The 230686-nt window shown below is 74.1% G+C and carries 208 protein-coding genes, 3 tRNA genes, 1 other RNA gene, 3 pseudogenes and 1 riboswitch (1 of these 216 cut by a window edge); of the genes and pseudogenes, 101 read left to right on the top strand and 114 right to left on the bottom strand.

Annotation, left to right across the window (positions count from 1 at the left end; genetic code table 11):
- From Q0840_RS04750 to Q0840_RS04740, 3 genes are all read left to right on the top strand, one after another.
- Positions 1-486: the 3' portion of a cytochrome bc complex cytochrome b subunit gene (locus tag Q0840_RS04750; protein WP_298456948.1), read on the top strand. Its footprint begins 1245 nt before the window's first position; only the last 486 of its 1731 coding nucleotides appear in the window; its start codon lies beyond the left edge, outside the window; it ends in the stop codon at positions 484-486.
- Between the two features lie 111 nt (positions 487-597).
- Positions 598-1224 (top strand): superoxide dismutase, encoded by a 627-nt coding sequence (locus Q0840_RS04745; protein WP_298456947.1) that lies wholly within the window; start codon positions 598-600, stop codon positions 1222-1224.
- 472 nt (positions 1225-1696) lie between these two features.
- Positions 1697-2377, top strand: coding sequence for a DDE-type integrase/transposase/recombinase (locus Q0840_RS04740; RefSeq protein WP_298456945.1), 681 nt, complete (start codon positions 1697-1699; stop codon positions 2375-2377).
- A 29-nt stretch (positions 2378-2406) separates the two neighbouring features.
- On the opposite strand, the gene Q0840_RS04735 is transcribed toward Q0840_RS04740, so the two are convergent.
- The 5 genes from Q0840_RS04735 to Q0840_RS04715 form a co-directional block, all read right to left on the bottom strand.
- On the bottom strand, positions 2407-2805 hold the full coding sequence (locus Q0840_RS04735; protein ID WP_298456943.1) for a cytochrome c oxidase subunit 4: 399 nt from the start codon (positions 2803-2805) through the stop codon (positions 2407-2409).
- Positions 2802-4640 carry a cytochrome c oxidase subunit I gene (gene ctaD, locus Q0840_RS04730; RefSeq protein WP_298456941.1) on the bottom strand — a complete coding sequence of 613 codons (1839 nt, stop codon included), beginning with the start codon at positions 4638-4640 and terminating at the stop codon, positions 2802-2804. Before ctaD ends, Q0840_RS04735 begins: the two co-directional genes overlap by 4 nt.
- 1 nt (position 4641) lies before the next feature.
- The gene (gene coxB / locus Q0840_RS04725) at positions 4642-5529 is read right to left on the bottom strand and encodes a cytochrome c oxidase subunit II (RefSeq protein ID WP_298456939.1); all 888 of its coding nucleotides are present in this window, start codon (positions 5527-5529) and stop codon (positions 4642-4644) included.
- A 386-nt stretch (positions 5530-5915) separates the two neighbouring features.
- Complete coding sequence (gene erpA / locus Q0840_RS04720) at positions 5916-6266, bottom strand: iron-sulfur cluster insertion protein ErpA (RefSeq protein WP_298456937.1); 351 nt, start codon at positions 6264-6266, stop codon at positions 5916-5918.
- A gap of 179 nt (positions 6267-6445) precedes the next feature.
- Positions 6446-7678 (bottom strand): glycerate kinase, encoded by a 1233-nt coding sequence (locus Q0840_RS04715; RefSeq protein WP_298456935.1) that lies wholly within the window; start codon positions 7676-7678, stop codon positions 6446-6448.
- A 174-nt stretch (positions 7679-7852) separates the two neighbouring features.
- On the opposite strand from Q0840_RS04715, the gene Q0840_RS04710 reads away from it, so the two are divergent.
- On the top strand, positions 7853-8452 hold the full coding sequence (locus Q0840_RS04710) for a DJ-1/PfpI family protein (protein ID WP_298456933.1): 600 nt from the start codon (positions 7853-7855) through the stop codon (positions 8450-8452).
- A gap of 23 nt (positions 8453-8475) precedes the next feature.
- Here Q0840_RS04710 and Q0840_RS04705 read toward each other — a convergent pair whose 3' ends face one another.
- Positions 8476-9900 carry a dipeptidase gene (locus tag Q0840_RS04705; RefSeq protein ID WP_298456932.1) on the bottom strand — a complete coding sequence of 475 codons (1425 nt, stop codon included), beginning with the start codon at positions 9898-9900 and terminating at the stop codon, positions 8476-8478.
- A gap of 40 nt (positions 9901-9940) precedes the next feature.
- On the opposite strand from Q0840_RS04705, the gene Q0840_RS04700 reads away from it, so the two are divergent.
- Together Q0840_RS04700 and Q0840_RS04695 are read left to right on the top strand one after the other, a co-directional pair.
- Positions 9941-10543, top strand: a complete 603-nt coding sequence (locus Q0840_RS04700; RefSeq protein WP_298456931.1) for a DUF3043 domain-containing protein — start codon at positions 9941-9943, stop codon at positions 10541-10543.
- A gap of 61 nt (positions 10544-10604) precedes the next feature.
- Positions 10605-11618, top strand: coding sequence for an aldo/keto reductase family protein (locus tag Q0840_RS04695; protein WP_298456929.1), 1014 nt, complete (start codon positions 10605-10607; stop codon positions 11616-11618).
- A 99-nt stretch (positions 11619-11717) separates the two neighbouring features.
- Here the strand turns inward: Q0840_RS04695 and Q0840_RS04690 are convergent, their stop codons facing one another.
- Genes Q0840_RS04690 through Q0840_RS04670 form a run of 5 tightly spaced genes read right to left on the bottom strand, consistent with a single transcriptional unit; the run spans position 11718 to position 14537 of the window.
- Positions 11718-12446, bottom strand: coding sequence for a YitT family protein (locus tag Q0840_RS04690; RefSeq protein WP_298456927.1), 729 nt, complete (start codon positions 12444-12446; stop codon positions 11718-11720).
- Entirely contained in the window at positions 12443-12652 is a 210-nt protein-coding gene (locus tag Q0840_RS04685; RefSeq protein WP_298456925.1) for a hypothetical protein, read from the bottom strand. Before Q0840_RS04685 ends, Q0840_RS04690 begins: the two co-directional genes overlap by 4 nt.
- Complete coding sequence (locus tag Q0840_RS04680; protein WP_298456923.1) at positions 12649-13701, bottom strand: quinone-dependent dihydroorotate dehydrogenase; 1053 nt, start codon at positions 13699-13701, stop codon at positions 12649-12651. Before Q0840_RS04680 ends, Q0840_RS04685 begins: the two co-directional genes overlap by 4 nt.
- Positions 13702-13710: 9 nt before the next feature.
- Entirely contained in the window at positions 13711-14181 is a 471-nt protein-coding gene (locus Q0840_RS04675; RefSeq protein WP_298456921.1) for a hypothetical protein, read from the bottom strand.
- On the bottom strand, positions 14178-14537 hold the full coding sequence (locus Q0840_RS04670; RefSeq protein ID WP_298456919.1) for a hypothetical protein: 360 nt from the start codon (positions 14535-14537) through the stop codon (positions 14178-14180). Before Q0840_RS04670 ends, Q0840_RS04675 begins: the two co-directional genes overlap by 4 nt.
- Positions 14538-14577: 40 nt before the next feature.
- Here Q0840_RS04670 and Q0840_RS04665 point away from each other — a divergent pair, with 40 nt between their 5' ends.
- Positions 14578-16080, top strand: a complete 1503-nt coding sequence (locus Q0840_RS04665) for a leucyl aminopeptidase (RefSeq protein ID WP_298456917.1) — start codon at positions 14578-14580, stop codon at positions 16078-16080.
- 31 nt (positions 16081-16111) lie between these two features.
- Positions 16112-16651 carry a DinB family protein gene (locus Q0840_RS04660; RefSeq protein WP_298456915.1) on the top strand — a complete coding sequence of 180 codons (540 nt, stop codon included), beginning with the start codon at positions 16112-16114 and terminating at the stop codon, positions 16649-16651.
- Between the two features lie 25 nt (positions 16652-16676).
- Here the strand turns inward: Q0840_RS04660 and Q0840_RS04655 are convergent, their stop codons facing one another.
- A complete protein-coding gene (locus tag Q0840_RS04655) occupies positions 16677-17009 on the bottom strand; it encodes an oxidoreductase (protein WP_298456913.1) in 333 nt (110 codons plus the stop codon).
- A gap of 175 nt (positions 17010-17184) precedes the next feature.
- On the opposite strand from Q0840_RS04655, the gene lpdA reads away from it, so the two are divergent.
- The 3 genes from lpdA (at position 17185) to Q0840_RS04640 (ending at position 21626) form a co-directional block, all read left to right on the top strand.
- Positions 17185-18570 carry a dihydrolipoyl dehydrogenase gene (gene lpdA / locus Q0840_RS04650; protein WP_298456911.1) on the top strand — a complete coding sequence of 462 codons (1386 nt, stop codon included), beginning with the start codon at positions 17185-17187 and terminating at the stop codon, positions 18568-18570.
- A gap of 29 nt (positions 18571-18599) precedes the next feature.
- Positions 18600-20564 carry a 2-oxoglutarate dehydrogenase, E2 component, dihydrolipoamide succinyltransferase gene (gene sucB, locus Q0840_RS04645; RefSeq protein WP_298456909.1) on the top strand — a complete coding sequence of 655 codons (1965 nt, stop codon included), beginning with the start codon at positions 18600-18602 and terminating at the stop codon, positions 20562-20564.
- A 153-nt stretch (positions 20565-20717) separates the two neighbouring features.
- Complete coding sequence (locus Q0840_RS04640; RefSeq protein ID WP_298456907.1) at positions 20718-21626, top strand: TIGR01777 family oxidoreductase; 909 nt, start codon at positions 20718-20720, stop codon at positions 21624-21626.
- Positions 21627-21659: 33 nt separating this feature from the next.
- Here the strand turns inward: Q0840_RS04640 and Q0840_RS04635 are convergent, their stop codons facing one another.
- From Q0840_RS04635 to Q0840_RS04625, 3 genes are all read right to left on the bottom strand, one after another.
- Positions 21660-23390, bottom strand: a complete 1731-nt coding sequence (locus Q0840_RS04635; protein WP_298456905.1) for a protein kinase domain-containing protein — start codon at positions 23388-23390, stop codon at positions 21660-21662.
- Positions 23391-23535: 145 nt separating this feature from the next.
- Positions 23536-24582 (bottom strand): Gfo/Idh/MocA family protein, encoded by a 1047-nt coding sequence (locus tag Q0840_RS04630; protein ID WP_298456903.1) that lies wholly within the window; start codon positions 24580-24582, stop codon positions 23536-23538.
- A 10-nt stretch (positions 24583-24592) separates the two neighbouring features.
- Positions 24593-26995, bottom strand: a complete 2403-nt coding sequence (locus Q0840_RS04625; protein ID WP_298456901.1) for an MMPL family transporter — start codon at positions 26993-26995, stop codon at positions 24593-24595.
- Positions 26996-27050: 55 nt separating this feature from the next.
- Here Q0840_RS04625 and Q0840_RS04620 point away from each other — a divergent pair, with 55 nt between their 5' ends.
- The 4 genes from Q0840_RS04620 to Q0840_RS04605 all read left to right on the top strand — a co-directional run bounded on the left by Q0840_RS04620 (position 27051) and on the right by Q0840_RS04605 (position 30163).
- Positions 27051-27521, top strand: a complete 471-nt coding sequence (locus tag Q0840_RS04620; RefSeq protein ID WP_298456899.1) for a MarR family winged helix-turn-helix transcriptional regulator — start codon at positions 27051-27053, stop codon at positions 27519-27521.
- 5 nt (positions 27522-27526) lie between these two features.
- The gene (gene lipB / locus Q0840_RS04615) at positions 27527-28186 is read left to right on the top strand and encodes a lipoyl(octanoyl) transferase LipB (RefSeq protein WP_298456897.1); all 660 of its coding nucleotides are present in this window, start codon (positions 27527-27529) and stop codon (positions 28184-28186) included.
- Between the two features lie 146 nt (positions 28187-28332).
- Positions 28333-29334 (top strand): lipoyl synthase, encoded by a 1002-nt coding sequence (gene lipA / locus Q0840_RS04610; RefSeq protein WP_298456896.1) that lies wholly within the window; start codon positions 28333-28335, stop codon positions 29332-29334.
- 100 nt (positions 29335-29434) lie between these two features.
- Entirely contained in the window at positions 29435-30163 is a 729-nt protein-coding gene (locus Q0840_RS04605; protein WP_298456894.1) for a DUF4191 domain-containing protein, read from the top strand.
- A 67-nt stretch (positions 30164-30230) separates the two neighbouring features.
- Here the strand turns inward: Q0840_RS04605 and Q0840_RS04600 are convergent, their stop codons facing one another.
- Positions 30231-30698 (bottom strand): RDD family protein, encoded by a 468-nt coding sequence (locus Q0840_RS04600; RefSeq protein WP_298456893.1) that lies wholly within the window; start codon positions 30696-30698, stop codon positions 30231-30233.
- 141 nt (positions 30699-30839) lie between these two features.
- Between Q0840_RS04600 and glnA (Q0840_RS04595) the strand changes: the two genes are divergently transcribed.
- The 3 genes from glnA (Q0840_RS04595) to Q0840_RS04585 all read left to right on the top strand — a co-directional run bounded on the left by glnA (Q0840_RS04595) (position 30840) and on the right by Q0840_RS04585 (position 34552).
- A complete protein-coding gene (gene glnA, locus Q0840_RS04595) occupies positions 30840-32264 on the top strand; it encodes a type I glutamate--ammonia ligase (RefSeq protein ID WP_298456891.1) in 1425 nt (474 codons plus the stop codon).
- 1240 nt (positions 32265-33504) lie between these two features.
- Positions 33505-34119 (top strand): GerMN domain-containing protein, encoded by a 615-nt coding sequence (locus tag Q0840_RS04590; protein WP_298456890.1) that lies wholly within the window; start codon positions 33505-33507, stop codon positions 34117-34119.
- Between the two features lie 151 nt (positions 34120-34270).
- Positions 34271-34552, top strand: coding sequence for a YrhK family protein (locus Q0840_RS04585; protein WP_298456889.1), 282 nt, complete (start codon positions 34271-34273; stop codon positions 34550-34552).
- A gap of 170 nt (positions 34553-34722) precedes the next feature.
- Here Q0840_RS04585 and Q0840_RS04580 read toward each other — a convergent pair whose 3' ends face one another.
- From Q0840_RS04580 to Q0840_RS04540, 10 genes and pseudogenes are all read right to left on the bottom strand, one after another.
- Positions 34723-35349 carry a cytochrome d ubiquinol oxidase subunit II gene (locus tag Q0840_RS04580; RefSeq protein ID WP_298456888.1) on the bottom strand — a complete coding sequence of 209 codons (627 nt, stop codon included), beginning with the start codon at positions 35347-35349 and terminating at the stop codon, positions 34723-34725.
- 106 nt (positions 35350-35455) lie between these two features.
- Positions 35456-35680, bottom strand: a pseudogene (locus Q0840_RS19050) (cytochrome d ubiquinol oxidase subunit II); the annotation flags it as partial.
- A 41-nt stretch (positions 35681-35721) separates the two neighbouring features.
- Positions 35722-35970, bottom strand: coding sequence for a cytochrome ubiquinol oxidase subunit I (locus Q0840_RS04575; RefSeq protein ID WP_298456887.1), 249 nt, complete (start codon positions 35968-35970; stop codon positions 35722-35724).
- Positions 35885-36616, bottom strand: a complete 732-nt coding sequence (locus tag Q0840_RS04570) for a cytochrome ubiquinol oxidase subunit I (protein ID WP_298456886.1) — start codon at positions 36614-36616, stop codon at positions 35885-35887. Before Q0840_RS04570 ends, Q0840_RS04575 begins: the two co-directional genes overlap by 86 nt.
- Before the next feature lie 421 nt (positions 36617-37037).
- Complete coding sequence (locus Q0840_RS04565; protein ID WP_298456884.1) at positions 37038-37562, bottom strand: DUF6328 family protein; 525 nt, start codon at positions 37560-37562, stop codon at positions 37038-37040.
- 288 nt (positions 37563-37850) lie between these two features.
- Positions 37851-38606: a hypothetical protein gene (locus Q0840_RS04560; protein WP_298456882.1), complete on the bottom strand. Its 756-nt coding sequence runs from the start codon at positions 38604-38606 to the stop codon at positions 37851-37853.
- A 405-nt stretch (positions 38607-39011) separates the two neighbouring features.
- Positions 39012-39155, bottom strand: coding sequence for a hypothetical protein (locus Q0840_RS04555; protein WP_298456880.1), 144 nt, complete (start codon positions 39153-39155; stop codon positions 39012-39014).
- Positions 39156-39253: 98 nt separating this feature from the next.
- Positions 39254-39670: a hypothetical protein gene (locus Q0840_RS04550; protein ID WP_298456878.1), complete on the bottom strand. Its 417-nt coding sequence runs from the start codon at positions 39668-39670 to the stop codon at positions 39254-39256.
- A 13-nt stretch (positions 39671-39683) separates the two neighbouring features.
- On the bottom strand, positions 39684-40490 hold the full coding sequence (locus Q0840_RS04545; RefSeq protein ID WP_298456876.1) for a TIGR02587 family membrane protein: 807 nt from the start codon (positions 40488-40490) through the stop codon (positions 39684-39686).
- Entirely contained in the window at positions 40487-41422 is a 936-nt protein-coding gene (locus tag Q0840_RS04540; protein WP_298457224.1) for an alpha/beta fold hydrolase, read from the bottom strand. Before Q0840_RS04540 ends, Q0840_RS04545 begins: the two co-directional genes overlap by 4 nt.
- Between Q0840_RS04540 and Q0840_RS04535 the strand changes: the two genes are divergently transcribed.
- The 5 genes and pseudogenes from Q0840_RS04535 to Q0840_RS04515 form a co-directional block, all read left to right on the top strand.
- Positions 41327-41548 carry a hypothetical protein gene (locus tag Q0840_RS04535; RefSeq protein ID WP_298457261.1) on the top strand — a complete coding sequence of 74 codons (222 nt, stop codon included), beginning with the start codon at positions 41327-41329 and terminating at the stop codon, positions 41546-41548. The two genes, Q0840_RS04540 and Q0840_RS04535, sit on opposite strands and share 96 nt — an antisense overlap.
- Before the next feature lie 337 nt (positions 41549-41885).
- A complete protein-coding gene (locus tag Q0840_RS04530; RefSeq protein ID WP_298456874.1) occupies positions 41886-42434 on the top strand; it encodes an iron transporter in 549 nt (182 codons plus the stop codon).
- Positions 42435-42516: 82 nt separating this feature from the next.
- Positions 42517-42852 (top strand): hypothetical protein, encoded by a 336-nt coding sequence (locus Q0840_RS04525; protein ID WP_298456872.1) that lies wholly within the window; start codon positions 42517-42519, stop codon positions 42850-42852.
- Positions 42853-43057: 205 nt separating this feature from the next.
- The gene (locus Q0840_RS04520; protein ID WP_298456870.1) at positions 43058-43594 is read left to right on the top strand and encodes a DUF305 domain-containing protein; all 537 of its coding nucleotides are present in this window, start codon (positions 43058-43060) and stop codon (positions 43592-43594) included.
- 51 nt (positions 43595-43645) lie between these two features.
- Positions 43646-43844 (top strand): annotated as a pseudogene (locus tag Q0840_RS04515) (ISL3 family transposase); the annotation flags it as partial.
- A 566-nt stretch (positions 43845-44410) separates the two neighbouring features.
- On the opposite strand, the gene Q0840_RS04510 reads toward Q0840_RS04515, so the two are convergent.
- The gene (locus Q0840_RS04510; protein WP_298456868.1) at positions 44411-45814 is read right to left on the bottom strand and encodes a sensor domain-containing diguanylate cyclase; all 1404 of its coding nucleotides are present in this window, start codon (positions 45812-45814) and stop codon (positions 44411-44413) included.
- Positions 45815-46070: 256 nt separating this feature from the next.
- Here Q0840_RS04510 and Q0840_RS04505 point away from each other — a divergent pair, with 256 nt between their 5' ends.
- The gene (locus Q0840_RS04505; protein WP_298456866.1) at positions 46071-46874 is read left to right on the top strand and encodes an SDR family oxidoreductase; all 804 of its coding nucleotides are present in this window, start codon (positions 46071-46073) and stop codon (positions 46872-46874) included.
- Positions 46875-46974: 100 nt separating this feature from the next.
- Complete coding sequence (locus Q0840_RS04500) at positions 46975-47247, top strand: DUF3072 domain-containing protein (RefSeq protein ID WP_298456864.1); 273 nt, start codon at positions 46975-46977, stop codon at positions 47245-47247.
- A 96-nt stretch (positions 47248-47343) separates the two neighbouring features.
- Here the strand turns inward: Q0840_RS04500 and Q0840_RS04495 are convergent, their stop codons facing one another.
- The 3 genes from Q0840_RS04495 to glnA (Q0840_RS04485) form a co-directional block, all read right to left on the bottom strand.
- Positions 47344-47700 (bottom strand): hypothetical protein, encoded by a 357-nt coding sequence (locus tag Q0840_RS04495; protein ID WP_298456862.1) that lies wholly within the window; start codon positions 47698-47700, stop codon positions 47344-47346.
- A gap of 82 nt (positions 47701-47782) precedes the next feature.
- Complete coding sequence (locus Q0840_RS04490; RefSeq protein WP_298457222.1) at positions 47783-50848, bottom strand: bifunctional [glutamine synthetase] adenylyltransferase/[glutamine synthetase]-adenylyl-L-tyrosine phosphorylase; 3066 nt, start codon at positions 50846-50848, stop codon at positions 47783-47785.
- A 143-nt stretch (positions 50849-50991) separates the two neighbouring features.
- Positions 50992-52329: a type I glutamate--ammonia ligase gene (glnA, locus tag Q0840_RS04485; RefSeq protein WP_298456861.1), complete on the bottom strand. Its 1338-nt coding sequence runs from the start codon at positions 52327-52329 to the stop codon at positions 50992-50994.
- 95 nt (positions 52330-52424) lie between these two features.
- On the opposite strand from glnA (Q0840_RS04485), the gene Q0840_RS04480 reads away from it, so the two are divergent.
- Positions 52425-54140: an NAD+ synthase gene (locus tag Q0840_RS04480; RefSeq protein WP_298456859.1), complete on the top strand. Its 1716-nt coding sequence runs from the start codon at positions 52425-52427 to the stop codon at positions 54138-54140.
- Entirely contained in the window at positions 54137-54988 is an 852-nt protein-coding gene (panB, locus tag Q0840_RS04475) for a 3-methyl-2-oxobutanoate hydroxymethyltransferase (protein WP_298456857.1), read from the top strand. The genes Q0840_RS04480 and panB overlap by 4 nt, the downstream gene beginning before the upstream one ends.
- 58 nt (positions 54989-55046) lie before the next feature.
- Here panB and Q0840_RS04470 read toward each other — a convergent pair whose 3' ends face one another.
- Positions 55047-55223, bottom strand: coding sequence for an SPOR domain-containing protein (locus tag Q0840_RS04470; protein ID WP_298456855.1), 177 nt, complete (start codon positions 55221-55223; stop codon positions 55047-55049).
- 65 nt (positions 55224-55288) lie between these two features.
- On the opposite strand from Q0840_RS04470, the gene map reads away from it, so the two are divergent.
- Both map and ppgK read left to right on the top strand, forming a co-directional pair.
- Entirely contained in the window at positions 55289-56185 is an 897-nt protein-coding gene (gene map / locus Q0840_RS04465) for a type I methionyl aminopeptidase (protein ID WP_298456853.1), read from the top strand.
- Entirely contained in the window at positions 56182-56982 is an 801-nt protein-coding gene (gene ppgK, locus Q0840_RS04460; RefSeq protein WP_298456851.1) for a polyphosphate--glucose phosphotransferase, read from the top strand. Before map ends, ppgK begins: the two co-directional genes overlap by 4 nt.
- A 114-nt stretch (positions 56983-57096) precedes the next feature.
- On the opposite strand, the gene Q0840_RS04455 is transcribed toward ppgK, so the two are convergent.
- A complete protein-coding gene (locus Q0840_RS04455) occupies positions 57097-57342 on the bottom strand; it encodes a hypothetical protein (RefSeq protein WP_298456849.1) in 246 nt (81 codons plus the stop codon).
- 113 nt (positions 57343-57455) lie between these two features.
- On the opposite strand from Q0840_RS04455, the gene Q0840_RS04450 reads away from it, so the two are divergent.
- From Q0840_RS04450 to Q0840_RS04440, 3 genes are all read left to right on the top strand, one after another.
- Positions 57456-57845, top strand: a complete 390-nt coding sequence (locus tag Q0840_RS04450) for a VOC family protein (RefSeq protein ID WP_298456848.1) — start codon at positions 57456-57458, stop codon at positions 57843-57845.
- Positions 57846-57984: 139 nt separating this feature from the next.
- Complete coding sequence (locus Q0840_RS04445; RefSeq protein WP_298456847.1) at positions 57985-59415, top strand: glucose-6-phosphate dehydrogenase; 1431 nt, start codon at positions 57985-57987, stop codon at positions 59413-59415.
- Positions 59416-59536: 121 nt separating this feature from the next.
- Positions 59537-59680: an Rv0909 family putative TA system antitoxin gene (locus Q0840_RS04440; RefSeq protein ID WP_298456846.1), complete on the top strand. Its 144-nt coding sequence runs from the start codon at positions 59537-59539 to the stop codon at positions 59678-59680.
- A gap of 92 nt (positions 59681-59772) precedes the next feature.
- Here the strand turns inward: Q0840_RS04440 and Q0840_RS04435 are convergent, their stop codons facing one another.
- The 4 genes from Q0840_RS04435 to Q0840_RS04420 all read right to left on the bottom strand — a co-directional run bounded on the left by Q0840_RS04435 (position 59773) and on the right by Q0840_RS04420 (position 61564).
- Positions 59773-60270: a DapH/DapD/GlmU-related protein gene (locus tag Q0840_RS04435; protein ID WP_298456845.1), complete on the bottom strand. Its 498-nt coding sequence runs from the start codon at positions 60268-60270 to the stop codon at positions 59773-59775.
- Positions 60267-60437 (bottom strand): hypothetical protein, encoded by a 171-nt coding sequence (locus Q0840_RS04430; protein WP_298456844.1) that lies wholly within the window; start codon positions 60435-60437, stop codon positions 60267-60269. Before Q0840_RS04430 ends, Q0840_RS04435 begins: the two co-directional genes overlap by 4 nt.
- A gap of 258 nt (positions 60438-60695) precedes the next feature.
- Positions 60696-61094: RNase P RNA component class A (gene rnpB, locus Q0840_RS04425), an RNA gene on the bottom strand.
- An 83-nt stretch (positions 61095-61177) separates the two neighbouring features.
- Complete coding sequence (locus tag Q0840_RS04420) at positions 61178-61564, bottom strand: tautomerase family protein (protein ID WP_298456843.1); 387 nt, start codon at positions 61562-61564, stop codon at positions 61178-61180.
- A gap of 62 nt (positions 61565-61626) precedes the next feature.
- On the opposite strand from Q0840_RS04420, the gene Q0840_RS04415 reads away from it, so the two are divergent.
- A complete protein-coding gene (locus Q0840_RS04415; protein ID WP_298456842.1) occupies positions 61627-62436 on the top strand; it encodes a YaaA family protein in 810 nt (269 codons plus the stop codon).
- A gap of 48 nt (positions 62437-62484) precedes the next feature.
- Here the strand turns inward: Q0840_RS04415 and Q0840_RS04410 are convergent, their stop codons facing one another.
- The 3 genes from Q0840_RS04410 to Q0840_RS04400 are packed head-to-tail and all read right to left on the bottom strand — an operon-like array spanning position 62485 to position 65668.
- Positions 62485-63693 carry a bifunctional RNase H/acid phosphatase gene (locus Q0840_RS04410; RefSeq protein ID WP_298456841.1) on the bottom strand — a complete coding sequence of 403 codons (1209 nt, stop codon included), beginning with the start codon at positions 63691-63693 and terminating at the stop codon, positions 62485-62487.
- Between the two features lie 2 nt (positions 63694-63695).
- Entirely contained in the window at positions 63696-64442 is a 747-nt protein-coding gene (locus Q0840_RS04405; protein WP_298456840.1) for a zinc ribbon domain-containing protein, read from the bottom strand.
- Complete coding sequence (locus Q0840_RS04400) at positions 64439-65668, bottom strand: Nif3-like dinuclear metal center hexameric protein (protein WP_298456839.1); 1230 nt, start codon at positions 65666-65668, stop codon at positions 64439-64441. Before Q0840_RS04400 ends, Q0840_RS04405 begins: the two co-directional genes overlap by 4 nt.
- 145 nt (positions 65669-65813) lie before the next feature.
- Between Q0840_RS04400 and Q0840_RS04395 the strand changes: the two genes are divergently transcribed.
- Positions 65814-67424 carry a methyl-accepting chemotaxis protein gene (locus tag Q0840_RS04395; protein ID WP_298456837.1) on the top strand — a complete coding sequence of 537 codons (1611 nt, stop codon included), beginning with the start codon at positions 65814-65816 and terminating at the stop codon, positions 67422-67424.
- 85 nt (positions 67425-67509) lie between these two features.
- Here the strand turns inward: Q0840_RS04395 and Q0840_RS04390 are convergent.
- The 3 genes from Q0840_RS04390 to Q0840_RS04380 form a co-directional block, all read right to left on the bottom strand.
- A tRNA-Val gene (locus Q0840_RS04390) sits at positions 67510-67583 on the bottom strand.
- Positions 67584-67620: 37 nt separating this feature from the next.
- Complete coding sequence (locus Q0840_RS04385; RefSeq protein ID WP_298456835.1) at positions 67621-68118, bottom strand: peroxiredoxin; 498 nt, start codon at positions 68116-68118, stop codon at positions 67621-67623.
- Positions 68115-68546: a DUF3052 domain-containing protein gene (locus Q0840_RS04380; protein WP_298456833.1), complete on the bottom strand. Its 432-nt coding sequence runs from the start codon at positions 68544-68546 to the stop codon at positions 68115-68117. The genes Q0840_RS04385 and Q0840_RS04380 overlap by 4 nt, the downstream gene beginning before the upstream one ends.
- A gap of 283 nt (positions 68547-68829) precedes the next feature.
- Between Q0840_RS04380 and aceE the strand changes: the two genes are divergently transcribed.
- Positions 68830-71571, top strand: coding sequence for a pyruvate dehydrogenase (acetyl-transferring), homodimeric type (gene aceE / locus Q0840_RS04375; RefSeq protein WP_298456831.1), 2742 nt, complete (start codon positions 68830-68832; stop codon positions 71569-71571).
- A gap of 115 nt (positions 71572-71686) precedes the next feature.
- Here aceE and Q0840_RS04370 read toward each other — a convergent pair whose 3' ends face one another.
- Positions 71687-72373 carry a hypothetical protein gene (locus Q0840_RS04370; RefSeq protein ID WP_298456829.1) on the bottom strand — a complete coding sequence of 229 codons (687 nt, stop codon included), beginning with the start codon at positions 72371-72373 and terminating at the stop codon, positions 71687-71689.
- Between the two features lie 125 nt (positions 72374-72498).
- On the opposite strand from Q0840_RS04370, the gene Q0840_RS04365 reads away from it, so the two are divergent.
- The 5 genes from Q0840_RS04365 (at position 72499) to fabF (ending at position 77381) form a co-directional block, all read left to right on the top strand.
- Positions 72499-73662 carry a CdaR family transcriptional regulator gene (locus Q0840_RS04365; RefSeq protein ID WP_298456827.1) on the top strand — a complete coding sequence of 388 codons (1164 nt, stop codon included), beginning with the start codon at positions 72499-72501 and terminating at the stop codon, positions 73660-73662.
- Positions 73663-73740: 78 nt separating this feature from the next.
- Positions 73741-74739, top strand: coding sequence for an ACP S-malonyltransferase (locus Q0840_RS04360; RefSeq protein ID WP_298456825.1), 999 nt, complete (start codon positions 73741-73743; stop codon positions 74737-74739).
- Positions 74736-75740 carry a beta-ketoacyl-ACP synthase III gene (locus Q0840_RS04355; protein WP_298456823.1) on the top strand — a complete coding sequence of 335 codons (1005 nt, stop codon included), beginning with the start codon at positions 74736-74738 and terminating at the stop codon, positions 75738-75740. Before Q0840_RS04360 ends, Q0840_RS04355 begins: the two co-directional genes overlap by 4 nt.
- A gap of 56 nt (positions 75741-75796) precedes the next feature.
- Complete coding sequence (locus Q0840_RS04350) at positions 75797-76048, top strand: acyl carrier protein (RefSeq protein WP_298456821.1); 252 nt, start codon at positions 75797-75799, stop codon at positions 76046-76048.
- 88 nt (positions 76049-76136) lie between these two features.
- Positions 76137-77381 carry a beta-ketoacyl-ACP synthase II gene (gene fabF, locus Q0840_RS04345; RefSeq protein ID WP_298456820.1) on the top strand — a complete coding sequence of 415 codons (1245 nt, stop codon included), beginning with the start codon at positions 76137-76139 and terminating at the stop codon, positions 77379-77381.
- A gap of 157 nt (positions 77382-77538) precedes the next feature.
- On the opposite strand, the gene Q0840_RS04340 is transcribed toward fabF, so the two are convergent.
- The 3 genes from Q0840_RS04340 to Q0840_RS04330 all read right to left on the bottom strand — a co-directional run bounded on the left by Q0840_RS04340 (position 77539) and on the right by Q0840_RS04330 (position 79083).
- On the bottom strand, positions 77539-78039 hold the full coding sequence (locus tag Q0840_RS04340; protein ID WP_298456819.1) for a DUF3145 domain-containing protein: 501 nt from the start codon (positions 78037-78039) through the stop codon (positions 77539-77541).
- Between the two features lie 124 nt (positions 78040-78163).
- A complete protein-coding gene (def, locus tag Q0840_RS04335) occupies positions 78164-78649 on the bottom strand; it encodes a peptide deformylase (RefSeq protein ID WP_298456817.1) in 486 nt (161 codons plus the stop codon).
- A 200-nt stretch (positions 78650-78849) separates the two neighbouring features.
- On the bottom strand, positions 78850-79083 hold the full coding sequence (locus Q0840_RS04330) for a BldC family transcriptional regulator (RefSeq protein WP_298456815.1): 234 nt from the start codon (positions 79081-79083) through the stop codon (positions 78850-78852).
- A 20-nt stretch (positions 79084-79103) separates the two neighbouring features.
- Positions 79104-79178, bottom strand: a riboswitch (cyclic di-GMP riboswitch).
- Between the two features lie 400 nt (positions 79179-79578).
- On the opposite strand from Q0840_RS04330, the gene Q0840_RS04325 reads away from it, so the two are divergent.
- Positions 79579-79652: transfer RNA gene (locus tag Q0840_RS04325), tRNA-Ile, on the top strand.
- A gap of 317 nt (positions 79653-79969) precedes the next feature.
- Here Q0840_RS04325 and Q0840_RS04320 read toward each other — a convergent pair.
- Genes Q0840_RS04320 through Q0840_RS04305 form a run of 4 tightly spaced genes read right to left on the bottom strand, consistent with a single transcriptional unit; the run spans position 79970 to position 87726 of the window.
- Entirely contained in the window at positions 79970-81262 is a 1293-nt protein-coding gene (locus Q0840_RS04320) for a cellulase-like family protein (protein ID WP_298456813.1), read from the bottom strand.
- On the bottom strand, positions 81259-81861 hold the full coding sequence (locus Q0840_RS04315; RefSeq protein ID WP_298456811.1) for a carbohydrate ABC transporter permease: 603 nt from the start codon (positions 81859-81861) through the stop codon (positions 81259-81261). Before Q0840_RS04315 ends, Q0840_RS04320 begins: the two co-directional genes overlap by 4 nt.
- A 25-nt stretch (positions 81862-81886) precedes the next feature.
- On the bottom strand, positions 81887-84304 hold the full coding sequence (locus Q0840_RS04310; RefSeq protein ID WP_298456810.1) for a beta-galactosidase: 2418 nt from the start codon (positions 84302-84304) through the stop codon (positions 81887-81889).
- Positions 84305-84336: 32 nt separating this feature from the next.
- The gene (locus Q0840_RS04305; protein WP_298456808.1) at positions 84337-87726 is read right to left on the bottom strand and encodes a DUF5107 domain-containing protein; all 3390 of its coding nucleotides are present in this window, start codon (positions 87724-87726) and stop codon (positions 84337-84339) included.
- A 56-nt stretch (positions 87727-87782) separates the two neighbouring features.
- On the opposite strand from Q0840_RS04305, the gene Q0840_RS04300 reads away from it, so the two are divergent.
- On the top strand, positions 87783-88688 hold the full coding sequence (locus Q0840_RS04300; RefSeq protein WP_298456807.1) for a helix-turn-helix domain-containing protein: 906 nt from the start codon (positions 87783-87785) through the stop codon (positions 88686-88688).
- Between the two features lie 415 nt (positions 88689-89103).
- On the opposite strand, the gene Q0840_RS04295 is transcribed toward Q0840_RS04300, so the two are convergent.
- Positions 89104-89469, bottom strand: a complete 366-nt coding sequence (locus tag Q0840_RS04295; protein WP_298456805.1) for a nuclear transport factor 2 family protein — start codon at positions 89467-89469, stop codon at positions 89104-89106.
- A gap of 252 nt (positions 89470-89721) precedes the next feature.
- On the opposite strand from Q0840_RS04295, the gene Q0840_RS04290 reads away from it, so the two are divergent.
- Positions 89722-90303, top strand: coding sequence for an iron transporter (locus tag Q0840_RS04290; protein WP_298456803.1), 582 nt, complete (start codon positions 89722-89724; stop codon positions 90301-90303).
- 88 nt (positions 90304-90391) lie between these two features.
- Here Q0840_RS04290 and Q0840_RS04285 read toward each other — a convergent pair whose 3' ends face one another.
- Positions 90392-92275: a hypothetical protein gene (locus tag Q0840_RS04285; RefSeq protein ID WP_298456802.1), complete on the bottom strand. Its 1884-nt coding sequence runs from the start codon at positions 92273-92275 to the stop codon at positions 90392-90394.
- 318 nt (positions 92276-92593) lie between these two features.
- On the opposite strand from Q0840_RS04285, the gene Q0840_RS04280 reads away from it, so the two are divergent.
- The 9 genes from Q0840_RS04280 to Q0840_RS04240 all read left to right on the top strand — a co-directional run bounded on the left by Q0840_RS04280 (position 92594) and on the right by Q0840_RS04240 (position 102380).
- Entirely contained in the window at positions 92594-93712 is a 1119-nt protein-coding gene (locus tag Q0840_RS04280) for a TerC/Alx family metal homeostasis membrane protein (protein WP_298456800.1), read from the top strand.
- Positions 93713-93793: 81 nt separating this feature from the next.
- On the top strand, positions 93794-95020 hold the full coding sequence (locus tag Q0840_RS04275; RefSeq protein ID WP_298456799.1) for a dienelactone hydrolase family protein: 1227 nt from the start codon (positions 93794-93796) through the stop codon (positions 95018-95020).
- A gap of 108 nt (positions 95021-95128) precedes the next feature.
- Complete coding sequence (locus Q0840_RS04270; protein WP_298456797.1) at positions 95129-95368, top strand: LuxR C-terminal-related transcriptional regulator; 240 nt, start codon at positions 95129-95131, stop codon at positions 95366-95368.
- Positions 95369-95464: 96 nt separating this feature from the next.
- Complete coding sequence (locus tag Q0840_RS04265) at positions 95465-96469, top strand: siderophore-interacting protein (RefSeq protein ID WP_298456795.1); 1005 nt, start codon at positions 95465-95467, stop codon at positions 96467-96469.
- Positions 96470-96495: 26 nt separating this feature from the next.
- Positions 96496-97524: an iron ABC transporter permease gene (locus tag Q0840_RS04260; RefSeq protein ID WP_298456794.1), complete on the top strand. Its 1029-nt coding sequence runs from the start codon at positions 96496-96498 to the stop codon at positions 97522-97524.
- Complete coding sequence (locus Q0840_RS04255) at positions 97521-98606, top strand: iron chelate uptake ABC transporter family permease subunit (RefSeq protein WP_298456793.1); 1086 nt, start codon at positions 97521-97523, stop codon at positions 98604-98606. Before Q0840_RS04260 ends, Q0840_RS04255 begins: the two co-directional genes overlap by 4 nt.
- Positions 98603-99487 carry an ABC transporter ATP-binding protein gene (locus tag Q0840_RS04250; protein ID WP_298456792.1) on the top strand — a complete coding sequence of 295 codons (885 nt, stop codon included), beginning with the start codon at positions 98603-98605 and terminating at the stop codon, positions 99485-99487. Before Q0840_RS04255 ends, Q0840_RS04250 begins: the two co-directional genes overlap by 4 nt.
- A gap of 151 nt (positions 99488-99638) precedes the next feature.
- Positions 99639-100679, top strand: a complete 1041-nt coding sequence (locus Q0840_RS04245; RefSeq protein ID WP_298456790.1) for an iron-siderophore ABC transporter substrate-binding protein — start codon at positions 99639-99641, stop codon at positions 100677-100679.
- A gap of 123 nt (positions 100680-100802) precedes the next feature.
- Positions 100803-102380 (top strand): cell wall metabolism sensor histidine kinase WalK, encoded by a 1578-nt coding sequence (locus Q0840_RS04240; RefSeq protein ID WP_298456787.1) that lies wholly within the window; start codon positions 100803-100805, stop codon positions 102378-102380.
- A gap of 46 nt (positions 102381-102426) precedes the next feature.
- On the opposite strand, the gene Q0840_RS04235 is transcribed toward Q0840_RS04240, so the two are convergent.
- Entirely contained in the window at positions 102427-102924 is a 498-nt protein-coding gene (locus tag Q0840_RS04235) for an alpha/beta fold hydrolase (RefSeq protein ID WP_298457217.1), read from the bottom strand.
- A gap of 213 nt (positions 102925-103137) precedes the next feature.
- On the opposite strand from Q0840_RS04235, the gene Q0840_RS04230 reads away from it, so the two are divergent.
- A complete protein-coding gene (locus tag Q0840_RS04230) occupies positions 103138-103413 on the top strand; it encodes a hypothetical protein (protein WP_298456785.1) in 276 nt (91 codons plus the stop codon).
- Between the two features lie 96 nt (positions 103414-103509).
- Here the strand turns inward: Q0840_RS04230 and Q0840_RS04225 are convergent, their stop codons facing one another.
- Positions 103510-103755 (bottom strand): hypothetical protein, encoded by a 246-nt coding sequence (locus Q0840_RS04225; RefSeq protein ID WP_298456783.1) that lies wholly within the window; start codon positions 103753-103755, stop codon positions 103510-103512.
- A 253-nt stretch (positions 103756-104008) separates the two neighbouring features.
- On the opposite strand from Q0840_RS04225, the gene Q0840_RS04220 reads away from it, so the two are divergent.
- On the top strand, positions 104009-105679 hold the full coding sequence (locus tag Q0840_RS04220; RefSeq protein ID WP_298456781.1) for a molybdopterin-dependent oxidoreductase: 1671 nt from the start codon (positions 104009-104011) through the stop codon (positions 105677-105679).
- 73 nt (positions 105680-105752) lie between these two features.
- Entirely contained in the window at positions 105753-106196 is a 444-nt protein-coding gene (locus Q0840_RS04215; protein WP_298456779.1) for a DUF305 domain-containing protein, read from the top strand.
- Positions 106197-106318: 122 nt separating this feature from the next.
- Here the strand turns inward: Q0840_RS04215 and Q0840_RS04210 are convergent, their stop codons facing one another.
- Together Q0840_RS04210 and Q0840_RS04205 are read right to left on the bottom strand one after the other, a co-directional pair.
- Positions 106319-106684, bottom strand: coding sequence for a hypothetical protein (locus Q0840_RS04210; protein WP_298456777.1), 366 nt, complete (start codon positions 106682-106684; stop codon positions 106319-106321).
- 131 nt (positions 106685-106815) lie between these two features.
- Entirely contained in the window at positions 106816-107532 is a 717-nt protein-coding gene (locus Q0840_RS04205; RefSeq protein ID WP_298456775.1) for a DUF1992 domain-containing protein, read from the bottom strand.
- 131 nt (positions 107533-107663) lie between these two features.
- Here Q0840_RS04205 and Q0840_RS04200 point away from each other — a divergent pair, with 131 nt between their 5' ends.
- The 3 genes from Q0840_RS04200 to Q0840_RS04190 all read left to right on the top strand — a co-directional run bounded on the left by Q0840_RS04200 (position 107664) and on the right by Q0840_RS04190 (position 109324).
- Positions 107664-108335: a bifunctional 2-polyprenyl-6-hydroxyphenol methylase/3-demethylubiquinol 3-O-methyltransferase UbiG gene (locus Q0840_RS04200; RefSeq protein ID WP_298456772.1), complete on the top strand. Its 672-nt coding sequence runs from the start codon at positions 107664-107666 to the stop codon at positions 108333-108335.
- Positions 108336-108439: 104 nt separating this feature from the next.
- A complete protein-coding gene (locus tag Q0840_RS04195; RefSeq protein ID WP_298456771.1) occupies positions 108440-108922 on the top strand; it encodes a DUF4396 domain-containing protein in 483 nt (160 codons plus the stop codon).
- 60 nt (positions 108923-108982) lie between these two features.
- Complete coding sequence (locus Q0840_RS04190) at positions 108983-109324, top strand: cation transporter (RefSeq protein ID WP_298456769.1); 342 nt, start codon at positions 108983-108985, stop codon at positions 109322-109324.
- Positions 109325-109397: 73 nt separating this feature from the next.
- Here Q0840_RS04190 and Q0840_RS04185 read toward each other — a convergent pair whose 3' ends face one another.
- The gene (locus tag Q0840_RS04185) at positions 109398-110168 is read right to left on the bottom strand and encodes an SDR family oxidoreductase (protein WP_298456767.1); all 771 of its coding nucleotides are present in this window, start codon (positions 110166-110168) and stop codon (positions 109398-109400) included.
- 205 nt (positions 110169-110373) lie between these two features.
- Between Q0840_RS04185 and Q0840_RS04180 the strand changes: the two genes are divergently transcribed.
- Positions 110374-111435, top strand: coding sequence for a zinc-binding dehydrogenase (locus Q0840_RS04180; RefSeq protein WP_298456765.1), 1062 nt, complete (start codon positions 110374-110376; stop codon positions 111433-111435).
- A 48-nt stretch (positions 111436-111483) separates the two neighbouring features.
- Here Q0840_RS04180 and Q0840_RS04175 read toward each other — a convergent pair whose 3' ends face one another.
- On the bottom strand, positions 111484-111939 hold the full coding sequence (locus Q0840_RS04175) for a YsnF/AvaK domain-containing protein (RefSeq protein ID WP_298456763.1): 456 nt from the start codon (positions 111937-111939) through the stop codon (positions 111484-111486).
- A gap of 309 nt (positions 111940-112248) precedes the next feature.
- Here Q0840_RS04175 and Q0840_RS04170 point away from each other — a divergent pair, with 309 nt between their 5' ends.
- A complete protein-coding gene (locus Q0840_RS04170; RefSeq protein ID WP_298456762.1) occupies positions 112249-114504 on the top strand; it encodes a diguanylate cyclase domain-containing protein in 2256 nt (751 codons plus the stop codon).
- A gap of 94 nt (positions 114505-114598) precedes the next feature.
- Here the strand turns inward: Q0840_RS04170 and Q0840_RS04165 are convergent.
- A tRNA-Asn gene (locus tag Q0840_RS04165) sits at positions 114599-114671 on the bottom strand.
- A 24-nt stretch (positions 114672-114695) separates the two neighbouring features.
- Positions 114696-115205, bottom strand: a complete 510-nt coding sequence (locus Q0840_RS04160) for a hypothetical protein (protein ID WP_298456761.1) — start codon at positions 115203-115205, stop codon at positions 114696-114698.
- Between the two features lie 146 nt (positions 115206-115351).
- On the opposite strand from Q0840_RS04160, the gene Q0840_RS04155 reads away from it, so the two are divergent.
- The gene (locus Q0840_RS04155; protein WP_298456760.1) at positions 115352-116191 is read left to right on the top strand and encodes an HpcH/HpaI aldolase/citrate lyase family protein; all 840 of its coding nucleotides are present in this window, start codon (positions 115352-115354) and stop codon (positions 116189-116191) included.
- 49 nt (positions 116192-116240) lie between these two features.
- Here the strand turns inward: Q0840_RS04155 and dnaG are convergent, their stop codons facing one another.
- Positions 116241-118295: a DNA primase gene (gene dnaG / locus Q0840_RS04150; RefSeq protein WP_298456759.1), complete on the bottom strand. Its 2055-nt coding sequence runs from the start codon at positions 118293-118295 to the stop codon at positions 116241-116243.
- Between the two features lie 449 nt (positions 118296-118744).
- Positions 118745-120043 carry a deoxyguanosinetriphosphate triphosphohydrolase gene (locus tag Q0840_RS04145; protein WP_298456757.1) on the bottom strand — a complete coding sequence of 433 codons (1299 nt, stop codon included), beginning with the start codon at positions 120041-120043 and terminating at the stop codon, positions 118745-118747.
- Between the two features lie 228 nt (positions 120044-120271).
- Here Q0840_RS04145 and Q0840_RS04140 point away from each other — a divergent pair, with 228 nt between their 5' ends.
- Complete coding sequence (locus Q0840_RS04140) at positions 120272-122002, top strand: glycoside hydrolase family 13 protein (protein WP_298457214.1); 1731 nt, start codon at positions 120272-120274, stop codon at positions 122000-122002.
- Positions 122003-122074: 72 nt separating this feature from the next.
- Here the strand turns inward: Q0840_RS04140 and dusB are convergent, their stop codons facing one another.
- Genes dusB through Q0840_RS04115 form a run of 5 tightly spaced genes read right to left on the bottom strand, consistent with a single transcriptional unit; the run spans position 122075 to position 129223 of the window.
- Positions 122075-123277 carry a tRNA dihydrouridine synthase DusB gene (dusB, locus tag Q0840_RS04135; protein WP_298456755.1) on the bottom strand — a complete coding sequence of 401 codons (1203 nt, stop codon included), beginning with the start codon at positions 123275-123277 and terminating at the stop codon, positions 122075-122077.
- A gap of 35 nt (positions 123278-123312) precedes the next feature.
- A complete protein-coding gene (gene cydC / locus Q0840_RS04130; RefSeq protein ID WP_298456752.1) occupies positions 123313-125058 on the bottom strand; it encodes a thiol reductant ABC exporter subunit CydC in 1746 nt (581 codons plus the stop codon).
- Positions 125055-126758: a thiol reductant ABC exporter subunit CydD gene (gene cydD / locus Q0840_RS04125; RefSeq protein ID WP_298456750.1), complete on the bottom strand. Its 1704-nt coding sequence runs from the start codon at positions 126756-126758 to the stop codon at positions 125055-125057. Before cydD ends, cydC begins: the two co-directional genes overlap by 4 nt.
- Positions 126758-127792 carry a cytochrome d ubiquinol oxidase subunit II gene (gene cydB, locus Q0840_RS04120; protein WP_298456748.1) on the bottom strand — a complete coding sequence of 345 codons (1035 nt, stop codon included), beginning with the start codon at positions 127790-127792 and terminating at the stop codon, positions 126758-126760. Before cydB ends, cydD begins: the two co-directional genes overlap by 1 nt.
- 3 nt (positions 127793-127795) lie before the next feature.
- Positions 127796-129223 (bottom strand): cytochrome ubiquinol oxidase subunit I, encoded by a 1428-nt coding sequence (locus Q0840_RS04115; protein ID WP_298456746.1) that lies wholly within the window; start codon positions 129221-129223, stop codon positions 127796-127798.
- 344 nt (positions 129224-129567) lie between these two features.
- Here Q0840_RS04115 and Q0840_RS04110 point away from each other — a divergent pair, with 344 nt between their 5' ends.
- Positions 129568-130146: a GNAT family N-acetyltransferase gene (locus tag Q0840_RS04110; RefSeq protein ID WP_298456745.1), complete on the top strand. Its 579-nt coding sequence runs from the start codon at positions 129568-129570 to the stop codon at positions 130144-130146.
- Positions 130147-130279: 133 nt separating this feature from the next.
- Here the strand turns inward: Q0840_RS04110 and Q0840_RS04105 are convergent, their stop codons facing one another.
- Positions 130280-131665 carry a glycine--tRNA ligase gene (locus Q0840_RS04105; protein ID WP_298456743.1) on the bottom strand — a complete coding sequence of 462 codons (1386 nt, stop codon included), beginning with the start codon at positions 131663-131665 and terminating at the stop codon, positions 130280-130282.
- Between the two features lie 172 nt (positions 131666-131837).
- Here Q0840_RS04105 and Q0840_RS04100 point away from each other — a divergent pair, with 172 nt between their 5' ends.
- The 5 genes from Q0840_RS04100 to Q0840_RS04080 all read left to right on the top strand — a co-directional run bounded on the left by Q0840_RS04100 (position 131838) and on the right by Q0840_RS04080 (position 135981).
- Positions 131838-132803: a cold-shock protein gene (locus tag Q0840_RS04100; RefSeq protein ID WP_298456741.1), complete on the top strand. Its 966-nt coding sequence runs from the start codon at positions 131838-131840 to the stop codon at positions 132801-132803.
- A 61-nt stretch (positions 132804-132864) separates the two neighbouring features.
- Positions 132865-133863, top strand: a complete 999-nt coding sequence (locus Q0840_RS04095; RefSeq protein WP_298456739.1) for a metal ABC transporter substrate-binding protein — start codon at positions 132865-132867, stop codon at positions 133861-133863.
- On the top strand, positions 133860-134669 hold the full coding sequence (locus tag Q0840_RS04090; RefSeq protein ID WP_298456738.1) for a metal ABC transporter ATP-binding protein: 810 nt from the start codon (positions 133860-133862) through the stop codon (positions 134667-134669). Before Q0840_RS04095 ends, Q0840_RS04090 begins: the two co-directional genes overlap by 4 nt.
- Before the next feature lie 20 nt (positions 134670-134689).
- Positions 134690-135565, top strand: coding sequence for a metal ABC transporter permease (locus Q0840_RS04085; RefSeq protein WP_298457211.1), 876 nt, complete (start codon positions 134690-134692; stop codon positions 135563-135565).
- Entirely contained in the window at positions 135565-135981 is a 417-nt protein-coding gene (locus Q0840_RS04080) for a Fur family transcriptional regulator (RefSeq protein WP_298456736.1), read from the top strand. The genes Q0840_RS04085 and Q0840_RS04080 overlap by 1 nt, the downstream gene beginning before the upstream one ends.
- A gap of 4 nt (positions 135982-135985) precedes the next feature.
- On the opposite strand, the gene Q0840_RS04075 is transcribed toward Q0840_RS04080, so the two are convergent.
- From Q0840_RS04075 to leuA, 4 genes are all read right to left on the bottom strand, one after another.
- Positions 135986-136867 (bottom strand): isoprenyl transferase, encoded by an 882-nt coding sequence (locus Q0840_RS04075; protein WP_298456735.1) that lies wholly within the window; start codon positions 136865-136867, stop codon positions 135986-135988.
- Positions 136864-137595, bottom strand: coding sequence for a DNA repair protein RecO (recO, locus tag Q0840_RS04070; RefSeq protein ID WP_298456734.1), 732 nt, complete (start codon positions 137593-137595; stop codon positions 136864-136866). The genes Q0840_RS04075 and recO overlap by 4 nt, the downstream gene beginning before the upstream one ends.
- A gap of 50 nt (positions 137596-137645) precedes the next feature.
- Entirely contained in the window at positions 137646-139286 is a 1641-nt protein-coding gene (locus tag Q0840_RS04065) for a GGDEF domain-containing protein (protein ID WP_298456732.1), read from the bottom strand.
- Positions 139287-139388: 102 nt separating this feature from the next.
- On the bottom strand, positions 139389-141146 hold the full coding sequence (leuA, locus tag Q0840_RS04060) for a 2-isopropylmalate synthase (protein WP_298456730.1): 1758 nt from the start codon (positions 141144-141146) through the stop codon (positions 139389-139391).
- Positions 141147-141520: 374 nt separating this feature from the next.
- On the opposite strand from leuA, the gene Q0840_RS04055 reads away from it, so the two are divergent.
- On the top strand, positions 141521-144628 hold the full coding sequence (locus Q0840_RS04055; RefSeq protein ID WP_298456728.1) for a BTAD domain-containing putative transcriptional regulator: 3108 nt from the start codon (positions 141521-141523) through the stop codon (positions 144626-144628).
- 7 nt (positions 144629-144635) lie between these two features.
- On the opposite strand, the gene lepB is transcribed toward Q0840_RS04055, so the two are convergent.
- From lepB to Q0840_RS04030, 5 genes are all read right to left on the bottom strand, one after another.
- On the bottom strand, positions 144636-145112 hold the full coding sequence (gene lepB, locus Q0840_RS04050; RefSeq protein WP_298456726.1) for a signal peptidase I: 477 nt from the start codon (positions 145110-145112) through the stop codon (positions 144636-144638).
- 9 nt (positions 145113-145121) lie between these two features.
- Positions 145122-146816, bottom strand: coding sequence for a multicopper oxidase family protein (locus tag Q0840_RS04045; protein ID WP_298456724.1), 1695 nt, complete (start codon positions 146814-146816; stop codon positions 145122-145124).
- A 121-nt stretch (positions 146817-146937) separates the two neighbouring features.
- On the bottom strand, positions 146938-148098 hold the full coding sequence (locus Q0840_RS04040; protein WP_298456722.1) for a copper resistance D family protein: 1161 nt from the start codon (positions 148096-148098) through the stop codon (positions 146938-146940).
- Positions 148095-148883: a hypothetical protein gene (locus tag Q0840_RS04035; protein ID WP_298456720.1), complete on the bottom strand. Its 789-nt coding sequence runs from the start codon at positions 148881-148883 to the stop codon at positions 148095-148097. The genes Q0840_RS04040 and Q0840_RS04035 overlap by 4 nt, the downstream gene beginning before the upstream one ends.
- A gap of 158 nt (positions 148884-149041) precedes the next feature.
- Positions 149042-156133: an SdrD B-like domain-containing protein gene (locus Q0840_RS04030; RefSeq protein WP_298456718.1), complete on the bottom strand. Its 7092-nt coding sequence runs from the start codon at positions 156131-156133 to the stop codon at positions 149042-149044.
- A gap of 816 nt (positions 156134-156949) precedes the next feature.
- Between Q0840_RS04030 and Q0840_RS04025 the strand changes: the two genes are divergently transcribed.
- Positions 156950-157501 (top strand): hypothetical protein, encoded by a 552-nt coding sequence (locus Q0840_RS04025; protein ID WP_298456716.1) that lies wholly within the window; start codon positions 156950-156952, stop codon positions 157499-157501.
- A 183-nt stretch (positions 157502-157684) separates the two neighbouring features.
- Here Q0840_RS04025 and Q0840_RS04020 read toward each other — a convergent pair whose 3' ends face one another.
- The 7 genes from Q0840_RS04020 to Q0840_RS03990 all read right to left on the bottom strand — a co-directional run bounded on the left by Q0840_RS04020 (position 157685) and on the right by Q0840_RS03990 (position 164108).
- Positions 157685-159277 carry a S9 family peptidase gene (locus Q0840_RS04020; RefSeq protein ID WP_298456714.1) on the bottom strand — a complete coding sequence of 531 codons (1593 nt, stop codon included), beginning with the start codon at positions 159275-159277 and terminating at the stop codon, positions 157685-157687.
- A gap of 85 nt (positions 159278-159362) precedes the next feature.
- Positions 159363-160268, bottom strand: a complete 906-nt coding sequence (era, locus tag Q0840_RS04015; protein ID WP_298456712.1) for a GTPase Era — start codon at positions 160266-160268, stop codon at positions 159363-159365.
- Positions 160265-161560, bottom strand: a complete 1296-nt coding sequence (locus Q0840_RS04010; protein WP_298456710.1) for a hemolysin family protein — start codon at positions 161558-161560, stop codon at positions 160265-160267. Before Q0840_RS04010 ends, era begins: the two co-directional genes overlap by 4 nt.
- Positions 161561-161655: 95 nt before the next feature.
- Positions 161656-162108, bottom strand: coding sequence for an rRNA maturation RNase YbeY (gene ybeY / locus Q0840_RS04005; RefSeq protein WP_298456708.1), 453 nt, complete (start codon positions 162106-162108; stop codon positions 161656-161658).
- Complete coding sequence (locus tag Q0840_RS04000) at positions 162105-163190, bottom strand: PhoH family protein (RefSeq protein WP_298456705.1); 1086 nt, start codon at positions 163188-163190, stop codon at positions 162105-162107. Before Q0840_RS04000 ends, ybeY begins: the two co-directional genes overlap by 4 nt.
- A gap of 101 nt (positions 163191-163291) precedes the next feature.
- The gene (locus tag Q0840_RS03995) at positions 163292-163633 is read right to left on the bottom strand and encodes an HIT domain-containing protein (protein ID WP_298456704.1); all 342 of its coding nucleotides are present in this window, start codon (positions 163631-163633) and stop codon (positions 163292-163294) included.
- A 40-nt stretch (positions 163634-163673) separates the two neighbouring features.
- The gene (locus Q0840_RS03990; RefSeq protein WP_298456702.1) at positions 163674-164108 is read right to left on the bottom strand and encodes a DUF1810 domain-containing protein; all 435 of its coding nucleotides are present in this window, start codon (positions 164106-164108) and stop codon (positions 163674-163676) included.
- A 410-nt stretch (positions 164109-164518) separates the two neighbouring features.
- Between Q0840_RS03990 and Q0840_RS03985 the strand changes: the two genes are divergently transcribed.
- Positions 164519-165988: an HNH endonuclease signature motif containing protein gene (locus Q0840_RS03985; protein WP_298456700.1), complete on the top strand. Its 1470-nt coding sequence runs from the start codon at positions 164519-164521 to the stop codon at positions 165986-165988.
- A gap of 182 nt (positions 165989-166170) precedes the next feature.
- On the opposite strand, the gene Q0840_RS03980 is transcribed toward Q0840_RS03985, so the two are convergent.
- From Q0840_RS03980 to Q0840_RS03960, 5 genes are all read right to left on the bottom strand, one after another.
- Complete coding sequence (locus Q0840_RS03980; protein WP_298456698.1) at positions 166171-166959, bottom strand: 16S rRNA (uracil(1498)-N(3))-methyltransferase; 789 nt, start codon at positions 166957-166959, stop codon at positions 166171-166173.
- Positions 166956-168077, bottom strand: a complete 1122-nt coding sequence (dnaJ, locus tag Q0840_RS03975; RefSeq protein WP_298456696.1) for a molecular chaperone DnaJ — start codon at positions 168075-168077, stop codon at positions 166956-166958. The genes Q0840_RS03980 and dnaJ overlap by 4 nt, the downstream gene beginning before the upstream one ends.
- A 181-nt stretch (positions 168078-168258) precedes the next feature.
- Entirely contained in the window at positions 168259-169278 is a 1020-nt protein-coding gene (gene hrcA / locus Q0840_RS03970; protein WP_298456694.1) for a heat-inducible transcriptional repressor HrcA, read from the bottom strand.
- 172 nt (positions 169279-169450) lie between these two features.
- Entirely contained in the window at positions 169451-169624 is a 174-nt protein-coding gene (locus tag Q0840_RS03965) for a DUF1059 domain-containing protein (RefSeq protein WP_298456692.1), read from the bottom strand.
- A gap of 107 nt (positions 169625-169731) precedes the next feature.
- Complete coding sequence (locus Q0840_RS03960) at positions 169732-170859, bottom strand: EAL domain-containing protein (protein ID WP_298456690.1); 1128 nt, start codon at positions 170857-170859, stop codon at positions 169732-169734.
- A gap of 231 nt (positions 170860-171090) precedes the next feature.
- On the opposite strand from Q0840_RS03960, the gene Q0840_RS03955 reads away from it, so the two are divergent.
- Together Q0840_RS03955 and Q0840_RS03950 are read left to right on the top strand one after the other, a co-directional pair.
- Positions 171091-171954, top strand: a complete 864-nt coding sequence (locus Q0840_RS03955; protein WP_298456688.1) for a DUF3097 domain-containing protein — start codon at positions 171091-171093, stop codon at positions 171952-171954.
- 148 nt (positions 171955-172102) lie between these two features.
- The gene (locus Q0840_RS03950; protein ID WP_298456686.1) at positions 172103-172639 is read left to right on the top strand and encodes a DUF4870 domain-containing protein; all 537 of its coding nucleotides are present in this window, start codon (positions 172103-172105) and stop codon (positions 172637-172639) included.
- Positions 172640-172691: 52 nt separating this feature from the next.
- On the opposite strand, the gene hemW is transcribed toward Q0840_RS03950, so the two are convergent.
- Entirely contained in the window at positions 172692-173933 is a 1242-nt protein-coding gene (gene hemW, locus Q0840_RS03945) for a radical SAM family heme chaperone HemW (protein ID WP_298456684.1), read from the bottom strand.
- Between the two features lie 3 nt (positions 173934-173936).
- Positions 173937-175808, bottom strand: a complete 1872-nt coding sequence (lepA, locus tag Q0840_RS03940; RefSeq protein WP_298456682.1) for a translation elongation factor 4 — start codon at positions 175806-175808, stop codon at positions 173937-173939.
- A 255-nt stretch (positions 175809-176063) separates the two neighbouring features.
- Between lepA and Q0840_RS03935 the strand changes: the two genes are divergently transcribed.
- Positions 176064-178163 (top strand): bifunctional diguanylate cyclase/phosphodiesterase, encoded by a 2100-nt coding sequence (locus tag Q0840_RS03935; RefSeq protein ID WP_298456681.1) that lies wholly within the window; start codon positions 176064-176066, stop codon positions 178161-178163.
- Between the two features lie 246 nt (positions 178164-178409).
- Positions 178410-178670, top strand: coding sequence for a 30S ribosomal protein S20 (gene rpsT / locus Q0840_RS03930; RefSeq protein WP_298456679.1), 261 nt, complete (start codon positions 178410-178412; stop codon positions 178668-178670).
- A gap of 245 nt (positions 178671-178915) precedes the next feature.
- On the opposite strand, the gene Q0840_RS03925 is transcribed toward rpsT, so the two are convergent.
- On the bottom strand, positions 178916-180247 hold the full coding sequence (locus Q0840_RS03925) for a helix-turn-helix domain-containing protein (protein WP_298456677.1): 1332 nt from the start codon (positions 180245-180247) through the stop codon (positions 178916-178918).
- A gap of 122 nt (positions 180248-180369) precedes the next feature.
- Positions 180370-180513: a hypothetical protein gene (locus tag Q0840_RS03920; RefSeq protein ID WP_298456675.1), complete on the bottom strand. Its 144-nt coding sequence runs from the start codon at positions 180511-180513 to the stop codon at positions 180370-180372.
- A gap of 237 nt (positions 180514-180750) precedes the next feature.
- On the opposite strand from Q0840_RS03920, the gene Q0840_RS03915 reads away from it, so the two are divergent.
- Positions 180751-181512, top strand: a complete 762-nt coding sequence (locus Q0840_RS03915) for an EAL domain-containing protein (protein WP_298456673.1) — start codon at positions 180751-180753, stop codon at positions 181510-181512.
- Between the two features lie 5 nt (positions 181513-181517).
- Here the strand turns inward: Q0840_RS03915 and holA are convergent, their stop codons facing one another.
- The 13 genes from holA to Q0840_RS03850 all read right to left on the bottom strand — a co-directional run bounded on the left by holA (position 181518) and on the right by Q0840_RS03850 (position 198993).
- Positions 181518-182483 (bottom strand): DNA polymerase III subunit delta, encoded by a 966-nt coding sequence (gene holA, locus Q0840_RS03910; RefSeq protein WP_298457210.1) that lies wholly within the window; start codon positions 182481-182483, stop codon positions 181518-181520.
- 214 nt (positions 182484-182697) lie between these two features.
- Positions 182698-184266 carry a ComEC/Rec2 family competence protein gene (locus Q0840_RS03905; RefSeq protein ID WP_298456672.1) on the bottom strand — a complete coding sequence of 523 codons (1569 nt, stop codon included), beginning with the start codon at positions 184264-184266 and terminating at the stop codon, positions 182698-182700.
- Positions 184267-184284: 18 nt separating this feature from the next.
- Positions 184285-185715 carry a helix-hairpin-helix domain-containing protein gene (locus Q0840_RS03900; protein WP_298456670.1) on the bottom strand — a complete coding sequence of 477 codons (1431 nt, stop codon included), beginning with the start codon at positions 185713-185715 and terminating at the stop codon, positions 184285-184287.
- A 90-nt stretch (positions 185716-185805) separates the two neighbouring features.
- On the bottom strand, positions 185806-186750 hold the full coding sequence (locus Q0840_RS03895; protein WP_298456668.1) for a DegV family protein: 945 nt from the start codon (positions 186748-186750) through the stop codon (positions 185806-185808).
- A 108-nt stretch (positions 186751-186858) separates the two neighbouring features.
- The gene (gene leuS, locus Q0840_RS03890; protein ID WP_298456666.1) at positions 186859-189774 is read right to left on the bottom strand and encodes a leucine--tRNA ligase; all 2916 of its coding nucleotides are present in this window, start codon (positions 189772-189774) and stop codon (positions 186859-186861) included.
- A gap of 110 nt (positions 189775-189884) precedes the next feature.
- Positions 189885-190976: an acyl-CoA desaturase gene (locus Q0840_RS03885; RefSeq protein ID WP_298456664.1), complete on the bottom strand. Its 1092-nt coding sequence runs from the start codon at positions 190974-190976 to the stop codon at positions 189885-189887.
- Positions 190977-191140: 164 nt separating this feature from the next.
- On the bottom strand, positions 191141-192343 hold the full coding sequence (locus Q0840_RS03880; RefSeq protein ID WP_298457208.1) for an MFS transporter: 1203 nt from the start codon (positions 192341-192343) through the stop codon (positions 191141-191143).
- A gap of 188 nt (positions 192344-192531) precedes the next feature.
- On the bottom strand, positions 192532-193311 hold the full coding sequence (locus tag Q0840_RS03875; RefSeq protein WP_298456662.1) for a metal-dependent transcriptional regulator: 780 nt from the start codon (positions 193309-193311) through the stop codon (positions 192532-192534).
- Positions 193312-193319: 8 nt separating this feature from the next.
- Positions 193320-194171 carry a metal ABC transporter permease gene (locus tag Q0840_RS03870; RefSeq protein WP_298457206.1) on the bottom strand — a complete coding sequence of 284 codons (852 nt, stop codon included), beginning with the start codon at positions 194169-194171 and terminating at the stop codon, positions 193320-193322.
- An 80-nt stretch (positions 194172-194251) separates the two neighbouring features.
- Positions 194252-195010 carry a metal ABC transporter ATP-binding protein gene (locus Q0840_RS03865; protein ID WP_298456660.1) on the bottom strand — a complete coding sequence of 253 codons (759 nt, stop codon included), beginning with the start codon at positions 195008-195010 and terminating at the stop codon, positions 194252-194254.
- On the bottom strand, positions 195007-195870 hold the full coding sequence (locus Q0840_RS03860; RefSeq protein ID WP_298457204.1) for a metal ABC transporter substrate-binding protein: 864 nt from the start codon (positions 195868-195870) through the stop codon (positions 195007-195009). The genes Q0840_RS03865 and Q0840_RS03860 overlap by 4 nt, the downstream gene beginning before the upstream one ends.
- A 199-nt stretch (positions 195871-196069) precedes the next feature.
- Positions 196070-198241, bottom strand: a complete 2172-nt coding sequence (locus Q0840_RS03855; RefSeq protein WP_298456658.1) for a metallophosphoesterase — start codon at positions 198239-198241, stop codon at positions 196070-196072.
- On the bottom strand, positions 198220-198993 hold the full coding sequence (locus Q0840_RS03850; protein WP_298456656.1) for an LLM class F420-dependent oxidoreductase: 774 nt from the start codon (positions 198991-198993) through the stop codon (positions 198220-198222). The genes Q0840_RS03855 and Q0840_RS03850 overlap by 22 nt, the downstream gene beginning before the upstream one ends.
- A 122-nt stretch (positions 198994-199115) precedes the next feature.
- Between Q0840_RS03850 and Q0840_RS03845 the strand changes: the two genes are divergently transcribed.
- The gene (locus tag Q0840_RS03845) at positions 199116-200180 is read left to right on the top strand and encodes a glutathione S-transferase family protein (RefSeq protein ID WP_298456654.1); all 1065 of its coding nucleotides are present in this window, start codon (positions 199116-199118) and stop codon (positions 200178-200180) included.
- A gap of 55 nt (positions 200181-200235) precedes the next feature.
- On the opposite strand, the gene Q0840_RS03840 is transcribed toward Q0840_RS03845, so the two are convergent.
- A complete protein-coding gene (locus Q0840_RS03840) occupies positions 200236-201045 on the bottom strand; it encodes a cytochrome c oxidase assembly protein (protein ID WP_298456652.1) in 810 nt (269 codons plus the stop codon).
- A gap of 40 nt (positions 201046-201085) precedes the next feature.
- Positions 201086-201565, bottom strand: a complete 480-nt coding sequence (locus Q0840_RS03835; protein ID WP_298456650.1) for a DUF2243 domain-containing protein — start codon at positions 201563-201565, stop codon at positions 201086-201088.
- Positions 201566-201693: 128 nt separating this feature from the next.
- Between Q0840_RS03835 and Q0840_RS03830 the strand changes: the two genes are divergently transcribed.
- Positions 201694-202314: a hypothetical protein gene (locus tag Q0840_RS03830; protein ID WP_298456648.1), complete on the top strand. Its 621-nt coding sequence runs from the start codon at positions 201694-201696 to the stop codon at positions 202312-202314.
- A gap of 40 nt (positions 202315-202354) precedes the next feature.
- Here Q0840_RS03830 and Q0840_RS03825 read toward each other — a convergent pair whose 3' ends face one another.
- The 3 genes from Q0840_RS03825 to Q0840_RS03815 all read right to left on the bottom strand — a co-directional run bounded on the left by Q0840_RS03825 (position 202355) and on the right by Q0840_RS03815 (position 204908).
- On the bottom strand, positions 202355-203140 hold the full coding sequence (locus Q0840_RS03825; RefSeq protein ID WP_298456646.1) for a hypothetical protein: 786 nt from the start codon (positions 203138-203140) through the stop codon (positions 202355-202357).
- Between the two features lie 2 nt (positions 203141-203142).
- A complete protein-coding gene (locus Q0840_RS03820) occupies positions 203143-204369 on the bottom strand; it encodes a toxic anion resistance protein (RefSeq protein ID WP_298456644.1) in 1227 nt (408 codons plus the stop codon).
- A 194-nt stretch (positions 204370-204563) separates the two neighbouring features.
- A complete protein-coding gene (locus tag Q0840_RS03815; protein WP_298456642.1) occupies positions 204564-204908 on the bottom strand; it encodes a YnfA family protein in 345 nt (114 codons plus the stop codon).
- A 168-nt stretch (positions 204909-205076) separates the two neighbouring features.
- Here Q0840_RS03815 and Q0840_RS03810 point away from each other — a divergent pair, with 168 nt between their 5' ends.
- Both Q0840_RS03810 and Q0840_RS03805 read left to right on the top strand, forming a co-directional pair.
- Complete coding sequence (locus tag Q0840_RS03810) at positions 205077-205430, top strand: metalloregulator ArsR/SmtB family transcription factor (protein ID WP_298456640.1); 354 nt, start codon at positions 205077-205079, stop codon at positions 205428-205430.
- Positions 205427-206560: a cation diffusion facilitator family transporter gene (locus Q0840_RS03805; RefSeq protein WP_298456639.1), complete on the top strand. Its 1134-nt coding sequence runs from the start codon at positions 205427-205429 to the stop codon at positions 206558-206560. The genes Q0840_RS03810 and Q0840_RS03805 overlap by 4 nt, the downstream gene beginning before the upstream one ends.
- Here the strand turns inward: Q0840_RS03805 and Q0840_RS03800 are convergent.
- Both Q0840_RS03800 and Q0840_RS03795 read right to left on the bottom strand, forming a co-directional pair.
- Positions 206523-207023: a universal stress protein gene (locus tag Q0840_RS03800; RefSeq protein ID WP_298456637.1), complete on the bottom strand. Its 501-nt coding sequence runs from the start codon at positions 207021-207023 to the stop codon at positions 206523-206525. The two genes, Q0840_RS03805 and Q0840_RS03800, sit on opposite strands and share 38 nt — an antisense overlap.
- Positions 207024-208191: 1168 nt before the next feature.
- On the bottom strand, positions 208192-208659 hold the full coding sequence (locus tag Q0840_RS03795) for a Mu transposase domain-containing protein (RefSeq protein WP_298456635.1): 468 nt from the start codon (positions 208657-208659) through the stop codon (positions 208192-208194).
- 110 nt (positions 208660-208769) lie between these two features.
- Between Q0840_RS03795 and Q0840_RS03790 the strand changes: the two genes are divergently transcribed.
- The 21 genes from Q0840_RS03790 (at position 208770) to Q0840_RS03690 (ending at position 229909) form a co-directional block, all read left to right on the top strand.
- Positions 208770-209654: a hypothetical protein gene (locus Q0840_RS03790; RefSeq protein WP_298456633.1), complete on the top strand. Its 885-nt coding sequence runs from the start codon at positions 208770-208772 to the stop codon at positions 209652-209654.
- A gap of 213 nt (positions 209655-209867) precedes the next feature.
- On the top strand, positions 209868-210488 hold the full coding sequence (locus Q0840_RS03785) for a hypothetical protein (protein ID WP_298456631.1): 621 nt from the start codon (positions 209868-209870) through the stop codon (positions 210486-210488).
- Positions 210482-211405, top strand: a complete 924-nt coding sequence (locus Q0840_RS03780) for a hypothetical protein (protein WP_298456629.1) — start codon at positions 210482-210484, stop codon at positions 211403-211405. Before Q0840_RS03785 ends, Q0840_RS03780 begins: the two co-directional genes overlap by 7 nt.
- 37 nt (positions 211406-211442) lie before the next feature.
- A complete protein-coding gene (locus Q0840_RS03775) occupies positions 211443-212126 on the top strand; it encodes an SAF domain-containing protein (RefSeq protein WP_298456627.1) in 684 nt (227 codons plus the stop codon).
- Positions 212123-212896, top strand: a complete 774-nt coding sequence (locus Q0840_RS03770; RefSeq protein ID WP_298456625.1) for a hypothetical protein — start codon at positions 212123-212125, stop codon at positions 212894-212896. Before Q0840_RS03775 ends, Q0840_RS03770 begins: the two co-directional genes overlap by 4 nt.
- A 233-nt stretch (positions 212897-213129) precedes the next feature.
- A complete protein-coding gene (locus Q0840_RS03765) occupies positions 213130-214467 on the top strand; it encodes a CpaF family protein (protein ID WP_298456623.1) in 1338 nt (445 codons plus the stop codon).
- Entirely contained in the window at positions 214464-215330 is an 867-nt protein-coding gene (locus tag Q0840_RS03760; RefSeq protein ID WP_298456621.1) for a type II secretion system F family protein, read from the top strand. The genes Q0840_RS03765 and Q0840_RS03760 overlap by 4 nt, the downstream gene beginning before the upstream one ends.
- Positions 215327-216223 (top strand): type II secretion system F family protein, encoded by an 897-nt coding sequence (locus Q0840_RS03755; RefSeq protein ID WP_298456619.1) that lies wholly within the window; start codon positions 215327-215329, stop codon positions 216221-216223. The genes Q0840_RS03760 and Q0840_RS03755 overlap by 4 nt, the downstream gene beginning before the upstream one ends.
- Before the next feature lie 29 nt (positions 216224-216252).
- Positions 216253-216456 (top strand): hypothetical protein, encoded by a 204-nt coding sequence (locus Q0840_RS03750; protein WP_298456617.1) that lies wholly within the window; start codon positions 216253-216255, stop codon positions 216454-216456.
- Between the two features lie 130 nt (positions 216457-216586).
- The gene (locus tag Q0840_RS03745; RefSeq protein ID WP_298456616.1) at positions 216587-216946 is read left to right on the top strand and encodes a TadE family protein; all 360 of its coding nucleotides are present in this window, start codon (positions 216587-216589) and stop codon (positions 216944-216946) included.
- Complete coding sequence (locus Q0840_RS03740; protein ID WP_298456614.1) at positions 216943-217398, top strand: TadE/TadG family type IV pilus assembly protein; 456 nt, start codon at positions 216943-216945, stop codon at positions 217396-217398. The genes Q0840_RS03745 and Q0840_RS03740 overlap by 4 nt, the downstream gene beginning before the upstream one ends.
- Positions 217395-217859 carry a pilus assembly protein TadG-related protein gene (locus Q0840_RS03735; RefSeq protein ID WP_367183065.1) on the top strand — a complete coding sequence of 155 codons (465 nt, stop codon included), beginning with the start codon at positions 217395-217397 and terminating at the stop codon, positions 217857-217859. Before Q0840_RS03740 ends, Q0840_RS03735 begins: the two co-directional genes overlap by 4 nt.
- Positions 217856-220942: a LysM peptidoglycan-binding domain-containing protein gene (locus tag Q0840_RS03730; protein WP_298456610.1), complete on the top strand. Its 3087-nt coding sequence runs from the start codon at positions 217856-217858 to the stop codon at positions 220940-220942. Before Q0840_RS03735 ends, Q0840_RS03730 begins: the two co-directional genes overlap by 4 nt.
- A 435-nt stretch (positions 220943-221377) precedes the next feature.
- Entirely contained in the window at positions 221378-221770 is a 393-nt protein-coding gene (locus Q0840_RS03725; protein ID WP_298456608.1) for a hypothetical protein, read from the top strand.
- The gene (locus Q0840_RS03720; protein WP_298456606.1) at positions 221731-222465 is read left to right on the top strand and encodes a hypothetical protein; all 735 of its coding nucleotides are present in this window, start codon (positions 221731-221733) and stop codon (positions 222463-222465) included. The genes Q0840_RS03725 and Q0840_RS03720 overlap by 40 nt, the downstream gene beginning before the upstream one ends.
- Entirely contained in the window at positions 222458-222727 is a 270-nt protein-coding gene (locus Q0840_RS03715; RefSeq protein WP_298456604.1) for a hypothetical protein, read from the top strand. The genes Q0840_RS03720 and Q0840_RS03715 overlap by 8 nt, the downstream gene beginning before the upstream one ends.
- Positions 222724-225453, top strand: coding sequence for a heavy metal translocating P-type ATPase (locus Q0840_RS03710; RefSeq protein WP_298456602.1), 2730 nt, complete (start codon positions 222724-222726; stop codon positions 225451-225453). Before Q0840_RS03715 ends, Q0840_RS03710 begins: the two co-directional genes overlap by 4 nt.
- Positions 225454-225529: 76 nt before the next feature.
- Positions 225530-225826, top strand: a complete 297-nt coding sequence (locus tag Q0840_RS03705) for a metal-sensitive transcriptional regulator (protein ID WP_298456600.1) — start codon at positions 225530-225532, stop codon at positions 225824-225826.
- Between the two features lie 139 nt (positions 225827-225965).
- The gene (locus Q0840_RS03700) at positions 225966-228467 is read left to right on the top strand and encodes a heavy metal translocating P-type ATPase (protein WP_298456598.1); all 2502 of its coding nucleotides are present in this window, start codon (positions 225966-225968) and stop codon (positions 228465-228467) included.
- A gap of 79 nt (positions 228468-228546) precedes the next feature.
- The gene (locus tag Q0840_RS03695; protein WP_298456596.1) at positions 228547-229431 is read left to right on the top strand and encodes a DMT family transporter; all 885 of its coding nucleotides are present in this window, start codon (positions 228547-228549) and stop codon (positions 229429-229431) included.
- Between the two features lie 247 nt (positions 229432-229678).
- Positions 229679-229909, top strand: a complete 231-nt coding sequence (locus tag Q0840_RS03690) for a hypothetical protein (RefSeq protein WP_298456594.1) — start codon at positions 229679-229681, stop codon at positions 229907-229909.
- 418 nt (positions 229910-230327) lie between these two features.
- On the opposite strand, the pseudogene Q0840_RS19045 reads toward Q0840_RS03690, so the two are convergent.
- A pseudogene (locus Q0840_RS19045) lies at positions 230328-230438 on the bottom strand (leucine zipper domain-containing protein); the annotation flags it as partial.
- Between the last annotated feature and the right edge of the window lie 248 nt (positions 230439-230686).

Raw genomic sequence — 230686 nt, 5'->3', positions numbered from 1 at the left:
GTGCTGTTCTTCGTCGCCCCGGTGGTGGCGTTCATCCTCACCAAGCGGATCTGCCTGAGCCTGCAGCGCAAGGACCGCGAGCTCGTGCTGCACGGCCACGAAACGGGGCGCATCGTCCGGTTCGCCCACGGCGAGTACATCGAGGTGCACCGTCCGCTGGACGAGCACGAGCGGTGGCTGCGTGTCGCCTACGAGCCCGAGCACCCGCTCGAGATCGCTCCCCCGGTCGACTCCCGTGGAGTGCGGCGCAAGGGCTACCGCCTGGACAAGGTGCGTCAGCGGATGTCCCAGGCGTTCTTCGAGGACCGCATCGAGCCGGTCACCCCGGCCGAGCTGGCTGCGGCCCACTCGCACGGAGCACACGACGAGCTCGAGGGAGGGTCGCACGTCGCGAGCCCACGCGAGCTCGAGGGCTCCGCTCCCGGCGGCGGCCGGACGATCGCCGAGCCGGCGGACGGCTCGACTCCGGACGCGCGCAACCGCTGAGCCTGGAAGAGTTGTCCGGGTCGTCACCGCCGCCGTTCGCGCGGCGGCGGTGACGACCACATGCTCGACGCCGCGCCTGCCGGGCGTGGCCCGACGAAAGGCACCGCATTCATGGCTGAGTACACCCTTCCGGATCTGCCCTACGACTACGCGGCCCTCGAGCCGCACATCTCCGGGCGGATCATGGAGCTGCACCACGACAAGCACCACGCGACCTACGTCGCCGGCGCCAACACCGCGCTCGAGAAGATGGCGGCGGCCCGCGACAGCGGCAACCTCGACGCGGTGAACATGCTCGAGAAGAACCTCGCGTTCAACCTCGGCGGCCACATCAACCACTCCGTCTTCTGGCAGAACCTCACTCCGGCGGGTGCGGGCGGTCCCGAGGGCGACGTCGCGTCGGCGATCGACGAGGCGTTCGGGTCGTTCGACGGCTTCCAGAAGCACTTCACCGCGGCCGCGCTCGGTCTGCAGGGCTCAGGCTGGTCCGTGCTGGCCTGGGACTCGATCGGCCAGAAGCTCGTGATCGTGCAGATGTACGACCAGCAGAACAACATCGCCCTCGGGCTCGTGCCGGTCGTCATGCTGGACATGTGGGAGCACGCCTTCTACTTGGACTACTTCAACGTCAAGGCTGACTACGTCAAGGCGTGGTGGAACGTCGTCAACTGGGCGGACGCGTCGCAGCGGCTCGGGCGCGCGCGGACGCAGACGTCGGGGCTCATCGTCCCCACCTGACGCGCGGCCGGCGTCCTGCCGGAACCTCGCGACGCACGAGCGCCGGTGCCCGTCGGGCACCGGCGCTCGTGCGTCCGGGCACCGGCCCTCGACATGGCCACCTACGTCACCGAACGGTGACCCATCCGCTGAGGGGCGGTCTCCGCGTCCACGTCGGTGGGGCGGTCGACGCCGCCCACCCACGACCGCCCCCGGGGCCACCCCGTCACGACCCGGCCGGCGTGAACCGGTGGCCACCGCGGCGCGGGCCGCGACCATGACACCGGCGACGCGTGAGACCGCCGCGAGGACCGCACCACCCGTCCTCGGTCGCTGCGGCCTGCCCTGCTCGTCGTCCACACCTCGGCGCACACCAGGGGCCGCCCGTGTGTCGACGTCGGGTGGAAGCTGGACCAGGTGACGACGGTGGTCTCAGGGCGTCAACGCAAGATCGGCGGTCCACGCTGACCTCCCGAGGGTCAGGAGGAGCACGTTGGGGAGGAAGCCGACGTCGGCCGAGGTGCGGATGCGGTTCTTCACCGCCCGGGCCAGTGGGGCGACGTTGAAGCAGGCGGTCGCCGGCGCAGGGATGTCGAGGACGACCGGCCAGGTCCGTGCGGACCGGCTCGCAAGGGTCCGTGAGACGAGGCCGCGGCCGCGGCCGGGCACGCTCGCCGGCCACGACCGGCTGCGCCGGTACGTCGAGGCCCAGCTCGCGCTGCGCTGGTCACCGGAGCAGATCGCGCACCGCCTGGTCGTCGACTTCCCCGGGGGCGGTCCCATCGTCCGGAGGCACGGCCGGTCGCACCTGATCACGCTGGCCGAGCGGCACAGCCGGTACCTGATCGTCCAACCGATCCCCGACGCGATCAGCCGCGCCGTCGTCGCAGCGCTGACCCGCACCTTCGCCGCGCTGCCGGTCGCGGTGCGCCGCTCGGTGACGTGGGACCGGGGCATCGAGATGACACGACACCAGGAGTCCACCGCAGCCACCGGCGTCCCTGTCCACTTCCGCCCCTCTACAGCCCCTGGCAGCGCGGCACTGACGAGAACACCAACGGGCTGCGCCAGTCCTTCCCGAGGAGGACCGACCTCAGAGCCGCGGCCGCTATCCCGCTGCTCGAGGCCGTCGCCCAGGTCAACGCACGACGGCGCCCCTCCCCTGGCGGGGTGAGGCGCCGTCGTCGGGCGTGCGCGGACGGGTCAGTGCGCGTGCTGACCGCGCGAGAACTCGAAGACCCAGCCGACCAGGGCGAGCATGCCCAAGGCGGAGCCGACGTAGACGAGCCACCAGCCGACGGCGAGCCCGAGGAAGACGATCGCGGCCGCAGCGGCGATCATCAGCGGCCACCAGCTCCAGGGGCTGTACACGCCCTGGTCACCGGCGCCCTCCTCGATGGTCCCGTCCGGGTTGTCCTCGGGACGCGCGTCGATGCGGCGCACCAGCATCGCGAAGTACGCGCCGATCATCAGCGACAGCGCCGCGACGAGCAGCAGGCCGAGCGAGCCGACCGGCTCGAACCCGCTCCACACGGCGTACACCACCGCGACGACGAGGAACCACGGCACGAGGTACAGGAACGTCTTCGCCTCGGTCCTCATCGCTGGCGTCCTTCCGTGTCGTCCGGGCGGACGCCGTCGCCGACGACGCCCTGTGCGGCCTGCTCGGGCTCACCCGAGCCCTCGGCGACCCGCTGCCGCGCCTGCTCGCTCTGCCCCTGGTGCTCCGACTCCCAGTCGAAGAAGCCCTGGTTGGGCTTGGCGAAGTCCATCGCCGCCACCTCGGGGTGGTGCAGGTCGAACGCCGGGCGCTCGGAGCGGATCCGGGGCAGGGAGGTGAAGTTGTGCCGCGGCGGGGGGCAGCTCGTGGCCCACTCCAGGGAGTTGGAGAAGCCCCACGGGTCGTCGACCGTGACCTTCGGCGCCTTGCGCCACGTCACGTAGACGTTCCACAGGAACGGCAGGGTCGAGGCGCCCAGGAGGAACGCACCGACGGTCGAGACCTGGTTCATCCAGGTGAACCCGTCCTCCTGGGCGTAGACGGCGTACCGGCGGGGCATGCCGACGACGCCGAGCCAGTGCTGGATGAGGAACGTCATGTGGAAGCCGACGAACAGGGTCCAGAAGTGGATCTTGCCGAGCTTCTCGTCGAGCATCCGACCGGTGAACTTGGGCCACCAGAAGTAGAAGCCGGAGAACATCGCGAACACCACGGTGCCGAACACCACGTAGTGGAAGTGGGCGACCACGAAGTAGGTGTCGGTCACGTGGAAGTCCAGCGGCGGGCTGGACAGGATGATCCCGGTCAGGCCACCGAAGAGGAACGTCACCATGAAGCCGATCGACCACAGCATCGGCGTCTCGAACGTGATCTTCCCGCGCCACATCGTGCCGATCCAGTTGAAGAACTTCACGCCGGTCGGCACCGCGATGATCATCGTCATGACCGCGAAGAAGGGCAGCAGGACCGCACCCGTGGGGTACATGTGGTGCGCCCAGACCGTCACGGACAGGGCCGCGATGGCGATCGTCGCGAACACGATGCCCTTGTAGCCGAACAGCGGCTTGCGGCTGAAGACGGGCAGCACCTCGGAGACGATGCCGAAGAACGGCAGCGCGATGATGTAGACCTCGGGGTGCCCGAAGAACCAGAACAGGTGCTGCCACAGGATGGCGCCGCCGTTCTCGGGGTTGAACACCTGGGCGTCCAGGCGGCGGTCCGCGCCGAGGGCGAACAGCGCGGAGGCCAGCGGCGGGAACGCCATGATCACGAGGATGCTCGTGATGAGCGTGTTCCACGTGAAGATCGGCATCCGGAACATGGTCATGCCGGGGGCCCGCATCGTCACGATCGTGGTGATGAAGTTGACCGAGCCGAGGATGGTCCCGAACCCGGCCAGCGCGAGACCGAACACCCACAGGTCACCGCCCAGGCCGGGGGTGAACGTCTGGTCCGACAGCGGGGCGTAGGCGAACCAGCCGAAGGACGCGGCTCCCTGCGGGGTGAAGAAGCCGGCGCACGCGATCAGGCCACCGAACAGGTACAGCCAGTAGGCGAACATGTTCAGCCGCGGGAACGCGACGTCGGGAGCGCCGATCTGCAGCGGCATGATCACGTTCGCGAATCCCGCGAACAGCGGCGTCGCGAACAGCAGCAGCATGATCGTGCCGTGCATCGTGAAGAGCTGGTTGTACTGCTCCTTGCTCTGCAGCACGTCCAGGGCCGGGGTGAACAGCTCGGCGCGGATGAGCAGCGCCATGATCCCGGCCAGCATGAAGAAGAAGAACGACGAGATCAGGTACAGGTACCCGATCGTCTTGTGGTCGGTCGAGGTGATCCACTTGACGACGGTCCGGCCCAGGGTCTGCCGCTGAGGCGGCAGGCCCGGGATGAGCGGCTCGACGTGCGTGGCCGAAGGAGCGGTATCGGTCGCCATGTCAGTTCTCGTTCCTCTGCGTGCCTTCGGCGGCGCTGGTGGCGTCCTGGGTGCGGTTCAGCTCCATGCCCAGCGCCCCGGTCTGTCCCCGCTCGCGGAGGGCGTCCATCTGGGCGTCGAACTCCTCGCGCGAGACGACCGCGACGTTGAACAGCATCGAGGAGTGCTCCTCGCCGCAGAACTCCGCGCACTTGCCGGCGTAGACGCCCTCGCGGGTCGGGATCACCTGGAAGACGTTGGTGCGCCCCGGGATCATGTCCTTCTTGTAGAGGAAGGCCGGGATCCAGAACGAGTGGATGACGTCGCGGGCGTCGAGGACGAACTCGACCCGCTCGTCGACCGGCAGGTACAGCGTCGGGAGCTGGTCGTAGTCGTCACCCTCGCCGACGTCCTGGGCGTGCACACCGCTCTCGTAGACGCCCTCGTCGAGGTAGTTGAAGTCCCAGCTCCACTGCTTGCCGACGACCTGGATGGTGGTGTCGGGGTCGGCCGTGGAGACGTCCTCGATCGCCGAGATGTCCCGCGCGGTGTAGAAGAACAGCACGCCGATGAGGATGATCGGCAGCACCACGTACGTGATCTCCAGCGGCACGTGGTAGCGGATCTGGATCGGCAGCTTGTCGTCCGACTTCCGCTTCCGATAGACGGTCACGCACCACAGGATCAGGCCCCAGGTGATGAGGCCGACGATGAGCGCGGCGATCCAGGAGCCGACCCACAGGTCCGTGATCCGCTCGGTCTGGTTGGTGACCTGCTCGTCCTGGTAACCGGGGAGGAATCCGCGCTGCGCCTCGGCGGAGCAGCCGCTGGCGATGAGTGCCACGGCCGTGGCCAGCACGACGGCCCGACGGGCCGGGCGCCGGCTCGGGCTGGTGTTCTGGGAGCGCAAGGGGGGCCTTTCACGTCATGTCCGGCAGCGGCAGCGGGCGAGGCCTGAGCACTGGTCCGGGACCTTCGTCCTCGACGCGGGTCAGCGTATCGCGCTGGCGGCGGGCTGTCGGTCCAGCCACGCGCTCCCCCGCCCCCGCCCTGGACGGCGCGGGGACGAATCGGGCGCGGGTCCGCAGGTCCGGCCCGTGCCGAACGGGCGGCCGCCCTCGGCCGGGCGCCCGCACCGCACCGGACTGTGAGCGACACCACCCGGCGTGACGCGCCGGCGGACGGCCACATCGGGGCTCGGACACCGGTACTCGCCGCGCCCGGACGCCCGAGGGGCCCGGTACCGACCGGTACCGGGCCCCTCGGGCGTCGTGCTGCGATCAGGCGGCGTCGGGATCAGGCGAAGGAGCCACCGCACGCGCAGGAGCTGCCCGCGTTGGGGTTGTCGATCGTGAAGCCCTGCTTCTCGATGGTGTCGGCGAAGTCGATGGTCGCGCCGTCGAGGTACGGCACGCTCATCTTGTCCACGACCACCTCCACGCCGTCGTAGTCGCGCAGCGCGTCGCCGTCCAGCACGCGCTCGTCGAAGTAGAGCTGGTAGATCAGGCCCGAGCAGCCGCCCGGCTGCACGGCCACACGCAGGCGCAGGTCGTCGCGCCCCTCCTGCTCCAGCAGGTTCCGGACCTTGCCGGCAGCCACGTCGGTGAGGATGACGCCGTGCGTCGCGGTCTGGGTGGTCTCGCTCATGGTCACTCCGCGGGGTCTGGGGCGGCAGCCGACGTAGCGCGTACGCCGTCACGTGTCATCGATCTCAACAGTGCACGCCGTGCTGGTTGTTCCCCCAGGGTACGACCCGCTCGGACCGTGACCGCACCCGCAGGGCGGCGCGCCCGCGCGCCTGCTCACCCGCCCCCGTCAGGGGCCGCTCAGCGCGACCAGGTGCGCGCGACCCGGGCGGCGCGGCGGGCGAGCGCCGCTGCCCCGTCGGCGGGCGGCCTCGACCCCGCGTCGGCGGGACCACCGGCGGCCGGACCGGGCCGGGCACGCCCCGGCTCGTGCCCCTGCTCCACGGGGTACGCCGCGGTGATGCCCGCCGCGGCCAGCTCGCGCCTGCCCACCAGCACCTCACCGGCGACGACGACCGTCGGCACACCGCTCACCATCGCCCGGTCGGCGACCGTTGCGACCACGGCGTCGTGCAGGGACCGCGGCTCCACCGTGGCACCGCCGGTGACCGCCAGGTCGACGTCGGCGAGCCGGCCGGTCAGGCCCACCTCGTCGGCGACGAGGGCGGCTCCGGGGTACAGCCGGGCACCGAGCAGCGCGAGCCCGAACCCCAGTCCACCGCCGGCGCCCGCGCCCGGCAGAGCGGTGAGCCGGGCCGCCGGGCTCGCGGCCCGGGCCGAGAGCAGCAGGTCGGGGCGGACCGTGCCCGGGCCGAGGGCCGCGACGGCGGCGTGCGCGAAGTGGCCGAGCGAGCGTTCGAGCGCCTGCGCCTGCTCCGGCGACGCGCCGTGCGCCGTCGCGCCGGCACTGGCGCCGTGCATGCCCAGCAGGGGCAGGTCGAGCGCGTACGCCGCGACCAGCTCGATCCCCGACCAGTCGGCCCGGAGGGCGGCGAGGCCGGACAGGTCCTCCTCGGTCACGCCGGCCAGCGCGTGGCCCCCCATGGCGAGCGGACCGGTCACCTCGACCCCGGCGCCGAGCGCGGCGAGCATCCCGGCGCCGGCGTCGTTCGTCGCCGCGTCGCCGACGCCGACGACGACGCGTCGCGCCCCGGTGGCCCGCGCCAGCGCCAGCAGCTGCCCCACCCCCGACGAGGCACCGCGTCCGGCGTCGCGGCGCGCGGCCGGCACGAGCGCCGGCCCGACGGCATGCGCGGCGTCCACGTAGGCCGTGCGGTCGCCGGCCTGGCCGGTCACGACCAGGACGGCCGCGGGCGCCGGGTCGCCCTGGGCCCCCCGGACCGTCGCCGAGAGCAGCTCACCGCCGAGCACGTCGTGCAGCACGTCGACCAGGCCGGAGCCTGCGTCGGTCAGCGGCACCGAGCGGACGTCGTCGCCCGGGGCGGCCCCCAGCCAGCCGGACCGGATCGCGCGCGCGGCCTGCGTCGCGGACAGCGCACCGCCGAAGGACTCCGGAGCCACCAGGACGCGCATCCGCGGATCCTGGCACACCCGTCCGCGCGGTGGACCGCGCCGGGGCGCGGCCCGGGACCCACCCGCCACCCAGGTCGGCGCGACGCCCCTGTGCGACGATCGGCACACGCGCACGGCGTGCGGTCACGCCTCGGTCCCCGGGACCGGCACGGTCGGCGCAGGACGGAGCGCGAGATGACCACCGGCAGCCCGCTACGGGTCGGGATCTTCGTCTTCGACGACGCGGAGGAGCTCGACGTCGTCGGGCCGTGGGAGGTGCTGGCCGCGTGGGCGCGGCTGTCGGAGCTGCGTCCGGAGGTGCTGACCTTCTCCACCGACGGGGCCGGGGTCCGGCTGGCCAAGGGGCTGCGGATCGTCCCGGACGCGTCCGCGGACGACGTCGGTGCCCTGCACGTCCTGGTGTACCCCGGTGGCCAGGGCACCCGCCGGCTCGTGCGGGACCGGGAGCACCTCGCGTGGGTGCGCGCGGTGCGGGCCCGGGTCCCGCTGGTCACCAGCGTGTGCACCGGTGCGCTGGTGCTGGCCGCGGCGGGCCTGCTGGCCGGACGACCGGCGACCACGCACTGGGGCGCGTTCGACGAGCTGGCCGCCCTCGACCCCAGCGTCGCGGCCGACACCGAGGCGCGCTTCGTCGACGACGGCGACGTCGTCACGGCCGCCGGGGTGTCGGCAGGGATCGACATGTCGCTGCACCTGGTGGCCCGGCTGGAGAGCCCGGAGGCCGCCCGCGACGTGCGCCGGGCGATCCAGTACGACCCGGCTCCCCCGGTCTAGGACCGAGCAGACTCTCGGGCGGCTCAGCGCCGACCGAGCTCCGCGAGCAGCAGCGCCTCGGCGAGCACGACCCGCTCGAGCTCGGCGAGGTGCACCGACTCGTTCGCGCCGTGCGCGCGCGAGTCCGGGTCCTCCACACCGGTGACCAGGATCGCCGCGTCGGGGAACTGACCCAGCAGGTCGGCGATGAACGGGATGGAGCCGCCCACCCCGATGTCCACCGGCGGCGTGCCCCACGCCTCCTCGAACGCCCGGCGGGCCGCCCGCATCGCGTCGGAGTCGGCCGGCGCCTGGAACGGCTTGCCGAGCTCCCCGTCCCGCACCGTGACCCGGGCACCGAACGGCGCGTGCTGCGTCAGGTGCGCGCGCAGCGCCGCGAGCGCGTCGGCCGGGTCCTGGCCGGGGGCGATCCGCAGCGACAGCTTGGCGGTGGCCCGCGGCGTCACGGTGTTGGACGCCCGGGCGACGCTCGGTGCGTCGATGCCGATGACGGCGAGGGCCGGCTTGGTCCACAGCCGCGCCGTCAGCGGTCCCGTCCCGGCGAGCCGGACGCCGTCGAGGACGGCCGCGTCGGCGCGCAGGTCGGCCTCGTCGAGGTCGACGGTCGGGTCGGGCGCGGACACCAGCCCGTCCACGGCGACGTCGCCGGCGTCGTCGTGCAGCGTGGCGATCAGCCGGGACAGCAGGGTCAGGGCGTCGAGCACGGGGCCGCCGAACATGCCCGAGTGCACCGCGTGGTCCAGGACCGCCACCTCCACCTCGAGGTCGACCAGCCCCCGCAGCGAGGTGGTGAGCGCCGGCACGCCGACCCGCCAGTTCGAGGAGTCGGCCACGACGATCACGTCGGCCTCGAGCAGGTCGCGGTAGGTCGCCAGGAACGCCGCGAACGTGGGCGAGCCGATCTCCTCCTCGCCCTCGACGAACACGGTGACGCCCAGTCCGGACTGCGCCAGCTGGTCCCCGAGCGCCCGCAGCGCACCGAGGTGGGCGACCACCCCGGCCTTGTCGTCCGCGGCGCCGCGCCCGTACAGCCGTCCGTCCCGCTCGACCGGCACGAACGGCTCGCTGTCCCAGGCGGCGTCGTCCCCGGGGGGCTGGACGTCGTGGTGGGCGTACAGCAGGACGGTCCGGGCACCGGGGGCCGCGGGGCGGCACGCCACGACGGCGGGCGCCCCGTCGCGCCCGTCCGGCGCCGTGACCGTCAGGACCTGCACCTGGGGCATGCCGGCATCGGCGAGCAGCGCAGCGACGGCGTCGGCGCTGGCCCGGACGTGCCGCTGGTCGAACGCGGCGTTGGAGACGCTCGGGATCCGGACGAGGTCCTCCAGGTCGGCCCGCAGGCGGGGGAACTGCGCCGCGACCCGCTCGCGCCAGGCAGCCGCACCGGGCTGGGTGACGGCCCGGGTGGTGGGCTGGTCGGGGCCGTGGGTGGGGGGTGCGTCGGTCACGGGCGTCCACGCTACCCTCCGGCTCGACTACCCTGGCCGGGTGTTCTCCCGCAAGCGCTCCGACGTCACCCTGCCCGCCACCACCCCCGCCGAGGACGAGGTGACGCGGGCTGCGGTCGCGACGGGCAAGGGCCGCCCGACGCCGAAGCGGCGGACCGCCGAGGCCGCGAACAAGCGGCCGCTGGTGCCGACCGACCGCAAGGCCGCCGCCCAGTCCGCCCGAGCGGCGGCGAAGGTCGAGCGGGACCGGCAGTACCAGGCCATGCAGACCGGCGACGAGCGGTACCTGCCGGCCAAGGACCGCGGCCCGGTGCGCCGCTACATCCGCAACCACGTCGACGCGCGGCTGAACCTGGGTGAGTTCTTCCTGCCGATCGCCATGGTGTTCGTGGTGCTGACGTTCGTGTTCGGCAGCAACCCCACCGTGCTGGCGCTGGTGATCGTCACGCTCTACGGCATCGTCTTCCTCACGCTGATCGACGCCTTCCTCATGTGGCGCCAGCTGAAGAAGAAGCTCGTCGCCAAGTTCGGCGACGACGGCCGGCAGCGCGGTCTGGCCATGTACGCCGTCCTGAGGGTGTTCCAGCTGCGCCGGGCCCGTCTGCCGAAGCCGCAGGTCAAGCGGGGCGAGTACCCGGTCTGACCCGGTCGCGGCCGGCCGCTCCCCGCATGCCGGGCCCCGCCCGCTCCCCTAGGGTCGCCGCATGGTCAACTACCGCTACCTCGGCAACTCGGGCCTGAAGATCTCCGAGATCACCTACGGCAACTGGCTCACCCACGGCTCGCAGGTGGAGAACGACGCCGCGACCGCGTGCGTGCACGCCGCCCTCGACGCGGGCATCACCACGTTCGACACCGCGGACGTGTACGCCAACACCAAGGCGGAGAAGGTCCTGGGCAAGGCGCTCAAGGGCCAGCGGCGCGAGTCGCTGGAGATCCTCACGAAGGTGTACTGGCCGGTGGGACCGCAGGGGCCCAACGACGTGGGCCTGTCACGCAAGCACATCATGGAGTCCATCGACGGCTCGCTGCAGCGGCTGCGGACCGACTACGTCGACCTCTACCAGGCGCACCGGTACGACACCGAGACGCCGCTCGAGGAGACGATGCAGGCGTTCGCCGACGTCGTGCGGCAGGGCAAGGCCCTGTACATCGGGGTCAGCGAGTGGACCGCGGACCAGATCCGCGCCGGGCACGCCCTCGCGAAGGACCTCGGCTTCCAGCTCGTCTCCAACCAGCCGCAGTACTCGATGCTGTGGCGGGTCATCGAGGAGGAGGTCGTGCCGGCGTCCGAGCAGCTCGGCGTCTCCCAGATCGTCTTCTCCCCCATCGCCCAGGGCGTGCTGACGGGCAAGTACACCCCCGGCGGCCAGCTGCCGAAGGGGTCGCGCGCGACCGACACGAAGGGCGGCGCGAAGATGATCCAGCGGTTCATGGACGACACGCTGCTCGAGCGCGTCCAGGGGCTGAAGCCGGTCGCCGACGAGCTCGGCTTGAGCATGGCGCAGCTCGCGGTGGCGTGGGTGCTGCAGAACACGAACGTCGCGGCGGCCATCATCGGCGCCTCGCGACCCGAGCAGGTCGTCGACAACGTGCAGGCGTCCGGGGTCGAGATCCCCCGCGCGCTGATGGAGCGGATCGACGACGTGCTCGGCGACTCGGTCGAGCGCGACCCGGGGCGCACGGCGGCCGGCGCGCCGCAGACGCGTCCGGTCTGACCGCGGGCCGAGGGCGAGCGGCCGCACGGGCGTCCAGCCCACCGCACGGCACCGCACGCCGCGACCCGCCACGGGTCGCGGCGTGCGGTGCGTCCGGGCTCAGGTGCCCAGCGGGCGGGGCGAGCCGGTCCCGGGCACCCGGACGTCGTCGGACACGGGCGGGACCGGGGGGTGCGGGGCCCCGTCCTCGACCGGCACGGTGAGCCGCGGGAGCAGCGCGTGGACGACCGGTCCGATTCCCAGCGCGTACGCGAGGGTCGCGAACCCCAGCGTGCCGCCCAGCACCCACCCGACAGCCACGACCGCCACCTCGATGCCGGTCCGGACCACCCCCACGGGGCGGCCCGTGCGACGGACCAGGCCCGTCATCAGGCCGTCCCGCGGCCCCGGTCCCATCCGCGCCCCGATGTAGAGCGCCGTCGCGAGGCCGTTCAGGCCGATCCCGCCCACGGCCAGCGCGGCGGCCGCCCACAGTGGCAGCGGGTCCGGCAGCCGTCCGAGCACGGCCAGGAACGGGTCCACGAGGGCGCCGATGACCAGGACGTTCGCCACGGTGCCGAACCCGGGCCGCTGGCGCAGCGGGATCCAGCAGGCGAGCACGACGAGGCTGATCAGCACGGTCAGCACGCCCAGCGACCATCCCGTGCGGCGCGACGCGCCCTGGCTGAGCACGTCCCACGGCATGTTGCCCAGCTCGGAGTGCACGAGCACGGTGATGGAGAAGGCGTACAGCACGAGACCGACGGCGAGCTGGGCGAGCCGGCGCGGCAGGCGGCCGCCGGCCGGGCGGGGCACGCCGACGTCGGCCGCGGGGCGTCGGTCGGTCACGACACGCGCAGGGGCACCGGGGCCGCGGCCTGGGTCCCCTCGTGCAGCAGCCGGGCGACCGCCACGTCCTGCGCTGCCAGGTCGCGCCAGTGCTCCCCGAGCCACTGCTCGGCGTCGAACTGGTTGCTGAACAGCGGGCTGACCGGCACGGGGAGCACGCGGCCCTCGGCGTCGTCGAGCTCCCACACCCACTGCGGCCGGATCATGCGGCGACCTCGGTCGTGGCGGGTGCCGCGGTCGCGAGTGCCCGGTTGATCCGGGCGGCCCACAGCGGCCCCCCGTAGACGAAGCCGGTGTAGCCCTGCACGAGGGTCGCGCCGGCGTGCAGGTAGGCCCGGGCGTCGTCGGCGGTGGTGATCCCGCCGACGCCGATCACGACGGCGTCCGCGCCGAGCCGACGGCGCAGCCGGCCGACGACCTGGAGCCCGCGGCCGAGCAGCGGCGGTCCGGACAGCCCGCCGGGCCCGAGCGCGTGACCGATGGTGGTGTTCACCGCGACCACCCCGGCGAGGCCGAGCTCGCGGGCGAGGTCCGCCACCGCGTCGACGTCGTCGTCGGACAGGTCCGGGGCGATCTTGACCAGCAGCGGGACCGGCGGGCGACCGCGCCCCGCGGTCGCCTCGTCGGCGGCGGACCGGACGGCGACGAGGATGGGACGCAGTGCGGCGACCGACTGCAGGTCCCGCAGGCCGGGCGTGTTCGGCGACGACACGTTGACCACGAGGTAGTCCGCGTACGGCGCGAGCAGGCGCGCACTGGTGGCGTAGTCACCCGGGGCCGCCTCGGCCGGGGTGCTCCTGGTCTTGCCGATGTTGACGCCCACCACGAGGCGACGTCCTGCGGGGGTCGCCCGCAGCGCGCGCAGACGCTCCGCGGCCGCCGGTGCGCCCGCGTTGTTGAACCCCATGCGGTTGCGGACCGCACGCTGGTCGACCTCGCGCCACAGGCGGGGCCGTTCGTTGCCTGGTTGGGCGCGGGCGGTGATCGTGCCGACCTCGACGAACGCGAACCCGAGGGCGGTCAGGGCGCGGACGCCACGGGCGTCCTTGTCGAAGCCGGCGGCCAGCCCGAACGGTCCGGGCAGCTCGCGCCCGAAGACCTGGACGCGGGCCCCGGCCGGCGGGGCCAGCAGCCGCCGGGCCAGCGCCGGCACGCCCGGCGCGGCGGCTGCCGTCCGCATCGCGGTGAACGCGCGCTCGTGCGCGCGCTCGGGGTCCAGGCGGCGCAGCACGAGATCGAAGAGAAGCCGGTACACGGGCCCAACCTAACCGGCGGGGGGCGGGGCCGAGCTGTCGACGGACGCGGCGGGCGGCGGGTCCGCGGCACGGCGCGACCGCCACAGCCACGCGAGCCCGAGGAGCGGCAGCACCAGCGGGACGTACCCGTACCCGCTGCCGAACGTGGACCAGACCGTGGCGCGCGGGAACGCCGCGGGATCGACGAGCGACCAGGTGCCGACCGCGAGCACGCCGACCAGCTCCACGCCGACGGCGGTCAGCGCGACGGCGCGCGCACCGCGGGCCAGCGCGACCGTCGCCACCCAGTAGACGGCGGCAGCGACGGCCGACAGCCCGTAGGCGAGCGGCGCCTCGTGCCAGTCGCGCAGCAGCTGGACCCCCGCGCGGGCCGACGCCGCGAGCGCGAACACGCCGTAGACGGCGACCAGCACCCGCCCCGGACCCGTCGCCGTCGAGCGCGCGGGGACGGCACCCGGGGCCGGCGTGCGCGTGCTCACTCCCCGGTCCAGACCTGGACGACGCGCCACTGCATGACCGCGATGGTCACCGCGGCGACCAGCAGGACCACCGAGCTCCACCGGGTCCGCTCGGCGAACGCCCAGGCCGCGGCGATCGGCAGCAGCAGCAGCGCGGTGATGACGTAGCCCCAGAACGTGGCCGCGTCGGACGGCCCGGTGCCGCGGATGGTCAGCAGCAGCGCGGCGACCACCTGCAGCACCAGCGCCCCCTCGACCACGGCGGCGCCCCACAGCTGGCGCAGCACCACGGCACGGTCGCGGATCGCGAACACGGCGGCCCAGGCGGCGAGGGCCACGGCCAGCAGGGCGGCGAGCACCGCGACGGGGATGAGCACGGTCCCCGAGGGTACCGGCGGCGCGCACTACGATCCTCATGTGGCCCAGCTGACTCTCACCTCGACCGACCTCTCCCACGTCACCGCCGACGCCCTCGTCGTCGCGACCGCCTCGACCGCCGACGGCGTCGTGCTGGTCGGCGCCGACGCACTGCCCGGCGGGCTGCGCACCCAGCTCACCCGGTCGGCGACCGCGCTCGGGCTCACCGGCGCGGTCGACGAGGTCCGCCGCGTGCCCACCGCGGGGCAGCTGGCCGCACCGGTGCTCGTCCTGACCGGGCTCGGTGAGCAGTCCGCAACCCCCTCGGCGGAGGCCCTGCGCCGGGCGGCCGGCGCGGCGACGCGCGAGCTCGCCGGCACCGCGAGCGTCGCGCTCGCGCTGCCGGCCGACGCGGTCACCGAGCTCGCGGCGGTGGTCGAGGGCGCGTTGCTGGGTGCGTACTCGTTCCTGCGGTACCGCGACGGCGCAGCCGCCCAGAAGGCGGCCGCCGTCGCCACGCTCGAGGTGCTGACCCCGCTGGCCCGTGACGCGGCCGCCAAGACGGCCGTCCACCGGGCCGAGGTGCTCGCAGCCGCGGTGCACGCCACCCGCGACCTGGTCAACGCCGCACCCAACGACCTGTACCCGGCCGCGTTCGCGGACCTCGCGAAGGCGGCCGTGAAGGGCACCGGCGTCAAGGTGAGCGTCCTGGACGAGAAGGCGCTGACGGCGGGGGGCTACGGCGGCCTGCTGGGCGTCGGGCTCGGGTCCGCACGTGGACCCCGGCTGGTCAGGGTCGCCTACACCCCCTCGCGCCCCGCGGCGAAGGTCGCGCTGGTCGGGAAGGGCATCACGTTCGACTCGGGCGGCATCTCCATCAAGCCGGCCGCCGGCATGGAGGCGATGAAGTCGGACATGGCCGGCGCCGCGGCCGTCCTGCAGACCGTCGTCGCTGCTGCCCGCCTCGAGCTGCCGGTCGCCGTGACCGGCTGGCTGTGCCTCGCCGAGAACATGCCGTCCGGCACCGCCCAGCGCCCCTCCGACGTCATCACGATCCGCGGCGGCACGACGGTCGAGGTCCTCAACACCGACGCCGAGGGTCGCCTGGTGATGGCCGACGGCCTGGTCGCGGCGATCGAGGAGGGGCCCGACGTCGTCCTGGACATCGCGACGCTCACCGGTGCGCAGGTCGTCGCGCTCGGCAACCGCGTGTCGGCCGTGATGGGGACCGACGACGTCCGCGCCGAGGTCACGGCCGCCGCCCAGGCGTCCGGCGAGCAGTTCTGGCCGATGCCGTTGCCCGACGAGCTGCTGGCCGGGCTCAAGTCCAAGGTGGCGGACCTCGCCAACATCGGCGAGCGCGCCGGGGGCATGCTCACCGCGGGCGTGTTCCTGCGGGAGTTCGTCGGGACGACGCCGTGGGCGCACCTCGACGTCGCCGGACCGGCGTTCAACGAGAAGTCGGCGCACGGGTACACGCCGGTCGGGGGCACGGGAGTCGGTGTGCGCACCCTGCTCACGCTGCTCGAGCAGCGCGCCACCACCGGGCGCCGCAAGAAGTGACCCGCCGGTCCGGGGGCGGCGGCGGGCGGCCGTGATCGACGTCGACGAGCACGGCCGCCCCGAGCCCCCGCTCACCGGCGACGAGGTGGCGACGCTGCTGGGCTTCCTGGACTTCCTGCGCGCCACGGTGGCGTGGAAGTGCTCGGACCTGGACCCGGCCGGCCTCCGGGCCACGCTCCCCCCGTCGACCATGACGCTGGGCGGCATGCTCAAGCACCTGGCGTACGTCGAGGACCACTGGTGCTCGGTGGTGCTGCACGACCGGACGCCTCACCCCCCGTGGGACCGCATCAACTGGTCGGCCGACCCGGACTGGGACTGGCACTCCGCGCAGGACGACGCGCCGCGGGAGCTGCGAGCCCTGTGGCAGGACGCCGTCGACCGGTCCCGGGCGCTCATCGCCGAGGCGCTGTCCGACGGCGGACCGGACCGCCGGGCGAGCCGAGCGCAGCCGGACGGCAGCGCCCCGAACCTGAGGTGGATCCTGGTGCACCTGGTCGAGGAGTATGCGCGGCACAGCGGCCACGCCGACCTGCTGCGCGAGTCCGTGGACGGCGCGACCGGCGAGTGACCGCCGGGTCAGGCCGCAGACACCGTCAGCGCCGGCGCGGACGCTGCCTGCTGTTCCAGTCGCGCATGCGCTGCGGGTAGCCCGTGCGTTGCACGTCGTACACCGGGATGCCCAGGTCCTTGGCGACGGCGTGCGCGGTCCGCTGGTCCGGCACCCGCCGCCGGGTCCACTCCCCGGTCGTCGCGATCAGCATGAGCGTCACCGGGGTGACGTTGGTGGCCGGCTCGACGTACCCCTCGACACCGACCCGGGTCCGCACGAAGTCGGTCAGGTGCGCGAGGGTCGCCTTCTGCGCCTCCCGGGACGACGACGCACCGTCGACGTGGACGGGCGCGCGGCGGCGTGAGAACAGGCCCATGACCGCAGGCTAACCCGGTCCTGCCGGCGGCCGTCGCCGGGTCCGCACGGGCGCCGGGACGCGGTGACGGTCACACCGCACGGCGCGCGTCCCGGTTAGGGCTCGCGGTCGCGTGGTGACAAGATGACCGCGAGCATTGGACAACACCACACGCCTGCGCCGGAGGAGTTCCCACGTGGCCGACACGAACGGCACCGTTTTCGACATCGTCGTCCTGGGCGGAGGGAGTGGCGGCTACGCGGCCGCCCTGCGTGGCGCCCAGCTCGGCCTGAAGGTCGCCCTGGTCGAGGGAGGCAAGCTCGGCGGCACCTGCCTGCACAACGGCTGCATCCCGACCAAGGCTCTGCTGCACGCGGCCGAGCTGGCCGACAACGCCCGCGAGGGTGCGAGCTTCGGGGTGCACACCACCTTGGACCACATCGACATGGGCGGTGTGAACAAGTACAAGGACACCGTCATCGGTCGGCTCTACAAAGGCCTGCAGGGGCTGATCAAGTCCCGCAAGATCGAGGTGTTCGAGGGCTGGGGCAAGCTCGTGTCGAACGACACGGTGGAGGTCGACGGCCAGCGCGTCACCGGCCGCCACATCGTGCTCGGCACGGGCTCGTACGCGCGGTCGCTGCCCGGTCTAGAGATCGGCGGCAACATCATCACCTCCGACCAGGCGCTGCAGCTGGACCGCGTGCCCAAGTCCGTCATCGTGCTGGGCGGCGGGGTCATCGGCTCGGAGTTCGCGAGCGTGTGGCGCTCGTTCGGTGCCGAGGTGACGATCATCGAGGCGCTGCCCCACCTGGTCGCCAACGAGGACGAGGCGCTGTCCAAGGCCTTCGAGCGCGCGTTCCGCAAGCGCGGCATCAACTTCAACCTCGGCGTCCGCTTCCAGGGCGCGACGCAGAGCGACGACGGCGTCCACGTCACCCTCGAGGACGGCAAGACGTTCGACGCCGAGCTGATGCTCGTGGCCGTCGGCCGCGGCCCCAACACCGCGAACCTCGGCTACGAGGAGCAGGGGATCACCGTCGACCGCGGGTTCGTCCTCACCGACGAGCGCCTGCACACCGGTGTCGGCAACATCTACGCCGTCGGCGACATCGTCCCCGGGCTGCAGCTCGCGCACCGCGGCTTCGCGCAGGGGATCTTCGTCGCCGAGGAGATCGCGGGGCTCAACCCGCAGGTCATCGTCGAGTCCGGCATCCCGCGCGTGACCTACTCCGAGCCCGAGATCGGCTCCGTCGGCCTCACCGAGGCGAAGGCCCGGGAGATCCACGGTGCCGACAACGTCGAGGTGCTCGAGTACAACCTCGGCGGCAACGGCAAGAGCCAGATCCTGGCCACCGCGGGGTTCATCAAGCTCGTCCGTCAGAAGGACGGCCCCGTCGTCGGCGTCCACATGATCGGCGCCCGGGTCGGCGAGCTCATCGGGGAGGGCCAGCTCATCGTGAACTGGGAGGCCTACCCCGAGGACGTCGCGTCCCTCGTCCACGCCCACCCGACGCAGAACGAGGCTCTCGGAGAGGCCCACCTGGCCCTGGCCGGCAAGCCTCTGCACGCCCACAACTGACCCCACGATCGAAGGAGACACGAGCGGTCATGGCTGACTCCGTGCAGATGCCGGCGCTCGGTGAGAGCGTCACCGAGGGAACCGTCACCCGTTGGCTCAAGCAGGTCGGCGACACCGTCGCCGTCGACGAGCCGCTGCTGGAGGTGTCGACCGACAAGGTCGACACCGAGATCCCGTCGCCCTTCGCGGGCGTGCTCGAGCAGATCCTGGTCGAGGAGGACGAGACGGTCGAGGTCGGCGCGCAGCTGGCCGTGATCGGGTCGGGTGAGGGTGGTGGCCAGTCGCCGTCGGCTCCCGCCGAGCAGGGCTCCCCCGCCGAGCAGGAGGCTCCGGCCGAGCAGCCCGCCGCCGGTTCGACGCCGGCGCCGCAGGGCGACCCGTCGGGCGGGACCGGCGCGCAGGCCGGGGTCACCGGGAGCCCGGAGGCCGCCGAGATGGGCGAGAGCTACGGCGGACCGCCGCCCGAGGCGGAGGGCACCTACGGGGGCGCGGCGTCCGAGGGCCCCGGCGCCGGCCAGGGCGGCTCCGCGCCGTCCGGCGGTGGCGACGGTGGCGGCGAGGGCGAGCAGGTGGTCATGCCCGCGCTCGGGGAGAGCGTCACCGAGGGCACCGTGACGCGCTGGCTCAAGTCGGTCGGCGACGACGTCGCCGTCGACGAGCCGCTGCTGGAGGTGTCCACGGACAAGGTCGACACCGAGATCCCGTCGCCGGTCGCCGGCACGCTGCAGCAGATCCTGGTGCAGGAGGACGAGACCGTCGAGGTCGGTGCGCCGCTCGCGGTGATCGGGTCCGGGGCGGCCCCGGCCGACGCGCCGTCGCAGCCGCAGACCGCCGAGGCCCCGGCGCCCGCAGCGACCGAGGCCGGGCCGCAGAACGCCGCGCCCGACGAAGCCCCGGCCCCCGCGGAGCAGCCGGCACAGCCGCAGCAGGCCGAGCCCGCCCAGCCCGAGGCCGCCCCCGAGGAGCCGGCGAAGGCGGAGCCCGCCCAGGCCGAGCCGGCGACGCCTGCCCCCGCGCAGCAGTCCGCACCGGCGCCCGCCGCGTCCGGCACGTACCTCACCCCGCTCGTGCGCAAGCTCGCCGCGGAGAAGGGCGTCGACGTCGCGACCCTCACCGGGACCGGCGTCGGTGGCCGGATCCGCAAGGAGGACGTCCTGGAGGCGGCTGCCAAGGCGGAGGAGGCCGCGAAGGCCGCCGCGGCGCAGCCCGCTGCACCGGCCGCCGCCGAGGCTCCGGCCGCGCCGGCGAAGAAGGCCGCCCCCGCACCGGTCTCCCCGCTGCGTGGCACCACCGAGAAGATGTCGCGGCTGCGCAGGCTCGTGGCCGAGCGCATGGTGGAGTCGCTGCAGACCGGTGCCCAGCTCACCACGGTCGTCGAGGTCGACATGACCCGCGTCGCCCGGCTGCGGGCGCGGGCCAAGGAGGACTTCAAGGCACGCGAGGGTGCCAACCTCACCTTCCTGCCGTTCCTGGCGCTGGCCGCGGTCGAGGCGCTCAAGGCGTACCCGAAGATCAACGCGAGCATCGACGGCGACCAGGTCGTCTACCACGGCTCGGAGAACCTCGGGATCGCCGTGGACACCGAGCGTGGTCTGGTCGTCCCGGTCATCAAGGACGCGGGCGACCTCAACCTCGCCGGGATCGCGCGCCGGATCGGCGACCTCGCGTCGCGCACCCGCGCCAACAAGATCACCCCGGACGACCTGTCCGGCGGGACGTTCACGATCACCAACACCGGGTCGGGCGGCGCGCTGTTCGACACCCCGATCGTCGCGCTCCCGCAGGTCGCGATCATGGGCACCGGCACCATCGTCAAGCGCCCCGTGGTCCTCACCGACGCCGACGGCGCCGAGAGCATCGCGGTCCGCTCGATGATGTACCTGTCGCTGTCCTACGACCACCGGCTGGTCGACGGCGCCGACGCGGCGCGCTACCTCATGGCGGTCAAGAACCGGATCGAGGAGGGCGCGTTCGAGGCCGAGCTGGGCCTCTGACGCTCGACACCGCTGACGTCCGCGGTCCGGCCGGTCCCCGCGACCGGTCGGGCCGCGGACGTCGTCGTCTGAGGCCGCACCCGCACCCGCACCCGGCCGCGGCGGTCCCGACCCGCCCGAGCCCGACCGGTCGACGCCGCCTAGGGTGACGCCATGAAGATCGTCGTGGCCGGCTCGCACGGACTCATCGGGACCGCCCTGGTCGCCCGGCTCGCCCGGGAGGGTCACGAGGTGCACCGGCTCGTCCGCGGTGCGCCGGCGGGGCCGCGTGAGGTGCCGTGGGACCCGGCCCACGGCGTTCTGGACCCGCGCGCGCTCGAGGGCGCGGGGGCGGTGGTCAACCTCGCCGGCGCCGGCGTCGGCGACAAGCGGCTGACCGACGCCTACAAGGACGTCGTGCGCCGGTCCCGCACCGACACCACCGGCCTCATCGCGCACACCCTCGCGCGCCTGGACGGGCCCCGCCCGGTGCTGCTCCAGGCCTCCGGGATCGGCGCGTACGGCGAGCGCGGGGACGAGGTGCTCGACGAGAGCTCGGCGCTCGGCGACACCTTCTTCGCCGGCGTCGTCCGGGACTGGGAGGGCGCAGCCGACCCGGCGGTCGAGGCGGGTGTCCGAGTCGCCTTCCTGCGCAGCGGCATCGTGCTGTCGCCGGCCGGCGGGGCCCTGCAGCGGATGCTCCCGCTCGTCCGAGCCGGCGTCGCCGGGCGTCTGGGCTCCGGGCAGCAGTTCTGGAGCTGGATCACGCTGCCCGACGAGGTCGGCGCCATCGTGCACCTGCTCGACGCCGACGTGCACGGGCCGGTCAACCTCAGCGCGCCGCACCCGGCGACCAACGAGGCCGTGACCCGCGAGCTCGCGCGGGCCTTGCACCGACCGGCGCGGCTGCCGGTCCCGGCAGCCGCGCTCAAGCTGGTCCTGGGGGACTTCTCCAGCGAGGTGCTCGGCTCCATCCGCGCCCTGCCCGCGGTCCTCAGCGCCAGCGGCTTCACCTGGCAGCACCCCTCGGTCGACGACGCCGTCGCGTGGGTCGCCGAAGAGGTCCACGCCGGACGGTCCTGAGCCCGACCGCCCGCCCCATGTCGGCGGGCGTCCTCAGCCGCCGACGACGTCCTCCACTCGCCAGCCCTGCTCGGTCCGCACGAGCCGTAGCACCACCTCGCGTGGCGGCTGCGCCGGGACCTCGACCGTCCCGTCGTCCGTGACCCGCCGGTGCGCCGTCAGCCCGGCTCGCACGGAGACCTGCGCCGACCCTTCCGTGGAGTCCGTCCCCGGGGCCACGTCAGCCCGAGAGGCCTCGTCGTCCCCGGGTGCCGTGTCCGCCACGGACGACGCGGGCGTCGTCAGCGCGGCGCCCTCGACCACGGCGGCGAGCCCCTCCAGGCGCACACCCGCGGTGCGCAGGTCCGCCATCAGCGCCAGGTCGGCCCGGTGCGCCCCGCTGCCGGGGCGGCTGACCCCGGTGAGCGCCGCAGGGTCTCCCCCGGCCAGCACCTCGGCCCGCCGCCGGGTCAGCTCGACGGCGGCGGTGACCGGGTCCCGCCCCGGGTCGGGCGCCGGGGCGCCGGCACGCTGCTCGTCGCCGGGCGGGCCCGGCGACGGTGCGCCGGTCGCAGACGCAGGCGGCTCGACGGCCACCGCGCCCGCCGGGCGCGAGGTCACCAGGTCCCGCGGTCCTGGGCCGGTCACCAGCAGCGCACCGGTGACCACCGCGAGCGCGGCGAGGACCGGCACAGCGGCCACCCGTCCACGCAGGCGGCCACCCGCACGACGACCCCGGGGACGACCGCCGCGCCGCCGGGGGCGCGCACGGTGCCGGGACCTCCCCGGCGCGGACACCGTGCGGTGGTCGGCCGCCAGCTGGGCGAGCGCGGTGCGCGCGAGCACCCCGGCGTCCGGCAGCGCGATCGGTTCGGGCCGCGCGCACGGGTAGCAGGCGGAGGCCACCTCGGCGGCGGTCGGACGCAGCACCGGGTCGGGTGCGCACGCGGCCGCGAGCTCGTGACCCAGGCGCGACCCGACCGCGCCCAGGTCCAGAGCCGCCAGGCCGACGCTGGCGAGGGAGAAGACGTCGGCGGGGGCGCCGTCGGGCAGCTCGGGACGGTCCCGGTCCGCGCTGCTCACCGGGTCGTCCGCCGGGTCGTCCGGCCGGTGGTGCGTGGCGCGGTCGCGGACGGAGCCGACGACCGCCCGCCCGGCCGGGCCGCCGCGGACCACCTCCGGGGCCATGAACCCCGGTGTGCCCCGGACCGGGGCACCGCCGTCGTCGGCCCGCCCCGGATCACCGAGCAGGTCGATGAGCACCGGCCGCCCGTCGGGCCGCACCACCACGTTGGCCGGTGACACGTCGCCGTGCACGAGCCCCGCCCGGTGCAGCGCGTCGAGCGCACCCGCGACCGGTACCAGCAGGGTCACCACCTCACCGGCGGTCAGCCGGCCGCGGGCCGCGAGCAGCGCCGCCACCGTCGCACCCGGGACCTCGGCGACGAGCACCGCCCACCGCGCGGACCCGCCGGTCGGCGGGGCGGGCACGTCCAGGACGTCCACGACCCGGGCCAGGTGCGGGTGGTCGAGCGACCACAGCGCGGCCAGACGGGCGGCCAGCGCCCCGCCGTCGGGCTCCAGCGGCGCAGGGACGACGTGGACGACGTACCGCTGCCCGGCCGCCCCGGCCGGGCCGTCGCCCCGCCCACCCGGGCGCCGGTCGGCGGCGGCGGTCGCGGTCCACACCGGACCACCGCCGCCGACCCCGGCCGGTCCGCCGACCCGGTAGCCGGCGGCCAGCAGCGCCGCGGCGAGCTCGGCGGGGACCACGTCGGCGTCCATGGGCCCATCGAACCGCCGTCCCGGCCCGGTCCGGCGGCTGTCCACAGGACCGCCGCACCTGCGACCGCCGGATGGCTGCCGCGGACCGGTGAGGCGTCGGCAGCCGGGGACCTGCGACATCAGCCACGCGGGTCGGCCGGGGGCGTCAGCCCACCGTGACCACGCGCGCCTCGCGGGCGCTGACGGCGGCCGCGTCGAGCACCTCGGCGGTGCGGACGGCGTCCCAGGGGTCGACCGGGGGCGGGGCGCCCGCCCTGAGCCACGCGGCGGTGTCCCGGTAGAAGTCCGCGTGCCCACCGGGTGGGCACGGCACCGGCGTGCGCTCCGCCCCGTGCACGAGCCAGCCACCGTGGCTGCCCGCGGCCAGCCCGTGCCCGCGCCCGGCAACGACGTCGTCGAGGACGGCGAACGGCGTGGGCTCACCCTCGAACGAGGTGACCAGGAACGCCCCGGCATCGCCCAGGACGCGGGTCCGGGGACCGGGAGCGCCCACCAGGCCGCCGCCGGCGAGGTGGCTGAGCACGCCGCCGGCATGGTGCAGGGCGAGGAACACGTCGTCGGGGGCGGTCGTGGAGATCGCGCGGACCTCCGCGTACACCCGGTGCACCGGCCCGAACAGCTGCACCGCGGAGTCGACGAGGTGCGGTCCCAGGTCCAGAAGCAGACCGCCGGCGACCGGGTCGTTCTCCTTCCACCGGTCCTTCGGCGTGGGTCGCCAGCGCTCCCAGCGCCGCTCGAAGCGGTGCACCGTGCCCAGGTCGCCGGCCGCCAGCACCGCCCGCAGCGTGCGCTGCTCGTCGTCCCAGCGCCGGTTGTGGAACACGGTCAGCCCGACGCCGGCGGACAGCGCGGCCTCGGTCACACCCCGGGCCTGCGACGCCGACGTGCCCAGCGGCTTGTCCACCACCACCGGCACCCCGGCGGCCACCACCGCCCGCGTGTGCTCGCCGTGCAGACCGGTCGGGCTCGCGACCACGACGAGGTCGAGCCCGTCGGCCCGGCGCAGCAGCGTGGCGACGTCGTCGACCACCACGACGCCCGGCCAGTCCGACCGCGCCGCGGCCGCTCGCGACGGGTCACGGGTCACCACCGCGACCACGACGTGGCCGGCCTCGCGCAGGAGCCGGCCGTGGATGCCCCGGCCGGCGTCTCCGTAGCCGACCAGCCCGACCCTGAGGGGATGCGCGTCCATGGCGGTCACCCTAGGCGCGCGGTCCCCGGTCCCGGGCGCGGGCCGACGTCGACGTCGACCCCGTCCCCGTCGTCGCTGCCGCCGCCGTCGTCGACCCCGCCGCCGTCGTCGACCCCGTCGCCCCCGGCGCGGTCGTCGCCGGTGGGCGGTCGCCGTGACCCGACGCGTCCCACCGGCTGGGCCACCACACCCGGCGCCCGACGTCGTGCACGAGGGCCGGCACCAGCAGGCTGCGCACGACGAGGGTGTCCACGAGCACGCCGAACGCCACGATGAACGCGAGCTGGGCCAGGAACAGCAGCGGGATGACCGCGAGGGCGGCGAAGGTGGCCGCGAGCACGACCCCGGCGGACGTGATGACGCCTCCGGTGACCGCGAGCCCGCGCAGGGCCCCGGGCCGGGTCCCCCAGACCCCGGCCTCCTCGCGCACCCGCGTCATGAGGAAGATCGAGTAGTCGACGCCGAGCGCGATGAGGAAGGTGAACGCGTACAGCGGCACGGTCGGGTCGGCGCCCGGGAACCCGAGCACGGACGTGAACACGACCGCCGAGACCCCCAGCGCCGCGGCGAAGGACAGCACGTTGGCGGCCATCAGCAGCACGGCGATCAGGACCGAGCGCAGCAGCAGCATGAGGATGACCAGGATCACGCCGAGGACCAGCGGCACGATCACCCGCAGGTCACGCTCGGCCGCCCGCTGGGTGTCGAGCGTCTCGGCCGCGGCGCCCCCCACCAGCGCGTCCGGCGACACGGCGTGCACCGCGTCGCGCAGGTCCGCGACGGTGGCGACAGCGGTGGTCGTGTCGGCCGCCGCCTCGGTCGCGACGTCGACCCGCACGGTGCCGTCCACCACGACCGGCGGCAGCTGCGCGGCGCCCGCGGTCGGCGGGCCCCCGGCGGGCGCACCGGCCGCGTCACCGGTGTACGGGGTGGCGTCCACGACGCCGTCGACGGCGGTGGCGGCGTCGACCACGGCGTCGACGTCGTCCTCGGGCACGATGACGATCGCGGGCTGGACGGCACCCGCCGGGAAGTGCTCGGCGAGCACGTCCTGGCCCTCGACGGCGTCCACCTCGGTGAGGAAGACGTCGGCCTCGTCGGTGCCGCTCGCCTGGAACGTCGGCACGAACGCGGCGCCCGCGGCGAGGACGACGGCGGTCGTGACCCAGACCGCCCGCGGCCGGCGGCCGATCGCCCGCGCGAGCCGTCCCCACAGGCCGCGCAGGACGACGTCGGTGGGCACCGTGGTCGCGTCCACGTCGCTGGCGGCGGGGTCGAAACGGGGGCGGTTCGGCCAGAACAGCGCCCGCGACCGCCGACCGGCCACCAGCAGCAGCGCCGGCAGGAAGGTGAGCGCGGCGAGGAAGGCGCAGACGATGCCGATGGCGGCGACCGGTCCGAGGCTCTTGTTCGAGCCCAGGTCGGACAGGCTCAGGCACAGCACGCCGACCACGACCGTGCCCGCGCTCGCGCCGATCGGCTCGATCGTCGCCCTCAGCGCCCGGCCCATGGCCGTGAACGTGCTCGGGGTGTGCCGCAGCTCCTCGCGGTAGCGGGCCACGAGGAGCAGCGCGTAGTCCACCGACGCCCCGACCACGAGGATCGACAGGATGCCCTGCGTCTGACCGTTGAGCGTCAGCGTCCCGTTCGCGGCCAGCGTGTACACGACGAGCGCGGCGGCCGACAGCGCGAACAGCGAGGTGCCGATGACGACCAGCGGCAGGAACGGGGACCGGTAGACGATCACGAGGATGAGCAGCACCGCACCGAGGGCGACCAGCAGCAGGACCAGGTCGATCCCGCCGAAGGCGGACACGAGGTCGGCGACGAAGCCCGCCGGCCCGGTCACCCACGCCTGCAGGCCGGCCTCGCCCGCCGACGTCGCCGTCGCGCCGAGATCGGCGTCGAGCGCGGCCCGCAGCGTGGTGACGACCGACTCCACGACCCCGGAGTCGTCGGCGAGGACCACCTCCGCCGCCGCGCCGTCGACGGACAGCACGAGCAGGACGGCCGCACCGTCCTCGGCCGGGATCGCGACCGGCTCGGCGAGCAGGACGTCGCCGACGGTCGCCGGATCCCCGTCCCCCGGGTCCGCTCCCGCGAGCTGGAGCTCGCCGACGCCCGCGGCGAAGTCCTGCACCGCGGCCAGCTGCTGCGGCGTGACGGCGTCCTGGCTCTCGGGGCGCAGGACCACCAGGGCGGGCAAGGCCTCGGTCGAGCTGAAGGCGCGGGCCGCCTCACCCGCACGGGTGGACTCCGCGGTGGCGGGCAGGAAGGCCGCCGCGTCGTTGGTCTGGACCTGGGACAGCCGGCCCTGCGCGGGCCCGCCCAGCGCGGCTACGGTGAGCCAGACCCCGAGGGCCGCGATGACGAGCACGGCCCGGACGAGCGACGACCCACGAATACTCAGCATGCTGAGTATCGTGGGGCCTCACGCCGCTCCCGGGCAAGACGGAAGGACGCCGAGCGTGCCGCAGGACCCCTCCCGGTGGCCGACCGGTCGCCTCCTGTCGAGCGCCGCCCGGCGCGTCGAGCGGGAGTTCAACGCCCACCTGGACGCGTGGGACCTCAACCACGCGAGCATGCCGGTGCTGGTCTACCTGTCCGCGCAGGACCACTCGCAGCGCGAGCTCGCCGCCGCCACCGGCGTCACCGAGCAGACCATGAGCCGGATCCTGGCGCGCATGGAGCGGCTGGAGTACGTCTCGCGCAAGCCCCACCCCCAGGACCGCCGGCGGCACGTGATCTCGATGACCCCGGCCGGCGCCGACGTGCTGCGCGTGGCGGTCGACCGCGAGCGCTCCGAGGCGATGGTCACCCGCGGGCTGGACGCGGAGCAGGTGCGGCTGCTGCGCGAGCTGCTGCTGGCGGTGATCGCCGCCCACCCGGAGCCGGCCGACGACCACCCCGAGACCACCGACCCGCCGGGACTATCGTGATCGGCGTGCGTTTCGTCGAGCTGGACCTCGGTGCCCGTCACGTCCCCTACGCCGAGGCGTGGGACCTGCAGCGGACCGTCCACGGCGAGGTCGCGGACGGCACCCGCGAGGACACGGTGCTGCTGTGCGAGCACGAGCCCGTCTACACCGCCGGGCGCCGCACGGCGTCCTGGGACCGTCCGGCCGACGGCACGCCGGTGGTCGACGTCGACCGCGGCGGCAAGATCACCTGGCACGGCCCGGGTCAGCTGGTCGGCTACCCGATCGTGCGGCTCGGGGAGCCCGTGGACGTCGTCGCGTACGTCCGTGCGCTGGAGCAGGCGCTGATCGACGTGTGCGCCGGCCTGGACCTGGTCGCCACCCGGGTCGAGGGGCGCAGCGGCGTGTGGTTCCCGGGCGACGAGGGTCGGCGGGACCGCAAGGTGGCCGCGATCGGCGTCCGGGTCGCCCGCGGCGTGACCATGCACGGCTTCGCGCTGAACTGCGAGCCCGACCTCACCGAGTTCTCCCGGATCATCCCGTGCGGGCTGCCCGACGCCGACGTCACGTCCCTGTCCGCGGAGACGGGGCGCCGGGTGACCATCGCCGACGTGCTTCCGGCGGTGCGCCGTCACCTCGCCACCGCGCTCGTCCCGCGCCTGGCGGCACCGCGACCGGCGGCCTGAGCGCCCTCCGTCGGCCGCCGCGCCGCTGGGGCGGCCTCGACCGGCGCCCGGACCGGACGGGCGCGCCGCCGCGGGTGTGGCCGAGCACACCCGCGGCGAGGCGCCCCGCACAGGGCGCCGCCGGGGGGCTGACGTAGTGTTGCCACGTGACGATCGCACCCGAGGGACGACGCATGCTCCGGGTCGAGGCCCGCAACGCCGCGACTCCCATCGAGAAGAAGCCCGAGTGGATCAAGACCCGGGCGACCATGGGCCCGGAGTACTCCGAGCTCAAGGGCCTGGTGAAGCGCGAGGGCCTGCACACGGTGTGCGAGGAGGCGGGCTGCCCCAACATCTTCGAGTGCTGGGAGGACCGCGAGGCGACCTTCCTCATCGGCGGCGACCAGTGCACGCGTCGCTGCGACTTCTGCCAGATCGACACCGGCAAGCCCGCCGACTTCGACGCCGACGAGCCGCGCCGCGTCGCCGAGTCGGTGCAGGCCATGGGCCTGAAGTACGCGACGGTCACCGGTGTGGCCCGCGACGACCTGCCCGACGGCGGCGCGTGGCTGTACGCCGAGACCGTCCGCCAGATCCACGCGCTGAACCCGGGTACCGGCGTCGAGCTGCTCATCCCCGACTTCAACGCGACGCCGCACCTGATCGCCGAGGTGTTCGACTCCCGGCCGGAGGTGCTCGCGCACAACCTCGAGACCGTCCCGCGAATCTTCAAGCAGATCCGCCCCGGCTTCCGCTACGAGCGCTCCCTGTCGGTGCTGACCGCCGCGCGCGAGGCCGGTCTGGTGACCAAGTCCAACCTCATCCTCGGCATGGGCGAGACCCTCGACGAGGCCAAGGCCGCGCTGGTCGACCTGCACGACGCCGGCTGCGACCTCATCACGATCACCCAGTACCTGCGCCCGTCGGTCCGGCACCACCCGGTGGACCGGTGGGTCAAGCCCGAGGAGTTCGTCGAGCTCTCGGACGAGGCCGAGCGCATCGGGTTCCTCGGCGTGATGTCCGGCCCGCTGGTGCGGTCCTCCTACCGGGCCGGCCGGCTCTGGGGTCAGGCCATGCGCCGCCGCGGCCAGGAGATCCCCGCCGCGCTCGCGCACCTGGGCGAGGCGCGGTCGGCGCGCCAGGAGGCCGCGAGCCTGCTCGCCCGCTGACCGGCGGCGGGACCACGGCCGACGTCGGTCGCCGGGCCCCGGACGCCTGCCGGGTCCCTCGGGCCCGGGCGCCCCACGGCCCGCACTAGACTCCTGCCCCATGGCCCGTGCGAGCAGCTCAGGGGCGGGCGCGACCGCCGTCAAGCCCCCGAAGCAGAAGAAGACCCGCTGGTACCACCAGGTGTGGCAGGCGTACCAGATGACCCGCAAGCAGGACCCTGCGGTCACCTGGATCATGCTCGGCGCCGCCGTGGCGATCATCGCCGTCGCGGTGCTCATCGGCCTGGCGTGGGGCCACCCGGTGTACACCCTGCTGCTCGGCGTGCCGTTCGCACTGCTGGCGGCCATGTTCGTCCTCGCCCGCCGCGCCGAGTCCGCTGCCTACGGGCAGATCGAAGGCCAGGCCGGCGCCTCACGGGCCGCGCTGGGCACCATCCGGCGCGGCTGGAACTTCCCGGACGAGCCCGTCGCCGTCGACCCCCGCACCCAGGACCTCGTGTTCCGGGGCGTCGGCCGGCCGGGCGTCGTCCTGGTCGGGGAGGGTCCGGCGCCGCGCATCGCGCGCCTGCTCGAGGCGGAGCGCAAGCGCACGGCCCGGGTCCTGCCGAACGTGCCCATCACGCTGATCCAGTGCGGCACCGGCGAGGGCCAGGTGCCGCTGAAGAAGCTCCCCCGCACGGTGCAGAAGCTCAAGCCGACGCTGACCAAGCAGGAGGTCTCCGAGGTCATCAAGCGGCTGACCGCGCTCGGCGGCCCCCGGCTGCCCGTGCCCAAGGGCGTCGACCCGATGCGCGCCCGTCCGGACCGCAAGGGCATGCGGGGCCGCTGACCCTCGCGCCGGGCGCCCGGAGCGCGTGGCTCCCGGCGGCTACGCGGGCTCAGCGGGCTCAGCGGGCTCAGCGGCGCACGATGACCGTGCCGGCGCCGCGGTCGTGCAGCCCGCGACCGTCGGCGTCCCACACGACGGCCGGGACGACCAGGCACAGCAGCACCGTGCGGACGGCAGCCCGCCCGAGGCCCGGTGGCGGCACGGCGGCCCGCGCACGACCGGCCGCGCCCCGCGCCGTGGCCAGGTCCCGGACCGCGATGCCGACCAGCCGGTGACCGACCGTGGTGCCCGTGGTCCCCACGAGCAGGACGTTCTCGGCCGCGAACACGGCCAGGGTCGCCATGGGGGCGGCCTCGAAGAAGGCCGCCGAGATCAGCAGGCACAGCGTCCAGTCCACCGCGAGCGCGACGAGGCGCCGTCCCAGCGCGGCGCGCGCGCCGGGGCCCGCGGCCGGCAGTCCGAGACCGTCGGCGGCTCCGGGGTCGGCGGGACGACCGCCCTCCAACCAGGAGCCCATGTCCTCGCGCGCTGCCACGCTCGGTAGCCTAGCCACCACCGCGCCCGGGCACCGCCGGCGCGTAACACGACGGAAACACCCGGTACACGGCAGGGAAACCCTCCCCTCCTAGCCTCTCGTGAGCGCCTGTACCGGGCACACCCAACCGAGGAGCAGCGGATGTTCAGCAATGCCGAGGAAGTCCTGGCCTACATCAGGGACGAGGACGTCAAGTTCGTCGACGTCCGTTTCTGCGACCTGCCGGGGACGATGCAGCACTTCAACGTGCCGGCCCAGTCCCTCGACGCCGACTTCTTCACGGACGGCCAGATGTTCGACGGGTCGTCGATCCGCGGCTTCCAGGCGATCCACGAGTCGGACATGAAGCTGATCCCGGACCTGGCCACGGCGTACGTCGACCCGTTCCGGACGCAGAAGACGCTCAACATCAACTTCCACATCGTGGACCCGTACACCGACGAGCCGTACAGCCGCGACCCGCGTCAGGTCGCCGCGAAGGCCGAGGCGTACCTGCGCTCGACCGGCATCGCGGACACCGCGTTCTTCGCCCCCGAGGCCGAGTTCTACATCTTCGACGACGTGCGCTTCGAGACGAAGCCCAACGGCGCCTCCTACTTCCTCGACTCGATCGAGGGCGCCTGGAACACCAACCGGGTCGAGGAGGGCGGCAACCTCGGGCACAAGACCCCCTACAAGGGCGGCTACTTCCCGGTCCCCCCGGTCGACCACTTCGCCGACCTGCGCGACCTCATCTGCCTCGAGCTGGACGCGCTGGGCCTGCAGGTCGAGCGCTCGCACCACGAGGTCGGCACCGGCGGCCAGGCCGAGATCAACTACCGCTTCGACGAGCTCGGCAAGTCCGCCGACAAGGTCCAGCTCTTCAAGTACGTCGTGAAGAACGTCGCGCACCAGGCCGGCCGCACGGCGACCTTCATGCCGAAGCCGCTGTTCGGCGACAACGGGTCCGGCATGCACGTGCACCAGTCGCTGTGGAAGGACGGCAAGCCGCTGTTCTTCGACGAGAAGGGCTACGGCGGCCTGTCCGACATGGCGCGCTGGTACATCGGCGGGCTGCTCAAGCACGCCCCGTCGCTGCTCGCGTTCACCAACCCGACGGTCAACTCCTACCACCGCCTGGTGCCGGGCTTCGAGGCGCCGGTGAACCTGGTGTACTCGGCCCGCAACCGCTCCGCGTGCATCCGCATCCCGGTCACCGGCTCGAACCCGAAGGCCAAGCGCATCGAGTTCCGTGTGCCGGACCCGTCGTCGAACCCGTACCTGGCGTTCGCGGCCATGCTGATGGCCGGCCTGGACGGCATCCAGAACCGCATCGAGCCGCCGGAGCCGGTCGACAAGGACCTGTACGAGCTGCCTCCCGAGGAGCACGCGCAGATCCAGCAGGTCCCCGGCACGCTCGCCGAGGTGCTGGACAACCTCGAGGCGGACCACGACTACCTCACGGCCGGCGGGGTCTTCACCCCCGACCTGATCCAGACGTGGATCGACTACAAGCGCAGCCACGAGGTCGACCCGATCCGGCTGCGGCCGCACCCGCACGAGTTCGAGCTGTACTACGACTGCTGATCGTCGCGCGCCTGTGACCTGGGCTGACGCTCGGATCGCCGACCGCTAGTCCGCAGGGAGTCCACACGCGCCGCCATCGCTGCCCCGACGGCGGCGCGTGTGGACTCTTCTGTGTCCGGCCACAGGTGGGCGTGGTGTCGAGGGTCGTCTTGCCCAGGCGTGTCGGCAGTCCGCCTGGACGACCGTGACGTCGGCGCCCGAGGCGCCGGCAGCGAGGCGTAGAAGTGCCTCGGCTCGTGGAACCGGAACCTCTCGGCCGCGCTCTGGAACGGGCATCGACGTGCGCGGGCCTGTGCTCGCTTTCGCGCGAGCTGCTCGGCCGTTCCGTCCAGCAGGACCGTCGACACACCTGCCGGGGCCGGCATGTCTCCTACGTCGTCGCCGAACTCGCCGACCATGAACGCGACCTCGTCCGCGGATGCACCAACGCCGGCCGGGCAGCCGCCCGAGCACGCGGCCGTACCGCGAGTTTTCTCGTCCAGCTCTCGGCCGCCCTTGTCCGCGGAGCCGGCCGCATGCACGAGCGGAACGACACGACCGTCGCCCTGAGCGGCGACGTGCTCGGCGGCCGCCGCGCCACCACCTCCGGCGCTCATGATCGTCCGCCCACCTCGCGCGCCCCGCGGCCGACGATCGGCTGCATCGATGCTGACATCCGACGACGCGGACGAGCCGAGCCCGCCGATCGCCCCGGAGTGGCGGGAGCAGCGCCCGCACGCGGGTCGTGGTGCTCGCGCGTCCTCCCGGTCTTCGTGGGGCGCGCCGGTCAGCACGCCCACGTCTCGAAGGCGACAGCAGGTCGAGCCGAAGCTGCGCGGCACCGCCATGTCGACGAGGCCGATCTGGTCGGCATGTTCGGCCGCCTGTCGTTCCCGCAGACGGGACGCACATCTCGACCCCGGCTGAAGCCGTCACAGGACCGGCGACCAAGTCGAGGGCGGCGCGCGTCGTGGACACGGAGGAGCAAGATGGCGCGGCGATGTCCGCTCCGGCGCAAGACGCACCCTCGAGCGGAGAGGGGTCGACCAGCGCGCAGTCTTCGTAGCCGCGCGCTCGACTCAATCGAGTGCCGGGTGACAGCGGCGTGTCACTCCGGTGACATCGGAGTCGCGGCACCGATCTCAGGTGGGTTCTCGCCGCGCCGTGGAGCAGTCTGGGAGCTCTCGCCCATGTCGATGCGCGTTCAGCACCGTGGCATGCAGGCGGCGGCGCCGCGCCGTGGTCCGAGGAGGAGGGTGCTATGAGCCGTCTGCCGCGAGTGGTCGTCTCCCTTGTGGTGTCCGTCGCGCTGGCGGGATGCGGCATGGGGCCACAGCCGTCGCCCGTCGCGATCGACGTCCGAGTACCCGCTGCACCCGACGCCGCGTCGGTGCCGGACGGTCCCTACTCGGTCGGGGTCTTCCTCCTGCACGGCGACCGTCTCCACGAGGTCCGTCGGGCGGCCCCGAGCCGGTCGATCACTACCGCGGTCGAGTTGCTCACCGTCGGCCCGTCGGATCGGGAGTCCCGAGCCGGACTACGGACCGCGGTGGCGCCGGGGTCGGTCACTGTGGTCGGCGTCGATCCGATCACCGATCTCGTCGTGGTCGGGGTGACGGCGGACTTCGTCGCCACGACGGGCACCAACCAGCTGCTGGCCGTGGCGCAGGTGGTGTGGACGGCCACCGAGTCCCCCGCCGTCCAGCTGGTCCGCCTCACCCGCGACGGCGACCTCATCGACGTGCCGACCGACGAGGGCCTCACCCAGGGCCCGGTGGGTCGCGCCGACTTCCGGACGGTCGCTCCGCGTCCCGAGCGGGCGGACGACGTGATTCCCCGGGTTCAGTGCCGGATCGCCGTGCCGTGCGTGATGTGACCACCCGCGCGGCGGGCACCCGTCCCGTGACACCACCCGCCGCAGCAGGGCCCGGAACCGTGCGGACCGGGCGCCCGCGGTCGGGCCACCAACCGGCCCGCGCCACCATCGCGAGCCGCCTCCGCCCCGATGGACCTGGAGGTCCCTGCCTGTGCCTGACTCCAGCAACGATCTGCACATACCCCTGGGCTCCGACGAGCTCGTTGTCCGCCAACGCTACGAGGTCGTCAGCATCGTCAACGACATCCTCGTCGCCCTCTGGTTCATCGCCGGCAGCATCCTGTTCTTCTCCGAATCGACGACGACCCTCGGCACATGGTTCTTCCTCGCCGGCAGCATCGAGCTGCTGATGAGGCCGGTCATCCGACTGACACGCAAGGTGCACCTGAACCGGCGGCACGGATCCGGCCTGGACAGCGGCGGAGAGTACTGACGCACGGGCGGACCCGGTGCTCGCATCGAGCAATCCGACACCTTCGGCGACGCGCCGGCAATACCGCGGTGAACAGGAGCACACCGGTCGCGTTCGGGCGGTGTCGGACGACGCCTGCTACGGAGCGCGCCTCGTCGGGAGCACGGCCTCGATCTGCAATGGGGGGCACCTCAATGATCCAACTGAGACCACGGTTCCGACTGTGTTAGCCGGTAGAGGTAGGCGAGGGCAGGGATGACGAGCACCCCTGCGAGTGTCACCGTCACGAGGAGGGCCTGCAGCGTGGCCGTCGCCCCGGCGGCCTGAGCGATGGTGACCTCGTCGACCAGCATCCAGGGATGCTGACCGACTCCCCAGCCTGACACGACCGCAGCCACCGCAACCACCCCGGCGACCCGCGCCACGGCGAACGTGCGGCGCGCCAGGAGTGCCAGCGCCGTGGCCCCCGCCAGTGCCGACGCCACCACCAGTGGAGCGCCCTGCGTACGGAGGCCCTGGGCGAGCGTCGGCGCGTCGCTGGGCAGGATGAACAGCGCACCAAGGACGACGGTCCCGGAGGCGAGCCCGACGCCGATCGTGCGTGCGCGGATCCGGTCGGCCAGGGTGGGGCGTCGGGCGCGGGTCGCATCGGCGCAGAGGAAGGTGCCCGCGAGGAAGGCACACGCGCCGACCGCGATGACCCCGCCGACCACCGACGTCGGGTTCAGCCACGAGGACACCAGGTCGCCGTTGCCCTCCGCGGGCACCCGCCCCGACGCGATCGCCCCAGCCACGGCACCGAGGAAGAACGGCGTCACGACCGAGGACGTCGCGAACCCGAAAGGGCGGGCCTTGGCCGAGCGTCGCGGCGTACTCGCGGAAGGCGAAGCTCGCCCCCCTCAGCACGATGCCCAGCAGTGCGAGCAGCATCGGCACGATCAGCGTGGACATCGCCGCTGCGAACGACCGGGGAAAGCCCGTCCACCACGTGACAAGGATGTAGATCAACCAGACGTGGTGGGACTCCCACACCGGGCCGATGCTGTGGTCGACCAACGTCCGTACGTCGGCGCCACGCCGGGCCCCGCCGGCGGTCAGGTCGAAGAACCCTGACCCGAGATCTGCTCCCCCGAAGACGGCGTAGACCACAATGCCCAGGAAGAGCGCGGCAGCGACTGCCGTCTCGAGGGTCACCGGGGCACGTCCTGCTGCTGGGGCGCGTACGGGCTGGCGAGGTCGTGCTCGCCGGCCCGCCACCGACGGGTCATCGACCGCAGCACGAACACGGCCCCGATGGTCATGAGGGTGTACACGACCACGGTCCCGCCGAGCAGCCACCAGAGGCTCGGGTAGTCACCGGCCGCCTCCGCCGTTCGCATCACGCCGTAGACGAACCAAGGCTGCCGGCCGACCTCGGTGGCGATCCACCCGGCTTCCATGGCGATCACCGCCAGCACCCCGCTGGTCGCCATGAACCGCAGGAATCAGGGGTGGTCGACGACGTCGACGCCGCGCCAGCGGGCGACCCAGTACGCCACCACGGCAAAGAGCGAGAAGCGTGCCGACGGCGATCATCGTCTGGAAGGCCCAATGGGTGATGTTGACCGGCGGCAGGGTGTCCACCGAAAACGCCTCCAGTCCGAGCGCCGGCTCCGTGAGCGAGTTGCGGGCGATGATCGACCCCAGGTACGGGCTGTCGATCGCCCACCGCACCTCGCCGTCGATGAGGAGGCCCCCGAGCCGCAGCGGCGACGGGCTCTCGGTCTCCACCGCGAGCTCGAAGGCCGCCAACTTCTCCGGTTGCCACTCGGCCAGCCGACCGCCGAGCAAGTGACAGACCACTGGCTGGATCAACGCCGCGGCGCTGGCGAGGGCGACCTGGAAGCCGCGGCGGTGGCGACGATCCCGGCGGCCGCGCAGCATGCCGACCGCGTGGCCGCCGGCGATGGTGAAACTCACGACCATGTACGCCGCGAGCCACATGTGGGCGAACTGCCAGAAGGCTGCAGGGCTGAACAACACGGCCCAGGTTTGGACGTCGGTCACCTCGCGATCGACGAGGCGGAAGCCGACCGGCACGTTCATCCAGGCGTTGCAGTCCCCAGAGGGCCAGCTCTGACTTCTCCGTTGAGGACTTCCGTTCGCCTGCTATCGGAACCGACGGTGGAGCTGACGTGACTCGAGCCCCTCGCCTCCCGGCTCGGCCAGGCGAGCCTCCGGTGCTGAGTCCCCCCGTGAGACCCTTGAGGCTGGACGCGCCGTTGCCCTGGCCGACCTGGCTGCGTAGTCCATAGGTAGACGACTGCCTCGCGGCTGCCGTGCAGGAGGGGACTCGGTCAACCAACTGCTGCCTGCGTGTGGCGGCGGTGGTGCCGTCGGGCGGGTGTGATGGTGTTCGAGGGTGTTGCACTGCCGGGGGTCGCCTCAGTGGGCCCCTTCCGAGGTCCGGCGGGAGGGCTCAGGTCGCGGCGACGGGGGCGGCGGGCGAGGAACCTCGGGCGTCGCCTCATACGCAAACGACGGCACACCCGACGGAGTCAGCGGTTGCGTCGCGGGAGCGGAAGGACGAACCACAGGAAGATCGCTGCTCCCCCGACGACGGCCGCGAGGACGGTACCGATCGTGGTTGGGAGAGGTCGCCGCTAGGCGGGACACTGTTCGTCTGGAACACCAACCGGCCCACCACGAAGACCGAGGAGCCAACGGCCACAGCCAGAGGCATCATCCCGACGACGGCGACCCGAACCCCGAGCTTGATGCGCGGGCCTCGGTCGTGTCGGGGCGTGAGGCGGTTGTAGGCGGCAGGCGCCAGGAGAACAACCGTCGCCAGCCCGACACTGACCAGCGCCAGGGCGAAGATCTGCGTCCCGACAGCGTCGAGCTCGTCGAAGCGCGCACTGAACGGGACGGTCAGCAGGAAGGCGAACAGAACCTGTGCGCCTGGGAAGACAGTACGGAGCTCCTCGAGGAGCTCGCGGTAGCGGCGCCGTTGTTCGTCGGGGTGGCCGTCGACGTCATCTGTTTCCGCCATGGGAAGCATCGTTCCAGCAGCGCATCGCACCGCCCCGGGTTCCGTAGGCACTCTGTCCGCCATCACGTGCGGGCGGGCCCCGCGCTGGACCGGCCGAGGATCGGCTGCGCACGAAGAGAAGTGTGCGATCTCGGTGCACTTCACCGAATCGCGTGACGACTGCCAAGGCAGCAGCGGAGTAGTGCAGCCGAGTCGTTCCGTGGCCTGCCGACCAGGACCGACCGCGCCGCCGCCCGGTGGCTCCGCGTGCACCGCGGTGCCACCGGGCGGTTCGGGGCGGAGGTGACGTCACTCGGTAGCGGCGACCTCCTCGACCGTGTCGGCGACCAGGACGAGTTCGCCCTCGTAGTCGGTGTAGAGCTCGTCCTCGAGGTCGACCCCGTAGTCCTCCTCGATCTCGGTGATGCTCAGCTGGCGCACGGTGCCCTGGACGGCGACCTCGTCGCCGGGCTCGACGGATGCCTGCTCGGCGTCCAGCACGACGACCTCCCAGCCGGCGCCCGCGAGGCGGAAGGCGACGGTGCTGACCAGCTCGTACACCTCGCCCTCGACCGTCACGTCCTCGCCCGCCAACGTGGCGACCTCCTCGGCGACGATGACGGCCTCACCGTCCAAGTCCTCCCACAGGTCGTCGTCCAGGTCGATCCCGTACTCCTCCTCGAAGTCCACGACGACGAACTCCGCGACGGTGCCGGTGACCTGCAGGACGGTGTCGCTGTCCATGAGCGACTCGGGGTCCTCCATGCCCATGCCGGTGAAGTCACCGGTCGTGCTGATGACCGGAGCGCCCTCCTCGAACAGGCCGCCGCCCGCGCCGAGCCAGAAGCCGGCTGGGTCGATCGTCTCGGTGATCTCTCCGCTGACGGTGACCGTCTCGCCGATGAGGTCACCGCCCTCGTCCATGTCGCCGGGCTCGGCCTCGGCGACGTCCTCGACGTCCGTGCCCTGCTCAGGTCCGGCGCTGTCGTCGCTGCAGCCGGCCAGTCCGATGGCCGCAGCCAGCGCGATCGGGACGGCGAGTGTCTTGGTGCGGATGCTGCGCATGGTCGTTCCTCTCGTTCCGGCCAGGTCGGCCGAGCGGATGGGACACACCACGGTGCGCATCGGTCAGGGTCGGATGCCTGCTGGGACCGAGCACATTGCCCGATTGTTACCTGCTCGTGACTTGCCCAGGGGGAACTGTGACCTGGCACACCAGCGACGCCGTCTGATCCCGACACGGCGGTGCTCGTGGGTCCGTCGCCGGGCCGGTCGCCCGTCGGGGCCGCGACGCCGGACACTGCGACGACCCCGCCGACGACCCCGGCGGCCAGTGCGCCGACCGTGACCGCGACGACGATGACGACGGGCTGGACGCGCACCGCGCGGGCCATGACCCGGGCCGGAGAAGGTGACCCTCGACCTACCCGGTGGGGCGATGCCGATCCTGACGACGAGTGCGCTGACGGATCAGTGCGCGACGAGCGCAAGACCATCGCGGCCGGTGCGCCGACGAGGGATCAACGCCCCGTTGAAGACGGGCACGGCCAGGGGACGGATGAGCACGCCCAGGACCAGCAGAAGGACCACCGGAAGCACCTCGTCGATCGGCACGACGGCGACGACCCCTGCGGTGTGTCCGGAGAACGCCGACCATGGAGCACCCGACGCCGTGAGCCACCACCGGCTCCATCCGCCTGCCCCCGGCCTCGCTACATGGACGTGTACCCGGATACGCCCACGGCCAGGGCGACCCCCGTCCGGACGGGATCGGTGGCGAACACGAGCACCGCCTCACGGCGGCTGTCGGGTGGCACGTACGACACCGTGGTGGCCGCCGACTCCACCAGGGTGCCGTCGTGCGTGATCGCGCCGGTGATGCGGGCGCTCTCGGCCGTCCGGCCACCCGTGTTCTCCACCACGACGGACGTCACGTAGCCGCCTTCGGCCTCGTGGACCTCGCCGACGGTCACCTCGAGGCGGGCGGGACCGTCCCAGGTCACGGCCTGGTGCGCCAGCACGGAGACCATGGCGGCGACCAACAGGGCTCCGAGTGCCCCGATCACCCACTCCCCCGGCGATGTCGATGGTGGCGACTGGTCGTCCCGGGTGCGGTCGTCGTCGGTCATGGACGCACTCCTCTCACAGGATGAGCCGGGCTGCCGCGGCGCCGATGCTGGCCGGTAGGGCCAGGACGACCGTCTTCATCAGCACGGCGCCGAGCCCCATGCCGTCGAACCGGCCGAACGACCACAGCAGGTAGGCGCTGACGGCGCACGCCAGGACGTACCCCACGACGGTGTAGAGCAGGAACACCCGCCCGAAGCCGCGGCCCGAGGAGCCGCCCTTGAAGTCGACGGCGTAGACGAACACGTGCATGAGGACGAGCTCGAGCCCCACCAGCCCGAGCGTGCGCACCGGCTCCATCCGTCCGGCCAGCAGGACGATCTCCTCGGTCGGGGCGACGTTGGCGGCGAACACCGTCGCGCCGGCTGCCATGAGGAACAGCTCGCGGCGGTAGCCGTCCCCGCGACGGCGATGCCCCTGCGAGCCCAGCTGGGATCGGGCGAAGGAGGCCCCGATCGTCGCCGGCAGGCCGCACAGGGCGACGACCGCCACCGTCTCCTCCATGGTGCTGATGGGCGTGAGCACGGCGAGCAGTGCGAGGACCACGGCCGCAGCCGCGACGCCGGCGGCCAACGCGATGGCCGTGTCGACAACCGAGGCGAGGGGACGGGCGCCCTCGTCCCCGCGCAGCCCGAGGTGCCGTTCCAGCACGTAGGTGAGCACCACGGTCAGCAGGCACAGCAGCACGAGGCGTCCCCGGCCCATCCCGGCGCCGAGCTGCCACATCTCCATCGTCATGAACAGCGGCAGGGCGAACAGCAACGCACCACCGAACGCCCGCCCCAGGCCCCTGGCCAGGTGACTGGAGGCGGAATCGCTCACCGTGCTCCTTCTGCTGCTCGCTCAGCGGGGAATCGGGGACGGGCGGCGACTCGCCACGTCGACTCGTCAGCACCGTCGCGTCGAGGTGACGTGCCTGCCGCCCCGGGTCCATGTCCGTCCTCGCTCGTGGCCCGGTACCCGCACGCGCGCGTCACCAGGTCGCGGATCTCAGCGTTGACGAGCTCGGGGTGGGTCAGGTTGACCATGTGACCGGCACCGGGCACCCGGACCAGGCGGGACCGTGCACCGAGAGCCTCGGCTATGCGTTCGCTATGGCTCGCCGGGATCGTCGCGTCGTCGGTTCCGGTGAGCACCAGGCACGGCACCTGAGCCAGGAGCTGCAGGGCGGCACGGCGATGGTGCTCGAGCAGTGAGGGGTAGAACGCAGCGGTGACCGAGCGAGGCGTCGAGTCCCACATGTCGACCACGCGATCCAGCTCCGCTGGTGTCGGCGGTCGGCGTCCGAAGAGATGTCGTCGCAACCACCGGCGTCCCCAGCGGTGACGAAACGGGTGCACGGCGTCCACCAGCGGCGCCAGCACCCAGTCCACGACGAAGAGGGCACGGGCCGCGCCCGCACGGACCAGTGCCCGCGCCACGGCGTCCGGCAGCCGGCTGTCGGCGAGGTGCCCCGCCGAGGTGGACAGCAGCGCCACGGCAACCACCGTGGACCGTAGGAGGTCGGCGCGCTGGCAGGCCATGGCCATGACAGCCATGCCACCCATGGAGTGCGCGACCAGCACCACGTCACCTGCCGACCGCTCCACCACGTCCGCCAGGTCCCGACCGAGGCGAGCCACGCTGGCCGACCCGCGGCCGGCCCACCCGCTGCGGCCATGGCCACGGTGGTCGAACGAGACCACCCGGTGGTCACGCGCCAGCTCTGCGCGCTGGTGGATGAACTCGTCCGACCGTGCCCCGAAGCCGTGCACCAGGACGATCGTCGTGCGCGCCGCCTGCGGGCCACAGACTTCGGTGTGCAGCAGGACGCCGTCATCGGTACGTACACCGGGGAGCGAACCCGCACGATCACCCACCAGACGACGGCGGTGCAGTGATCGCACCGCCGCGGCGCCGACCAGCGCGGACGCGACGGCCACCAGTCGCGGGTGGCTGCAGGTCCTCCTCTCCGAGGTCCGGGATCCGGGGGCGCCTGGACTCTGGGCCACAGTGAAGTCCTCCTGGGCGTATTGGGAACGATCCGCCAGTGTTCCCCCCGACCTCGCCCGGCGCCACGCCGGCGGGCGGACACCCTCCGGCACCGACCGCCCCCGGCGGCCTCGGCGCAGCCGTCCCGCCGGCTGGAGATGCGGGCGCCGCGGGGAGGGACGAGCCTCGTAGGACGAGCCGACCGTGAGAAGGCGAGGAAGCGTCATGGGAACCAACCGTCCACCGATGGATCCGAAGTCCTCCGAGGCGACCGCCGACCAGCTCGAGCTGGCGGTGGCACAAGGCCAGGCCTACCGGCGCGCCCTGGACCACATGGCCCACGACGTCGCCGACGACGGCGGCGCGCAGACGGCCGGGGACTACCTCGTCGGGTACGCCATCGAGAAGGCCGAAGGCATGTATCACCCGGGGGACGGCGACCTCGTCTGGCGCAACCCGGACGAGGAGAACCTGCACGTCGAGATTGCCGTCTGCGACGCCGCCGACGGCCGTTTCATACCCGGTCTCGAGGTCACCGCGACGCTCGTCACGCCGAGCGGCGAGCAGCTCGGACCCCACCCGCAGGTGCTGGTGTGGCACCCCATGCTCTACCACTACGCCCGTAACTGGACCCTTCCCGAGGACGGGGTATATGAGCTGCGAGTGCATGTCGAGCCGCCGACATTCCCGCGACACGACGAGATCAACGGTCGCCGCTTCGCCGAACCCGTCGACGTGACGTTCACCGGCGTGCAGGTCGAGCGCGGCGCCGAGCCGGTGAGGCCGCCGAAGTGATCGCCGGCGGCATCGAGCACACGGTCGGGGGCAGTGCTCGACTGATCAATCCACGCGCACCAGCGACGAGAGGTGGTACGCCATGACCACACGTGCAGGCTCGACCCGAGGCCGCCTGCGTCGGCCGACCGTCCTCCAGTGGCTCGCTCTGATCGTGGCTGAGGGGCTGGCATGGCTCATCCCTGTGGTCGCCGACGGATATGCGAACTGGGCCGGTACGCCGTGGATCATCGCAGCCCTCATGGTCCTGGTCCTGGCGGGCTGGCTGCTCACGTTGCGATCCCCCGACGACTCCCGGTGGGATGGCGGCGGCGACGCGCAGCCATCCTCCTTGGCCAATCACGACCGCGCGACGAGCGCCGGCACCGCTGAAGGCCGGGAGACGCTGCGCGGCCGGACAGGGGGCGATGGTCGCTGACGGAACCTTCACGCCCACCCGACCGGGCTCGCCGCGCGAGCAGCAGCAGACCTGCCCAGCACACGACGTGCCGCGGCGCGATCGCTGCGCCGCCCGGCCGGCCCGACACGACGACCAGTAGGAAACCAAGGAGCAGGCGATGTCCACGACGGACCACGATCAGGAACACCACGACGGCAGCGACTCGGGACACGCGAAAAGCCATATGAAGGCGATGTATCTGAAGTTCGCGGCGATGATTCTGACCGCGATGTTCGTCATGTACTGGGTGATGTTCGCCGGCTCGTGGGCCTGGGGTCACGTCCGGTTCAGCGAGAGCCGGGTGTTCATGGCCATCACCATGGGCGGAACCATGGGGCTGATCATGCTCGCCTGGATGCTGAACATGTACAAGAGCACCAAGGGCAACATCGTCATCGTGGTCGCCAGCCTTCTGCTCCTCACTGGTGGCATCGCGCTGGACCGCAGTCAGGTCACCGTCGAGGACACCGGGTTCATGCAGGCGATGATTCCCCACCACTCCCTCGCCATCACCCGGTCCGAGCGGGCGCACATGGACGACGTCCGGGTCTGCCAGCTGGCGGTGGAGATCATCGAGGCCCAGGACCGCGAGATCGACGAGATGGATTGGCTCATCCACGACATCGAGGAGAACGGCATCGCCGAGACTCTGGACGCCGCCGAGGACAGGCCCGTGCCGAACTTCAAGGGCACAGCGCTGCGCGACTGCGCCGGGGAGTGACGCGGCCTGGCCCAGGCGACCAGGGAAGCGACGGGTCGGCCACGCTCGCGCATCACCGGCTCCTGCCGGTCGAGGGTGCAGGGGTCAGCGCGTCGTGTCGGCCCGGACGTCCTCGGCCAGCGCCTCGACCCGGACCGGGCGGCGCCGTGCCACCTGATGGGGGCTGCGGACCAGTGGTGCGGGCGCTGCGGCTGCGAGGTGACCACCCGCGACACGGTGGTGCGGCGGTCCGGCGCACGAGCCGCTGGGCTGACGGCCGACGGCGCTGCCAGCCTGGCCGCTGGCCCGGCCCAGCGCGCCGTGGCGGATGCTCGCGCACACCACCCGGGCCTGGGTCACCTGCGGTGACAGCCGTCGCCGTCGGGCACGGCGCCCGGGACGACGGACGGCGGGCCCCCTCCGCGTGGAGGGGACCCGCCGTCCTGTCGCGGTGCGGCGTCGCGCCGTCGCCGGGTGCGGTCAGAGACGCACGCGGCGGGGGTTGCCGACCGAGGTGAGGACCGTCTCCTCGCGCTCGGCGTCGGTGGTGGGCTGGTCCGTGGCGATGATGTCCATGGTCTCTCGCTTCCGCTCGTGCCCGGTGGGGCAGCCTGTGTGAGACCGGCCGCGACGTGGTGCGGGGCACTCGCTCGGCCGTGTCCCGATTGTCCGTGTCGTCCGGCTCCGGCGCCCGCTCACCGGGTGTGGTGACGCTCACCTCGACCCGGACGGGGGACGCAGGATCGACCGTCCGGGTGAGCCGGCGTCCGTGCGGGTCCGCCGTCCGGGTGAGCGGGCATCCGCGCCGGCGGGTGGGGCGAGGTGCGCGACCCGGCGTCACCGGTCGCGCACCTCGCCGGCGCCGTCGGGCGCGGACTCCTCGATCCGGTGGCGTCCGCGGCGCTTGGCCTCGTACAGCGCGGCGTCGGCGAGGCCGAGCACCCGCTCGGCGTCCACACGCGGCCGGGGACCTGCCGCGCCGGTCACGGCGGCGGGCCGGCTCGTGGCGACACCCACCGACACCGTGACGGGGACGAGCACGCCCCCGAGCCGGTAGTCACCGGAGCAGCACTCCAGGACGCGGCGGGCGAGCGCGCGGGCGTCGCCGGGGCCGTGCAGTCCCTCGGCGACGACCACGAGCTCGTCGCCGCCGAGCCGAGCTGCGGAGTCCGAGGGTCGCAGCGCGTGCGTGAGCCGCGACGCCAGCTCCGCCAGCAGGTCGTCCCCCGCCGCGTGCCCGAGCGAGTCGTTGACCCGCTTGAAGTCGTCGACGTCCATGAGCAGGACCGCGAAGGGCGCCCCGGTCCGCTCGCTGCGGCTGGCGGCCGCCGTCAGCGACCGCAGGAACGCGCGACGGTTCGGCAGGCCGGTCAGCGGGTCCTGGAGCGCCTCGCGCTGCAGCCGCAGCTGCGCCTCGTGCTGCTCGGTGACGTCGCGGATGTTCAGGACGACTCCCCCGACCGCGGGGTCCTCGAGCCAGCTCGTGGCGGTGACCGCGATCCAGCCGACGACGCCGTCGGGGCCCAGCGTGCGCAGGCGGCCGGTCCGGCTCGCCCCGGCCGGTGCGTGCGAGGCGCTCTCCGCGAGGTCCGCGAGTGCCGTGGCGTCGTCCGGGTGCGCGACGCAGCGCAGCGGCGCGCCGACCAGGTCGTCCGGTTCCCGGTGCAGGACGACGCGCACCGCCGGGCTCGCGTACCGGACCCGGCCGTCGGCGACCACCACGATGGGGTCGCTGGAGTGCTCGACCAGGAGCCGGTAGCGCTCCTCGCTGGCGGCCAGCGCCCGTTCGGCGGCGCGTGCCTGGGTGACGTCGCGGCCGAGGAGCACCACGAGACCACCGACCGGGATGCGGGCGACCTCGGCGAGCCGAGCCACCGCACGAGGCTCGTCGGTCAGCACGGGCACCAGGCCGTCGTCGCCCGCCGCCAGCACCGTCTCGTCGCGGACCAGGACGCCACCGGCGAGCACGCGGGCGTTCGTCGCGATCATCCGCTCGGCGGAGGCGGGCGGGAGCAGCTCGCGCAGGGTCCGTCCCCGACTCGCGGCGCCGGCCAGCCGGGAGATCAGCCCCGAGTCCCCGACGACCCGGAAGTCGGCCACCGAGCCGTCCGGGTCGAGCACCGGCTGCAGCGCGACCACGGCCTGGTCCGCGGTCAGGCGCGCCGCCGTCAGCACCGCGTCCAGCACGTCGGCCGCATCCGGCGCTCCCCCAGCGCCCGGCCAGCTCGTCTCGTCAGCCACAGCCGTCCTCGTGGTCGTGGGCGTCGACCCCCTCGCCCGTGCCCACTATGGAGCACGGACGCGTCACCGCGACGGGTGTGCCGACACGCGTCCGGGTGGACCTGCGTGCGCGCGGCCCCGGCCGACGGCGGCTGCCGGGGTCCGTCCGTGGCGGGCCGCCCTGCGGATGCCGAGCGGCCGGGCGCGACCTAGCCTCGGACCGACCCGCCGCGCGCCCGCGACGTGCGTGATCGCACGAGTGAAGAGAGCCCTCCCCATGGACGACACGAGCACCATCCGCCCGCTGGCCCTGGTCACCGGAGCCTCGAGCGGGATCGGCCTGGAGCTGGCGCAGCTCTTCGCCCGGAACGGCTTCGACCTCGTGGTCTGCGCCGAGGACGCCGGCATCGCGGTCGCGGCCGAGGGCCTCGTCGCCGACGGCAACGCGGCCGTGCGCAGCGTGCGGGCCGACCTGTCGACCGCCGAGGGCGTCGAGGAGCTCGTGCGCGAGGTGACCGCCGCGGGTCGGCCGCTGGACGCGCTGGCGCTGAACGCGGGCGTCGCCAACGGTGGGCCCTTCATCGAGACCCCGCTCGAGGACGACCTGCGGGTCATCGGGCTCGACGTCGTCGCCGTGGTGCACCTGGCCAAGCGGCTGCTGCCGGCGATGGTGGCCCGCGGCGCGGGCCGGGTGCTGGTGACGTCGTCGGTGGCCAGCCTCATGCCGGGGCCGTACTACGCGACGTACGCCGCGTCGAAGGCCTTCGTGCAGTCCTTCGCCGAGGCCGTCCGCCACGAGCTCGAGGACACCGGCGTCACGATCACCACCCTGCTGCCCGGCCCGACCGACACCGACTTCTTCGAGGCCTCCCACATGGAGGACACGAAGGTCGCCCAGGGCCCCAAGGACGACCCGGCCAAGGTCGCCCGCGAGGGGTTCGAGGCGCTGATGGCCGGCAAGGACAAGGTCACCGTCAGGTCCGTCAAGGCACGCGCGCAGGGGGTGCTGTCCGCCGTCCTGCCCCACAAGGCCCAGCCGGGCGCGCACGGCTCCATGACCGAGCCGCAGGACCAGAGCTGATCTGCACGCGCACGGGCAGCCGCCGGCCACGCGGGGCGAGCACACGACCCCACCACCACCCGCACCCCACGGACCGCACCACCACACGAGGAGCACCACGATGACCGACCGCGACCAGGGCACAGCGCCGGACGACACCGCACCGGACAGCACCACGCCCGACGACACCTCCACCGCCGCGCAGGGCGTCGGCAGCCCCGAGAAGGACCCGTCCGACTGGGTCACCGGCGACGAGCCGCCGACCGGTCCGCAGACGAGCTACCTCAGCACGCTCGCGCGGGAGGCGGACGTCGAGGTCCCCGAGGACCTGACCAAGGCGCAGGCCTCGGAGATGATCGACGACCTGCAGTCCCGCACCGGCCGGGGGCAGTAGCACCCGGCGGAGTCCGCCGCACGACGACGGGGGCGGGGGCCTTCGCCCCCGCCCCCGTCGTGGTGCAGGCCGGATCCGGTCAGCGACCGCCGGGCGTCAGCGACGTGGCTGCGCCGGGTTGGTCGGCACGCCCTGCGACGGCGGGTTGATCGGCGGGCCCTGCGTCTGGGGCGACACGGGCGATCCGCCCTGGGCGGTGTCCGTCAGGCTCGGCGCGATCCCGCTCGGGTCGCCACCGGACGGCTCGGCACCGCCCTGCACCTCCTCGAGCCGGACCTGGAGCAGCTGGACGACCGGCAGCCGGTCGCCGTGGGCGCGCTCGTAGGCGAGCAGCGTCTGCAGGTCGCCCGCCGGCAGCGACCGGATGCGGTGCCCCAGGTCACCGACCGGCAGGTGGTCGTAGTCGGGGATGGGCAGGTCCTGGTGCTGCACGTCAGCGCTCTCGTCGGGCATCCGCGGGCCTCCTCGTCTGGTGTGCGGAACGGGACGGCTCGACCCTACGCGGGGCCCCCGGGGGTCGCCCGGCGGGCGCCGGTCAGGCGTAGAAGACGCGCTCGACGACGGCGCGCGCGCGGCGGGCGGTGCGCAGGTAGTCCTGCTCGAGCTCGCTGCCGCACCCGGCGTCGTACCCCAGCACCCGCGCGATGCCGTTGAGCGCCTGCCGGTCGTGCGGCAGGACGTCGGCCTGCGCCCCGCCGACGCGCCCGCTCCACAGCACCAGCGCGTCGCGCAGGCGCGACGCCATCGTCCAGGCGTCGGCGAGCGTGCGGGTGTCGTCGTGGGTGAGCAGCCCGGCACCGGCCGCGGCCGCGAGCGCCTCGAGGGTCGACGTCGTGCGCAGTGCGGGCACCGACCCCGCGTGCCGCAGCTGCATCAGCTGGACCGTCCACTCGACGTCGGACACCGCGCCGCGGCCCAGCTTGAGGTGGCGGGTCGGGTCCACCCCGCGCGGCAGCCGCTCCCCCTCGACCCGGGCCTTGATCCGCCGGATCTCCCGGACGACGGACGGCTCGAGCCCGTCCGCCGGGTACCGCAGCGGGTCCACCAGCGTCACGAACCGCGCACCGAGGTCCGTGTCCCCCGCGACGGGACGCGCGCGCAGCAGCGCCTGGCTCTCCCACGGCGACGACCACCGCCCGTAGTACTCGGCGTAGGCGTCCAGGCTGCGCACCAGCGGACCGTTGCGCCCCTCGGGGCGCAGGTCGGCGTCCACCGCGAGCGGCGGCTCGGGACCGACGTCGCCGAGCAGCTGGCGCAGCCGGGTCGCCACCGTCAGCGCGAACGCCTGGGCGGCCGGCGGGTCGGCGCCCGGCATCGGGTCGTGCACGAACAGCACGTCGGCGTCCGAGGAGTAGCTCATCTCCCGGCCGCCGAGGCGGCCCATCGCCACCACCAGCATCCGGGTCGGGCTCTGCGCCAGCGCGTGCTCGGCGCGCGCCTCGTGCTCGGCGATGCGCAGCGCACCGCACAGCAGCACGTCCGCGGCGGCGGTGAGGTTCTGGGCCGCCGTCGAGCTCGTGACGACGCCGAGCAGGTCGGCCGCCGCGCTGCGGGCGAGCTCGCGCCGGCGCAGGGCCCGCAGCGCGGTCGCCGCGGGGACCGGCTGCTGCGCGCGGGTCAGCACGGCGTCGGCCTCGGCGGAGAGCCGGTCGACGTCCCGCGGGACGAGGTCGGCGTCGTCGCCGAGCCATGTCACGGACTCCGGCGAGCGCGCGAGCGCGTCGGCGACGTACCGCGACGTGGACAGCACCCGCGCCAACCGCTGCGCCGCCGTCCCGGAGTCCCGCAGCAGCTTGAGGTACCAGTGCGTGCCGCCCAGCTCGTCGGACAGGCGCCGGAACGCGAGCAGGCCCGCGTCGGCGTCGGCGCCGTCGGCGAACCAGCCGAGCATGACCGGCAGCAGCTGGCGCTGGATGGCCGCCCGCCGGGTCACCCCCTCGGTCAGCGCGCTGATGTGCCGCAGCGCGCCGGCCGGGTCGCGGTACCCGATCGCGCGCAGGCGTGCGCGTGCGGCGTCCGGGGCCAGGGACACGTCCTCCGCCGACAGCTGCGCCACCGCGGGCAGCAGCGGGCGGTAGAACAGCTCCTCGTGCAGCCCGCGGACCTCCCGACGCACCGCGCGCCAGCGGTCGAGCAGCCCCTGGGCGCCCTCGGCGCGCATGCCGACCGCGCGGGCCAGCCGGCGCAGGTCGCCCTCGGCGGTGGGCATGAGATGGGTGCGCTGCATCCGCACGAGCTGGATCCGGTGCTCGAGCGCGCGCAGCAGCCGGTAGCAGACCGCGAGCTGCGCCGCGTGCTCGCGCCCCACGTACCCGCCCTCGGCCAGCGCGGCGAGGGCGGTGAGGGTGTTGCGGCTGCGGATGGACTCGTCCGCACGGCCGTGCACGAGCTGGAGCAGCTGCACGGTGAACTCCACGTCCCGCAGCCCGCCGACGCCGAGCTTGAGCTGGCGGTCGGCCTCGGTGGCCGGCACGTGGTCCTCGACCCGGCGACGCATGGCCTGGGAGTCCTCGACGAAGTTCTCCCGGCTCACCGCGGACCACACCAGCGGGCTGACCGCGGCCACGTACGCCTCACCGAGCGCGCGGTCGCCGGCGACCGGGCGCGCCTTGAGCAGCGCCTGGAACTCCCAGGTCTTGGCCCACCGCTCGTAGTAGGCGCGGTGGCTGGCCAGGGTCCGCACCAGCGGGCCGTTCTTGCCCTCCGGCCGCAAGGCGGCGTCCACCGGCCACAGCGCCGGCTCGGTGGACGGGTGCGAGCACGCTCTGGCCAGCGCCGAGGCCAGCTTCGCCCCGACCGACAGCGCGTAGGCCTCGTCGTACCCGTCAACCGGCTCCGCGACGTAGACGACGTCGACGTCGCTGACGTAGTTGAGCTCGCGCGCCCCGCACTTGCCCATGGCCAGCACGGCGAGCCGGACGCCGGCCCCGTGGTCCGGCAGGGCGCCGCGCGCCAGGGCCAGGGACGCCTCGAGCGCGGCACCGGCGAGGTCCGCGAGCGCCGCCGCGACCCCGGGCAGCCGGCTGAGCGGGTCCGGCGCGACGAGGTCCGTGGCGGCGATCCGCAGCAGGCGGCGGCGGTAGGCGCGGCGCATCGCATCGACCCCGCCGGTCCCGGTCAGGGTCGCGGCGGGCGTTCCGGCGTCCGGGTCCGCGCCCACCGCGGCCAGCAGCTCGCCCCGCACCGCGACCACCGGGACTCCGGTGCCCGGGGTGGGGTCGGCGAGCACCGCGATCTCCTCGGGGTGGGCGACGACGTAGTCGCCCAGGGCCACCGAGGCGCCGAGCACGGCGAGCAACCGGTCCCGCGCCGGACCGGGCTCGAGCATCGCGCGCAGCTGCGAGGACAGGTCCGGGTCGCCGTCGACAGCCCCGGCCAACCGGGCCAGCGCGAGCAGCGCCCCGTCGGGGTCGGCCACCGCGCCGAGCGCGACGAGCAGGTCGTCGGGCACGGCTCCCGGGCCCCAGCCGGCGTCGTCCGGCCCGGCGGCGCTCGCCACGGGGCGGCCCGCGACGGCGACCAGGGCGTCCTCACCGAGCATGCGCTCGGCCCGCGCCGCGTCGGAGAACCCCAGCCGCATCAGCCGCCCGCCGAGGGACATGCTGCGTGCTCCCGAGACCGTCACGCCCTCACGCTCCCTCCGCTCGACCGGTGACCGGCCGTCCACCCGCCCCCGGCTGCGGCCGGCACCGCGCCCGTCCCGCAGCAGCCATGGTCACCGCGCCCCCGTCCCAGCACCCGCGCTCACAGCAGCGGCAGGAACCGCCGCAGCTCGAACGGCGTGACCTGCCCGCGGTACTCGTCCCACTCGCGCCGCTTGTTGCGCAGCACGAAGTCGAACACGTGCTCGCCGAGCGTCTCGGCGACGAGCTCGGACTTCTCCATGACCTCGATGGCCTGGTTCAGGGACTGCGGCAGCGGCGCGATCCCCAGCGCACGCCGCTCGGCGTCGGTCAGCTCCCAGACGTCGTCCTCGGCGCCCTCGGGCAGCTCGTAGCCCTGCTCGACGCCCTTCAGGCCGGCCGCCAGCAGCACCGCGAACGCCAGGTACGGGTTCGCGGCGGCGTCCAGCGCGCGGTACTCGACCCGGCTGGAGTTGCCCTTGCCGGGCTTGTACATCGGCACCCGGACCAGCGCCGAGCGGTTGTTGTGGCCCCAGCAGACGAAGCTCGGCGCCTCGGCACCGCCCCACAGCCGCTTGTAGGAGTTCACGAACTGGTTGGTCACCGCGGTGATCTCCGGCGCGTGCCGCAGCAGTCCCGCGATGAAGCTGCGGGCCGTCGTCGACAGCTCGAACTGCGCACCCGGCTCGTGGAACGCGTTGCGGTCCCCCTCGAACAGCGACAGGTGCGTGTGCATGCCGGAGCCGGGGTTGTCGGCCATCGGCTTGGGCATGAAGGAGGCGTACACGCCCTGCTCGAGGGCGACCTCCTTGACCACGGTGCGGAACGTCATGATGTTGTCCGCGGTGGTCAGCGCGTCGGCGTACCGCAGGTCGATCTCGTTCTGGCCCGGGCCGGCCTCGTGGTGGGAGAACTCCACCGAGATGCCCATGGACTCCAGCATCGTGATCGCCGCGCGCCGGAAGTCGTGCGCGGTGCCCCGCGCCACGTGGTCGAAGTACCCGGCCTGGTCGACCGGGACGAGCGGCAGCGCCGGGTCGGCCGGGGCGTCGAACAGGTAGAACTCGACCTCGGGGTGCGTGTAGAAGGTGAACCCCTGGTCGCTCGCCCGCGACAGCGCCCGCTTGAGCACGTTGCGGGAGTCCGCCAGGGACGGCTGCCCGTCGGGCGTGAGGATGTCGCAGAACATGCGCGCGGTGCCGTGCCGCTCCCCGCGCCACGGCAGCACCTGGAACGTCGTCGGGTCCGGCTTGGCGATCATGTCCGCCTCGTAGACCCGGGTCAGGCCCTCGATCGAGCTGCCGTCGAAGCCGATGCCCTCACCGAACGCGGCCTCGAGCTCGGCCGGCGCGATCGCGACCGACTTGAGGAAGCCCAGCACGTCGGTGAACCAGAGACGGATGAAGCGGATGTCCCGCTCCTCGACCGTGCGGAGAACGAACTCCTGCTGCCTGTCCATGACCCCATCCTGCCGGATGCCTGCCCCGGCCCGGTGAGGCGTCCGGCGCCGGGCGCGCCGGGCGGGGCGGGCACCGGTCGCAATAGGGTCGGCGCATGGCAGACCTCCGCATCGCGCTGGCCCAGATCGACACGTGCGTCGGTGACCTCGAGGGCAACAGCGCAGCGGTGCTGGCGTGGGCCCGGCGGGCCGCGGACGCCGGCGCCGACCTCGTCGCCTTCCCCGAGATGTGCCTGACCGGCTACCCGATCGAGGACCTCGCCCTGCGCGCCTCGTTCCGCCGCGGCGCCGAGCGCGCGCTGGCGGCGACCGCGGCGCAGCTGGCCGCCGAGGGCATGGGCGGCCTGACCGTGGTCGTCGGCACGGTCGGCGAGCGCACGCTCCGCGAGCACGACGGCGCCCCCGCGCGTCCGACGAACCAGGCCGTCGTGCTGCGCGAGGGCCGCGTGCAGTCCCGGTACGACAAGCACCACCTGCCCAACTACGGCGTCTTCGACGAGTTCCGGATCTTCGCCCCCGGCACCCAGGAGTGCGTGGTCGACGTCGCCGGCCGGCGGGTCGGGATCGTCATCTGCGAGGACATCTGGCAGGACGGCGGCCCGGTCGCGCAGATGGACGGGGCCGAGGTCGAGCTGCTGCTGGTCGTCAACGGGTCACCGTTCGAGGAGGGCAAGGGCCACGTGCGCGGGGACCTGGCCGCCCGGCGGGCACGCGAGGTCCGTGCACCGGTCGCCTACGTCAACATGGTCGGCGGTCAGGACGACCTGGTCTTCGACGGGGGGTCGTTCGTGCTCGACGCGGACGGCCAGCTGGTCGCACGGTCCCCGCAGTTCGTCGAGGACCTGCTGCTGTGGGACCTGCCCTCGGCGGGCGCCGCCACCGACGCGCCGTCGGGTCCGGGCCGCGAGCCGCTCCCCCGGCGGATCGCGCCGGCCCTCGACCCCGACGAGGAGATCTACCGGGCCCTGGAGACGGGACTGGCGGGGTACGTCCGCAAGAACGGCTTCCGGTCGGTGGTGTTCGGGCTGTCCGGCGGGATCGACTCCGCGCTGGTCGCCGCGATCGCCGCGGACGCGCTCGGCGGCGACCGGGTGGTCGGCGTCTCGATGCCGTCGCAGTACTCCTCGGACCACTCCCGCGACGACGCCGCCGAACTCGCGCGGCGGATCGGCGCCGACTACCGGGTCCAGCCCATCGCCCCGATGGTCGAGGCCTTCCAGGCCGAGATGGCCCTCGAGGGCCTGGCCGCCGAGAACCTCCAGGCCCGGGTGCGCGGGGTCGTCGTGATGGCGTTGTCCAACTCCGAGGGGCACCTGGTGCTCGCCACCGGCAACAAGACCGAGCTCGCAGTCGGCTACTCGACCATCTACGGGGACGCGGTGGGCGGCTACGCACCACTGAAGGACGTCGACAAGTCGCGGGTGTGGGCGCTGGCGCGGTGGCGCAACAACCACGCGGTCGACGCCGGGCAGCTGCCGCCCATCCCGGAGAGCTCGATCACCAAGCCGCCGTCCGCGGAGCTGCGCCCGGGCCAGGTCGACCAGGACTCGCTGCCGCCGTACGCGCTGCTCGACGAGGTCCTGGACGCCTACGTCGAGCATGCCGAGGGCCGCGGCGAGCTGCTCGCGCGCGGCTTCGACGCCGACGTGGTCGACGCCGTCCTGGCGCTCGTGGACCGTGCTGAGTGGAAGCGCCGGCAGTACCCGTTGGGCCCCAAGGTCACCGCCCTCGCCTTCGGCCGCGACCGGCGCCTGCCGATCACCAGCCGCTGGCGTGAACCCGTCCCCGCCGACGACAGGACCTCGTCATGACCGTCCCCCCCAGCACCTCACCCGGTGCGCAGCCCACCCCGGCCAAGCCGCGGCGCGTGCGCGTGCACCACCTGCGCGAGGCGAAGCAGCGCGGCGAGCGGCTGACCATGCTCACCGCGTACGACTACCCGACCGCGCGCATCTTCGACGAGGCCGGCATCGACCTGCTCCTCGTCGGGGACTCCATCGGCAACACCATGCACGGGCAGAGCACGACCATCCCGGTCACCGTGGACGAGCTCGTCACCGCCGTCCGGGCGGTCAGCGCGGCCGCCCACCGGGCGCTGGTGGTCGCCGACCTGCCGTTCGGCTCCTACGAGGCCTCCGCGGAGCAGGCCTTCGCGACCGCCGTGCGGATGCTCAAGGAGGGTGGCGCGCACGCGGTGAAGTTCGAGGGCGGCGCCCGCGTGGCCGCCCAGGTGCGGATGCTCACCGACGCCGGGATCCCCGTCGTCGGGCACCTCGGGTTCACCCCGCAGTCGGAGAACCTGCTGGGGGGCAAGCGGGTGCAGGGCCGCGGGGACGAGGCCGCCGAGCGGCTGAGCGCCGACGCCGTCGCGCTGCAGGACGCGGGCGCGGTCGCCGTCGTGCTGGAGATGGTGCCGGCGCCGCTCGCCGCGCGGGTCACCGAGGTGCTGCGCATCCCCACGATCGGCATCGGTGCCGGCGCGGAGTGCGACGGGCAGGTCCTGGTGTGGCTGGACATGGCCGGGATGGGCGACTGGTCGCCCCGGTTCGCCAAGCAGTTCGGCGAGGTGGGCCGGGCGCTGGGCGACGCCGCCCGCGCCTACGCGGCCGAGGTCCGGTCGGGGGCGTTCCCGGACGCCGGCCACTCGTTCCTCGAGTAGCGCGCACGGCTCCGGCCCCCGGCCGCCGGCAGCGCCCACGCCGGGTGCGCCGCGCGGGTCAGCGCCGGTCCTCCTCGTCCCACGCCTCGGTGCGGGCGGCCGCGAGGTCGAGCGCCGCCTGGGCCGCTGCGCGGGTCGGGTAGGGACCCATGAGGTTGCGCCACGAGCTGCGTCGGCCCTCCTCGACCTCGTGCGTGGCGGTGTTGTACCAGTACTCGGTCTCACCCTCGGTCATCGTCGTCCCCTCGCCGCCTGGCGTCCGTCCGACCGGTCGGTCCGTCCCCTCGTAGACTGCCAGCCATGTCGTCCCCGAGCACCACGAGGAGCACCACGAGGAGCACCACGAGCCGGCCGGTCACGCCGGGCAGGGTGTCCCCCCGCCGGCCGGTGCCGGCGTCGATCGAGCGTCCCGAGTACGTCGGGCGACCCGCGCCGACGCCGTTCACCGGCAGCGACGTCAAGAGCCCCGAGGTGGTCGAGCGGATCCGGGTCGCGGCGCGGATCGCGGCGCAGGCGCTGGCCGAGGTGGGCCGGGCCGTCCGGCCGGGGGTGACCACCGACGAGCTGGACCGGGTCGGCCACGAGTTCCTGCTCGACCACGGCGCCTACCCCTCCACGCTCGGGTACCGCGGCTTCCCCAAGTCGCTGTGCACGTCGGTGAACGAGGTGATCTGCCACGGCATCCCCGACTCCACCGTGCTTCTCGACGGCGACATCGTCAACGTCGACGTCACCGCCTACATCGGGGGTGTGCACGGGGACAACAACGCGACCTTCGGCGTGGGCGAGCTGGCCGAGGAGACGGCGCTGCTGGTCTCGCGCACCGAGGAGTCGCTCGCGCGCGCCATCAAGGCGGTCGTCCCCGGCCGTGAGGTCAACGTCATCGGGCGGGTCATCGAGAAGTACGCCCGCCGGTTCGGCTACGGCGTCGTCCGGGACTACACCGGGCACGGCGTCGGGGAGAGCTTCCACAGCGGACTGGTGATCCCGCACTACGACGCCGCGCCGATGTACGACACGGTGATCGAGCCCGGCATGGTGTTCACCATCGAGCCGATGCTCACCCTGGGCACCCACGAGTGGACCCAGTGGGACGACGGCTGGACCGTCCTGACCGCGGACCGCAGTCTCACCGCCCAGTTCGAGCACACCCTTCTCGTCACCGACACCGGAGCGGAGATCCTGACCCTGCCATGAGCAAAGACAAGGACGACACCACACCCACGGCCTTCGGGATCGACATCGGCGGGAGCGGCATCAAGGGCGCCCCGGTCGACCTGCGCACCGGCGAGTTCGCCGCGGACCGCGTGCGCATCCCGACCCCGGACGAGTCGACCCCGGACAACGTCGCGCGCGTCGTCGCCGAGGTGGTGCGCTCGTTCGACCTGCCCGACGACGTCCCGGTGGGGGTCACGTTCCCGGCGGTCGTCCAGCACGGCGTCGCGCGCAGCGCCGCCAACGTGGACAGCTCGTGGATCGGCACGAACATCGAGCACGTCGTCGGGCAGGCGCTCGGCCGGCCGGTCGTGGCCGTGAACGACGCCGACGCCGCCGGGTACGCCGAGGCGGTCCACGGCGCCGCCCGCGGGTCGCGCGGGGTCACCCTGCTCACCACCCTGGGGACCGGCATCGGCACGGCCATGGTGGTCGAGGGCGTGCTGGTGCCCAACCTGGAGCTGGGGCACCTGGAGATCGACGGGCACGACGCCGAGACGCAGGCCGCGGAGTCGGCCCGCGAGCGCGACGACCTGTCCTGGGAGGAGTGGGCCCAGCGCCTGCAGCGCTACTACGCCGTGGTCGAGGACCTGCTCTGGCCCGACCTGATCGTCGTCGGCGGCGGGGTGAGCAAGCACCACGAGAAGTTCCTGCCGCTGCTGCACCTGCGGGCCCCGATCGTGCCCGCCCAGCTGCGCAACGCCGCGGGCATCGTGGGCGCTGCCGCGCTCGCGGCGCGGGCGGCCGGGGTCACCGTCCCGGGCGAGAACGCCCCGTAGCGGGTGCGGCGGGCCGTGCCGGCGCCCGGTGGACAGGCGCCGGCACGACGTCGACGAGCGGGTCGAGGTGCGGACCTCGATCGGTGCGGTCGAACGGTGCGGTCGTCGGTGCGGTCAGTCGGACGTCTGCACGAGGTGGCCGGTCGCGCCGGCGAGCTCGGTGACCATGAGGCCGAGCCGGCGCTCGGCGTCCGTCTCGTCGTCCGCCTCGAAGGTGACCAGCACGGTCGCGGTCTGTCCCTGGACGTCACCGACGGGGCCGCGGGTGAAGTCGCCGGGCAGGGCGTCCACCTCGGCCTCGAAGGCCTCGAGGGCGCGTCCGCCGATGGGTGCGTTGAGTCGGGCGTGGTAGGTCGTCATGGCGTTCATCGTGTCGCGAGCCGGCGTCGTCCGCGACACGACGGGGGCGGCGCCGGCGATGCGCACGGCCCCACGGGGTGCGCCGGCCGGCGGCGGCTCGCTACCGTCGCCGCATGCCTCTCGTGATCAGCCAGCTCGCCGTCGACGCCCTCGACCCGCTCGCGCAGGCCACGTGGTGGCAGGGGGTGGTGGGCGGCACGCTCGACGCCGCCGACGACGACGAGGTCGCGGTCCAGCTCGGGTCGGGCCTGCCCGAGCTGCTCTTCCTGCGGGTTCCGGAGGCGAAGTCGGTCAAGAACCGGCTGCACCTGGACGTGCGACCACCGGACGGGTCGGACCAGGCGCACGAGCTCGCGCGACTGCTCGCGCACGGCGCCCGCCGGGTCGACATCGGCCAGGGCGACGTCCCGTGGGTCGTGCTGGCCGACCCCGAGGGCAACGAGTTCTGCCTGCTGCGCAGCACCCCGGCCCAGCTCGCCGCCGCGCAGGCGGCGGCCGGCTGAACCCGGCGCCACCCGGCGTCCGCGGCGGGCGCCCCGCGGCGGCCGCGCCCGGTCGCCTCGACGCGACACGGGGTCCCCCCTCCCCAAGGATGGTCGAGGGACGCCGCCACCCCGGGCGCGCGACCGAGGGGAGACATCGATGAGTGCGACCATCATCATCCTGGGCGCCACCGGCGACCTCACCGCCCGCTACCTGCTGCCGGCGATCGGCCAGCTGGTCGAGCGCGACCTGCTCGACCAGGACGTGCGCCTGGTGGGTGTTGCCGACGACGACCATGACGACGCGTCGTTCCGCGCGCACGTCGAGGCGAGCCTGACCGACCACGCCCCCAAGGTCGCCGCCGAGGCGCGCGCCGCCGTCGTCGGCCGGTCCAGCTACGTCCGGGGCGACGTGACGGACCCCGCGACCCTCACCGCTGCGCTCGCCGAGCACGGCGGCAGCCCGGACCCGGTCGTGCTGTACCTCGCCCTGCCGCACGTGCTGTTCCTGCGGGTGATCTCCGCGCTGGGGCAGGTGGACCGTCCGGAGTCGCTGCGCGTGGTCGTCGAGAAGCCCTTCGGGCGGGACCTCGCCGGCGCGCGCGAGCTCAACGCCGCGCTCGCCGAGGTGCTCGACGAGGACCAGGTGTTCCGGGTCGACCACTTCCTGGCCAAGCAGACGGTGCTCAACATCATCGGGTTGCGGTTCGCCAACCGGGTCCTGGAGCCGCTGTGGAGCCGTGACCAGGTCGAGAGCATCGACATCGTCTTCGACGAGACGGTCGACGCCCAGGCGCGGGCGGCGTACTTCGACCGCTCGGGTGCGCTGCGCGACATGGTGCAGAACCACCTGCTGCAGATGCTGACCCTCATCGCGATGGAGCCGCCGCGCAGCCTGGACCCGCAGGACCTGTCCGCCCGCAAGGTCGAGGTGCTGCGGGCCGTGCGGACCCTGACCCGCGACGACGTCGACCAGCACACGGTGCGTGCCCGCTACACGGCCGGAACGGTCAGCAGGAACGGCGACACCCGGCAGGTCGGCGCCTACGTCGATGCGCCCGGGGTCGACCCCGCACGCGGGATCGAGACCTACACCGAGGTGACCCTGCACCTGGACACCCCGCGCTGGCAGGGCGTGCCGTTCCGGCTGCGCACCGGCAAGGCGCTCGGCCTGGACCGGCGCGAGGTCGTCGTGCACTTCCGGCCGCTCGAGGACTCCGTCTTCCCCGGCGCGGACGCGAACGAGCTGCGCCTGGAGCTCGACCCGGACCAGATGTGGCTGAGCGTCAACATCAACGGCATGGGCGACCCGTTCGACCTGGAGACCGTCGCGATGGGCATCGAGCTGCCGCGGCAGGCGCCGACCCCGTACGGGCAGCTCATCCTCGCGATCCTGGACGGCGACACCCGGCTGTCGGCGCGCGCCCACGAGGCCGAGGAGGCCTGGCGGATCGTCGAGCCGATCCTCGCCGGCTGGGCCGACGGCGCGTCGCCGTTGGTGGAGTACGCCGCCGGGAGCGACGGCCCGCCGAGCGCCGTCAGGGCACCCACCGAGGTCAGCGAGGCGCTGCCCGCGGCGGAGCAGAGCTAGGGCCGGTGGCCGCGCGGGGGCGCCGGTGCGCTCGCGGTGCGGGACCGGCCGCGCCGTCCGACACTGATCGCCGGGGCAGGCCGACCGGCCGCCCCGGCGGCAGCAGCGAAGGAGCGAGCACATGGGCATGGACGACATGACGGAGAAGGCCAGCGACGCCGGGATCCAGAAGGCCGGTGACGCGGCCGAGACCAAGACCGGCGGCAAGGGCGGCGCGCAGATCGACAAGGCGGAGAAGTCCGCCGACGACAAGATCGGCAGGTAGCCCGACCACCCGCCGCGCCCCGTCCACCACCGTGGGCGGGGCGCCGCGGTGTCAACGGGGCGCCCGGGACGGACGCCGGCACGTCGTCGGTGCTAGGCCTCGGCCGGCCCGAGCTCGCGCACCGTGGTGGCGGGAACACCTGCGACCACGGTGTGCGCCGCTACGTCCTTCGTGACGACCGCCCCGGCCGCCACGACAGCGCCGGCACCGATGGTCACGCCGGGCAGGATGCGCGCGGCGGCACCGATCCACGCCCCGTCCCCGATGACCACCGGGAGCGGCGCGGCTGCGCCGGCGCGGCGCTCGGGGCCGCCGATGTCGTGGGAGCTGGTGATGATGGTGGCCTGGAACCCGATGTAGACCCGTGCGCCGATCCTGATGGGCGCGGACCCGTCGAGCATGACGCCGCGGTTGACGTAGGCCCCGCGGCCGATCGTCACGGTGCGGGATCCGATCCAGACGCCGGCGGCGACGGTGCACGGCTCGACGGTGAGCCCGTAGGCGCGCAGCAGCCGCCACCGGTGCTTGTTGGGGACCAGCGCGGACGCGGCCACGCCGTTCACCAGGAGGTCCCGTGCTGCCGTGCTCATGCGGTGACAGCGGTGATCGCGAAGGTGACGACCGCGAGGGAGCCGGTCAGGGTCGTCACGAGCACCCTGCCGGCACTGTCACCGGCCGCGGACCCACGACCGAGCGCCGCCGAGACGAGACACACGACCAGGAGCAGGACTGCGACGGTGTAGGCGATCGCGGGCATGCCGGTCACCTTGCCACGTCGGACCAGGGCTCCCGGACGTCTGGGCGGGTTTTCACCCCGACGTGCCGGGCTCGTTCGTCCGATGGGTGCCGGGCGCATCGCGCCATGCGCGGCGCTGCGGCTCACCGCGGGCGACCAGGTCGTGCTGATGGAGGTCGGTGCACGGCGATCGAGCACGGAGCGCGGCCGCCGCAGCCCCCGACGGATCTTGCACCAGCGAGGTCTCTGCACGTCAGGGCGTCAGGGCGGGGAGGAGTGCGGATGAGCTGGCCTGTACGCCGGGTTCTGTCCCCGCGCGCGGTTGCCCCCGCGCGGGTGGCGACCATCCATCTACGACGTACGTTGCCGCACGCCTCCAGCGGTCTACCCGGGAGCTCGGGCGGGCCGCCCTCGAACGCTCCCTGTCTGACCTTGCTCCGGGTGGGGTTTACCGAGCCGCACCGGTCACCCGGCACGCTGGTGGTCTCTTACACCACCGTTTCACCCTTACCGGTGCGCAGGCCCCGGAGGGCCCTCGCACCGGCGGTCTGCTTTCTGTGGCACTGTCCCGCGGGTCACCCCGGGTGGGAGTTACCCACCACCCTGCCCTGTGGAGCCCGGACGTTCCTCGGTCCCCTCCGCTCGCGCCTCGGGGAACGCGGCCGCCCGGCCAGCTCATCCGCGAGCCCACCTTAGCGCCGTCCCGCCCGGGTCACCGCGCACCGCCGCGCGCACAGCGGCGGCACCGGCGCGGCAGGGCGTCAGACGTCGACGCGGTAGTCCAAGGACAGCTCGTCGCCGACCACCCCCCGGATCGCCCACCGGGACGCGGGCACCTCGATCAGCACCGCCTCGAGGTCGTCCGCCGCGAGGCCGAGCGCGGGGGCGACGTCGTCGTTCAGGGCGGTCATCAGCCGGCGGACGGCGGCGTCGCTGCGGCCGGTGAAGGCGACGAGCTCCACGACCAGGTACGCCGGCGACCGGCCCGGTGCGACGAGGTCGTCGTCGTCCAGCAGCAGGAACCGGTGGAAGCGCTTGGCGGCCGGCAGGTCCCATGCCGTCACCAGCGCCGCCTGGAGCGCGTCCGACACCTCGCGCTGGCGTCCCGCCCAGACGTCACGCCGCCCGTAGATCTTGACCTGCGTCACATCGGCCCCCGTCCGCCCGCGGGCCGCGTGCCCCGGGCGCGTCGCAGCCTAGAGTTCTGCGGGTGCTCGTGCTGCTGCCGCCCTCGGAGGGCAAGACCGCACCCGCGGACGGCGCACCGTTGGACGCCCCGACGTTGAGCCACCCCCGGCTGACCGAGCACCGCCTCGCGGTCCTGGACGCGCTCGCCAAGGTCAGCGCGCACCCCGACGCCGCCCGGGTGCTCGGCACGGGCCCCGGTCTGGCCCCCGAGGTGGAGCGCAACACGCGTCTGCGCCGGGAGCCCGCGGCGCCGGCGGCCGAGGTCTACACCGGTGTGCTGTTCGCCGCCGCGGGCCTCGGCACGCTGCCCGACGACGCCCGCGCCCGGGCGGCGCGGTCGGTCCGGGTGGTCTCCGCGCTGTGGGGGCTGGTGTCCCCCGACGACCGCATCCCGGCCTACCGGCTGTCCATGAGGGTCGACCTGCCCGGGGTCGGCCCGCTCGCCCGCTCGTGGCGCCCGCTGCTGTCGGCGGAGCTCGACGCCGGGACCGACGGCGGACTGCCGGGCGGTGGCCCCAGGCGCGTCGGCCGGCTGGTCGTGGACTGCCGGTCCACGGCCTACGCCGCCGCGTGGCGCCCCCCGGCCGGCTCCGCCTGGGTGACCGTCCGCGTGCTGCGGGAGGTCGACGGGCGGCGGACGGTGGTCTCCCACCACGCCAAGCACACCCGCGGTGTGCTCACGCGCCACCTGCTCGGCGCCGGTCCCGAACCGTCGTCGCCGTCGGATCTGCTCGAGGTCGCCCGCGGCCTGGTCGGCGGCCCGCTCCTCGACGCCGAGCTGCGCGCGCCGGCGCGCGGCGGGGCGCACGTCCTCACGCTCACGGTCGCCTGAGCGGTCCGCGGGGGGCGTCCCGGGGCCCCCGGTGCCGTCCGTGCGGGCTCAGGCGCCCGACGGCGCCCCGACGACGGTGACCTCGTTCTTGCCGTCCGACCACATCCGGATGATGCTCACCGACGCGGGCGCGACCCGGATGCGCGCCCACGCGGAGGAGTTGGCGCCGATGGCGACGCCGACCGCCGAGCGCACCGACACCGAGTGGGTGACCACCACGACCGTGCGCCCGACGCCGCCCGCGCGCAGCAGCTCCAGGGCGGTCCGCATCCGCCCGCCGACGTCCTCGATGGACTCCCCACCCGGCGCGCGCACACTGGCGTCCTCGTGCCACCGCTCCAGCTCACCCGGCCAGCGCTCGTCGATCTGCGCCGCGGTGAGCCCCTCCCACTCCCCGAAGTCGCACTCGGCCACCAGCGGCTCGGTGCGCACGGGCAGGCCGAGCCGCTCGGCGATGGCGGCCGCCGTCTCCTGGGTGCGGGTCATCGGCGAGGCGAGCACCTCGCTGGTCGGCGGCACGTCGCCCCACTCGTCCTCCGTCACCGACTCCACCAGCGCAGCGGCACGGGTGGCCTGCTGCCGCCCCCGCTCGGTGAGCGACGGCCCGACCACCGACGAGCCGGAGTACGCCCGGGTGACCGTCATGGGCGTCTCGCCGTGCCGGACCAGGATCACCGTGAGCGGCTCGGCGGCGGCCGGCCGGTCCGGCGTGCCGGTGGCGGCGCTGCCCGCGACCGCGCCCTGCGCCTGGTCCTGCGCCCGGTGCTGCGGCTGGTCGGGCGTGAGGTCCGAGCCGGACCCGTCGTCCGCGGCGGTCCGCCCGGCGCCCGGACCACGCACGACGGGCACCCGGTGGTCCATGGCCTCGTTGGCCAGGGCGTCCGCGGCAGAGTTCTCGGCGCGCGGCACCCACGTGTAGCGGACCTGCCCCGCGGGGGCGACGGCCCGCGCCTCGGCGGCGAGGCGGCGCATGTCCTCGTGCTTGATCTGCCAGCGGCCCGACATCTGCTCGACGACCAGCCGGGAGTCCATCCGCACCTCGACCCGCGCCTGCGGGTCGATCTCCATCGCCACCCGCAGCCCGGCGACGAGCCCGGAGTACTCGGCCACGTTGTTCGACGCCACGCCGAGGTGGTCGGCACGCTCGGCCAGCACCTCGCCGGTCACCGCGTCGCGGACCAGGGCGCCGTAGCCGGCGGGTCCCGGGTTGCCGCGCGAGCCGCCGTCGGCCTCGACGACCAGCTGCCGGCGCGCCACCGTCAGGCCTTCGCCGGCTCGGGCAGGCGGACGAGGATCCGCCCGCACTCCTCGCACCGGGCCACCTGCTCAGGCGCGGCCCGACGGATCGCCTCGACGTCCATGGGGTTGAGCTCCAGACGGCACCCCTCGCACCGGCGTCCGCGCAGCGCCGCCGCGCCGAGCCCGCCGAGCTGCCCGCGCAGCCGGTCGTAGAGCGCGACGAGGCCGGCGTCCAGTCCCTGCGCGAGCTCGGCCCGCTGCCCGGCGACCTGCTCGGCCTCGGCGTCGATGGTCGCGAACGCCGCGTCGCGCTCGGTCACCGCCTCGGCGTGCTGGCCGCGGATGACGTCGGCGGCCGCGTCGAGCTCGGCCAGCGCCGCCTCGTGCGCCTCGAGCCGCTCCATGATCTCCAGCTCGACCTCCTCCAGCTCGCCCTGGCGCCGGCCGAGCGCCGTCAGCTCGCTGGCCAGCGCCTGCATGTCCTTGGCGCTGCCCCGGCCGGAGTCCATCCGGGCGCGGTCGCGGTCTGCCCGGGAGCGCACCTGCTCCACGTCCGCCTCCGCCTTGGCCAGCTCCCGGCGCAGGTCCCGCACCGCGGTGCGGGACGCCACCAGGGACGTCTCGACGTCGGCGAGCCGGCCGTCGAGCTCGGTCAGCCGGGCCAGCGACGGGTGCGTGCGGCGCTGGTGGGCCAGCTGCGAGGTGCGGGTGTCCAGGGCCTGGACGTCGAGCAACCGGCGCTGGTCCTCGGCAGGGGCGGTGGTCACGGGCGGGGTCCTTCCGACGGCGAGGCGAGGCGCGCGGTCCACGGATCCGTCCGCAGCGTGCTCACGCGCGTGTCCACCGTAGTGCCGCCCGCGGAGGTCGCCGCCAGGTCGGCTCGCAGGTCCGCGGCGGCGCGGGGCAGCCACGGCCACTCGCTGGCGAAGTGGGCGACGTCCACCAGGAACGGGCGGCGCACGCCGTCGCCGGTGGCGGCGAACTCGGCGCGCTCGCGCAGCTCGGAGGCCGGGTGGTGGCGCAGGTCCGCCGTCAGGTAGGCGTCCGCGCCGCTGGCCCGGACCGCGTCGAACAGGGAGTCGCCCGACCCTCCCACGACGGCGACCCGCTCGACCGGCGCGTCGAGGTCCCCGGCCAGGCGCACCCCCTGCTCGGTGGCCGGCAGCGCCGCCGCCACCTGCTCGCCGAACGCCCGCAGGGTCAGCGGGCGCGGCAGGCGCCCCACCCGTCCGGTGCCGGTCGCGCGGTCGGCCACGGCCAGCTCGACGACGTCGAACGCCGGCTCCTCGTACGGGTGCACCGCGCGCATCGCCGCCACGACGCGCTCGCGCAGCCGGCGCGGCGCGACGGTCTCGACCCGGGTCTCGGCGACGCGCTCGACGACGCCCGGGGTCCCGACCGCCGGGCGCGCTGCGGGCCCCGGCAGGAAGGTGCCCGTCCCGGACGCGAGCCACGCCGCACGGGAGTAGTCCCCGATCCGCCCGGCGCCGGCGTCGGCCATCGCGTCGAGCACCGCCTCGGCGTGCGCGTCGGGGACGAAGACGACGTGCTTGTCGAGCGGGTCACCCGGCAGCGCCACCAGCGGCTCGAGGTCGACCAGCCCGACGACGTCGGCCAGCGCGTGGGCCACTCCCCCGTCCGCGGCGTCCGCGTTGGTGTGGGCCACGTGCAGCGCGACGCCGGCGCGGGCCAGCCGGTGGACCAGTGCCCCCTTGACGCTCGTCGCCGCGACGGAGTGCACCGGCCGCAGCAGCAGCGGGTGATGCGTGACGAGCAGGTCCGCCCCCCACTCGACCGCCTCGTCGACGACGGCGGCGGTGGGGTCGACGGCGAACAGCACGCGGCGCACCGGCTGACCCGGGTCCCCGGTCACCAGGCCGACGGCGTCCCAGGCCTCGGCCGTGCGTGGCGGGTACCGCCGCTCGAGGCAGGCCACCACGTCGGCCAGGGTCGGTGGTCGGTCGTGGTCGGAGGTGGGGCCGTCCTGTGTCACGGCGTGAACGCTACCGGCGCGGTCCGACGGCCGGGACCGACCGACCGGCCCGGCCGGCGGCCACCTGGCGGCAGGGCATCATTCTCCGGTCGCTGCGGTCGATGAGGCAGGTGCCCGCGCGCCTCGACGACGAAGGATCACCGCCATGTCATCCACACCCCGGTCCGGCTCCCCGCGCCGCCGCGGCTTCGCCGACCTGCCCGTAGCCGTCAAGCTGACCGCTGCCGTCGGCGCGCTGGCCCTCGTCGCCGTGCTGGTGTCGGTCCTCTCCGTCGCACGCCTGAGCCAGCTGGCGGACGACGCCCAGGAGATCTACGACGACAGCGTCGCGCCGCTCAGCGCGCTCACCGAGATCCAGCGCAGCTTCCAGGGCGACCGGGCGCGACACCTGCAGTACGCAGCCGCCGACGCCGAGTACCGCGCCGTCCTGCTGGACGAGCTGAGGACTCGCCAGGGCGACCTGCGGGCGCTGCTCGAGGAGTACGCCCCGATGGCGAGCGGTGAGGCCGGGATGGCGGAGCTCCAAGCGGGGCTCGACGACTACTACACGACCGCCACGCAGCAGGTCCTGCCCGCCGCCGACTCGGGGGACATGGCGCTGTACACCTCGCTCGCCACCGAGCTGCGCACGCAGCAGACGACCGCCGTCCTCGACGTCATGAAGGCGGAGACGGACGCTCACCTGGCCGAGGCCCAGGCCATGACCACCGCCGCCGACACGGCGACGTCGGACGCCATCCGCGTCATCGTCATCGCGGTAGGTCTCGGGCTGCTGGTGGCCACCGCGCTCAGCGTCGTGGTCAGCCGCCGCATCGTGCGCAACCTCGCCCGTGTGCAGCACGCGCTGGACGGACTCGCGGACGGCGACCTCACGGTGGACGCCGACATCGACTCGCGCGACGAGGTCGGTCGCATGGCGGCGTCGCTCGCGGCCGCACAGGTGAGCCTGCGGGAGGTCATGAGGCAGGTCGTGGAGTCCTCGCAGACGGTCGCGGCCGCGGCCGAGGAGCTCTCGGCGTCGTCCAACCAGGTCGCGACCGGCTCCGAGGAGACGTCGGCGCAGGCTGGTGTCGTCGCCTCCGCCGCCGAGCAGGTCTCCCGCAACGTGCAGGCGGTGGCCGCCGGCGCGGAGGAGATGAGCACGTCGATCCGCGAGATCGCGCAGAGCTCCTCGGAGGCGGCGCAGGTTGCAGCACGGGCCACCCAGATGGCGCTCACCACGAACGACACCGTGGCCAAGCTCGGGGTCTCGTCGAGCGAGATCGGCCAGGTCATCAAGGCGATCAACTCGATCGCCGAGCAGACGAACCTCCTCGCGCTCAACGCGACCATCGAGGCGGCGCGGGCGGGCGAGGCCGGCAAGGGCTTCGCGGTGGTCGCGGGCGAGGTCAAGGAGCTCGCACAGGAGACGGCTCGGGCGACCGAGGACATCGCCCGCCGGGTCGAGGCGATCCAGATCGACGCGACCGGCGCGGTGGCCGCGATCGGCGAGATCTCCGCCATCGTCGGCTCCATCAACGACTACCAGCTCACCATCGCCTCGGCGGTCGAGGAGCAGACGGCCACGACCAACGAGATGAGCCGCAGTGTCACCGAGGCCGCGACCGGCTCCGGTGAGATCGCCGCCAACATCACCACCGTGGCCGCCGCGGCCCAGCAGTCGACGGATGTCGTCGCCCAGATGGGCGACGCCGTCGACGAGCTGGCCGGCCTCGCGGCGTCGCTGCGGCGGCGGGTGGAGCAGTTCACCTACTGAGGGCCACGGCGGACGGGAACGCGCCCGGCACCGGGCCGCTGTGCCGAGCGCACCGCCGGCGTCGCCCGCCGTGGGTTGTCGTCGGTGGGCCCGGCCGGTTTCGAACCGGCGACCTCCGCGGTGTAAACGCGGCGCTCTGACCAGCTGAGCTACAGGCCCGACGTGCGGTGGACCAGCCTACCGAGTCGGCGGGCCCTCAGCGGGGGCCGGCCGGAGCCAGCCGGGTGAGCGCCTCGCGGTAGCCGTCGAGCGAGCGCGCCTGCCCGGCGGGGTTGACCACGGCCCAACGCACGACGCCGTCGGCGTCGACGAGGAAGCTGCCGCGCAGGGACCGGCCGCGCGCGTCGTCGAAGACGCCGTAGGCGCTCGCCGCCGCGCCGTGCGGCCAGAAGTCCGACAGCAGGTCGAACGTGTAGCCCTCCTGCTCGCCCCAGGCCCGCAGGGCGTGCACCGGGTCGCACGAGACCACGAGCAGGCGCACCCCGGCGTCGGCGAAGACGGTCAGGTTGTCGCGCAGCTCGCACAGCTCACCGGTGCAGATCCCCGAGAACGCGAACGGGACGAACACCAGCAGCAGCGGCTCGCCGCGCAGCTCGGACAGCCGCACGGGCGAGCCGTGGGTGTCCGTCAGCGTGACGTCGGGAGCCAGGTCACCGGGAGCGGGCACACCGCTGCCGGTGCGCGGGACGGTCAACGACCGCGACCGCGGTTGCCCAGCCGCGTGGCCGACCAGTCCGCCGCGATCGAGAACGTGCTCGTCGCGTGCAGGCCCGCGGTCGTCGCGGCCTCCTCGATCTCGCTGTGGCCCACGTGGCCGGGGCGCCCCGCCTTGAGGGTGAAGACCCAGACCAGACCGGCGTCGTCGAGCACGGTGAGCACGTCGACCAGGGCGTCGGCGAGGTCGCCGTCCCCGTCGCGCCACCACAGCACCACGCCGTCGGTCACGTCGTCGTAGTCCTCGTCGACCAGCTCGGTCCCGGTGGTCGCCTCGATGGCGGCGCGCAGCTCGTCGTCGGTGTCGTCGGACCAGCCGAACTCCTGGATGATCTGACCCGACGTGAACCCGAGCCGGCTCGCTGCCTTGGACCCCGCGTCATCCGTCGGGCTCGCGGTGGAAGCCACGTGCAGTTCCGTTCCCTTCTCGTCGCCGGCGCCCGCACCGCGACCGGTGGGGCGTTCGCACACGCTAGCCCACCTCACCCACGGGGCGTGTGGCAAGCGCCACAGCCGCCGGGGTGTCGTCGACGTCACGCCTGCCCCCGCAGGCTCGGTGTGACTTTCCCTGCCGCCTGGTCCGACAATGGGGGCAACACCGATCGTCGAGGGCGCGAACGCACCAGCGGCGACTGCGGGGATGCACCGGGGCCGACCGGCTTCACGGTGCGGAACAAGGCAAGGAGCACTGGTGGCTTCGTTCGACGAGACAGGACCGCTGATCAACGGTCTGCTCAGCCAGGTCCCGGACATCGATCCGGCGGAGACCAGCGAGTGGCTCGAGTCCCTCGACGGTCTGATCGAGGACAAGGGCGGGCCGCGGGCGCGGTACATGCTGCTCAGCCTGCTCAAGCGGGCGCGGGAGCGGAGCATCGCCGTCCCGGGATCCCTGAACACCCCCTACGTGAACACGATCGGCGTCGACGACGAGCCGTACTTCCCCGGTGACGAGGTCCTCGAGCGCCGCTACCGCTCGTGGATCCGCTGGAACGCCGCCGTCATGGTGACGCGCGCCCAGCGTCCCGAGATCGGCGTCGGCGGGCACATCTCCTCCTACGCGTCGGTGGCGACGCTGTACGAGGTCGGCCTGAACCACTTCTTCCGCGGCAAGGACCACCCCGGTGGCGGGGACCAGGTGTTCTTCCAGGGGCACGCCTCACCCGGGGTGTACGCCCGCGCGTACCTCGAGGGCCGGATGTCCGCCGAGGACCTGGACGGCTTCCGTCAGGAGAAGTCCAAGGAGGGCCACGGCCTGCCGTCCTACCCGCACCCGCGCCTGCTGCCGGACTTCTGGGAGTTCCCGACCGTCTCGATGGGCCTGGGCCCGTCGGGCGCGATCTACCAGGCCTGGACGAACCGCTACCTGCACCTGCGCGGCATCAAGGACACGTCCCAGCAGCACGTGTGGGCGTTCCTCGGCGACGGCGAGATGGACGAGCCGGAGAGCCGCGGCATGCTGCAGCTCGCGGCGAACCAGCAGCTGGACAACCTCACCTTCGTCGTCAACTGCAACCTGCAGCGCCTCGACGGCCCGGTCCGGGGCAACGGCAAGATCATCCAGGAGCTCGAGGCGCAGTTCCGCGGCGCAGGCTGGAACGTCATCAAGGTCGTGTGGGGCCGCGAGTGGGACGCGCTGCTGCAGGCGGACAAGGACCGCGCGCTGGTCAACCTGATGAACATCACCCCGGACGGTGACTTCCAGACCTACCGGGCCGAGAGCGGCGGCTTCATCCGGGAGAACTTCTTCGGGCGCGACCCGCGCACCAAGCAGCTCGTGGACAAGATGTCGGACGACGAGATCTGGGCGCTCAAGCGCGGCGGGCACGACTACCGCAAGCTGTACGCGGCCTACTCCGCCGCCATGGCGCACACCGGCCAGCCGACCGTGATCCTGGCCCACACCATCAAGGGCTACGGGCTCGGCTCGGGCTTCGCCGGGCGCAACTCGACCCACCAGATGAAGAAGCTCAAGTCCGACGACCTCAAGACGCTGCGGGACTCGCTGCACATCCCGATCACCGACGAGCAGATCGACGAGAACCCGTACGTCCCGCCGTACTTCCACCCCGGCCCGGACGCCCCGGAGATCCAGTACATGCTCGAGCGCCGGCGCAAGCTCGGTGGCTTCGTGCCGGAACGGCGCACCGAGCACACCGCGCTGACCCTGCCGGGCGACAAGGCGTACGAGCTGCTGGCCAAGGGCTCGGGCCATCAGGAGGTCGCCACGACCATGGCGCTGGTGCGCCTGTTCAAGGACCTGGTCAAGGACAAGGAGTTCGGCCACCGGATCGTGCCGATCATCCCCGACGAGGCCCGCACGTTCGGCCTGGACTCGATCTTCCCGTCGGCCAAGATCTTCAACACCCAGGGTCAGAACTACCTCGCCGTCGACCGCGAGCTGATGCTGTCGTACAAGGAGTCCGAGGCCGGGCAGATCATGCACACCGGCATCAACGAGGCCGGGTCGGCGTCCGCGTTCCAGGCGGTCGGCACGTCGTACGCCACGCACGGCGAGCCGCTCATCCCGTTCTACTTCTACTACTCGATGTTCGGCTTCCAGCGGACCGGGGACCAGTTCTGGGCGGCCGGCGACCAGATGGCCCGCGGCTTCCTCATCGGCGCCACCGCCGGCCGCACCACGCTGACCGGTGAGGGGCTGCAGCACGCCGACGGCCACTCCCCGCTGCTGGCGCAGACCATGCCGCACGTCGTGCACTACGACGCGGCGTACGGCTACGAGCTGCGCCACATCGTCCGCGACGGCATCCAGCGGATGTACGGCAACGACGACCGGGACCCCAACGTGCTGTACTACCTGACCGTCTACAACGAGCCGATGGTGCAGCCGGCCGAGCCGGAGGGCGTGGACGTCGAGGGCATCCTGCGCGGCATCTACCGCGTCGCCGAGGCCGAGGGTGACGGTCCCCGTGCCCAGATCCTGGCGTCCGGGGTCGCGGTGCCGTGGGCGCTCGAGGCCCGCCAGCTGCTCGCCGACGACTGGGGCGTGCGCGCCGCGGTCTGGTCGGTCACCAGCTGGAACGAGCTGCGCCGTGACGGCGTCGCCGTCGAGGAGCACAACTTCCTCAACCCCGGCGAGGAGGCGCGCCAGGCGTACCTGACCCGAGCGCTCCAGGGGGCCGAGGGACCGTTCGTCGCCACGACGGACTACGACCACCTGGTCGCCGACCAGGTGCGGCAGTGGGTCCCGGGCCGGTACGCGACGCTGGGCGCCGACGGCTTCGGGTTCTCCGACACGCGCGCCGCGGCTCGCCGGTTCTTCAAGATCGACGGCCCGTCGACGGCGGTCCGGGTGCTCCAGCAGCTCGCGGCCGAGGGTGCCGTCGACGCCGGTGCGCCGGCGCAGGCGATCGAGCGGTACCGGCTGCACGACGTGAACGCCGGGACCTCGGGCACCGTGGGCGGCGACGCCTGACCGCCCCCGCCCGACGACGAGGGCCCCGTCACCGGATGTCCGGTGACGGGGCCCTCCTCGTGGTGCAGGGTGCCGGTCGCGTGCAGGACCGGCGACGCGGGGCGCGCCGGGTGGCCTAGGCGCCGGTCGTCTGCGACTCCGCGCGGGTGACCAGCGCGTCCAGCTCGGACTTCAGGTCCGCGATCGAGCGCTGGTCGGGGTACATGTCCAGGGACCGCAGGTGCTGGCGTGCCTCGAACGCGCGGTCGGCCTCGATCGCGGCGCGGACCAGGTGGGCACCGACCGCGGGGGTGTGCTCGCGCGGGCGCCAGTGACCGACGCCGAGCCCGAGGGCCTCGACCGGCTGACCTGCGTCGCGCAGGACGGCCAGGCCCTCGGCGAGCGCCTCACCGGTCGTGTCCCGCTCGGCCGCGGTCAGCAGGCGCCGCATCGCACCGTCGTGGTCGTCGTGCACCGACAGGCGCGCGAGCTCCACGAGCGGGTACCAGGCGCGCGGGTGCCCGGCCAGCTCCTCCCCGAGGGACCAGACCGCGAGGTCCGCGGCCCGCTGCTTCTCGTTCTCGTCGTGCGGGGCGCTCAGCGGGTCGCCGTCCACCGCGCTCTCGGCCGCACGGCGGCGGACGATCTCCGCCAGGGCCTGGAAGGCGCGCACGTTGTTGGGGTCGTCGCTCAACATCGAGCGCAGGGCGTCCTCGTGCAGCGTGTCGCCACGGCGAGCGGCCGACGTCGGCCGGCGCGCGCCGACCTTCGACGCCGACGACGGACGTCTCATGAGCTGGCGTAGTCGGGGGAGCAGAGCCATGCTGAGACCATAGCCGCTCGGCCCTCCGCCCACCCTGCCAGCGCGGGGATGGAGGCGTCGTCGGACACCATGCTGCGGCGTGCGCTTTGTCGACTCCCCACAACGGCTCGCTCTATGCTCGGCGGATGATCTCTCACCCCACGCCCGGGGCCGACACGCTGCGACGCGTCCGGGACGGCAACGGCCTGCTCACCGCGGCGGCGCTGCGGCGGCTGGACGAGGACCTGCCGTGGTACCGGGCGCTGCCGGCCGAGGACCGGTCCTGGGTGGGTCTGGTCGCCCAGGCGGGCATCCGGGCGTTCATCTCCTGGTACGGCCAGGCAGCCGGGCCGGCGCGCGGTGTCGGTGAGATCTTCTCCGCCGCCCCGCCGGAGCTGACCCGGTCGATCTCCCTGCAGCAGACGCTCCAGCTCGTGCGGGTCGCGGTCGACGTGGTCGAGGAGAACAGCGACCAGCTCGCCGCACCGGGTGACGAGCGGGACCTGCGCGAGGCGGTGCTGCGCTACTCCCGCGAGGTCGCGTTCTCCGCGGCGGAGGTCTACGCCCGGGCGGCCGAGGTGCGCGGCGCCTGGGACGCACGCCTGGAGGCCCTGGTCGTCGACGCGCTCGTCCGCGGGGAGATCGACGACTCGCTGCGGTCCCGGGTGGCCGCGCTGGGGTGGTCGGGGCGGGGGTCGACCCTCGTCCTGGTGGGCACGTCCAGCTCGCCGCTGGACGACGTGCGTGCGGCGGACCTGCGCCGGGCCACCCGCCGCGCCGCCGACGACGCCCTGGTCGGCATCCAGGGCGAGCGGCTCGTGGTCTTCCTCGGCGGCGAGGGTGACCTGCGCGCGGCCGCCACCACCCTGCTCCCCCGCTTCGGGCCGGGACCGGTCGTGATCGGCCCGCTGGTCGAGGGCCTGGACGCGTCGGCACGCTCCGCGCGCGCCGCCCTGGCCGGACTGCTCGCCGCCCCTGCCTGGGAGCAGGCCCCGCGGCCGGTCGCCGCGGACGACCTGCTGCCCGAGCGCGTGCTCACCGGGGACGTCACCGCCCGACGCACCCTGGTGGAGCAGGCGTACCGCCCGCTGCTGGCCAGCACCGGCTCGCTGCTCGAGACGCTGTCGGCGTACCTGGGCAGCGGCCGGTCGCTCGAGGCCGCCGCCCGCACCCTGTACGTGCACCCCAACACCGTGCGCTACCGGCTGCGCAAGGTGTCCGAGTCCACCGGCTGGGACCCCCTGGACCCCCGTGAGTCGTACGTGCTGCAGACCGCGCTGGCGCTCGGTCGCCTCGAGGGCGCGTTGTAGCGTCCGGACAAACCGGCTCCGGATCCTTCGTGCGGGTCGTGAGCCGGGCCCGGGGCCGGCGTTCGGCACAGTGGACAGGTGCTCGTCGTCGCCTGCCCCGGCCAGGGTGCCCAGTCCCCCGGCATGCTCGTCCCGTGGCTCGAGCTCGAGGGGGCGCGTCCCCTGCTCGAGCGGTGGTCCGACGTCGTCGGGCAGGACCTGGTGACGCACGGGACGACGTCGGACGCCGACACGATCCGGGACACCGCCGTCGCCCAGCCGCTGCTGGTGGCCACCGCACTGCTGACCTTCCGCGCACTCCTCGCCGGACCGGGCGTCTCGCTGCTCGACGTCGACCCCGCCGGCAGGCCGCCGCAGGGCGCCGTCGACGTCGTCGCCGGGCACTCGGTGGGCGAGCTCGGGGCGGCCGCCGTCGCCGGCGTGCTCACCGAGGACGAGGCGCTGCGCCTGGTCGCCGTCCGTGGGGCCGCGATGGCGCGGGCCGCGGCCGTCACGCCGACCGGCATGAGCGCACTGCTCGGCGGTGACCCGCAGGCGGTGCTCGACCGGCTCGCCGAGCTGGGACTGACCGCCGCCAACGTCAACGGCGCGGGCCAGGTCGTGGCCGCCGGCGACCTCGGCTCCCTCGCGACGCTCGCCGCCGACCCGCCGGCCCGCGCGCGGGTGGTGCCGCTGCAGGTCGCGGGCGCCTTCCACACCACCTACATGGCGGCAGCCGTGGACGAGCTCGCCGCCGCCGCGCGCGGGACGGTACCGGCCGACCCGCGCGTGAGGCTGCTGACGAACGCGGACGGGACCGAGGTGACCTCCGGTGCGCAGGCCCTGGACCGGCTGGTCGCGCAGGTGGCCAACCCGGTCCGCTGGGACCTGTGCCAGACCACGATGCAGGACCTCGGCGTCACGGGGCTCGTCGAGCTCGCGCCCGCGGGCGTGCTGACCGGGTTGGCCCGACGTACCCTGCCGGGGGTCGAGACGCATCCCGTCAAGACCCCGACGGACCTCGACGCGGCGCGTGACCTCGTGCGCCGCCACGCCGGGACCCCCGGTACGCCCGACTCCAGGAGGAACCCGTCGTGACGCGACCGACCCTGACCCAGGCCACCGGACCTGCGCACACCCGGATCCTGGGGCTGGGCGCCGTCCGGGGCGAGCTCACCGTCCCCAACGACGACCTCGTGGGGCCCATCGACTCCTCCGACGAGTGGATCCGGCAGCGGACCGGCATCGTCACCCGCCGCCGCGCGGCCGAGGGTACCGACGTGCTGGACCTGGCCGAGGCCGCCGCGAACGACGCGATCAAGGCCGCCGGGCTGACCGGGGCGGACATCGACGCGGTGCTGCTGTCCACGGTGACCTACTTCCACCAGACCCCGGCGGGGGCGGCGATCATCGCCGACCGGATCGGCGCGACCCCGGCCGCCGCGTGGGACATCTCGGCCGCCTGCGCCGGCTACTGCTACGGCATCGCCCAGGCCGACGCGCTGGTGCGGGCCGGGACGGCGCGCAACGTGCTGGTGATCGGCGCCGAGAAGATGAGCGAGTTCGTCGACCCGACCGACCGCAGCATCTCGTTCCTGCTCGGTGACGGCGCGGGCGCCGTCGTCGTGGGGGCGTCCGACACCCCGGGCATCGGCCCGACGGTGTGGGGGTCGGACGGCGCGCAGGCGCAGGCCATCCGCCAGACCCACTCCTGGCTCGACGTGCGCGACACCGACGCCGGCTGGCCGACCCTGCGCCAGGAGGGCCCGACGGTCTTCAAGTGGGCCGGGTTCCAGATGGCGCCGATCGCGTCCCAGGCCATGGCCGCGGCCGGCGTCGAGCCCGAGCAGATCGAGGCCTTCATCCCGCACCAGGCCAACATGCGGATCATCGACCAGATGATCAAGCAGCTGAAGCTGCCCGAGTCCGTCGTGATCGGTCGCGACATCGCCGACACCGGCAACACGTCCGCGGCGTCCATCCCGCTGGCCGCCGAGCGGCTGCTGCGGGAGGGTCAGGTGCCCAGCGGCGCCCTCGCGCTGCAGATCGGCTTCGGTGCCGGGCTGGTCTACGCGGCGCAGGTCGTCGTCCTGCCCTGACAGACTCGGCTCCGTCCACGACCCAGGCATCACCCGACACACAAGGAGACACCCCCATGGCGTACAGCGAGCAGGAGATCCAGGCCGGACTGGCCGAGATCGTCAGCGAGGAGACCGGTCTGCCGACCGACTCCGTCCTGCCCGAGAAGTCCTTCACCGACGACCTCGACATCGACTCCCTGTCGATGATGACGATCGTCACGCTCGCGGAGGAGAAGTTCTCCGTGCGCATCCCCGACGACGAGGTCAAGAACCTCACGACGGTCGGCGACGCCGTCTCCTACATCTCCGGCGCCCAGTCCGCCTGAGACCGCACGCCCGTACGACCCGGGGCGGGCGCCCGCCGACCGGCGGGCGCCCGCCCCGGGACCTCACCACCGCCCAGGAGCCCCAGCCATGAGCACCGCACCCGACGTCGTGATCACCGGTCTCGGCGCGACGACACCGCTCGGCGGTGACGTCCCGAGCACGTGGGAGGCCGCACTCGCGGGACGGTCGGGCATCCGCACGCTCGACAACGACTGGGCCGAGACCTACGGCATCCCGGTGTCCTTCGCCGGCTCCGTCGCCGTCCCCGCGTCCGAGGTGCTGTCCCGGCCCGAGACCAAGCGCATGGACCCGTCGGCGCAGTACGCGCTGATCGCGGCCCGCCAGGCGTGGGCCGACGCCGGCTCCCCCGAGGTCGACGGCGAGCGCCTGGGCGCCGTGGTCGCGTCCGGCATCGGCGGCATCTGGACCATGCTGGACGGCTGGGACACCGTCCGGGAGAAGGGCGCCCGCCGCGTCCTGCCCATGACGGTCCCCATGCTCATGCCCAACTCCCCCGCCGCGAACGTGTCCATCGAGTTCGGCGCCCGCGCAGGCGTGCACGCGCCGGTCTCGGCGTGCGCCTCGGGCGCCGAGGCGATCGCCTACGGCGTGCAGATGATCCGCTCCGGACGCGCCGACGTCGTGATCGCCGGCGGCACCGAGGCCGCCGTCCACCCCATGCCGATCTCCGCGTTCGCCGCCATGAAGGCGCTGTCGACCCGCAACGACGACCCGGCCGGCGCCTCGCGGCCCTACGACGTGACCCGGGACGGGTTCGTGCTCAGCGAGGGGTCCGGCGTCGTGGTGCTCGAGAGCGCCGACCACGCCCGGGCACGTGGCGCCCGGGTGTACGGCCGCGTCGCCGGCCTCGGCATGAGCGGCGACGCGCACCACATCGCCGCACCCGAGCCGACCGGGGTCGGCCAGACCGCCGCGATGCAGCGCGCCATGGCCGACGCGGACGTCAGCGCCCGCGACGTGGTCCACATCAACGCCCACGCGACGTCCACGTCGGTCGGCGACCTGATCGAGGTCCGCGGCATCCGCGCGGTGCTGGGCGGCGACGCCGACCACGTGCGGCTGTCCGCGACCAAGTCGATGACCGGCCACCTGCTGGGCGCGGCGGGCGCGCTGGAGACGATCTTCAGCGTGCTGGCCCTGCGGGACCGCACCGCGCCGCCCACCATCAACGTCACCCAGCCCGACCCCGAGCTGGACCTGGACCTCGTCCGGGACACCGCACGCGAGCTGCCGCAGGGACAGCTCGCCGCGATCAACAACTCGTTCGGCTTCGGCGGGCACAACGTGGCGCTGGTGGTCACGAACGTCTGAGGCCACGACCACTGACGGCCCCGCACCGGTGCTCGGTGCGGGGCCGTCTTCGTGGGCGGGCCTCCGTGCGTGCGGGGCGTCCGTGCGTGCGGGCCGTCCGTGCGTGCGGGGCGTCCGTCCCGGCGGAGGCGTCGGTCCGGCGCCGACCGCCGACGGGTCAGCCGACCCGGTGCAGCCAGCGGACCGGCGCTCCGGCGCCGGCGTAGCGGAACGGCTCGAGCTCGTCGTCCCACGCCTGCCCGAGGGCGAGGTTGAGCTCGACCTGGAGCCGCGCCGGGTCCGCCCCGTGCTGCAACGCCGCGCGGATCCGGTCCTCCGGGACCACGACGTTGCCGTGCACGTCGGTGGCGGCGTGGAAGATCCCGAGCTCGGGCGTGTGGCTCCACCGCGACCCGTCGGTGCCGTGGCTGGCCTCCTCGGTCACCTCGTAGCGCAGGTGCGCCCAGCCGCGCAGGGCAGACGTCAGGCGCGCGCCGGTGCCCTGGGGGCCCTGCCACGAGTGCTCGGCACGGAACATGCCGGGCGCCGCGGGCTGCTCGGTCCAGTCCAGGGACAGGCGCGCCCCCACCACGCTGCCTGCCGCCCACTCGACGTGCGGGCACAGCGCGCGCGGCGACGAGTGCACGAAAAGTACGCCGCGGGTGATGGCACCAGCCATGTCGGTCCTCCTGTCGGGTCGAGGTTCGTCTTCCCCAACGACCTCAGCCCCGTGACGGGAGGTGTGCACACATCTGCGGCGTGCTGCCGTCATCATGCCCTACGCCGTGGCGCAGGACCAACGCCTACAGCTGCTCGCGGATCGCGCGCATCGCCTTCTTGCGCACGGACCGCTCCAGCCGGTCCAGGTACAGCATGCCGTCCAGGTGGTCGACCTCGTGCTGCAGGCAGCGTGCCATCAGCTCGGTGCCCTGCACGACGACCTCGCCGCCGTCCAGGTCGGTGCCGACCACGCGGGCGTACCAGGCACGCTCGGTCGGGTACCAGAGCCCCGGCACCGAGAGGCAGCCCTCGTCACCGTCCTGGTAGTCGTCCGACAGCTCCACGATCCGGGGGTTGAGGACGTAGCCGACCTCGTCGTCGATGTTCCAGGAGAAGGCCCGCAGGTTGACGCCGATCTGGTTGGCGGCGAGCCCGGCCCGGCCCTCGTGGTCGACCGTCTCCAGGAGGTCGTCCACCAGGGACCGCACCCGGTCGTCGACCACCGTGATCGGCTCGCACGGGGTGCGCAGCACCGGATCGCCGACGGTGCGGATCTCTCTCATCGCCATGGCGTCGATCCTGCCATGCACGCGGGGCGTCGCCCGGCCGGGCCGCCGTCGGCGCCAGGTGGTACGGGCGGCGCCGGATGGTGCGGGCGCCGGGCGGCGTCGCGGCCGCGCGCGGATCGGCGACGCCGGCCGGGCACGGTGGCCCGCGACCGGCCGGCGGTGCCGGCGACGTGCCGACCGGGTGCCGGGGAGGCGCCCGATCAGGCCTGCGGCGGTCGCTGCTCCGGCACGCCGCCGAGCAGCTGGCGGACCTCGTCCTCGTGGAACCGGCGGTGCCCGCCGAGGGTGCGGATGGCGGAGATCTTGCCCGCCTTCGCCCAGCGCGTGACCGTCTTGGGATCCACGCGGAACAGCGTGGCCACCTCCGACGGCGTGAGGAGCGCCCCGGAGCCCTGCGGCTCCGCGCTCGGGGGCGGGCTGACTGACGTGACCATGGTGATGACCTCTCGTGTCGTTCGGTGGCTCGGCTGGCCCGACGGGCCCCGTGGCTTTGCGTCCCCACCTCGCGGCGGGTTTGCCGTGTCGCTGACGTCGTCATGATCGGCAGAAGGGGACATTTGTTCAATGACCGACGCACCCGGACATCCCGGAAGCCCGATCTCGTGGCGCCCGTCACACCCGGACGGGTGATCCCGCCTGCGTCGGGTGGTCGGCGGGCCGGATCACCGAAGTCGTGGCTCCGGGGGCTTGGGGAACAGGCAAAGAGCGGCCTAAGATCGAACCAACGTCCAGGCGCGAGCGGGGCGGGCGGGAAACCGCCGACCGAGGGCGCCTCACCCTGTGCGGGTGAGGTGCCCTCTCCACTCCGGCAGCGACGTCGGGCCGGCGCCGCCGGGGGCGAGCGCGGTTCCTCCCCAGCGGGCCGGGTGCGTCCACCCCGTCCCCGGAGCACGACCCGTGGACGACCTCAGCCGGTACCCTGGCGGGACGGGCCAGTAGCTCAGCCGGTCAGAGCAGCGGACTCATAATCCGTGGGTCGTGGGTTCAAGCCCCACCTGGCCCACCGACGTTCACCCAGGTCACGGCGCCGAAAGGTCGGTTCACCGAGTCGCGCCGGAGGGGCTCCAGAGGCGGTCTGGTCCGCATCTGGTCCGCATCCTGCGGAGTTTGCGCCGGTGGCCGTCGGCCACCTCGGCGGCACGCCATCAGTTGCGCAGGCACGACTCGCTGATGCCGAAGTCCGCGGCGATCTGCTGAGCAGCCCCCGGCTCACGGCGGCGGGCGACTGCCACCGTGAGTGACGAAGTACACGGCGATCCTGTGCGCTCCCTCTTCACAGCGGGACGCCGCCGCACGGTCACCGTCGAGTCGCCGGGCCTCTCACGACTCGCCCGGCAAGGACCCAAGCAGCACGGCGTTGCACTCTCGCTGGAGGCCAGCGTCGGCCCACATCGCGTGGTGGGGAGCGGCGTTGGAGCACACCACCGAACCCCAGGCACCCACCCGCGCGGCGTGACGAACGGCGTCCCGGCAGATCTGCGCCCCGACCGGCCCTTCCTCGAAGCGGCAGTCCCGGGGCGTGTACCCCACCCATCCCTCACCGAGCACCAGCGGGATGCCCAGGCGGGCGGCGTGGTCGGCCGCGACGCCGATCCACTCCTCGAGCCGGTTCGCCATGGCGATGCGGTGGGCGCCGTAGCGCTCGTACTGCCACCGGTCCACCGCAGCCGGGTCGCACCAGTCGTGCACGTAGATCTCGGCGTGACCGACGATCGAGGCGTGCCGCTTCCACTCCTCGTCGGCGGGCGGCGCCCACTCCACCAGGCGCGGTGCGCCCGGTCGCAGCAGCTCGGCATCGGCGCGCTCCTGGGGGAAGTCCGCGGGGTCGCCGCGCAGGGCGAACTCCCCGACGAGGTCGTCCAGGACGCCGTACACGTACGGGTGCACGACGAGGACCCCGGCGTTGTCCGGCAGGCCGCGCATCGCGGTGACCGGGACGGCGGCGTAGTTGGGTCCGCAGAGCACGTCCGGGTGGCGGGCGCTGAAGGCGGCGATGCCCGCTTCGAGCCGGTCCTTGAGCTCGACCACGGGGTCCGCCCGGCCGGGGAGGCCCACGGTGAGGTGGCCCGCCTGGACCTCGTTGTGCGGCTCGACGAAGGCCAGGGTGTGGCCCAACCCGTGCTCGACGAGGAGGTCGACGAGGTCGGCGAGCGCCTCGCCGAGAACCACGAGCCGGTCGTCGGGCTCGACCGCGTGCAGGGCGTCGTACCAGGAGCGGTCGGCGGCGAAGGCCGGGCTCTGCTGGTACTCCCAGGAGGAGGCGATGACGACCATGCCGTGCCGGTCGGCGGCCCGGAACAGCTCCAGCAGGTGCGTGCGAGCGTCGATGGTCGTGGGCGCGGCCACGTCGTACCAGCGCACGCGCCCGGCGTACCCGTTGCCGATCGGCCCCAGACGCAGTGCCGTCGTGTCCAGCCCCGACCGGAAGACCAGGAACGGCATGGCGCAGATGCGCACCGCGTTGTACCCGCGGTCCCGGGCCTGCGTGAAGGCGGCGTCGAGGTCCTCGAACGGCTCCCCAGGCCCGGTGCGGACGTACCAGGAGAAGTCCCACAAGGTGATCGCGAGCCGGTCGGGCAGGTGTGCGGGGACGGCGGCGAGTGGTGTCGTCATCCCTTCACCGCCCCGGCGGTCAGCCCGGACACCAGCTGCTTGCGCAGCAGGACGAAGATGACCAGCGCAGGGACCGCGGCGAGGATCGAGCCGGCCATGACGAGGTCGTACTGCCGCCCCTCGGCCCCGAACAGCGCCTGCAGGCCCAGCGGGACGGTGTAGTACTCCGGCTCGGCGACGATGACCAGCGGCCACAGCAGCGTGTCGTACGTGTTGAGGAAGCTCCACACCGCCAGCGCGCCGATCGCCGGTCGCAGCAGCGGCAGCACGACGGTCCAGAAGGTCCGGAACTCCGAGCAGCCGTCGATGCGCGCGGCGTCGAGGATCTCGTCCGGGACGGCCTGCTCGGTGCACTGGCGCATCATGAAGATGCCGAACGCGGGCGCTACCCACGGCACGATGAGCGCGAAGAACGGGTTCGCCAGCCCAAGCTTGGCGACGAGGATGAACAGCGGCACGACGATCACCGCGAACGGCACGGCCAGCGACGAGAACATCACGTCGAACAGCACCTTCTTGCCACGGAACTCGTACTTGGCGAAACCGAACCCCGCGAGCGAGGAGAAGAACACAGTGGCGACGGTGCTGATGGTCGCCACCACGGTGCTCGCAGGTGCCGGCGGGTCAGGTCCACGACGCCGCCTCCTCCAGCTCGAGGCGCACGCGTGCGACGCGGACGACGTCGACCGCGTCGACCGTCACGCCGTCGTCGACGTCCCGGACCGACGGATCGACCCAGACGCCGGCGTCGGCGTGCCACGGCAGCAGCTCGAGACGGACGCCGGACCGCGCGACCTCGTCACGCAGCGGCGTGAGGTCCAGGTCCCACACCCGGCCGTGCCAGAAGTGGTCGCTCACGAGGCGGTCCCCGACGTAAGCGCGCCCCGCGTCGCCGCGCCAGGTCACCCGGAGCAGGACCCGGTCGACGCCGTCCAGGGCGTCGGACGGCACCTCGACGTGGACGTGAGCGGCGCCGGACCAGTCGGTCGGCGCGCTGAGGCGACCCATCGGTCCGCCGTGGGCGGGTGTCGGTGGGCTCCCGTCGACCGTCCGCGGGCCGTTCAGCATCGCGCGGCGCCCCGCTCCGGGCACCTCCAGCGACCAGCTCCGCCAGGGCCCGTCGTCCGGCGCACGCTCTGCCCGGGCGCCGGAGGCGTGTGCGGCGGCCGGCGCGGGCAGGAGCGACACGCTGACGTGCTCGGTGTCCGGGTGCAGCACGAGCGCGCCGTCCTCGGCGTAGAGCGGGGCGTCGGACAGCACGAGGCGCTCGCGCCCGGCGACCTCCAGCCGGTACAGGCGGTCGGCGGTGGCCGCGTCGAGCACGAGGACGCGAGCGCCCGGCATGTCGACGACGCACGTGCGTCCGGGCGGCGTCAGGAGCTCCACCACGGTGGCGCCGTCTCGGTGCTCGCCGCGGCCGGCGCCGCCGACCGGGAGGTCGCCCTCGAGGACCAGCTCCACCGGGACCCCGGGCGTCGCCGCGAGCACGACGACGTCGCCGCCCTCGGGGTCCCGCACGCGCGTGAGGAGCTGCGCGGTGGCGCTGCGCAGCAGGACGTCCTCCGTGAGCCGGTAGCGCAGGGGCCACGCCACCGAGACCCCGGCCGGGAGGTCGACCGGCACCGTCGGGACGGTGAGGTCGACGTCGTCGAACGCGACCGTCACCTGGACGCCCTCCTGCGCGGGCAGCGGCTGCTGGACCGGCTGGTAGGTGGTGAGGAAGAGGTAGCCGCTGAGCCCGTCGCTGCGCACGGCCCACCGCAGGTCGTCGGTGCGCTCGCTGCCGCCGCCGACGGTGGTCGTCATGGCGGCGAGCCGCTCCCCGTCGGCCGCGAGCCACAGGTGCTGTCGCCGCAGCAGGTGGTGGTGCGGGCGGATCTGCCCGTGCTCGCCGATCGGCGCGTGGAAGTCGTAGCTCAGCTCGGGCACGTCGTTGGGGTAGCCGGTCGCCTGCGACTCCTGCTCCCCGCCGACCTGGCCGGGCACGGCAGCCCGCCGCTGCGTCCCGCCGGCGTACATGTAGTAGCCCTGCCAGACCGACCCGCTGCCGATCTTGGCCAGGGCGAGCGCCGCGACGTCGTCGGGGGTGACGAGAGGACGCCGGTGGTAAGCCACGTGCATCCCGCCGCCGAGCTCGCAGGTGGCGAACGGCAGGGCGTCGTCGTCCTTCAGCGGGACGGCGTCCGGGTCCAGGACGATCCCGTCGAGCGCCTCGCGCAGGTCCGCGCCGACCGACAGGTCGTCCCGGACCGGGCTGTAGCGGAAGTGGGACGCGGCGAACGACGGCCACTCGGTCACGGAGTCCTCCCAGAAGCCGTCCGAGTAGGCGCTGTAGAGGGGCAGCAGGGTATGCGGGACCTGCGCCCCGCCCCAGCCGGTCGCCGTCCACAGCGGAACCCGGAGCCCGAGCTCCTCGGCGATCGTGCGCAGGGTGGCGAGGTGGTCGGGCTGGTCGTAGAGCTCGTTGTCGACCTGGGCGCCGACGACGGGGCCGCCGTCGGCGTGCGTCAGACCGGCCAGCCGGCCGACCGACTGCGCGTAGAAGCGGCGCACGAGCTCGAGATACGCCGGGGCGTTCGTCCGGCTTGCCAGTCCGCGCTCGACGAGCCAGTCCGGGAACCCGCCGTACCGGGCCTCGCCGTGCGCCCACGGCCCGAGCCGGACGACGACGTCCAGGCCGTGCGAGCCGGCGAGCTCGACGAAGGCGCGCAGGTCGAGGTCGCCGTCCCAGCGGAAGTCACCGGGCTCGGGCTCGTGCGCACGCCACAGCACGTAGGTCGCGATCGAGTCCAGGCCACCGGCCCGGGCGTGCCCGAGCACCTCGGACCACCGGTCCCGCGGGAGGCGCGAGTAGTGGATCTCGCCGGTCACCGGGAACCACGGTCGGCCGGCGCGCTCGAGCGATCGGCTGGTGACCTCGATGCGGTCGGGGGTGCCGGCGGGGTCGCCGAGCGGCAGGTGGCCGCGGCGCGGGTCCGGCGCCCGGACCACCCGCAGTCGGTGAGCGGTTCGTGGCGGGGCGTACATGACGTCGTCGTCCATGGGTCTCCTCGGGGAGCGGCAGGTCGGGGGGGTCAGACGAGGGAGGGGGTCCGGAGCGCCCGCGCGTGCGGGTGCAGCGGGTCGCGGCCCAGGACCTCGGCCGCGAGGGTCCGGGCGTCATCGCGGCGACCGTCGAGCTCGGCCAGCTGCGCCCGCAGGACCAGGACGCGCGTGTCGTGGGCGTGCTGCATGTCGCTCGTGAACAGCAGCATCGTCGGCAGCGACGTGGCGAAGTAGTCGACCCGGGCCGTCACCGCCGCCTGCTCCTCCACGTAGGCGGCCAGGACGTCCCGCAGCCGGGCGGCGTCGTCGTGACGGCCGAGCCGGCGCAGCGCGACGACGGAGGCGGCCGTGCGCTCGGAGCAGGCGTGGACCTGCATGCCCTGGAAGTCTCCCCCGTGCGTGGCCGCCTCCTGCCAGGCTCGGCGGGCGTCGTCGCCCCGCCCCGCCGCCGCCAGGGCGTCGCCCAGCGTCAGGTGCAGGTGCGCCGTGGTGGCCAGCGGATGGCGCGCTTCGCCGAGCGAGGCGACCGGGTGCAGTGCGGCGGTGGCGTGCTCGACGGCGGCGTCGGGTTCGCCGCACGTGAGCGCCCGGCGTGCGAGGCCGAGGTGCGCCTCCTCCCACGCGTCGAGCACCCGTCCCTCGCCGCCCTCCCACGGCTGGAAGGCGCGCCCGGCGAGGACGTCGAGGGCCTCGCCCGGGCGGCCGACCGCCGTGAGCAGCTCCGCGACTCCGGTCGACAGGTCGTCGCGCCGGGCGACGAGGTCGGGCCGCGCCAGCAGCGTGGCCAACCGCTGTGCGGGCTCGGCACCCCGCCGACCCTCGATCTGGTCCGCCTCGTACAGCAGGCGCGCGTCGTCGGGTGCCGCGGCCCGCGCCCGACGGTAGTGCTCCGCGGCGCGGTGGGGGTCACCGAGCACGTTGTGCGCGGCTACCCCGAGGTTGCGCAGCACCACCGGGTCGGTGGGGTCCCCGGATGCGGCCGTCTGCCAGGCGACGACGGCGTCGTCGCGGCGGCCGGCCGCGTAGAGCCAGTGACCGGCGAGGCCGGCCACGAGGGGGTCGTGCGGCCAACGGCGTCGGAGCCGCTCGAGCATGTCGTGGTCCTCGGCGGACGGGAAGCACCAGGTGCGGTCCATCGCGCGGGCGGCCTCCAGCGCGCGCTCGGCGGCGGCATCGTCCGCGCGCGCCAGCTCGAGGTCGGCGCGGTGCAGACAGGCGAGCGGGGCGACGTTGCGCTGGCCCCGGGTCGTCGGCAGGCGGGTGACGTGCTCGAGGACCTGCGCGGCGACGTCGCGCTCACCCGCGGCGCGGTACTCGAGGGCGACGTCGAGCGCGGTCGTGGGGTCGCCGGTGGGGACGACGTCCAGGCCGCACCGGGCGCCGAGGTCCCGCCCCCAGGCGTCGAGGGGGTTGCGGGCGAGGCCCGCCCGCAGGATCCGGACCGCCCGTGCGTCGTCGCCGGACCGCTGGGCGGCGACGGCCGCGAGGGCGCGCGCCTGCGCGTGGTCCGGAGCGCGTCCCAGGAGGGCGGTGAGCGCCTCGGCCGCGTCGGCGGTCCGCCCGGTCGCGAGATCGAGCCGCGCACCGGCGACCGTGGCGGCGTCCTGCCAGCTCGCGTCCCACAGCGCGGCGCCCAGCGCGGTGCGGGCCTCGTCGTGCCGTCCCAGCCGGGTCAGGACGATGCCGAGCCGGTAGTGGGCCTCCCCGTCGCGGGGGTTCGGGTTGCGGCGGGTCAGGCGGGTGACCGCGGCACGCAGATGCCGTTCGGCGTCCTCGAGGCGCCCGTCGCGCTGACGGCGGGCCGCCAGCGCGACGTGGCACCGGGCGTCCCCCGGGTCGCGACGCAACGCCTCCTGCCAGTAGGGCTCCGGGGAGCGGGTGGCGTGCCGGTACTGCTCCAGGTGCAGGCCGGTGAGGTACAGCTCGTCGACCGAGTCGACGTCGGCCGGGGCGGGCGGTTCGGTCGCCGGCTCGGGCAAGTCGTCGGCGACGGCGGCGTCGTCGGCGGCTGGGCGCGGGCGCCAGGTCACGAGCACCGACCCCTCGTGGACGACCTGCAGCTCGCAGTCGGTCGGATCCACCGCGTCCGCACGCTCGAGCTCAGTCACGTACGGCGAGCCCGGGGCGACGTCGGGCGCGCCTTCGTGCAGCAGCACGCCGCCCGGGCCGCGCAGGACGACCCGGGTCGCAGGTCGGGGCGCCGTCGTGCCCACCGCGATCCGGATACGCGTCCCACCGTGCGCCGCGGGCGCGACGTCGAGCCGGACGGCGCCGTCGCGCGTGGCCTGGTGGACGGGGCCGAGGTCCTGGATCGGATACCAGTACTGCGAGAAGGTGCGGGTCTCCCCCGGGCGAAGGAACGCGAAGTCGGGCTGGTTGTCGGTGAAGACGCCCGCCATGAGCTCGACGTAGGGAGTCGCGGTGTCGCTGAGGTGGGCGTCCCAGGCGCGCCCGAACGGCGCGGTCCCCCAGGTCCACTGCTTCTTGCCCGGTGCGATGCGGTGGTCGGCCCAGTGGACGAACCCGGCTCCCACGCCGTGGTCGTAGCCGCCGAAGAAGTCGTCCTGCGTGCCCAGGCACATGTAGGACGTCGGCACCGGGATGTTGCGGTACCAGTCCAGCCGGTCACCGTCCGGCCGCTCGGGGGTCCGCTGCGCCGGGTAGTCGACGCCGTAGTAGCGCCCGCTCGCCGCCGGGAAGGTGCTGATCGCCCGCTTGGCGTGGTCGGCGATGACGCCGACGTCGGTGGGGACGAACGACTGGTAGTCGTCGTTCACCTCGGCCGCCACGTTGGCCCACCACAGGAACGTCTGGACGTCGTCGCTGCGGTTCACGAGGTGCCCGCGGACCTCGACGAGCGCGCTGCCCGGCCGCAGCCGGACCCCGTGCATGCCTTGCATCCGCGCGAACGGGTCGTGGTCGGAGCACCACACCGTCACCGAGCCGTCGTCGTCGTGCTCGAGGGTGGCCTCGGCGGGCAGGAAGGTTCCCGGCCGGTGGTGCTGGGGCCAGTTGAACTCCACGCCCCCGGCGAGCCACGGTCCCGCCAGTCCGACCAGGGCGGGCTTGATGACGTCGTTGCGGAAGAAGAAGTCGTACCCGCGGGTCTTGTCGTGGCCGACGTGGATGCGCCCACCGAGCTCGGGCAGGACCATCAGGCGCACGTACTCGTTCTCGAGGTGGATCGCGTCCCACGTCCGCGGCGCCTTGGTGCGCGCCACACCCTCCGTGAACGGCAGCGGGTACACCGCACCCGACGAGCCCTGGTAGACGCGGTGGTCCAGGTACGCCGGGTAGCGGTCCGGGTCGTCCGGCTCGTAGGTGTCGATGACGACCGGCTGGCGCCAGGCCCGCACACTGCGATCGGCGACGTCCGGCGGGGCGCCGGGGAGGTCGATCTTCGACACGTCATCAGGCATGTGGTCGACCGTAGGGCGCTTGACACCGCGCGCCGATGGGCGATTCCCTCCCCAACATGGACGAAACGCCGGTCTCGGGGCCGCCCGCCGAGAGGCTCCGCGAGGGGTTCACCGGGCAGCGGATGCTGGTCGTCCCGCGTCCGGCGGTCCACCGGGCGCTGACCCAGCCGGTGATCCGGCGCCTGCTGGTGACCGACGTCGGGGTGTTCCCGCACGCCGCGCGACACGGCCGCTCACGTCCGAACGGCGCGGCGCAGCACATCCTCCTGGTCTGCACCGACGGCTCGGGATGGTGCCGCACCCCGGAGGGCGGCTTCAGGGTCGCGCGCGGGGACGCCGTCCTGCTCCCCGCCCGCGAGGCCCACGAGTACGGGGCCTCGGACGCCGACCCGTGGACCGTCTGGTGGTCTCACGTCACGGGCGCGGACGCCGCCGAGCTCGTCCGGGCCGCCCGCGCCTCCGCAGGCGGGCCGCGGACTCACCTGCGCGACCCCGCCCCCGTCGCGAGCCTGATCTCGCAGGCCATCGACGCGCTCGACGGCGGCACCACCACCGCGGGCCTCACCCGCGCCGCCGGGCTGGCGTGGAACGCCCTGGCCCACGTCATCGCGACCGGGCGGCGCAGCCCGGGACCGAGCCTGACCCCCTTTGAGCGCGCCGTCGAGCACCTGCGCGCGACGACACCGCAACGCACGTCGGTGACCGCCCTGGCGGCGATGGTGGGGCTCGGACCGTCCCAGCTCGGCGAGCTCTTCCGCCACCAGCTCGGGATCTCACCGCTGAAGTACCAGACCGAGCTGCGCATGGCCCGCGCCCGGGAGTTGCTCGACAGCTCCGACGAGACCGTCACTTGTGTCGCGCGCGCGGCCGGCTACGACGACGCGATGTACTTCTCGCGCCAGTTCGCCCGCGTCCACGGCATGTCACCCACGGCCTACCGAACCAGGCCCGCGGACACCTGACGCGGCCTCACCGGCCGCGCGTCGGAGGCCGGCCGACCGGACCAGGTGTCGAAGCGAAGGGCTCGCCGGTCCAGGAGCTCGCCGTGGGGGACGACCGTGAACAGCGACTCCTGGGGGACGCTTGCCCGCCTCGACGACGCCGGAGCGGGTGCGCGCCGACCCCGCCAGCCGGGCAGCGCCCGACACGGCCGCACCGGCGCGGCTACTGCCCGCGACAGGAGACGGACTGTCCCGTGCCGGGTCGAGGGGAGGCCCACGGAAACCGAGGCGGCTCACCGTGCTACCGGCTCACCCCCGACAGCTGGGTCGGGCCCACTTGATCTCAGCCGCGCGCCGACCATGCGCAGCGGGCAGCCCCGAGAGTGCCGCGGCGGGTGGATCCGATGAGGTGGTCCACCGTTCGCGCGGCCGGCTCCTACTGCTGGGCGCCGTCGGCGGCGTGCCGCGCGGCGTAGTGGATGGTCTGGGCGACGATCCGCCCGCCGCGCACCACGTACGAGTCCGCTCCGTCGTGCACCTGCGTGGACTTCGTCCTGCCCGTCCACTGCAGCATCCCGTAGGCGTCCTCGACCAGCACCTGGTGGTAGGTGTAGTCGCCCTCGGGGAGGTAGGTGTTCAGCACGTCGGCGCACCGCCGGATCGCGTCCTTGCCGCGTTGCGCACCCTCACCCCACGTCAGCACCACGACGTCGGGCGCGTAGTTCTCCTCGAGGTCGCCCTCGAGGTCGCCGGCCTTGCGGCGCTGCAGATGGGCATCGATGACCTCCCGCGTCGATCGCACCCCGTCATGGTGCCCGACATCCCCGCGGCTGCACACCCGGCCGTGCACCCGTGCAGGCCACCGGCGCCGGGGCCGACGCCGTCGCGCAGCGGGCTCCGCGGCTGCGTCGTCGTCGACGGGGGCGTGGCCGCTCCGGCGAACGGGCCCCTGGCTGCCGGTCCGGGGGCAGCGGCGGGCACGGGATGCGCCCAGATGCGACGGCGGCCGGGCGGGTGCAGGGTCGACGAGCCAACGCAACGACGAGGAGGAACCGTGACACGCAGCTCTGAACCGACGAGCCCGCCGACGGACCCGAGCTCGTCCGAGGCGACCGAGCGGCAGCTCGAGCTCGCGGTGGAGCAGGGCCGGGCGTACCGCGCCGCGCTGGACCACATGGCCGAGCACGTGGCTGACGCCGGGGGCGTCCAGCACGCGGGTGAGTACCTGGTCGGGTACGCCATCGAGGAGGCCGAGGGGATGTACCACCTCGAGGGTGACGAGCTCACCTGGCACAACCCCGGTGAGGCGAATGCGCACGTCGAGATCGCCGTGTGCGACGCAGCCGACGGGCGCTTCATCCCGGGCCTGGAGGTGACGGCGACGCTGGTCGGGGCCGACGGGGATGAGCTCGGCCCGTTCCCGCAGGAGCTGGTCTGGCACCCGATGCTCTACCACTACGCCCGGAACTGGACGCTCCCGCGCGACGGCCAGTACACGCTGCGGGTGCACGTGTCACCGCCGACGTTCATGCGGCACGACGAGATCAACGGTCGGCGGTTCACCTCGCCGGTGGACGTGGAGTTCCGCGGGGTGTCCATCGCCCGGGGGTCGGAGCCGGTCCAGCCGCCGACCTGAGACGCCGCGGCCCGGGTCGGGGGCCGCACCCCACTCGACGGAGAGCGGGTGGTGACCCGAACGCGAGGCGCCCGGGTCGGGATCGCGGCTATCGGTTGCGCCCCGGCGGGCCCCCACCGCCGGGGGGCCCGTTCCCGGGCCGACCGTCGGGCGGTCCCTGGCCGGGCGGACCGTCTCCCCCGGGCGGCCCGTTGCCCGGCCCGCCGTTGCCCGGCCCGCCGTTGCCCGGACCGCCGCTGCCGTCCGCAGGCGGGCGGCCGGGGCGCCCGTCGCCGGGGGCGGGAGCCACCGGTGCGGGCGGGGCCGGCGGGGCCGGCGCAGGCTTGGCAGGCGAGGGGGCCGCAGGTGCGGGATTCGCCGGAGCGGGATTCGCCGGAGCGGGGTTCCCCGGCACGGGGGTCGTCGGCACCGGGCGCGCGGGTGTCGGAGCGACAGGAGTGACGCGGACCGGCGTCGACCCGGCGGGCGCTCCGCTCGCCGGCGTCGTCGGGTCGACGACTCCCGGCGCGGGAGTCACCGACGGGCGCTCCCGGGTGGGCGAGCCCGTGACCGCCGCGTCCCCGTCACCGGTCGGACGCCCGACGGCCGAGCTGGTACCGACCCCGTCGGGTGAGGCGTCGGCGTTCGTGTCCCGGGGGGAACCGCCGGTCGCGGACCCGTCGGGCGCCGTTTCCGGAGCGCGCACGGGGATGGTGCCGGGGTACGCCCACGACGGTTGCGACCCGCCGGCGTCCGGGTCGCCCACGGACGACCCGCCGGGGGACGACGGGTCCGGTCCTGACGCACCACCGGAGCCGTCCCCCGCGTCCCACGGCGTGGTGCCGGCCGCCGGCTCCCCGCCCGGTGTCGTCGTCGCGCTCTCCTCGACACCCGTCGCCCGCTCACCCGGTCCGGGCTGCTGCCCACCGGCGACGAGCGCGACTCCGACCGTGGCCAGCAGCGCACTCAGCGCGACGACGGCGAACGTCTCGGCCGGGCGGTCGCTGACGGCACCGGCGAGTCGTGCGCCCGTCGATCGTCCCGGCACCCGACCGAGGGCGGACCTGGCGGAGCCACCGGGCTCGGCAGACGCCGAGGCCGCGGCCGCTGCCGCGGGGCGCGGCGTCCGGGCGGCGGGCGATGCGGCGAGCGCGCGCCCGGCGCCCGCCGTGGTGGCTGCCGCCGTCGACCCGGCGACCGCGCCCGCCGTCCCCTCGAGGGCGACCGTCGTTCCGGTCGTCCGCGCGGTCGGGACCGCGTCCGTGCGGGGGCCCCGCTCGACGGCGAGCCCCACGCCGGCGAGGTCGCCGAGGCCGGTCGGCCCCAGCACGAGGGACTGCATCGCGGCCGCCAGGCGCTGTCCCACGCCCTCGGCCTCCTCCACGACCACGCCGCAGCGGGCGCACCGGTCCGCGTGCTCGCGCACGGCGAGCGTCTCCTTGTCCCGTGTCCGGCCGCGCAGGTACGCCCGCAGCCTGCTGTCCACCCACGTGCAGCCGGCGTCGACCGCCGGCTCGCGGTGCCGGTCGAGGAAGGCGTCGCGCAGGCCGTCGCGCGCCCGGGCGATCGCGGGCGGGACCGCGCTCAGCGGCAGGCCGAGGGCCCGCGCGACGTCCGGGGACGGCAGCGCCTCGACCATGCGGTACCACAGCACGTCCTGCAGCGGCTCGGGCACGGCACGGTAGGCCCGCAGCACCGCGTCGTCCGGCAGCGCCGGTGCGGCACCGTCGACGACCGTGCCCGCGCGCCGGGCGGCGCCGTCCCGCACCGCGCGCAGCAGCCGCGCGCGGAACGGCAGTCGTGGGCCGGCGTCGTCGCCGGCGCCGGAGACCACCTCGTCGAACGCCTCGGCGAGGACGTCGTCGACCACGGGGGACGTCACGTACCGCTGCCCGAGGGCGCGCGCCGCGGGGGCGTGCCGGGCGAGCAGGGCAGCCGACGCCTCGACGTCCCCTGCCCGCGCGGCGGCCAGGAGGTGCTGATCGCTGTCCACCCGTGGCCGGTCGACCGTCGCCCTCACATGCCCCACCTCCAGACCGCCGTCGACACGTGCGTCGTCCACCCAGGCTCGCACGGGCCCCGGCAGACCGCCGTGCGCGGCGGGGGTGATATCTGCCGGTGCGATGCGTCACGTGGGACGCGGCCGCAGCGCCGAGCCCGTCGCCGTCCGGTACGGTGTGCGGAGCACGGGGGGAGTACTTCCCAACACCGGCCCGGTCACTACGGCGCGTGAGCGACCTCGGGCGGCGACCTTTCCACGGAAAGGTGAAGGAGACCTCGGAGCGACATCACTCGACCGATGGAGACTCCGTTGCCCTTGCCCACCCTGCCCACCAGCGTCCCCGCTGCCCAGACCACCGACGCCCTGACCAGCGTCGCGACCCCCGGCCTGTGGACCGTGACGATCGTCGGCGTCCTCGCGCTGCTGGTGCTGGACTTCCTGCTCACCCGTCGACCGCACGAGGTCTCGATGCGTGAGGCGCTGCGGTGGAGCGCGTTCTACATCGCCCTGCCGCTCGCCTTCGGCGGCTACATCTGGGCGCGGTTCGGCTCCACGACCGGCATCGAGTACCTCACCGGCTATCTCGTCGAGAAGTCGCTGTCGGTCGACAACCTGTTCGTCTTCATGCTGCTGCTCAGCGCGTTCGCGGTGCCGGCGGTCCTGCAGCAGCGCGTCCTGCTGTTCGGCATCGCCGGCGCGCTGGTCCTGCGCGGGGTGTTCATCGCCCTGGGCGCAGCCGCCCTCGCCAACCTGAGCTGGGCGTTCCTGCTGTTCGGGGCGATCCTGCTGGCCACCGGCGTGAAGATCCTGCGGGACCAGGTCAGCGGCGCCAGCCACGACGTCGACGTGTCCTCCATGCGCTCGGTCCGCGTGATCCGTCGCTTCATGCCGGTCACCGACGACTACCGCGGGACCCGCCTGTCGGTGCGCGAGGGCGGCCGGCGGTCCCTGACCCCGCTCGCCGTCGTCGTCGTCGCGGTGTTCGCGACCGACGTGGTGTTCGCCGTGGACTCGGTGCCGGCGGTGTACGGCATCACCGGCGACCCGTTCCTCGTGTTCGCGACCAACGCCTTCGCCCTCCTGGGCCTGCGGGCGCTGTACTTCGTGCTCCAGGGCGCCCTGAGCAAGCTGGTCCACCTCGGGTACGGCCTGGCCGCGATCCTGGGCTTCATCGGCGTCAAGCTGGTGCTGCACTGGGCGCACGGCATCTGGTCGGGCGTCCCGGAGATCCCGACGCTGCTCTCGCTGGTCGTCATCATCGTGGTGCTCGCCGTGGTGACCGCCACGAGCCTGCACGCGACCCGCGGCCAGGAGGGCGACGCGGCCGACACCGCGCACGTCGCCGAGCCGGGCACCAGCAGCGGGAACGGCGACTCGGGGACGTCGGCGCCGAGCACGACGGCCGGTGGGGGCGCCGGCGCACGGTGACGGCGACGCGTGCGTCCCGCACCCGGAGCGCGACGGCGTCCCCGGCCACCGCAGCCACCGCACCCGAGAGGCAGGGCCCGCATGCCGGACGCCGGACGACCCCCGACGCCGCGTCCCAGCGCCCTGGGGGGGTACGAGGACTGGCCGTCGTGGGTCGACGGTCGCGTCCCGCGCTCGGGACCTCGCGCTGCCGCACCGCGGAACCTGCACGGGGCCGGCGACGGCGCGGGTGACGACGTCGGGCAGGACGTCGGGGCGCTGCTGGCCGAGCTGATCGGCCTGCCGTCACCGGACACCTCCGTGCCGCCCGCCGGACCCGGGCTGCGGACGCTGGGCCGCTGGGAGCGCGACGGCGTGAGCACGGAGGCCGTCGAGTGGTGGGTGGGCTTCGGCCCACCCACCCGCGGGTGGCTGCTGCGGCCGTCCGCGCCCGCCGGCGAGCCGCTGCCCGGCGTGCTCGCGCTGCACTGCCATGGCGGCGTCAAGTCCGTCGGAGCCGAGCGCCTGCTGCGCACACCGCACCCGACCGACGTCGCACAGCGACTGCGGGCAGAGCTGTACGAGGGCCGGGCCCTCGCCGAGGACCTGGCCCGCAGCGGCCACGTGGTCCTCGCGCACGACACCTTCGCGTGGGGCTCACGACGGTTCGCCCTCGATCCCCTGCCGGACAGCCTGCGCGAGCCCATGCGATGGGCCGAGGCCGCGTGGTCGGCGGACGGCACGAGCCCGGACGACCACGCGCGCTACGACGCCGCCGCGGCGCTGCACGAGCACGTCGTGGCCAAGGCCGCGGGCCTGCTCGGCACGTCGTTCGCCGGGATGGTGGCGCACGACGACCTGGTGGCCCTGCAGGTGCTGCGCGCGACCGCGGACGTCGACCCGGCCCGCGTCGCCGTCGCCGGCTTCTCCGGTGGCGGTGGGCGGGCCGCGGTGCTCGCGTCGCTCGTGCCGGACCTGCGGGCGGCCGCGGTGGTCGCGATGATGACGACGACCACCGCCCTGCTGCCCCGCTGGGCCGACGCGCACTCGTGGCTGCTCACCACGCCGGGGCTGCTCGGCCGGCTGGGCCTGCCGCGGATCGCCGCCGGGCGCCGGACGCACGACCTGCTGGCCGTGTCCTTCGCCGACGACCGGCTGTTCCCGCCGGCCGGCGTCCGGGCGGCCCACGCGGAGCTGACCGACCTGTACGCGGCGCCTGCGGCCACCGGCACCTTCCACGGCGAGATCCTGCCGGGCGACCACGTCGTCACGGCGGCGGCCGCGGACCTGGTGACGGACTTCCTGCACGGAGCCCTGGCCGCGCGCTGAGGTGTCGTGGCGGGACCGGGTGGGCCGGCCCCGCAGGACCGACCCATCCGGACCCCCTGCCGGGTCCGAACCCCCGGGGCACCCGCACCCGCCCCCGTGGAGGTCCCCATGTCCACCCAGCTCCCGCACGCCCGCCGCGCGACGCTCCCGGCGTCCGCCCCGCTCACCGACCGCGAACGGGTGGTGCTCGGCTGCCTCGAGCGCGACCTCACCCTCGACCAGATCGCCGCCGACCTGTTCGTCACCCGCAACACCGTCAAGACCCAGGTGCAGAGCGTCTACCGCAAGCTCGGCGTGCGTACCCGCGCGGACGCGGTCGCCCGGGCGCACGAGTGCGGCCTGCGCTGACCCGAGCCCTCGCCGGTGTGGCCTTCGTCACTCAGGGCGGTCCAGTGCGCCCGAGGGGCTTCCAGACTGCCGACCGACCGCTGTTAAGGTAAGGCGATGCTTACCTCAGCCGCAGCGACCGCCGTCGCACCGGTCCACCCCGCGTACCGGCCCTTCGAGGCCGTCGTCCAGCGGGTGCTGCGGCTGAGCCCGCACTTCGTGCGGGTCACCTTCACCGGCGAGGACTTCGGGCTGCTCGGCACCACCGGGCTCGACCAGCGCATCAAGCTGCTGCTGCCCCACGCCGACGGCTCGCTGTGCGACGTCGGCGCGAACGACCCGCAGGCCGTCCTGGACGGCACCTGGTACGCGACCTGGCGCGACCTGCCCGCCGACGAGCGCAACCCCGTCCGGACCTACACCGTGCGCAGCGTGCGCCCCGAGCGGCGCGAGCTGGACGTCGACATGGTGCTGCACGACGCCGTCCCCGGACAGGCGGACGGGCCCGCCGCGGCGTGGCTGCACCGCGCGACGGCCGGCGACCGCGTCGTCGTGGTCGGGCCGGACAGCCGCACGGCGGACCCGACGGTCGGCTGCGACTGGCGGCCCGGGCGCGCACGCCACCTGCTGCTCGCCGGGGACGAGACCGCTGCACCCGCGATCTGCAGCATCGTGGAGTCCCTCGACCCGGGCGTGACCGCGCAGGCGTTCATCGAGGTCCCGACCAGTGCCGACATCCAGAACCTCGTGCCGCGCGGCCGGTCGCAGGTGGCCTGGGTGGCGCGCGACGCCGGCTGCGAGACCGCCGAGGGGTTCGCGGCGGTGGCCCCCCACGGGGCGCTGCTCACCCAGGCGGTCGCTGCCTGGCTGCCCCGGCACATGAGCCAGCTCCGTACCGTCGTGCGACCCACCCCCGACGACCTCGAGGACGTCGACGTGGACACCGACCTGCTCTGGGACTCCCCCGTCGACCCGACCACCGGCGACTTCTACTCCTGGATCGCCGGCGAGGCCGGCACGGTCAAGACGCTGCGCCGGCACCTGGTGAGCGACATCGGCGTGGCCCGGTCCAACGTCGCGTTCATGGGGTACTGGCGACGCGGGCGCTCCGAGTCCCAGTGACACCGGCGTCCGTGCGGGGCCGGCCGGTGACGGCTCCCGCACCCGGCGCCGCGACGCGTCGGTGGGCGGTCCCCCTCGCCCTGCTGGGGCTGGTCGTGGTCGCCGTGACGATCAGCCTGTGCGTCGGAGCCCGCACCACGGGCCTGCCCACCGTGCTGACCGCGCTGCTCGACCCGGCATCCCTCGGCCGGGACTCGGCCGACGTCGTCGTGGTACGCGACCTGCGGGTGCCCCGTACCGTCGTGGGGCTGCTCGCCGGCGCGGCGCTCGGGCTGGCCGGAGTCGTCATGCAGGGCGTGACCCGCAACCCCGTCGCCGACCCGGGCCTGCTGGGCGTCAACGCCGGCGCGGCGTTCGCCGTGGTGCTGGCGATCAGCGTGGTCGGGGTGGGGTCCGCGGTGGAGCTCGCCGGGTTCGCCCTGCTGGGTGCGCTCGCGGCCGCGTCGCTCATCGCCGTGATCGCCACCTCGGCACGGGCCGGCGCCGCACCGGCCATCCTGGTGGTGGCGGGAGCAGCGGTCACCGCCGGCCTGACGTCCCTGACCACCCTCGTGCTCCTCGGGGACCCGGCCGCCCTGGACCGGTACCGGCTGTGGACCGTCGGCTCGCTCGCCGGGCGCGACCTGGACCTGGCGTCGTCGCTGGCGCCGCTGCAGCTCGTCGGCGCCGTCGGGGCGCTGGCGCTCGCGCGCGCCCTGGACGCCCTCGCGCTCGGCGACGACGTCGCGCGGGGGCTGGGGTTCCGCCCGGTCCCGACCCGTGCGGCCGCCGTGGGCGCGGTCGTCGTGCTGTGCGGGACGGCGACCGCACTGGCGGGCCCGCTGGTGTTCGTGGGACTGCTGGGGGCGCACGGGGCGCGCGCGCTCGTGGGCGGCCGCCACCTGCGCCTGCTGCCGGTCGCGGCCGTGCTCGGGGCGAGCCTGGTGGTGCTCGCGGACAGCCTCGGACGGGTCGTCGTGCCGCCGGGCGAGCTCGAGGTCGGGATCGTGGTCGCCGCCGTCGGCGCGCCCCTGCTGATCGCCCTGGTGCGCTCGGGCCGGGCGGCCGGGCTGTGAGCGCCACGACCGCCGCGACCGCACCGGGGGCCGGCCAGGCGCGCACGGCGCCGTCGGCGTCGGGCCCGTCGGCGCTGGCGCGCGTGCGCCGCGCCGACCGGCTCCGCGCCACGACCGTGGTGCTCGTGCTCGGGGTCCTGCTCGCTGCCCTGGCCGTGACGGCGCTCGCGGTGGGATCGGTCGCGCTGAGCCCGGCCGAGGTGCTCGGCGCACTGGCCGGTGAGGAGGGCCGCGCGCGGTTCATCGTGACCGGGCTGCGGCTGCCGCGGCTCGCGCTCACGCTCGTCGTCGGCGGCGCACTCGGGCTGGCCGGGGCGCTGCTGCAGTCCGTCGTGCGCAACCCGCTGGCGAGCCCGGACATCGTGGGCCTGACCGGCGGCGCGAGCGCCGCCGCGGTGCTCGCGATCGCCGCCGGCGCCACCGGGAGGACCGTCGACCTCGCGGCGCTCGGTGGCGCGCTGGCCGCGGCCGGGGCCGTGTTCGGACTCAGCGGGCGCGGCGTGACCGGGACCCGGTTCATCGTGGTCGGGGTCGCCGTCGCGTTCCTGGCCAACGGCTTCCTCGGGTACGGGCTCACCCGGGCCAGCCTGAGCGAGGCGCAGAGCGCCTTCTTCTGGCTGGTGGGCAGCGTCGGCACCGCGCCGTGGGGCGACGTCCTGCGGGTCGCCGCGGTGCTGGCCGGGGTCGGCGTCGTCCTGCTCGCGCTGCGCCGCCCGCTCGCGGCCACGGGGCTGGACGACGACAGCGCCCGCGCCATCGGCGCCCGCCCGGTCGCGACCCGGGTCACGGCCATCCTGCTGTCGAGCGTCCTGGCCGCCGTGGCGGTGGCCGTCGCCGGTCCGGTGGCGTTCGTGGCGTTCGTGTCCGGTCCGATCGCGCGCCGCGTCCGCGGGCGCGGGTCCGCGCTCGTGACCGCCACGCTGGTCGGCGGCCTCGTCGTCGTCGGGGCCGACCTGGTGGCCCAGCACCTCGTCCCCGGGTCGCTCGAGCCGCCGGTCGGCCTCGTCACCGGCGTCCTCGGGTCCCCTTTCCTCATCTGGCTGCTCGTCCGGGGCGAGCGGCGCAAGGAGCTGTCCGCATGACCAGGACCCGACCGTCGCCGACCGCCCGCGCCGCCCACGCCGCGCGCGTCGTCGAGCACCCCGCCGACGTCCCCGTCCCCGGCGCGGCGCCCGGGCCGCTGCTGCGTGCGCACGGCCTCACCCTCGGGTACGGGCCGTCCGACGTCGTGCACGGGGTCGACCTGGACGTCACCCCGGGCGCGCTCACCGTGCTGGTCGGGGCCAACGCGAGCGGCAAGTCCACGCTCGTGCGCGGGCTGGCCCGGCTGCTCACCCCGCGGGCCGGCTCCGTCACCCTCGACGGCGTCGACCTCGCCCGGCTGCCGACCCGGCGGATCGCCCGGACGGTCGGCATCCTGCCGCAGTCCCCGGTCGCACCCGACGGCATCCGGGTGGGCGACCTCGTCGCCCACGGGCGCTACCCGCACCAGCCGCTGTTCCGCGGCCACCGCAGCGACGACGACCAGGTCGTGGCCGCCGCCCTGGCCGCGACCGACTCCCTGCCGCTCGTCCACCAGCGGGTGGACCAGCTCAGCGGGGGGCAGCGCCAGCGGGTCTGGATCGCCATGGCGCTCGCGCAGCAGCCGCGCATCCTGCTGCTCGACGAGCCCACCAGCGCCCTGGACGTCGCGCACCAGGTCGAGGTGCTCGACGTGCTGCGCGCCGAGGTCCGGCGCGGCATGACCGTCGTGCTGGTGATGCACGACCTGACCCTCGCGGCGCGCTACGCCGACGAGGTCGTGGTCATGGCGCAGGGCCGCGTGGTGGCCCGGGGCGAGCCGGTCGCGACGCTCACCGAGGCCGTGGTCGAGCAGGCGTTCGGCGTGCGGGCGCGCATCCTGCCCGACCCGGACACCGGTCGGCCGGTCATCCTGCCCCGATCCCGGCCGACCGAGCGGTGACCCTCCCGGCGCGCCGACGTGCCGCCCGGGCGACGCGGCACCGCGACCCTGTCGACTTAGGGTAGCCTCACCTTGGAAGCACGCGGAGGCGCGGCACCGCCCGCCGGGCGTGTGCTCCCGGCGTGCCGCACCTCACCCGGAGGAGACACCTGTGACATCCGCCCTGCGCCGTCGGACCACTTCCGTCGCCGTCGTCCTGTCCACCGCGCTGCTCGCCGCCGGGTGCGCCGGCACCGACGCCGAGCCGGAGGCGTCGGCCCCGGCGGACGACACGGCCACCGCGTCCGACGCGTTCCCCGTGACCATCGAGCACGCTCTGGGCTCCACGACCATCGAGGAGGAGCCCGAGCGGGTCGTCACCTGGGGATGGGGCACCGCCGACGCCGTCATCGCGCTCGGCGTGACCCCGGTCGCCATCCCGACCCAGAGCTACGGCGGGGACGACGAAGGCGTCCTGCCGTGGATCCGGGAGGCGCTGGAGGAGGCCGGCGAGGAGGTGCCGACGGTGCTGCCGGACACCGGCGACGACGTCCCGTTCGAGGAGATCGCGGCCGCGGACCCCGACGTGATCCTGGCGCCGTACTCGGGCATCACCGCCGAGCAGTACCAGACGCTCACCGCGATCGCCCCCGTGGTCGCCTACCCGGACGAGCCGTGGGCCACCCCGTGGCGCGACGTCGTGACGATCACCGGTGAGGCGCTCGGCCGGCAGGACGAGGCCGAGGACGTGCTCGCGGACATCGACGCCCAGATCGCCGAGCAGCGCGAGGCGCACCCGGAGTTCGAGGGGCTCTCGCTCGCGGCCACCTGGGACACCGCCGGGGTGTTCTACGTCTACGCCGACGAGGACCCGCGGGTGGAGTTCATGCTCGACCTCGGCTTCGTCAACGCCCCGGCGGTGGACGCGCTGGACACCGACGAGTCGTCGTTCTACTTCACGCTGAGCCCCGAGCGGCTCGACGAGCTGCGCAGCGACGTGCTCGTCGCCTACGCGACCACCGACGACGAGCTGCAGACCTTCCTCACCGCCCCGTACACGCAGGTCATGCCGCAGGTGCGCAGCGGCGCGGTCGCCGGGCTCGTCGGTGAGGAGTTCATCGCCTCGGTGTCCCCGCCGACGGCGCTGTCGCTGCCGTGGGGCCTGGACGACGTCGTCACCGAGCTCGAGTCGGCGGTCGCGGCACGCGGCTGACCGCCTGAGCCGGCACAGCGCGCTCACAGGTGACGTCCAGCCGGTCCGGAGCCGGGCCCGCGACGATGGGGCCGTGCCCTCCCCCGCCGCCGTCGCGCTGCCCGCCCCCCAGCCGAGCCGGCCATGACCCGCTGGACCCTGCGACGGCGCCTCGTCGTCGTCCTGGTGCTGCTGCTCGCCGCCGTGACGCTCACCATGGGGGCGGTCTCGGCGCTGGCCCTGCGCGGCTCTCTCGTGGCCCAGCTCGACGGCCGGCTCCAGGAGTCCAGCCAGCGCGCGGTGCGGGCCCAGGAGCGCCCCGCTCGCACGGACGGCGCGCCGGCCCCGCCCGGCGGCGAGCGGGGCGAGGTCCCCGACCAGCCGCCCGGTCTGGACGTCCGAGGACAGGGCGCCGGCACGGTGAGCCTGTCCGTCGACGACGGGGTGGTCCGCGCGGGCGTCATCGACGCCGAGGGCGAGACCCGTTCGCTGACCGAGGACCAGCGAGCCACCCTGGCGTCCGTCACGCCCGGCGAGGCGCCGACCACGGCCGACCTCGGTGACCTCGGCGCGTACCGGGTCGTGGCGACCACGAGCGACGACGGCGACCTCGTCGTGACGGGCCTGTCCACCCAGGCCGCGAGCAGCACGGTCCGCGACTACCTGCTCGTGGAGGCGGGGATCGCGGCGCTCGGCATCGTCGCGGCGGCCCTGGCGGGGGGCGCGCTGGTGCGACGCGAGCTGCGCCCGCTCAGACGGGTCGCCGCGACGGCGACCCGGGTCAGCGAGCTGCCCCTGCACGAGGGCGAGGTGGCGCTCGTCGAGCGCCTGCCCGCAGCGGACACCGACCCGGCCACCGAGGTCGGTCAGGTCGGCACGGCGCTGAACCGGCTGCTCGGCCACGTCGAGGCGGCGCTGGCGGCGCGGCAGGCGAGCGAGACCCAGGTGCGCCAGTTCGTCGCCGACGCGAGCCACGAGCTGCGCACCCCGCTCGCCTCGATCCGGGGGTACGCCGAGCTGGTCCGGCGGATGCGCGCGGACGTCCCACCGGACGCGCTGCGCGCGATGGAGCGGGTGGAGTCCGAGTCGCGCCGCATGACGGCGCTCGTCGAGGACATGCTGCTGCTGGCCCGGCTGGACGCCGGCCGCCCGCTCGAGGCGGTCCCGGTCGACCTCGTCGCGCTGGCCGTCGACGCCGTCTGTGACGCCCACGCCGCCGGGCCGGACCACGTGTGGGCGCTGGACCTGTCCGCCACCCCGGGCGAGACCTCGGGAGCCGAGGGTGCCGACGGCGGCGACGTCGGGCACGAGGACCTCCACGACGACGACGACGGGTTCGCGCCCGTCGTCACGGTCGGTGACGCCGACCGGCTCCGGCAGGTCCTGGTGAACCTGCTCGCCAACGCCCGCGTGCACACGCCGGCCGGCACCCGGGTGGTGACGACCGTCCGACGCCGACCGCCCGGAACGAGCGGCACCGGCGGCACCGTGACGGTCGCGGTGTCCGACGACGGCCCCGGCATCCCGTCCGAGCTGCGCGGGCAGCTGTTCCAGCGGTTCACCCGCGGCGACGCGGCCCGGTCCCCCGGGAGCGGGTCGAGCGGGCTCGGCCTGGCGATCGTGGACGCCGTCGTCGCGGCGCACGGCGGGCGGATCGACGTCGACAGCGGCCCCGACGGGACCACGTTCACGGTCACGCTGCCGGCGGCACCACCCCCGTGACACGGCGGCCCGGTGGGCCGGTGGGCCGGTGGGCCGGTGGCGACGGTCAGCTGCGCCGCAGCAGCGCGAGGACCGCGGCCGCGCCCATGGGCCGACGGACGCCTGGACGAACGCCTCCGCGCTGGCGGGCCGGCCGAACAGGGTGCGCAGGACGACCCGCAGCGGGGTGACGACCGCGCCCGGCGGCATCAGCCACAGCAGGGGCCGGGCCGGCGTCACCATCCACGAGCGGCACCGGCCAGGCGTCGTAGCAGACGCCGTTGACGACGCCCGGCCCGCGGACGCGGTGCGGGCTCGTGGTGACGAGGATCTGCGCGATGCCTCCGCCCAGGTCGTGCCCCACCACGACTGCGTCCGGACGCTCGACGGCGTCCAGCACTCCGAGCAGGTACGACACCGGGGACGCGAGGTCGACGTCCCCTCCGTCGGGCCGGTCCGAGGCGCCGTACCCGAGCAGGTCCACGGCCACGACGCGCGCGTGCGGCCGGGGCCGGCCCGACGTCGCACCACAGGCGGTGGTTCGTCGGGATGCCGTGACGAGCAGGACCGTGGGACCGGGTTCCCGGCCCAGTCAGACATCGAGCCGGCGCCCACCGATGTCGACCCGCTCGGTGCGACCCAGGGGCAGCTCCATGACCCGATCCTCACCGGGCTCCCCGGCGCGCGCGCACCGGACCGCGCCCGCGTCGGCCCTGCCGGTCGTCTCACGGAGCGACGCCCGCGCTGCGGGACGGCGCTTTCCGGGTTAGCGTCCCGCATGCTCGTGAGCACGTTCACCGCCGTCTGGCGCCGGCTGTCCCCCGAGACCCGCGACCGTCTGGTCCGTGACCCCGCGCGGCGCCTGGAGGCCGACGACGTCGACGACCTGGCGCGCGCGGGCGCCCGCGAGGCCCACGCCGTGTGGTTCGACTCCCGCCCCGGCCGCCCCCGGCAGTGGGCGACGTCGTGGGAGTTCCGCCGCTTCCTGGAGCGGGTCCAGGACGACGAGCCGGTCGGCAGCACCGCCCTGCGGCGCCGGCGCGAGTACCGCTGACGGCGCTGCGCGCCCCGTCCGGCCGCCGCGACGTGCGGCCCGACGTCGGGCACGGCCGCGGCCGGCGCACGTCGGCGGGCGCCCGCGCCCCCGGCGTCAGCTGACCGAGATCTCCAGCACCGGGGCGTCCACCGGCACCTCGACGTGCGGCAGCGTCACCGAGCGCGCACCGCCGGCGATCGCGTCGACGGTGCGGGAGCGCACCGGCTCCAGCAGCACACCCCGGCGCCGGCAGAGCCAGTGGTCCAGCTCGGCCTCCACCTCGTGACGGGGCTGCCCCGCCATCACCGCGGCGACGATGTCGACCGCCATCTGCGCCTTCGTCGGCTGCCATCCCGTCATGCCCGCGAGTCTGCGCGACCACCGTGGCCGCGCAGGGAACGGCCCGCGAACAGTGGGCGAACCGATCCGTGCCGCGTCGGTGCCGACCGGTCGACGGTCGGCTGCCGTCCCACGACCGCGCCGAGCCACCCGCCTCGTGGCCGCGTCGCCGCGTCGCCGCGTCGCCGTGCCGGGCGAGCAAGCCACGGGACCGAGCGCTCCGAACCTCTCGCGGATGACGCCGCGCCCGCCGCACCGATCGAGAGGAACGACCATGCCCGACCACGCCGGACCACCGGGCACCGCCACGACGGGTGCCGCACCCGGTGACGGGTCCACCGGGTCGCGTCCCGCGCCGCGCCGCTGGGCGGTCGCGCTGTCCGGGCTGCTGGCCACGGCCGTCGCGCTGGCCGTCACCGAGCTGGGCGCCGGCGCGGTGCCCGGCGCACGGTCCCTGGTCCTGGCGGTCGGGGACGCGGTCGTCGACTCCGTCCCCGGCTGGCTCGAGCGCGCGGCGATCGCCACGCTCGGGACGGCCGACAAGCCGGTGCTCATCGGTACCGTCCTGCTCGTCTGCGCAGTCCTGGGCGCCGTGGTCGGGCTGCTCGGGCGTCGGCACCGCACGGCCGCGTGCCTGGCGATCGCGGCCGTCGCCGCCGTCGGGGTGGTGGCGTCCTTCGCCGACGGTCGCACGAATCCGCTGCTCGCCGTCGTCGTCGGCGGGTTGGGGGCCGCCGCGGGCATCGCCACGCTGCTGGTGCTGCTGCGCGCCGCACCGCACACCGCCGACACCCATGCCGACGCCGACGCCGCACCGGCCACCCGAGCGGGCTCGGCCGGCACGCCCGACGCCGGTACCGGCGAGGCGCGCGGGGTCCAGCGTCGCCCGTTCCTGCAGCTCGTCGTCGTGGCGGCGGCGGTCGCGGCCGCCGGTGCGACCGCCGGACGGTGGCTGACGTCGCCCGACCGCGTGGAGCAGATCCGCGCCGCGCTGCGACTGCCCGCGCCGGCGCAGCCCGCGCCGCCGGTCCCGGCCGACGCCGACCTGGGCATCGCCGGGCTGACGCCGCTGTTCGTGCCGAACGAGGACTTCTACCGGATCGACACCGCGCTGACGATCCCCCAGGTCGACTCCACGACGTGGTCCCTGAGCATCGGCGGGATGGTGGACCGGCCGTACCGCCTCACCTACGCCGAGCTCCTGGCGATGCCGCACCTGGAGGCGGACATCACCCTCGCGTGCGTGTCGAACCAGGTCGGCGGGCAGCTGGTCGGCAACGCGCGCTGGCAGGGTGTCCCGCTGCGCGCGCTGCTCGACCGGGCCGGGATCCAGCGCGGCGCCACCCAGCTGCTCGGCCGGTCGGTCGACGGGTTCACCGCCGGCTTCCCGGTCCGGACCGCGCTGGACGTCGAGGACGCCATGGTGGCCGTGGCGATGAACGGCGAGCCGCTGCCCGCTCGGCACGGGTTCCCGGCGCGTCTCGTGGTGCCGGGACTGTACGGCTACGTCTCGGCGACGAAGTGGCTCACCGCCATCGACCTGACGACCTTCGAGGACGAGGCCGGCTACTGGATCCCGCGCGGCTGGGCACGTGAGGGGCCGGTCAAGACCCAGTCGCGCATCGACGTGCCGCGGGCGACGGCGCCGCTCAGCCCGGGCCGGCAGCCCATCGCGGGGGTGGCGTGGGCGCCGACCCGCGGCATCGAGCAGGTCGAGGTCCGCGTCGACGACGGCCCGTGGCAGAGCGCGCGCCTGGCCGCCGCCCTGGACGTCGACACCTGGCGCCAGTGGGTCCTGGAGTGGGACGCCACCCCGGGCCGGCACACGCTCAGCGTGCGCGCGAGCGACGGCACCGGCGAGACGCAGACCGACCAGCGCACCCCGGTCGCGCCCGACGGCGCCGCCGGCCGGCACACCATCCAGGTGGTCGTGGCCGAGGCGTGACGCCCGGGTGCCGGGTCAGCGCGGCGTCGCTAAGGTCAACCTCGGCCCTGCTGACCGTCAAGGAGGAGTAACGATGAAGAGCATGTACCCGCGGCTCGGCATCGCGCTGGGCGTGAGCCTGCTGGTGATGTTCTGCCTGAGCCTGGCCCAGACACGCCGGTGGGACCACTTCTACTTCAACATCAGCAACTTCTACCTGAGCCTGATGATGGTCGGCGCGATGGGCGTCGTGATGCTGCTGGTCATGCGACCCATGTACACGAACAAGCGCCTCAACGCCGGCCTGCTGGTCACCTTCGCCGCGACGCTCGTGACCGCGTTCGTCCTCGGCCGCACCGAGACCTTCGTGGGCGACGAGGCGTTCCTGCACTCCATGATCCCGCACCACTCCCGGGCCATCCTGGTCTGCCAGGAGGCGTCACTGACCGATCCGGAGATCATCGAGCTGTGCGACGGCATCATCGAGACGCAGCGCGAGGAGATCGCCGAGATGCAGCGCATCCTCGAGGAGTACTGACAGCACCGCGGGACCGGGGTCCCGTCCACGGCGTCCGCGGCACGCCCCACCAGCCCCGCGCCCGGCCGAGGAGGCGGTGTCCCGCGCGTGCTGCGCCAGGCCCCGGGCACCGCCCGGAGCCGTCAGCCGACCAACCGGTCCCGCGCCACGCTGAGCTGGACGGCGTCCTGAGTCACCGCGGCGATCTCGTCGCTCGCCGCGTACCGGTCGCCGGAGAAGACCCCACCGGCGTCGATCCGCACGAATCCCAGCCGCACCAGACGCTCCTGCTCCTGCTCGGGCAGCCCGCCACCCCCGACGAAGGCGTCCGCCACGGCCCCGACCAGCCCGCTGCTGCGTCCCATGCCCTGACCCTCCGTCGTCGCGGACCCGGGATCGGACATGCGGACCTGCGAGACCGTGCCGACCTCGTCGCCGGCCGAGTCCACGACCCGCATCCCTTCGCGGACGTCGCGGATCGGCTCCCCGCCACCGGTCGCACCCAGCATGATGACCTCCACGGTGCTCGGAACCCGGACGGCACGCCACCACGGCCATCCGCTCGTCAGCCAGTCGAACCCCGGTCAACACCTGGGCGCCGCTGGCGCAAGCCGCCCGACCGGCCCGTGCTCACCGCTGGTCAGTGGGAGCCGCTGCGCGCGGTGGCCCGCGCCCGCCGGGCGACGCGCCGCCACCAGCGCCCGTCCGCACGTCGCGCCGCCTCCTCGGCCCGAACCCGCTCCTGCTCGGCCGACCGGGCGATCGCCTGCGCCACCCGGGCCTCCCGACGCGCGCGCCACCGGTCGACCTCGGCCGCGACGTCGCGCAGCGGTGTCACCACGGGCGGCCCGCCGCGCAGCTGACGTCGCGCCGCGATGATGCGGGCGTTGAACTCCTCGAGGGCCTCGCGGACCGCCTCGGGCCCGTGCTGACGGTCGAGCACCCCGTCGAGCGCGGCGTCGTCCTTGCGCAGCTGGAGCGCCTCGGGCAGCACGCCGGTGATCTGCTCCCGCTCGATGAGCGACTTGAGCCACCAGTCGGGGTCGTAGCGGCCACCGATACCCGGGATCGGCTTGCCGGCCAGCGGCAGGTCGTCCCACTCCCCCCGGGCCATCGCCTGCCGGACCAGCTCGTCGGCGAACGCGGCCCGCGCAGCCATCCCTCGGGGTCGCGGACCCGACGCAACCGGGTCGTCCGCCGGCTCGGGCCGCGCGCGCGGCCCGGCGTCCCGTGCGCGTCCGTCACCCGGACCACCGACGTCGGAGTCCTCGTCGAGCCGCTCCAGCCGGTACTGCGCCGCCCGCCGGTGCGGGTCCTGCTCGCCCATCGTGACCCCCGTGCGCGGTCTGGTCGGCATGTCGCGGCCGGTGTGCTCGACCGCCGCCCCCACCGTACGGCGCCCCCGCTCCGCCCACCCGGCGCGTCGCCGTGTTGCCGGAACGGCACGCGGGCTTGGCGACACACGGTCGGACGGTCCACGCTGACGCCGTGACCGAGCACCTGGACCTCACCCCCGACGCCGCCGAGTGGGACGAGCGCTACGGCGACGCCCCGATCTGGAGCGGTGAGCCGAACGGCGCCCTCGTCGCCGAGGTCGCCGGCTTCCCCGCGGGCCGCGCCCTGGACGTCGGCTGCGGCGAGGGGGCCGACGCCGTGTGGCTCGCGCGGCAGGGTTGGCGGGTGACTGCCCTGGACGTGTCTCGTGTGGCGCTGGACCGCGCCGCCGGCCACGCCCGGGACGCCGGCGTGCCGGTCACCTGGGTCCACGCCGGGCTGGTCGAGGCGGACCTGCCGGCCGGCGCCTTCGACCTCGTCTCGGCGCAGTACGCCGTCCTGCGCAGGACGCCCGGTCAGGTCGCCGAGCGCACCCTGGCCGGCCTCGTCGCCCCCGGCGGCACGCTGCTGGTCGTGCACCACGCGGTCGACCACGACTACGCCCACGACCACGACCACGCCCACGGCGGCGCCGACGACCACTCCGGCGACCACGCGCGCGACGGCGGCTTCGACCCCGCTCTGTACGCCCTGCCCGCCGACGTCGCCGCCGTGCTGGGCACCGACTGGCAGATCGAGGTCGACGAACGGCGTCCGCGCTCGGTCACCGGGGGCGGCGGCGCGCACCACGTGCAGGACCTCGTGCTGCGGGCCCGGCGGCGGTGAGCGAGGTGACCGGCGGCAGCCGGGCATAGTTCGCGACCCGGCCGCGTTGGGACGGGCGCAGGTACCCCCCGGGGGTACATCGCCGCGACGCACCGGGAGCACGCATGGACCACTCGACGCACCGCACCACATCCGCCGGGCGCCCCACCGGCCGGGCGCTGACCCGGCTCGCGATCTCGGCGACGCTGCACTGCCTCACCGGCTGCGCCATCGGTGAGGTGCTCGGCATGGTCATCGGGACGGCGCTCGGCTGGTCCAGCGTCCCCACCATCGTGCTGGCCGTCGCCTTGGCCTTCGTCTTCGGCTACTCGTTCACGATCGTGCCGGTGCTGCGGTCCGGTCTGCCGCTGCGGGCGGCCGTCCCGGTCGCCCTGGCTGCCGACACGGTGTCCATCGCGGTGATGGAGGCGGTCGACAACGCGATCGTGCTCGCGGTGCCGGGCGCGATGGACGCCCACCTCGACAGCCCGCTGTTCTGGGGCGCGCTCGCCGTGGCGCTCGCCGTCGCCTTCGTCGTCACCGTGCCCGTCAACCGCTGGCTGATCGGCCGCGGCAAGGGCCACGCCGTCGTCCACGCGTACCACTGACGGACGTCGTCCCACCTGGCACACCCCAGCTCGCCCGCACCGCACACGAGGAGGACCGACATGACGCTGCGGACCCTGCCGCTGACCGACGTGAGCACGACCACGGGCGCCGGCTGCGGCTGCTGCTCGCCGAGCGGCACCACGACGCCCGCCCCCCACGCACCGACGGCCGCGACCGGCGTCGTGACGGCCTACGGCATCGCCGGCATGACGTGCGGGCACTGCGTCGCGGCGGTCGGCCGCGGCATCGGCGCGCTGGACGGCGTGACCGGGGTCGAGACCGCCCTCGTGGCCGGTGGCGTGTCGACGGTCACCGTCACCTCCCGGGCACCGGTGGACGACGCCGCGGTCGCCGACGCGGTCGTCGGCGCCGGGTACCGGCTCACCGGTCGCCTGCCGTAGCGCGGCGGGAGGACCCGCGACGACCGCGGGTCCTCCCGCCACCCGCGTCGGTCCGCACCGCACCCGCCGCTCGTCACACCACCGACGTCATCCCGCCGTCGACGAAGATGTTCTGGCCGGAGACGAACTGGGACGCGGCGGACGCGAGGAAGACCAGCGCCCCGACCAGCTCCTCGACGTCGCCCCAGCGGCCCGCCGGCGTGCGTGCCCGGACCCAGCCGTCGAACTCCGGGTCCTCCCACAGCGCGCGGTTCATCTCGCTGGCGAAGTACCCCGGCGAGATGGCGTTGACCTGGATGTTGTCCTGCGCCAGGTCTGCGGCCATGCCCTTGGTGAGCATGACGAGGCCGCCCTTGGTCGCCGAGTACGGGGCGATCGTGGCGCGGGCCAGCATCGACTGCACGGACCCGATGTTGACCACCTTCCCCGAGCCCCGCTCCGCCATCCGGCGCGTGACCGGCTGGGAGACGTAGAACGCGCTCGAGAGGTTCGTCGCGACGACCCGGTCCCAGTCGTCCCCGGGGAAGTCGTTGATCGGCGCGCGGTGCTGCACCCCGGCGTTGTTCACCAGGATGTCCGGGACGCCGACCTCGGCCATGAACCCCTCCAGGGCCTCGGCGGCCGCGACGCGGTCCGTGACGTCGAAGGCCAGCGTGTGCACCACGCGACCGGTCTCGTCGGCGACGGCGGCCTGCTCGGCAGCCAGCAGCCCGGCGTCCCGACCGTGCAGGACGACGTCGGCACCGGCCCGGGCCAGCCCGCGCGCCAGGGCGTTGCCGATCCCGCGGGTGGACCCGGTGACCAGCGCGAGCCGCCCGTCGAGGGAGAAGAGCTCTGCGGACATGTCGTCACACCTTCGTCGTCGTCGGCGGCGGCCCCGGGCCGGACGGTCGTCCGGCCGCGCGGGAACGGGGATCGGGAGGAACGCGGGGAACGCGGGGAACGCGGGGAACGGGGGGAACGGGGAGAAACTATCCGCGGGGCCGGCACGCGACAACGCGCCGCCACGCAGGTGGCACGCCCCGGTCGTCCGACTCAGGAGGCAGCACATGCGAGCAGTCGTCGTCCACGGGGCCCAGGACGTGCGCGTGGAGGAGCGCGCGCCGGTACCGCCGGGCCCGGGCGAGGTCCAGGTCCGGATCGCCTACGCCGGCGTGTGCGGGTCGGACCTGTCCTACGTCCACAAGGGCCGGGTCGGCAGCTTCGTGGTGCGCGAGCCGCTGGTGGTGGGCCACGAGGTCGTCGGGACGGTGCTGGCGGACGGCCGGGGCGCCGACCACCCGGACGCGCTGCCGGCCGGCACGCCGGTCACGATCCATCCCGCCACCCCCGGCACACCGCGGCCCGGCATCGAGCACCGCCCGAGCATCTGGCCCGGCGGCCGCTACCTGGGCTCGGCCGCGACCGACCCGCACACCCAGGGGGCCATGAGCGACCTGTTCACGGCGCGCGCCGACCAGGTTCGCGTGCTGCCGCCGGAGCTACCGCTCGAGCGTGCGGTGCTCGCCGAGCCGCTGGGCGTCGCGCTGCACGCCGTCCGCCGCGCCGGCGGCGTGCAGGGGCGGACGGTGCTGGTCAGCGGCGCGGGTCCGGTCGGGCTGCTGGCGGCGGGAGCTGCCGTCGCCCTCGGCGCCCGGTCGGTGACCGTCAGCGACCTGCTGCCCGAGCCGTTGGCGCTGGCCCGGACGCTCGGGGCCCAGCACACCGTCGCCATCGGGGACCAGGCGGTGCCGGTCGAGGCGTTCGACGTCGTGCTCGAGTGCTCGGGGGCGCCCCAGGCGCTCACCCAGGCGGTGCGGTCCGCGGTCCGCGGCGGCGTCGTCGTCCAGGTCGGCATCCTGCCCGGGGAGCCCGCCCCGGTCGCTCTCGCCGACCTGGTCACCCGCGAGATCGACCTGCGGGGCGCGTTCCGCTTCGACGACGAGATCGACGACGCGGTGCGCCTGCTGGCCGCGACCCCGGCGCTCGGCGCCGTGGTGACGCACGTGCTGGACGCCGACGACGCCGTGGCTGCCTTCGCGCTGGCCTCCGACGCGCGCGCCTCGAGCAAGGTCGTCCTGCGGTTCGGTCCGCCGCCGACCGACGGCGCCCGCACGGACCCGGACGCCTAGGGGCGAGCGCCGCCGCAGCCGGACACCGGGCGGCGGCGCTCGTCCCCGTCAGCGCTGCGGCTCGGCCGACCGGTCCCCGGCGCCCGTCCCGTCGGCGCGGCCGTCGACGTCGACCTCGACCACCTCGCGGGCGACGTCGTCGCTGAGCTCGGCCTCACCGGTGACGCGGTCGACGTACACCCGGACCACCTCGCGCGGCACCGTCCGCGTCGTCACGACCGGCTCCTCCTCGCTGAGCGTCACGGTCAGCACCGGAGCCGCGCCGTCGCGACCGTCCGCACCCGACGTCCCCGCGGACTCCTCCGCGGCCGTCCCGGCACCGGCCGAGCGCTCGACGTACAGCTCCTCGCGGCGCACGGTCACGGTGACCGTCCGCTCCTCGGTGACGACCCGCTTGCCGATGCGGACGGTCTCGGTCACGTGGGACTCGGTCGCGGCGAGGAGTCGCTCCTCGGAGCGGACGACCTCGGCGGTCGACGCGGTGCTGTCCTCGCGGTCGGTCATCGCAGGCCGTCCCGGTGCGTGCGGGGGCTGGCGGCGCTACGGGGCATCGTGGTCTCCTTCGTCAGCCCGGCGCCCGGACGGGGGGTCGCGACGCGCCGGACGCCGGCGCGGACGCGACGCGCCCGCCGGAGCCGGTGCACCCGGCCCCTCGGCGAGTCTCGCCGGGGTGCACCCGGACCGCATCCGGGCGGCCGGCGCCGCTCGGCGTCGGCGACCCGGCTGCTCGCTCAAGTCCGGCCGCGGGGTGCCGATCCAGGAGAGGATCAGGTGGCGCCGGCGGTGGACACCGCGGCTGATGGAGGAGAGCTCATGACGGCGGGTATCGACGAGGTGCTCGCGCACGGCCAGGTGCGCAGCGTGTTCCAGCCGATCGTCGACCTGGACTCGGGCGCCGTCGTCGCGTACGAGGCCCTCGCGCGCGGTCCGCAGGGACCGCTCGAGCGGCCCGACCTGCTGTTCGCCGCTGCGCGTGCGGCGGGACGCCTGCGCGAGCTGGACGAGCTGTGCCGCCGCACCGCCCTGCGGACCGCGATCACCGCGGGCGTGCTGTCGCCCCTGACGCTGTTCGTCAACGTGGAGCCGGAGATCCTCGACACGGCCCCGCTCGAGGAGCTGCTCGCGATCAGCGCCGCGGCGCCGCGCGACCTGCAGGTGGTCCTGGAGATCACCGAGCGGGCCATCGCCGCCCGGCCCGCCGAGCTGCTGGCGACGGTGCAGCGCCTGCGCGCGGCCGGCTGGCGCATCGCCCTGGACGACGTCGGCGCGGACGACCTGTCGCTCGCGTTCATGCCGCTGCTGCGCCCGGACATCGTCAAGTTGGACCTGCGCCTGGTGCAGCAGCGGCCCGGTCCCGAGCTCGCCGAGATCATGAACGCCGTCAACGCCGAGGCGGAGCGGTCCGGGACCGTGGTGCTGGCCGAGGGCATCGAGCACGAGGAGCACCTGAGCATGGCGCTGGCGCTGGGCGCGCGGCTGGGTCAGGGGTGGCTGTTCGGCCGGCCCAGCGAGCGGCTCGCTCCGGGCCTGCCGACCGCGGCGCTGCAGCTGCGCACGCCGCCGGTCGTGCACGAGCACGTCTCGCCGTTCGCGTGCCTGCCCGAGGGCACGCCGCTGCGCCGGTCGAAGAAGGCGCTGCTCATCGAGGTCAGCAAGCACCTGGAGCGGGAGGCCATGCGGCTGGGCTCCACCTGCACCGTCGTGGCGACCTTCCAGGAGGCACGGCACTTCACCCCGGCCACGGCGCACCGGTACCGCGAGCTCGTCGACCGGGTCGGCTTCGTCGCGGCGATCGGCGAGGGCCTGCCGAGCGAGCCCGTGGCCGGCGTCCGCGGGGCCGACCTCGCCGCCGACGACGCCGTCCGCGGCGAGTGGGACGTCGCCGTGCTCGCCCCGCACTTCGCGGCGGCCCTGCTGGCGCGCGACCTGGGCGACACCGGGCCGGACCGCGAGCGCATGTTCGAGTTCGCCCTCACCTACGACCGGGAGGTCGTGGCGGATGCCGCGCAGTCGCTGATGTCCCGGGTGCTCCCCCAGGACGCGCTCCGCCTCGTCGTGCCCGACGCCGCCGCGGCCACCGGTCCGGGCACCGCGCCGGCCGAGGTGGTCGACGCGCTCACGCGCGCTCAGGTCGGGGGCTCCGAGCGCACCCTGCGCCGGGCGCTGGCCGCCACGGTCAACGGGGTCACGATCAGCGACGTCACCCGGCCCGAGCAGCCGCTGGTCTACGTCAACACCGCCTTCGAGCGGCTCGCGGGCCTGCGCGCCGAGGACGCCCTCGGCCGCAACTGCCGCTTCCTGCAGGGACCCGACACCGACCCGGCCGCCGTCGCCCAGCTGCGCGACGCGATCGTGGCGGGCCGCGAGGCGCGGGTGCGCGTGCTGAACTACCGCGGCCCCGAGCGCACGCCCTGGTGGAACGAGATCTACGTCGCGCCCGTGTTCGACGACGACGGTCGGCTCATCCAGTACATCGGCGTGCAGAACGACGTCACCGAGCAGGTCCGGACCGAGGAGCGTCTGGGCGCGGAGCGCGAGCGGGCCCAGACCTACCTGCGCGAGGTCGAGCGGCTCGCGTTCCACGACCCGCTCACCGGGCTGCTCAACCGGCGTCGCCTCGCCGAGATGCTCGACGCCACCGTGCTGCAGGCCCAGGTCGCCGGCACGGGGGCGGCCGTGCTCTACCTCGACCTGGACGGCTTCAAGCAGGTCAACGACCAGCACGGGCACGCGGTCGGGGACGAGCTGCTCCTGACCATCGCCGAGCGCCTGGAGAGCCGGCTGCGGCGCGGTGACCTGGTCGCCCGGCTGGGCGGCGACGAATTCCTGGTGATCCTGCCGGCCGTGGACCGGACCGACGGGCGCACCGAGGGCGACCTGGTCGCCGGTCAGCTCGCGGAGGTCCTCGCCGAGCCGGTCACCACCGCGGGCGGCACGGTGGGTGTGCAGGTGTCGATCGGCGTCAGCACCTACCCCGCGGACGGCTCGGACTTCGACCGGCTGCTGCATGCGGCCGACGAGCGCATGTACGCCGCCAAGTCGCGCCACCGGGCACCCGTCGGGCGCTGACCCGGCGGCGGCCGGGCGACGGCCTACGGGGCCTGCCCGGGACGACGAACAGGGCCTGACCAGCACATGTGTGCTGGTCAGGCCCTGTGGTGTGCTCCCTCGACTGGACTCGAACCAGTAACCGTCCGATTAACAGTCGGATGCTCTGCCAATTGAGCTACGAGGGATCGCGAGAAGAAACTGTAGCAGGACTACAGCGGCAGTCCCGCCGCCTCGCGGACCCGTGCCTCGGCGGCGTCCACCCGGCGGGCGACGTCCGGGTCGGCCAGGTCCACCCCGCCGTCGCCGATCACCTGGGTGAGCAGTTCCCCGTCCTCGTCGCGGCGCAGGGCGACGCGGACGCGCCGGCCGTCGCGCAGGGTCACCGGCTCGCTGTGGACCACCGACGACTGCACCCGCTCGCGCAGCACCTCGGGCAGGCCGCGCGGCTCGTCGTGGGCCAGGTGCAGGTCGTCCCTGCTGCCGTCCACCCACATGACGGACAGGGTCCTGGTCCCGGGGTCGAGCGCCGCCCGGTCGACGTCGGACCACGGACGCCGCCGCACCGGCGCCCCGTCCGTCGCCAGGTGCAACGCCCGCCGGGTGGCCACCGCCCAGCCGTCGGTGAGCTGGGCGGACGCGATCACCGCGTCGCCGGCGGGCACGTCGAGCCCGGCCCGGACGGCGGTGGGCAGGCGGGGACGGCGGCGCAGCGACGGCATCCGCCCACGGTATCGCCGGGTCCGGTCGTGCGCGGGGCCCACCGGCCGCTGGGGGTGGCTGCGCGCCCGTTCCGTGACTGCGGAGGGCTGCGGGCGGTGCCGGGTGTCGCCTCGACGAAGGCCGGGGCATGTGCTCGGATCGGACCATGACCGACGCCGATCGCCCTGCCCCTGACGCCGCCGCACCGGACGGGACCGCACCCGGCCCGGGCGCACCCGACCCGGCCGCACCGGGACCGGCGGCCGGGGTCGCGATCGGTGCGTGGTCGACGCTCGGCACGCCGGCCGCCGCGTCGGTCCTGGCCGGGCTGGGGGCCGACTGGTTGCTGCTGGACGCCCAGCACGGCCTGTACGACGACCGGGCGGTGGTGGAGTCCCTCGCCGTCCTGGCCGGCCCGGGGCGCCCCGGGCGCACGTCGCCGGTCCTGGTCCGGGTGCCGGCGCTCGACTCCGCCTGGATCGGGCGCGCACTCGACGCGGGCGCGACCGGTGTGCTGGTGCCACTCGTCCAGGACGAGCACGAGGCCGCAGCGGCCGCCCGCGCGTGCCGGTACCCACCGGCCGGCGGCCGCAGCTGGGGCGGGTGGGGCGCCGTGTGGGGCCTCGACGTGCCCGGCACCGAGGACGCGAACCGCGAGGTGATGTGCGCGGTCATGGTCGAGACACCGTCCGCACTGGACCGCGTCGAGGCGATCGCCGGCACCCCTGGCGTCGACATGGTGTTCGTCGGCCCCTTCGACCTGTCGATCGCACTGGGCACCGACCACGCGAGCCTGCTCGCCGACCGCTCCCCCGACGGACCGCTGGCCCGCGTGATCCGGGCGTGCCGGGCGGCCGGCGTGCACGCCGGCGCCTACGCCGGGACCCTCGAAGCCGCCCGGGCCCTGCGCGAGCACGGGTTCTCGTGGATCGCGACCGTGACCGACGCGGGCCTGCTGGCGTCCGCCGGCGCGGACCTGGTCCGCGACGCGCGCGGCGACGGCTAGACGCCGGGCGCGGGCCCCGCGCCCGGGTGCGCCGGGCGGGTGAGCGCCGTCAGACCTGCCCGCGCAGCGCTCGCCGCCGACCCTCCAACGCGATGAGCTCGGCGAACGCGGCCGTGTAGGCGTCGGGCTCCCGGTCGGCGTCCATCCGCTGCAGCCGGCCGCGGGCAGCGGCGATCTCCCGGGTCACGCCCATGTCGATCAGCGCGGCGACGACCCCGCGCACGTACGTCTCGACGGCGGCCGGGCGGTCCTCCGGCAGCGGCATCACGGCGAGCTCGGTGATCAGCGGCACGACGGCGGCGCCGGCCTCCTCGCTGACCTGCTCGACCCAGGCCGCGGCGGCCGTCGGGCCGCTCGCGACCTGCCGGGCGGCCGCCATCCCGCCGGCCGCACGGATCGCCTCGTGCACGGCGCGGAACGCGGGCACCGCGAACGCGTCCGGGGCGAGCAGGTCGAAGTCCTCGGGCACCAGCAGCGGCTGCTGCAGGGCCACCTCGAGCGCCTGCCGCTCGAGGTTCGCGACCGGGTCGCGCCGGTCGGGGGACGGCAGCGACGCCGGGGCGCGTGCCGGGGCACCCGGTCGCCGGCCGGCGTCGTCGGGCCCGCCGCGTCCGCCCCCGTGCCCGGGCGGGCCGGCCTGGCGTGCGACGTCGTCCGGCCGGCCACGGCGGGCGCCGTCCTGGCCCGGCTGACGCCGGCCGGCGCCGGCGGGGCCACCGGGGCCACCGGGCGCCCGGTCCCCCGTCCGGCCCGCGGCGGCCACCTCGTCCCGGACGGACGCCGCGTCCATGCCGAGCCAGCCGGCGAGCATGCGCGCGTACTCCGGGCGCAGCGCGGCGTCACGGATGCCGGCGACCACGGGCGCCGCCGCGCGCAGCGCCCCGACCCGCCCCTCGGCGGTCTCGAGGTCGTGCGCGGCGAGCGTGGTCCTGATGACGAACTCGAACAGCGGCTGCCGGCTCGCGACCAGCGCCCGCACCGCGTCGGGACCCTTGCGCTGGCGCAGGTCGCACGGGTCCATCCCGCTGGGCTCGACGGCGACGAACGTCTGCGCGGAGAACGACTGGTCCTCCCCGAACGCCCGCATCGCGGCCTTCTGCCCGGCGGCGTCGCCGTCGAAGGTGAAGATGATCTCGCCGCCCACCGACGTGCCCGAGGCGAGCTGCACGCCCCCCGCCCCGGCGGAGTCCCCCAGCAGCCGACGCACCACCCGGGCGTGCTCGGACCCGAACGCGGTGCCGCAGGTCGCCACCGCCGTGGGCACGCCGGACAGGTGCGCGGCCATGACGTCGGTGTAGCCCTCGACGACCACGACCTGACGGGCCTTGGCGATCTCCCGCTTGGCGAGGTCGAGCCCGTACAGCACCTGGGACTTCTTGTAGAGCGCGGTCTCGGGGGTGTTGAGGTACTTCGGCCCGCCGTCGTCCTCGAACAGCTTGCGCGCCCCGAAGCCCACGACGTCGCCGGTCACCTCGCGGATCGGCCACACCAGCCGACCGCGGAACCGGTCGTAGACGCCGCGGTTGCCCTGGCTCATCAGGCCGGACGCGACCAGCTCGGCCTCGGTGAACCCGCGACCGCGCAGGTGGCGCAGCAGCGAGTCCCAGCCCTGAGGTGCGAACCCGACCCCGAAGTGCTCGGCGTGGGAGCGGTCGAACCCGCGCTCGGCCAGGAAGCCGCGACCCGCGGCGGCCGCGGGCGTGGTCAGCTGCTCCGCGTAGAACTGCGCCGCGGCGGCGTGCGCCTCGATCAGCCGTCGCCGGGTCCCGACGTCGGGACCGCTGCGGACGCCGCTGCCCTCCTCGTAGCGCAGCTGGATGCCGACCCGCGCGGCGAGGTACTCGACCGACTCGGCGAACGCGAGGCCGTCGATCCGCTGCACGAACGAGATGACGTCGCCGCCCTCGCCGCAGCCGAAGCAGTGCCACCGGCCGACCTGCGGTCGCACGTGGAAGGACGGCGACCGCTCGTCGTGGAACGGGCACAGCCCCTTCATGGAGCCGACACCCGCGGACTTCAGCGTGACGTGCTCACCGACGACGTCCTCGATCCGGGCACGCTCGCGGACCGCGTCCACGTCCTCCCGCCGGATCAGCCCTGCCACGGTCGCAGAGTCTAGGTCTCGCCACCCACGCCCCCACGCCACTCCACCCATCCCCCACCGGCCCAGTGCGACGTTCCGGACCCCTCACGACGCGCGAACGGCTCGCAACGTCGCACTCGACCCGCCAGCACAGCCCAGTGCGACGTTCCGGACCCCTCACGACGCGCGAACGGCTCGCAACGTCGCACTCGACGCGCCAGCACAGCCCAGTGCGACGTTCCGGACCCCTCACGACGCGCGAACGGCTCGCAACGTCGCACTCGACCCGCCAGCACAGCCCAGTGCGACGTTCCGGACCACTCACGACACGCGAACGGCTCGCAACGTCGCACTCGACGCGCCAGCACAGCCCAGTGCGACGTTCCGGACCGCTCACGGCACGCGAACGGTCCACAACGGTGCACTCGACCGCTCGGGGGTCGCGCGCGGGGGCGCACCGACGGCCGGGGTCAGTGCCGCGGGGGGTGCACCAGCCGGGCGTGCCAGCCCACGGCGCTGACGTCGGTCAGCGAGGCGACCTGGTCCACGACGACGCGCAGCCGGGCGGCGTCGTCGGCGGCCGCGGCCCAGTCGGCGGCGAACGGCGGCTCGAGCGCGGCCGGCCCGCGGTCGCCGATCACCCGGACGAGGTCGATCAGGACCTCGCGCTGCCGTCCGTACAGCGGCTCCTGCTCGCGCGGCGCCATGACGTAGGTCACCGCCAGACCCTTGAGGACCAGGATCTCCGCGACCGTCTCGGGCGGCACCACCAGGGAGGCGGCGTACCGGGTCAGCGGCCCGTCCCCGTACCGCTCGCGGGTCGCGGCCTGCGCGGCACCGGCGAACCGGCCGATGAGCTGGCTGGTGGCGTCCTTGAGCACCGCGAGCGCGCCCCGGGAGCCGTCGAAGCCGGCCCCCCACAGCCGCGCCTCGACGAGCCGGTCCATCGCGGCGAGCAGCTCCTCGGTGGTGGCCGTGTACCCGTACCAGCCGTGCACGGAGGCCACGACGCGGGACCGCTCGTCGGGTCGGGTGAGCACCGCGAGGTCCAGCCGCCCGCCGACGACGGCGTCCTCCACGTCGTGCACCGAGTAGGAGATGTCGTCGGCGAGGTCCATCACCTGCGCCTCCAGGCACTTGGCCCCGGGCGGTGCGCCGTCGCGCAGCCAGCTGAAGACCTCGACGTCGTCGCCGTAGACGCCGAACTTGTGCGTCCCGCGCCCGCCGACGTCGGCCGGGCCCTTGCCCGCCGCCCACGGGTACTTCACCGACGCGTCCAGGCTCGCCCGGGTGAGGTTGAGACCCACCGCGCGTCCGGACGGGTCCACGACCTTCGGCTCCAGCCGGGTCAGCAGGCGCAGCGTCTGCGCGTTGCCCTCGAACCCCCCGATATGAGCGCTGACCTCGGCGAGCGCGCGCTCGCCGTTGTGACCGAAGGGCGGGTGCCCGAGGTCGTGCGCGAGGCACGCGGTGTCGACGACGTCGGGGTCGCAGCCCAGCGCCTTGCCGATCTCCCGGCCGACCTGGGCGACCTCGAGCGTGTGGGTCAGCCGGGTGCGCACGAAGTCGTCGCTGCCCGGGCCGAGGACCTGGGTCTTGGCCCCGAGCCGTCGCAGGGCTGAGGAGTGCACGAGGCGGGCCCGGTCGCGCTCGAAGGGTGTGCGCGCTCGCGACTTGGGCTGCTCGGTGACCCAGCGGGCGCGGTCCGCGGCGGTGTACGCGAGCTCGACCGGGACCCCCGCGCGGTGGTCGGGGCTCGGCGTGGACACGCCCGCAACCCTAACCACCGCCGCGCAGGGTGCGCTGGGCACCACGGGCAGGTGGCGCTGCGCAGCCCGCCGCGCCACCCGTACCCTGGACGGCGGCCCCCCGGCACGGCACCGGACGAGGGCGACCGCAGGCGGACCACCCGCGCCCACCACCACACGGCAGGACCTCACGTGACCTCTGACGCCCTTGTGACGACGCCCGACCTCACCGCGACGAGCACCACGCCGGTGCACGCGGCCGGCGCCCCCGGTGCCGAGTGGTGGCGGCACGCCGTCATATACCAGATCTACCCGCGCTCCTTCGCCGACGCGTCCGGCGACGGCATCGGGGACCTGCCCGGCATCACGGCCCGGCTCGACCACCTGGCGGCGCTCGGGGTCGACGCGGTGTGGCTGTCGCCGTTCTACACGTCGCCGCAGGCCGACGCCGGCTACGACGTCGCCGACTACCGCGACGTCGACCCGCTGTTCGGCACGCTCGCGGACTTCGACGCGCTGCTCGAGCGCGCCCACGGGCTGGGGCTGCGCGTGATCGTCGACCTCGTCCCCAACCACACCTCCGACGAGCACGCCTGGTTCCGGGCCGCGATGGCCGCCGGGCCGGGCAGCGCCGAGCGTGAGCGCTACATGTTCCGCGAGGGCGCCGGCGAGGACGGCTCCCTGCCGCCCAACAACTGGACGTCGGTGTTCGGCGGGCCGGCCTGGACCCGCGTCGAGGACGGTCAGTGGTACCTGCACCTGTTCGACACCCGCCAGCCGGACCTCAACTGGGAGCACCCCGAGGTGCGCTCGGAGTTCGAGGCGGTGCTGCGGTTCTGGCTCGACAAGGGCGTCGACGGGTTCCGGATCGACGTCGCGCACGGGATGGTCAAGGAGCAGGGCCTGCCGGACTGGGACGGCACGGTGGCGATGGTCGAGGGCACCGAGGAGGCACCCGGCGACCACGGCGATGCCGACGCGGTCGCCGACCAGGACGGCGCCGGCGCCTCGACCGGCGCGGGCAACCGTGGCCCGATGTTCGACCAGGAGGGCGTGCACGAGATCTACCGCGCCTGGAACCGGGTGCTCGCCACGTACGACGGCGACCGGGCGCTGGTCGCCGAGGCGTGGGTCGAGCCGCTCACCCGCCTGGCCCGCTACGTCCGCCCGGACGAGATGCACCAGGCGTTCAACTTCTCCTACCTCACCACCCGGTGGGACGCCGCCGCGCTGCGCCGCGTGGTGACCGCGTCGCTCGAGGCCAGCGACGGCGTGGGGGCGCCCACGACGTGGGTGCTGTCCAACCACGACGTCGTGCGGCACACGAGCCGGCTCGGCCTGGCCGACGCCGGCTCGCGGCCCAAGGGCATCGGCCACGACGACGAGCAGCCCGACGAGGCGCTCGGCCTGCGACGCGGCCGGGCCGCGACCCTGCTGACCCTCGGCCTGCCGGGGTCGGCGTACCTGTACCAGGGCGAGGAGCTCGGGCTGCCCGAGCACACCGCGCTCGACGACGACCTGCGCCAGGACCCGGCCTGGTTCCGCTCGGGCCACGCCGAGCGCGGCCGCGACGGCTGCCGGGTGCCGCTGCCGTGGGCGGCGCAGAGGCCGGGGTTCGGCTTCTCCCCGACCGGCGCCACCTGGCTGCCGCAGCCCGCGTCGTGGGCCGCCTACGCGGCCGACGCCCAGGACGGCGTGCCCGGCTCCACCCTGGAGACCTACCGGACGGCGCTGCGGGTGCGGCGCGAGCTCGACCTGGGCACCGGCTCCCTGGCGTGGGTCGACGGCCTGGAGGGCGCCGACCCGTCCCAGGTGGTCGCACTGGTCAACCGCGACGTGCTGGTCGTGACCAACCTCGGCGACACCCCGGTCCGGCTGCCCGCCGGCGTGCAGGTCCTGGTGGCCAGCGCCGCGGTGGACGCCGACGGCGAGACGGTGCTCGTCCCGACCGACGTCACCGTCTGGGCACGGACGGCCTGACCGGACGGCCCGACAGCGGCGGCCGCCCTCCACCTGCCGGTGGGGGGCGGCCTTCCGTCCGGTCCGACCCGCTCAGCCGCCCGAGACGCTCAGCTCGGCCTCCTCCAGCGCCCGGCGGAAGTCCTCGCTGAGGTCGCGGGAGTCCAGCCAGCCCTCGGGCAGCGACGGTCGCTTCGGCGACCCGGCCCGGCCACGCTGCCCCTCGGCGGCGGCACCCGGGTAGGGCTGGTCCAGGTCGAGCTGGGCGAGCCGGTCGTCGAGTTCGGCGAGCGTGGAGACGAGCCCGAGCTGGGCGCGCAGCGTCCCGCCGACGACGTACCCCTTGAAGTACCAGGCCATGTGCTTGCGCATCTCCCGCATGGCCTTGTTCTCCTCGCCGAAGTGCTCGACCATCAGCTCGGCGTGCCGGCGGACCACGCCCGCCACCTCGCGCAGGCCCGGCGTCACGCGCTCGTCGGAGCCGGCGAACGCGGCGGCCAGGTCGGCGAACAGCCACGGACGTCCCTGGCAGCCGCGGCCGACGACGACGCCGTCGCACCCCGTCTGCGCGACCATCGCCAGGGCGTCCTCGGCGGACCAGATGTCGCCGTTGCCGAGCACCGGGATGTCGGTCACCGCCTCCTTCAGGCGCGCGATCGCCTCCCAGTCGGCGGTGCCCGAGTAGTAGTCGGCGGCGGTGCGCGCGTGCAGGGCGACCGCGGCGACGCCGACGTCCTGCGCGACCCGGCCGGCCTCCAGGTAGGTGAGGTGGTCGGCGTCGATGCCCTTGCGCATCTTGACGGTGACCGGCACGCCGTAGGGCGAGGCGGCGTCGACCGCGGCCCGCACGATCGACGCGAACAGGTCCCGCTTCCAGGGCAGCACCGCTCCCCCACCCTTGCGAGTCACCTTGGGCACCGGGCAGCCGAAGTTGAGGTCGACGTGGTCGGCCCGGTCCTCCGAGGCGATCAGCCGGACCGCGGCCCCCACGGTCGCGGGGTCGACGCCGTACACCTGGACCGAGCGGGGCCGCTCGTCCGGCTCGTGGGAGATGATCCGCATCGACTCCTCGCCGCGCTCGACCAGCGCGCGGGACGTCACCATCTCCGCGACGTACAGCCCCGCGCCGCTCTCCCGGCACAGCCGGCGGAAGGCGGCGTTGGTGACGCCGGCCATCGGCGCCAGGACCACCGGGGTGTCGATGGTCAGCGGTCCGATGCGCAGCGGCGGCAGCACGGTCGCCGCAGCGCGCGCGGGTGCCGGTGCGTCGGTCGTGGCGGAGGGAGCATCAGTCACGCCGCCATTGTCCCCCAGCGGCGTCGTCCGGCCGGTCAGCCGTCGGCGGCGGGCACGCCGATGCCGACCAGGCGCCAGCGCTCGTCGAGCAGCCCGGGGTCGTGGGTGACCAGCAGCACCGTGCGCTGCTGGTCGGCCAGCAGCGCGATCACGTGCTCCGCGAGCGCCGGGTCCAGGTGAGCCGTGGGCTCGTCCACGAGCAGGACCGGCGCCTCGCTGAGCAGGGCGCGGGCCAGGCCGAGGCGCGAGCGCTCGCCCGCGGAGAGCCGGTCCCCGGACTCGCCGATCCACCCGTCCAGGCGCACGGCGGCGAGCACGTCCCCGAGCCCGACGTCGACCAGCGTCGCGGCCATGGCGCGCTCGGTCACGTCGTCGCCGGCCAGCCGCAGATTGCCGGCGAGCGTGCCGCCCAGGATCTGGGGGGACTGGGGCGCCCACGCGAACCGGCCGCGCACGTCGTCGAGCGGCAGGCGCCGCAGGTCCACGCCGCCCAGGGTGACCCGGCCGTCGTCGGGGTCCCGGCTGCGCATGGCCAGCGCCAGCAGCGTGCTCTTGCCGGCGCCGCTGGGGCCGTGCAGGGCGACCTTCTCCCCCGCCGCGACAGTCAGGTCGACGCCGTCCACCGCCGGACGCGTCCCGCCGGGGTACCAGAGGGTGACGCGATCGAACCGCAGACCCGACCCGGACGGCACGGGGTCGGGGTCCGCCGGCTCGGTGACCGCGGGGCGCACCGCCTGCAGACCCTGCACCCGTCGGGCGGCGGAGCGGACGCTCTCCGCGGTCGCCCAGGCGGCACCGAGCCCGCCGACCGCCTCGAAGGAGGCGAGGACGGCCAGGGCGGCGGCGGCCAGCAGGGCCGGGTGCGTGCGCCCGTCGGCCACCTGGGACCCGACCAGCACGAGCGCCGCCACGACGCCGGCGCCGGGCAGCAGCTCGCGCAGCAGCACCGCGGTTCGGGTGGTCGCCGCCTGCGCGTGCTCGGCCGTCGCCTGGGCGGTGAGGTGACCCTCGAGCATCCGGACCGCCGTGCGCCCCCCGTCGCCGGACAGATGGTCCGCGCGGCCCCGCACCAGGTCGAGCAGGTCCGCCCCGAACGCCTCGTCCGCCCGGGCGACGGCGGTCGCGGTGTGCCGGGTCCGCCGACGGGCCCACGCCGGCACCGCGACGCCCAGCACGAGGAGCAGCGACGCGTGGACGGCGGCCAGCGGCGGCGAGACCAGGGCGACGGCCACCACGGCGAGCCCGCCGGCCAGTACCGCGACGACCGCCGGCACGAGCAGGCGCACGACGGCGCCCTGGAGCTCGTCGACGTCGGCCCGGATGCGGGCGAGCAACTCGCCGCTGCGGGCGCCGGTCAGCGCGGCCGGGGCCAGCGGGATCAGCGTGCGCAGCAGGCGGGCCCGCACCGAGGTGACCAGCCGGAGCGTGACGTCGTGGCCGACCAGCCGCTCGGCGTACCGCAGGGCGGCGCGTGAGATCCCGAACAGGCGCACGCTCGTGATGAGCGGCAGCAGCACGAACAGGTCCTCGGGACGCTGGGCGGCCCGGGTGATCAGCGCCCCCGACACCGCGAGCAGGGCCGTGCCGCTCAAGACGGTGCCGGTCCCGAGCAGGACGGTCAGCGTCACCCGCCGGCGGTCGACCATCCGCAGCACCGCCCGGGTGGCCCCGGTGGCGCTCCCTGCCCCGTCCGGCAGCACCCCGTCCCGCAGCACCCGGTCCGCCAGCGCCCCGTCCTCCAGCGCCCCGTCCCCCAGCACCCCGTCCCCCGGCGCCGTCACCGCGGCACCCCCGACCCGGCCGGGGACGCCGCCGGTGCCGGGTCCGCCGCGGCGTCGTCCGCGAGGACCTGCCCGCCCGCGAGCCGGACGACCCGGTCGTGCAGCGCGACGGGGCCCGGGCGGTGCGTGATCGTCAGCAGGGTCCGTCCCCGGGCGATCTCCGCCACCGCGGTCAGGACGGCGGCCTCGGTGGCCGCGTCCAGCTGCGACGTCGGCTCGTCCAGGACGACGACGGCGGCGTCCTTGACGAAGGCGCGGGCCAGCGCGATGCGCAGCCGCTCACCGCCGGACAGGCGTGCGGCGTCCTCGCCCAGCAGGGTGTCGACCCCCTGCGGCAGGCGTGAGACGAGCTCGCTGGCGCCGGCACGCCGCAGGGCCTCGGCGACGTCGTCGTCGCTCGCGTCGGGACGACCGAGCCGGACGTTGTCCGCCACACTGCCTGCCGAGAGCCAGGGCCGCTCGGGCACGTAGGCGATCCGCGAGCGCCAGGCGTCCTGCTGCAGCAGGTGCAGCGGGACGCCGTCGACCAGGACCTCCCCGGCGTCGGGCACGGCGAAGCCCAGCAGGACCCGGGCCACGCTGGTCTTGCCCGCGCCGCTGGGCCCGACCAGGGCGGTGCGCGAGCCGGGCGGCAGGTGCAGGTCCACCCCGGACAGCAGGGTGCGACCGTCGGCCCGCAGGACGACCCCTCGCAGCACGACGTCCGGCACGCCGGTCGGCACCGCGCCCGTGCCGGAGCTGCGCGCGGTCGTGTCGAGCAGCTCGTACACCCGCGTCGCGGCCGGGGCGCCCTCGAGGCGGGCGTGGTGCTCGGCGCCGAGCGCACGCAGCGGCGCGTAGAACTCCGGCGTCAGCAGCAGGACGAGCAGGGCGCGCCCGAACTCCAGGTGCCCCTCGAACAGGCGCACCCCGACGGTCACGGCGACCAGCGCGGTGGACAGGGTGGCCCCGAACTCCAGCACGAAGCCGGACAGGAACGCGGTCCGCAGGACCCGCATGGTGGTGACGCGGTAGGCCTCGCTCACGTCGCCCAGCCACGCGGCGGCCGCTCGGGCGCGGCGGTAGGCGACCAGGGTCGGCAGCACCCGCACGGTGTCCACCAGCAGCGCTCCCAGGCGCCCGAGCGTCTCCCACCGTGCGTGGGCTGCGTCCGTCGTGCGGGTCCCGATCAGCCACATGAGGACCACGATGAGCGGCCCGGTCAGCACCAGGACGGCGCCGCTGACCGGGTCGATCACCAGCACCACCAGGGCGACCAGCGGGGCGCCCGCCCCGGCCGCCGCCGACGCCGGCACCCAGCGGGCGATCAGCGGGTCGAGCATGCCGACCCCCTGCGTGGCCGTCGTGACGAGCTCACCGGCTCGCGACCGGGCGGCGACCCCCGGAACGAGGCCCAGCAGTCCCCCGACGAGCCGACGGCGCAGGTCCCCGCGCAGGGTGGACGACGTCCGCGCGGCCCACGCGTCACGACGCGCCACGACCTCGGCACGGCACCACCACGCCGCGAGCGCGACCGCCAGCGGCACGACCACGTCGGCGGGTGCGGCTCCGCCCGCGGCGATCGCCACCACCGCCGCGGCCACACCGGCCCACTGGACCACGACCAGCACGGTCGCGGCGGCCGCGAGCGCGGCGCACCCGCGCAGCAGACGGCGGGCCGCGGGCTCGGCCAGCAGCCGCCCCGTGGCGGACGCCGCCATCAGTAGCCGTGCGCCAGGGCGCCCTCGTCGGGGCGCACGCGCTCGCGGAACACGTAGTAGTTCCACACCTGGTAGCCGATGATCAGCGGCAGGAAGATGCCGCCGACCCAGGTCATCAGGACGAGGGTGTAGTGCTGGCTCGCCGACTCCGCGAGCGTCAGGTCGAACGCGGCGTCGAGCGTGGACGGCAGCACGACGTCCCGGGTGAACAGCGCGATGAAGATCGTGACCGTCGAGAAGACGATGGTCAGGCCGCTCATGACGAACGCCAGGGTGTCGCGCCGGCGGGACAGCGCGAACCAGATCGAGATCAGGGTGAGGAAGGCGGCCAACGGGAAGACCCACGGCAGCAGCCCGAAGCTCGTGAACAGGCCCTCGGTGACGTACCCCATGACGACGAACGTGAGGATCGCGACCGTCGCGAAGGCTCCCCACACCAGGGCGGCCCGCCGGGCGCGCGCGTACAGCGGGGTGTCCACATGCAGCCGCAGGAGCAGGAAGTTGGCTCCGTGCAGGGTGAAGGCCAGCAACGACGCCACACCGCCCGCCACCGAGAACGGCGTGAACAGCACACCGATCCCCGCCTCGACGCGGGCCTCGCTGTTCAGGGGCAGTCCCTCGATGAGCTTGGCCATGACCAGTCCCCACAGGAACGACGGGATCGCGCTGCCGCCGAACGACATCCAGTCCCACAGGTCGCGCCAGCGCTGCTGGTCGACCTGGTTGCGGTACTCGAACGCGACGCCGCGCAGTAGCAGGCACAGCAGGATGACCACGAACACCGGGTACATGCCGCTGAACACCGCGCCGTACCAGACCGGGAACGTGGAGAACATCAGGCCCGCGGCGGCGATGACCCAGACCTCGTTGCCGTCCCAGAACGGCCCGATCGTCCCGGTGAGCGCGCGTTCCTCCGCCTCGTTGCGGGCGAGGAAGGGACGCAGGATGTCGACCCCGAAGTCGAACCCCTCGAGGAAGAAGTACAGCGTGAACGTCAGGGCGATCAGCCAGAACCACAGCACCACGAGGTCCATGTCTCAGGCCTTCCGGTCGTAGTCCTGGAAGCCCTCGCCGCCGTAGTTCGGCGCGGGCGCGGCCATGATCTGCTTCTCGGGCTTGTGGTCGACGCCGGCGCGGGCCGTCACCGTCAGCAGGAAGATGTCGAGACCGATGAGCGCCAGGTAGACGACCCACAGGCCGATCAGGCCGGTCAGCACCTCGGGCACGCTGTTGGCGCTGACGCCCTCCTGGACCGTCAGCAGCCCGTAGACCATGAACGGCTGGCGTCCCATCTCCGTGACGATCCAGCCCGCGAAGTTGGCGATCCACGGCAGCGGGATGAGCAGCACGAGCGCCCGCAGGTACCACCGCGTGCGGTCCAGCCGCTCCCGTCGTCGCCACCACAGGAACAGCCCGCCGAAGGCGGCCAGCAGCAGCAGCGAACCGATCCCCACCATGATGCGGAAGGACCAGTAGATCGGCGTCACGGGGGGTATGTAGTCCCCCTCGCCGTACAGCTCCTGGTACTCCTCGTTGAGCGGGACGAGCCCTTCGTAGCGGCCCTCGAGGCTGTTGTAGGCGAGGATCGAGCCGACGTAGGGGATCTCCACCGAGAACGGGTTGCGCTGCTCGCCCTCGTCGATCACCGCCACCATCGACCAGGGTGCCGGGGAGTCCGACGTCTCCCACTGCGCCTCCATCGCGGCGAACTTCATGGGCTGGTCGATCCGCGCGACCTGCGCCTCGCGGTGACCGCTGGTCGCCGAGAAGACGGTGCCGACCGCGGCGACGACCAGCGCGATGCGCAGCGACCGGGAGAAGACGTCGACACCGCGCCGGCGCAGCAGGTGGTAGGCGGAGATGCCCAGGACGAAGAACCCGGCCACCGTCCACGCGCTGCCCTGCACGTGCGCGAAGTAGAGCAGCGCCTTGTAGTTGAAGACGACGGCGCTGAAGTCGGTGAGCACGGCACGGTCGCCCACGACCTCGTAGCCGACGGGATGGTGCATCCAGGCGTTGGCCAGCACGATCCAGAAGGCGCTGATCTGCGTGCCGATCGCGACCAGCCAGATGCTGCCGAGCCGCATCCAGGGCTTGAGCCGGTCCTTGCCGAACCACCACAGCGCGATGAACGTGCTCTCCAGGAAGAACGCCATGAGCACCTCGAGCGCCAGCGGCACCCCGAAGATGTTGCCCACGAAGCGCGAGTACTCGCTCCAGTTCATGCCGAACTGGAACTCCTGGACGATGCCGGTCACCACGCCGACCGCGAAGTTGATGAGGAAGAGGTGACCGAAGAAGTTGGTCATCCGCCCGTAGACGTCGTCGCCCCGGGTGCGCCGGGCGTACGCGAACGTCTCCATGATCGCGATGACGAAGGCCAGCCCGACCGTCAGCGAGACGAAGAAGAAGTGGAAGATGCTCGTCGAGGCGAACTGGAACCGGGAGAGGTCGACCACGTCCATGCGCTGAGCCCGATCTGCCGGGATCACGTCCCGCTGGACGCGACCAGTCGATGTCGGGGGCGTGCCCCTCGGTGGCCATGGTGGCATCGATGCGGCGAACGCGCGCCGGGGCCGTGTCCCGTCCGGTCGCCGCCGGCCGACCCCACCCGGTCTGAGCCGGACCGGCTGTACGGGCGGGTCGACCTGACGGACGACGACACCGTGAGCGGCGACGACGAGCAGCCGCAGTGCACCGGGGTGGTCTGGTCCTGAGCTGGTCCTGAGCCCCTCCAGCGCCCAGCAGGCGGGCGGCCGGGGTGCTGCGGACCGTCGTCGCCGTGGGTGCCGGCGAGTAGCGTGCGGCCATGGGCATCGAGGTCCTGCCGGCCACAGCGGACCGGTTCGACGACGTGGCGACCATGCTCGGGCCGAGGAACCCGTCGTCGTCGGTGTGCTGGTGCCTGAGCCACCGGCTCGACTCCCGGACGAACCGGGACCTCGTCGGGCCCGCGCGGGGCGAGTACGTCCGGCAGCTGTGCCGCCGGGACGTCGCACCCGGCGTGCTCGCCTACGACGGCGGCGAGGTCGTCGGCTGGGCGGCCGTCGCCCCCCGGTCGGAGCTGCCCTTCGCCCGGTCGGTGCGGATCCCGCACGTCGACGACCTGCCGGTGTGGTCGGCCTGGTGCGTCCGGGTGCGCCCGGGCCACCGGGGACGCGGCGTCGCGCACGCCCTGATCGAGGGCTGCGTCGCGTACGCGGGGTCCCACGGCGCACCGGCCGTCGAGGGCTACCCCGTGGACAACGGCGACCGCAGGGTCGACCTGACGATGGCCTACGTCGGGACGCGCGCGATGTTCGAGCGCGCCGGCTTCACCTACGCCTGCGACACCGACGCGGTCTCCGGCGGCTTCCCCCGGGTCGTCATGCGGCGCGCGCTGCCGTGACGCCGCCCACGGTCGGCGCCGTGGGCGGCCCCGTCCTGTCGGACCGCGCCCGCCGCTGAACCCGGGCCGCGGCCTCGTGCCCACCCGGGGGCGTCGTCGACCACGCGCCGACGACGCCCCGGCGGTCGGCGGCTCAGGCCCCGGCGAGCCGAGGCGCCAGGTAGGACACGACCTGGTCCAGCGCCACCCGCTCCTGCGACATGTCGTCGCGGTGGCGGATCGTGACGGCCTGGTCGTCGAGCGTGTCGAAGTCGACCGTGAGGCAGAACGGCGTGCCGATCTCGTCCTGGCGGCGGTACCGACGGCCGATCGCGCCCGCGTCGTCGAAGTCGACGTTCCAGCTCCTGCGGAGCTCCGCGGCCAGGTCCCGCGCCTTGGGCGAGAGCTGCTCGTTGCGGGACAGGGGCAGCACCGCCGCCTTCACCGGCGCCAGGCGCGGGTCGAGCTTGAGCACCGTGCGGGTGTCGACGCCGCCCTTGGTGTTGGGCGCCTCGTCCTCGGTGTACGCCTCGACCAGGAACGCCATCAGGGACCGGGTCAGGCCGGCGGCCGGCTCGATGACGTACGGGACCCAGCGCTCGTTCTTCGCCTGGTCGAAGTAGGACAGGTCCTGGCCCGAGTGCTCGGAGTGCGTCGTCAGGTCGAAGTCGGTGCGGTTCGCGATGCCCTCGAGCTCGCCCCACTCGCTGCCGGTGAACCCGAAGCGGTACTCGATGTCCACCGTGCGCTTGGAGTAGTGCGACAGCTTCTCGGTGGGGTGCTCGTAGTGGCGCAGGTTGTCCCGGGAGATGCCCAGGTCGGTGTACCAGTCGGTCCGGGTGTCGATCCAGTACTGGTGCCACGTCTCGTCGGTGCCCGGCTCGACGAAGAACTCCATCTCCATCTGCTCGAACTCACGCGTGCGGAAGATGAAGTTCCCGGGGGTGATCTCGTTCCGGAACGACTTGCCGATCTGGCCGATGCCGAACGGCGGCTTCTTGCGCGACGTGGTCACGACGTTGGCGAAGTTCACGAAGATGCCCTGGGCGGTCTCCGGGCGCAGGTAGTGCAGGCCGGACTCGTCCTCGACCGGACCGAGGTACGTCTTGAGCATCATGTTGAAGTCGCGCGGCTCGGTCCACTGGCCGCGGGTGCCGCAGTTGGGGCAGGCGATGTCCGCGAGACCGTTCTCCGGCGCGCGGCCCTTCTTCTCCTCGTACTCCTCGAGCATGTGGTCCTCGCGGAACCGCTTGTGGCACGAGAGGCACTCGGTCAGCGGGTCGGTGAAGACACCGACGTGGCCCGAGGCGACCCAGACCTGGCGCGGGAGGATCACCGAGGAGTCCAGCCCGACGATGTCGTCGCGGCTGGTGACCATCGTGCGCCACCACTGCTTCTTGATGTTCTCCTTCAGCTCCACACCCAGGGGCCCGTAGTCCCACGCGGACCGGGTGCCGCCGTAGATCTCCCCGGCGGGGAACACGAAGCCGCGGCGCTTGGCCAGGGAGATGACGGAGTCGAGACGGGACGGTGCAGCCACAGGGAGATCTACCTTCGCGAGAGCTGGGCCCCGGCCTGGCTGACGGGGGCGGACCCCTGGAGGCTACCGGCCGGTCGCCGGCCGCTGACGGCGCGGGCCCCGGTTCGGCGCGGGGGCCGACCTGCGGGACACTGGGGGCACACCCGACCGAGCATCCACAGGGAGTCCGACCGTGCCTCAGGGGATCGTCCGCTGGTTCGACGCAGAACGGGGGTTCGGCTTCCTCGCCGTCGACGACGCCGAGGACCTGTTCGTGCACGCGTCCGAGATCGTCGACGACGGGGCGAGACTGCTCCGTGAGGGCCAGGTCGTCGAGTTCGACCTCGGCGAGGGCGACCGCGGCCCGCAGGCACGCCGGGTCCGGGTCACGGGCGACGAGGCCGCCGACGCACCCCTGGGCGTGCTCGGCACCGTGAGCTGGTACGAGCCGGCCAAGGGGTACGGATTCGTGACCCCCGACGGCGGCGGCGCCGAGATCTTCGTGCACAGCTCGGCGATCGTGGGAGGCGGGGTGATCCGGGACGGCCAACGGGTGGCGTTCCTGGTCGTCGACGGGGAGAAGGGACCGCAGGCCGACCACCTGCTCCCGCTGGGCGCCGACGCGGGTCGGCACACCGGGGCGGCCGACGGGGCGGACGGCACCGTGTCCTGGTACGACCCGGCCAAGGGCTTCGGGTTCGTCACCCCGGAGTCCGGCGGTGCGGACGTCTTCGTCCACGTCCGGTCGCTGGCCGGTGGGCTGACGGAGCTCGCCGAGGGCGATCGGGTCACCTACGACGTCGCCGCGGGCGAGAAGGGGCCGCAGGCCCGCGACGTCCGGCTCGCGCGCGGGCCCGCGGCCCGGCACACGCCCGCCGCACCGCCGCGCGGCCGGTCGGCGCCCCCGACGTCGTCCCGCGGGCCCGTGCGCGGCGGGCCGGCGCGCGGTGGCCAGGGCGTGGTCGCGCGCTACGACGCCGACCGCGGCTTCGGCTTCATCACGCCCGACGACGGCGGCGCGGACCTGTTCGTGCACGTCTCGGTGGTGCGGGGCGGCGAGGCGCTGCAGGAGGGCGACCGGGTCCGGTACCGGGTGCGCCAGAGCGACCGGGGAGCGCAGGCCGACGCCGTCGAGCGGCTGCAGGCCCGGCGGGGGTGATCCACCCTGCCCCGGGCGCCCGAATTGACAATGATTCTCATTCTGGCGCAGCATGGGGCCCATGCCGCGCAGCCCCGCCCGTGTCCTGCCCGTCCTCGCCCTGGGTGGCCTCGTCCTGGCGGGCTGCGCACCGGCTGACGGCTCCGGGACCGCGCCGGACGACGGCTCCGTCGAGGTCCTGGCGTCCTTCTACCCGCTGCAGTACGTCGCGGAGCAGGTGGGCGGCGACCTCGTCACCGTCTCCTCCCTGACGCCGCCCGGGGCCGAGCCGCACGACGTCGAGCTGTCCCCCAGCCAGGTCCGCGGCGTCAGCGACACCGACCTCGTGCTGTACCTCTCCGGCTTCCAGGGCGCCGTCGACGAGGCGGTGGACGCCCGCCGCCCAGCCCACCTGGTCGACGCCGCCGACCTCGCCGACCTGGTCGGCGCCGGGGACGAGCCCGCGGCGGACGAGCACGCGGACGAGCACGCGGACGAGCACAGCGACGAGCACAGCGACGAGCACAGCGACGAGCACTCCGCGGACGGCGGTCACGACCACGGCACGCTGGACCCGCACTTCTGGCTCGACCCGCAGCGCCTGGCCGCCGTCGCCGGGCCCGTCGCCGACGCCCTCGCCGAGATCGACCCCGACAACGCCGACGCGTACACCGCCAACGCCGGCCGGCTCGTCGCCGACCTGACCGCGCTCGACGAGGCCTTCACGGACGGGCTCGCCGACTGCGAGCGCCGGGTCGTCGTCACGTCGCACGAGGCGTTCGGGTATCTCGGTCTGGCCTACGACCTGGAGCAGGTCGGCATGTCGGGACTGGACCCCGAGGCCGAGCCGTCCCCCGCCCGCCTGCGCGACATCGGCGACGTCGTCCGCCACGAGGGGGTCACGACCATCTACACCGAGACGCTCGTCAACCCCAAGGTCGCCCAGACGCTGGCCGCCGACCTGGGCGTCGGGACGGCCGTGCTGGACCCCCTGGAGAGCCAGACCGACGAGGCCGCGGACTACGCCGCCGTGATGGAGCAGAACCTGGCCGCGCTGCGGGCCGGGCTGGGCTGCGCATGACGGCCGCGACCACACAGGCCGCCACCGCGGCCGAGCGCACCCCCGCCGTCGCCGCCCACGACGTGCGCGTCGTGCTCGGCGGCAGCACCATCCTGCGCGGCGTCGACCTCGAGGTCGCCGAGGGCGAGATCGTCGCCCTGCTCGGCGCCAACGGGTCGGGCAAGTCGACGCTGGTCCGGGCCCTGGTGGGGGCGGTGCCGGTCGACTCGGGCACCGTCACGCTGCTCGGGACACCCCTCGGTCGCGCCGTCGCCTGGGACCGCATCGGCTACGTGCCGCAGCGCACGAGCGCCGCCACCGGGGTCCCGGCGACCGCGGCCGAGGTGGTCGCCTCCGGCCTGCTGCACGGACGCCGCCTGCGCCCACCGCGGGACGCCCACCGGCGCGTCCACGACGCGCTCGACTCGCTCGGCCTGGACCACCACGCCGACCGACCGGTGCGCGAGCTGTCCGGTGGTCAGCAGCAGCGCGTGCTGATCGCCCGGGCGCTCGTGCGCGAGCCCGACCTGCTGGTGCTCGACGAGCCGGTCGCCGGCGTCGACCTGCCCAGCCAGCAGGCGTTCGCCACCACGCTCGCCGGGCTCGCCGACCGCGGCACGACGGTCCTGGTCGTGCTCCACGAGCTCGGCGCCCTCGCGCCGTTGGTACGTCGCGCCGTGGTGCTGCGCCACGGCGCCGTCGTGCACGACGGCGCCCCGCCGCGCCCCACGCACGAGCACGGCGGGGACGAGCACGACCACGTGCACCCGCACGACGACGACCCGGCGATGACCCCGCCGACGACCGGACTGAGGTGGGAGCCGTGATCCTCGACGAGCTGGTGGGCATGCTGACCGACCCCCTGATGCAGCGCGCGCTGGTCGCGGCGCTGCTCGTGGGCCTCGCGGCCCCGGTGATGGGCACCTACCTCGTGCAGCGCAAGCTCAGCCTGCTCGGCGACGGCATCGGCCACGTGGCCCTGACCGGCGTCGCCCTCGGCTGGCTGGTCGGCAACGCGACGGGGCTCGTCGAGGGAGCGCTCGCCGTGCCCGGCGCGGTGGTCGCGGCCGTGATCGGCGCGATCGCGATCGAGCTCGTCCGCGAGCGGGGCCGCACCAGCGGGGACGTCGCGCTCGCGCTGCTGTTCTACGGCGGCATCGCCGGCGGCGTGCTGCTCATCTCCCTGGCCGGCGGCACGAACGCCAACCTCATGGCCTACCTGTTCGGCTCCATCTCGACCGTGTCCGGCGCCGACCTGTGGCTGACAGTGGTCCTCGCGTCGGTCGTCCTCGTGGTCGGGGTCGGCCTGCGCAGCGCGCTGTTCGCCGTGTGCCACGACGAGGAGTTCGCCCGGGCGGCCGGGCTGCCGGTGCGGGCGCTCAACATCGCGATCGCCGTCATCGCGGCCCTGACCGTGACCGTCGCGATGCGGGTCGTCGGCCTGCTGCTGGTCAGCGCGCTGATGATCGTGCCGGTCGCGGTCGCCCAGCTCGTGTCCTCCTCGTTCCGACGCACGATGAGCCTGGCGATGGTGGTCGGGGTGACGGTGTGCCTGGCGGGGCTGTCGGTGACCTACTGGCAGGACATGTCGCCCGGCGCGACCATCGTCGTGCTGGCGATCGGCGTCTACGCCCTGGTGGCGGCGCTGCGACCGCTGCTGCGACGCAGCCGGCCGCACGACCCGCACCCGCACCTGCCCGACGACGTCCGGGTCGTCGCCTGATGGCACGCATGACGCGGCAGCGCGCCGCCGTCGCGCAGGTGCTCGACGACGCCGCGGACTTCCGGTCCGCCCAGCAGCTGCACGAGCGCCTGCGTGCGGCCGGTGACGGCATCGGCCTGGCCACGGTCTACCGCACGCTGCAGGGGCTCGCCGACGGCGGCGAGGTGGACGTGCTGCGCACCGCCGACGGCGAGACCGTCTACCGGCGCTGCGCGCGGCGCGAGCACCACCACCATCTCGTGTGCCGCAGCTGCGGGCGCACCGTGGAGATCGACGGACCCGACGTCGAGGAGTGGGCGGCCCGGGTGAGCGCGGCCCAGGGGTACGCCGACGTCGAGCACACGATCGAGCTGTTCGGCACCTGCGGGGACTGCCGGCGCGCCGACGCCGCGGGCACCGACAGCACCGCGCCCTGACCGGTCAGCCGGCCGCGCCGCCGTCCGACCCTGCGTCGCCGGCCTCCGGGGCCGACCCCGCCTCGCCGTCGCCGACGACGTCCACCGCGGCCCCGTAGCGACGGTCGCGGCGGGCGTAGGTCTCGACCGCCCGCCACAGGTGCCGCCGGTCGACGTCGGGCCACGGCTCGTCGAGGAAGACCAGCTCGGCGTACGCCGCCTGCCAGATCATGAAGTTCGACGTGCGCTGCTCCCCGGACGTGCGCAGGAACAGGTCGACGTCGGGCAGGTCGGGCTCGTCCAGGTACCGCGCGACCGTCTTCTCGGTGACCTTGGCCGGGTCCAGCCGCCCGGCCGCGACCTCCAGCGCGATCGCCCGGGCGGCGTCGGCCACCTCGGCCCGGCCGCCGTAGTTGACGCACATGGTCAGCGTGCACACGTCGTTGTCGCGGGTGAGGCGCTCGGCCTCCTCGAGCTCGGCGATCACCGAGCGCCACAGCCGCGGTCGGCGGCCCGCCCAGCGCACCCGCACCCCCCAGTCGTTCATCACGTCCCGGCGTCGGCGCAGCACGTCGCGGTTGAAGCCCATGAGGAAGCGCACCTCGTCCGGCGACCGCTTCCAGTTCTCGGTCGAGAACGCGTAGGCCGACACGTGCCGGACCCCCACCTCGATGGCCCCGGCGACGACGTCCAGCAGGGACGCCTCCCCGGCCTGGTGACCCGCCGTGCGGGGCAGTCCGCGCGCGTTCGCCCACCGGCCGTTGCCGTCCATGACGATCGCCACGTGCTGCGGCACGAGCTCGGCGGGCAGGACCGGCGCGGTGGCGCCGGACGGGTGCGGCGGCGGGGCGACGACCCGGCGCTCCCCCGCCGCACCGGCCCGGGCGCCGGCGCCCGGGCGCCTCACACCCGCTCCACGTGCGGCAGCGAGCGCAGCGACCGCTCCAGGTGGAACTGCAGGTACGCCGCGACCAGGCCGTCCGCCTCACGGCGGTGCCGCTCGTGGCTCGCCTCGGCCGTGGGCCACTCCCCGGCGAGCAGCGCGGCGAGCAGGTCGAACGTCTCCGGTGCGGGCGCCGTGGCCCCCGGTGGACGGCACACGCCGCACACCGCACCACCCTGGGCGACGGCGAACGAGCGGTGCGGGCCGGGCGCACCGCACCGCGCGCAGTCGGTGAAGCTCGGGGCCCACCCGGCGACGGACAGCGCCCGCAGCAGGTACGAGCTGAGCACGAGCCCGGGGGCGTGCTCGCGGGTCGCCAGCGCCCGCACCCCGCCGACCAGCAGCCGGTACTGGGGCAGCGCGGGCTCGCCCTCGGCCTCGACCAGCCGCTCGGCCGTCTCCAGCATCGCCGTCCCGGCCGTGTAGAGGGTGTAGTCCTCGCTGACCGCCCGCCCGTACGCGCCGACCGTCTCGACCTGCGTCACGATGTCGAGCGACCGGCCGCGGTGAAGCTGGGCGTCGACCACCATGAACGGCTCGAGCCGGGACCCGAAGCGCGACGACGTGCGCCGGACGCCCTTGGCGACCGCACGGACCTTGCCGTTGCCCCGGGTCAGCAGGGTCACGATGCGGTCGGCCTCGCCCAGCTTGTGGGTGCGCAGCACGATCGCCTCGTCGCGGTAGAGGCTCACCGGACCATTGTCCACCGGGCCACCGCCACCGTCGCCCGACGACGCGCGGGTCAGGCCGCCGGGACCGCCTCCGGCAGCCCGCCGGCCACGACGGCCCGGTCCCGGCCACCGGTCTTGGCCTCGTGCAGCGCGGCGGTCACCGCCGCGAGCATCGCCACCGGGGACACCCGCGCGACCGCGCCGACCGAGACCGTCACGCGCAGTCCAGGCGCCAGGCGCGACCAGTCCTCGTCCCGGGCGGCCGCGACCAGTCGCCGGGCCAGGCGCTCAGCCACGCCGGCACCGTCCGCGGCCCGGCCGACCCGGGGATCGAGCACGACGAGGAACTCGTCGCCGCCGAACCGCACCACCGTGTCCCCGGTCCGGACCTGCTCGCGCAGGATGTGCGCGAGCCGCACCAGGACGCGGTCGCCGACGACATGGGAGTAGCGGTCGTTGATCTCCTTGAACCGGTCCACGTCGACGAACACCGACGCCACCGTGCCCTCCTGCCGGTCGAGGGCCACCTCCAGCGCACGTCGGTTGCCCACGCCGGTGAGGTCGTCGGTCCGGGTCAGCTCGGCGATCTCCTCCCCCTCGGCGACCAGCTCGTGCACGCGCACCCGGCTGCGCAGCACGTCGAACCGGGCGATGCGCTCGTGCCACAGGCTGACCGCGAGCCGCTGGTACAGGGCCGACGCCCGACCCACCGCGGGGTGGTCGCCGTACTGCTGGACCGACAGCCGCATGAGCGCGGCGTCGGCGATGGCCAACCACACCGCCCGGTGCTCGTCGACGGCGTGCTCGCGGAGCGTCTCGAGGTGGTCCTGCGCCTGGGCGAAGCGCCCCTCGCGGGCATGGGCGACGCTCAGCGCGTACAGCGCGAGCAGCCGCTCGACCCGGGCCCGGGTCAGCGCGGGGTTGCGCAGCAGCACCGGCAGGGCGGCCAGCGCGACGTCGGTCTCGCCCAGCATCGTCCGGGCGAAGACCTCTCCGGTGAGGGCGAAGACGCCGTAGGTGTCCCGGCCGGTCGTCGCGACGAGGGTCCGCACCCAGCCCGCCCGGGACGCGCACAGCGCGAACTTCGCCGACGCGCCGGTGTCGTCCCCCACGACCTGCAGCGCCAGCCCCCACTCGGCCACCGTGTTGAGGGAGTCCGACACGATGGTGATCCCGTCCCACATCGTCAGCCGCGGCACCATCTGCAGCAGCTGGGCGTCGCTCGCCTCGAACAGCTCGAGGCGCCGCAGGGCGATGGCGATGGCCCCGCTCGCCGAGGTCTGGTGGTAGTCCTGCCCGGTCATCGGCCCGAGCATGACGGTGGCCCGCGCGAGCAGGTCCACGGCCGTGGCGTTGTCGCCCTGTGCGGCCCGCGCGTTGGCCTCGAGCGCGAGCGCCTTGACGTGCCAGTACGAGCGCAGGTCGTTGCGGACGAGCCCGAGCAGCCGGTGCGCGCACTCGGCAGCCTCGGTCGATCGGCCCAGCTCGATCGCCGACCGTCCTCGGATGTACAGCGCGAACCGCAGCGTCCGCTGGTCGCCGGCCACCTCGCACAGCGCCTCGATGGCGTGGCACTGCTCGATCGACTCCGCGACGTCACCGTCCTGGGACAGCGCGTGGGCGACGTCGGTGAGCAGGTCGTAGGGGCCGAACTCCCCGAGGTGCACGAGGTCGCGCCCGGGTGGGCGGTGCGGTGCTCGCGGGTCGCTCACCCTTCCTGAATCGGCACCGGGAGGTCGCGCCGACACCTCCTGCCGGTGTGACGTATGCCACACCGGCAGGAGGTCGGGCGGTGGACCTCTCAGGTCCGTCGGTCAGCGGTGCGCCCGGTTGACCGCGGAGATGATCGCCTTCAGCGAGGCGGTGGTGATGGACGGGTCGATGCCGACGCCCCACAGCACCTGGTCGCCGACCGAGCACTCGACGTACGCCGCCGCGCTGGCGTCCCCGCCCTCGGAGAGCGCGTGCTCGGCGTAGTCCAGGACGGAGACGTCCACCCCGACCTGGGACAGCGCGTCGACGAACGCGGCGATGGGGCCGTTGCCGGCGCCCTGCAGCGTGACGTCGGCGCCGCCGTCGGTCAGGTCGACGGCGAGCGAGTCCGGACCGTCGGCCACGCTGTCGCTGCGGGCGCCGCGCAGCGCGAACCGGCCCCACGGCGCGAGCGGACCACCCGGAGCCGCCGGCAGGTACTCGTCGCTGAAGATCTGCCACAGGTCCTCGCCGCTGACCTCGCCGCCGTGCGTCTCGGTGAACACCTGCACGACCCGGGAGAACTCGATCTGCAGCCGGCGCGGCAGGTCCAGGTGCCGCTCGTGCTTCATGAGGTAGGAGATGCCGCCCTTGCCGGACTGGGAGTTGACCCGGATGACCGCCTCGTAGCTGCGGCCGACGTCCTTGGGGTCGATCGGCAGGTACGGCAGCGCCCACACCAGGTCCTCCGTGCTGACCCCGGCCCTGCTGGCCTCGGCCTCGCGGGCCTCGAACGCCTTCTTGATGGCGTCCTGGTGCGAGCCGGAGAACGACGTGTAGACGAGGTCGCCGCCGTAGGGGTGGCGCGGGTGGACGTCCATCTGGGTGCAGTACTCGACCGTGCGGCGCACCTCGTCGATGTCGGAGAAGTCGATCTGCGGGTCGATGCCCTGGCTGAACAGGTTCAGGCCCAGGGTCACCAGGTCGACGTTGCCGGTGCGCTCACCCTGGCCGAACAGGCAGCCCTCGACGCGGTCCGCCCCGGCCATCACGGCCAGCTCGGCGGCGGCCACCGCCGTGCCGCGGTCGTTGTGCGGGTGCACCGACACGGCCACGTGCTCGCGGCGGGACAGGTGCCGGCTCATCCACTCGATCATGTCGGCGTAGGTGTTGGGCGTCCCCCGCTCCACGGTGGCGGGCAGGTTGAGCACGATCTCGCGGTCGACGTCGGGCTGGTAGACGTCCATCACCGCCTCGCACACCTCGAGGGCGAACTCGAGCTCGGTGTCGGTGAAGATCTCCGGGGAGTACTCGTAGCCGAACACCGTGTCGGCGTCCAGCAGCTTCTCGGCGAAGTCCAGCACGTCGCGCGTGCCGGCGACGGCGAGCTCGCGGGTCGCGTCGCGGTCGTTGCGGAACACGACGTCCCGGAACACCGGTGCGGTGGCGTTGTACATGTGGACGCTGGCACGCGGCGTGCCCACCAGCGCCGACAGGGTGCGCTCGATGAGGTCGGTCCGGGCCTGGGTCAGCACCGAGATGGTCACGTCGTCGGGGATCGCGCCCTCGTCGACGATGGACCGGACGAAGTCGAAGTCGGTCTGGCTGGCCGCCGGGAAGCCGACCTCGATCTCCTTGAAGCCCATGGCCACCAGGAGGTCGAACATGCGGCGCTTGCGCCGGGGGTCCATCGGCTCGATGAGCGCCTGGTTGCCGTCCCGCAGGTCGGTGGACAGCCAGCGCGGCGCCTGCGTGATCGTCGCGGACGGCCAGGTGCGGTCGCTCAGGTCGTAGCCGGCGAGACCGCCGAACGGTCGGTACTTGTGCGCCGGCATGGCGGTGGGCCGCTGGGCCGACCGGATGTGGGAGTCGTGTCGCATGGTGGGGTCCTCAGGTCTCGGGGTGGGGGCCGGAGCACGACGACCACCGCGACGAGGGACCGGCCGGTCAGACCTCGTCGCGGCGACGAAGGAGGAGTCCATGCCACAGCACGTCGGTCACCTTACCCCCGGTCCCCGCCCACCCGCGCGAGCGGCCGAGCAGCGGGCCGGCCGGCGGCCCGCGGCCGGCTCCGACGTGCCCGCCGGGGTGAACTTGCGACGGGCTGCGGTCCGGGCGCAACGGTGCGGAGTACGCTCGCCACAGCGTCGACGACGACCGGTTCGTCCCGATTTGCCTCGGTATGGGGGAAGGCGATGACCAGCTACCACCGCAGCACCCGCTCGTCGCGAGGCCGGACGACACCGCCGGGCGCATGACGACCGACTGGATCGAGATCCGGGTGCTGGGTCCCCTGCGGGTCCGCTCGGCCGACGGGGACCTGATCCGCGACAAGGACTGGCGGACGGGCAAGAACGCCGATCTGCTGCGGTGGCTCGCGCTCGAGGGCGGCCGCCCGGTGGCCGTGGAGGCGCTGATCGAGGGCCTGTGGCCGGAGGTCGACGAGAGCCGCGCCCGGGCGAGCCTGCGGACCGCGGTCTCGCACCTGCGCCGGGTCCTGGGCGCCGAGGTGATCGAGCGGTCGGGGTCCGACGTCGTCCTGCGGTCGGCCTGGGTGGACGCCACCACGTTCCGGGGCATCGCCGAGCACGTGACCCACCGTCGCCGGGAGGGCGACCCGGCGGCGGTGCTGGCCGCCGCCCGCGAGGCCGACTCGCTGTACCTCACCGACGTGCCCACCACGGAGGCCTCCCCCGCGGCGATCCGCCAGCACTCCGAGGACCTCGCCGCGGCGCACCGGCGGCTGCTCGGGCAGGCCGCCGAGCTGGCCCTCGAGCTGGGCTGGATGCGCGACGCCGTCGACTACGCCGCCCGCCTGCTCCAGCTCGACCCGGTGTCCGAGCTGGCCAGCCGCGTGCTCATGCTCGGCCACTCCGGGATGGGCGAGGTGCACCACGCGCTGCGCGAGTACGAGCGGTGCCGTCGGGTCCTCGCCGACGAGCTCGGCGTCGACCCCTCCCCGCAGACGCGCGCGGTGCACCTGCAGGTGCTGCAGGCGGGTGGCGGCGCGCCGACCCGCGGCCCCGCCCCCTTCGTCGGGCGGCACGCCGAGCTGGAATGGCTGGCCAGCATGCTCGCGGACGTCGCGGGGACCGGGCCGCGCATCGCCGTCCTGGCCGGGCGCACCGGCAGCGGCCGACGTCGCCTGGCGACGGTCGCCTGCCAGGACGCGGGGCTGCGGCCGGTCCGCGTGGAGACGGCCGCGGACCTGCAGGTCGCCGTGGAGTCCGGCGCCCGCGTCCTGCTGTGGCGACCGGACACCGCCGCGGAGCTGCCGCTGCTGTCGCGGCTGCTCGCCGACCCGGCCGCGGTCGTGGGCAGCTGCACCGTCCTGCTGGCGACCCCGGCGCCCGGTGAGGACCCGGCATGGGACGCGCTGGTCAGCGCCCACGGGGTGCGCACGATGACCGTGCCTCCACTGCTCGTGGACGAGGTCGAGCAGCTCGCCCGGCACCTGCTGGCCGGCCCGGTCACCGCCGGCCTGGTCGAGTCCCTCGTCGCGGCGTCCGACGCGCTGCCGGGCGAGGTCGAGGCGACCGTGCAGTCCTGGGCGCGGGCCGGCCGCCTGGTCGGCACCGACGCCGGCCTCGCGCTGGCCCCCGAGGCCGATGCCGCCGGCGACGACCCCTGGGGCCGGCGGGTGCTCGCCGGCGCGCTCCCGCGGCTCGAGGGCGACGCGCTCGAGGCCCTGCACATCGCCGCGGTCATCGACGAGCCACTCACCCCCTCCGTGCTCGCGCCGGTGCTGCCCGACGGCCCGGGCCTGCCGCGGGTCCGCGCCACCACCGCGCTCGAGCAGCTCGTGGACCTGTCCGTGCTGCAGGCCTCGCCGGCCGGCGCCGTGTGGCGCCACCCCCGCCTGCAGGACGCCGCCCGCGCGTGGATGCGACCGTCCGTGCGCCGGCGGCTGCACCGACGGGTCGCCGAGCAGGCACCGATCCCGACGGCGCACCGCATCGGCCACTGGCTGCAGGCCGGCGAGCGGGAGCTGGCCTGCGTCGCCGCCCTGCAGGCCGCCGAGGAGGCGTCGGCCCGCGGCAACCACGCGGGCGCTCGCACGCACCTGCTGCAGGTCTGCTCCCTGGGCGACCTGCGCGAGGCCGCCACGGCCGACCGGATCGAGCTGTTCGAGCAGCTCGGCGACGCGTGCGCGATGCTCCGGCTGACCGACGAGGCGCGGGAGGCCTACACGACCGCGCTCGACATCGCGCTCGCGGACGCCGTGCCCGACGCCGCCCGGCTGCGGCGCAAGCTGACCGGGGTGAGCGACCCTCGCACGCTCGAGCAGACCGCCGACGCGGTGACCCCGGAGTGGTCGCGTGCGTTGTCCGGTCTGGCGTCGGCGGCCGCCGCCACCGGCCCGGAGCGGAGCCTGGAGGACACCCTGCTCGACGCCGTCGCGCAGGCCGACCGGACGCACGACCGGCGCGCCGGCTTCCACGCCCGGGTCCGGCTGGCCGGCTCGGTGTACCTGCACCGGCGCGAGTTCCGCGCCGTGCACGAGACGCTCGAGGCCGCCGTGGCACTGGGCCCGCGGCCGGCGGACCGGCTGCGCGCGGACCTGGTCCGGTACGTCCCGTCCGTCCTGCTCGGCGGCGCGCGCACCGCGCACAGCGCCCTGGAGGCGGCCGGTCGGGTCGCGGCCGACCTCGGGGACGAGCGCCTGGGCTGGCGGCTGCTCGGCATGCGCGCCGTCGTCGCGCACGACCTGGGCGATCCCGGGTTCGACGCGCTGTGGCGCGTGCTGCGGGACCGGGTGCTCCGGGGCGCCGTGGACGACCTGATCCCCGAGCTGGCCGCCCTCGGGCTGCGCATCTGCGTGGAGCGCGAGGAGCTCGACCTGGCGCAGGCGATGTCCCAGCACCTGCCGTTCGCCGGCGGCCCGGCCAGCGTCCTGGTCGACCAGCTGGCACGCCTCGCCGGCTCGGAGCTGGCCGGCGCGATGGGCGACCACCGGCACGCCACCGAACAGCTGCGGTCGGTGGTCGAGGACGGGCCCGCGGCCGGCTGCACGCTGCTCGTCCCGGAGGCCGCGGCACGGCTGGTCGTGCTCGAGGCGAGCAACAACCCCGCGTCCGCGCGGGCGGCCTTCGAGGTCTACGACGACATCGTGGGTGCCGCGCTGGGCGGGCCTCGGGAGGAGTTCTGGCGCCGCATGGCGCGGGCGGCGGTCCGGGCCGCCCGCGGTGACCACGAGGGCGCCGCGGACGCGTGCGCCCAGGCCAGCTCGTTGGCGCACCAGCACGGGTTGCAGGTGCTCGCGGCGCGCGCCCGCCGCGAGCGCGCGGAGCACGTCCGCGTCGACCTGCCCCGCACCCTGGCCATGGTGCGGACCGGCCCCCGGGAGGAGAGCGCCGGGTAGCGGCCGGCTAGGACGGGAGAGTCAGCACGACGCGCCCCCGGACGGCGTCGACCGGGACGGCTCCGTAGACCCGGGAGTCGATGGACCCCGACCGCGAGTCCCCCAGGACGAAGACCGACCCCTGGGGCACCGTCACCGGCCCGAACCACGTGCCGTCGATCCGGCTGAGGTCGACCTGCGGCTCGTCCACCGGCTCGCCGTCGACGTGCAGGACGGCGTCGCGCAGCGCCACGGTCTGCCCGCCGACGGCGACGACGCGCTTGACCGCGTCGTCGCCGTCCTGCGGGCTGGTGAAGACGACCAGGTCGTCCACGCGGAGCTCGTCCCAGCGGACGCTGAGCTTGTCCACCAGCACCACGGTCCCGACGCCCAGCGTCGGCTCCATGCTGGGCGACGTCACCACCCGGGGCTCCAGGGCGGTGCCGCGGACCAGCAGCACCGCCCCGGCCACCCCGGCCGCCGCGACGAGGACCCGCCTGGACATGGCCACCGGTCAGGCGTCGGCCGTGTCGCCGGAGCCGTCGCCGCTGCCGTACGGCCAGCCGTCGTCGGGGTACTCGCCGTAGTCCTCCTTGCACGGGGCGGCGAGGATCGGGTCGTTGACGGCGGGGTCGCCGACGGCGAACTGGTGCATCATGTCGTGGTCCTCGTGCGGCAGGTTGTGGCAGTGGACCATGTAGCGTCCGCCGGCGTTGACGGTGTTGCCGCCGCCCTTCTGCAGGGTGAACTTCATGAGCAGCTTGACCGTCTCGTCCTCGCCCACGTAGACGACGTCCTTGGGGCCCCGCTCGTAGTCGAAGGGCGCCCGGCCGTTGCGCGAGAAGATCTGGAAGTCCACCAGGTGGATGTGCAGCGGGTGGAACCATCCGCCACCGGTCCGGTTCTCCACCGTCCACATCTGCACCTGATCGGGCTGGACCCGGGTCAGCAGGGCCTGGTGGCCGCTGGCCTGCACGTCCTCCCAGGACTTGCCGCTGATCTGGAACTGGTTGGTCACGTCGTCGCGCTCGAGGCGCATGTAGAAGCTGCCGGTCGAGTCGGCGCTGGTCAGGCTCATCGCGTCGCTGCTCACCAGCGTGTCGGGCATCTGGCTGAGCGTCTTGCTGGCGGCGCTGTCCGGTGGCAGGGCGGTGTCCGCGACGACCTCGAACCGCATCACCTTGTTGGTGTTGTCGTAGTCGACGTTGTTCTTGTTGCTGAGGTTCTGCAGGTCGATGGTGGTGCCGACGGGGTACTGGGAGAAGTCGACCAGCCACTCGTACCGCTCCGCGCCCGCGTGCCGGTAGTCGGCCACCGGCCGCGCCTTGGGCATCAGGCCGCCGTCCGTGGCCACCATGACCAGCGGGGCGCCGTTGCTCAGCCGCAGCCGCAGGGACCGGGCGATCGACGCGTTCAGCACGCGGAACCGGTAGATCTTGCGCTTGACCTGCAGCACCGGCCACGGCCGGCCGTTGACCAGGATCACGTCGCCCCACAGCCCGGAGTGGCTGTTGTCGTCGTAGGCCAGCGACCCGTTCGCCGCGAACATCGCGTCGGTGATGGTCAGCGGCACGTCGTAGTGGCCCTGCGGCAGCAGCTCGCGCTCGGCCCGGTCGGTCAGGTGGTACTGCGCCGCGAGCCCCGAGTAGGCGTTCTGCGCCGTGGTGTGCACGTTGTGGTCGTGGTACCAGAGCGTGCGGGCCGGCTGCCAGTTCGGGTACCAGTAGTCCTTGTAGTCGTCCTTGTGCGCGACGTCGTCGGCGTACCCGTCGTACTGCGGCAGCGAGGCCGAGCCGTGCAGGTGGGTCGAGGTGTTGAAGGTCTCGCCGCTGATCGGGTTGAGCGCCGGCAGCTGGTTGCGCACCCGCAGCTTGACCCGCATGTTCTGCGGCACGCGGATCGTCGGGCCGGGCGCGATCGCGTTGTAGCCGAACACCGGCGTCTTCAGGCCCGGCACGATGCTGGCCAGACCGGCCTGCTCCGTCACGGTGTAGAGCCGGTAGCGGCCGTCCTTGTCCTCCATGTCCGCGAACGGCAGCACGGGCGGGCGGACGAGCTTGACGCCGTACGGCTTGGGCATGTTGCGCGGTGCCAGCTTGCTGATCGAGGCCGCCTCGACCCCGGAACCCGCCATGGGCAGGGTCAGCCCGGCCACACCGAGCGCACCCAGCGCGCCCAGGCCGAGTGCCTCGCGACGACTGACGTTCATCTCACATCTCCTTGCTGTGCGACCTTCGGACCGAGAGCGTCCGTCCGGGACCACCGTCGAGGCGGACCATCAAGGCAGCGTCAAAAGGGACATTCCGGGCGTTGTTGACGGCTGGACGCCGTCAGCGGGCGGCCGGGAGCGGGGGCGCGGCAGCGACGACCGGGACAGCAGGCGCCGAGGCGGCGGCCGGCGCCGCGTGGTCGGGCTGCACCGGCGGAGGGGTGTGGGACAGCGCCACGGCCAGGGCCGCCGCGGCCCCCATGAGGACCAGCTCCCCCGCCGCCAGCCGGACGAAGCCGCGCGGACGTCGCGCCAGGACTGCGGCGATCGTGCGCCTGCGGTGGAGGTGACCGGCGAGCCCGAGCCCGACGAGCACGGCCAGCTTGGCCAGCAGCAGCCGGCCGTACGACGACGCCCACAGGTCACCCAGCCCGCCCAGCGAGGCCCACCCGGTCACCGCGCCCGAGACGCCGACGAGGCCGAAGCAGACCAGGGCCAGGCTGCTGAACCTCGGCAGCGCGACGGCCAGCGCGGCACCCGACCGGCGCACGTGCAGCACAAGAGCCGCGAGCCCGCCGACCCAGGCCGCAGCGGCGACCACGTGCAGGGCGAGGCTGGTCGCGGTCAGGGCGGGCAGCTCCCCGTGCCCGGCGTGCCCGGTCAGCAGGGGCAGCACCACGGCTCCGACGGCCGCGAGCAGCACCAGCAGCCCGGTGGCCGGCGACCGCGCGACCCGGGTCCCGACCGCGACGAGGGCCGCCAGCCACGCGGACGACAGCAGCGACCGGGTGGTGTCCAGGTCCAGCGCGAGCGGCAGGACGTCCGGGGCGAGCACCTGCAGCACGGGCCGACCGGCGACGTCGGACAGCGTGAGCAGCATCGTGGTCACCGCGGTGACCGCCCACGCAGCCGACCACCGCGTCGTGACCCGGACGAGCCGGGCGGCGTCGGGCCCGAAGCCGTCGCCGTCGCGCGGCAGCAGCAGCACGGCGACGACGAGCGTGCCGAGCGTGCCGATGGCCGTCAGGTCGTACACCGTGCGCGAGACCAGCAGCCCCCAGCGCGTCACCGGGCCGGGGTCGCCGATGCTCACCGGGTCGGCGGCTCCGCCGACCTGGGCCGCACCCACCAGCACGCCGAGCACGACGAGCACCGCGAGCGCGGTGGTGCCCGCGGGACCCGGACCTGCGACCCGGCGCGGGACGGGTTCGGATGCCGGCTGCGGGTCGGGTCGCACGGTCACCGGGCCGGTCGCGCCCGACGGGGTCGTCACCGTGGTCATCGCCCCTCCTCCGGGTCCGCGGCGACCTCGGCGGGCAGGTCGCCGGCCGGCACCGGGCCGTCGCCGGCCGCGTCATCCCCGGCCGCGTCATCCCCGGCCGAGTCCCCCTGGGCCGGGCCGTGGCCGGCCAGGTCGTGACCGCCGGCGGATGACGGGTCGGCGCCGGCCGGCCCGGACGCCTCGGGCGGCAGCGCGACGTCGGTCGACCCGGCTCCCCGGTAGCTGAGGGTGGCCGACGTGGCGTCGACCGGGACGTCGAAGACGAGCGTCCCGGACAGCTGCGTGCCGGCGGGCAGCACGTCGCCGGGCAGGACGGCGCGGTGGGGCAGCGGATCCGCGGCGGCGCCGTCGACCGCGAGCGCGAACCTGTCCGCCGCGTACTCCAGCGGCCCGGCACCGGCGAGCAGGGTGACGTCGACGGACACCCGGCGGTCCCCCGCGGCGACCGGGTCCTCGTCGGTGCCCATGCCCGGCATGGCGTGCTGCGGCCGGGCGGCGGACACGACGGCGTCCACGCGCACCAGGCCGTCGCCCAGCGCCAGCTCGCCGGGTCCCGGGACGGGGCCGCGGCCCCAGCCGTGCAGGACCGACCACGCCGCCGCGAGCAGCACGAGGGCGACACCCGCCCAGACCGCACCGACCGTGCGCCACTGGCGCGCCCGGACAGGCACCGCTCTCGCGGTGGCCCCCGGCGCGACGGACGAGGTGGCCGGCGTCGGCTCGACGCCCGGTCCGCCGCCGCGCACGCGTCCCCGTGGGGTCCGCTCGATCACCAGCTGGTCCACGTTCGCCTCCCGGTCGCGGGCCTGTCCCGACCAGGACGAGACTGCGGGACCGGTGTCAACCGAGCGTCAACACCGGTGCCCGCAGCCCGTCACCGCACCCGCCCACCGCCGCCGGGTGCGGCGTCCGCATCCGCGCGCGCTCGCGGGGAGTGCCGCGCCTACCGGTTCACCAGCGACAGCCCCAGGTGGTCGACCTGCAGGTCGAACGGCCTGCCGTTGTCGGCGACGAGGCGCACGCGCACGGCACCGGCCCGGTCCACGAGGTTGGCGACCGCCCCCAGGTCCACGTCCACCCGGGCCTCGTCCAGACCCTGGGTGGTGGTCGTCGCCTGGCGCCACAGCCCCGCCGTGACGTCCCAGTACTGCACCCGCACCCGGGTGGAGCGCGCCGTGGAGCGCAGGGACGCGGTCAGGCTCACCGCCCGAGCGGCCCGCAGGTCCACCGGCACCGGGACCGTGGCGGTCACGTCGACGGTCGGGCGGGACGCCACGGGCACCGACGCCACCGCGAGCAGCGTCCCGTCGTCGGCGGCCGTCTGGGCGGGGCCGCCGCGCGGCGCCCCGCCGGACGTGACCGACCAGGACGACGGCGTGACGGTGGCGGACGTCCCCGCCCACGGCAGGTCGAACTGCGCCGCGGCGACGGGCGAGACGTTCCCGGCGCCGTCCACGGCGACCGCGTGCAGCGTCCGGTCCATGGAGACCCGCACGGGCCCGGCGTAGACCATGCCGCGGGTCGCCGTCGGCAGGGTGCCGTCGAGCGTGTACCGCACGGTCGCCGACGTCTCGCCGGTGATCGTGATCAGCGTGGGCACCTCCAGGGCGACCGTCGTGGGCCCGCCGGGCGTGATGACCGGCGCGAGGGGCGCGATGCGGTCCACGGTGTTGTAGTGGCCGACGTCGACCCCGGCCGGCCCGCCGTCGGCGGGCGCCGTCACCGGCACCGTGGTCAGGACGGTCGTCCCCTGCTGCGGACCGGTGGGCTGCCAGCCGGGCGGCACGTCGACCCGCACCCGGTACGACGTCCCGGCCTGGGTCGGGAACGCCGCCCGTCCCGAGCCGTCGGTGTAGGCGGTGGCGAGCACGGCGGTGCCGGCGGCGTCGAGCAGCGTGACGGTCCGGTCGCCCAGCGGGCCCTCGCCGTCCTCCCGGACGCCGTCGCGGTCGAGGTCGTGGTAGACGCTCACCGACACGGTGCCCGGCTGGACCCAGCCGCCCACGCTGCGCACGCCCCGACCGCGCGCCACCTCGACGGCGTACTCGCCGGCCGTGTGCGTCCAGGCGACGTCTCCGGTCGGCGGCTGCGGCACGACCTCGTAGCGGCCGGGCGCGGCCACGAGGCCCGCGAGCCCGTCCGCGTCCGTCGTCGTCCGCGCGACCACGACGTGGTCGGTGGGCGTCACCAGCTCGACCGGCCAGTCCACCAGCGCCGCCTCCCCGGCGTCGCGCCGACCGTCGCGATCCGCGTCCGCGAACAGCTCGGTGGTGACCACGCCCCCGGTGAAGGCACCCAGCAGGGCGACGTCGGTCGCGTCCGCCGGGACCGCGACGGTCCCGTCGGGCGAGCACGGCACCGGGGTCGTCCCGGTGGGGGTGGTGACCAGCGCCGTCGAGCACACCCACGCCATCAGGGTGTCCGGGAGCAGGGCACCCACCTGCGCGGGCCGGCCGCCGGGGTCGACGACGACGCCGTCGGGGCCGGCGCGGACGGTCACCGGGCTGCCGCCGTCGGGCGTCGCGCGCACCAGCACGCCGTCGACGGGCGGCTCGCCGTCGTCCAGCACGCCGTCCTCGTCCGCGTCGTCGACGACCCGCACGGGGTAGCCGGGCGTCCGCGCCACCCCGAGGGCCACCCGGGCGCCGTCGGACGCCACGGTGAACGCGAGCGGGAGCGCGGTGGTGGCCCGCCAGCCGGTGCGCGGCGCGAGCGCGGCCGACCAGCTGCCCGCGGGGACGCCGGCGAAGGCGGCCGTGCCGTCGCCGCCGGTCAGGCCGGGTGCCACGGCGGACCCGCCGGTGAGCGTGACCGTCCAGCCCGCGACGCCCGGTTCGCCGTCGTCGCGGACCCCGTCGGCGTCGAGGTCCTCGAAGACGGCCGCCGTCACCGCGCTCGTCGCCGTCACCGCGACGGACAGGTCCGCCTGCGCTCCGTCGGTGCCGAGGTCGATGCGCCGGGTGGCGGCGCCGACGACCACGCCACCACCGGCCGGGACGACCTGGACGTCGTAGGACGCCCGGGCCGGGGAGAACGTGACCGTCCCGTCGGGCCCGGTGGCGGCCGTCAGGACCGGCGCACCCGCGGTGGTGAGCAGCCGCACCTCCACCCCGGGCGTCGGGTCCTCCCCCGGGTCTCGGGTGCCGTCGCCGTCGGAGTCGGTGAAGACCCGGACCGTCGCCGACGCGCGCTCGAGCGGCTGCAGGGGTGCGTTGCCGGCCGCGAAGGGGTTGTCCGAGACCCGCCGCGCGGCCGGGCTGAAACCGGCGGTCGCGTCGGGTCGCGGGTAGACCCGCGCGAGGCCCCACACGCCGTCCGGCAGACCGAACGTCGTCGGGGACGACCACAGGTGGTCACCGGACCTGGGCAGGCGCACGTGGGCGTTGACCGCCTTTCCGGTGCCGATGCCCCCCTGCACGCCGACCAGGTCGCTGCCGGGGTCGTACGGCTCCGAGCGCCATGCGGCGCCGTCCAGCGCGAAGCCCATCTGCCGCGGCCGGTTGCCGCCCAGGACGCGCACCCGCAGCTGGTCGCCCTCGTAGGCCCGCGCGATCGGCGTCCGCGGGTCCTTGTGCACGACGGAGGAGAACACGTCCGCCCACGCGTCGCTGGTCGCGGCGGCGAACTGCCCCGGGGCGGCCCCCAGCCGGCGGTGCAGCGGGGCGTTGGTGTAGTTCACGCCCTTCTCCCCCGCGTCCTCGTGGCCACCGGCGTGCACGTCACCGCCGTCGGGCTCCACCTCGTCGACCGGCTCCCCGTCCGGACCGACGTCGGCCAGCTTCTTGTCCGGGACCTGGGCGTTCGTACCGGCGACCCGCAGGTTGAGCCCGTCCTGGTAGACCAGGGTCATCTCGCGGAAGTCCTCCTGACCGGGCACCCGGATGTCCGCGGTGACGCCGCTGCTGATCGGCGCGCCGGTGAACGGGTCGTGGTAGGTGGCGTGCTGCGGCTCGACGACGAGCGCGCCCGCGAGCCCGTGCTGGCGGTGCCCACGGACGTCGCCGTGGTCCAGCAGGTTGGTCGCGCCGAGCTCGGTGTCGGCGTACCACTCGTAGCGGATCGTGCCGCCGATGCCGACCGTCGAGTCGGGGTTGAACCCGATCGCGGCGCCGTCCGACAGGCGCACGTCGTGCCGCAGCAGCTGCGGGTGCATCGACACCCGCGTGCCCATCCGGCTGCCGCCGCGCGGCTCGAGCACCAGCGCCGGGTCGCCGTCGACGCCGTTGGGCGTGCCGGCGGCGTACGACTCGGGCAGCGCGTTGGTCAGGGCGACCCGGACGCAGTCGCCCGCGTTGGCGCGGATCACCAGGGGCTCGGGCGCCTTCGTGCCGGCCAGGACGGCGTCCTTGTCCTGAGCCAGCACGTACATCAGCCCCTGCGGGTCGTGGTCGCCGTGCTCGTTGTAGACCAGGTCGCGGGTGATCGCCACGACGTCGTAGCTCCGCACCGGGGCCGTCGTCGGGCACGCCGTGCCGGGCGAGGGCGCGGCCGGCGGTGCGAGCCGGGAGCGCGGTTTCGGCGTCACGGCGGTCGCGTTGGTCGCCACGGGGTTGTCCGGCAGCGCGCGCAGGTCCGGCTGCAGGCTGCCGTGGACGCGCATGATCCCCCACATGCCGTTCCACAGGTCGTCCATGCTGGTGCCGCCGTAGAGGTGGTCGCCGCGGCACGGGGTGTCCGTGGACCGGCAGTCGAAGCCGGGCAGCTCGGCGTTGAAGGCCTCGGAGATGCCGATCGTCTGGGCGTTGACCAGGGGCGAGCCCGGGTCGTCCGGCTCCTCGCGCCAACGCAGGCCGTGCACCTGGAACAGGTGCTGCTCCTCCTGCGAGCCCTGGATGACCCGCAGCTTGATGTTGTCCCGTGCGTAGCCGCGCAGCAGCGGCGTCATGGGGTCGCCGAAGACGTAGGAGCTGAACCGGTGCGCGGGGTCGACGGCCTGGCCGCCGAACACCCGGCGCTCGACCAGCGGCGCGTTGCGGTAGTTGATGGCGAAGGTCCCGGGGTCGTCGTCGGGGTAGTGCTCCGGGGCACCCGGCGGCGACACGACGTCGTGGGGGTTGCGCGGGTCGCCGCCGCGCTTGACCAGGGGGACGAAGTCGGCGATGGCGATCCCGTACTCGCGGTAGTCGTCGTTGGCGCCGGGGCCGACGACGTCCACCTGCTCGCCGACCGCGTCGCCCACGCAGCGGGTCGCGCAGACCGTGCCGTTGGCGGGCGAGTTCACCGGCTGCAGGTACCGGCCGGTCGCGGGGTCGCGCACGTCGAAGCCCTTCGGCTCGACGATGAGCGCGCCGAACTGCCCGTGGTTCTGCACCAGCGCGGCGAAATGGTGGTCGTGGGTGAACACGGTGCGCAGCTCGTAGTCGGCGTACCAGCGCTCGTGGATCGTCTGGCCCCACAGGCCCGCGGAGTCCACCGGTGGCGTCCAGCCGGCCGGGTCGGCGAGGCGACAGCCGGTGCTCTGGCCGCCGTAGAACGGCGTGCCGGCCGCGCAGGTGGTCAGGCCGGCCGCCTGCTGGCGGGTCAGCTCGGCCTGGTCCCGGGTGAAGGCGGCCTGCTGGTAGTTCCAGCCGTTCGAGCCGCCGTCGGACGCGGTGACGTCGAATTTGACCAGGTGGACGTGCCCGCCGGCCATGTTCGTCTGGGCCAGCTGCTGGAAGGCGTCGCCGCCGGTCCAGTTCGGGGCCATGTTGGTCAGCGAGAAGTCGACGCAGTCCCCGGCGTTGACGCGCAGGAACAGCGGTTCGGCCTTCTTCGTCCCGGCCAGGATGTCGGGCACGTCCTTGGTGAGCACCATGAACCGGGCCTGCGGGTCGTGGTGGCCGGCCTCGTTGTAGACCAGGTCCCGCTGCAGCACCGTGACGTCGTACTCGACCACCCGGGCCCCGGTCGGGCACGGGTCGGCGAACGGCGCACCCCGCGGCGCGGCGCGGCCGCCGTTGTGCCGCTGGCTGACGGCCTGCTCGACGGCGAGCTTGGCCGCGGGGATGGTCCGGCCCGCGACGAGCCGGGGCGCGGGCCGCTCCGGGGTCCCCAGGACGCCGCCCTCGGTGATCGAGCCGGGCGGCTGCGGCGCCCGCCAGCCGTAGGTCCCGGGGATCATCCCGGGGTAGCCGGGGTTGTCCGCGGACGGGGCGGGCGGCCGCGATTGCCCGTTGGACACCTTGAGCACCTTCAGCGGCCGCACGGCGACGCCGTCCGGGGTCGCGTCACCGCCGTCGAGCAGGACGTCGTGCACGCGCAGCAGCGCCCAGAACCCCTCGGCGAAGTGCGGGTACAGGTGGCAGTGGAAGATCGAGTCCCCGAACGTGCCGTTCTTCGAGCCGGCCCCGTAGAGCAGGTCGGCGGTGTAGGCCTCGCCGGGGCCGAAGCTCTGCGAGTCGATCGTGCTCGACTGCGGCTGCGCGTCGGGGCCGTCCCCGGTGAGGGCGGTGTTGCGCTGGTCGGCGAGCCACTGGTGGGCGTGCAGGTGGAAGACGTGGGTCTCCTTGACCCCCGACAGGCCGAACCGGATCTTGGTCGGGTCGCCGGTGTAGGTGTGGACGACGTTGGACACGAAGCAGGACTCGGGCAGACCGCAGTCCTCCTTCTCCTGCCGGGCCGCCCCCGCCCCGCCGGTGGGCAGCCACGGGCCGGGTCCGCTGGCGAGCTTCACCAGCGCCGGGTCGCCGTAGGGCCAGGACGAGAGCCAGGTCTCCTCGCCGAGGCAGTCGGGGCAGGCGCTCGCCTCCCGGTCGGCCATCGGCTCGGACCCGTAGTTGAAGCCCATGCCGATGCCGGTGATCTCGTCCTGGGCGAGCTGGACGCTCTCGCGGAACGACGGCGCGTTCGGTGGGTGGATGTCCGCCTCGACATACAGGTCGCCGCTCTGCGTCCGCACGGCGGCGTAGGTCGACGCGGGGGCGCCGACCGTGCCGGACAGCAGCTTGCCGCTGCGCGGGTCGGTCCAGGTGGAGCCGGCCGGCTCGACGGCGAGCGCGCCGTAGAGGCCGACGCCGCGGGAGCCGGCGTCGTGCTCACCGCCGGCGGGTGTGGCCATGTCCTGGAACAGGAACAGCCCCTCCTGGGCCGGGACCCGCCAGAAGTACGAGACGCTCTCGCCGATGCCGACGGTCGGCTGGGCGTCGAACCCGGCCCGGACACCGCCGTCCACCCGGACGTCCACCACGACCCCGGCCGCCTGGATGCCGACGCGCGGCGAGGCCGGCAGCCCGTGCGCGGCCTCCGCCGACATCCGGTTCGTCAGCGTGACCTTGATGCACTCGCCCTCGTTGGCCCGCAGGACCAGCGGCCGCGGGCGCAGGCGCCGGTTGTTGGCGGGGTCCGTCGCGGGGTCCGCCGCGAGCGGTCGCGACCAGTGCGTGGTGGCGGCGAGGTCCTGCTCGAGGACGAAGATGCGGGCGCTGCGCAGCGTCGCCCCCCACCGGTTGAACGGGACGTCCACGGTGGCCGCGGCGACGGCGTAGCGCCGCACCTCCTGGCCGCTGGTGCACGGGGTGGGGCTGCCGGGGACGGCTGCCGAGGTGGCCGTGGCCGTCTGCGCCGGGACGACCAGGAGCGTGGCGACCACGCTGGTGGTCAGCGCGGTGGCGACGAGACGCCGGGCCCGCCCCGGACGGGTACCGCCACGGGGGCGCCGCTGCAGGGCCGTGCCGACCGCCGTGACCAGCAGCGCGGCGCCGGCCTGAGCGGGCAGCTGCCCGAGCTCGGCGGCGACGCCCGCGCCGCCGTCCGCCGCGGTCGCGACGGCCCACGCGACCCCGACCGCCACGGCTCCGCCCGCGGCGGCCAGCCCGGCGCGCGCGACGACGACCCCACCCGCGGGGGCGGCTGCGCGCGGCGCCGCCGCCGCTGCTGCCGCGACCGCGGCCAGCGCGATCGGCAGGTCGGCGACGACGCCGGCCACGTCCCCGACCGGCGCGAGCAGCGCCAGCACAGCCAGCAGGACCGTCGTCGTCACCACGAGGGCCAGCGCCCCGAGTGCGGCGTCGCGCCGCGGGTGACCGGTGCTGCTGCTCGTTCGGTGCGGCCTGCGCATCGTCGACTCCTCCGTGGTCGGTGGCGGGGTGCCGGCGGTCACGCTCGTCCCCGGCCCCGACCCTGCGGGGACCCCGTGAACCTCGCGTCAACCCGCGCGGCGACGCCGCGCACCGGTCCGCTCCCGTGCGGTGGCCGGCCGTCGGGGCGGTCGGGGGCCGACCACCCACCACCCGGGCGTCCGACCACCCAGGGGCGGCGTTTGTCGGCGGCTTGACGGCCGTTCGGGACGGTCGACGATCCACGCACCCGCGAAGGAGGACCCGTGCAGCGTCCCCGTCCCCACGCCTCCCGGGGAGACCGTCGGCACCTGCCGCGACTCCCCCGTGCGCCCCCGTCCCGGGGCGGTCACCTCTGATACCCGCTCATCCGCGTGCGGGCGCCCGGTCGACCCACGACAGCGGGCGCCTCCGCTCGGCCACCTCCGCGCACCGGTCCCCACGACCGGGCACGGTGCGAGCTCGCGTCGTCGGCCCGTCGTGGGACGTCGCCGCCCCGTGCGACGTCGTCGACCCCGAGCGGCGAGTGGCCGCGCCCGCCCGGCCTGAGCGGTGTCCGGCGCGAGCTCCCCGCGCAGGGACCGGCGACACGTGCGCCGACCCCTGCATCGGACCGAGCGCCACCCGGCGCGCGCGTCGCGCGCGCCGGTGCTTCGCCATGCCCGGCGACCGGCGTGTTTATCGGTCGTTGACGCCGGCCGGTGAGGGTCGTCCTGCAACGCCGGGGAGACCACCTCGGTGACCTGGACCGGGGGAACCGCCCCCGGTCGTCCGAGGGCCAGGCAGCGAGACCCGGCCGCACGAAAGAGGCGAGCGAGATGCAGAAGTCCAAGTTCCGTGGCGTGGTCGTCGGTACGTCGGTCGGCCTGGTGGCGTTCGGCACCGTCGCCTCGGCGGCGTTCCTGGCGTCCGGTGAGCTCAACGCTCCGGTGAAGACCGGCACCGTCAAGGTGATGGAGGTCAAGGTGACCGTGCCCGACGAGCTCTACCCGGGCTACCTCGAGGACGCGACGCTCACCTTCACCAACCCGAACAAGGTGCCGACCCGCGTCACCGACGTGGTCTTCGACCGCTGGGACACCACCACGCCGAACCTGACGCAGTACCTGGTCGCGGCGCCGGCGCTCGCTCCGGCCGGCGTCAACCCGACCAACGGCAACATCGTGCCGCTGCAGCTGCTGCCGGGTGAGACCAAGACCGTCACCATCGCCGACGTGGTCGGGCTCGCGGCCAACATCCCGAACCAGAGCACCGGCAACACCGGCAGCGTGCCGTACCAGGGGGTCAACGCGACCGCCGTGTACGACGTGACCTACGTCGTGAGCAACGGCACCGAGGCGGTCGCACCGGTCGCGGTGCCCAAGAAGTAGGTGCCCCCGACGGAGCGGGCCGTACCGGCCTCGCACCGGTGCCCGGCGCCCCGTCCACGCCCACCCGCGTGGACGGGGCGCCGTCGCGTCGGCGTCGGGCGGTGGCGCAGGACGGCGGCGCAGGGCGGGGAGAAGGGCGGCGGCGACGCCCCGCCCCGGCCCCGCGGAGGACGACGGCGCCGTTCAGATCCCGAGCTGGTAGACGCCCCAGTACGCGAGGGTGACCAGCAGGATCACGGCGCCGGCGGCCAAGGACCACAGGCCGATCCCCGCGATCGCGCCCCGCGCCACACGGACCTGCGGGTCGGCCCGCACGTCGCGGATCCGCTGGACCAGGACGGCACCCGCCACCACGGCCACCAGGCCCAGGACGCGGACCCCGATCCAGCCGCCCTGCACGACCCAGGTGTTGCGCTCGTAGTCCAGCGCGAGCCGCGCGACCGACACCAGGTAGCCGACCAGCGCGCCGACCGTCAGCACGGTCCCGAGCACCAGCCCGACGAGCGGTTCGGCGAGGCCCGGCGCGAGCCCGTGGCCCCGGCGGCGCAGCACCCGTGCGGTCAGCAGCGCGAGGGCCCCGACCACGAGCGCGACGGCAGCGGTGACGACCGTGGTCAGCACCGCGTCGACCGTGCCGAACCACCGCGGGCTCGGCAGCGGGTCCGCCCGGAACAGCTGCACCGGCTGCGCACCGGCGATCCACGGCGCGGCCGTCGCGGTGGCGGGCAGGCCGCCGACCCAGGCGGCGATGTCACGCTCGAGTGCGGGGACCACGCTGCCGTCCCGGCGGATGCCGTGGTCGGCACCGGCGTAGTAGCGCACCGTCAGCGCGTCGTTGCCGCCGGCCGCGAGGTCCGCGCGCAGCTGCTGCACCCCCTGGACCAGCGGCATGGAGGCGTCCCCGGTGCCGTACGCCATGAACACCGGCTGGGTGGTCCGTCGCTGGTAGGGCGACACGTCGAAGTCGGCGTAGGCGAAGGCGTCCCCGGGGAAGCCCAGCCCCACGGCGCGCGGGATGGCGCGGAACACCCCCGACGGCACGTCGGTGTTGCGCAGGTAGGCCCCGGCCGCGAAGGCGGCCTGCTGACGGGGCGGGACGACGGGCGCGGACACCAGGACGGCGAACGCCAGCAGCGGGTCCTCGGCAGTCATCACCGGGACGATCCAGCACCCCTCGCTCTCCCCGTACACCCCGACGGCGGCCGGGTCGACCCCCGGCCGGCGGCGCAGCACGTCGACGGACCGGGCGTAGTCGCGCGCCATGGCCGGGTAGTCGCGGTGGACGGTGGAGTAGGTGTCCAGACGCTTGTCCGGGACCATCGTGACGATGCCCGCGGTCGCCAGCGCGCGGGCCTGCGCGCGGAACGCGTCGGCGAACCTGCCGGTCCCCGCCCCGTGCACGAACACCATGCCGGGCAGGTCGTCACCCGCCCCGACCGGCTGGGTGATCTGGGCCTGGACGACGGCCCCGTCCAGCTCGACGTCGACCACCGTCCGCGTCACCGGGTACGTGCCGACCGGCGCGACGCCGCTGGGCCGCCGTCCCACGTCGACACCGGGGTCGGCCGGGCTGGCCGGGTCGGCGGGGCTGGCCGGGTCGGTGCCCGCGCCGGGCGCCGGCTCGGTGACCACGCCCGGCGCGACCGTCGTGTCGGCCGTGTCGACCACCGGGACGTCGACGACGGGCTCCGGGTCCCAGCTGGGTCCCATGACCGCCCCCAGGAACGCCAGCGCGACGGCGCCCGCGGCGGCGGTGGCGGTGGTCCGGAACAGCATCCGCAGATCCTAGGCTCCGGCGAGGTGGGCCCCGGCCGGCCGGGATCCGCTGGGCTGCGCCCGGCCGGCGTCGTCGGGCGACCGGTCAGAAGCCGAGCCGCCCCAGCTGCTTGGGGTCGCGCTGCCAGTCCTTGGCCACCTTGACGTGCAGGTCGAGGAAGATCCGGGTGCCGAGCAGCGCCTCGATGCCGCGCCGGGCCTGGGTGCCCACGTCCCGCAGCCGCTCCCCGCCCTTGCCGATGATGATCGCCTTCTGGCTGTCGCGCTCCACGAACAGGTTGACCCGGACGTCGAGCATCGGTGACCGGCCCTCGGGCACCGCGCCCTCCCGGGGCACGATCTCGTCCACGACGACGGCGAGCGAGTGCGGCAGCTCGTCGCGAACTCCCTCGAGCGCCGCCTCCCGGACGAGCTCGGCGACCATGACGGCCTCGGGCTCGTCGGTGAGCTCGCCCTCCGGGTACAGCGGCGGGCCGGGCGGCAGGTGACCGACGACGACGTCCACGAGCACGTCGACCTGGTACCCCTCGACCGCGGAGACCGGCACGATGTCCGCCCACTCACCCAGCTCGTCGACGGCGAGCAGGTGCTCGGCCAGCCGGCCCTTGCCCACGACGTCGGACTTGGTGACGACCGCGACCACCGGCACCTCGAGCCGGGACAGCTCGGCCGCGATGAAGCGGTCCCCCGGCCCGACCTTCTGGTCCGCCGGGAGGCAGAACAGCACGACGTCGACCTCGGTGAGGGTGTCGCGCACGAGGTCGTTGAGGCGCTCGCCGAGCAGCGTGCGGGGGCGGTGCAGGCCGGGGGTGTCCACCAGCACGAGCTGGAAGTCCTCGCGGTGCACGATCCCGCGGATGGTGTGCCGGGTCGTCTGCGGCCGGCCGGACGTGATCGCGACCTTCTGACCGACGAGCGCGTTGGTCAGCGTGGACTTGCCGGCGTTGGGGCGGCCCACCACGCACGCGAAGCCGGATCGGAACTCGGTCATCGGGCGGCTCCTGGTGTGGTCTGGGGCTGGTCGTCGTGCTCGTCGTGGGCGGCAGCGAGGCGCACGAGGACGGTCGCGAGCTGCTTGCGGCGGCCCTCGACGCGCTCGGCCGTCAGGTGCAGCCCGTGGATCTCGCCGGAGGCCCCGAGCAGCGGGACCTTGCCGAGGGCCTTGGCGAGCAGCCCGCCGGCCGTGTCGACCTCGTCGTCCTCCAGGTCCAGGTCGAACAGCTCGCCCACCTCGTCGACCGGCAGGCGCGCCGGGACCCGGAAGGTGCCGTCCCCGAGGTCCTCGACCTCGGGCCCGCTGCGGTCGTGCTCGTCGGTGAGCTCACCGACGATCTCCTCCAGGGCGTCCTCGATGGTCACCAGGCCGGCGATCCCACCGTACTCGTCGACGACGACGGCGATGTGCGACGACGCGGCCTGCATCTCGCGGAGCAGCTCGTCGACCGGCTTGGACTCCGGCACGAACACCGCCGGGCGGGACAGGTGCGCGACGGGGTCGTCCGCGGACCCCGGGGAGTCCTGCAGCCGGCGGACGAGGTCCTTGAGGTAGAGCACCCCGCGCAGGTCGTCGACCGAGCTGCCGGTCACCGGCACGCGGGAGTACCCCGAGCGGAGCATGAGGGACAGCGCCTTGCGCAGCGACGTCGTGGACTCGGTGGTGATCATCTCGGTGCGCGGGACCATGACCTCGCGGGTCAACGTGTCCCCGAGCTCGAAGACCGACCGGAACATCTCCCGCTCGTCCTCCTGCATGCCCTCGGACTCCGTCATCCGGGCGACCATGGCGCGCAGCTCCTCCTCGTCCACCTCGGCGGTGCGGCGAACGTCGGGGGCCAGCCGGCCGATCGGCACCGTCCGGACCAGGCTCAGCATCCCGGACAGCAGCGTCAGCACCTGGATCGGGTGCCGTCGGCCGAGGGTGCGCGGGCTGATCCGGACGAGCACCAGCGCGACCACACCCGAGACGGCGACGGCGAGCAGCAGCACCGCCCACCACGCCAGATCGGTCGCCGTCAGCGCGAGGGTCACGCAGGCGGTCGCGCCCATCTCGGCGATCAGCCGGACGAACGCCGCGGACGCCGCGCTGTCGGCCGGCTTCTCGGTGAGGCGCCGCACCCGCCCCGCGTGCGGGTGCCCGCCGGTGACGAGCTCGCTGACGGCCGCTCGGGTCACCTGGAGCAGGGCGGCCTCGCCGGCGCTGAGCAGCGCGGCGAGCCCGAACCCGACGGCGGCGACGGCGATCAGCAGACCCACCGGCAGCCCGGACGTGACGGCGTCGGACACGGCCGCCGCGCTGAGGGGCGCTGCGCTGAGAGGCGCTGCGAGGGCCGGGGCGAGAGGTGGCATCCCCTGCGCGGCCGAGACGAGCAGGGGCGCGGTCATCGGTCGGCGAGGAACGTCAGCAGAAGCCGGCGTTGCAGCGCGAACATCTCCTTCTCCTCCTCGGGCTCCGCGTGGTCGTAGCCGAGCAGGTGCAGGATCCCGTGCGTCGTCAGCAGCAGGAGCTCCTCGGTGGTGGAGTGGCCGGCGTCGCGCGCCTGCCGCGCGGCGACCTCGGGGCACAGCACCACGTCACCGAGCAGTCCGGCCGGGGTCACCTCGCCGGGGGTCCCGGGCCGCAGCTCGTCCATCGGGAAGGACAGCACGTCGGTCGGGCCCGGCTCGTCCATCCACTGCACGTGGAGCTCGGTCATCACGTCGGTGCCGACGAGCATGATCGCGAGCTCGGTCTGGGGGTGCACGTGCATCGCGTCGAGCACGTGCCGGGCCAGCCCTGCGAACTCGGCCTCGTCGACGGCGTAACCGGACTCGTTGTTGACCTCGACGCTCACCGCTCACCCGTCCCGGATGCGGACCGGCCGTGCTCCCGGGAGCCCCGGCCCGGGCCGGCCCGGTGCTCGGGGCGCCCGCCGCCGCCGGGCGCGTCCCAGCGCGCGTACGCGTCGATGATCTCCCCCACCAGCCGGTGCCGGACGACGTCGCCCGAGCTGAGCCGGCAGAACGCGACGTCGTCGACGTCGCGCAGGATCTCCTCGACCACGCGCAGGCCCGACGTCGTGCCGCTGGGCAGGTCCACCTGCGTGACGTCGCCGGTGACCACCACGCGCGAGCCGAAGCCGAGACGGGTCAGGAACATCTTCATCTGCTCGGTCGAGGTGTTCTGCGCCTCGTCGAGGATGATGAAGGCGTCGTTCAGCGTGCGTCCGCGCATGTACGCCAGCGGCGCGACCTCGATGGTCCCCGCCTCCATGAGCCGGGGGATGGAGTCCGGGTCGACCATGTCGTGGAGCGCGTCGTACAGCGGGCGCAGGTAGGGGTCGATCTTCTCGGTGAGGCCCCCGGGCAGGAACCCGAGCCGCTCGCCGGCCTCGACGGCCGGCCGGGTCAGCACGATGCGGCTGACCTGCCGGGCCTGCAGCGCCTGCACGGCCTTGGCCATCGCAAGGTACGTCTTGCCGGTACCGGCCGGGCCGATGCCGAACGTGACCGTGTGCCGGTCGATCGCGTCGACGTACTCCTTCTGCCCCGCCGTCTTGGGCCGGATGGTGCGCCCGCGGTTGGACAGGATGTTGAACGTGAGCACGTCGGCTGGCCGCGCCGTGGTGGCGGCGGTCAGCATGACCACCGAGCGGCGCACGACGTCGGCCGTGAGCGGGGTGCCGCTCGCCGCGACGTCGACGAGCTCGTCGACCAGGCGGGCGAGCAGGGCGACGTCGCCCGCCGGTCCGGCCAGGCTGATCTCGTTGCCCCGGACGTGCACGTCGACGGAGGGGAACCCCTCCTCCATCGACCGCAGGACCTCGTCGCGCAGGCCCAGCAGGGCGACCATGGCGATCTCGGGCGGCACCGTGATGCGGTGCTCGACGCGTGCGCCCGACGGGTGGTCGCGACGCTCAGGTGTGCTCTCTGCCATGGGTGAGGCCGGCGGCCTGCGTTCTCCTCGGTCCGGTGGCGCCGTGGGTGCGCCGGAACGTCCATCGTACCGAGCGCGCCGCCGGGCGGCGCCTGCTGCCCTCAGGCGGGCGACCAGCCGAGCTGGGCGCCGCCCAGCACGTGTCCGTGCACGTGGAACACCGACTGCCCGGCGGACGGACCGGTGTTGAACACGAGCCGGAACTGGCCGCCGACCTCGGTCCCGGCCACCGTGTCGGCGAGCTCCACGAGCTCGGCCAGCAGCGCCGGGTCCGTGGCGGCGAGCTGCGTCACGTCGGCGTGGTGCTCGCGCGGGATCACCAGGACGTGCAGGGGCGCCTGCGGGTCGATGTCACGGAAGGCGAGCGCGCGCTCGGACCGTGCGACGACGTCGGCGGGCACCTCGCCGGTGACGATCCGGCAGAACAGGCAGTCGCTGGGCATGGCGCCAGGGTAGCCGGGGCGTGTCGGCCCGCGGCGAGGCCTACGCCAGGAGCCGGCGCACCGTCTGGTCGTCCTGCTCACCCGCGAAGTACTGGTCGAGCACAGCGGCGAGGGCGTCGTGGGCCATGTCGTCCACGGCCGCGTGGAGGAAGAGCGTCATCGACGAGCGCAGCTTCTGGGCGTCGACCGCGCCCAGCACCGCCACCGGATCGCTGTGCGGGAGCGCCGTCAACGCTTGGGCGCACTCCAGGAGCCGCGGGCCGAGGACCGGGTGAGCGAGGTAGTCGCGCGCCTCGTCCAGCCCCGAGACCGCGTAGTGCTGAGCGGTGACGCTGCGGCCGAGGCCGGTGACCTGCGGGAACACGAACCACATCCAGTGGCTGCGCTTGCGGCCCGCGCGCAGCTCCGTCAGCGCGGTCGCGTACGTGCCGCCCTGGTCCTGTGCGGTGACGAAACGACTGAGGTCCGACGGCATGCGCACCATGCTGCCCGGTCGTGGCGGACGGCGCCGTGGGCAGGCGCCGGCGTCGCCGCGAGGGGTGTGCAGGACGGCGCTGACCCCAGCCCTCGCCGGGCTGCGACCGCGCTGGCACCCTTTCCCGAGGCGCCGGTGGACGCCGCTCGGTGCGAGCGAGGTGTGGGCCCGGTCGAGCTCATCCGTGTCGTGCTCGCCTGCCTCCCCCGTGCCCGACTTTCGCACCACACGCTCTGGCGACCGGATGAATGACCGCAGGAGCGCATGCAGGTCAATGCGCCCCCAGTCGCTCACGACAACATTTCATCCACAGCCGCCAGGGCCGCAGCGGGGGATGTCAGTGGCTCCTCGTAGACTTTCCGTATCGCATTCAGCGAGGCATGGCCGGACCGGGCGGAAAGGGGCGGGCGATGAATGTCGACAATACCGTCCCGGCGCCGTCGGGGGACGCCGCGTCGGGCGACGCGTCGTGCTTTTCTCCCCAGGTGGGTGCGGCGTTGTCGGCGATGGAGGCTGCGGTCGACGTGCTGGCTGGTCTGGACGTGGCGGTGGTGGACGGGCGGGTGGCGGCGGTGGTGGCGCGCCGGTTGGCGGTGGTGGCCAGTCGGGCGGTGGTGGCCCGGGTGCGGCTGCTGCCGGTGATCGACACCGACGGGCTGTGGGCGCTCAGTGGTGCCCGGTCGTTCCCGGTGTGGGTGTCCCACGAGCACCAGGTGTCGGTGCAGACCGCCCGGGCGCAGGTGCGCCTGGGCCGGGCCCTGCGCGACCACCTGCCCGCCACCGCGGCGGCCGCCGCGACCGGGGCGATCACGGTCGAGCAGGCCCAGGTGCTGGCCACGTTGACGCCCACCACGGCGCAGCGCCGCCAGGTGCTGGCGGACCCGGCGCACGAGTGCAACGAGGCGTTCCTGGTCGACCAGGCGGCGCGGTTGTCGGTGGACGAGACGCGGGTGCTGGCCCGGCAGTGGGCCGCCTACGCCGACCCCGACGCCGACGACCGCGGCTACGTCGAGTCCGGCGACCGCGAACACCTCGAGCTCTCACGCATGGGCGACGGGTACCACCTGGAAGGGCAGCTCACCATCGAGCACGGCCAGACCCTCAAGGCCGCCCTCGCGGCGGTCACCCCGGTGCCGGCGGTCGACGACGACCGCACCCCCACCCAACGCCGCGCCCACGCCCTGGCCGACCTGGCCACGATCACCCTCGACCACGGCCTGATCGGGACCGGCCGGGCGGTGCGCCCGCGGGTCACGGTCCTGGTCGACGAGCCGACCTTCCGCGCCCGCGCCGAGGCCGCACTGGCACGACTCGCCCCCGCCCGCCCCGAGCAGGGCACGCGGCTCGAGCAGACGGCGAACCGCACGGGCGGTCCTGTTTCAATCGGCAGCACCCCGCCGGCGGTGACCGCGGCGATGCTGACCGGTCGCGCCGTGGCCGGTGGGCCGCAGTACGAAGACCGCACCCCCGTCCCCCGCGCGCTGCTGGACCGGATCGCGTGCGACAGCGAGATCAACCGCATCATCTTCGGACCCCACGCCGAGGTCCTCGATGTCGGACGCGCCGAACGCACCTTCACCCGACACCGACGCGCCGCGATCACCGCCCGCGACAAGCACTGCCAATACCCCACCTGCACCGCACCACCACCGGTGTGCGAAGCCCACCACGTCCAGCACTGGGCCCGCGACCACGGCGCCACCAAGGTCGACAACGGAATACTCCTGTGCACCTACCACCACGGCCTCATCCACCGCCGCGAAATACAGATCCACCGCCACGGAAAGCACTGGACATTCCACGACACCCACGGCACCCAGATCGACCCAGAACGGGTACGGCCACGGTCACCATCCGGCCGAGGCACCAGAAGCGCATGACTGCGAGAAGGCAAGAACGCAAGAACGCTTCCTCCGGCGTGGGCACCGATGGGGACAACCCGGTCGGCTCGCGGCGGGGCGATGCGCGAGGAATCCGCGGCGACCCGCACCTGGACGCGACGCCCCCGCGCGTCACAGACGCTGCACACAGCACAGTCCCGGCACAGGCACCCGCGGAAGCGTCAGGCCCAGCGCCCCAGCCGCTCCGCCAGCATCGCCAGCGCCACGGGTCCGGCTGTCGACGTCCGCAGCACGTGCGGCCCGAGCCGGACCGCGACAGCGCCCGCCTCCTCGAGCAGGGCCAGCTCGCGAGCGCTGATCCCGCCTTCGGGACCGACCACGACCAGCACGTCGCGGCCATCCGGACTCGGACCGGCGTGGGACTCGACGTCGGGCAGCGCGGCCGCGGCGAGCGCCGTGCGCGCCTCCTCGTGCAGCACGAGCGCCGCCCCACCGCTCGAGGTGACCGCGCCCACCCGCTGCACCAGCCCGCCGGTGTCCACCGCGGTGCCCACGTCCGGCACCCGGGCACGGCGCGACTGCTTGGTGGCGGCACGGACCGTGCCGACCCACCGGGCGCGGCTCTTCGCCGCGCGGTCGCCGCGCCACACCACCACCGACCGTTCGGCCTGCCACGGCAGCACTCCGTCGGCGCCGACCTCGGTAGCCGCCTCGATCGCGAGCTCGTCGCGGTCGCCCTTGGCAAGGGCCTGCACCAGGACGAGCCGCACCGGCGGCGCAGCCTCCTCGACGCGCTCGGCGACGTCGAGCTGGACGCCGTCGGCGGTCACCGACCGCACGGTCGCCCGCAGGCGCACCCCGGCGCCGTCGACGACGTCGACCCGCTCCCCCGGCGCCCGCCGCTGCACCACGCCCGCGTGCCGACCCTCGGCACCGCCGAGCAGGAACGTGCCCCCCGCCAGGACGCCGTCGAGGTCCCCGGCCTCCACGAGGAAGACCGGGGCGCTCACCGGCCGGCGAGCTTCTCGCGCAGCTTGGAGAACACACCCGGGTGCGCCGGGGACGTGCTCGCCGCCGGCATCTCCTCACCGCGCAGCTGCGCGAGTCGGTGCAGCAGCTCCTGCTGCTCGTCGTCGAGGGTCGTCGGCACCTGGACGTCGACGTGCACGTGCAGGTCACCGCGCCCACCGACGTGCAGGTGCCCGACCCCCAGGCTCTTCAGCGTGACGACCTGGGCCGGCTGGGTGCCCGGCCTCAGCTCGACGTCACGCACGCCGTCGAGCGTCTCGAGCGCGATGGTCGTGCCCAGTGCGGCAGCCGTCATCGGGATCTCGACGCTGCAGTGCAGGTCGTCACCCTGACGCACGAACCGCTCGTGCTCACGCTCGCGGATCTCGACGTAGACGTCACCCGCGGGGCCGCCGGCCGGTCCGACCTCGCCCTGGGCCGTCATCTTGATCCGGGTGCCGGTGTCCACCCCGGCGGGCACGTCGATGGTCAATGTCCGTCGCGAGCGGACCCGGCCCTCGCCGGAGCACTCCGGGCACGGGTCGGGGATGACGGTCCCGAACCCGTGGCAGGCCGGGCACGGCGAGGAGGTCATGACCTGGCCGAGGAAGGACCGCGCGACCCGCTGGACGACGCCGCGGCCGCCGCACACGTCGCAGGTGCGCGGCGAGGTACCCGGCCGGCAGCACGAGCCCGAGCAGGTCCCGCACACCACCGCGGTGTCGACCTGCATCTCACGGCGGGCGCCGAACGCCGCCTCGGAGAGATCCAGCTCCAGTCGCACCAGCGCGTCCTGGCCGCGGCGCGCGCGGGGTACCGGTCCGCGCTGGCCGCCGCCCTGCCCGGCGCCGAAGAAGGTCTCGAAGATGTCCTGGAAGCCGAAGCCGCCGCCCATGCCGCCGCCGGGGGCCGACGGGTCGCCGCCACGGTCGTAGGCCTGACGCTTCTCGGGGTTGGACAGCACCTCGTAGGCCCGCGAGACGTCCTTGAAGCGGTCCTCGGAGCCGTCGCCGGTGGCGACGTCGGGGTGCAGCTCACGGGCGAGCTTGCGGTACGCCTTCTTGATCTGCTCGGGGCTGGCGTCACGCGCCACGCCGAGGATCTCGTAGTAGTCGCTCACTGGTCACTCTCTGCGGGGGGACGGTGGCTCGGGACGTGATGGGGCCGGGTGGGCGGCCGGTCGAGCGGTCGCCGCGCCGGGTGGCCGCACGGGCGATCTGGCGGGCGACCTGACGCGCTGCCGGCCGGGCCGCGGGGCGAGCGGCGGGACGGGCCAGGCGGCCGGGCGGGACGGTGGCCGCTCACCCGGCCAGGACCCGGGACAGGTACCGGGCCACCGCTCGCACGGAGGCCATGGTGGCGGGGTAGTCCATGCGGGTCGGGCCGATCGACCCGATCCGGGCGACCGCATCACCGTCCCCGCCGTACCCCGTGGTCACGAAGCTCGTCTCGGTGAGCCCCTCGTGCTGGGTCTCGTGGCCGATCCGGACGGCGACGCTGGTCGAGTCCTCCGCCATCTCGGTCAGCAGGCGCAGCAGCACGACCTGCTCCTCGAGCGCCTCGAGGACGGGGCCGAGGCTCCGGGTGAAGTCGCTGCCGCCCCGGGCGAGGTTCGCGGTCCCGGCGAGCACGATCCGCTCCTCGCTCTCCTGCGCGAGCGTCTCCTCGACGATCTCGGTGACCGCGACGACGAGGGGACGCGCCTCGGGCTCGAACGCCTCGGGCAGGTGGGCGAGCAGCACGATCAGCTCGGCCAGCCGGTGACCGACGGCGAGCGCGTTGAGCCGTGCCCGCAGCTCACCGACGACCTGCTCGGTCGGAGCCGTCGCGAGCTCGAGCGTGCGCTGCTCCACCCGGCCGGTGTCGGTGATGATCACGACCAGCAGCCGGCGCTCCCCCACCTGCACGAGCTCCAGGTGCCGCATCGCCGATCGGCGCAGCGACGGGTACTGCACGACGGCGACCTGCTGCGTGAGCTGGGCCAGCACGCGCACCGAGCGGTCGACGACGTCGTCGAGGTCCACGGCCTCGTCGAGGAACGCCTGGATGGCACGCTTCTCCGGGCCGGACAGCGGCTTGACCGTCGACAGCCGGTCGACGAACAGCCGGTAGCCCTTGTCGGTGGGCACCCGGCCCGCCGACGTGTGCGGCTGGGCGATGTAGCCGCCCTCCTCGAGGGCCGCCATGTCGTTGCGGATGGTGGCGGGCGACACGCCCAGCGCATGGCGTTCGACGAGCATGCGAGAGCCGACGGGCTCGCGCGTCTGGACGTAGTCCTCGACGATCGCCCGCAGCACCTCGAGCCTGCGGTCCTCGCTCATCACACCTCCCGCCGATCCGGACCCACGCGACGTACCGGGGTAGCACTCGCTGATCGTGAGTGCCAATTCTACGTCGTCGCGCCGCAGGCGCCCACGCGCCGACGCCGTCCGACGCGCGGACGCCCGACGGACGGGCCGATGCCCGCCCGACGGGCGCCGGGGTGCGGGGTCGTCAGGCGACGGGGGTGATCGCCCCGCGCACCTGCGCGACGAGCTCGGGGCTCACCTCGGTCATGCCGTGGTCGTGGCGAGCGTGCGAGCCGACGGCAGCGAGGATCTCCTCGGTGCTGCCGCTGAACGTCATCGCGCAGCCGGGCACCAGGTCTCCGCAGCGGAACTTCTTCATCTCGGGGGTCCTCTCGTTCGCAGCACGCCGCGGACCGGGTGTGTCCACGGAGATCGGGTGCCGTCCGGGCGGACGGCCGGTGGGTCAGGTCGACGGCAGCCCGGCGGTCACGACGCCTTGCTCAGCACGTGGTCCACGAGGTCGCGGACCTCCACGAGCCCGAGCACGCCGCCGCGCACGTCCGTGCAGACCAGCGGCGCCGAGTGCCATCCCAGCGGCCGGGTCATCGCGCGGCGCAGCACGTCGGCCGGGACCGACGACGGCGCGACGAGCATCGCGGGCACGTCGTGGGAGCGCCCCGAGGGGTCGACCACCACCACCGACACCGCGCGACCGTGGGAGTCGACCAGCACCGACCCGGGCTCGCCGCCGTCCCGGTCGAGGTTGGGCGGGCGGACCGTGGCGGGGCGCACCAGGGCCAGCACGTTGTCGCCGAACTCGGTCCGCTCCTGGGTGTCGGCGACGAACCGCCGCGCGTCCTCGGCGAGCCCGGGCCACCCGTCGGCTGGTCGGCCCACCGCCCAGCCCTGGACCAGCGGGACGCCCATCCGGATCACCTCGGCGAGCTCACGCTCGGTCTCGACCCCCTCGGCGAGGATCCAGGCGTCGAGCTGGCCGGCGAGGTCACCGACGAGCTGCACGACCGCCTTCTTCATCGGGTCCTGGTCGATGCCGGCGACCAGCGCCCGGTCGAGCTTGATGAGGTCGGGGCGCACCTCGATCATCCGGGCGAGACCGGAGTGGCCCTGGCCGGCGTCGTCCATGGCGATCAGTCCGCCCACCTCGCGGACGGCGTCCAGCGCGCCGCACAGCACGACGCCGTCGCCGGCCGACACGTGCTCGGTGAGCTCGACCACGACGCCGTCGAGGCGGCCGTTGCCCAGCAGGGCGTCGCGGACGTCGTCCCGGGCCAGCAGGTGCGGCTCGACGTTGACGGTGCAGAACGTGCCGGCGGGCAGGTCCGTCCGCAGCCGGTGCAGGGCGTGCAGCACCTGGATGGTCAGCGGACCGTCGAGGTCCCGCGACCGCGCCTCCTCGAACCACACGTCGGGCGAGCGCGCGGGGGGTCCGTCGAAGCGGGCGAGCAGCTCGTAGCCACCGACCCGCGCCTGGGCGACGTCGATGATGGGCTGGGCGACCAGGCGCAGACCACGTCCGCCGAGCACGTTGCGCAGCGCCGTCTCCCACGTGGGGTCGGCGACGACAGCCGGCCGCAGGCCCGTGTCGTGCGTCATCGGTGCTCGCTCTCCTGTCGCGCCCGAGGGTCGGGTCTGTGAGCCGTATCGGTCAGCCGGGGCCGATCATGAGGACCGGCGGCCGTGGTGCGCCGGCGCACCCCGACGCAGGGCCGGGGGCTGGTCCCCGGCCCGGCCCCGCAGGGCCCCGCTCCGGCGACCGGCGTCACGACGGGTGGTGCCCGCGTGTCCTGGCCGGGCGTCCACGCGCGGGCTCCCTAGGCTCGCCCGGTGAGCCACGACCGCTACGGGACCGACGTCCTCGCCTCCGCATCCGCCGGTGCGCACCGCCCCCGACGCCCCGCCTCCACGCCCGTGGCGGCCGAGCCCGGGCTCGTGGTCGAGGAGGTCACCTCCGGCTGGGTCGGCGCCGTCGTGCGGGTCGAGAAGACCGGCGGCATGCACGTCGTCGTGCTCGAGGACCGCCGGGGGGCCACGCGCAGCTTCCCGCTGGGGCCCGGCTTCTGGGTCGACGGCGCGCCCGTGGTCCTCACCCCGCCCGCACCGCGCACGACGACGCCGGCCCGGCCCACCCGGACGGCGTCCGGCTCGGTCGCGGTGCACGGCACCCGGGCGCGGGTCGCGCGCGGCAGCCGGATCTGGGTCGAAGGTCGCCACGACGCCGAGCTCGTCGAGAAGGTGTGGGGCGATGACCTGCGGATCGAGGGCGTCGTCGTCGAGCCGCTGCACGGGGTGGACGACCTCGCCGGGGCGATCCGCGACTTCGCACCCGAACCCGGTCGCCGGCTGGGCGTGCTCGTGGACCACCTGGTCGCGGGGTCGAAGGAGAGCCGGATCGCGGCCGAGGCCGTGCGCGCCGCGCCGGCCGGGACGGTCACCGTGCTCGGCCACCCGTACGTCGACGTCTGGCAGGCGGTTCGACCCGAGCGGCTCGGGCTCGCGGCCTGGCCGACGATCGAGCGCGGGACCGAGTGGAAGCTGGGCATCCTGCGCGAGCTCGGCTGGCCCGCCGGCGACCAGGCCGACGTCGCCCGGGCCTGGCAGCGGATCCTCGGGTCCGTGCGCAGCTACGCCGACCTCGAGCCCTCGCTGCTGGGCCGGGTCGAGGAGCTGATCGACTTCGTCACCGGCTAGGACGGGGCGTGCCGGCGCGGCCGGACCTCAGGGTGCCTCAGCACGCCGATCAGGGTCGGATCAGGGTTGGCGCCCCTGCCGAGGACGGGCCCCACCTGGCTAGGGTCGAGACCACGGACAGGCGCACGACGACTTGGAGCTGATCGGTGTGAGCACCACCCCCGACCCGCAGGAGCCCACCCCGGGTGGCTACCCGCCGCCCCCTCCGCCGGCGACGACGCCGTCGTCCGGCCAGCAGCACGACGAGCACCAGCACGACGAGCACCAGCACGGCACCGACGCCGGCACCCCGCCCCGCGCCGAGCACGGCGCCGGCCCGGGCGGGTACCCGCCCCCGTCCGCCTACGGCGCCAGCACGCCGCTCTCGCCGGCGGACCAGCGCACCTGGGCGGTCGTGTCCCACCTCGGTGGGGTCTTCGTCTCGTTCATCGTGCCGCTGGTGATCTGGCTGGTGTTCAGGGGTCGCGGCGCCTACCTGGAGGACCAGGCGAAGGAGTCCCTGAACTTCCAGATCACCCTGTTCCTCGGGTACCTGATCGGCACCATCACGGTGATCATCCTGCTGGGCTTCTTCATCCTGCCGCTGGTGTGGCTGTTCGGCGTGGTGTTCTCGATCATCGCGGCCGTCGCCTCCAGCCGGGGCGAGCCGTACCGGTACCCGCTGACGCTGCGTCTGATCACCTGACGACCGCCGGCGGCGGCCGCCCCGGGACGACTCGTGGCGGCCGGCGCGGGCGTCAGTCGGTCAGCGTGCGCACGACGGCGTCGGCGAGCAGCCGGCCGCGCCGGGTGAGCAGCACCCGCGGCGGGGTCGAGGCGGCGCCCAGCGCCGCGGACCCGTCCACCAGGCCGTCCGCGACCAGGCCGGCGACGTCCCGCCGCGCCCGCGCCGACAGCTCCCCCAGCGGCAGTCCCTCGGCGAGCCGGACACCGAGCATGACCCGCTCCAGCCGGGCGGAGCCGGGCTCGAGCACCTCCCGGCCGGCGGCCGGCGACAGGCCCGCCTCGAGCCGGCCCGCGTAGGCGCGCGGGTGCTTGACGTTCCACCACCGCACGCCGCCGACGTGCGAGTGCGCACCCGGCCCGACGCCCCACCAGTCGTCCCCGCGCCAGTAGGCGAGGTTGTGCCGGCACGCGTGCTCGGGTGACCGCGCCCAGTTGCTCACCTCGTACCAGTGCAGGCCGGCCTCGGTGAGCATCGCGTCGGCGACCTCGTACTTGACCGCCTGGTCCTCGTCGGACGGCAGCGCGAGCTGGCCGCGCCGCACCTGGCCGGCCATCTTCGTGCCGGCCTCCACGACCAGCGCGTACGCCGACACGTGGTTGACGCCGGTGGCCAGCGCGGTCTGCAGGCTGGTCCGCCAGTCGTCGAGCGACTCCCCCGGCGTGCCGTAGATGAGGTCCAGCGACACGTCGAGGCCGGCGTCGCGGGCCCACCGGACGACGTCCGGGATCCGGCGCGGGTCGTGCGTGCGCTCGAGGGTGGCGAGCACGTGCGGGACGGCGGACTGCATGCCGAAGGACACCCGGGTGAACCCCGCGGCGGCCAGCTGGGCCAGCGACCCGGGCGTCACCGAGTCCGGGTTGGCCTCCGTCGTCACCTCGGCGCGGGGTGCGAGGCCCCAGGTGCCGCGGACGCCGTCGAGCAGGCGCGTCAGGTCGTCGGCGGGCAGCACGGTCGGGGTGCCGCCGCCCACGAAGACCGAGGACACCGGCCGCGGGGGCACACCCGCGCGCGTCAGCACCCGCCCCGCGAGCGCGATCTCCCGCAACGCGGTGTCGGCGTACGCCACCTGGCTGGCCCCGCCGCCGAGCTCGGCGGCGGTGTAGGTGTTGAAGTCGCAGTACCCGCAGCGCACCGTGCAGAACGGGACGTGCAGGTAGACGCCGAAGGCGCGCGCGTCGGCGCCGTCGAGCACGGACGGCGGCAGGGCGCCGTCGTCGGGCGCCTCGTCACCGAGGGGCAGAGCGGGAGCCATGCGCTACTTCTTCTTCGCGTCCTTGCCGCCGCCACCATCCGACGACAGCGCCGCGATGAAGGCCTCCTGCGGCACGTCGACCCGACCGATGGTCTTCATCCGCTTCTTGCCCTCCTTCTGCTTCTCCAGGAGCTTGCGCTTGCGCGTGATGTCGCCGCCGTAGCACTTGGCCAGCACGTCCTTGCGGATCGCGCGGATGGTCTCGCGGGCGATCACGCGCGCGCCGACGGCGGCCTGGATGGGCACCTCGAACTGCTGGCGCGGGATGAGGTCCTTGAGCTTGCCGGCCATCATCACGCCGTAGGCGTAGGCCTTCTCCTTGTGCACGATCGAGCTGAAGGCGTCGACCTGCTCGCCCTGCAGCAGGATGTCGACCTTGACGAGGTCGGCCGCCTGCTCGCCGGTCGGCTCGTAGTCCAGGGACGCATAGCCGCGCGTCCTGGACTTGAGCTGGTCGAAGAAGTCGAACACGATCTCGGCCAGCGGGAGCGTGTACCGCATCTCCACGCGGTCCTCGGAGAGGTAGTCCATGCCGAGCAGGTCGCCGCGCCGGGTCTGGCACAGCTCCATGACGGCGCCGATGAACTCCGACGGGCACAGGATGGTCGCGCGGACGACGGGCTCGCGCACCTCCATGATCTTGCCGCCGGGGAACTCGCTCGGGTTGGTCACCGTGACCACCGAGCGGTCCTCGAGGGTCACCTCGTAGACGACGTTCGGCGCGGTCGAGATTAGGTCGAGGTCGAACTCCCGCTCGAGGCGCTCGCGGACGATCTCCAGGTGCAGCAGCCCGAGGAACCCGACCCGGAAGCCGAAGCCGAGGGCGACCGACGTCTCCGGCTCGTAGTTCAGGGCGGCGTCGTTGAGCTTCAGCTTGTCGAGGGCGTCCCGCAGCACGGGGTAGTCCGACCCGTCGATCGGGTACAGGCCGGAGAACACCATGGGGCGCGGGTCGTGGTAGCCGCCGAGCGACTCCGCCGCGGGCTTGGAGGCGTTGGTGACGGTGTCGCCGACCTTGGACTGGCGCACGTCCTTCACGCCGGTGATGAGATAGCCGACCTCCCCCACGCCCAGGCCCTGGGTGGGGTTGGGCTCGGGCGAGATGACGCCGATCTCGAGCAGCTCGTGGGTCGCCTTGGTCGACATCATGACGATCCGCTCGCGGGGCGAGAGGTTGCCGTCCTTGACCCGCACGTAGGTGACGACGCCGCGGTAGGTGTCGTAGACCGAGTCGAAGATCATCGCCCGGGCCGGCGCGTCCGGGTCCCCGGTGGGCGCGGGCAGCGTGGCGACGATCTTGTCGAGCAGCTCGACGACGCCGGCGCCGGTCTTCCCGGACACCCGCAGGCAGTCCTCCGGCTCGCCACCGATCAGCTTGGCGAGCTCCTCGGCGTACTTCTCCGGCTGCGCAGCCGGCAGGTCGATCTTGTTCAGCACCGGGATGATCGTCAGGTCGTTCTCCATCGCCAGGTAGAGGTTGGCGAGGGTCTGGGCCTCGATGCCCTGGGCGGCGTCGACCAGCAGGACAGCGCCCTCGCACGCGGCCAGCGACCGGGACACCTCGTAGGTGAAGTCGACGTGCCCGGGGGTGTCGATCATGTTCAGCGCGTACGGCGTGCCGTCCAGCTCCCACGGCATGCGCACCGCCTGCGACTTGATGGTGATGCCGCGCTCGCGCTCGATGTCCATCCGGTCCAGGTACTGCGCGCGCATCTGGCGCGCATCGACCACACCGGTGAGCTGCAGCATGCGGTCGGCGAGCGTCGACTTGCCGTGGTCGATGTGCGCGATGATGCAGAAGTTGCGCAGGAGCTCGGGCGGGGTCGCCGCGGGCAGGATGCGCTGGCTGAGCGCTGCACTGGGGATCGGGGACACGCTGGCGTCGGCTCCAGGTCGGTGAGGCGGTCGGCCTCGGCGAGCGGCGCAGAGGCTGCCGGCGAGGACTCGGGTCCCCATCGTCCCACGTCACCCCGCTCCGCTCGACGCCCTGCGCGACGTCTGCCCGACGTCTGCCCGACGCCGGCGCCTGCCCGACGCCGGCTTCCCGTCGGCTCAACTCCGGGCGCGCTGCGCCGATAGAGGGACTGCGGGCGGTTTCACCCGCCCCATCCCTGAAAGAGGTCGCCGCACATGTCGTCGGGCACGCAGATCGTCCGGCTCACCGGGGCCGCCCTGGACGCACTCCAGGAGGGCGTCGTCCTGAGCGACCCCCAGGGCACCGTGGTGGACGTCAACGCGGCGGCCAGCCGGATCCTCGGCCTGCCGCGCGAGGACCTGCTCGGGCGGCCCGTCGCCGTCGTCGGCGGTGACCCGGTCGACGTCAGCGGGAGTCCGCTGCCCGAGCGCGACCACCCCGCGCACCGGGCCGCCCGCACCGGCCGCACGAGCGCCGCCGTCCTGGGGCTGCGACGCACCGCGGGACGGCAGGTCTGGCTGCACGTGAGCGCGAGCCCGTTCGCGCCCGAGGTGCCCGCACCCCGCGGCACGCCGAAGCCGGTGCTGACCACGTTCGTCGACATCACCGCGCAGATGCTGCAGCGCCAGGCGCTGCAGAGCAGCGAGGACCAGTTCCGGCGCACGTTCCAGGACGCCCCGATCGGCATGTCGATCACCGGGCTGGACGGCCGCTTCCACCAGGTCAACACCGCACTGACCACCATCCTGGGCCGCACCGAGGACGAGCTGCTCGCCACCACGACGGCTGCGCTCGTGCTGCCCGAGGACCGCGACGCCGACGCCGAGCAGCGACGCGCGCTGGACGCCGGCGAGATCGACTCCTACCAGGTCCAGGCGCGGTTCCTGCGCGGCACGGGTGAGCCGGTGTGGACCCGGCTGACCGTGTCCCTCGTCCGCGGACGCGACGGGGTGCCGCTGCACTACGTCGGGCAGATGGAGGACGTGTCAGAGGTCCGGCGCGCGCACGACCTGCTCGAGCGGCGCGCGCTCTACGACCACCTCACCGGCCTGGCCAACCGCAGCCTCCTGCTGGACCGGCTCACGCACGCCCTCGGCGTCGCGGCCCGGACGGACAAGCTCGTGGCCGTCGTGTTCATGGACCTGGACCACTTCAAGCGCATCAACGACTCGCTCGGTCACGATGCGGGCGACCGTCTGCTGCAGGAGGTGGCCGCCCGGATGCAGTCCTCCGTCCGGCCGTCGGACACCGTGGCGCGCCTGGGCGGTGACGAGTTCGTCCTGGTCATGGAGGGCGTGGGCTCGGTGGACGACGCCGGCCAGGCGCTCCAGCGGGTGCTGGACACGGTCCAGCAGCCCGTCACGATCGGCGACCACGAGGTGGTGCCCGGCGTCAGCGCCGGCCTGACCGTCAGCGACGGCGCCCGGACCGCGGACCAGGTGCTCGGCGACGCCGACACCGCGCTGTACGTCGCCAAGGACCGTGGCCGGTCGCGCTGGGAGGTGTACGACGAGGCGTACCGCACCCAGGCGCTGCACCGGCTGCAGGTCGAGCAGGACCTGCGGGCGTCCATCGCGCGTGGCGAGCTGGAGCTGCACTACCAGCCGATCGTCGACCTGCGCAGCGGCCGCGTGGTCGCGCTGGAGTCACTGGTCCGGTGGCGGCACCCCCGGCGCGGGCTGCTGCTCCCCGAGGAGTTCATCGACGTCTGCGAGCAGTCCCACCTCATGCCGTCGCTCGGGGCCTGGGTGCTGCAGGAGGCGTGCGGCTTCCTGGCCCGCCACCCGGACCTGGAGGGCCAGGTCTTCGTCAACGTCTCGCCCCGGCAGATCGGCCGCGCCGACCTGTCGCGGGTCGTCCGCGACGCGCTGACCGCTCACCACGTCGAGCCCCACCGGCTGGGCCTCGAGATCACCGAGAGCGGCGTGCTCCAGGCTGCCGGTTCGGCCCGGCTGGATCTGGAGCGACTGGCCTCGATGGGCGTGACACTCGTGCTGGACGACTTCGGCACCGGGTACTCCGCGCTGTCCTCGGTCCTGTCGGCGCCCGTCGACGGCCTCAAGCTCGACCGCTCCTTCACCGCCCGGCTCGGCGACGGCGGCGCGGCCGACCGGATCAGCGCCGCGATCGCCGCGCTGGCGGAGTCGTTGCGCCGGTACGGCGTCGTGGAGGGCGTCGAGACCACCCAGCAGCGCGAGCTCGCGCTCGCGCACGGCTGGACGCACGGCCAGGGCTGGCTGTTCGGGCACCCGGTGCCCGAGGCGGAGCTGGGGCGCATGCTGGCATCCGCGGCGGGCGGCAGCCCGGCACGGTGACCGACGGCGTGGCGGTGCGGGACGGGCTGGCGGTGATCGACGGCGTGGCGGTGCCGGTCCGCCGTGGCCCAGGCCACCTGGAACCGCCCACTCCGGACTGGTAGCATCGATCTTCGCGTGCCCGCCCAGGTCGGCGGCACCCTTCCAGCTCCTCTCCGCGGGTGCCCCACGCCCCAGTCCCGGATCTGGTCAAGCCCTCTACGACCTGTTCAGATCGCTTCGGCGAACACACAAGAGAGTCCACACGTGGCGAACATCAAGTCCCAGATCAAGCGCATCGCGACCAACGAGAAGGCGCGCCTGCGCAACAAGGCCGTCAAGTCGGAGATCCGCACGCACGTGCGCCGCGTCCGCGAGGCTGTCGCCGGTGGCGACAAGGCCGCGGCGACGGTGGCGCTGCAGACCGCGTCGAAGAAGCTCGACAAGGCCGTGTCCAAGGGCGTCATCCACCAGAACCAGGCGGCCAACAAGAAGTCGGCGCTGGCGAAGTCGGTCAACGCGCTCTGAGTCGCATCGCCTGACGCGCCGCCGCACCGCGGCGTCGGCACGACAGCGAGGGCGTCACCCGGGAGATCGGGTGGGCGCCCTCGTTCGCGTTCCCGGGCACGCACCGTCCGCGTCGCCGGAACAGGACGGTCAGGCGACCCGACGGTCGACGACCACCACGACGGACGACGACGGCCGCAGGCGCGGTGAGCGCCTGCGGCCGTCGTCGTCGTCCGTGGGGCCGCGGCCCGGTCGGTGTCGGTCCGTCAGTCGGAGCCGACGGCCCCGATGATGTTCAGCACCGTGGACGGCACGGCGTGGCGGAAGCCGGCCTCCGACAGCGCCCGGTCGAAGGCGGCCGCGGCGCGAGCGGTGTCCCCGCGGGTGAGGAACCGGTCCCCCAGCTCACGCCAGGCCGCCGCCGACTGCCGACTGGCCGACATCATGCCCAGCATGTCGGCCGCCCAGCCGTACGCCGACGCGGCGTCCTGCTCGCGGTGGCTCGCGTGCAGCGCGTCCCCGAGGGCGAGGTGCGCCACCGCCGTCTCCAGCCGGGGCGAGCCCCCCAAGCGGTCGACCGCGGCGCGGGCCCAGCGCTCGGACTCCTCGACGTCGCCCAGCATCAGGTGCGCGCGTGAGCGCTCCACCTCGACCCGGGCGAGGTCGACCTCGGAGCCCACCGCCGTGAGCTGCTCGCCCGCGCGGTCCAGCTGCCGCAGGGCCTCGGCGGGCTCCGGCGGGTCGGAGCGCAGCAGCAGCCAGCCGTAGTAGAGACGCAGGCGCGGGATGTCGCGGCCACCGGAGCTCTCCCCGAGCAGGGCGAGCGCACGCGTGGTGAAGGTGTGAGCGAGCGCGAAGTCACGCCGCTCCTCCGCGACCAGCGCGGCGTTCCAGTAGACGCTGCCGCGCCCCCGCGGGGTGCCGTGCGCGTCCGCCTGGGCGACGAGCTCAGCGACCCGGTGCGTCGCGTAGAGCATGTCGCCCCGCTCGACGTACGCCCACAGCACGGTCGAGGCCAGTCGCAGGTGCTCGTCCGTCCCGGTCAGCCCGGCCGCCTCCAGCTCGCCGGCGACCAGCTCGCCGACGTCGATGCTGCGGTGCAGGTCGCCCGCCTCGAGGTAGGACGCGACGAGCTCGTTCGCCACCGCGGCGACGTCGAGGTGCTGGCCCCGCTTGCGCAGACGCGCCAGCAGCGGTTCGAGCACGGCGACGGACGCCTCGAGGTCACCGAGCGCCTCGTACGCACGCGCGAGCGTGAGCAGGATCTCGGTGTGGTGCGCCGGGGCGATCACGTCGAGGTCGAGCGCCCGCAGCCGGTCACGCGCCTGCGCCGCGTCGCCGTCGATCAGTGCGAGCTTGGCGTAGTCGACCTCGAGCCGGGCCCGCGCCTCGCTGGGTGCGGTGTCGCCGTGGCGCAGGAAGTCCGCGGTGGTGTCCAGCCTCGCCGCGAGCACCTCGAGCGCGGCGTCGGTCGGCACGCGCCGCCCTGCCTCGATCAGCGAGATGTAGCTCGGCGAGAAGGAGTCACCCGCGAGGGCCGTCTGGGAGAGGCCGGCGGCCAGCCGGAGCTCACGGACCCGGTCACTTACATCGGTCATGAGGTGTCACCTTAGGTGTGACGTGGGATCTCCGGTACCGGTTGGACCGACGATGTTCACATGGTTCACCCGTGTGCGCGGGTCGCGCGCCCCCTGTCGCGCGACCCACGCCCGGGTGGTCATCAGGCGATCTGCCGGCAGCAGCCCGGAGCGCCACCATTGGTCGTCGCTCCGTCGCCCAGGCCGCCGGTGCCGAAGCCGAATCCGGCCAGCACCAGACCGGCGGACAGCACGAGGGCTACGGCGGAGCTGGCGAAGCGCTTCATGGGTTCTCCTGTTAGCAATCGATAACTGTGCGTCACAAAGATGATGACACATCGGGCGGGCGCCCTGGCGCCGGAGCGGGGTGCTCGAGCAGCGCTGCCGCACCATCTACGGTCACGGTTCCCCCAGACGGAGGACTCTCGGGCGATTTTCACCCGCTCGGGCGCCGCCCGGGTGGCGCATCGCCGCGGCCGCCCGACCCGTTCACCCGTTCGTCAGAGGCGCGGTCGAGTATGGTCATGGCCATCATGACTGCCGACCTCGCCGCCATCGCCGTCGCCGTGGACTCCGCCGTCTCGCCCGCCGCCCGAGCGGAGTGGGAGGCGTCCCGACGCCGCCACACCCCGCGCCTCGCGCGCCGACGCGTGTTCCGGGTGTCCGGACGCGAGTACGGCGTCGTGCTGGGGCCTGCCGGGGTACCGCGGCAGTGCGCAGCCGACCCCGCCCGCGATCGGTCCGACCTGCTCGCCGGCGGCGACGGGCAGCGCGCCGACCACGGCGCCGACGCGCGCAGGGCGGCGGACGACCTGCGGTCCGCCTTCCGGGACCTCGACGCCGCGGTCGGCACCCGGTCCGTGTTCGTGCGCGTGACCCGGGCGTTCCTGGCGGGCGACCTGCCGCTGCCGCGCCGTCCGCGGCAGATCGTCGTGGAGTCCGACGGGACCGCGGAGTGCGACGGCGTGGTGCGGGACGGGCTGCTGCGGCTCAAGTCGCTCGGCTGCCGGATCTCGCTCGGCGACTTCACCGGCCGGGCCGACCAGCGGCGCCTGCTCCCGCTGGCCGACTTCGTCAAGATCGACGCCCGCGACCTGGACCTCGAGGGGCGTCCCCTGCTCGAGCTTGCGGCGTCGCGCGGGGCCCGTCTGATCGCGGACTTCGTCGACTCCTCCGCCGTGCTGCAGCAGTGCCGGTCCGCGGGCTTCGGTCTGGTCCAGGGTGCGGCTCTGGAGCGCCTCACGACCGCGCCCGGGTTCGCCCGGACGGCTCTGCCGAGGGGCTGACCGGCTCAGCCTCCGGCCGCCGAGGCGACGCGCAGCACGGCGCGCTCGACGGCGAACACCGGGTCGCGGCCCGCGCCCTTGACCTCCGCGTCGGCCTGCGCGACCGCGGTGATCGCGGCCGCCAGCCCCTCCGGCGTCCAGCGTGCGAGGTCCTTGCGTGCCCGGTCGACCTGCCACGGCGCCAGTCCCAGGTCGCGCACGGCGCCCGCCCCCCTGCCGCGGGTCGCCGCCACCTTGGCCAGCACGCGCAGCTTGGCCGCGAGCGCGGCGACCAGCGGCACCGGGTCCGCACCGGTCGCCAGCGCGTGGCGCAGCAACGCCACTGCCTGCCCCGTGTCGCCGGCGATCGCGGCGTCGGCGACCCGGAAGCCGGTGGCCTCGATCCGGCCGCCGTAGTAGCGCGCCACCACGTCGGCGCCGATCGGTCCGGTCGTGTCGGCCGCGAGCTGCGCGCAGGCCGCGGCGAGCTCGCGCAGGTCCGCGCCGACCGCCTCCACGAGCGCCCGCACCCCGGCCGCGTCGGCGCGCCGGCCGGCCCGGCGCAGCTCCGCGGACGCGAAGGCGACCTTGTCCGCGTCCTTCTTGATCGGGTCGCACGCCACCACCGGCGCGCGGGTGGCGCGGACCGCGTCCAGCAGCTTCTTGCCGCGCTGGCCGCCGCCGTGCTGCAGCACGAGGACGACGTCGTCGGCGGGGGCGTCGAGGTAGGCGGTCGCCTCCTTCAGGAGCTCCTCCGTACCCTGCTCGAGCCCCTCGACGACGACCACGCGCGCCTCCCCGAACAGGGACGGGCTGGTCACCACGCCCAGCGTGCCGGCCGTGTACCCGGCGCCCTCGACCCGGGTCACCTCGACCGCCGGATCCGCCTCGCGCACGGCAGCCACCACGGTGGCGACCGCACGTTCGGCGAGCAGCCGTTCGCCGCCGGTGACGAGGACCACCGGGGCGGGGGCGGCCTCGTGCCACTCCAGCGGCGGCCGGGAGCTGCTGCCGCGTCCGACACCCGACGACCCGGACGACGAGCGGGCCGAGCGGCCCGCGGAGGCGGACGGGGAGGAGGCGCGTCGGGGAGCGGGCGGCACCCCGACAGCCTGCCACGCCGGACCGACACGGCCGCGGACCGCGCACCGGCACGGGGGCCCGGTGCCGGGGCGGCCGGTTCCCCGGCGGCCGGCGGCGCCTCCCTCAGCCCACCCGCCGGGAGCGATGTCGCAGGGCGAGGGTGACGAGGAGCGTCACGCCGGCCAGACCCAGCGGACCCACCGGCCCGGCCGGCCACGGGAGCACCGCGGCGGGAAGCCCCGCGGCGGTGCGCGCCACGGTCGCGACCCACCAGGCGGCGAGGCCGGCGCCCCGGGCGCACGCGACGCCGCCCGCCTCCCACCAGGGCGCGACGACCGCCGCCAGCACCCCGAGGACGGTCGCGGGGACCAGAGCGGGCGCCGCGGCGATGTTGGCGAGCACGGCATAGGTCGGCAGCCCGTCGGACAGCACGACGACGACCGGACCACAGGCCCACTGGGCCGCCAGCGGCACGGCGACGAGCCGGGCGATCCGGTCGGGCAGCGGTGGCGCCATCGCGGTCGTCAACGGGCTGCTGCCGAGCACGATCCCCGCGGTCGCCACGACCGACAGGGTGAAGCCGATGCTCGTCGCGAGCCACGGGTCGACGACGAGGAGGACGAGCACGCAGGTCGCCAGGCCGGGCACGGCCCGCGACGGTCGCCCCAGGACGAGCGCGCACACGCCGACCCCACCCATGACTGCAGCACGCAGCACGCTGGGCTGCGGGTGCACCAGGAGGACGAACCCCACCATGGCGGCCGCCACCACGCCGGCCCGGGCCGGGCGCGCGAGCCCGGCGAGCGCGGTCACCGCCAGGACGACGGCGCCGACGATGGCGAAGTGCGCGCCGGAGACCGCGGTGACGTGGGTCAACCCCGCGACCCGCATCGCGCGGTCGAGGTCGTCGGGGATCCGCGACGTGTCGCCGATGGCTGCTCCGGGGACGAGCCCGCGCTGGTCGGCGGGCAGACCGTCGGACACCCGGAGCAGGGCGGTCCGCACGGCGGCGACGCGCAGATCCACGGGGCCCGCCGGCGCCGATGTCGTCGGCGGACCGCGGACCACCAGCAGCGCGACCGCGTCGTCGCCCGGGCCCGTGGGTTCCAGGGTGCCCAGGGCGCTGACCCGTGAGCCGTAGCCCACCGCGGCCCACTGCGGGCCCGCCAGGAGCAGGACGGGTGCCGCTGCCGGACCCGAGCGACCGTCACCGGAGACGTGCTCGACCATGAGGTCCACGCGCAGCCGTGCCCCGTCGTCGCCCCACGGCGTCGTGCTGCGCAGCGGGACGGGTTCGGAGCCGACCGTTCCCACGACCCGCACCTGTGCCCCCTGCGCCACCAGGTCGGCGAACAGGCCGGAGTCCCGGACGGTCCGCTGGCTCGCCGTGGACCCGAGCGCCGCCGCGCAGACGACCAGCAGCAGGACGACGTGCCCCACGACCTCACCGTGGGCGCGCGCCGGTCGGACCGCGCCCGTCGCCGACGCGCCGGTCGCCGACGCGCCGGCCGCCGACGTGCGTGCCACCGCCGCGCCGGCGGCCACGACAGCGCCGGCCACGAGACCGCTCGCCACGAGGGCGCCGGCGGCGACGGCGCCCGCCACGGCCGGTGGCAGCCGGACGCCGACGAGGCAGGCCGCCCAGCACACCAGGGCGGCCGGGACCAGCCGGACGTCCGTCAGAGGTCGCACGCCCGACGCACCCGGGCCCTACACCCGGACCAGCGGGCGCAGCCGCTCCATGAGCGCGTCCCCGATGCCGGACACCTCGCCGAGCTCCTCGACGCCACGGAACGGACCGTTCTCGGCGCGCCAGTCGACGATGCGCTGGGCGAGCACCGGGCCGATGCCCGGGAGGGCGTCGAGAGCCGCCAGGTCCGCGGCGTTGAGATCGACGGGCGCACCGGCTGCCGCGGCGCCGGACGGACCGGCCGCGGTCGCGCCGGCCGAGGGGGCCGGGGGTACCTCGCCGGGTGCCGGCACGACGACCTGCTCGCCGTCCTGCAGCACGCGGGCGAGGTTCACCGTGGACAGGTCCGCCGCGGGACCGGCGCCGCCGGCAGCCGCGAGCGCGTCACCCACGCGCGACCCCGCGGGCAGCTCGACCACGCCCGGCGCGGCCACCTGCCCCACGACGTGCACGACGACGACCGCTCCCCCCGGCAGGCTTGCGCCGGGCAGCGTCCCGGCGGGCCCAGTGCCGGGCGCCACCGTGCCGCCGGGCACGCTCGCGGCCGGCGCCGCCCCGCCGGGCACAGTCCCGCCGGGCACAGTCCCGCCGGGCACAGTCCCGCCGGGCACAGTCCCGCCGGGCACAGTCCCGCCGGGGGGCACGGCCCCCTCGCCAGCTACCGGGGCGACGGCCGTGCTGATCGCGGTCGGCGGCTCGGGGGTGAGCGACACGGCCCGCACGACGACGCCGGTGGCGAGCACGACGACCGCTGCCCCCGCCACGACGGCGTGGCGCAGCGTGAGCCCCCACCGCACGCGCCCACGGCCGCCGGCGGGGCGACCGTGCTCGAGCGGGTGCCCGTAGCTGTCGGCGTACCCGGCGGCGGCCGAGCCGAGGGCCTCGGCGCGCATGCGGGTCACGACGTCGCGGGCGTCCCCGCCGCCGGCGGAGACGGGCTGGGCTGGGTCGTCGGGCGGCCGGCCGTCGGGTGGTGGATCGGCGGGCGGCGGGTGGTGGGGCGAGGGGTCGCCGGGAGGTGGGTCGTCGGGCGAGGGGTCGTCGAGCCGCGGGCCACCGGGCCAGGGGTCGGCGGCGGACAGGCTCGCGTCAGGTGCGCCGTGCAGCCCGGCGCTCGCTGCGGTGGGCACCCACGCGTGCGGTGGTGGCGCCGCCCGGGCCGTGTCGTCGTGCTTGGTCGCCACGGCGGTCGCCGGCGACCGCTCGACGTGCCGCTGGCGAGCGGGCGTGGCGTCGATCCCGCGGTGCCGGGCACGACGGCGGTCGGCGCCCGACGGGTCGTCCGGTGACCCGCCGGGCAGCCAGCCGAGGGGATCGGTCGCGGCCGAGCGGGACGGCGCGGGAGGCGCGGGAGGCGCGGGAGGCGCGGGAGCGGCGCCCGGCCGCCGGCCGGCGACCGCGTGCAGCCGACTGCGGGTGATCTCACGCAGGGCATCGTCGTGCCGGGTCATGGCGGCACCGTAGGTCGGTGGTCGCCCTCCGCTCCGGGCGAGGCGTGGTGGTCTGGGGACGGCCACCCGGGTCACCGCGCTGGGGTCGGCTCAGCCCTCGGCGACGACCACGCCGAGGACCCCCGGCCCCGCGTGGGCGCCCAGGACGGCGCTGACCTCGACCACCAGGACCTCCGTGCCGTCGCCGAGCCGGTCGCGGATCTCCGCGGCGAGCACCTCGGCGACGTCGTGCTGGCCGAGGTGGTGCACGGCCACGCGCGCCCGCTCGCGCGTCGCTGCGGTCGCGGCCACGTCCACCAGGCGCGCCCGGGCCGCCCGTCGGGTCCGGGCCGTACCCGCGACCTCGACCCGGCCGCCGTCCACGGTGAGCAGCGGCCGGGTGCCGAGCAGGGTGCCGACGGCCTCCGCGGCGGCCCCGATCCGGCCGCCGCGACGCAGGTGCTCGAGGGAGTCGACGGCGAAGAGCGCCGAGGCCGACGCCGCGACCTCGCTCGCGCGCGCGACGACGTGGGCCGCAGCGACGTCGGGTGCAACGACGTCGGCCCCAGCGGCGTCGGGCACTGCGACGTCGGGTGCAATGACACCGGGCACAGGGACGTCCGCCGACGCGCCCTCGCCCGGCACCGGCACCCCCGACTGCGCCCGGGCCGCGCGAGCCGCCGCGAGCGCCGCGAAGCCCAGACCCATGGCCACCGATCGGGAGTCGACGACGTGCACGGGCACGGCGGCCTGCGCGGCCGCCAGCCCGGCGCCCCGGACGGTGCCGGAGAGGTCACCGGACAGGTGCAGCGACACGATCGCGTCCGCGCCGCGCCCGGCCGCACGCGCGTACGCCGCCGCGAACGCGGCCGGGGCCGGCTGCGACGTCGTGACGCGGGTGCCGTCCTGGAGCGCGCGCACGAGCCGCGTGGGATCGAGGTCCACGCCCTCGCGGTACCGCACGTCGCCGACGGCGACCTCGAGCGGCACCACCTCGATCCCCCACCGCTCGGCCTCCGCGGGTGGAAGGGACGCCGTGGAGTCGGTGACGACCACGATGTGCGCCGGTCGCCCCGACGACGACCGACCGGTCGGCCGGCGCGACGACCGACCCGACGACCGGGCTGGCGGCCAGATGCCCGACCACCGGCGCCGGTCCACGCGTCAGGCCGGGACGACGTTGACGAGCTTGGGCGCCCGGACGATCACCGTGCGGACGCCGCGACCGTCCAGGGCCCGCTGGACGCCGGCGTCGGCCAGCGCGAGCTCGCGCAGGGTGTCCTCGTCGACCGACGGCGACACCTCCACCCGGCCGCGGACCTTCCCCTGCACCTGCAGCACGCAGGTCACGGTGTCCTCGACGAGGTGCTGCGGGTCGGCCACGGGGAACGGCTCGTGGGCGAGCGAGGACGGGTGCCCCAGCCGCGACCACAGCTCCTCGGCGATGTGCGGCGCCACCGGCGCGAGCATGAGGACGAGCGGCTCGACGGCGGCACGTGGCGTCGTCGGCAGGGACGTCAGGTGGTTGTTGAGCACGATCAGCTTGGCGATGGCGGTGTTGACCCGCATGGCCTCCATCTCGACCCGGACGTCCGCGATCGTCCGGTGCAGCAGCCGCAGCGTGGCCGCCGACGGCGCGTCGTCGCTCACCACGAGGTCGCCGGACGCCTCGTCGACGACGTTGCGCCACAGCCGCTGCAGGAACCGCTGGGAGCCGACCACCGCGCGGGTGTCCCACGGGCGTGACAGGTCCAGCGGACCCATCGACATCTCGTAGACACGGAACGTGTCGGCGCCGTAGGCCTCGTACATGTCGTCGGGCGTGACGACGTTCTTCAGCGACTTGCCCATCTTCCCGTACTCGCGCACGACCTCCCGGCCGCCGTAGGTGTACGTCGTGGTCCCGTCCGGCGCCGCCTGCTCGACGACCTCGGCCGCCGGGACGGGCTGGCCGCGGTCGTCCCGGAACGCGTACGCCTGGATGTAGCCCTGGTTGAACAGCGTCCGGAACGGCTCGACGCTCGACACGTGGCCCAGGTCGTGCAGGACCTTGTGCCAGAACCGCGCGTACAGCAGGTGCAGGACGGCGTGCTCGACGCCGCCCACGTACAGGTCGACGCCGCCGGAGGCCCCCGCGGTGGGGTTGTGGTGCGGCCCCATCCAGTACGCCTCGAGCGCCGGGTCGACCACGACGTCGCGCGACGTCGGGTCGAGGTAGTTCAGGTAGTACCAGCACGACCCGGCCCAGTTCGGCATCGTGTTGGTGTCGCGCCGGTACGTGCGCGGCCCGTCCCCCAGGTCGAGCGTCACCGCGACCCAGTCGTCGTTGCGGCCCAGCGGCGGCTCCGGGGACGACGCGGCGTCCTCGGGGTCGAACGTGCGCGGCGAGTAGTCGGGGACCTCGGGCAGCTCGACCGGCAGCAGCTCGTCGGGAAGCGCGATGGGCAGGTCGTGCTCGTCGTAGACGATCGGGAACGGCTCGCCCCAGTACCGCTGCCGGCTGAACAGCCAGTCGCGCAGGCGGTAGGTGACCGTGCCGGTGCCGATGCCCCGCGCCTCGAGCCACTCGACGATCGCGCGCTTCGCCTCGGCGACACCGAGACCGTCCAGGCTGATCTCGTCGTTGGCGGAGTTCACGATCCGGCCGTCACCGGTCCACGCCCCGCCGGCCCAGCCCTCGGGCGGCTGGACGGTGTGGATCACCGGCAGGTCGAAGCCCTGCGCGAAGGCGTGGTCGCGCTCGTCGCCGCCGGGGACGGCCATGATCGCGCCGGTCCCGTAGCCCATCAGCACGTAGTCCGCGGTGAAGACCGGCAGCGAGGCCCCGGTGACCGGGTTGGTCGCCAGGTGCCCGGTGAACACGCCCGTCTTGCGCCCGGCGTCGGCCTGGCGCTCCACGGCCGTCTTCGCGGCGGCCTCCGCCCGGTACGCCGCGACGGCCTGCGACGGCGTGGCGTGGCCGCCGGTCCAGCCGTCACGCGTGCCGTCGGGCCACTGCGCCGGGACCTCGTCGAGCAGCGGGTGCTCGGGCGAGACGACCATGAACGTCGCACCGAACAGCGTGTCCGGGCGCGTGGTGAAGACCTCCACCGCGGCCCCGCCGGCGACGGCGAACCGCACCTGTGCGCCCTCGGAGCGTCCGATCCAGTTGCGCTGCATCGCGCGGACCTTGTCCGGCCAGTCGATCAGGTCCAGGTCGTCCGCCAGGCGGTCCGCGTAGGCCGTGATCCGCATGTTCCACTGCCGCAGGTTGCGCTTGAACACCGGGAAGTTGCCGCGCTCGGAGCGGCCGTCGACCGTGACCTCCTCGTTCGCGAGCACCGTCCCCAGGCCCGGGCACCAGTTGACCGGGGTCTCGGAGACGTAGGCAAGCCGCTGGGCGTCGACCACGTGGCGCCGCTCGACGTCGTCCAGCTCGGCCCAAGGGCGACCGTCCGGCGTGGGCCGCACCCCCGCGGCGTACGCCTCCTGGAGCTCGGCGATCGGCCGCGCCCGTCCGGTGCCCCCGTCGGGCCGCACGGCGTCGGGGTCGTACCAGGAGGCGAAGACCTGCAGGAAGATCCACTGGGTCCAGCGCACATAGTCGCCGTCCGTGGTGGCGAAGGTCCGGCGCGGGTCGTGCGCGAGACCCAGGCGCCGCAGCTGGCGGCGCATGTTCGCCATGTTCGCCTCGGTGGTGACCCGAGGGTGCTGACCGGTCTGCACGGCGTACTGCTCGGCGGGCAGGCCGAAGGCGTCGTAGCCGAGCGCGTGCAGGACGTTGTCCCCGCACATGCGCCGGTACCGGCCCACGACGTCGGTCGCGATGTAGCCCAGCGGGTGCCCGACGTGCAGACCCGTCCCGGAGGGGTACGGGAACATGTCCATCACGAAGAAGGTCGGCGACGCGGGGTCGGCATGGTGGCCCTGACCGTCGGTCAGTCGCCCCGACGGGTTCGCCGTGTGGAAGGTGCCGAGCTCGTCCCACCGGTCCTGCCAGCGCTGCTCGAGCTCCCCGGCGAGCGCGGCCGTGTAGCGGAAGCGGACGTCGCCCTGCGGCGCGTCGTCGAGCGTGGTGGTGGGGGCGTCCGGGGCAGTCACCCGCCCAGGTTACCGGCGTGTCACCCGGCGGGTGCACGACGACGGCGGGTGCGCCGGGCCTCGCAGGGCCGGCGCACCCGCCGTCGTCGAAGGTGCGTGCGTGCCGCGGATCAGCGGGCGGAGCGCAGCTCCATCGCCAGCGGGCACTGGAACGGGTCGCGCGCCGCGAGACCGACCTTGTTGAGGTAGCGGATCACGATGCCGTACGAGGCCAGCAGGGACGTCTCGGTGTAGGCGATGTTGTGGGTCGCGCAGAACTCCCGGACGATCGGCTGGACCTTGCGCAGGTGCGGCCGCGCCATGCTCGGGAACAGGTGGTGCTCGACCTGGTAGTTCAGGCCGCCCGTGAACCAGTCCACGAACCGGCCGCCGGTGACGTTGCGGCTCATCAGCACCTGGCGGCGCAGGAAGTCGATCCGGGAGTCCGGGGGCACGATCGGCATGCCCTTGTGGTTCGGGGCGAACACGGCGCCCATGTACAGCCCGAACAGGCCGAGCTGCACACCGAGGAAGGCGAACGCCATGCCGACCGGCAGCACCCAGAAGACCAGGCCGAGGTAGGCGCCCAGGCGCAGCGTGACGAAGGCCATCTCGATCGGGCGACGCTTGACCTCGCCGCGGCCGAAGATCGTCCGGACGCCGGAGACGTGCAGGTTGATGCCCTCGAGCAGCAGCATGGGGAAGAACAGCCAGCCCTGACGGGCGCGGACCCACGCGGCGATCCCGGAGACGGGCTTGCGCAGCTCCTCGGTGTGGAACACCAGCGCTCCGGTCTTGATGTCCGGGTCGGCGCCGACCTGGTTCGGCTTGGCGTGGTGGCGGCTGTGCTTGTGCTGCCACCACCCGTAGCTCATGCCGGCGTAGAGGTTGGCGAGCACCAGGCTGGCCCACTCGTTCCACCTGCCGGACGCGAAGATCTGCCGGTGCGCGGCGTCGTGGCCCAGGAACATCACCTGTCCCAGGACGACGGCCAGAGCGGCCGCGATGACCAGCTGCCACCACGAGGCACCGATGAGCACGAAGGCCGTGACGAGGCCCGCCAGGACGAGCGTGAGGACCGCGAAGCGGGTCCAGTACCAGCCCTGCCGGCGGGTCATCAGACCGGCCTCCTGGACGGTGCGGGTGAGCGCGGTGAAGTCGCTCACCTGGCGCTCACGGGCGCGGACGGGTCGTGCGCCCTCGGCCACGGTCTCTGCTGTCATGCGGACGTCCTCATCAGTCGCGGGGTCGACCCCGCACGGCCTGCGCATACGGTGGTGATCGTCGCCACAGTAACCCGACAACCTGAGGGTCGCCCCTGATCGGGTCCGTGTGACACGCGTCGCACCGCGGTCGGGCGATTCGCCCGACCATGGGGCACGACCGGTCAGGCGACGGCCTGACCTGCAGGACGAGCGTTCCCGCCGGCGGGTTCCCCGGCCGGGTCGCGACCGATGGTGAGGACGATCACCAGGCCGACGAGGGTCAGTCCGACCCCAACCCATGCCGGGGCCAGGTAGCCCCAGCCGGCCGCGATCACCAGGCCGCCGAGGAACGCGCCGGACGCGTTGCCGACGTTCAGCGCCGAGTGGCACAGAGCCGCCCCGAGCGACGGCGCGCTCGGCGAGACGTCCATGAGCCGCGTCTGCAGGGCCAGGCCCAGCACCTGCGAGGTGACCCCGAGCAGCACGACCGAGGCGATGCCCAGCACCGGGTTGCCGCCGGTGAGGGCGACCAGCACCAGGGCGACCGCCGTCCCCACGAACCCGGCGTACACGCTCCGGACGACGGAGCGGTCGGCCATGCGACCGCCCAGCACCGTGCCGACCGTCATGCCGATGCCGAACAGGGCGAGCACGACCGGCACCGTCACCTCGGCCAGACCGGTCACCTCGGTGACCAGAGGGGCGATGTAGGAGTAGACGGCGAACATGCCCCCGAAGCCGATGGCGCCGGCCGCGACGGCGATCCACAGCCGGCGGTTGCGCAGCGCGGCGAGCTCGGTGCGAACGGTGGTGCCCGCGGCCGGGCGCACGGCGGGCAGCCAGCGCCACAGCCCCGCGAGCGTCAGCAGGCCGAGCACGGCCACGACGAGGAACGCCGCGCGCCAGCCCAGGGCCTGCCCCACCCAGGTGGACAGCGGAACGCCCACGACGTTGGCGATGGTCAGCCCGGTCATCATCGTTGCGACCGCTGCGCCCCGGCGCGCGCGCCCGACGACCGCGGTGCCCATCGCCGCGCCGACCCCGAAGAAGGCCCCGTGCGGCAGGCCGGCCAGGAACCGCGCCAGCACGAGCCACTCGATGCTCCCGGCGAGGCTCGACAGGGTGTTGCCCACCGTGTACGCCGCCATCAGCCCGACCAGCAGGATCCGGCGGTCGACGCGCGCGGCGACGGCGGTCAGCAGCGGTGCACCGACGACCACCCCGAGCGCGTACGCGGTGATCACGTGCCCGGCGACCGGGATGGACACCGAGAGGTCGCGGGCGATCTGGGGCAGCAGGCCCATGGTCGCGAACTCGGTGGTGCCGATCGTGAAGCCGCCGAGCGCGAGCGCGAGCAGCGCCGGCCGCACGCGCACGCCCGGCATGCCGTCGTGGGCACTCCCGGGCGCGGACCCGGTCCACGCCGTGATGGGGTGCGGTCCCGCCACGGGGGCAGGGTCCGTCGTGGTGGGACTCACGGCATCTCCGGTTCGAATCGATTCGACACGTGTCCGGGCCGCGTCGTCGAGAACCTCGGGGATCGCTGTGAGCCTAGCGGCTGGCGTGCGGCGCGTCAGGTCGGCGGGACCAGCCAGACGGCGCGGGCGGCGTCGTCGTCCAGGTCGACGGTGCGCCCGGCGACGGTCACGAGGCGACCGTCGCCGGCACGCTCGCCGCCGTCACGGGTGCCGTTGTCACGGTCACCGCCGTCACGGTCACCGCCGTCGGGGGCGCTGCCGTCGGGGGCACTGTCGTCCGGGGCGACGTCGTCCGGGGCGACGTCGAGGTCGAGGACGGCGTCCACGACGATCCCGAGCGCGGTGAAGGACCGCAGCAGAGCGGGGTCGGCGTCCGAGATGCGCGCCACGACCCAGCGACCGGCCGGGACGTCACGCAGCGGCTGGGCCGCGAGGGCAGGGACGTGACCGGCCGCGGTCGGGATCGGGTCGCCGTGCGGGTCGCGCACGGGGTGGCCCAGTCGTTCGTCCAGTCGCTCGACCAGCAGGTCGGAGACGGCGTGCTCGAGCACCTCCGCCTCGTCGTGCACCTCGTCCCAGCCGTAGCCCAGCTCCCGGACCAGGAAGGTCTCGATCAGCCGGTGCCGCCGGACCATGGCGACGGCGTGCGCGCGCCCGGCCGCGGTCAGCTCGACCGCCCCGTACCGGGCGTGGGCGAGCAGCCCCTGGTCGCACAGGCGGCGCACGGTCTCCGAGACGGTCGGCGCTCCCACGCCCAGGCGCTCGGCCAGGCGCTTGGTGGTCACCGGCGCCGTCGACCACTCCCCCGCGGCCCAGACCACCTTGAGGTAGTCCTGGGCGACCGGGGTGAGGGCCGACGGGTCGGGACGGGGCACGACGGGCCTCAGCCGGCAGCCGTCGCGCCGGCGCCGTCCAGCCCCGCGGCGCGAGCACGACGCCGGGCTCGACGCCGGACCGCGAGCACACCGCGACGGGGCGCGAACGCGTACGCCGCGGCGAACACCAGGCCCTGGGCCACGACGACGGTGCCTGCGCTGGAGGTGTCCAGGAAGAAGCTCGCGTACAGCCCGGCCACCACGCAGCCGGCGGCGAGTGCGGGGGCGACCACGAGCATGGGGCCCATCCTCTCGCACAGCAGCAGCGCGGTGGCGCCCGGCGTGATCAGCATGGCCACGACGAGCACGACGCCGACCGCCTGCAGCGCGACGACCACGGTCAGCGCGAGCGCGCCGAGGAGCAGCACCTCCAGCCGGCGCGGAGACAGGCCGACGGCGTGCGCGTGCGTGCGGTCGAAGGCGTACAGCGTCAGGTCCCGCCGCTTGACCACCAGGACGGCGGCGGTCAGGACGCCGAGCCCGATGACCTGCACGACGTCGGCGTCCGGCACGCCCAGGATGTTGCCGAACAGGATGTGGCTGAGGTCGAGGTGGCTGGGCGTGACGGAGACCAGCACGACACCCAGGGCGAACAGCGTCGTGAACACGACCCCGATCGCGGCGTCCTCCTTGACCCGGGTCGTGTCCCGGACCGCGCCGATGAGCGCCACCGCCCCGAGTCCGAAGACGAGCGCCCCTACCGCGAACGGCCAGCCGACCAGGTAGGACAGCACGACCCCGGGCAGCACGGCGTGGGAGACGGCGTCGCCCAGCAGCGACCAACCGATCAGGACCAGCCAGCAGCTCAGCAGCGCGCAGACCACCGCGGCGACCGTCGTGACCAGCAGCGCGCGCTGCATGAACTCGAACTGCCACGGCGCGGCCAGCCACGACCACGCACCGGTGGCCAGGTCACCGGCCGTCCCGGCCAGGACGGCGGTCATCGCGCGGCCGCCGGCGGCTCGAGACCCATGACGCGGGCCAGCCGGTCCGGCGCGAGGACGTCGTCGGGCCGGCCGGTCGCCAGGACCCGGGTGCCGAGCAGGACGACGTCGTCGGCGAGGGCGGGCAGCGTCTGCAGGTCGTGCGTGGACACCAGCACCGACCGGCCCTCGGCGGCGAGCTCGCGCAGCAGGGCGGTGATGCCGGCCTCGGACCGCCGGTCGACGCCGGCGAACGGCTCGTCGAGGAGCAGCACGGCCGCCTGCTGGGCGAGGCACCGGGCCACGAACACGCGCTTGCGCTGGCCGCCGGACAGCTCCCCGACCTGGCGGTCGGCGAGCGCGGCCAGGTCCACGCGGTCCAGCGCGGCCGTCACCGCGGCGACGTCGTCCGCGCGCGCCCGGCGCAGCGTGCCCATACGGCCGTAGCGCCCGGTGGTGACGACCTCGCGCACGCTGATCGGGAAGGTGAAGTCGACGTCCTGCGCCTGGGGCACGTACCCGACCAGACCCGCGCGACGCGCCTCCGCCGGCGTGCTGCCCAGCACCCGGACGTCGCCCGACGCGGCGCGGACCATGCCCATCACCGCGTTCATGAGCGTGGACTTGCCCGAGCCGTTGAGGCCGATCAGTCCCCCGACACGTCCGCGGCCCAGCTCCATCGTCACGTCGTCGAGGGCGAGCACGTCGCCGTAGCGCACGGTCAGCCCACGGACGTCGATCGCGGGCGCCGTGGCGTGGGACCAGGCGCCGGTCACGACGCCGCCCCGGTGAGCGCGGCGGCGACGACCTCGGTGTCGTGGCGCAGCAGGTCCAGGTAGGTGGGCACCGGGCCGCCGGGCAGCGACAGCGAGTCCACGTACAGGACGCCGCCGTACGCGGCGCCCGTCTCCCGGGCGACCTGGCGCTGCGCGGTGTCCGACACGGTCGACTCGCAGAACACCGCCGGCACGTCACGCTCGCGGACGAAGGTGATGGCCCGCGCGACCTGCTGCGGCGTCCCCTGCGCGTCCGAGCTCACCGGCCACAGGAAGGACTCCGCCAGACCGGCGTCGCGCGCCAGGTAGGAGAACGCGCCCTCGCAGGTGACCAGGGCGCGCCGCGCCGGGTCGAGCCGGTCCAGCCGGTCGACCAGGGCGTCGCGCACGGCCCGCAGCTCGGCGGTGTAGGCAGCCGCGTTGGCCCGGTAGGCACCCTCGTGCACCGGGTCGAGGTCCGCCAGCGCGTCGGCGATGTTCGCGACGTAGCGGATCGCCGCATCCGGCGACATCCACGCGTGCGGGTTGGGCCGCCCCTGCATGCCTCCCGATCCGACCGGGATGGTCGCGACGCCCTCGCTCACGGTGACGTGCGGGGCGTCCAGACCGGCGACGAACCGCTCGAACCACGCCTCGAGGCCGAGACCGTTGTCGAGCACGAGGTCCGCGTCGGCGGCGCGGCGCAGGTCGTCCGGGGTCGGCTCGTAACCGTGGATCTCGACGCCGACGTCGGTGATCGACTCGACCCGGACGTGGTCGCCGGCGACCTGGCGCGCCATGTCGGCCAGCACCGTGAACGTCGTGAGCACCACCGGGCGGTCGTCGGGCGGGTCGGGCACCGCCGTGGCCGACGGCGGCAGGGCGCATCCCGTGAGCGACAGCACGGTCAGCAGCACGCCGAGGATCCGCACGCCGGGGAGCACCGCCCCGGTGGGGGGCACGCCCGGGCCCGGGCGACCGGGCGACCCGCCGGGGCGGGCGCACGGCGGGCATGCCCGGCCGGCCTGTCGACGCAGGTGAGGGCCGAAGTTCGGCATACCGAACTCTAACGCGGCAGCGTTAGGGGCGTGCGGTCGACGCGGGCGAGGTCGCACCCGGTGCGGTGGGGCTGACCGGACCGGTCGGCGCGGCGCCGCCGGTCGCGCCGGTGCTCTCGGTCGCATCGGTGCCGCCGGGCGGCTCGGTGCCCCCGGTCGGCGGGGGACCGTCGGTCGGCTCGCCCGTCAGGTCGGTGCCCTCGGTGGCCTCGTCCACAGGCTGCGGCGTGGGGAACGGCTCACGCGGCCCGACGACCGCGGACGCATCGGGCATGACCTGGACGACCTGCAGGTCCATCATCCGGCCGCGATCGGGGTCGAAGCGCAGCACGGTCAGCTCGGCGATTCCGTTGAGCGGCCCGACGGTGGCACCGCCGGAGGTCGCACCGGCGGTCGTGGAGCTGACGTACCGGATGCCCTGCCCGACCTGCAGCGGCCCGGACCTGCGGTGCTGGTGCCCGGACAGCTGGACGTCGGCGCAGCCCTCACGCAGCGTCGCGTCACCGACCCGCGGGGTGTGGATGAGCAGGATGTCGACGCCGCCCGCCTCGCACGCCGTGTCGGCCAGCCGGGCGCCGGCCTCCGCGGGCGACTCGGTCGAGACCGGGGTCGTGCCGCCGCCGATCTGCGTCCGGTTCGGGTCGCGGTCGCCGAGGATGCGCAGACCGTCGACGGTCACCACCTCGCCGTCCAGCACGGTCCAGCCCGCGGCACGCTCCTGGTCCTCCGTCTCCAGGGAGTCGTGGTTGCCGTCGGCGACGACCCGCTCCACTCCTTGAGGAACGGCCTGGCTGAACGACGTCACGCAGTACTGCTCGACGCTGGTGCCGTTGACGGTCGTGTCGCCGGCGTTCAGCACGATGTCGGCGTCCGCACGCTCGGCGACCGTCCGGATGATCCGGGCCATCCCGACGTTGCAGTGCAGGTCGCTGACCAGGACGATCACGACCGGGTCCACCGGCTCCGCCGGCTCGGTGAACGCCGCCGACGTCGGCCCCGCGGCCGGCCGCGCGAGCCCGCCCGTGGCGTCGTCCTCGGCCGGGGGCCTGGCCGGGCCGCCCGGGCCCGCGTCCGGTCCGGGCGCCTGGTCGCCGGGCGCCTGGTCGGCCGCCACCTGGTCGGCCGGCACCTGGGCGTCCGTCGTCGGCGTCGGCGTCGGCGTCGGCGTCGGCGTCGGCGCCGGAGTCGGCGCCGGCGTCGTCGGTGCTGCGTCGCCACCGGCCGCGCCGGTGGCGACCGCGTCGCCGCCCGGGTCCACGACGCCGTCGTCGGGTGCACCGGTCGTGCTGCCCACGAACGGCTCGACGCCCGGGCCACCGGGCACCGGACCGAGGTCGTCGCCCTCCGTGACGGCGAGCGTCAGTGCGCGCTGGTCCCACGCCTCGGCGACCGCCGCGTTGGCGCGGTCGTAGAACTGCTCGTTGTCCCGGTAGGCGTCGACGACCATCGCGCCGTAGGTGTCGATGATCCCGGACAGCCGCCCGGTGATCCGCGCGTCCTCGAGCGGCGTCCCCGCGAACACCCCGGAGGCGCGGCGGCCCTCACCCTGACGGGCGACCTGGTCGACGCTGTTGACGCAGGTCACCACCACGACCAGGCAGATCACCGCGACCCGCACCATGTCGCCGCGACGGCCCCCGACCCGGGCGGCGAGCTCACGACGGCGCGCGGGTCCGAGCAGGGCGGTGAGCACCGCTCCGGCCACCATCAGGGTCACGAACGCGAGCACCGTCCGCTCGAGGGCGTCGGCGACCAGCGCCCAGGCGGCGTCCTCGATCGCTGCCTGCGGAGCGGTGAAGAACTGGACGTAGCTCTGCAGGTCCTGCCCGAGGACGCGGACCGTGCTCGCGGGGTCGACGGCGGTCACCGCAGCCGGGATCTCCTTGACCGTGACCCGTGCGCCGAGCGTGAGCGGCAGCGGGGACGGGATCTCCAGCGTGCCCAGCGGCCCGACGTCGATGGTCACCAGGTCGTCCGTCGTGACCGCGTACCGGGCCTCGTGCGGGCCGAGGCTCCGATCGGCCGACGCCGTGGTGACGCCGAAGACGAGGGCGGCCAGCAACGCGACCGCGGTGAGCAGCGCGGCCCGCCCCCATCGCACGCGGCGCAGGCGGGCCCCCAGGCGCCGTGCCGCCTCGCGGCCCCGGTTCCCGTGGGCGCTGCCGATGCTGCTCAGGCTCGTGCGTCCCGCCAACGGACCCACTCCTGCACGGTCGACATGTCGTAGTCCGGGCCGCCGATGCCGATCGTGAACAGGGTCGCGCCGGCCTCCACGAGCTGCTCGGCCTGGTCACCGGGCGATCCCTCGACCCCGACGGAGCGCTCGATCTGTCCCGGGTCTCGTCCGACCGCCTCGCAGTGCTCGGCGAGGATGCCGCTCTTGCGCCGGAGGACCTCCAGGTCGGCGAACGAGTGCCACTGGTCGGCGTGCTCGGCGACCAGGCGCAGTGTCTTCTTCTCCCCGCCGCCGCCGATGAGGACGGGGATGTCACGCGTCGGCGCCGGGTTCGACGTCGCCCAGCGGGCCTTGATCCGCGGCAGGGCCTCCCCCAGCTCGGCGATGCGGCTGCCCGCCGTGCCGAAGTCGTAGCCGAACTCGTCGTAGTCCCGCTGGAACCAGCCGGCACCGATGCCGAGGATGAGGCGTCCGCCGGAGATGTGGTCCACGGTCCGCGCCATGTCGGCCAGGAGCTCGGGGTTCCGGTAGGAGTTGCAGGTGACCAGCGCACCGATCTCGACGCGGCTGGTCTGCTCCGCCCACGCGCCCAGCATCGTCCAGCACTCGAAGTGCTTGCCGTCCGCGTCGCCGTACAGCGGGAAGAAGTGGTCCCAGTTGAAGACGACGTCGACGCCGGCGTCCTCCGCCCGGGCGACGGCGTCGCGGATCTGGCTGTAGTCGGCCTGCTGCGGCTGGATCTGGACACCGATCCGGATGGGGTGGCTCATGGCCACGGAGCCTACGCACCGGGTCGCCCCCGCGCCCGAGGGCTGCCCTGTCGCGGGGCTGGAGCTGCCGGGACTGCCTAGGCTGGGCGGACCGCACGCACCGGAATCCGAGGTACCAGGGCATGAGCACGCAGTCGCAGAGCACCACGACCGAGCACGACACGACCGGCGCGTACGTGACCTCCGGGCAGGAGTTCACGCGCGACACGAACTACATCACCACGCGGATCACGACCGACGCCGCCGACGGCTACCCGGTCGAGGCCGGCCGCTACCGCCTGGTGATCTCGCGCGCGTGCCCCTGGGCCAACCGCGCGTCCATCGTGCGCCGCCTGCTGGGGCTCGAGGACGCGATCTCGCTGGGGATCTGCGGGCCGACGCACGACCGGCGCAGCTGGACGTTCGACCTCGACCCGGACGGCGTGGACCCGGTGCTCGGCATCCCGCGCCTGCAGGACGCGTACTTCGCCCGGTTCCCCGGCTACGAGCGCGGCATCACCGTGCCGGCTCTGGTCGACGTGACCACCGGCCAGGTCGTGACCAACGACTACGCCCAGATGACCCTCGACCTGTCCACCCAGTGGCGCGCGCACCACCGCGACGGCGCGCCGGACCTGTACCCCGAGCACCTGCGCGCCGAGATCGACGAGATCAGCGCGGTGCTGTTCAAGGACGTCAACAACGGGGTCTACCGGTGCGGGTTCGCCGGCTCGCAGTCCGCCTACGAGCGCGCCTACACCCGGTTGTTCGACCGGCTCGACGCGCTCAGCGAGCGCCTGGCCGGCCAGCGCTACCTCGTCGGGGACACCATCACCGAGGCGGACGTCCGCTTCTTCACCACGCTGGCCCGGTTCGACGCCGTCTACCACGGCCACTTCAAGTGCAACCGGTCCACGCTGTCGCAGATGCCGGTGCTCTGGGCGTACGCGCGCGACCTGTTCCAGACCCCCGGCTTCGGCGACACGATCGACTACGACCACGTGAAGCGGCACTACTACGTGGTCCACACCGACCTGAACCCGACGCAGATCGTCCCGTCGGGTCCGGACCTGTCCGGGTGGCTGACGCCGCACGGGCGCGAGGAGCTGGGTGGCCGGCCGTTCGGCGACGGCACCCCGCCCGGGCCGCCCCGTCCCGCCGAGCTGGTGCCGGTGGAGCACACGCCCGCCGGGTGGTCGGCCGCCTGACGGCGACGGGCCGGGCCGACGCCGTCGGCGGTCGCCGCGGCCGACCCGGCGCGGCTCACCGGCCAGCCACCGCCGGCGCGCCGATGTGGCGGGCGCCGCGTCGGTACCAGGTCGCCAGCAGCGCGACGGTCAGGGCCACCTCGGCGACGTCGCCGGCGTAGTACATCCACTGCGCCGCGGCGCGGAGCTCCTCGCCGCTGTGCGGGCTGCCCGGCGGCAGCGCCGGCGCGCGCGCGTAGAGCAGCTTGGCGAGGGACCCGTGCGCGGCGGAGGCGACGACGAGCACGCCCACCCGCCAGCCCGGGCCGGGACCGCGGGCCGCGCGCTCGGGACCGACGAGCGACCACGCGAACAGGCACCCGGCCACGGTGACGTGCACCAGCACGACGTCGTGCAGCCACCGCTCGGCCAGCGCGCGGCTGTACAGCGGCGTCAGGTAGAGGGCTGCGAGCCCGCCGACGTGCAGCGCCGCTGCCGTGACCGGATGGCTCACCACGTGCACGGCACGGGTGCGCAGCAGCGCGGTCGCCGTGCGTCGGCGCCGGACCGGCAGCGCCGCCAGCGCCAGGGTGAGCGGCGCCCCGAGGACCACCCCGAGCGGGGCGACCATGCCGAGCAGCACGTGCTGGACCATGTGGGCCCGCGCCGCGTCCGGGGCGACGAGCGCCACCCCCGGTGAGACCGCGAAGGCCAGCACCAGCGCGCCGGCTGCGAACGCGGCGCCCCGGTGCGCGCTCCAGGGACGCCCCGTCCGGACGCCCACGCGCACCGCGGTCGCCGCGTAGCCGCCGACCAGCACCGTGAGCAGGGCGACGGCCGGCAGCCACCCGGTCGGGTCGACGTGTGCGGTCGAGCCGTGGCTCACCGACGCCGGGCCGAGGCGGGCCGTGCGCTCGCCGGCGACGTCATCGGCGCCTGGCGCGTTCCGGACGGGCGGCGCGAGCGCCCACCACCGCACCGGCCGCCAGCAGCAGGACGCCCGCGCCGATCCAGGCGACGTCGTAGGGCAGCAGGTCGACGTCGTAGCGCACCTGGTGCACCCGCAGCACCTTGTGGTCGACGACGCCGTCCCCCAGCTGGAACGCCCCGGCGCCGAGCAGCAGGCCCGCCCAGCCGGCGGACCGGTGCAGCGCGCCGCGCCGGCGCAGGTCCGCGAACCCGAAGAACCCCGCCACCAGCAGGACCAGCTCGACCGAGTGCAGCAGCCCGTCCGACAGCACCGCCACCTCCGGCGTCGACCGGTCGTAGAAGTGGTGCCACGCAAGGATCTGGTGGAACACGATCTCGTCGACGGCCGCCATCAGCCCGACGCCGATCGCACCGGCCACGAGCAGCGAGCGCCGCCGGTCGGGCGGCTGCGGGTCGTCGGTGGTCGGTCCGGTCATCGTCGCTCCCGGCTGTGTCGGCGGACCGCCCACGCTAGCCAGCGACGCGGCACCGGGCAGGTGGGCGGAGCCGATCCGGTCGCCGAAAGTCCTGGAGTCCGGCCGCCGCGCGGTCGCACACTGGGGACATGTCCACCGCGTCGGAGTGGTTCCGGCCCGCCAGCCCCCGGGTGCCGGCGGACGACCCCTTCACGCACCGGGCCCGCGGCGCCGCGCCGGCACTCCTCGGCCCGCTCGTCGCGCCGGGCGCCACTCGCGCCTTCCCCGCACGCTGGCTCGGCGACGAGCCCGGCACGGTGCTGACGGTCGCCGTCCCCGGGCTCGAGGACGGGGAGGCGCACCTGCAGGTGATGCTGCACCGGCCGCGCCTGACCGGCTGCTGGGAGACCGAGGCGCTGCTGGTCGACCACAGCGACCTGCGCGGACCTGACGTCCTGGTGGCCGACGTCGCGCCCGGCAGCGAGGGCCGGGCCGCCGACCTCGCGGTGCGGTGGCTGGCCGGGCAGCTGAGCCGGCCGGTGCGCGAGGAGCGCTGGGTCGGCTGGCGCGGCACGATCGCGTCCCGGCTGGTCATGGCCGACACCGGCAGCGTGCTGCTCGAGCGCGGCGGGCGCGTCATCAGGCGCCACGGCGAACCTGCTCAGGTGCTCCAGGTCCGGCCGTGCGCCGCTGACCGGGCGCCCTCCGGTGACCGGGCGCCTTCCGCAGGCCGCAGACCCGCCGCAGGGCGGACGCCCGAGCGGGCCTGACCCGTTCGGCTCGGCGCGCGACCCGCCGCCGCGACGGACGTCACCGGACGTGGGCGTCGGGGGCGTCGGGCTGGAGGTGCCCGTACTTCTCCCGGAGGAAGTTGCCGGAGGTGCTCAGCTCCGCCGTCAGGCGACGGTGGCGGCTCGCGGAGAGGGCGTCGGCCTGGCCCGCGAGGATCCGCAGCTGCTCGGTCAGCTCCTCGTCGGGGGTGCGCCCGTCGGGTTGGCGCTCATGCACCCTGCTCGGCGCGATCGCGAGGTAGTTCTTCAGCACGGCCGGCAGATAGCGCCGGGCCAGGGCATCCAGCTCGTACTCGAACCGCGGGTCGGCGGTGTGGTCACGCTGCTCGGTCGCGATCACGGCGTCGAGCACCCCGCAGATCTGCAGCACGGCCCGGTGCGCGTCCGCAGGCAGGCGGTGCCGGTTGTGGTCGGCATGCCTGCGGACCCAGGCGATCGCCGACGGCAGCCCGTCCGACCCCTCGATGGCGACGTCGTGCCCCGCCCGGGCAGGCCCGTCGACGGCGGACGTCTCGGCCGGGTCGCGCTTCCACCACCGGCGACGCGCTGGCAGCCACAGGTCTCGCAGGTGCCAGGAGCGCACGCCCGACGTGCCCATGGCCGTCAGTGCGAGCAGGGCGGGCGGGCCCCAGAAGTCGGGCAGCAGCACCGCCGCGGAGAAGGCTCCGGCGTAGAGGAGGCCCTCGAGCGCCGTCCTGACGTTCTTGCGCACCGTGCCGATGACGAGCACCAGGTACGCGAGCAGCGGCAGGAAGACGAGGACGGCCGTCACCTTGACGACGTTGCCGAACGTCAGTCGCGACACGGTCAGCTCCTTCCGAGCTCTGCTGTGGCGGCGTCCGAGGAGTGACTGCGCTCCAGCTGCAGCCTGGCGCGGCTCACCTGCGCCTCGAGCACCGTCACGGTCTGCTTCATGGACAGCGTGGCCTCGGCCTTGAACCGGTCGATCTCGTCCATCGCGCTGAACACGTCGTCGAACGCCTGCTGCAGCTTCTCCGGGTCCAGGGTGGCCTGCGACGCCTGCTGCTGGATGGCGGTGCCCTGCGCGCGCAGCAGCTGGGAGGTGGCGACGATCATGTCCGACGTGGTCGCGTTCAGCGCATCGACCTGGGCGAGCACGATCCGCTGCTGGCCCAGCGCCTGGGAGGTGATGACGGCGACGCGCAGCGCGGCCATGGTGGTGTCCAGGGCGCGGTCCACGCCCTTGATGAGCTCGACGTTGTTCTTCTTCACGACGTCGAGCGCCAGGTATCCCTGGACCGCGACCGCCATCTGGGTCATCAGGTCCAGATGTCGCTGGCGGACGGAGAACAGGGCGTCCGACTCGAGCGTGGTGGCGTCGTCGATCTCCCCCCGGGCGCGCAGGCCCGCGATGCGCTGCTCGAGGCCGTCGCCCAGGTGGCGGGCGAGGACCGCCACGTCGGCCAGCTGGCCCAGCGCCTGCCACAGGGCGTCGCGCTCGGTCTGGATGGCGGCGTTGTCCTGCCGCAGCTCGTCCTGGCCTCCCTTGAGGGCCTTCGTGATGGCGTTGAGCTGCTCCTGGGCGGCCTCGTACTTCTGGAAGTACCGCTGGACCCTGCTGCCGCCGGGCAGGAGCTTGAAGGTCCGCCGGGCGCCGGTGAGGTCGTGCCGCTTGGGGTCCAGCTCGGTGACGATCCGCCGCAGCTCGGCCAGGGACGTGCCCGTGCGCGTGGCGGGGCCCGCGCCGCTGCCGGACACAGCGGCTGCCGGTCGCTGGAGCATCCGGTTGACCGAGTCACCGGCCTGCCGCATCGTCCCTTCACCCAGCCGGGTGAGCCCGTCGAGCTTGGTCTGGAACTGCGGGCTGTGCAGCGGGGTGCCGAGCAGGTCGTCGAGGAAGGACTCCGCCGTCTCGGCGTGCTTCTGCTGCGTCTGGGCGTCCACGAGCACCATGCCGCCGACCTTCTCCGGCTGGTGCACGGTGACCTCGACCGTCGGCGACGGCGGCTCGAGCTCGAAGCGGCCCTCGAGCTCCGACGGCTCGTTCCGGCCAGGGTCGCGCGGGTTCGGCATGTGCACTCCTCGAGCACTCGGGGTCCGAGCCGATTCTCTCAGTCCAGACTCGAGAACGTGCGACGGATGTCGACACACTCTCGCGAGTCGCCTGCCGGGACGCTGCGCACGACCTCGGCCGGCCTGACCCGTCGGGTCAGGCGGAGGCGTCGGCGCGCGACGTCGGGCGCGGCCGGCGCGGCCTCGACGACGACCTACGCCGAGGCGGTCCGCGGCGCGTACATGATGACCGCGACCCCGACCAGGCACACGAGCGCGCCGAGGACGTCGTACCGGTCGGGGCGGAACCCGTCCACGACCATGCCCCACGCGAGCGACCCGGCGACGAAGACACCCCCGTAGGCGGCCAGGATCCGACCGAAATGCGCGTCCGGCTGGAGAGTGGCGGCGAAGCCGTAGATGCCGAGCGCGATCACCCCTGCGCCGATCCACAACCAGCCCCTGTGCTCACGCACCCCCTGCCACACCAGCCAGGCGCCGCCGATCTCCGCGAACGCAGCGAGGACGAACAGGACCAAGGAGCGCACGACGTCGGTCATGGCGGGATCGTCGCAGACCCCGGGCCCGCGCCCCCGGGTGCGGGACACCGCGACCGACCAGGCTGCTCCAGCGCTCGGCTCCGGCTCGTCCCGACGTGGTCGCGGGAGCGCCCGAGCACCCGCGCCCCCGGTCGGCCGGTCCGGGCACGCGTCTCCTAGAGTGTGTGCATGCACGAAGATACGCAGCCAGCGGCGCCCGGGGTCGACCCGGCCTACGTGGAGATCGCGGTCGAGGTCTTCGCCATGCTCGCCGACGCGACCCGGGTCCGGATCGTGCTGGCACTCCTGGCTGGAGAGCTGACCGTGGGCGAGCTGGCGCAGGTGGTCGACAGGTCGCCGACGTCGGTGTCCCAGCACCTGGCCAAGCTGCGCCTGGCTCGGATGGTCGCGGCGCGGCAGGACGGCAACCGGGTCCACTACCGGCTGATCAACGACCACGTGGGGCGGCTGGTGACCGACGGGCTCCAGCAGGCCGAGCACGCGGTCGACCCGACACCGCACCACCACGAGCAGACGTCGTGAGCGCGACCCCTCGCGGCTGGAGCGGTGGGCACGTCCCCGACAACCCCCACCAGCACGGCGAGCCGCACGACCACGCGCACGCCCACGACCACGCCGGGGCCCACGACCACGACCACGACCATGCGCACGACCACCCCTCGGGCTTGCGGGGGTGGCTGCACGGAGTGTTCGTCCCGCACTCCCATGACGCTGCGGACTCGATCGACGACGCCCTGGAGGCCAGCGCCGCCGGCATCCGCGCGGTGAAGATCAGCCTGGCGGTCCTGGCCGCCACCGCGGCCGCCCAGCTGGCCGTCGTCGCGATCTCCGGATCGGTCGCGCTGCTGGCGGACACGATCCACAACTTCTCCGATGCGCTGACCGCCGTCCCCCTGTGGATCGCCTTCGTCCTGGGCCGTCGCGCTGCGACACGCACCTACACCTGGGGGTTCCACCGGGCCGAGGACCTCGCCGGCCTGTTCATCGTCGCGATGATCGCCCTGTCGGCGGTGCTCGCCGCCGTCCAGGCGATCGACCGGCTGCTCGACCCCCAGCCGCTGGACAACCTCGGGTGGGTCCTGGCCGCGGGCGTCATCGGGTTCGCCGGCAACGAGGCCGTCGCGGTCTACCGCATCCGCACCGGCCGCCGCATCGGCTCGGCTGCCCTGGTCGCCGACGGCATCCACGCCCGCACCGACGGCTTCACCTCCCTGGCGGTCGTGGCCGGGGTGATCGGCGTCTGGGCGGGCTTCCCGCTCGCCGACCCCGTCGTGGGCCTCCTGATCGCCACCGCCATCGCCGTCCTGCTGTGGAGCACCGCCCGCGACGTCGGTCGGCGCCTGCTGGACGGCGTCGACCCCGATCTCGTCGACCGCGCGCACACCGCTGTGCTGGCCGTGCCCGGGATCGAGTGCGTCAACGACCTCCGACTGCGGTGGACCGGCCACCGCCTGCACGCCCTGGCCCGGGTCACCGTGAGCCCGGCGACCTCCGTGACCGAGCTCGTCGAGCTGGACCTGCGGGTCACCGGAGCCCTGCGGCGTGCCCTGCCCCGCCTGGACGCCGTGGACGTGGTCGCCCGGCCCGCCGACGACGCCCCGGACCAGCGGCGCGCTACCACGGCGTCCTCGTCCTCCAGTCCACCACGCTGAGCGGGACGGTCAGCACCGGACGGTGCTGGTGCGCCGTGAGGCGCACCGCCACCGAGCCCTCGACGACCTCGCGCATCCTGGCCCCCGGTCCGGGGGCTCGCGCGCCGACGATGATCACCGCGGCGTCGACGGCCCGCGCGAGATGGGTCAGGGCCCGGTCGACGCGGCCGGCGAGGTAGCGGAACGTCCACTCGACGTCCGCCGGTCGCACGACCCGCTCGAGATGGCTGCGCAGGTGGGCGTCGGTGCGGCGCCAGTCGTCGTCGCCGTCCGGGTCGATCGGCAGGTGCCGCACGGTGCCGTCGTCGTGCTCCTCGTGCGTGTACCGGGCCGGATCGACGTACGCGCAGTAGAGGGTCGGCGACCCGACGGCCCGCACCCACGATGCCGCAGTGAGCACGACCAGGTCGGGCTGCCCCGGCACGACGCCCACCACCGCGGGGTGGCCGGCGAACTCCGTCATCCGGCTGGGACCCGGCTGTGGGACGTGGCGCATCGGCATCGCAGGCCTCCCGCAGGGCGGTGCCGGCACCCGTCACCGGCCATCCACTGTAGGCGCGGACCGGAGCGGGACTCCATGCACATGACGAAGGCCACCCCGGGCCCTCCGTGGAGGAGCCGGGATGGCCTTCGTCGGTACCGATGGTGGAGCTGAGGGGACTCGAACCCCTGACCCCCTGAATCGCTGCGCCGAGGCGCGACGCTCAGGGAATCTTGACTTCGCTCGACCCGTCTCGCGCTGACCTGGGCAGACGCCGAGATCGATGCGATGAGGGACCTCCAGGCTAACCCTCAGATGGACCCATCTAGTGCGGTCTGGCGGCTGCTCGCCGGCGAAAAGTGTCCATTAAGTGTCCAGTCGGCCTGTCTCCGGCTCGGGCATCCGGAAAGCAACGCGCGGCCACGAAGCGGCCGCAGAGCCCACGGGCGTGCCAGCGACTGGCCACCGCGTCCGTTTCGGCCGCGCGGCCCATGCTGTCAGCGCCCCCCGAGTCTTGCCCCACTGCGGGTCTCGAGAAGGTGACCACCTGGGGTCAGTTGTCGCGGACCTCGGCGAATAGTTCGCGGCGGGCGGATGCGGTAGGAGTCGCCGGACAGTGCCAGGACCCTCGGCATGGTAGACAAGGCGGCCGATCATGGCGGCGGCGACGACATCGTCGCCGAAGAGCTCGCCTCGGCGTCCGAGGGCAGGTTCGAGGTGACCATGATCGAGCCCGGCTCGTAGCGGGACGCAACGAGCCGCTAGAAGAGGTTCGCGGCGTCGGTGTCGAACGGGATGTACCCGACGTCGTCGATGACGATGATGGTGATGGTGAACTTGTAGTGGCGGATCTTCTCCAGTTCGACATCCAGGGCGCCGGCGTGTTCGGGCTGTACCCAGGCGGGCGATCCAGTTGGTCGCGGTGTCGAACAGCCTGCTTGGGCGGGCCTTGATGCCCATCCCGACGGCCAGGTGGGGCTTGCCGATCTTGAGAGGGGCCGAGCAGGACGACGCTCTCGGCTTTGAGCAGGAAGTTGCTGGTCGCCAGCTGCGCCAGCACGTCGCGGCACGCTCCTCTCGTGGTTCCATGCCGGCCCCGCCGGCGGCGTCGACGTCAACCAGTGCATCGCGGTCCGGCAGTGCCCGGACGTCACCACCCGCCCGTCGGGGTGCGCGCAGGTGGTCCGAGCCGCGGTGCGGCGCCGTTCGGCGAGGGCCCGTTCTCAGCACCCCGGCCACCTCCTTGTGGCGAGGTCGGTGATCCTGACTCTGGTACCCAGCAGCGGGCCTGGTCGGCCGCGACCTGCCCGTCGCACGTCGTCAGAACACGGATGGACGTAGCCAGCACGTCGACGAACGGGCCGATCGTGCGTGGATCCTCGCTGAAGTCGTTCGACGCGATCCGAACGCAGTAGTCGCGCCCCAGCCGCACCCGGTTCAACAGGCCCGTGCTACCGGCGGCAAGGGCACCATCGCGGCCCGATCGCCGTCGAAACGGGCGGGCGGCCAGGGCATGGTCAATAGCCGCGACGATGACGGGCGCTTCCCGGAAGACGCTCGGCTCAATGACGACAGCTCGCTCCGCCCCGTCATCGATGACGAACAGAATCTCCGTCATCGCCGTTACCACCCGTCATCGCACCGTGAACTGCGGGGTCGTAACCGTCATCGTCGCGGCTATACACCCTGAGAAGCGTCTCCCGTGTCCGTTCGACATGGGAGGCGACGATGAGGAAGAACCACACGACGACGATGGCCGAGGCTGGTGCCCTGGCCACGCCAACGCAGCGCATCATTCGCGATCGTCAGGGCTTGCTTGATGTCCTCGCGATGATCGACTCCGAGGGGTGGGATGGGCCCGCGGCGACCGCGCTCCTGGAGTACGTCCGAACGGAGATCGTTCGGCCGCTGGTCATCGACGCGGGCATGCGCGGAGCGGCCGCTTCACAGGCTGAGGCCACGGCCTGGGAGACGGCATGGGTGAGCCTCACCAAGCCGTCGCTGCGAACAGCCGCCTCGCCATGGGGCGTGCTCTGGCAGGCGGCCCGACGCGCGGTTCTCGGCGAGATCGTCTCGGCGACGTATGCCACCGAGGAGCGGCGCGGCAGGAGCCTCGCGGCCGCGGCGCGGAACGGGGAGGTGGCGCCGGCCACGTCTCTCGACGCCCTCGCGGCGACGGGCTGGGAGCCCGCGTGCGTGCCCGTCGACCTTGCCGCCGGCCTCGCGTGGCGACAGCTCTTGGTTCAGGTCGGAGCGGCACTGGTCGACGCGGGCTGGGACCGGACCATTGCGGCGCGCATCGTCGACGCCGTGCTCTGCATGCCGACCACCCCCGACCCGAGGTGCACGATCGTGGGCTGGCGACTCCTCGCGGTTGAGCTCGAGGTTCCGCCCTGGCAGGCACGTCGTCTCGCGCTCGCCCTTCGAGGTACCGCGGAGGCACCCGGCCTGATTCCATCGCTCCTCACTCTCGGGGACGACGCCCTCCGCGACGCTGGCCTCCGAAGCGCGCTGCAAGCGACCCGCTCCCGCTCCCGCTCAGGCACGAGTATCAAAGCCCCGACGACGCAGCGGTACGCGGCCGAACGTCATCCACAGGCAACAGCAGGCTGACCTCTCTCCACACGTCGATGACCGACACGTGCACGGTTGTCGAGCGACGCGCCTACCTATTGACATGAGGTCACTACTACCCCGGCCTGCGCGGAGTGCCGTTCAACCTGGCCCCTGTTGCTCCAGCGCTGAAGGGTGTCCAATGGGTCAGCCGGTCGGGCCGACGACCAGCCCAGAGATGGCGCGCGAACCGTTGGGGAACGGTGATCGCCGATGAGTAGGCATCAGACGCAGATCCGCAGTGTCGCGGTATCGCTCTTCGTCGGGGCCGCGGCCTTCCTCACTGCCTGCTCCCCCACGGGCGGCGATCCTGGTCCGACACCGACACCGACACCGACACCGACACCGACACCGAATGCCGCCTCCTCGCCGACCGTGGGTGCGACGCCGACGCCGACGCCGACCGTGGACCCGGCAGTCGCCGCCGCAGAGGCAGGCATCCTCGAGGCCTACCGCGGCTACTGGGACGCCAAGACCGGGTCGTTCGCAGATCCGTCGGCTGCAGAAGCACCGGCCCTCGCAATGTTCGCGGTCGACACGGCCTTGGCGGACGTCCGGGCGAGCGTCCACTCCCTCCAGTCCAACGGGATCGCTGTCGTCGGCGCGCCGATACTCGACCCCGCCGTCTCGGACATCGCGCTCGGCGAGACTCCGACCGCGGTGATCACCGACTGCGTCGATGTCAGCGACTGGCAGCCGATATACACAGCCACCGGCGATTCAGCTGCTCCCCCAGAGCAAAGCCCGCGCGTGCTCACGACGTCGACGGCCTACTTCTATGACGGCCGCTGGACGATTCGGAGCTCCGACGTCGACCGGGATGCACCGTGCTGAGCACCCTGGCTCGCCGCAGCCTTGGTGTTCTGGTAGCTCTGACCTCCGCCGTCACTGCGGCCGACGGTCCCCCTGTCGCTTGCCATCCGGGCACCCAGATCTGCTGGGTGGAGGTGGAGGCGCCTCGGACCCCCGGGCGAACCCCAGTCTCGGATGAGGACAGCGGTGCCAGCAGCGGCGGCGCAGAGCAACGTACCTGCGTTATCGATCGGACCGGTGAGGTCCTTCCCTGCTTCAACGATGTCTTCGGGTGGTTCAACAGCGTGGACGACTGCTACTACATGCTGCTCACTCCTCAACCGCCCGGCGACGACCCGCTCTGGGGAGGCAACTACCCCAACGGCGCGATGTACCAGGTGAGCTGTTACGACCGAGTCCCTGGCACGAACGGCGGGTGGACGTGGTTGCCGGCGGCGCCACCGGGCTACGGCGGTGTGACGGTGACACCGGCTGAACTCGCAACCCGCGCGGTGGACCAGATGCAGTTGGCGGGTCCGGCAATCGGCATCACGGTGCCGCCCGATCGCGCCGGTCTGGTCGGGGTGCCGGTGTGGCTGTGGACCGCGGTCTCACCCACCACCTGGGGCCCGAACTCAGCGACTGCGTCGGTCCCCGGGCTGTCGGTGACCGCAACTGCGCAAGTCACCAAGATCGAGTGGGACATGGGTGACGGAAACACCGTCGTGTGCCCGAACGCGGGGACCCCGTGGTTCGAGGGCGGTATCGAGTCGCCGACCTGCGATCACGTCTACGAGAGGCCGTCGGCCGGTCAGCCGAACGACGCCTACACGGTGACCGGCACGGCGACGTGGGACGTCACCTGGGCCGGAGGTGGGGCCTCCGGCTCCCTGACCGTCACACGGTCGTCATCGACCACCGTGCGCATCGGCGAGCTGCAGGTGCTCGTCACGAGCTGACATCTTCCGCGGGGCAACCGTCATCGGGAGCACGATCATGGCGACAAGCACATCCCACGCACCGGCCACCACCAACGGCCAAGCCGCCCCAGCGCTGCGCGCCCCGGTGGTCGTGGCGCCGAGGGGTCGCCGCCGCCCCGGCTTGATCGTGGCCGGTGTCGCCCTGGCGATGGTCGGCGCACTGGTCGCCGTCTGGCTCGTGGCCTCCGCAGGTCAGCGGACGGGGGTCGTGGTGGTGGCCCGCGACGTGCCCTACGGCGCCACGCTGACGGCGCAGGACCTGACCGTCGCAGAGGTCTCCCTCGACCCATCGGTTCAGGCCATCGCGTCAGATGACGCCACGACCCTGGTCGGGCAGGTGGCGGCGGTCGGTCTGGTGGCCGGGTCGGTGCTCGCACCGGGTCAAGTGGTGGCGACCGGTCCGCCCGGGCCGGGCCAGGTGCTCGTGCCGCTGGCTCTCGAGCCGTCGCGGATTCCGGCCGGCGGCCTCGTCGCCGGGGACCGGCTGCTCGTGGTCGACACCCCGCCCGAGCAGGCTGACCCGCCGTCCGCCGACCCCTCGTCATTCGAGGTGACCGTGGCGCGAGTCGGAACACCGGATATGAACGGGGTGGTCGTCGTCGACGTGATCGCCGCGGATGGGGACGGGCCTGACCTGGCAGCTCGCGCGGCGACCGGACGCTTCGCCCTGGTCCTCCTGCCGTCCGGGGAGGACTCATGAGCCTGTTCGCCCTGTGCTCGGCAACCGGAGCGCCCGGGGTCACCACCACCGCGCTGGCGCTCGGCTGGGTGTGGCCGCTTGTCCATTCCGACCGGCGCGTGCTCGTGGTTGACGCCGACGTCGCAGGCTCGGGCATCGTGCCGGGCTACGCCCAGGCGGGCGTACCGGCCGGCGGCGGCGTTCTGGCCGTCGCCGCCGAACGCAAGCTCGCCACCGAGGACACCGTGCTTGAGCACGCCGTTGCCCTAGACCGCGAAGCGCGTCGGCTGGTCCTGACCGGCTTGACCGCGACCGCGCAGGCTCGACCTCTCGCCCCGGTGTGGCAGCTGCTGGCTGATGCCACACCAGGGCTTGATGCGGTGCACACCGATGTGGTGGTGGACATCGGTCGCCTTGGTCACCGATACGAGCCGACACCGCTGCTCGAGCAAGCTGATCTGGTCGCCGTGGTCCTGACATCGACCCTTGCGTCGGTGAGCGCCGCGACGGCGACGCTGCGCGAGTTGCGCCAGTCCCGTGGGCCGGGCGCCACGACGACGGCCATCCTTGTCGGTGAGGGCGCCCCGTACTCGGCGCGCGAGGTCGGCGCCGAGCTCGACGTGGACCGGTTGCCGGTGATCGCCACGGACCTATGGGCGGCGCGGGCACTTCTCGCAGCCGGTACCACCGGGTGGCGGTTCGACCGTTCGCCGTTGCTGCGATCGGCCCGCGAAGCCGCCGACCACTTGCGCAACGCGGTCGCCCCGATCCGCCTGGGGACGCCGTCATGACCCGCCTCGACCCGCTCATCCCGAGGGTGCCCGACCACGGCGCGACCCACAGCAACGGCACCTCCAGGCACATCGACGTCGCGCGCCTTGCCCAGCCTGAGTGGACCGGCGACGGCACGTCAGGCGACCGGGCCTCGGCGCCCAGTCGCCCGTCGCCTGCCTCCACTGTGCCGGCAAGCCTGACCGCTCTGGGCGGTGACGTGCTGCCTGGTCCGCCGGCACCGGATCCCGCGGTGGTGCGGCAGGTTCGCCGCGTCGTAGCCGAGCGCCTCGCCGCCCGCCTGCAGGTCGAGCAGATCACCGATCACGGCTCGCGGCGTGAGCTGGCCCGGTCGCTGGTCGCCGAGGAGCTGTCCGACCGTGCACGGGCCCAGGTACGAGAGGGCGTCGACCGGTGGTCTGCCCGGACCGAAATGGGCATCGCCGCCGCGGTGATGGCCGACTTGTTCGGGTTGGGCCGGCTACAGCCGCTCGTGGACGACCCGAACGTGGAGAACATCGAGGTCGACGGGCACGACTCGGTCTGGGTGTCCTACGCCGACGGTCGCGACCGCCGCGGCCCCTCGGTGGCCGACTCCGACGACGAGCTGATCGAGATGGTCCAGCTGCTGGCCGCTCGCAGCGGATCAGCAGAGCGCACCTTTTCCTCCGCCCATCCGTCCCTGCATCTGCGGCTCGACGACGGGTCGCGCCTGGCCGCGATGGCCTGGACCACCCCGCGCCCGCACGTCGTGATCCGCCGGCACCGCGTGCGCGACGTCGATCTGGACGACCTGGTCCGTCTCGGCACCCTGGACACCGCGCTGGCAGCGTTCCTGCGGGCGGCGATCGGCGCGGGCAAGAACATCATCGTCACGGGCCTGCAGAACGCGGGCAAGACGACGCTGATCCGGGCCTTGGCCAATGAGTTCCCCCCGATGGAGCGGTTCGCGACCATCGAGAAGGAGTACGAGCTGCACCTGCACGACATGCGCCACCGCCACCTGCGCGTGGTGGCGATGGAGGGCAGGGAGGGTTCAGCGGAAACGGACGGGTACGGGCGCCGTGCCGGTGCGATCACGCTGACGGATCTGCTGACGGACGCGCTGCGGATGAACTTGCGCCGCATCATCGTCGGCGAGGTCCGCGGCCCCGAGGTCCTGCCCATGCTGGAGGCGATGTCGACCGGCGACGGGTCACTGTGCACCTTGCACGCCCGCACCGCCCAGCACGCCATCGACCGCATCGTCACGCTGTGCCTGTCGGCCGGGGTGTCGATGACCGAGGCGTTCGCCTACCGGCTGCTAGCCGGGTCGGTCGACCTCGTCGTGCACCTGACCCTGGTCGATGAGTCCGCGACCGGCGGGCCCAGGCACCGATTCGTCTCTGACGTGGTGGAGATCAACGGGCTCGGCGAAGGATCTCGCCCCGCCACGACCGCGGTCTTCGGACCAGGGCCGGACGGTCGCGCCGTCCCGCTCCACCGCCCCGAAAGCCTGAGCGACCTTGTCCGGGTGGGCTTCGACCCGACGTTCCTCGACCACCGCAGCGGCACCTGGTCCACCCCCCTCGGCGTCGGCGCGCCGCGATGACCACGACACTCGCCGCGTTCGCAGGGGCACTGGCGGCGATCGGGCTGCTCCTGGCGGTGCTCGGGGCTCGTCCCACTGCCGCCCCACCTCGCGCGCCCGCCACGGTGCGGCGTCGGCGTCCTCGCCGGTCGCCCAGTCCCGGCTGGGCGCGCTGGCGTTGGCCGGTGGCCGGTGGGGCCGGGTTGCTGATGTGGGCGGTCTCGGGGTGGCCGGTCGCCGGCGCCCTGGTCACCACGACCGTCGTCGGGCTGCCGGTCCTGCTCACCACGGGCGCCGTCTCCGCCCGGCGGATCGGTCGGGTCGAGGCGATCGAAGAATGGACCCGGCGACTGTCCGACATCCTCGTCGCCGGCGTCGGCCTGGAGCAGGCACTGACCGCCAGCCTGCGCACCTGCCCGCCCCCGCTGACCACGGAGGTGACGGCGTTGGTGGCGCGGCTGTCCGCCCGGTGGCCCACGGAGCAGGCGCTGCGGGCGTTCGCCGACGACGTCGACGACGCCGCAGCGGACCTCGTCGTCGCGGCCCTCGTGCTCGCATCCCGGCGGCGCGGACCCGGCCTAGCTCGAGTCCTCACCGCGGTGGCCGACTCGGTCGCCGAGGACGTCGCCGTCCGCCGCAAGGTCGAGGCAGAACGCGCCAAGCCGCGCACCACGGCCCGTGCCGTCACCCTCATCACTCTCGGCGTCGTGGCGGTCGGCGCACTGAACGGCACCTACCTCAACCCGTACGCCGGGCCCCTGGGGCAGCTGGTGCTGGCCGCCATCGCCACGGCGTTCATCGGCTGCCTGGCGTGGATGCGCGCCTTGACCCTGTCCCCGCCCGAGCCGCGATTTCTCACCGGTCGACGAGTGGAGGGCCCATGAACTTGTGGCCGGTCCTGCTCGCCGGCGCCCTGGTGGGCGGCGGCGTCGCGATTGTCGTCGCAGGCCTCGTCCCGTCGGCCCCGCACCTGCACGCGGCGCTCGCCCGCCTGGACACACCCACGGCACCGACCCCGACCCCCGTCCGCGCCGGCCGGTCGCGGCTGCTCGTCGCCGCTTGGCGCCGGGTCCTACCCCAGCTCGTCGAGTCCTTGGGCCTTCGCCGGTACGCCGCGGACCTGCGCATGGTGGACCAGGCACCGGAGGATCTCGCTGCCCGCAAGGTCGGCTACGCCCTCCTCGGGCTCACGTTCCCCACGGTCCTGGCCGGCGCCGCCGCCGCGATGGGCGTCCATCCGCCGATCGCGATCCCGGTCGCCCTCGCCCTGGCGTTGGGGGGCGTGCTGTTCGTCGTCCCCGACATCGATGTGCGCCACCGGGCGGCTGCGGCCCGGGGGGACCTGCGCCGCGCCACCTGCGTGTACCTCGAACTCGTCGCCCTGGAACGTGCCGCTGACGCGGGCACCACCGAAGCCCTCGACCGGGCCGCGGTCATCGGCACGACCCGGGAGTTCGAGCGGATCCGCGACGCACTGCTGCGTGCCCAGCTGAGCGGCCAACCGTCATGGCGGGGCCTGACTGACCTAGCTGAGAGCACCGGGGTCCCCGAGCTGGGCGACCTGGCGGACATCATGCGCCTGTCCAGCCACGACGGCGCCGCGGTCTACGCCACCTTGCGGGCCCGCGCCGCGTCGCTGCGCACCCAGCTCCTGACCGCGACGACCGCCAAGGCGAATGCCGCCTCCGAGCACATGGTCGTGCCGGTCGCCCTGCTGGGGGTCGCGTTCATGGCTCTCATCGCTTACCCCGCCTTCGCCCGCATCCTGTTCAGCTGATCCGCGCACGACACCCAAGGGAGAGCACCGTGAACACCTTCGCCGCCCTGATCATCCTCAACGGCTACACCGCGACCCTGCGCAGGCAGGTCCGTGACCGGCTCAGCGACAACGACGTCGGCGCCACCACCCTCGAAATCGTGATTATCGTCCTCGGCCTGATCGCGGTGGCGACGATGCTCGTCGTGGCCATCACCGCCGCGGTGCAGCGGCGCGTCGACCAGATCACCTGAACCCGGCTCACTCATGACCGCGACGACGTCTCGCGCTCCGGCAGCCAACCGCCGGATGCGATCGCACGCGCCGAGCCCACGGCGCCTGTTCGGCCGCGACCGGGGCCCTCGGGACGCCGGGACCGCCAGCGTGGAGATCGCCATCCTGTTCCCGGTCGTGCTGCTCGTGATCACGGCGATCGTCCAGTACGGCTTGTGGTTCCACGCCCGCTCCCTCGCCCTGGCCGCGGCACAGCAGGGCGTCACCGCGGCCCGGCTCTACAACGCCGACCCCGCCGCGGGCCCCGAGCGGGCACAGGCCTTCATCGAGGACCACGGCTCCGACACCCTCACCGACGTCACCGCGACGGCCATCTCGCCCGGGGCCGAACAGGTCGGTGTCCTGGTCGCCGGCCGAGCCCTGTCGGTCCTGCCCGGCATCCCCGGGCCGACGGTGACGCAGTCAGCTGCGGGGCCGATCGAACGCTTCACCACGGCAGGTGCACCATGACCCAAACCTGCGCCTGTCCCCGGGCGTGGTCCAGTCCGGACCGTGAGCGGGGCAGCGTCACCCTGGAGCTGGCGATCCTCGCCCCAGCGCTCCTGCTCCTGCTCGGCCTGGTCGTCCTCGCCGGGCGCGTTCAGGTCGCCGCCGGCGCCGTCGAGCACGCCGCGACCAGCGCGGCACGCGAAGCGTCCCTCGCCAGAACCTCCGCCGTTGCACAGGCGACCGCCGCCACCGCCGCAGCCCGCGAGCTGGACGGCCAGGACATCCGGTGCGCCACGTCGAGCGTCACGGTCGACACCTCAGGGTTCGCCGTCCCCCTCGGGCAGACAGCGACCATCTCCGCGACCGTCAGCTGCACCATCTCCTTCGCGGACCTCGCCATTCCCGGGCTCCCCGGTTCGCGCAATCTGACCGCCGCAGCCACGTCGCCGCTCGACCGGTTCCGTGCCCGATGAGCGGCCCCCTGCGCGGCCTGGCAGGCCAGCACCCGCGTTCCCCCCGCGACCCAGAAGCCGGTTCGGTCACCGTGTTCATGGCGATCACCGTCGTCGGCCTGCTCGTGCTAATCGGTCTGGTCGTCGACGGCGGCGTCAAAGTCCGCACCGCTCAGCGCGCCGACGCCATCGCCACCGAAGCGGCCCGAGCCGCTGGCCAGGCAGTGGCGCTACCGGGCGTCGTCGGGCACCAGACCGTCGCCGTCGACCGGCAAGGCGCGGTCAACGCCGCCACCGCCTACCTCGCAGCGGCAGACCACACCGGGACCGTCACCATCGGCCCAGGCGGCGCCACTGTCGAGGTGACCGTGACCGCAACCTCCCCGACGGCGTTCCTGTCCCTCATCGGGATCACGAACTTCACCGTCACCGGCCACAGTGAGGCCACGCTCGTTCATCGCGTCTCCGGAGAGCGACCATGACCCCCACCTATGCTCCGACGCGGCCAGCCGTTCGCACCGGGCGAGATCTCGCACGCGGACTCGGTGCCGCCCTGGCCCTGACGGCCTTCGTCTTCGGGGTGCCTCTCGTGCTCGCTGTGGTGGCGCCGATCAGGTGGCCGCAGTCCTGGCCGACCTTCGACTCGATCACCGCGACGCTCACCCGACCCGATGACGGGTCGCTGCTGCTCGGCACGCTCGCTATCATCGCGTGGCTCGCCTGGGCGGCTTTCACCGCCAGCGTGCTCGTGGAAGTCGTCGCCAGCGTCCGCCACATGCAGGCGCCGTCGCTGCCGTTGTTGCGCTGGGCCCAGCGCGGCGCCGCCACCCTGGTCACCACCACCGGGCTCCTCCTGAGCACCGCCGCACCAACGCTCATCGCCGGCGCCACGCCCGTCATCGCCGCCGCGCCCGGTCCCGCGCACGTCGCCCCGCCCGCGAGAATGCCGGACGGGGCAGCCGCAATGACGGGTCCGGTTGGGTCGATGACGGGCACGGCGGGCGCTAGGTCGGGTGCTGATGCGCCGATGACGGCCGCTGGTGGGACCGTCCCGGACACGTTCGACGTGATGACGACCCGCCAGCCGGCGGCAGTGCGCCCTGAAACCGACCGGTACCCCGTCATCACGATCCAGCGCGGCGACACACTGTGGTCCCTTGCAGAGCGCCACCTCGGCTCCGGTCACCGCTACACCGAGATCCGCGACCTGAACCTCGGCCAGGCCCAGCCCGACGGCGGCGCCCTGACCGACACCCACTGGATCTACCCCGGCTGGCAGCTTCGCCTTCCCGCTGACGCGACAGACGTGCCCGCCCCGACAGACTTCACGGAAGCCATATCGGACGGCGCCGCTCGCGCCGCCATGCATCACGTGGCTGAGGGCGACACCTTGTGGGACATCGCCGCCACCCACCTGGGCGACGGAGCTCGCTATTCCGACGTCTTCGACGTCAACGTCGGGGTCCCACAGGCTGACGGTCACGCGCTCACCGATCCCGATCTCATCCTTCCCGGCTGGGAGATCACCGTGCCTGTGCCGGCTGATGGCGCCGCGCAGCAGGTGAACCCGGACGCGACGGCTGCAGCGTCGAACGTGTCGAAGCCGGAACCTCCTGAGGCGCTCGAGCCACCCGCCCAAACCATGCGACAGGCAGTGCCCGGGTCCATGCACGCGCCGGTCACCCAGCCCGACCTCAGGAGGGAAGCACCGGGGTCCGTGGCGCCCGAGGCCGCGGGCCAGGTCGACGTGACGGACGACCTGCCGTCCGCAGGCGCCCTCTTCCTTGGCCTCACCGGACTGGCTGCTGTCGGCGTCATCGGCGAGCTCACCCGACGCCGCCACCTTCAACAGCGCAGCCGCCGCATCGGAGAACGCATCGCCATGCCGGCACCCGGCTCGCCCACCGACGAGGCCGAGCAGAGCCTGCGCACCGCCACAAGCCCACTGTCGATCCCGCAGCTCAAGACGGCCCTGCTGAACCTCACTACCCGCGCCTACGCCGCAGAACGCGACCTGCCGCGCATCGGCACTCTCTCTCTGAGCGACGAGACTCTCGAGCTGCACCTCACGGAAGACGACGTCGACGCCGTCGCGCCGTTCACTGTCGCCGGCAACCGCGTGTGGTCCGCGCCGACCGCGGCCGTCGCTGAGGACGAACTCATCGACGACGACCCGGACCGCCCCGAGCCATACCCCGCCCTGGTGACCATCGGCCACACCGACGACGCCACCGTGATCGTCAACCTCGAGGCCGCCGGCACTCTCGCCATCATCGGCGACCCCGACGCCGCGTGCGACGTGCTCCGCTCGCTGGTCACCGAACTCGCCACCAGCGACCTGACGGGCCGAATCGGCATGATCACCGGACCCCAGTTCGCCGGACTCGCAGCAGCATCCGACGCAGCAAGACTCCAGTGCACCGAGGCGCCCGCACTGGCGCCCCAACATGCCGACCGCTCCCGCGCCCTTGGCGCAGTCCTCACTGCGGCCGGAGTCGACGACACCCTCCAGGCACGATCCGATCGCACGGCCAGCGACACATGGCTGCCCGTCCTCTACGTCGACACCCATGGCGCGGCCGCCTGGGAACCACCGACCGCATGGTGCGGCTCCGTCCTGCTCACAACGGCTCCCTCGCCGGGAGCGTGGACGCTGGCGGTGGCAGACGACGGCACGGCTCTCCTCGAGCCTGGTGGCGTTCGGCTAAGACCCCCTCGACTCTCCGAGGGCGACTTCGGTCGCCTGACTGGCCTCCTCGCCGCGGCGGCGGCACCACGCGCCGACGACGTCGTTCTGCCCGCATCTGGCGATCGCGCCGACGACATAACCCGCGCTCGGGCGGCCATGTCCGAACCTGCATCGGCCCCGCACAAGAGTGCGAGCACGATGCCCACAATAGGGATCACGGTCCTCGGCCCCATCGAAATCCACGGTCTGCCGGACGGCGCCCGTCCATTAGGTAGACGGTCGATCGAGCTCCTCGTCTTCCTTGCTTTGCGCGGGAAGGCGACCGGCCCCGAGCTCGAGGAGGTCCTGTGGCGTGGACGACGCGTCGAGAACCAGACCCGCAATAGCTTGCTGTACCGCACCCGCCAACGTGTCAGCGCGAAGGTGCTCGCGCCGATGGACTCTGACGGGACGTACCGTCTGGGCACCAGCGTCGGATGCGACTGGACCGAGTTCCAGCATCTCGCGCGCGCCGGTTACGCCGCGGGTCCTGATGGGCTGGAGGACCTGCAGGCAGCGATGAGACTCGTGCGGGGGCGACCCTTCTCCGGCGTGACTGGCGTCGAGTATGCCTGGGCAGAGCACGACACCCAGGAAATGGTCGCCGCTATCGTCGACGCCGCTCACGTCCTCTCGGCCGGGCTCCTCGCCGCCGGGGACTACCAAGGCGCGCTCTCCGCCGCCACCCACGGCCTCCTCGCCGAGCCGTGCTCAGAACACCTCTACGACGATGCGATTCGAGCGGCTCGCTGCCGCGGCGACGTCGAGGAGGCCGACCGACTCGCCGCACAACTACTCGCCACACTGGAAGACCTCGATCCCGAGTACGTCGGCTGACACGACCACGTACTGGCGAGCCCACATTGTCGGCACTCACTAGTCCTGAGCCACCGACGCGCCCGCGGTGAACCGGGCTGAGCCGTCACCCGCGACACGTCTGACCGACGGCGAAGACGGCCGGGCGCTCCTGCCCCCCCCCCCCCCCCCAGCCCGGTCGCGAGGGCCCCCGGACGCACTGGGCCACCCCGATTTAGAACGATCTGACAGATGCGGCGGTACGGCCATAACGATCATCATCGGCCTTCAATCTGACGCCAAGCGAGAGGCACCCACGGGCGCCGGGACCGACCGGTAGCGTGCTGTTTGGGGCTTCTGGGATCCGCTTCGTCGACGACCTGCCGGCGTGCTGCCGACCCCGACCGCTGCGCCTGACGCCGACGTCCGCCTTCTTCGAGGTGGCGACCGCCGTTAACCGCGGCGCCCCATTGGGACTTGGGGCTGGACACCTGGCACGTCGGCATCGGCGCCTCATTCGATCCCGGCGCCTTCACCGATGCACTGTGCGAGCACGTAGGTGACACGCTCGACAATTTCGACCTGTCACAGGTGGCTGCCGAGCACGGCGTGACGCTGCTGGAGGACGAACAGCCGAGCGCGTGGGTCGGTGGCCTGGAGATCATCACCGCCCGCTACGACGACGACCACGCCGCGGCCGCTGGACGGCCGGTGCTGACCGGCGGTGACGACCTGCTGATCGCTGCGGACGACGCGGCCGGCGACCTGATCGACCTGGTGGCGGCGATCGTCACCAACGAGGCAGACCGGTGGTCGGACGAGGTGCCGAGATGTACCCCGACGCCGACCTCGCTGACACGCTCCTGGTGATCCTCTCCGCCACGGTCACGCCGGTGCTGCGCGGCAACCGGCTCAGCTCCTGGACCGCCGCCCAGGCGATCGCCACGCTCCAGCTGCGCGACTGCCTGGAGGCCCTGCATGCCGCTCCGCTGGCGCTCCCGGACGCGGCGGTGCTGATGACCGAGGATCGGGACTTGAACGACGACGAGATGGCCCGGTGGCAGACCGAGCAGGACCGGCTCGCCGCCCAGCGGCACCAGGGACTCGGTGTGAGGGCGCTGCCCTCGAACCCGGCGGTGCTGGTGTGGCACGGCGGGTACGTCAACGAGGCGTTCACCCAGGCGTTGAGCCGGTTCGCCTGCCCCCCCCGCCGCGTGAGCACCGTGGGCCATGGATGGCGCCATAAGCGACGACGCCACGGCGACCGTAGCGGCCTCGGCGCGGACCCCGTACCGCGTCGTCGACGCGCACGACCAGGGCTTCGGGGGTGCTTCTGCAGTGCGGCCGCCGCGCTGCGATCTCTCACCAAGAATTTGCCCGTGGACGTCCTGCGCGCGGGCGCGAAACGCCATCAGATCTTCATGCACAGCCCGCCCCGTCTTCCCGGTGCGGGTCGTATGGTGGAAGCAATACCCCCCAGGGGTACGTCCATCGGAGGAGATGTTAGCCATGGTGACCACCGCGTTTGCCGTCGAAGGCCTGACTTGTGGGTCGTGCATGGCTGAGGTGCTCGAGCACGTGCACACCGTTGCCGGAGTGAGCGGGGCGGCGGTCGACCTCGAGGTCGGCGGTACATCCCTGGTGGTGGTGACGAGCGGTGCACCGGTCATTGCCGAGCACATCCGGCTCGCAGTCGAGCGCGCCGGATTCGTCCTCCTGGCCGGCGACGGGCGTGCGGGCTGCCATGACCACGCACGCGAGGACGTGCTGGCCGCGGGCATCATCGAGCTGGACAACAGCAGGGTCCTTACGGCAGGTGTGCGATGACTGGCGCCGAGGTGGGCGTCGTCGTCGCGGCGCTTGCGCTGACGGGGTTCTTGGCGTGGTTCTTCTTCGGACCGAAAAAGGTCCACCAGGGCGAGATGGACGAAGGTGTCCAGGTCGTCCGGGTCAAGGTCCAGGGTGGCTACAGCCCGGACGTGATCCAAGTGACTCGCGGGGTGCCGGTGCGGATGGAGTTCGACCGGCAGGAGGCCGGGGAGTGCACCTCCCGCGTCGTCATCCCGGCCTTCCGGGTCAACCAGGTCCTGCCGGCGTTCGAGACGACGACTGTGCACCTAGTGCCGCAGGCGACGGGTGACTTTGAGTTTGCATGCGGGATGAACATGGTCCGCGGGCGTCTGAAGGTTGTCGACGCCGAGGTGCGCACGGCTGAGCAGGCGACAGCGGAGGTCGTCAGCGGACCGCCAACGGCCTCCATCGCTCGACCCGAGCGCGCCACATCCGAGGGCGCACCTGCCGGCGCGGACGAGGGGAAGCCTGAGCGGGACGCAGAGATCGCCGACCTGGTCCGCCGGGTCGTCATTGGTGCCGCGCTGACGCTGCCTGTCCTGTTCGCCGTGATGGCGCACGAGCTCTTCGGGGCTATGTGGGTTCCGTCGTTCTTGTTGAACCCGTGGCTGCAGCTCGCGCTGATCGCGCCGGTGATGCTGTACACCGGCTGGCCGATCCACAAGACGGGGTGGCTGGCGCTGTCCCACCGCACGGCGGACATGAACTCGCTGATCACTTTGGGCACGATCGCCGCGTTCGGGTACAGCCTCGTGGTGACCGCCGCCCCTGGTCTGCTGCCGGTAGAGGTCAGGGAGGTCTACTACGAGGCGGTAGGGGTGATCGTCACGCTGATCCTGCTTGGCCGGCTCCTGGAGACCAAGGCCAAGGCGGGCACCGGTGAGGCGATCCGCACGTTGATCGGGCTGCAGCCGCGCACCGCCCGCGTGGTCCGCGACGGTGTGGAGCGTGACGTCGCGATCGAGGAGGTCGTCGCCGGGGACGTCGTGGTCGTGCGGCCCGGTGAGAAGCTCCCGGTGGACGGGGAGGTCCTCGAGGGCAGCTCCGCGGTGGACGAGTCGATGGTGACGGGCGAGCCGATCCCGGTGACCAAGTCCGCCGGTGACGGCGTCATCGGCGCCACGATCAACCAGACCGGCACCTTCCGGTATACCGCGACCAAGGTCGGCTCGGACACGATGCTGGCCCAGATCATCCGGCTGGTCCGTGAGGCGCAGGGTTCCAAGGCCCCGATCCAGCGCCTGGTCGACGAGGTCTCGGGCTACTTCGTCCCTGCGGTGGTCGGCATCGCGATCTGGGCTTTCGTGGTGTGGGCGCTGGTCGGCCCACCGCCGGCGTTCGTCTTCGCCCTCGTCGCCGCCGTGTCGGTGCTGATCATCGCGTGCCCCTGTGCCTTGGGCCTGGCCACCCCGCTGTCGATCACCGTCGGGACCGGCAAGGGCGCTGGTGCGGGCATCCTGATCCGCTCGGCCGAGGCGCTGGAGACCGCTCACAAGCTGGACACGGTTGTGCTGGACAAGACCGGCACGATCACCAAGGGCACCCCTGCGCTGACTGACGTCCTGCCGGCCGAGGGCTTCACCGAGGCCGAGCTCCTGACACTTGTGGCCGCGGTGGAGCGTTCCTCGGAGCACCCGCTGGCGGCTGCGATCGTGGCCGGTGCCATGGATCGGGGGCTGGAGTTGCCCGAGGCCACGGCGTTTGACTCGGTCACCGGCCAGGGCGTACGTGCCCTCGTTGCCGGGCGCGAGATCCTGGTGGGGAACCGGCGGCTGTTGGCGGGCGCAGGCATCGTGGCCGAGCAGGGTGACGTCGACCGCCTGGCCGGCGACGGCAAGACTCCCATGCTCGCCGTCGTCGACGGGCGCTTCGCCGGTGTCATCGGTGTCGCGGACACCCTCAAGCCCGGCTCGGTGGCCGCGGTCGCGGCCCTTCGGGCCCGCGACATCGATGTGATCATGATGACCGGAGACAACCGCGACACGGCCGCGGCGATCGCCCGCCAGGTCGGCATCACCCGCGTCCTGGCCGAGGTCATGCCCGAGCACAAGGCTGCCGAGGTCAAGCGCCTGCAGGGCGAAGGGCGCGTGGTCGGTATGGTCGGCGACGGCATCAACGACGCCCCCGCCCTGGCCCAAGCCGATGTCGGCTCGGCCATCGGCACCGGGACGGACGTGGCCATCGAGTCCTCGGACATCACGTTGATCTCCGGGGCGCTGTCCGGCCTGGTGACGGCGGTGGACCTCTCGCGGGCCACGATGCGCAACATCCGCCAGAACCTGGTCTTCGCGTTCCTCTACAACGGGATTGGCATCCCGATCGCGGCCGGCGTCCTGTACCCGACGTTCGGCCTGACGCTGAGCCCGATGATTGCCGCGGGCGCCATGGCGCTGTCCTCGTTGTCCGTGGTGGCCAACGCCAACCGGCTTCGCCGGTTTACCCCGCGAGCTGCCCCAGACGACGTCCGTGTCCCAGCCACCGACCCGGTGGTGGAGGTCGGACGCGACGAAGAAGAGAAAGAGGAAACCATGTCCCACGCACCCGCCCAGGTCACCGACCCCGTCTGCGGCATGACGGTCGACCCCGCTACGGCGGCGGCCAGCGCCGAGCACGACGGCACCACCTACCACTTCTGCTCCGGGCACTGCGCGACGGCCTTCGCGGCCGACCCGGCCAAGTACACCGCCGCAGCCACCGCATGACCGGGCCCCTGCCGGGGCCACGGCCCCGGCAGGACCCGCGGCGCCTCGCGGGAATGGCCGGAGAAAGGAATCGGAGATGAGCGCACCCATGCTCGACGGCCACCCTGCCGCTACCACGGACGTGCTCCACCGCTTGGGCCGGATCGAGGGCCAGGTCCGGGGCATCGCCCGCATGGTGGAAGACGACAGGTACTGCATCGACGTCCTGACCCAGGTCGCCGCAGCCTCACGGGCGCTGCAGGGCGTAGCGCTGGCCCTGCTGGACCAGCACATGAGCCACTGCCTGGTCGAAGCGGCCAGGGCAGGTGGCCCTGACCAAGAAGCCAAGATCAAAGAAGCCTCACAAGCCATCGCGCGGCTCGTGCGGAGCTAGCCGGGGGACGGGCGGTCCGCAGCGCGGACCCGCGGCCGCGCGCCGTCCGAGGATCCACAGCAAAACAGCGCTGGGCCGACAACCGTCGCGCTCACAGCGAGCACCACCCATCGGCCCCTCGGGCCGGAAGGATTGTCCGATGAAGAGTCAAACCACCGTCCTGCAGGTTGCCGGGCTGCACTGGGCGACGTCAGAACCCGTCATGGAGAAGACGCTCGCCCGGCGCCCCGGCGTCCTGGCGGTACGGGCGAACGCCTCCTCCCAGACCGCGACGGTCACCTACGACCCGGACACGACGTCGGTGGGCCAACTGGTGGGATGGGTGACCGACTGCGGGTACCACTGCGCCGGGCAGTCCGTCCCGGCGCACATGTGCGACCCCATGACCGAACCGGCCAACGACCACGACACCCACGCTGGCCAAGCGGCGAAAGCCGGGCGCGAGGCCGACGTCCCGCACGCCGAACTCCCCGAGCCGCACGCGCACGTCGGGCACGGTGGCAAGTCTGCACCCGCCGGCCACGCAGGGCACGGCGGTGCACAGGATGCTGACCGGTCCGCACACGCGGTGATGGGTCACGGCGGCGGCCACGGCGGATCGATGGCCGACATGACCAGGGACATGCGCAACCGGTTCGTGGTCGCGGCGGTCCTGTCGGTGGTGCTGCTGCTGTGGTCGCCGATCGGGCGGGAGGTCCTGGGCTTCACGGTCCCGGCGCCCTTCGCGCTGCGCGACGACGTCTTCTCGTTAATCTTGTCGATCCCGGTGGTCTCCTACTCGGCGGCGATCTTCTTCGACGGTGCCTACCGAGCCCTGCGCGCCAGGACGCTGGACATGATGGTTCTGGTCGCGGTGGGGGTCGGGGCGGGTTGGTTGTACAGCGTGGTGGTCACGTTTACCGGAGGCGGTGAGGTCTTCTACGAGGCCGCCACCGTGCTGACCACCTTCGTCCTGCTCGGGCACTGGCTCGAGATGCGGGCCCGCGGCGGCGCCAACGACGCCGTTCGCACCCTGCTCCAGCTGGCCCCGTCCCAAGCGGTCGTGATGCGCGACGGTCAGCCGGTGGAGGTCCCCACAGCCGAGGTGGTTGTCGGTGACCTGCTGCTGGTGCGCCCCGGGGCGAAGATCCCGGTCGACGCCGTGGTCGAGGACGGGGAGTCCGAGGTCGACGAGTCGATGGTCACCGGGGAGTCCATGCCGGTAGGCAAGGCACCCGGCGCGCAACTGATCGGTGCGTCAATCAACACCACCGGGACGTTGCGGGCACGCGCGACAAAGGTCGGGGGTGACACCGCCCTGGCGCAGATCGTCAAGATGGTCCAGGAGGCGCAGAACTCCAAAGCCCCCGGCCAGCGGCTGGCCGACCGCGCGGCGTTCTGGCTGGTCTTCGTGGCTCTGGTCGGTGGTGCGAGCACGTTCGCGGTCTGGATGCTCGCCGGCGCGGGCGTCGCGCAAGCAATGCTTTTCGCGATCACCGTGGTCGTCGTCACCTGCCCCGACGCCCTGGGCCTGGCTACCCCGACGGCCATCATGGTCGGGACCGGCCTGGGCGCCCAGCGTGGGGTGCTGTTCAAAAACGCCACGGCCCTGGAGGGATCCGCTCGGATCGACACGGTGGTGATGGACAAGACCGGCACCCTGACCAAGGGCGAGCCGGAGGTTACCGACGTCATCGCGATAGGGATCAGCGAGGCAGAGATGCTGGCCCTGGTCGCCGCCGTGGAGCGCGAGTCCGAACACCCCCTTGCACGGGCCATCGAGAACCACGCCGCCGAGCTCGGCGTGTCGACGCTGGTAGTGAGCGAGTTCCTCAACGTGCCCGGTCACGGTGCGACGGCCACGGTCGACGGGCGCCGGGTCCTGGTGGGCAACCTGCGGTTGATGGCCAGGGAGGACGTGGACCTTGGTGAGCTTGGTGCCCGGCGTGAGGAGCTCGCCGCGTCAGGACGCACCGTGGTCCTGGCCGCCGTCGACGGACACGCGATGGGAGTCATCGCCCTGGCCGACGCCGCCCGCGAGACAGCCGCGGCCGCCGTGGCCGCCCTGCACGCGACCGGGATCGAGGTTGTCATGCTCACCGGGGACAACCAGGCCACCGCCCAGCGCATCGCAGACCAGCTGGGCATCGACACGGTCATCGCCGAGGTCCTGCCAGGGGACAAGGCCGAGAAGGTCACCAAGCTCCAACGCGCGGGCAAGACGGTGGCGATGGTCGGTGACGGTGTCAACGACGCCCCCGCGCTGGCTAAGGCCGACCTCGGGATCGCAATCGGCGCCGGCACCGACGTGGCGATCGAGACCGCCGACGTGGTGCTCATGCGATCCGACCCGCTCGACGTATCCGTCGCCCTGCGTATCGGCAAGGGCACGGTACGCAAGGAACGGCAGAACCTGTCCTGGGCGATCGGGTACAACGCCCTGGCGCTGCCCGTCGCAGCCGGGGTGTTCTACCCCGCGTTCGAGCTCATGCTCCGCCCGGAGATCGCCGCCCTGTCGATGTCTGGCTCCACCGTCATCGTCACCGTCAACGCCTTGCTCCTCAAGCGGCTCCGGCTACCCGACCAGCACGCGCCCGCCACGCCGCATCCCGCGCCCCCGGAACTGGCATCCACCGTGTCGGCCCCGGCCGGGACCCGCTGACCGCCAGCACATGCACCCCGCCTCCGCCGACCCGGCCGCACTACCAGCCGTCGCGCTGCGCCCGCCGAAGCCTGGTCGCATGCTGTGGATCACCGCAGCGTGGGGCGCCTGCTTCATCGCCATCGAGCTGGGCCTGCGAGACGCACCCATCCTGTGGTTCGCCGCACTGCGTGCGCTGCTCGCCGGCGCGGCCCTGGTGGCGCTCGGCGCCGTCCAACACCGCCCGACGCCGACCGGCGCCCGGGCGTGGGGACAGGTCGCCCTGCTGGGCATCGTCAACGTCGCGATCGCCTTCGCGGCCATGTTCGCCGGTGTCGCCGGCCTGGCCACAGGGGCAGCCGCCGTCCTGTCCAACGCCCAGCCGCTGCTGATCCTGCTGCCCGCCTGGTGGTTCTACGGCGAGAAGCTCTCCGCCCGGACCACTACAGCGCTGGTGATCGGCTTCACCGGCCTCGTCCTGGTCGCGGTGCCCGGGGGTGGTGGCCGCGGGGCAGCCATGTCGTTGCTGGCCGCAGCGGCCATCACCGCCGGGACCCTGCTCTCGCGGCGCCTTGCAGGCCTGGACGTGGTGGTCACCACCGGATGGCACCTGATGATCGGCGGGCTCGCGCTCGTCGTGCTCGCCACGGCAGTCGAGGGTGCGCCGGTCATCGCCTGGACACCTCGATTCATGCTCGTACTGCTGTTCCTAGCACTGGTCGGTACCGCCGCCAGCACCGTGGCGTGGTTCACCGAAGCCCGCCACTCCCGCATGGACGCCCTGACCGGGTGGACCTTCCTCGCCCCGGTGTTCGGCGTCATACTCGCCGTCGCCGTCCTCGGCGAACGGCCCAGCGGCTGGACCGTCGCCGGGCTCTCAGCGGTACTAGCTGCTATGTGGACAGCCCTACGGCCCGCGCACCGCAGCCCACGACCCGAGCCGCTACACGCGACCCCGACCCCTTCTAAGACGGCGACGCGATAAGACGTGGTGCCCGGCCCGCACCCACGCGCAGCCCTGGCAACCGCTCCGCTCGAAGGGGGCGCCTCGCTCTCGGCGGGCTCTCCGATAGGCCAGCTTTCAGTGGAACTCGCGGCGCTACCGCCACTCTTAGGGGGACCTTCGTCCTGCTCTGACCGGGATCTGCACCGTAGCGTCGAATGTGTGGTCGAAGCTTTCGCAGGTTCCTGCGGGCGCCGCCATACCCAGGACAGATTGGGAGTGGGTTCAGATGAACCACGGCAAGCACATCTATCTCATGCTCGGCGCGATCGCGATCGGCGCCGTCCTCTACTTCACCGGCATGATCAGCAGCAGCGCGCTGCTGCTGCTGTGGCCGCTGGGCTGCGTCGCGATGATGATCGCCATGATGTGGGGCATGCGCGGCATGAATGGACACAACAGTGCCTCCGACGAGCCAACCCGTGCCGGTCAGGACACTCGGACGCACACGCACCACTAAGACCAAGGCTGCGCCGATCTGCTGCGGTGCTCCGAGGAACACCGTGTAGCCGGTCGACGGCGCGGGAGCAGTCGTCGAGCACGACGGTGAGCCGCGGCCAGGCCGGGGCGCCCTTCTCGTCGAGCACGAGCAGGTCGAGCTCGGTGTGGTCGGCTTGCCAGATCTGGTTCGGCCGCTGGGACTTACGCCGGTAGACCAGCTCGTAGCGGTCCGCAGTGCCACCGGCCCGCCGTGGGGCAGCGTCAGCGACTTCGGGTCCAGGGCGGTGACGATCGAGTGGACGGTGCTGTAGGACAGGACCGGCCAGCCGTGCTCGAGGGCCGCGCGGGCCGCCCAGCGGGTGAACTCGCGACGGCAGGCCGGTGACGTTGCAGCGCGAGACCCTCCACCAGGGCGACCAGCTCGGTCGGTGGCCGCGGTGGCAGCGGTCGGTGCGGGCCAGGCCGGCGAGCCCGGCGGCCCGGTAGCGGGTCAGCCACTGTTGCGCCGAGCGCAGCGGCACCCCGGCGTCGCGCGCCGCGACGGTCAGGGGACGCGGTCCTGCGCGACAGGGCGCAGCACCTGCCAGCGTCGCGCCACCACTGCGCGCTGCCGTTAGTCGAGCTCCGCAACACGATGTACAACTCTCAGCTGGCGCAGATCCCCCAGTTCCGCGACGTCGTGGCCGAGAGCAGCGGACGAGAGAACTACGGGCCCAAAGGGGCTCATCCCAATCGGGGGTGTAGGAGTTGGGGTCTGAAGCCGCCGGTCTCGAGCAGGCTTCGGGCGATGTAGTTG

It is taken from the genome of uncultured Cellulomonas sp. (genome assembly GCF_947494015.1).
In the GTDB taxonomy this organism is placed as follows: domain Bacteria; phylum Actinomycetota; class Actinomycetes; order Actinomycetales; family Cellulomonadaceae; genus Pengzhenrongella.
This window is presented reverse-complemented; position numbering and strand designations above follow the sequence as displayed.

Bases quoted from the DNA above. Each gene is read 5' to 3' on its own strand.
- Q0840_RS04565 (WP_298456884.1), bottom strand. From the start codon at position 37,562: ATGGCGGAAACAGATGACGTCGACGGCCACCCCGACGAACAACGGCGC.
- Q0840_RS04210 (WP_298456777.1), bottom strand. From the start codon at position 106,684: ATGCTGGGTGCGACCGGTGGCGGGGAGCCGATCCGCGACGTCCGCGAA.
- ppgK (WP_298456851.1), top strand. From the start codon at position 56,182: ATGAGCAAAGACAAGGACGACACCACACCCACGGCCTTCGGGATCGAC.
- Q0840_RS03760 (WP_298456621.1), top strand. From the start codon at position 214,464: ATGACCACGACACTCGCCGCGTTCGCAGGGGCACTGGCGGCGATCGGG.
- Q0840_RS04745 (WP_298456947.1), top strand. From the start codon at position 598: ATGGCTGAGTACACCCTTCCGGATCTGCCCTACGACTACGCGGCCCTC.
- Q0840_RS04715 (WP_298456935.1), bottom strand. From the start codon at position 7,678: ATGCGCGTCCTGGTGGCTCCGGAGTCCTTCGGCGGTGCGCTGTCCGCG.
- Q0840_RS04320 (WP_298456813.1), bottom strand. From the start codon at position 81,262: ATGACGACACCACTCGCCGCCGTCCCCGCACACCTGCCCGACCGGCTC.
- Q0840_RS03885 (WP_298456664.1), bottom strand. From the start codon at position 190,976: ATGACAGCAGAGACCGTGGCCGAGGGCGCACGACCCGTCCGCGCCCGT.
- Q0840_RS04160 (WP_298456761.1), bottom strand. From the start codon at position 115,205: ATGCCGTCGCTGCGCCGCCGTCCCCGCCTGCCCACCGCCGTCCGGGCC.
- Q0840_RS03820 (WP_298456644.1), bottom strand. From the start codon at position 204,369: ATGCCGAACCCGCGCGACCCTGGCCGGAACGAGCCGTCGGAGCTCGAG.
- Q0840_RS04655 (WP_298456913.1), bottom strand. From the start codon at position 17,009: ATGGGCCTGTTCTCACGCCGCCGCGCGCCCGTCCACGTCGACGGTGCG.
- Q0840_RS04440 (WP_298456846.1), top strand. From the start codon at position 59,537: ATGGGCATGGACGACATGACGGAGAAGGCCAGCGACGCCGGGATCCAG.
- Q0840_RS03730 (WP_298456610.1), top strand. From the start codon at position 217,856: ATGACCCCCACCTATGCTCCGACGCGGCCAGCCGTTCGCACCGGGCGA.
- Q0840_RS04505 (WP_298456866.1), top strand. From the start codon at position 46,071: ATGGACGACACGAGCACCATCCGCCCGCTGGCCCTGGTCACCGGAGCC.
- Q0840_RS04625 (WP_298456901.1), bottom strand. From the start codon at position 26,995: ATGCTGAGTATTCGTGGGTCGTCGCTCGTCCGGGCCGTGCTCGTCATC.
- Q0840_RS04605 (WP_298456894.1), top strand. From the start codon at position 29,435: ATGGCCCGTGCGAGCAGCTCAGGGGCGGGCGCGACCGCCGTCAAGCCC.
- Q0840_RS04550 (WP_298456878.1), bottom strand. From the start codon at position 39,670: ATGACCGACGACGACCGCACCCGGGACGACCAGTCGCCACCATCGACA.
- Q0840_RS03915 (WP_298456673.1), top strand. From the start codon at position 180,751: ATGGCCATCATGACTGCCGACCTCGCCGCCATCGCCGTCGCCGTGGAC.
- Q0840_RS04495 (WP_298456862.1), bottom strand. From the start codon at position 47,700: ATGCCCGACGAGAGCGCTGACGTGCAGCACCAGGACCTGCCCATCCCC.
- Q0840_RS03800 (WP_298456637.1), bottom strand. From the start codon at position 207,023: ATGACGGAGTTCGCCGGCCACCCCGCGGTGGTGGGCGTCGTGCCGGGG.
- Q0840_RS04430 (WP_298456844.1), bottom strand. From the start codon at position 60,437: ATGCCCGCGATCGCCTACACCGTCGCAGTCCTGCTCCTGGTCGTGTGT.
- Q0840_RS04570 (WP_298456886.1), bottom strand. From the start codon at position 36,616: ATGAACGTGCCGGTCGGCTTCCGCCTCGTCGATCGCGAGGTGACCGAC.
- Q0840_RS04635 (WP_298456905.1), bottom strand. From the start codon at position 23,390: ATGGACGCCGACGTGGTCCCCGCCGAGCTCGCCGCGGCGCTGCTGGCC.
- Q0840_RS04080 (WP_298456736.1), top strand. From the start codon at position 135,565: ATGGCACGCATGACGCGGCAGCGCGCCGCCGTCGCGCAGGTGCTCGAC.
- Q0840_RS04175 (WP_298456763.1), bottom strand. From the start codon at position 111,939: ATGACCGACCGCGAGGACAGCACCGCGTCGACCGCCGAGGTCGTCCGC.
- Q0840_RS04310 (WP_298456810.1), bottom strand. From the start codon at position 84,304: ATGGACGACGACGTCATGTACGCCCCGCCACGAACCGCTCACCGACTG.
- Q0840_RS04350 (WP_298456821.1), top strand. From the start codon at position 75,797: ATGGCGTACAGCGAGCAGGAGATCCAGGCCGGACTGGCCGAGATCGTC.
- Q0840_RS04215 (WP_298456779.1), top strand. From the start codon at position 105,753: ATGAAGAGCATGTACCCGCGGCTCGGCATCGCGCTGGGCGTGAGCCTG.
- Q0840_RS04045 (WP_298456724.1), bottom strand. From the start codon at position 146,816: ATGAACGTCAGTCGTCGCGAGGCACTCGGCCTGGGCGCGCTGGGTGCG.
- Q0840_RS04575 (WP_298456887.1), bottom strand. From the start codon at position 35,970: ATGGAAGCCGGGTGGATCGCCACCGAGGTCGGCCGGCAGCCTTGGTTC.
- Q0840_RS03870 (WP_298457206.1), bottom strand. From the start codon at position 194,171: ATGCAGCGCGCGCTGCTGGTCACGACGGTCGCCGCGGTGGTCTGCGCG.
- Q0840_RS03965 (WP_298456692.1), bottom strand. From the start codon at position 169,624: ATGAAGAAGTTCCGCTGCGGAGACCTGGTGCCCGGCTGCGCGATGACG.
- Q0840_RS03835 (WP_298456650.1), bottom strand. From the start codon at position 201,565: ATGACCGGACCGACCACCGACGACCCGCAGCCGCCCGACCGGCGGCGC.
- Q0840_RS03935 (WP_298456681.1), top strand. From the start codon at position 176,064: ATGTCGTCGGGCACGCAGATCGTCCGGCTCACCGGGGCCGCCCTGGAC.
- Q0840_RS04000 (WP_298456705.1), bottom strand. From the start codon at position 163,190: ATGGCAGAGAGCACACCTGAGCGTCGCGACCACCCGTCGGGCGCACGC.
- Q0840_RS04025 (WP_298456716.1), top strand. From the start codon at position 156,950: ATGCAGAAGTCCAAGTTCCGTGGCGTGGTCGTCGGTACGTCGGTCGGC.
- Q0840_RS04090 (WP_298456738.1), top strand. From the start codon at position 133,860: ATGACGGCCGCGACCACACAGGCCGCCACCGCGGCCGAGCGCACCCCC.
- Q0840_RS03845 (WP_298456654.1), top strand. From the start codon at position 199,116: ATGAGCACGCAGTCGCAGAGCACCACGACCGAGCACGACACGACCGGC.
- Q0840_RS04225 (WP_298456783.1), bottom strand. From the start codon at position 103,755: ATGACGGGATGGCAGCCGACGAAGGCGCAGATGGCGGTCGACATCGTC.
- Q0840_RS04055 (WP_298456728.1), top strand. From the start codon at position 141,521: ATGACGACCGACTGGATCGAGATCCGGGTGCTGGGTCCCCTGCGGGTC.
- Q0840_RS04710 (WP_298456933.1), top strand. From the start codon at position 7,853: ATGACCACCGGCAGCCCGCTACGGGTCGGGATCTTCGTCTTCGACGAC.
- Q0840_RS04230 (WP_298456785.1), top strand. From the start codon at position 103,138: ATGCTCGTGAGCACGTTCACCGCCGTCTGGCGCCGGCTGTCCCCCGAG.
- Q0840_RS04695 (WP_298456929.1), top strand. From the start codon at position 10,605: ATGGTCAACTACCGCTACCTCGGCAACTCGGGCCTGAAGATCTCCGAG.
- Q0840_RS03690 (WP_298456594.1), top strand. From the start codon at position 229,679: ATGAACCACGGCAAGCACATCTATCTCATGCTCGGCGCGATCGCGATC.
- Q0840_RS03710 (WP_298456602.1), top strand. From the start codon at position 222,724: ATGACTGGCGCCGAGGTGGGCGTCGTCGTCGCGGCGCTTGCGCTGACG.
- Q0840_RS03720 (WP_298456606.1), top strand. From the start codon at position 221,731: ATGTACCCCGACGCCGACCTCGCTGACACGCTCCTGGTGATCCTCTCC.
- Q0840_RS04535 (WP_298457261.1), top strand. From the start codon at position 41,327: ATGGCCACGGTGGTCGAACGAGACCACCCGGTGGTCACGCGCCAGCTC.
- Q0840_RS03785 (WP_298456631.1), top strand. From the start codon at position 209,868: ATGAGTAGGCATCAGACGCAGATCCGCAGTGTCGCGGTATCGCTCTTC.
- Q0840_RS04735 (WP_298456943.1), bottom strand. From the start codon at position 2,805: ATGAGGACCGAGGCGAAGACGTTCCTGTACCTCGTGCCGTGGTTCCTC.
- Q0840_RS04395 (WP_298456837.1), top strand. From the start codon at position 65,814: ATGTCATCCACACCCCGGTCCGGCTCCCCGCGCCGCCGCGGCTTCGCC.
- Q0840_RS04185 (WP_298456767.1), bottom strand. From the start codon at position 110,168: ATGTCCGCAGAGCTCTTCTCCCTCGACGGGCGGCTCGCGCTGGTCACC.
- Q0840_RS04020 (WP_298456714.1), bottom strand. From the start codon at position 159,277: ATGCTGTTCCGGACCACCGCCACCGCCGCCGCGGGCGCCGTCGCGCTG.
- Q0840_RS04685 (WP_298456925.1), bottom strand. From the start codon at position 12,652: ATGATCCGGCCGCAGTGGGTGTGGGAGCTCGACGACGCCGAGGGCCGC.
- Q0840_RS03985 (WP_298456700.1), top strand. From the start codon at position 164,519: ATGAATGTCGACAATACCGTCCCGGCGCCGTCGGGGGACGCCGCGTCG.
- Q0840_RS03810 (WP_298456640.1), top strand. From the start codon at position 205,077: ATGCACGAAGATACGCAGCCAGCGGCGCCCGGGGTCGACCCGGCCTAC.
- Q0840_RS03995 (WP_298456704.1), bottom strand. From the start codon at position 163,633: ATGCCCAGCGACTGCCTGTTCTGCCGGATCGTCACCGGCGAGGTGCCC.
- Q0840_RS04500 (WP_298456864.1), top strand. From the start codon at position 46,975: ATGACCGACCGCGACCAGGGCACAGCGCCGGACGACACCGCACCGGAC.
- Q0840_RS04180 (WP_298456765.1), top strand. From the start codon at position 110,374: ATGCGAGCAGTCGTCGTCCACGGGGCCCAGGACGTGCGCGTGGAGGAG.
- Q0840_RS04085 (WP_298457211.1), top strand. From the start codon at position 134,690: ATGCTGACCGACCCCCTGATGCAGCGCGCGCTGGTCGCGGCGCTGCTC.
- Q0840_RS04265 (WP_298456795.1), top strand. From the start codon at position 95,465: ATGCTTACCTCAGCCGCAGCGACCGCCGTCGCACCGGTCCACCCCGCG.
- Q0840_RS03990 (WP_298456702.1), bottom strand. From the start codon at position 164,108: ATGCCGTCGGACCTCAGTCGTTTCGTCACCGCACAGGACCAGGGCGGC.
- Q0840_RS04115 (WP_298456746.1), bottom strand. From the start codon at position 129,223: ATGGACGTGGTCGACCTCTCCCGGTTCCAGTTCGCCTCGACGAGCATC.
- Q0840_RS04095 (WP_298456739.1), top strand. From the start codon at position 132,865: ATGCCGCGCAGCCCCGCCCGTGTCCTGCCCGTCCTCGCCCTGGGTGGC.
- Q0840_RS04445 (WP_298456847.1), top strand. From the start codon at position 57,985: ATGAGTGCGACCATCATCATCCTGGGCGCCACCGGCGACCTCACCGCC.
- ctaD (WP_298456941.1), bottom strand. From the start codon at position 4,640: ATGGCGACCGATACCGCTCCTTCGGCCACGCACGTCGAGCCGCTCATC.
- Q0840_RS04040 (WP_298456722.1), bottom strand. From the start codon at position 148,098: ATGACCACGGTGACGACCCCGTCGGGCGCGACCGGCCCGGTGACCGTG.
- Q0840_RS04455 (WP_298456849.1), bottom strand. From the start codon at position 57,342: ATGACGACCTACCACGCCCGACTCAACGCACCCATCGGCGGACGCGCC.
- Q0840_RS03770 (WP_298456625.1), top strand. From the start codon at position 212,123: ATGAGCCTGTTCGCCCTGTGCTCGGCAACCGGAGCGCCCGGGGTCACC.
- Q0840_RS04640 (WP_298456907.1), top strand. From the start codon at position 20,718: ATGAAGATCGTCGTGGCCGGCTCGCACGGACTCATCGGGACCGCCCTG.
- Q0840_RS04450 (WP_298456848.1), top strand. From the start codon at position 57,456: ATGCCTCTCGTGATCAGCCAGCTCGCCGTCGACGCCCTCGACCCGCTC.
- glnA (WP_298456891.1), top strand. From the start codon at position 30,840: ATGTTCAGCAATGCCGAGGAAGTCCTGGCCTACATCAGGGACGAGGAC.
- Q0840_RS03695 (WP_298456596.1), top strand. From the start codon at position 228,547: ATGCTGTGGATCACCGCAGCGTGGGGCGCCTGCTTCATCGCCATCGAG.
- Q0840_RS04275 (WP_298456799.1), top strand. From the start codon at position 93,794: ATGCCGGACGCCGGACGACCCCCGACGCCGCGTCCCAGCGCCCTGGGG.
- Q0840_RS04365 (WP_298456827.1), top strand. From the start codon at position 72,499: ATGATCTCTCACCCCACGCCCGGGGCCGACACGCTGCGACGCGTCCGG.
- Q0840_RS04330 (WP_298456815.1), bottom strand. From the start codon at position 79,083: ATGGTCACGTCAGTCAGCCCGCCCCCGAGCGCGGAGCCGCAGGGCTCC.
- Q0840_RS04470 (WP_298456855.1), bottom strand. From the start codon at position 55,223: ATGACCGAGGGTGAGACCGAGTACTGGTACAACACCGCCACGCACGAG.
- Q0840_RS04205 (WP_298456775.1), bottom strand. From the start codon at position 107,532: ATGCCGACCAGACCGCGCACGGGGGTCACGATGGGCGAGCAGGACCCG.
- Q0840_RS03705 (WP_298456600.1), top strand. From the start codon at position 225,530: ATGAGCGCACCCATGCTCGACGGCCACCCTGCCGCTACCACGGACGTG.
- Q0840_RS04190 (WP_298456769.1), top strand. From the start codon at position 108,983: ATGACGCTGCGGACCCTGCCGCTGACCGACGTGAGCACGACCACGGGC.
- Q0840_RS04370 (WP_298456829.1), bottom strand. From the start codon at position 72,373: ATGGCTCTGCTCCCCCGACTACGCCAGCTCATGAGACGTCCGTCGTCG.
- fabF (WP_298456820.1), top strand. From the start codon at position 76,137: ATGAGCACCGCACCCGACGTCGTGATCACCGGTCTCGGCGCGACGACA.
- Q0840_RS03960 (WP_298456690.1), bottom strand. From the start codon at position 170,859: ATGACGCACGACACGGGCCTGCGGCCGGCTGTCGTCGCCGACCCCACG.
- leuA (WP_298456730.1), bottom strand. From the start codon at position 141,146: ATGCGACACGACTCCCACATCCGGTCGGCCCAGCGGCCCACCGCCATG.
- Q0840_RS04480 (WP_298456859.1), top strand. From the start codon at position 52,425: ATGGCAGACCTCCGCATCGCGCTGGCCCAGATCGACACGTGCGTCGGT.
- map (WP_298456853.1), top strand. From the start codon at position 55,289: ATGTCGTCCCCGAGCACCACGAGGAGCACCACGAGGAGCACCACGAGC.
- Q0840_RS03795 (WP_298456635.1), bottom strand. From the start codon at position 208,659: ATGACGGAGATTCTGTTCGTCATCGATGACGGGGCGGAGCGAGCTGTC.
- Q0840_RS04220 (WP_298456781.1), top strand. From the start codon at position 104,009: ATGCCCGACCACGCCGGACCACCGGGCACCGCCACGACGGGTGCCGCA.
- Q0840_RS04340 (WP_298456819.1), bottom strand. From the start codon at position 78,039: ATGGCTGGTGCCATCACCCGCGGCGTACTTTTCGTGCACTCGTCGCCG.
- Q0840_RS03880 (WP_298457208.1), bottom strand. From the start codon at position 192,343: ATGCCGGGCGTGCGCGTGCGGCCGGCGCTGCTCGCGCTCGCGCTCGGC.
- Q0840_RS04270 (WP_298456797.1), top strand. From the start codon at position 95,129: ATGTCCACCCAGCTCCCGCACGCCCGCCGCGCGACGCTCCCGGCGTCC.
- Q0840_RS04110 (WP_298456745.1), top strand. From the start codon at position 129,568: ATGGGCATCGAGGTCCTGCCGGCCACAGCGGACCGGTTCGACGACGTG.
- Q0840_RS04030 (WP_298456718.1), bottom strand. From the start codon at position 156,133: ATGCGCAGGCCGCACCGAACGAGCAGCAGCACCGGTCACCCGCGGCGC.
- glnA (WP_298456861.1), bottom strand. From the start codon at position 52,329: ATGGACAGGCAGCAGGAGTTCGTTCTCCGCACGGTCGAGGAGCGGGAC.
- erpA (WP_298456937.1), bottom strand. From the start codon at position 6,266: ATGAGCGAGACCACCCAGACCGCGACGCACGGCGTCATCCTCACCGAC.
- Q0840_RS03735 (WP_367183065.1), top strand. From the start codon at position 217,395: ATGAGCGGCCCCCTGCGCGGCCTGGCAGGCCAGCACCCGCGTTCCCCC.
- Q0840_RS03775 (WP_298456627.1), top strand. From the start codon at position 211,443: ATGGCGACAAGCACATCCCACGCACCGGCCACCACCAACGGCCAAGCC.
- Q0840_RS04300 (WP_298456807.1), top strand. From the start codon at position 87,783: ATGGACGAAACGCCGGTCTCGGGGCCGCCCGCCGAGAGGCTCCGCGAG.
- Q0840_RS04170 (WP_298456762.1), top strand. From the start codon at position 112,249: ATGACGGCGGGTATCGACGAGGTGCTCGCGCACGGCCAGGTGCGCAGC.
- Q0840_RS04630 (WP_298456903.1), bottom strand. From the start codon at position 24,582: ATGGACGCGCATCCCCTCAGGGTCGGGCTGGTCGGCTACGGAGACGCC.
- Q0840_RS04435 (WP_298456845.1), bottom strand. From the start codon at position 60,270: ATGAGCACGGCAGCACGGGACCTCCTGGTGAACGGCGTGGCCGCGTCC.
- panB (WP_298456857.1), top strand. From the start codon at position 54,137: ATGACCGTCCCCCCCAGCACCTCACCCGGTGCGCAGCCCACCCCGGCC.
- Q0840_RS04240 (WP_298456787.1), top strand. From the start codon at position 100,803: ATGACCCGCTGGACCCTGCGACGGCGCCTCGTCGTCGTCCTGGTGCTG.
- lepB (WP_298456726.1), bottom strand. From the start codon at position 145,112: ATGTCCAGGCGGGTCCTCGTCGCGGCGGCCGGGGTGGCCGGGGCGGTG.
- hrcA (WP_298456694.1), bottom strand. From the start codon at position 169,278: ATGAGCGAGGACCGCAGGCTCGAGGTGCTGCGGGCGATCGTCGAGGAC.
- Q0840_RS04250 (WP_298456792.1), top strand. From the start codon at position 98,603: ATGACCAGGACCCGACCGTCGCCGACCGCCCGCGCCGCCCACGCCGCG.
- Q0840_RS04305 (WP_298456808.1), bottom strand. From the start codon at position 87,726: ATGCCTGATGACGTGTCGAAGATCGACCTCCCCGGCGCCCCGCCGGAC.
- def (WP_298456817.1), bottom strand. From the start codon at position 78,649: ATGGCGATGAGAGAGATCCGCACCGTCGGCGATCCGGTGCTGCGCACC.
- Q0840_RS04590 (WP_298456890.1), top strand. From the start codon at position 33,505: ATGAGCCGTCTGCCGCGAGTGGTCGTCTCCCTTGTGGTGTCCGTCGCG.
- Q0840_RS03755 (WP_298456619.1), top strand. From the start codon at position 215,327: ATGAACTTGTGGCCGGTCCTGCTCGCCGGCGCCCTGGTGGGCGGCGGC.
- Q0840_RS03900 (WP_298456670.1), bottom strand. From the start codon at position 185,715: ATGACCCGGCACGACGATGCCCTGCGTGAGATCACCCGCAGTCGGCTG.
- Q0840_RS03925 (WP_298456677.1), bottom strand. From the start codon at position 180,247: ATGACCGATGTAAGTGACCGGGTCCGTGAGCTCCGGCTGGCCGCCGGC.
- hemW (WP_298456684.1), bottom strand. From the start codon at position 173,933: ATGGCTCCCGCTCTGCCCCTCGGTGACGAGGCGCCCGACGACGGCGCC.
- Q0840_RS03830 (WP_298456648.1), top strand. From the start codon at position 201,694: ATGTCCACCGCGTCGGAGTGGTTCCGGCCCGCCAGCCCCCGGGTGCCG.
- Q0840_RS04525 (WP_298456872.1), top strand. From the start codon at position 42,517: ATGACCACACGTGCAGGCTCGACCCGAGGCCGCCTGCGTCGGCCGACC.
- Q0840_RS04530 (WP_298456874.1), top strand. From the start codon at position 41,886: ATGGATCCGAAGTCCTCCGAGGCGACCGCCGACCAGCTCGAGCTGGCG.
- Q0840_RS03740 (WP_298456614.1), top strand. From the start codon at position 216,943: ATGACCCAAACCTGCGCCTGTCCCCGGGCGTGGTCCAGTCCGGACCGT.
- cydD (WP_298456750.1), bottom strand. From the start codon at position 126,758: ATGGCGGCGTCCGCCACGGGGCGGCTGCTGGCCGAGCCCGCGGCCCGC.
- Q0840_RS04490 (WP_298457222.1), bottom strand. From the start codon at position 50,848: ATGTCCCTCGGCGGGCGGCTGATGCGGCTGGGGTTCTCCGACGCGGCG.
- Q0840_RS03700 (WP_298456598.1), top strand. From the start codon at position 225,966: ATGAAGAGTCAAACCACCGTCCTGCAGGTTGCCGGGCTGCACTGGGCG.
- era (WP_298456712.1), bottom strand. From the start codon at position 160,268: ATGACCGAGTTCCGATCCGGCTTCGCGTGCGTGGTGGGCCGCCCCAAC.
- Q0840_RS03815 (WP_298456642.1), bottom strand. From the start codon at position 204,908: ATGACCGACGTCGTGCGCTCCTTGGTCCTGTTCGTCCTCGCTGCGTTC.
- Q0840_RS04195 (WP_298456771.1), top strand. From the start codon at position 108,440: ATGGACCACTCGACGCACCGCACCACATCCGCCGGGCGCCCCACCGGC.
- Q0840_RS03715 (WP_298456604.1), top strand. From the start codon at position 222,458: ATGGCTGAGGTGCTCGAGCACGTGCACACCGTTGCCGGAGTGAGCGGG.
- Q0840_RS03850 (WP_298456656.1), bottom strand. From the start codon at position 198,993: ATGAGCCACCCCATCCGGATCGGTGTCCAGATCCAGCCGCAGCAGGCC.
- cydB (WP_298456748.1), bottom strand. From the start codon at position 127,792: ATGGACCTCGTGGTGCTGTGGTTCTGGCTGATCGCCCTGACGTTCACG.
- Q0840_RS04560 (WP_298456882.1), bottom strand. From the start codon at position 38,606: ATGCGCAGCATCCGCACCAAGACACTCGCCGTCCCGATCGCGCTGGCT.
- Q0840_RS04520 (WP_298456870.1), top strand. From the start codon at position 43,058: ATGAAGGCGATGTATCTGAAGTTCGCGGCGATGATTCTGACCGCGATG.
- Q0840_RS03790 (WP_298456633.1), top strand. From the start codon at position 208,770: ATGAGGAAGAACCACACGACGACGATGGCCGAGGCTGGTGCCCTGGCC.
- Q0840_RS03920 (WP_298456675.1), bottom strand. From the start codon at position 180,513: ATGAAGCGCTTCGCCAGCTCCGCCGTAGCCCTCGTGCTGTCCGCCGGT.
- sucB (WP_298456909.1), top strand. From the start codon at position 18,600: ATGGCTGACTCCGTGCAGATGCCGGCGCTCGGTGAGAGCGTCACCGAG.
- Q0840_RS04155 (WP_298456760.1), top strand. From the start codon at position 115,352: ATGACCGACGCCGATCGCCCTGCCCCTGACGCCGCCGCACCGGACGGG.